The sequence below is a fragment of the Pantoea sp. X-Soil-TKNS-1211 genome (assembly GCF_059730495.1).
Window position 1 is genome coordinate 805,000 of record NZ_AP035953.1, and the last position, 230,686, is coordinate 1,035,685.

The 230,686-nt window shown below is 54.2% G+C and carries 214 protein-coding genes, 4 tRNA genes and 3 rRNA genes (1 of these 221 cut by a window edge); 131 read left to right on the forward strand and 90 right to left on the reverse strand.

Going from position 1 to position 230,686, the window contains the following annotated elements:
* Window positions 1-249: 249 nt before the first annotated feature.
* From secM to mutT, 3 genes are all read left to right on the forward strand, one after another.
* On the forward strand, window positions 250-756 hold the full coding sequence (gene secM / locus AC6I8W_RS03585) for a secA translation cis-regulator SecM (RefSeq protein WP_497837012.1): 507 nt from the start codon (window positions 250-252) through the stop codon (window positions 754-756).
* 68 nt (window positions 757-824) lie between these two features.
* Window positions 825-3,530, forward strand: coding sequence for a preprotein translocase subunit SecA (gene secA / locus AC6I8W_RS03590; RefSeq protein WP_497837013.1), 2,706 nt, complete (start codon window positions 825-827; stop codon window positions 3,528-3,530).
* Between the two features lie 95 nt (window positions 3,531-3,625).
* Window positions 3,626-4,021, forward strand: a complete 396-nt coding sequence (gene mutT, locus AC6I8W_RS03595; RefSeq protein WP_497837014.1) for an 8-oxo-dGTP diphosphatase MutT — start codon at window positions 3,626-3,628, stop codon at window positions 4,019-4,021.
* 25 nt (window positions 4,022-4,046) lie between these two features.
* On the opposite strand, the gene yacG is transcribed toward mutT, so the two are convergent.
* From yacG to coaE, 3 genes are read right to left on the reverse strand one after another with little or no spacing between them, the layout of a single operon-like run.
* Window positions 4,047-4,244, reverse strand: a complete 198-nt coding sequence (gene yacG, locus AC6I8W_RS03600; RefSeq protein ID WP_480368301.1) for a DNA gyrase inhibitor YacG — start codon at window positions 4,242-4,244, stop codon at window positions 4,047-4,049.
* An 8-nt stretch (window positions 4,245-4,252) separates the two neighbouring features.
* The gene (zapD, locus tag AC6I8W_RS03605; RefSeq protein WP_497837015.1) at window positions 4,253-4,996 is read right to left on the reverse strand and encodes a cell division protein ZapD; all 744 of its coding nucleotides are present in this window, start codon (window positions 4,994-4,996) and stop codon (window positions 4,253-4,255) included.
* Window positions 4,997-5,000: 4 nt separating this feature from the next.
* Window positions 5,001-5,609: a dephospho-CoA kinase gene (coaE, locus tag AC6I8W_RS03610; RefSeq protein WP_497837016.1), complete on the reverse strand. Its 609-nt coding sequence runs from the start codon at window positions 5,607-5,609 to the stop codon at window positions 5,001-5,003.
* Between the two features lie 229 nt (window positions 5,610-5,838).
* On the opposite strand from coaE, the gene AC6I8W_RS03615 reads away from it, so the two are divergent.
* Entirely contained in the window at window positions 5,839-6,879 is a 1,041-nt protein-coding gene (locus AC6I8W_RS03615) for a GMP reductase (RefSeq protein ID WP_497837017.1), read from the forward strand.
* Between the two features lie 70 nt (window positions 6,880-6,949).
* On the opposite strand, the gene hofC is transcribed toward AC6I8W_RS03615, so the two are convergent.
* The 4 genes from hofC to nadC all read right to left on the reverse strand — a co-directional run bounded on the left by hofC (window position 6,950) and on the right by nadC (window position 11,043).
* Entirely contained in the window at window positions 6,950-8,149 is a 1,200-nt protein-coding gene (hofC, locus tag AC6I8W_RS03620; protein WP_497837018.1) for a protein transport protein HofC, read from the reverse strand.
* Window positions 8,142-9,530 (reverse strand): type II secretion system protein GspE, encoded by a 1,389-nt coding sequence (gspE, locus tag AC6I8W_RS03625; RefSeq protein WP_497837019.1) that lies wholly within the window; start codon window positions 9,528-9,530, stop codon window positions 8,142-8,144. Before gspE ends, hofC begins: the two co-directional genes overlap by 8 nt.
* Window positions 9,517-9,972 (reverse strand): prepilin peptidase-dependent pilin, encoded by a 456-nt coding sequence (gene ppdD / locus AC6I8W_RS03630; protein WP_497837020.1) that lies wholly within the window; start codon window positions 9,970-9,972, stop codon window positions 9,517-9,519. Before ppdD ends, gspE begins: the two co-directional genes overlap by 14 nt.
* A 171-nt stretch (window positions 9,973-10,143) precedes the next feature.
* Entirely contained in the window at window positions 10,144-11,043 is a 900-nt protein-coding gene (nadC, locus tag AC6I8W_RS03635; protein WP_497837021.1) for a carboxylating nicotinate-nucleotide diphosphorylase, read from the reverse strand.
* 182 nt (window positions 11,044-11,225) lie between these two features.
* Between nadC and ampD the strand changes: the two genes are divergently transcribed.
* Both ampD and ampE read left to right on the forward strand, forming a co-directional pair.
* Entirely contained in the window at window positions 11,226-11,777 is a 552-nt protein-coding gene (gene ampD, locus AC6I8W_RS03640; protein ID WP_497837022.1) for a 1,6-anhydro-N-acetylmuramyl-L-alanine amidase AmpD, read from the forward strand.
* A gap of 16 nt (window positions 11,778-11,793) precedes the next feature.
* Complete coding sequence (gene ampE / locus AC6I8W_RS03645) at window positions 11,794-12,648, forward strand: beta-lactamase regulator AmpE (protein WP_497837023.1); 855 nt, start codon at window positions 11,794-11,796, stop codon at window positions 12,646-12,648.
* Here ampE and AC6I8W_RS03650 read toward each other — a convergent pair.
* From AC6I8W_RS03650 to aroP, 3 genes are all read right to left on the reverse strand, one after another.
* On the reverse strand, window positions 12,630-13,589 hold the full coding sequence (locus tag AC6I8W_RS03650) for a glycoside hydrolase family 43 protein (protein ID WP_497837024.1): 960 nt from the start codon (window positions 13,587-13,589) through the stop codon (window positions 12,630-12,632). The genes ampE and AC6I8W_RS03650 overlap by 19 nt on opposite strands.
* Window positions 13,586-14,998, reverse strand: a complete 1,413-nt coding sequence (locus AC6I8W_RS03655) for a glycoside-pentoside-hexuronide (GPH):cation symporter (RefSeq protein ID WP_497837025.1) — start codon at window positions 14,996-14,998, stop codon at window positions 13,586-13,588. The genes AC6I8W_RS03650 and AC6I8W_RS03655 overlap by 4 nt, the downstream gene beginning before the upstream one ends.
* A 171-nt stretch (window positions 14,999-15,169) precedes the next feature.
* Window positions 15,170-16,525, reverse strand: coding sequence for an aromatic amino acid transporter AroP (gene aroP / locus AC6I8W_RS03660; protein ID WP_497837026.1), 1,356 nt, complete (start codon window positions 16,523-16,525; stop codon window positions 15,170-15,172).
* A 504-nt stretch (window positions 16,526-17,029) separates the two neighbouring features.
* On the opposite strand from aroP, the gene pdhR reads away from it, so the two are divergent.
* From pdhR to lpdA, 4 genes are all read left to right on the forward strand, one after another.
* Window positions 17,030-17,794, forward strand: a complete 765-nt coding sequence (pdhR, locus tag AC6I8W_RS03665; RefSeq protein WP_497837027.1) for a pyruvate dehydrogenase complex transcriptional repressor PdhR — start codon at window positions 17,030-17,032, stop codon at window positions 17,792-17,794.
* 127 nt (window positions 17,795-17,921) lie between these two features.
* A complete protein-coding gene (gene aceE / locus AC6I8W_RS03670; RefSeq protein ID WP_497837028.1) occupies window positions 17,922-20,588 on the forward strand; it encodes a pyruvate dehydrogenase (acetyl-transferring), homodimeric type in 2,667 nt (888 codons plus the stop codon).
* Between the two features lie 14 nt (window positions 20,589-20,602).
* Window positions 20,603-22,462: a pyruvate dehydrogenase complex dihydrolipoyllysine-residue acetyltransferase gene (aceF, locus tag AC6I8W_RS03675; RefSeq protein WP_497837029.1), complete on the forward strand. Its 1,860-nt coding sequence runs from the start codon at window positions 20,603-20,605 to the stop codon at window positions 22,460-22,462.
* A gap of 174 nt (window positions 22,463-22,636) precedes the next feature.
* Window positions 22,637-24,061: a dihydrolipoyl dehydrogenase gene (gene lpdA / locus AC6I8W_RS03680; RefSeq protein ID WP_036626678.1), complete on the forward strand. Its 1,425-nt coding sequence runs from the start codon at window positions 22,637-22,639 to the stop codon at window positions 24,059-24,061.
* A gap of 142 nt (window positions 24,062-24,203) precedes the next feature.
* Here lpdA and AC6I8W_RS03685 read toward each other — a convergent pair whose 3' ends face one another.
* Both AC6I8W_RS03685 and AC6I8W_RS03690 read right to left on the reverse strand, forming a co-directional pair.
* On the reverse strand, window positions 24,204-24,350 hold the full coding sequence (locus tag AC6I8W_RS03685) for a Hok/Gef family protein (protein ID WP_497837030.1): 147 nt from the start codon (window positions 24,348-24,350) through the stop codon (window positions 24,204-24,206).
* 290 nt (window positions 24,351-24,640) lie between these two features.
* The gene (locus AC6I8W_RS03690; protein WP_497837031.1) at window positions 24,641-25,540 is read right to left on the reverse strand and encodes a LysR family transcriptional regulator; all 900 of its coding nucleotides are present in this window, start codon (window positions 25,538-25,540) and stop codon (window positions 24,641-24,643) included.
* A gap of 98 nt (window positions 25,541-25,638) precedes the next feature.
* On the opposite strand from AC6I8W_RS03690, the gene AC6I8W_RS03695 reads away from it, so the two are divergent.
* From AC6I8W_RS03695 to yacL, 3 genes are all read left to right on the forward strand, one after another.
* Window positions 25,639-26,634 (forward strand): aldo/keto reductase, encoded by a 996-nt coding sequence (locus AC6I8W_RS03695; RefSeq protein ID WP_497837032.1) that lies wholly within the window; start codon window positions 25,639-25,641, stop codon window positions 26,632-26,634.
* Between the two features lie 239 nt (window positions 26,635-26,873).
* Entirely contained in the window at window positions 26,874-29,471 is a 2,598-nt protein-coding gene (acnB, locus tag AC6I8W_RS03700; protein ID WP_497837033.1) for a bifunctional aconitate hydratase 2/2-methylisocitrate dehydratase, read from the forward strand.
* A gap of 173 nt (window positions 29,472-29,644) precedes the next feature.
* On the forward strand, window positions 29,645-30,007 hold the full coding sequence (gene yacL / locus AC6I8W_RS03705) for a protein YacL (protein ID WP_021184709.1): 363 nt from the start codon (window positions 29,645-29,647) through the stop codon (window positions 30,005-30,007).
* Between the two features lie 103 nt (window positions 30,008-30,110).
* Here yacL and AC6I8W_RS03710 read toward each other — a convergent pair whose 3' ends face one another.
* The 7 genes from AC6I8W_RS03710 to AC6I8W_RS03740 all read right to left on the reverse strand — a co-directional run bounded on the left by AC6I8W_RS03710 (window position 30,111) and on the right by AC6I8W_RS03740 (window position 38,414).
* Window positions 30,111-31,094 carry a hypothetical protein gene (locus tag AC6I8W_RS03710; RefSeq protein ID WP_497837034.1) on the reverse strand — a complete coding sequence of 328 codons (984 nt, stop codon included), beginning with the start codon at window positions 31,092-31,094 and terminating at the stop codon, window positions 30,111-30,113.
* Between the two features lie 460 nt (window positions 31,095-31,554).
* Window positions 31,555-32,598: a cyclase family protein gene (locus tag AC6I8W_RS03715; RefSeq protein WP_497837035.1), complete on the reverse strand. Its 1,044-nt coding sequence runs from the start codon at window positions 32,596-32,598 to the stop codon at window positions 31,555-31,557.
* On the reverse strand, window positions 32,595-33,926 hold the full coding sequence (locus AC6I8W_RS03720; protein WP_497838097.1) for an MFS transporter: 1,332 nt from the start codon (window positions 33,924-33,926) through the stop codon (window positions 32,595-32,597). The genes AC6I8W_RS03715 and AC6I8W_RS03720 overlap by 4 nt, the downstream gene beginning before the upstream one ends.
* Window positions 33,927-34,000: 74 nt before the next feature.
* Window positions 34,001-35,320, reverse strand: coding sequence for an MFS transporter (locus AC6I8W_RS03725; protein WP_497837036.1), 1,320 nt, complete (start codon window positions 35,318-35,320; stop codon window positions 34,001-34,003).
* Between the two features lie 29 nt (window positions 35,321-35,349).
* Window positions 35,350-36,303 carry a phosphoglycerate dehydrogenase gene (locus tag AC6I8W_RS03730; RefSeq protein WP_497837037.1) on the reverse strand — a complete coding sequence of 318 codons (954 nt, stop codon included), beginning with the start codon at window positions 36,301-36,303 and terminating at the stop codon, window positions 35,350-35,352.
* 60 nt (window positions 36,304-36,363) lie between these two features.
* Entirely contained in the window at window positions 36,364-37,248 is an 885-nt protein-coding gene (locus tag AC6I8W_RS03735; protein ID WP_497837038.1) for a dihydrodipicolinate synthase family protein, read from the reverse strand.
* 17 nt (window positions 37,249-37,265) lie between these two features.
* On the reverse strand, window positions 37,266-38,414 hold the full coding sequence (locus AC6I8W_RS03740; RefSeq protein WP_497837039.1) for an iron-containing alcohol dehydrogenase: 1,149 nt from the start codon (window positions 38,412-38,414) through the stop codon (window positions 37,266-37,268).
* Between the two features lie 192 nt (window positions 38,415-38,606).
* On the opposite strand from AC6I8W_RS03740, the gene dtnK reads away from it, so the two are divergent.
* The 3 genes from dtnK to AC6I8W_RS03755 are packed head-to-tail and all read left to right on the forward strand — an operon-like array spanning window position 38,607 to window position 41,619.
* The gene (gene dtnK, locus AC6I8W_RS03745; RefSeq protein ID WP_497837040.1) at window positions 38,607-39,878 is read left to right on the forward strand and encodes a D-threonate kinase; all 1,272 of its coding nucleotides are present in this window, start codon (window positions 38,607-38,609) and stop codon (window positions 39,876-39,878) included.
* Window positions 39,871-40,851, forward strand: a complete 981-nt coding sequence (locus tag AC6I8W_RS03750; protein WP_497837041.1) for a D-threonate 4-phosphate dehydrogenase — start codon at window positions 39,871-39,873, stop codon at window positions 40,849-40,851. Before dtnK ends, AC6I8W_RS03750 begins: the two co-directional genes overlap by 8 nt.
* Before the next feature lie 6 nt (window positions 40,852-40,857).
* Window positions 40,858-41,619 (forward strand): DeoR/GlpR family DNA-binding transcription regulator, encoded by a 762-nt coding sequence (locus AC6I8W_RS03755; RefSeq protein WP_480368401.1) that lies wholly within the window; start codon window positions 40,858-40,860, stop codon window positions 41,617-41,619.
* Between the two features lie 264 nt (window positions 41,620-41,883).
* Here the strand turns inward: AC6I8W_RS03755 and AC6I8W_RS03760 are convergent, their stop codons facing one another.
* The 4 genes from AC6I8W_RS03760 to AC6I8W_RS03775 form a co-directional block, all read right to left on the reverse strand.
* Complete coding sequence (locus tag AC6I8W_RS03760) at window positions 41,884-43,200, reverse strand: ferredoxin reductase family protein (RefSeq protein WP_497837042.1); 1,317 nt, start codon at window positions 43,198-43,200, stop codon at window positions 41,884-41,886.
* A gap of 273 nt (window positions 43,201-43,473) precedes the next feature.
* Window positions 43,474-44,289 (reverse strand): adenosylmethionine decarboxylase, encoded by an 816-nt coding sequence (speD, locus tag AC6I8W_RS03765; RefSeq protein ID WP_497837043.1) that lies wholly within the window; start codon window positions 44,287-44,289, stop codon window positions 43,474-43,476.
* Between the two features lie 28 nt (window positions 44,290-44,317).
* Entirely contained in the window at window positions 44,318-45,181 is an 864-nt protein-coding gene (speE, locus tag AC6I8W_RS03770) for a polyamine aminopropyltransferase (protein ID WP_497837044.1), read from the reverse strand.
* Between the two features lie 108 nt (window positions 45,182-45,289).
* Window positions 45,290-45,637 (reverse strand): YacC family pilotin-like protein, encoded by a 348-nt coding sequence (locus AC6I8W_RS03775; RefSeq protein ID WP_013507908.1) that lies wholly within the window; start codon window positions 45,635-45,637, stop codon window positions 45,290-45,292.
* A 176-nt stretch (window positions 45,638-45,813) separates the two neighbouring features.
* On the opposite strand from AC6I8W_RS03775, the gene cueO reads away from it, so the two are divergent.
* Complete coding sequence (gene cueO / locus AC6I8W_RS03780; protein WP_497837045.1) at window positions 45,814-47,406, forward strand: multicopper oxidase CueO; 1,593 nt, start codon at window positions 45,814-45,816, stop codon at window positions 47,404-47,406.
* Here the strand turns inward: cueO and AC6I8W_RS03785 are convergent.
* On the reverse strand, window positions 47,403-48,683 hold the full coding sequence (locus AC6I8W_RS03785) for a cystathionine gamma-synthase family protein (RefSeq protein ID WP_497837046.1): 1,281 nt from the start codon (window positions 48,681-48,683) through the stop codon (window positions 47,403-47,405). The two genes, cueO and AC6I8W_RS03785, sit on opposite strands and share 4 nt — an antisense overlap.
* Window positions 48,684-48,851: 168 nt before the next feature.
* Here AC6I8W_RS03785 and hpt point away from each other — a divergent pair, with 168 nt between their 5' ends.
* The 3 genes from hpt (at window position 48,852) to AC6I8W_RS03800 (ending at window position 51,279) form a co-directional block, all read left to right on the forward strand.
* Window positions 48,852-49,388: a hypoxanthine phosphoribosyltransferase gene (hpt, locus tag AC6I8W_RS03790; RefSeq protein ID WP_021184693.1), complete on the forward strand. Its 537-nt coding sequence runs from the start codon at window positions 48,852-48,854 to the stop codon at window positions 49,386-49,388.
* Window positions 49,389-49,585: 197 nt separating this feature from the next.
* Window positions 49,586-50,512: an ABC transporter ATP-binding protein gene (locus tag AC6I8W_RS03795; protein WP_497837047.1), complete on the forward strand. Its 927-nt coding sequence runs from the start codon at window positions 49,586-49,588 to the stop codon at window positions 50,510-50,512.
* Entirely contained in the window at window positions 50,509-51,279 is a 771-nt protein-coding gene (locus AC6I8W_RS03800) for an ABC transporter permease (RefSeq protein WP_480368422.1), read from the forward strand. The genes AC6I8W_RS03795 and AC6I8W_RS03800 overlap by 4 nt, the downstream gene beginning before the upstream one ends.
* Before the next feature lie 101 nt (window positions 51,280-51,380).
* Here AC6I8W_RS03800 and panD read toward each other — a convergent pair whose 3' ends face one another.
* From panD to thpR, 9 genes are all read right to left on the reverse strand, one after another.
* Complete coding sequence (gene panD / locus AC6I8W_RS03805) at window positions 51,381-51,761, reverse strand: aspartate 1-decarboxylase (RefSeq protein ID WP_013507914.1); 381 nt, start codon at window positions 51,759-51,761, stop codon at window positions 51,381-51,383.
* A gap of 28 nt (window positions 51,762-51,789) precedes the next feature.
* On the reverse strand, window positions 51,790-52,644 hold the full coding sequence (gene panC / locus AC6I8W_RS03810) for a pantoate--beta-alanine ligase (RefSeq protein WP_497837048.1): 855 nt from the start codon (window positions 52,642-52,644) through the stop codon (window positions 51,790-51,792).
* 15 nt (window positions 52,645-52,659) lie between these two features.
* Complete coding sequence (gene panB, locus AC6I8W_RS03815; protein ID WP_497837049.1) at window positions 52,660-53,454, reverse strand: 3-methyl-2-oxobutanoate hydroxymethyltransferase; 795 nt, start codon at window positions 53,452-53,454, stop codon at window positions 52,660-52,662.
* Between the two features lie 83 nt (window positions 53,455-53,537).
* Window positions 53,538-54,023, reverse strand: a complete 486-nt coding sequence (gene folK / locus AC6I8W_RS03820; RefSeq protein ID WP_497837050.1) for a 2-amino-4-hydroxy-6-hydroxymethyldihydropteridine diphosphokinase — start codon at window positions 54,021-54,023, stop codon at window positions 53,538-53,540.
* Window positions 54,020-55,432, reverse strand: coding sequence for a polynucleotide adenylyltransferase PcnB (gene pcnB / locus AC6I8W_RS03825; RefSeq protein ID WP_497838098.1), 1,413 nt, complete (start codon window positions 55,430-55,432; stop codon window positions 54,020-54,022). The genes folK and pcnB overlap by 4 nt, the downstream gene beginning before the upstream one ends.
* Before the next feature lie 38 nt (window positions 55,433-55,470).
* Entirely contained in the window at window positions 55,471-56,400 is a 930-nt protein-coding gene (gluQRS, locus tag AC6I8W_RS03830; protein WP_497837051.1) for a tRNA glutamyl-Q(34) synthetase GluQRS, read from the reverse strand.
* A 72-nt stretch (window positions 56,401-56,472) separates the two neighbouring features.
* Window positions 56,473-56,928, reverse strand: a complete 456-nt coding sequence (gene dksA / locus AC6I8W_RS03835; protein WP_480368435.1) for an RNA polymerase-binding protein DksA — start codon at window positions 56,926-56,928, stop codon at window positions 56,473-56,475.
* 258 nt (window positions 56,929-57,186) lie between these two features.
* On the reverse strand, window positions 57,187-57,891 hold the full coding sequence (sfsA, locus tag AC6I8W_RS03840) for a DNA/RNA nuclease SfsA (protein ID WP_497837052.1): 705 nt from the start codon (window positions 57,889-57,891) through the stop codon (window positions 57,187-57,189).
* Window positions 57,892-58,431: an RNA 2',3'-cyclic phosphodiesterase gene (gene thpR / locus AC6I8W_RS03845; protein WP_497837053.1), complete on the reverse strand. Its 540-nt coding sequence runs from the start codon at window positions 58,429-58,431 to the stop codon at window positions 57,892-57,894.
* Window positions 58,432-58,464: 33 nt separating this feature from the next.
* Here thpR and hrpB point away from each other — a divergent pair, with 33 nt between their 5' ends.
* The 6 genes from hrpB to fhuB all read left to right on the forward strand — a co-directional run bounded on the left by hrpB (window position 58,465) and on the right by fhuB (window position 69,627).
* Complete coding sequence (hrpB, locus tag AC6I8W_RS03850) at window positions 58,465-60,942, forward strand: ATP-dependent helicase HrpB (RefSeq protein WP_497837054.1); 2,478 nt, start codon at window positions 58,465-58,467, stop codon at window positions 60,940-60,942.
* A 94-nt stretch (window positions 60,943-61,036) separates the two neighbouring features.
* Entirely contained in the window at window positions 61,037-63,538 is a 2,502-nt protein-coding gene (mrcB, locus tag AC6I8W_RS03855; RefSeq protein WP_497837055.1) for a bifunctional glycosyl transferase/transpeptidase, read from the forward strand.
* Between the two features lie 194 nt (window positions 63,539-63,732).
* Window positions 63,733-65,928, forward strand: coding sequence for a ferrichrome porin FhuA (fhuA, locus tag AC6I8W_RS03860; protein WP_497837056.1), 2,196 nt, complete (start codon window positions 63,733-63,735; stop codon window positions 65,926-65,928).
* A 42-nt stretch (window positions 65,929-65,970) separates the two neighbouring features.
* Window positions 65,971-66,765, forward strand: a complete 795-nt coding sequence (gene fhuC, locus AC6I8W_RS03865; RefSeq protein WP_480368447.1) for a Fe3+-hydroxamate ABC transporter ATP-binding protein FhuC — start codon at window positions 65,971-65,973, stop codon at window positions 66,763-66,765.
* Window positions 66,766-66,772: 7 nt separating this feature from the next.
* Window positions 66,773-67,651 (forward strand): Fe(3+)-hydroxamate ABC transporter substrate-binding protein FhuD, encoded by an 879-nt coding sequence (fhuD, locus tag AC6I8W_RS03870; protein ID WP_497837057.1) that lies wholly within the window; start codon window positions 66,773-66,775, stop codon window positions 67,649-67,651.
* Window positions 67,651-69,627 carry a Fe(3+)-hydroxamate ABC transporter permease FhuB gene (gene fhuB, locus AC6I8W_RS03875; RefSeq protein ID WP_497837058.1) on the forward strand — a complete coding sequence of 659 codons (1,977 nt, stop codon included), beginning with the start codon at window positions 67,651-67,653 and terminating at the stop codon, window positions 69,625-69,627. Before fhuD ends, fhuB begins: the two co-directional genes overlap by 1 nt.
* A gap of 56 nt (window positions 69,628-69,683) precedes the next feature.
* Here the strand turns inward: fhuB and hemL are convergent, their stop codons facing one another.
* Window positions 69,684-70,964 carry a glutamate-1-semialdehyde 2,1-aminomutase gene (gene hemL, locus AC6I8W_RS03880; RefSeq protein WP_497837059.1) on the reverse strand — a complete coding sequence of 427 codons (1,281 nt, stop codon included), beginning with the start codon at window positions 70,962-70,964 and terminating at the stop codon, window positions 69,684-69,686.
* A 220-nt stretch (window positions 70,965-71,184) separates the two neighbouring features.
* On the opposite strand from hemL, the gene erpA reads away from it, so the two are divergent.
* Window positions 71,185-71,532: an iron-sulfur cluster insertion protein ErpA gene (erpA, locus tag AC6I8W_RS03885; protein ID WP_013507930.1), complete on the forward strand. Its 348-nt coding sequence runs from the start codon at window positions 71,185-71,187 to the stop codon at window positions 71,530-71,532.
* Between the two features lie 28 nt (window positions 71,533-71,560).
* Here erpA and AC6I8W_RS03890 read toward each other — a convergent pair whose 3' ends face one another.
* From AC6I8W_RS03890 to mtnN, 3 genes are all read right to left on the reverse strand, one after another.
* Window positions 71,561-71,800: a hypothetical protein gene (locus AC6I8W_RS03890; protein ID WP_497837060.1), complete on the reverse strand. Its 240-nt coding sequence runs from the start codon at window positions 71,798-71,800 to the stop codon at window positions 71,561-71,563.
* A gap of 106 nt (window positions 71,801-71,906) precedes the next feature.
* On the reverse strand, window positions 71,907-72,719 hold the full coding sequence (gene btuF, locus AC6I8W_RS03895) for a vitamin B12 ABC transporter substrate-binding protein BtuF (RefSeq protein ID WP_497837061.1): 813 nt from the start codon (window positions 72,717-72,719) through the stop codon (window positions 71,907-71,909).
* On the reverse strand, window positions 72,712-73,410 hold the full coding sequence (mtnN, locus tag AC6I8W_RS03900) for a 5'-methylthioadenosine/S-adenosylhomocysteine nucleosidase (protein WP_497837062.1): 699 nt from the start codon (window positions 73,408-73,410) through the stop codon (window positions 72,712-72,714). Before mtnN ends, btuF begins: the two co-directional genes overlap by 8 nt.
* Window positions 73,411-73,509: 99 nt before the next feature.
* Between mtnN and dgt the strand changes: the two genes are divergently transcribed.
* The 4 genes from dgt (at window position 73,510) to AC6I8W_RS03920 (ending at window position 78,157) form a co-directional block, all read left to right on the forward strand.
* A complete protein-coding gene (gene dgt / locus AC6I8W_RS03905; protein WP_497837063.1) occupies window positions 73,510-75,003 on the forward strand; it encodes a dGTPase in 1,494 nt (497 codons plus the stop codon).
* A gap of 137 nt (window positions 75,004-75,140) precedes the next feature.
* A complete protein-coding gene (gene degP, locus AC6I8W_RS03910) occupies window positions 75,141-76,583 on the forward strand; it encodes a serine endoprotease DegP (protein WP_497837064.1) in 1,443 nt (480 codons plus the stop codon).
* A 190-nt stretch (window positions 76,584-76,773) separates the two neighbouring features.
* Window positions 76,774-77,931, forward strand: a complete 1,158-nt coding sequence (locus AC6I8W_RS03915; protein ID WP_497837065.1) for a CdaR family transcriptional regulator — start codon at window positions 76,774-76,776, stop codon at window positions 77,929-77,931.
* Window positions 77,918-78,157 (forward strand): hypothetical protein, encoded by a 240-nt coding sequence (locus AC6I8W_RS03920; RefSeq protein WP_497837066.1) that lies wholly within the window; start codon window positions 77,918-77,920, stop codon window positions 78,155-78,157. Before AC6I8W_RS03915 ends, AC6I8W_RS03920 begins: the two co-directional genes overlap by 14 nt.
* Window positions 78,158-78,183: 26 nt before the next feature.
* Here the strand turns inward: AC6I8W_RS03920 and AC6I8W_RS03925 are convergent, their stop codons facing one another.
* The 4 genes from AC6I8W_RS03925 to map all read right to left on the reverse strand — a co-directional run bounded on the left by AC6I8W_RS03925 (window position 78,184) and on the right by map (window position 83,351).
* On the reverse strand, window positions 78,184-78,573 hold the full coding sequence (locus tag AC6I8W_RS03925) for a DUF3461 family protein (protein ID WP_480368476.1): 390 nt from the start codon (window positions 78,571-78,573) through the stop codon (window positions 78,184-78,186).
* A gap of 273 nt (window positions 78,574-78,846) precedes the next feature.
* Window positions 78,847-79,671 (reverse strand): 2,3,4,5-tetrahydropyridine-2,6-dicarboxylate N-succinyltransferase, encoded by an 825-nt coding sequence (gene dapD / locus AC6I8W_RS03930; protein ID WP_480368478.1) that lies wholly within the window; start codon window positions 79,669-79,671, stop codon window positions 78,847-78,849.
* A 161-nt stretch (window positions 79,672-79,832) separates the two neighbouring features.
* A complete protein-coding gene (glnD, locus tag AC6I8W_RS03935; RefSeq protein WP_497838099.1) occupies window positions 79,833-82,487 on the reverse strand; it encodes a bifunctional uridylyltransferase/uridylyl-removing protein GlnD in 2,655 nt (884 codons plus the stop codon).
* A 69-nt stretch (window positions 82,488-82,556) separates the two neighbouring features.
* On the reverse strand, window positions 82,557-83,351 hold the full coding sequence (gene map / locus AC6I8W_RS03940) for a type I methionyl aminopeptidase (protein ID WP_497837067.1): 795 nt from the start codon (window positions 83,349-83,351) through the stop codon (window positions 82,557-82,559).
* 314 nt (window positions 83,352-83,665) lie between these two features.
* Between map and rpsB the strand changes: the two genes are divergently transcribed.
* The 21 genes from rpsB to AC6I8W_RS04045 all read left to right on the forward strand — a co-directional run bounded on the left by rpsB (window position 83,666) and on the right by AC6I8W_RS04045 (window position 107,855).
* Window positions 83,666-84,391, forward strand: coding sequence for a 30S ribosomal protein S2 (gene rpsB, locus AC6I8W_RS03945; RefSeq protein ID WP_013507942.1), 726 nt, complete (start codon window positions 83,666-83,668; stop codon window positions 84,389-84,391).
* 182 nt (window positions 84,392-84,573) lie between these two features.
* Window positions 84,574-85,425: a translation elongation factor Ts gene (gene tsf / locus AC6I8W_RS03950; protein WP_480368483.1), complete on the forward strand. Its 852-nt coding sequence runs from the start codon at window positions 84,574-84,576 to the stop codon at window positions 85,423-85,425.
* 158 nt (window positions 85,426-85,583) lie between these two features.
* Window positions 85,584-86,309 carry a UMP kinase gene (pyrH, locus tag AC6I8W_RS03955; protein ID WP_480368485.1) on the forward strand — a complete coding sequence of 242 codons (726 nt, stop codon included), beginning with the start codon at window positions 85,584-85,586 and terminating at the stop codon, window positions 86,307-86,309.
* A gap of 143 nt (window positions 86,310-86,452) precedes the next feature.
* Window positions 86,453-87,010, forward strand: coding sequence for a ribosome recycling factor (frr, locus tag AC6I8W_RS03960; RefSeq protein WP_497837068.1), 558 nt, complete (start codon window positions 86,453-86,455; stop codon window positions 87,008-87,010).
* A gap of 258 nt (window positions 87,011-87,268) precedes the next feature.
* Window positions 87,269-88,471 carry a 1-deoxy-D-xylulose-5-phosphate reductoisomerase gene (ispC, locus tag AC6I8W_RS03965; protein WP_497837069.1) on the forward strand — a complete coding sequence of 401 codons (1,203 nt, stop codon included), beginning with the start codon at window positions 87,269-87,271 and terminating at the stop codon, window positions 88,469-88,471.
* Window positions 88,472-88,637: 166 nt separating this feature from the next.
* Window positions 88,638-89,390: a (2E,6E)-farnesyl-diphosphate-specific ditrans,polycis-undecaprenyl-diphosphate synthase gene (gene ispU, locus AC6I8W_RS03970; RefSeq protein ID WP_497837070.1), complete on the forward strand. Its 753-nt coding sequence runs from the start codon at window positions 88,638-88,640 to the stop codon at window positions 89,388-89,390.
* Between the two features lie 18 nt (window positions 89,391-89,408).
* Window positions 89,409-90,266, forward strand: a complete 858-nt coding sequence (cdsA, locus tag AC6I8W_RS03975; RefSeq protein ID WP_497837071.1) for a phosphatidate cytidylyltransferase — start codon at window positions 89,409-89,411, stop codon at window positions 90,264-90,266.
* A gap of 12 nt (window positions 90,267-90,278) precedes the next feature.
* Window positions 90,279-91,628, forward strand: coding sequence for a sigma E protease regulator RseP (rseP, locus tag AC6I8W_RS03980; RefSeq protein ID WP_497837072.1), 1,350 nt, complete (start codon window positions 90,279-90,281; stop codon window positions 91,626-91,628).
* A gap of 51 nt (window positions 91,629-91,679) precedes the next feature.
* Window positions 91,680-94,091, forward strand: a complete 2,412-nt coding sequence (gene bamA / locus AC6I8W_RS03985; RefSeq protein ID WP_497838100.1) for an outer membrane protein assembly factor BamA — start codon at window positions 91,680-91,682, stop codon at window positions 94,089-94,091.
* Window positions 94,092-94,196: 105 nt separating this feature from the next.
* The gene (locus AC6I8W_RS03990; protein WP_497837073.1) at window positions 94,197-94,697 is read left to right on the forward strand and encodes an OmpH family outer membrane protein; all 501 of its coding nucleotides are present in this window, start codon (window positions 94,197-94,199) and stop codon (window positions 94,695-94,697) included.
* A gap of 3 nt (window positions 94,698-94,700) precedes the next feature.
* On the forward strand, window positions 94,701-95,726 hold the full coding sequence (gene lpxD, locus AC6I8W_RS03995) for a UDP-3-O-(3-hydroxymyristoyl)glucosamine N-acyltransferase (RefSeq protein ID WP_013507952.1): 1,026 nt from the start codon (window positions 94,701-94,703) through the stop codon (window positions 95,724-95,726).
* 195 nt (window positions 95,727-95,921) lie between these two features.
* A complete protein-coding gene (gene fabZ / locus AC6I8W_RS04000; protein ID WP_013507953.1) occupies window positions 95,922-96,377 on the forward strand; it encodes a 3-hydroxyacyl-ACP dehydratase FabZ in 456 nt (151 codons plus the stop codon).
* Window positions 96,378-96,380: 3 nt separating this feature from the next.
* Window positions 96,381-97,169, forward strand: coding sequence for an acyl-ACP--UDP-N-acetylglucosamine O-acyltransferase (lpxA, locus tag AC6I8W_RS04005; RefSeq protein ID WP_497837074.1), 789 nt, complete (start codon window positions 96,381-96,383; stop codon window positions 97,167-97,169).
* A 3-nt stretch (window positions 97,170-97,172) separates the two neighbouring features.
* On the forward strand, window positions 97,173-98,321 hold the full coding sequence (gene lpxB / locus AC6I8W_RS04010; protein ID WP_497837075.1) for a lipid-A-disaccharide synthase: 1,149 nt from the start codon (window positions 97,173-97,175) through the stop codon (window positions 98,319-98,321).
* Window positions 98,314-98,940, forward strand: coding sequence for a ribonuclease HII (gene rnhB / locus AC6I8W_RS04015; RefSeq protein WP_497837076.1), 627 nt, complete (start codon window positions 98,314-98,316; stop codon window positions 98,938-98,940). The genes lpxB and rnhB overlap by 8 nt, the downstream gene beginning before the upstream one ends.
* Before the next feature lie 31 nt (window positions 98,941-98,971).
* Window positions 98,972-102,454: a DNA polymerase III subunit alpha gene (gene dnaE / locus AC6I8W_RS04020; RefSeq protein ID WP_497837077.1), complete on the forward strand. Its 3,483-nt coding sequence runs from the start codon at window positions 98,972-98,974 to the stop codon at window positions 102,452-102,454.
* Window positions 102,455-102,466: 12 nt separating this feature from the next.
* Complete coding sequence (gene accA / locus AC6I8W_RS04025; protein WP_497837078.1) at window positions 102,467-103,426, forward strand: acetyl-CoA carboxylase carboxyl transferase subunit alpha; 960 nt, start codon at window positions 102,467-102,469, stop codon at window positions 103,424-103,426.
* A 135-nt stretch (window positions 103,427-103,561) separates the two neighbouring features.
* Window positions 103,562-105,712: a lysine decarboxylase LdcC gene (locus AC6I8W_RS04030; RefSeq protein WP_497837079.1), complete on the forward strand. Its 2,151-nt coding sequence runs from the start codon at window positions 103,562-103,564 to the stop codon at window positions 105,710-105,712.
* A gap of 75 nt (window positions 105,713-105,787) precedes the next feature.
* On the forward strand, window positions 105,788-106,177 hold the full coding sequence (locus AC6I8W_RS04035) for a VOC family protein (RefSeq protein ID WP_497837080.1): 390 nt from the start codon (window positions 105,788-105,790) through the stop codon (window positions 106,175-106,177).
* Window positions 106,178-106,230: 53 nt separating this feature from the next.
* Entirely contained in the window at window positions 106,231-107,532 is a 1,302-nt protein-coding gene (gene tilS / locus AC6I8W_RS04040) for a tRNA lysidine(34) synthetase TilS (protein ID WP_497837081.1), read from the forward strand.
* 14 nt (window positions 107,533-107,546) lie between these two features.
* Window positions 107,547-107,855 carry a c-type cytochrome gene (locus AC6I8W_RS04045; protein ID WP_497838101.1) on the forward strand — a complete coding sequence of 103 codons (309 nt, stop codon included), beginning with the start codon at window positions 107,547-107,549 and terminating at the stop codon, window positions 107,853-107,855.
* Window positions 107,856-107,897: 42 nt separating this feature from the next.
* Here AC6I8W_RS04045 and rof read toward each other — a convergent pair whose 3' ends face one another.
* Both rof and AC6I8W_RS04055 read right to left on the reverse strand, forming a co-directional pair.
* Window positions 107,898-108,161, reverse strand: coding sequence for a Rho-binding antiterminator (gene rof, locus AC6I8W_RS04050; protein WP_013507963.1), 264 nt, complete (start codon window positions 108,159-108,161; stop codon window positions 107,898-107,900).
* Entirely contained in the window at window positions 108,148-108,348 is a 201-nt protein-coding gene (locus AC6I8W_RS04055) for a YaeP family protein (RefSeq protein WP_013507964.1), read from the reverse strand. The genes rof and AC6I8W_RS04055 overlap by 14 nt, the downstream gene beginning before the upstream one ends.
* A 216-nt stretch (window positions 108,349-108,564) precedes the next feature.
* On the opposite strand from AC6I8W_RS04055, the gene arfB reads away from it, so the two are divergent.
* A complete protein-coding gene (gene arfB, locus AC6I8W_RS04060) occupies window positions 108,565-108,975 on the forward strand; it encodes an alternative ribosome rescue aminoacyl-tRNA hydrolase ArfB (RefSeq protein ID WP_497837082.1) in 411 nt (136 codons plus the stop codon).
* Between the two features lie 34 nt (window positions 108,976-109,009).
* Here the strand turns inward: arfB and proS are convergent, their stop codons facing one another.
* The 6 genes from proS to metN all read right to left on the reverse strand — a co-directional run bounded on the left by proS (window position 109,010) and on the right by metN (window position 114,582).
* On the reverse strand, window positions 109,010-110,728 hold the full coding sequence (gene proS / locus AC6I8W_RS04065) for a proline--tRNA ligase (RefSeq protein WP_480368532.1): 1,719 nt from the start codon (window positions 110,726-110,728) through the stop codon (window positions 109,010-109,012).
* Window positions 110,729-110,818: 90 nt separating this feature from the next.
* Entirely contained in the window at window positions 110,819-111,526 is a 708-nt protein-coding gene (gene tsaA, locus AC6I8W_RS04070; RefSeq protein WP_497837083.1) for a tRNA (N6-threonylcarbamoyladenosine(37)-N6)-methyltransferase TrmO, read from the reverse strand.
* Entirely contained in the window at window positions 111,523-111,924 is a 402-nt protein-coding gene (gene rcsF / locus AC6I8W_RS04075) for an envelope stress sensor lipoprotein RcsF (RefSeq protein WP_497837084.1), read from the reverse strand. The genes tsaA and rcsF overlap by 4 nt, the downstream gene beginning before the upstream one ends.
* A gap of 128 nt (window positions 111,925-112,052) precedes the next feature.
* Window positions 112,053-112,868, reverse strand: a complete 816-nt coding sequence (locus tag AC6I8W_RS04080) for a MetQ/NlpA family lipoprotein (RefSeq protein ID WP_480368539.1) — start codon at window positions 112,866-112,868, stop codon at window positions 112,053-112,055.
* Window positions 112,869-112,904: 36 nt separating this feature from the next.
* A complete protein-coding gene (locus tag AC6I8W_RS04085; protein ID WP_013507970.1) occupies window positions 112,905-113,558 on the reverse strand; it encodes a methionine ABC transporter permease MetI in 654 nt (217 codons plus the stop codon).
* Entirely contained in the window at window positions 113,551-114,582 is a 1,032-nt protein-coding gene (metN, locus tag AC6I8W_RS04090) for a methionine ABC transporter ATP-binding protein MetN (RefSeq protein WP_497837085.1), read from the reverse strand. The genes AC6I8W_RS04085 and metN overlap by 8 nt, the downstream gene beginning before the upstream one ends.
* A 188-nt stretch (window positions 114,583-114,770) precedes the next feature.
* Between metN and gmhB the strand changes: the two genes are divergently transcribed.
* The 7 genes from gmhB to dkgB all read left to right on the forward strand — a co-directional run bounded on the left by gmhB (window position 114,771) and on the right by dkgB (window position 122,000).
* Complete coding sequence (gene gmhB / locus AC6I8W_RS04095) at window positions 114,771-115,331, forward strand: D-glycero-beta-D-manno-heptose 1,7-bisphosphate 7-phosphatase (RefSeq protein WP_497837086.1); 561 nt, start codon at window positions 114,771-114,773, stop codon at window positions 115,329-115,331.
* 381 nt (window positions 115,332-115,712) lie between these two features.
* Window positions 115,713-117,254, forward strand: a 16S ribosomal RNA gene (locus AC6I8W_RS04100).
* 90 nt (window positions 117,255-117,344) lie between these two features.
* Window positions 117,345-117,419, forward strand: a tRNA-Glu gene (locus AC6I8W_RS04105).
* 214 nt (window positions 117,420-117,633) lie between these two features.
* Window positions 117,634-120,538: ribosomal RNA gene (locus tag AC6I8W_RS04110) — 23S ribosomal RNA — on the forward strand.
* Between the two features lie 221 nt (window positions 120,539-120,759).
* Window positions 120,760-120,875: ribosomal RNA gene (gene rrf, locus AC6I8W_RS04115) — 5S ribosomal RNA — on the forward strand.
* Together the 16S, 23S and 5S rRNA genes with 2 tRNA genes alongside form the textbook arrangement of a ribosomal RNA operon.
* A 74-nt stretch (window positions 120,876-120,949) precedes the next feature.
* Window positions 120,950-121,026, forward strand: a tRNA-Asp gene (locus tag AC6I8W_RS04120).
* 170 nt (window positions 121,027-121,196) lie between these two features.
* The gene (gene dkgB, locus AC6I8W_RS04125) at window positions 121,197-122,000 is read left to right on the forward strand and encodes a 2,5-didehydrogluconate reductase DkgB (protein WP_497837087.1); all 804 of its coding nucleotides are present in this window, start codon (window positions 121,197-121,199) and stop codon (window positions 121,998-122,000) included.
* A gap of 10 nt (window positions 122,001-122,010) precedes the next feature.
* On the opposite strand, the gene yafC is transcribed toward dkgB, so the two are convergent.
* Window positions 122,011-122,919 (reverse strand): DNA-binding transcriptional regulator YafC, encoded by a 909-nt coding sequence (gene yafC / locus AC6I8W_RS04130; RefSeq protein WP_497837088.1) that lies wholly within the window; start codon window positions 122,917-122,919, stop codon window positions 122,011-122,013.
* A gap of 99 nt (window positions 122,920-123,018) precedes the next feature.
* Here yafC and AC6I8W_RS04135 point away from each other — a divergent pair, with 99 nt between their 5' ends.
* On the forward strand, window positions 123,019-124,197 hold the full coding sequence (locus tag AC6I8W_RS04135; RefSeq protein WP_497837089.1) for an MFS transporter: 1,179 nt from the start codon (window positions 123,019-123,021) through the stop codon (window positions 124,195-124,197).
* Between the two features lie 147 nt (window positions 124,198-124,344).
* Window positions 124,345-125,139 carry an endonuclease/exonuclease/phosphatase family protein gene (locus tag AC6I8W_RS04140; RefSeq protein WP_497837090.1) on the forward strand — a complete coding sequence of 265 codons (795 nt, stop codon included), beginning with the start codon at window positions 124,345-124,347 and terminating at the stop codon, window positions 125,137-125,139.
* Between the two features lie 73 nt (window positions 125,140-125,212).
* Here the strand turns inward: AC6I8W_RS04140 and mltD are convergent, their stop codons facing one another.
* Window positions 125,213-126,595 carry a murein transglycosylase D gene (gene mltD, locus AC6I8W_RS04145; RefSeq protein ID WP_497837091.1) on the reverse strand — a complete coding sequence of 461 codons (1,383 nt, stop codon included), beginning with the start codon at window positions 126,593-126,595 and terminating at the stop codon, window positions 125,213-125,215.
* 71 nt (window positions 126,596-126,666) lie between these two features.
* On the reverse strand, window positions 126,667-127,422 hold the full coding sequence (gene gloB / locus AC6I8W_RS04150; RefSeq protein WP_497837092.1) for a hydroxyacylglutathione hydrolase: 756 nt from the start codon (window positions 127,420-127,422) through the stop codon (window positions 126,667-126,669).
* Between the two features lie 40 nt (window positions 127,423-127,462).
* Here gloB and AC6I8W_RS04155 point away from each other — a divergent pair, with 40 nt between their 5' ends.
* The gene (locus tag AC6I8W_RS04155; RefSeq protein ID WP_497837093.1) at window positions 127,463-128,197 is read left to right on the forward strand and encodes a class I SAM-dependent methyltransferase; all 735 of its coding nucleotides are present in this window, start codon (window positions 127,463-127,465) and stop codon (window positions 128,195-128,197) included.
* On the opposite strand, the gene rnhA is transcribed toward AC6I8W_RS04155, so the two are convergent.
* Window positions 128,182-128,649 carry a ribonuclease HI gene (rnhA, locus tag AC6I8W_RS04160; RefSeq protein WP_497837094.1) on the reverse strand — a complete coding sequence of 156 codons (468 nt, stop codon included), beginning with the start codon at window positions 128,647-128,649 and terminating at the stop codon, window positions 128,182-128,184. The genes AC6I8W_RS04155 and rnhA overlap by 16 nt on opposite strands.
* Window positions 128,650-128,703: 54 nt before the next feature.
* On the opposite strand from rnhA, the gene dnaQ reads away from it, so the two are divergent.
* Both dnaQ and AC6I8W_RS04170 read left to right on the forward strand, forming a co-directional pair.
* Window positions 128,704-129,435, forward strand: a complete 732-nt coding sequence (dnaQ, locus tag AC6I8W_RS04165; protein WP_497837095.1) for a DNA polymerase III subunit epsilon — start codon at window positions 128,704-128,706, stop codon at window positions 129,433-129,435.
* Window positions 129,436-129,569: 134 nt separating this feature from the next.
* Window positions 129,570-129,646: transfer RNA gene (locus AC6I8W_RS04170), tRNA-Asp, on the forward strand.
* A 52-nt stretch (window positions 129,647-129,698) separates the two neighbouring features.
* Here AC6I8W_RS04170 and AC6I8W_RS04175 read toward each other — a convergent pair.
* The gene (locus AC6I8W_RS04175) at window positions 129,699-131,192 is read right to left on the reverse strand and encodes an NCS1 family nucleobase:cation symporter-1 (protein ID WP_497837096.1); all 1,494 of its coding nucleotides are present in this window, start codon (window positions 131,190-131,192) and stop codon (window positions 129,699-129,701) included.
* A gap of 144 nt (window positions 131,193-131,336) precedes the next feature.
* On the opposite strand from AC6I8W_RS04175, the gene AC6I8W_RS04180 reads away from it, so the two are divergent.
* From AC6I8W_RS04180 to puuE, 3 genes are read left to right on the forward strand one after another with little or no spacing between them, the layout of a single operon-like run.
* Window positions 131,337-132,053 (forward strand): GntR family transcriptional regulator, encoded by a 717-nt coding sequence (locus AC6I8W_RS04180; protein ID WP_497837097.1) that lies wholly within the window; start codon window positions 131,337-131,339, stop codon window positions 132,051-132,053.
* Window positions 132,053-132,784, forward strand: a complete 732-nt coding sequence (gene hpxA / locus AC6I8W_RS04185) for an allantoin racemase (protein ID WP_497837098.1) — start codon at window positions 132,053-132,055, stop codon at window positions 132,782-132,784. Before AC6I8W_RS04180 ends, hpxA begins: the two co-directional genes overlap by 1 nt.
* A gap of 33 nt (window positions 132,785-132,817) precedes the next feature.
* Window positions 132,818-133,780: an allantoinase PuuE gene (gene puuE, locus AC6I8W_RS04190; RefSeq protein ID WP_497837099.1), complete on the forward strand. Its 963-nt coding sequence runs from the start codon at window positions 132,818-132,820 to the stop codon at window positions 133,778-133,780.
* Between the two features lie 91 nt (window positions 133,781-133,871).
* Here puuE and hpxZ read toward each other — a convergent pair whose 3' ends face one another.
* The 4 genes from hpxZ to AC6I8W_RS04210 are packed head-to-tail and all read right to left on the reverse strand — an operon-like array spanning window position 133,872 to window position 137,433.
* Window positions 133,872-134,255 carry an oxalurate catabolism protein HpxZ gene (gene hpxZ / locus AC6I8W_RS04195; protein WP_497837100.1) on the reverse strand — a complete coding sequence of 128 codons (384 nt, stop codon included), beginning with the start codon at window positions 134,253-134,255 and terminating at the stop codon, window positions 133,872-133,874.
* A gap of 2 nt (window positions 134,256-134,257) precedes the next feature.
* Entirely contained in the window at window positions 134,258-135,655 is a 1,398-nt protein-coding gene (locus tag AC6I8W_RS04200; RefSeq protein WP_497837101.1) for an AtzE family amidohydrolase, read from the reverse strand.
* Window positions 135,652-135,837: an oxalurate catabolism protein HpxX gene (gene hpxX, locus AC6I8W_RS04205; protein WP_013507988.1), complete on the reverse strand. Its 186-nt coding sequence runs from the start codon at window positions 135,835-135,837 to the stop codon at window positions 135,652-135,654. Before hpxX ends, AC6I8W_RS04200 begins: the two co-directional genes overlap by 4 nt.
* A 9-nt stretch (window positions 135,838-135,846) precedes the next feature.
* Complete coding sequence (locus tag AC6I8W_RS04210; RefSeq protein ID WP_497837102.1) at window positions 135,847-137,433, reverse strand: gamma-glutamyltransferase family protein; 1,587 nt, start codon at window positions 137,431-137,433, stop codon at window positions 135,847-135,849.
* Window positions 137,434-137,553: 120 nt separating this feature from the next.
* Here AC6I8W_RS04210 and hpxU point away from each other — a divergent pair, with 120 nt between their 5' ends.
* Window positions 137,554-138,393: a MurR/RpiR family transcriptional regulator HpxU gene (gene hpxU, locus AC6I8W_RS04215; protein WP_480371482.1), complete on the forward strand. Its 840-nt coding sequence runs from the start codon at window positions 137,554-137,556 to the stop codon at window positions 138,391-138,393.
* On the opposite strand, the gene AC6I8W_RS04220 is transcribed toward hpxU, so the two are convergent.
* The gene (locus AC6I8W_RS04220) at window positions 138,390-138,545 is read right to left on the reverse strand and encodes a hypothetical protein (protein WP_497837103.1); all 156 of its coding nucleotides are present in this window, start codon (window positions 138,543-138,545) and stop codon (window positions 138,390-138,392) included. The genes hpxU and AC6I8W_RS04220 overlap by 4 nt on opposite strands.
* A gap of 40 nt (window positions 138,546-138,585) precedes the next feature.
* Between AC6I8W_RS04220 and AC6I8W_RS04225 the strand changes: the two genes are divergently transcribed.
* From AC6I8W_RS04225 to uraH, 8 genes are read left to right on the forward strand one after another with little or no spacing between them, the layout of a single operon-like run.
* Window positions 138,586-139,371, forward strand: coding sequence for a transporter substrate-binding domain-containing protein (locus AC6I8W_RS04225; protein WP_013507991.1), 786 nt, complete (start codon window positions 138,586-138,588; stop codon window positions 139,369-139,371).
* 12 nt (window positions 139,372-139,383) lie between these two features.
* Entirely contained in the window at window positions 139,384-140,052 is a 669-nt protein-coding gene (locus AC6I8W_RS04230) for an amino acid ABC transporter permease (RefSeq protein WP_497837104.1), read from the forward strand.
* Entirely contained in the window at window positions 140,049-140,705 is a 657-nt protein-coding gene (locus AC6I8W_RS04235; RefSeq protein ID WP_497837105.1) for an amino acid ABC transporter permease, read from the forward strand. The genes AC6I8W_RS04230 and AC6I8W_RS04235 overlap by 4 nt, the downstream gene beginning before the upstream one ends.
* Entirely contained in the window at window positions 140,686-141,417 is a 732-nt protein-coding gene (locus tag AC6I8W_RS04240; RefSeq protein ID WP_497837106.1) for an amino acid ABC transporter ATP-binding protein, read from the forward strand. The genes AC6I8W_RS04235 and AC6I8W_RS04240 overlap by 20 nt, the downstream gene beginning before the upstream one ends.
* 21 nt (window positions 141,418-141,438) lie before the next feature.
* Window positions 141,439-142,674 carry a pyridoxal-phosphate-dependent aminotransferase family protein gene (locus AC6I8W_RS04245; protein ID WP_497837107.1) on the forward strand — a complete coding sequence of 412 codons (1,236 nt, stop codon included), beginning with the start codon at window positions 141,439-141,441 and terminating at the stop codon, window positions 142,672-142,674.
* Window positions 142,671-143,930, forward strand: a complete 1,260-nt coding sequence (hpxK, locus tag AC6I8W_RS04250) for an allantoate amidohydrolase (protein ID WP_497837108.1) — start codon at window positions 142,671-142,673, stop codon at window positions 143,928-143,930. The genes AC6I8W_RS04245 and hpxK overlap by 4 nt, the downstream gene beginning before the upstream one ends.
* A 13-nt stretch (window positions 143,931-143,943) precedes the next feature.
* The gene (gene uraD / locus AC6I8W_RS04255; RefSeq protein WP_497837109.1) at window positions 143,944-144,438 is read left to right on the forward strand and encodes a 2-oxo-4-hydroxy-4-carboxy-5-ureidoimidazoline decarboxylase; all 495 of its coding nucleotides are present in this window, start codon (window positions 143,944-143,946) and stop codon (window positions 144,436-144,438) included.
* On the forward strand, window positions 144,435-144,770 hold the full coding sequence (gene uraH / locus AC6I8W_RS04260; protein WP_480368598.1) for a hydroxyisourate hydrolase: 336 nt from the start codon (window positions 144,435-144,437) through the stop codon (window positions 144,768-144,770). Before uraD ends, uraH begins: the two co-directional genes overlap by 4 nt.
* 97 nt (window positions 144,771-144,867) lie before the next feature.
* On the opposite strand, the gene AC6I8W_RS04265 is transcribed toward uraH, so the two are convergent.
* Both AC6I8W_RS04265 and AC6I8W_RS04270 read right to left on the reverse strand, forming a co-directional pair.
* The gene (locus AC6I8W_RS04265; protein WP_497837110.1) at window positions 144,868-145,635 is read right to left on the reverse strand and encodes an amidohydrolase; all 768 of its coding nucleotides are present in this window, start codon (window positions 145,633-145,635) and stop codon (window positions 144,868-144,870) included.
* A complete protein-coding gene (locus tag AC6I8W_RS04270; protein ID WP_497837111.1) occupies window positions 145,623-146,783 on the reverse strand; it encodes a pyridoxal phosphate-dependent aminotransferase in 1,161 nt (386 codons plus the stop codon). The genes AC6I8W_RS04265 and AC6I8W_RS04270 overlap by 13 nt, the downstream gene beginning before the upstream one ends.
* A 130-nt stretch (window positions 146,784-146,913) precedes the next feature.
* Between AC6I8W_RS04270 and AC6I8W_RS04275 the strand changes: the two genes are divergently transcribed.
* The 3 genes from AC6I8W_RS04275 to AC6I8W_RS04285 are packed head-to-tail and all read left to right on the forward strand — an operon-like array spanning window position 146,914 to window position 148,752.
* Window positions 146,914-147,528 carry a methylthioribulose 1-phosphate dehydratase gene (locus AC6I8W_RS04275; protein ID WP_497837112.1) on the forward strand — a complete coding sequence of 205 codons (615 nt, stop codon included), beginning with the start codon at window positions 146,914-146,916 and terminating at the stop codon, window positions 147,526-147,528.
* On the forward strand, window positions 147,525-148,208 hold the full coding sequence (gene mtnC / locus AC6I8W_RS04280) for an acireductone synthase (protein WP_497837113.1): 684 nt from the start codon (window positions 147,525-147,527) through the stop codon (window positions 148,206-148,208). The genes AC6I8W_RS04275 and mtnC overlap by 4 nt, the downstream gene beginning before the upstream one ends.
* 1 nt (window position 148,209) lies before the next feature.
* On the forward strand, window positions 148,210-148,752 hold the full coding sequence (locus tag AC6I8W_RS04285; RefSeq protein ID WP_497837114.1) for a 1,2-dihydroxy-3-keto-5-methylthiopentene dioxygenase: 543 nt from the start codon (window positions 148,210-148,212) through the stop codon (window positions 148,750-148,752).
* A 35-nt stretch (window positions 148,753-148,787) separates the two neighbouring features.
* Here AC6I8W_RS04285 and mtnA read toward each other — a convergent pair whose 3' ends face one another.
* Window positions 148,788-149,807: an S-methyl-5-thioribose-1-phosphate isomerase gene (gene mtnA / locus AC6I8W_RS04290; RefSeq protein WP_497837115.1), complete on the reverse strand. Its 1,020-nt coding sequence runs from the start codon at window positions 149,805-149,807 to the stop codon at window positions 148,788-148,790.
* Between the two features lie 105 nt (window positions 149,808-149,912).
* Between mtnA and mtnK the strand changes: the two genes are divergently transcribed.
* Window positions 149,913-151,112 carry an S-methyl-5-thioribose kinase gene (gene mtnK, locus AC6I8W_RS04295; protein ID WP_497837116.1) on the forward strand — a complete coding sequence of 400 codons (1,200 nt, stop codon included), beginning with the start codon at window positions 149,913-149,915 and terminating at the stop codon, window positions 151,110-151,112.
* 62 nt (window positions 151,113-151,174) lie between these two features.
* Here mtnK and fadE read toward each other — a convergent pair whose 3' ends face one another.
* Complete coding sequence (fadE, locus tag AC6I8W_RS04300; protein ID WP_497837117.1) at window positions 151,175-153,619, reverse strand: acyl-CoA dehydrogenase FadE; 2,445 nt, start codon at window positions 153,617-153,619, stop codon at window positions 151,175-151,177.
* Between the two features lie 243 nt (window positions 153,620-153,862).
* On the opposite strand from fadE, the gene lpcA reads away from it, so the two are divergent.
* Window positions 153,863-154,441 carry a D-sedoheptulose 7-phosphate isomerase gene (gene lpcA / locus AC6I8W_RS04305; protein ID WP_497837118.1) on the forward strand — a complete coding sequence of 193 codons (579 nt, stop codon included), beginning with the start codon at window positions 153,863-153,865 and terminating at the stop codon, window positions 154,439-154,441.
* A gap of 52 nt (window positions 154,442-154,493) precedes the next feature.
* Window positions 154,494-155,261, forward strand: a complete 768-nt coding sequence (locus tag AC6I8W_RS04310; RefSeq protein WP_497837119.1) for a class II glutamine amidotransferase — start codon at window positions 154,494-154,496, stop codon at window positions 155,259-155,261.
* Here AC6I8W_RS04310 and dpaA read toward each other — a convergent pair.
* Window positions 155,232-155,978: a peptidoglycan meso-diaminopimelic acid protein amidase gene (gene dpaA, locus AC6I8W_RS04315; protein ID WP_497837120.1), complete on the reverse strand. Its 747-nt coding sequence runs from the start codon at window positions 155,976-155,978 to the stop codon at window positions 155,232-155,234. The two genes, AC6I8W_RS04310 and dpaA, sit on opposite strands and share 30 nt — an antisense overlap.
* A 243-nt stretch (window positions 155,979-156,221) precedes the next feature.
* On the opposite strand from dpaA, the gene dinB reads away from it, so the two are divergent.
* A complete protein-coding gene (gene dinB / locus AC6I8W_RS04320) occupies window positions 156,222-157,277 on the forward strand; it encodes a DNA polymerase IV (protein ID WP_497837121.1) in 1,056 nt (351 codons plus the stop codon).
* A 53-nt stretch (window positions 157,278-157,330) separates the two neighbouring features.
* Here dinB and AC6I8W_RS04325 read toward each other — a convergent pair whose 3' ends face one another.
* The 4 genes from AC6I8W_RS04325 to pepD all read right to left on the reverse strand — a co-directional run bounded on the left by AC6I8W_RS04325 (window position 157,331) and on the right by pepD (window position 162,649).
* Window positions 157,331-158,401, reverse strand: a complete 1,071-nt coding sequence (locus AC6I8W_RS04325; RefSeq protein ID WP_497837122.1) for a sugar ABC transporter substrate-binding protein — start codon at window positions 158,399-158,401, stop codon at window positions 157,331-157,333.
* 27 nt (window positions 158,402-158,428) lie between these two features.
* Window positions 158,429-159,427, reverse strand: a complete 999-nt coding sequence (locus tag AC6I8W_RS04330; RefSeq protein WP_480368634.1) for an ABC transporter permease — start codon at window positions 159,425-159,427, stop codon at window positions 158,429-158,431.
* Window positions 159,424-160,929 carry a sugar ABC transporter ATP-binding protein gene (locus AC6I8W_RS04335; RefSeq protein ID WP_497837123.1) on the reverse strand — a complete coding sequence of 502 codons (1,506 nt, stop codon included), beginning with the start codon at window positions 160,927-160,929 and terminating at the stop codon, window positions 159,424-159,426. The genes AC6I8W_RS04330 and AC6I8W_RS04335 overlap by 4 nt, the downstream gene beginning before the upstream one ends.
* Before the next feature lie 259 nt (window positions 160,930-161,188).
* Window positions 161,189-162,649, reverse strand: coding sequence for a beta-Ala-His dipeptidase (gene pepD, locus AC6I8W_RS04340; RefSeq protein ID WP_497837124.1), 1,461 nt, complete (start codon window positions 162,647-162,649; stop codon window positions 161,189-161,191).
* A 254-nt stretch (window positions 162,650-162,903) separates the two neighbouring features.
* Between pepD and gpt the strand changes: the two genes are divergently transcribed.
* From gpt to crl, 3 genes are all read left to right on the forward strand, one after another.
* The gene (gpt, locus tag AC6I8W_RS04345; RefSeq protein ID WP_021186168.1) at window positions 162,904-163,362 is read left to right on the forward strand and encodes a xanthine phosphoribosyltransferase; all 459 of its coding nucleotides are present in this window, start codon (window positions 162,904-162,906) and stop codon (window positions 163,360-163,362) included.
* 119 nt (window positions 163,363-163,481) lie between these two features.
* Window positions 163,482-164,723, forward strand: a complete 1,242-nt coding sequence (gene frsA, locus AC6I8W_RS04350) for an esterase FrsA (RefSeq protein WP_497837125.1) — start codon at window positions 163,482-163,484, stop codon at window positions 164,721-164,723.
* Window positions 164,724-164,768: 45 nt separating this feature from the next.
* Window positions 164,769-165,170 (forward strand): sigma factor-binding protein Crl, encoded by a 402-nt coding sequence (crl, locus tag AC6I8W_RS04355; RefSeq protein WP_497837126.1) that lies wholly within the window; start codon window positions 164,769-164,771, stop codon window positions 165,168-165,170.
* Between the two features lie 64 nt (window positions 165,171-165,234).
* Here the strand turns inward: crl and AC6I8W_RS04360 are convergent, their stop codons facing one another.
* Complete coding sequence (locus AC6I8W_RS04360; RefSeq protein ID WP_497837127.1) at window positions 165,235-166,350, reverse strand: porin; 1,116 nt, start codon at window positions 166,348-166,350, stop codon at window positions 165,235-165,237.
* 252 nt (window positions 166,351-166,602) lie between these two features.
* On the opposite strand from AC6I8W_RS04360, the gene proB reads away from it, so the two are divergent.
* Both proB and proA read left to right on the forward strand, forming a co-directional pair.
* Window positions 166,603-167,706 carry a glutamate 5-kinase gene (gene proB, locus AC6I8W_RS04365; protein ID WP_497837128.1) on the forward strand — a complete coding sequence of 368 codons (1,104 nt, stop codon included), beginning with the start codon at window positions 166,603-166,605 and terminating at the stop codon, window positions 167,704-167,706.
* A gap of 10 nt (window positions 167,707-167,716) precedes the next feature.
* A complete protein-coding gene (proA, locus tag AC6I8W_RS04370) occupies window positions 167,717-168,970 on the forward strand; it encodes a glutamate-5-semialdehyde dehydrogenase (RefSeq protein WP_497838102.1) in 1,254 nt (417 codons plus the stop codon).
* A 152-nt stretch (window positions 168,971-169,122) separates the two neighbouring features.
* On the opposite strand, the gene AC6I8W_RS04375 is transcribed toward proA, so the two are convergent.
* Complete coding sequence (locus AC6I8W_RS04375; protein ID WP_013508022.1) at window positions 169,123-169,338, reverse strand: YdgH/BhsA/McbA-like domain containing protein; 216 nt, start codon at window positions 169,336-169,338, stop codon at window positions 169,123-169,125.
* 123 nt (window positions 169,339-169,461) lie between these two features.
* Entirely contained in the window at window positions 169,462-169,671 is a 210-nt protein-coding gene (locus tag AC6I8W_RS04380) for a YdgH/BhsA/McbA-like domain containing protein (protein WP_013508023.1), read from the reverse strand.
* A gap of 382 nt (window positions 169,672-170,053) precedes the next feature.
* On the opposite strand from AC6I8W_RS04380, the gene AC6I8W_RS04385 reads away from it, so the two are divergent.
* A tRNA-Thr gene (locus tag AC6I8W_RS04385) sits at window positions 170,054-170,129 on the forward strand.
* Between the two features lie 46 nt (window positions 170,130-170,175).
* On the opposite strand, the gene AC6I8W_RS04390 is transcribed toward AC6I8W_RS04385, so the two are convergent.
* From AC6I8W_RS04390 to AC6I8W_RS04400, 3 genes are all read right to left on the reverse strand, one after another.
* Entirely contained in the window at window positions 170,176-170,775 is a 600-nt protein-coding gene (locus AC6I8W_RS04390; protein WP_480368675.1) for a hypothetical protein, read from the reverse strand.
* 550 nt (window positions 170,776-171,325) lie between these two features.
* The gene (locus AC6I8W_RS04395) at window positions 171,326-172,021 is read right to left on the reverse strand and encodes a response regulator (RefSeq protein WP_497837129.1); all 696 of its coding nucleotides are present in this window, start codon (window positions 172,019-172,021) and stop codon (window positions 171,326-171,328) included.
* The gene (locus tag AC6I8W_RS04400) at window positions 172,011-173,648 is read right to left on the reverse strand and encodes an ATP-binding protein (protein WP_497837130.1); all 1,638 of its coding nucleotides are present in this window, start codon (window positions 173,646-173,648) and stop codon (window positions 172,011-172,013) included. The genes AC6I8W_RS04395 and AC6I8W_RS04400 overlap by 11 nt, the downstream gene beginning before the upstream one ends.
* A gap of 334 nt (window positions 173,649-173,982) precedes the next feature.
* On the opposite strand from AC6I8W_RS04400, the gene AC6I8W_RS04405 reads away from it, so the two are divergent.
* The 13 genes from AC6I8W_RS04405 (at window position 173,983) to AC6I8W_RS04465 (ending at window position 187,696) form a co-directional block, all read left to right on the forward strand.
* Window positions 173,983-175,341: a 2-hydroxycarboxylate transporter family protein gene (locus AC6I8W_RS04405; protein ID WP_480368680.1), complete on the forward strand. Its 1,359-nt coding sequence runs from the start codon at window positions 173,983-173,985 to the stop codon at window positions 175,339-175,341.
* Window positions 175,342-175,363: 22 nt separating this feature from the next.
* Window positions 175,364-176,227: a fumarylacetoacetate hydrolase family protein gene (locus AC6I8W_RS04410; RefSeq protein WP_497837131.1), complete on the forward strand. Its 864-nt coding sequence runs from the start codon at window positions 175,364-175,366 to the stop codon at window positions 176,225-176,227.
* A gap of 15 nt (window positions 176,228-176,242) precedes the next feature.
* Entirely contained in the window at window positions 176,243-177,262 is a 1,020-nt protein-coding gene (gene citC, locus AC6I8W_RS04415) for a [citrate (pro-3S)-lyase] ligase (protein WP_497837132.1), read from the forward strand.
* 17 nt (window positions 177,263-177,279) lie between these two features.
* On the forward strand, window positions 177,280-177,573 hold the full coding sequence (gene citD, locus AC6I8W_RS04420; RefSeq protein WP_497837133.1) for a citrate lyase acyl carrier protein: 294 nt from the start codon (window positions 177,280-177,282) through the stop codon (window positions 177,571-177,573).
* Complete coding sequence (gene citE, locus AC6I8W_RS04425; protein ID WP_480368690.1) at window positions 177,570-178,445, forward strand: citrate (pro-3S)-lyase subunit beta; 876 nt, start codon at window positions 177,570-177,572, stop codon at window positions 178,443-178,445. Before citD ends, citE begins: the two co-directional genes overlap by 4 nt.
* Before the next feature lie 10 nt (window positions 178,446-178,455).
* Window positions 178,456-179,982: a citrate lyase subunit alpha gene (gene citF / locus AC6I8W_RS04430; protein ID WP_497837134.1), complete on the forward strand. Its 1,527-nt coding sequence runs from the start codon at window positions 178,456-178,458 to the stop codon at window positions 179,980-179,982.
* On the forward strand, window positions 179,979-180,518 hold the full coding sequence (gene citX / locus AC6I8W_RS04435) for a citrate lyase holo-[acyl-carrier protein] synthase (protein WP_497837135.1): 540 nt from the start codon (window positions 179,979-179,981) through the stop codon (window positions 180,516-180,518). The genes citF and citX overlap by 4 nt, the downstream gene beginning before the upstream one ends.
* On the forward strand, window positions 180,496-181,326 hold the full coding sequence (gene citG, locus AC6I8W_RS04440) for a triphosphoribosyl-dephospho-CoA synthase CitG (RefSeq protein WP_497837136.1): 831 nt from the start codon (window positions 180,496-180,498) through the stop codon (window positions 181,324-181,326). The genes citX and citG overlap by 23 nt, the downstream gene beginning before the upstream one ends.
* A 142-nt stretch (window positions 181,327-181,468) precedes the next feature.
* Window positions 181,469-181,933, forward strand: coding sequence for a DUF6130 family protein (locus AC6I8W_RS04445; protein ID WP_497837137.1), 465 nt, complete (start codon window positions 181,469-181,471; stop codon window positions 181,931-181,933).
* Window positions 181,934-182,774: 841 nt separating this feature from the next.
* Window positions 182,775-183,752 (forward strand): glycosyltransferase family 2 protein, encoded by a 978-nt coding sequence (locus tag AC6I8W_RS04450; RefSeq protein ID WP_497837138.1) that lies wholly within the window; start codon window positions 182,775-182,777, stop codon window positions 183,750-183,752.
* 19 nt (window positions 183,753-183,771) lie between these two features.
* Window positions 183,772-185,079 (forward strand): oligosaccharide flippase family protein, encoded by a 1,308-nt coding sequence (locus AC6I8W_RS04455; protein ID WP_497837139.1) that lies wholly within the window; start codon window positions 183,772-183,774, stop codon window positions 185,077-185,079.
* Window positions 185,076-186,071: a glycosyltransferase family 2 protein gene (locus tag AC6I8W_RS04460; RefSeq protein WP_497837140.1), complete on the forward strand. Its 996-nt coding sequence runs from the start codon at window positions 185,076-185,078 to the stop codon at window positions 186,069-186,071. Before AC6I8W_RS04455 ends, AC6I8W_RS04460 begins: the two co-directional genes overlap by 4 nt.
* Window positions 186,072-186,406: 335 nt before the next feature.
* A complete protein-coding gene (locus tag AC6I8W_RS04465) occupies window positions 186,407-187,696 on the forward strand; it encodes an HAAAP family serine/threonine permease (RefSeq protein WP_497837141.1) in 1,290 nt (429 codons plus the stop codon).
* Window positions 187,697-187,799: 103 nt separating this feature from the next.
* On the opposite strand, the gene AC6I8W_RS04470 is transcribed toward AC6I8W_RS04465, so the two are convergent.
* The 3 genes from AC6I8W_RS04470 to dbpA form a co-directional block, all read right to left on the reverse strand.
* Window positions 187,800-189,374, reverse strand: a complete 1,575-nt coding sequence (locus tag AC6I8W_RS04470; RefSeq protein WP_497837142.1) for a methyl-accepting chemotaxis protein — start codon at window positions 189,372-189,374, stop codon at window positions 187,800-187,802.
* A gap of 249 nt (window positions 189,375-189,623) precedes the next feature.
* Complete coding sequence (locus AC6I8W_RS04475; RefSeq protein WP_497837143.1) at window positions 189,624-190,586, reverse strand: chemotaxis protein; 963 nt, start codon at window positions 190,584-190,586, stop codon at window positions 189,624-189,626.
* Window positions 190,587-190,719: 133 nt separating this feature from the next.
* Entirely contained in the window at window positions 190,720-192,099 is a 1,380-nt protein-coding gene (gene dbpA, locus AC6I8W_RS04480) for an ATP-dependent RNA helicase DbpA (RefSeq protein ID WP_497837144.1), read from the reverse strand.
* A gap of 392 nt (window positions 192,100-192,491) precedes the next feature.
* Between dbpA and AC6I8W_RS04485 the strand changes: the two genes are divergently transcribed.
* Window positions 192,492-192,689, forward strand: a complete 198-nt coding sequence (locus AC6I8W_RS04485; protein ID WP_013508046.1) for a hypothetical protein — start codon at window positions 192,492-192,494, stop codon at window positions 192,687-192,689.
* Window positions 192,690-192,766: 77 nt separating this feature from the next.
* Here AC6I8W_RS04485 and AC6I8W_RS04490 read toward each other — a convergent pair whose 3' ends face one another.
* Window positions 192,767-194,128 carry an amidohydrolase family protein gene (locus AC6I8W_RS04490; RefSeq protein WP_497837145.1) on the reverse strand — a complete coding sequence of 454 codons (1,362 nt, stop codon included), beginning with the start codon at window positions 194,126-194,128 and terminating at the stop codon, window positions 192,767-192,769.
* Window positions 194,129-194,217: 89 nt separating this feature from the next.
* Window positions 194,218-195,078 (reverse strand): LysR substrate-binding domain-containing protein, encoded by an 861-nt coding sequence (locus AC6I8W_RS04495; RefSeq protein ID WP_497837146.1) that lies wholly within the window; start codon window positions 195,076-195,078, stop codon window positions 194,218-194,220.
* A gap of 290 nt (window positions 195,079-195,368) precedes the next feature.
* Between AC6I8W_RS04495 and lldP the strand changes: the two genes are divergently transcribed.
* The 5 genes from lldP to yniD all read left to right on the forward strand — a co-directional run bounded on the left by lldP (window position 195,369) and on the right by yniD (window position 199,674).
* Window positions 195,369-197,024, forward strand: coding sequence for an L-lactate permease (gene lldP, locus AC6I8W_RS04500; protein ID WP_497837147.1), 1,656 nt, complete (start codon window positions 195,369-195,371; stop codon window positions 197,022-197,024).
* The gene (gene lldR / locus AC6I8W_RS04505; RefSeq protein ID WP_497837148.1) at window positions 197,021-197,806 is read left to right on the forward strand and encodes a transcriptional regulator LldR; all 786 of its coding nucleotides are present in this window, start codon (window positions 197,021-197,023) and stop codon (window positions 197,804-197,806) included. Before lldP ends, lldR begins: the two co-directional genes overlap by 4 nt.
* Window positions 197,806-198,996 carry an FMN-dependent L-lactate dehydrogenase LldD gene (gene lldD, locus AC6I8W_RS04510; protein ID WP_497837149.1) on the forward strand — a complete coding sequence of 397 codons (1,191 nt, stop codon included), beginning with the start codon at window positions 197,806-197,808 and terminating at the stop codon, window positions 198,994-198,996. The genes lldR and lldD overlap by 1 nt, the downstream gene beginning before the upstream one ends.
* A 61-nt stretch (window positions 198,997-199,057) precedes the next feature.
* Window positions 199,058-199,486 (forward strand): OsmC family protein, encoded by a 429-nt coding sequence (locus AC6I8W_RS04515; protein ID WP_497837150.1) that lies wholly within the window; start codon window positions 199,058-199,060, stop codon window positions 199,484-199,486.
* Between the two features lie 80 nt (window positions 199,487-199,566).
* Window positions 199,567-199,674, forward strand: coding sequence for a small membrane protein YniD (gene yniD, locus AC6I8W_RS04520; protein WP_223300457.1), 108 nt, complete (start codon window positions 199,567-199,569; stop codon window positions 199,672-199,674).
* 116 nt (window positions 199,675-199,790) lie between these two features.
* Here the strand turns inward: yniD and AC6I8W_RS04525 are convergent, their stop codons facing one another.
* Both AC6I8W_RS04525 and AC6I8W_RS04530 read right to left on the reverse strand, forming a co-directional pair.
* The gene (locus AC6I8W_RS04525) at window positions 199,791-200,021 is read right to left on the reverse strand and encodes a hypothetical protein (RefSeq protein WP_036627577.1); all 231 of its coding nucleotides are present in this window, start codon (window positions 200,019-200,021) and stop codon (window positions 199,791-199,793) included.
* Between the two features lie 112 nt (window positions 200,022-200,133).
* The gene (locus AC6I8W_RS04530; RefSeq protein ID WP_013508056.1) at window positions 200,134-200,304 is read right to left on the reverse strand and encodes a hypothetical protein; all 171 of its coding nucleotides are present in this window, start codon (window positions 200,302-200,304) and stop codon (window positions 200,134-200,136) included.
* A gap of 214 nt (window positions 200,305-200,518) precedes the next feature.
* On the opposite strand from AC6I8W_RS04530, the gene AC6I8W_RS04535 reads away from it, so the two are divergent.
* Window positions 200,519-200,686, forward strand: coding sequence for a hypothetical protein (locus AC6I8W_RS04535; protein ID WP_013508057.1), 168 nt, complete (start codon window positions 200,519-200,521; stop codon window positions 200,684-200,686).
* Between the two features lie 85 nt (window positions 200,687-200,771).
* Here AC6I8W_RS04535 and AC6I8W_RS04540 read toward each other — a convergent pair whose 3' ends face one another.
* Complete coding sequence (locus AC6I8W_RS04540; protein ID WP_497837151.1) at window positions 200,772-201,422, reverse strand: CPBP family intramembrane glutamic endopeptidase; 651 nt, start codon at window positions 201,420-201,422, stop codon at window positions 200,772-200,774.
* Window positions 201,423-201,641: 219 nt separating this feature from the next.
* Between AC6I8W_RS04540 and AC6I8W_RS04545 the strand changes: the two genes are divergently transcribed.
* Window positions 201,642-204,215 (forward strand): bifunctional diguanylate cyclase/phosphodiesterase, encoded by a 2,574-nt coding sequence (locus tag AC6I8W_RS04545; protein WP_497837152.1) that lies wholly within the window; start codon window positions 201,642-201,644, stop codon window positions 204,213-204,215.
* 271 nt (window positions 204,216-204,486) lie between these two features.
* Window positions 204,487-204,786, forward strand: a complete 300-nt coding sequence (locus AC6I8W_RS04550; RefSeq protein ID WP_497837153.1) for an I78 family peptidase inhibitor — start codon at window positions 204,487-204,489, stop codon at window positions 204,784-204,786.
* A 241-nt stretch (window positions 204,787-205,027) separates the two neighbouring features.
* Here the strand turns inward: AC6I8W_RS04550 and AC6I8W_RS04555 are convergent, their stop codons facing one another.
* Window positions 205,028-205,279 carry a biofilm development regulator YmgB/AriR family protein gene (locus AC6I8W_RS04555; RefSeq protein WP_021185904.1) on the reverse strand — a complete coding sequence of 84 codons (252 nt, stop codon included), beginning with the start codon at window positions 205,277-205,279 and terminating at the stop codon, window positions 205,028-205,030.
* Window positions 205,280-205,670: 391 nt separating this feature from the next.
* Between AC6I8W_RS04555 and AC6I8W_RS04560 the strand changes: the two genes are divergently transcribed.
* The gene (locus tag AC6I8W_RS04560; RefSeq protein ID WP_497837154.1) at window positions 205,671-206,975 is read left to right on the forward strand and encodes a multidrug efflux MFS transporter; all 1,305 of its coding nucleotides are present in this window, start codon (window positions 205,671-205,673) and stop codon (window positions 206,973-206,975) included.
* Here AC6I8W_RS04560 and AC6I8W_RS04565 read toward each other — a convergent pair.
* Window positions 206,914-209,982: a beta-galactosidase gene (locus AC6I8W_RS04565; protein ID WP_497837155.1), complete on the reverse strand. Its 3,069-nt coding sequence runs from the start codon at window positions 209,980-209,982 to the stop codon at window positions 206,914-206,916. The genes AC6I8W_RS04560 and AC6I8W_RS04565 overlap by 62 nt on opposite strands.
* A 615-nt stretch (window positions 209,983-210,597) precedes the next feature.
* Here AC6I8W_RS04565 and iraP point away from each other — a divergent pair.
* From iraP to AC6I8W_RS04580, 3 genes are all read left to right on the forward strand, one after another.
* Complete coding sequence (gene iraP / locus AC6I8W_RS04570) at window positions 210,598-210,852, forward strand: anti-adapter protein IraP (protein ID WP_497837156.1); 255 nt, start codon at window positions 210,598-210,600, stop codon at window positions 210,850-210,852.
* 106 nt (window positions 210,853-210,958) lie between these two features.
* Window positions 210,959-211,261 carry a PsiF family protein gene (locus AC6I8W_RS04575; protein ID WP_480368748.1) on the forward strand — a complete coding sequence of 101 codons (303 nt, stop codon included), beginning with the start codon at window positions 210,959-210,961 and terminating at the stop codon, window positions 211,259-211,261.
* 188 nt (window positions 211,262-211,449) lie between these two features.
* Complete coding sequence (locus AC6I8W_RS04580; RefSeq protein WP_497837157.1) at window positions 211,450-212,976, forward strand: FAD-dependent oxidoreductase; 1,527 nt, start codon at window positions 211,450-211,452, stop codon at window positions 212,974-212,976.
* Between the two features lie 100 nt (window positions 212,977-213,076).
* On the opposite strand, the gene proC is transcribed toward AC6I8W_RS04580, so the two are convergent.
* Window positions 213,077-213,889, reverse strand: a complete 813-nt coding sequence (gene proC, locus AC6I8W_RS04585) for a pyrroline-5-carboxylate reductase (protein WP_497837158.1) — start codon at window positions 213,887-213,889, stop codon at window positions 213,077-213,079.
* A 133-nt stretch (window positions 213,890-214,022) separates the two neighbouring features.
* Here proC and AC6I8W_RS04590 point away from each other — a divergent pair, with 133 nt between their 5' ends.
* Window positions 214,023-214,469, forward strand: coding sequence for a YaiI/YqxD family protein (locus tag AC6I8W_RS04590; RefSeq protein WP_497837159.1), 447 nt, complete (start codon window positions 214,023-214,025; stop codon window positions 214,467-214,469).
* Here AC6I8W_RS04590 and AC6I8W_RS04595 read toward each other — a convergent pair.
* On the reverse strand, window positions 214,466-215,170 hold the full coding sequence (locus tag AC6I8W_RS04595; protein ID WP_497837160.1) for a DUF2076 domain-containing protein: 705 nt from the start codon (window positions 215,168-215,170) through the stop codon (window positions 214,466-214,468). The two genes, AC6I8W_RS04590 and AC6I8W_RS04595, sit on opposite strands and share 4 nt — an antisense overlap.
* 284 nt (window positions 215,171-215,454) lie before the next feature.
* Here AC6I8W_RS04595 and aroL point away from each other — a divergent pair, with 284 nt between their 5' ends.
* The 8 genes from aroL (at window position 215,455) to AC6I8W_RS04635 (ending at window position 222,244) form a co-directional block, all read left to right on the forward strand.
* Window positions 215,455-215,979: a shikimate kinase AroL gene (gene aroL / locus AC6I8W_RS04600; RefSeq protein WP_497837161.1), complete on the forward strand. Its 525-nt coding sequence runs from the start codon at window positions 215,455-215,457 to the stop codon at window positions 215,977-215,979.
* A gap of 123 nt (window positions 215,980-216,102) precedes the next feature.
* Window positions 216,103-216,294 (forward strand): YaiA family protein, encoded by a 192-nt coding sequence (locus AC6I8W_RS04605; RefSeq protein WP_480368766.1) that lies wholly within the window; start codon window positions 216,103-216,105, stop codon window positions 216,292-216,294.
* 281 nt (window positions 216,295-216,575) lie between these two features.
* Complete coding sequence (locus AC6I8W_RS04610) at window positions 216,576-217,328, forward strand: IclR family transcriptional regulator (protein ID WP_497837162.1); 753 nt, start codon at window positions 216,576-216,578, stop codon at window positions 217,326-217,328.
* A gap of 160 nt (window positions 217,329-217,488) precedes the next feature.
* The gene (locus AC6I8W_RS04615) at window positions 217,489-219,048 is read left to right on the forward strand and encodes an OPT/YSL family transporter (RefSeq protein ID WP_497837163.1); all 1,560 of its coding nucleotides are present in this window, start codon (window positions 217,489-217,491) and stop codon (window positions 219,046-219,048) included.
* A 14-nt stretch (window positions 219,049-219,062) separates the two neighbouring features.
* Window positions 219,063-219,995, forward strand: a complete 933-nt coding sequence (locus tag AC6I8W_RS04620; protein WP_497837164.1) for a DUF1177 domain-containing protein — start codon at window positions 219,063-219,065, stop codon at window positions 219,993-219,995.
* 2 nt (window positions 219,996-219,997) lie between these two features.
* Complete coding sequence (locus AC6I8W_RS04625; RefSeq protein WP_497837165.1) at window positions 219,998-220,675, forward strand: AroM family protein; 678 nt, start codon at window positions 219,998-220,000, stop codon at window positions 220,673-220,675.
* Between the two features lie 104 nt (window positions 220,676-220,779).
* Window positions 220,780-221,064 (forward strand): pyrimidine/purine nucleoside phosphorylase, encoded by a 285-nt coding sequence (ppnP, locus tag AC6I8W_RS04630; protein ID WP_021185889.1) that lies wholly within the window; start codon window positions 220,780-220,782, stop codon window positions 221,062-221,064.
* Window positions 221,065-221,371: 307 nt separating this feature from the next.
* Window positions 221,372-222,244 carry a hypothetical protein gene (locus AC6I8W_RS04635; protein ID WP_497837166.1) on the forward strand — a complete coding sequence of 291 codons (873 nt, stop codon included), beginning with the start codon at window positions 221,372-221,374 and terminating at the stop codon, window positions 222,242-222,244.
* Window positions 222,245-222,345: 101 nt separating this feature from the next.
* Here AC6I8W_RS04635 and rdgC read toward each other — a convergent pair whose 3' ends face one another.
* Complete coding sequence (gene rdgC, locus AC6I8W_RS04640) at window positions 222,346-223,257, reverse strand: recombination-associated protein RdgC (protein ID WP_208724938.1); 912 nt, start codon at window positions 223,255-223,257, stop codon at window positions 222,346-222,348.
* Window positions 223,258-223,387: 130 nt separating this feature from the next.
* Here rdgC and mak point away from each other — a divergent pair, with 130 nt between their 5' ends.
* A complete protein-coding gene (mak, locus tag AC6I8W_RS04645) occupies window positions 223,388-224,299 on the forward strand; it encodes a fructokinase (protein ID WP_497837167.1) in 912 nt (303 codons plus the stop codon).
* 111 nt (window positions 224,300-224,410) lie between these two features.
* On the opposite strand, the gene eat is transcribed toward mak, so the two are convergent.
* Entirely contained in the window at window positions 224,411-225,775 is a 1,365-nt protein-coding gene (gene eat / locus AC6I8W_RS04650) for an ethanolamine permease (RefSeq protein WP_497837168.1), read from the reverse strand.
* Window positions 225,776-226,038: 263 nt separating this feature from the next.
* Between eat and AC6I8W_RS04655 the strand changes: the two genes are divergently transcribed.
* Both AC6I8W_RS04655 and qhpR read left to right on the forward strand, forming a co-directional pair.
* Entirely contained in the window at window positions 226,039-227,043 is a 1,005-nt protein-coding gene (locus AC6I8W_RS04655) for a phosphotransferase enzyme family protein (RefSeq protein WP_497837169.1), read from the forward strand.
* Between the two features lie 161 nt (window positions 227,044-227,204).
* Complete coding sequence (qhpR, locus tag AC6I8W_RS04660; protein WP_497837170.1) at window positions 227,205-228,260, forward strand: AraC-like transcriptional regulator QhpR; 1,056 nt, start codon at window positions 227,205-227,207, stop codon at window positions 228,258-228,260.
* On the opposite strand, the gene AC6I8W_RS04665 is transcribed toward qhpR, so the two are convergent.
* Entirely contained in the window at window positions 228,220-228,648 is a 429-nt protein-coding gene (locus AC6I8W_RS04665) for a cell envelope integrity TolA family protein (protein ID WP_497837171.1), read from the reverse strand. The two genes, qhpR and AC6I8W_RS04665, sit on opposite strands and share 41 nt — an antisense overlap.
* Window positions 228,649-228,800: 152 nt before the next feature.
* Between AC6I8W_RS04665 and AC6I8W_RS04670 the strand changes: the two genes are divergently transcribed.
* The 3 genes from AC6I8W_RS04670 to AC6I8W_RS04680 are packed head-to-tail and all read left to right on the forward strand — an operon-like array spanning window position 228,801 to window position 230,502.
* Window positions 228,801-229,478 carry a CsgG/HfaB family protein gene (locus AC6I8W_RS04670; RefSeq protein ID WP_497837172.1) on the forward strand — a complete coding sequence of 226 codons (678 nt, stop codon included), beginning with the start codon at window positions 228,801-228,803 and terminating at the stop codon, window positions 229,476-229,478.
* Window positions 229,479-229,489: 11 nt separating this feature from the next.
* Window positions 229,490-229,849: a DUF4810 domain-containing protein gene (locus tag AC6I8W_RS04675; protein WP_497837173.1), complete on the forward strand. Its 360-nt coding sequence runs from the start codon at window positions 229,490-229,492 to the stop codon at window positions 229,847-229,849.
* Complete coding sequence (locus AC6I8W_RS04680) at window positions 229,846-230,502, forward strand: DUF799 domain-containing protein (RefSeq protein WP_497837174.1); 657 nt, start codon at window positions 229,846-229,848, stop codon at window positions 230,500-230,502. The genes AC6I8W_RS04675 and AC6I8W_RS04680 overlap by 4 nt, the downstream gene beginning before the upstream one ends.
* A gap of 73 nt (window positions 230,503-230,575) precedes the next feature.
* On the opposite strand, the gene AC6I8W_RS04685 is transcribed toward AC6I8W_RS04680, so the two are convergent.
* On the reverse strand, window positions 230,576-230,686 hold the final stretch of the coding sequence (locus tag AC6I8W_RS04685) for an SbcC/MukB-like Walker B domain-containing protein (protein WP_497837175.1). The gene runs 3,417 nt beyond the window's last position; only the last 111 of its 3,528 coding nucleotides appear in the window; the start codon falls outside the window, past its right edge; it ends in the stop codon at window positions 230,576-230,578.

Genomic DNA, 230,686 nt, shown 5'->3' on the forward strand with positions numbered 1-230,686 from the left:
CTCCCTGACACTCTCTCCGGTCAGTGGAACCTGCCGTTTTTTTATCCTCGGTTATTTCTGCGTAACAACGCGCATTTCCTTACCAACACCGTCTAGTCCTTGTACGAAAAAGCGTGAAATCGCCCCACGGCTATTGAATCACTGATGTGGAAGCCACACATAAGTGCTATTATCAGGCGCCTGAATTGGCAGGGCACCGTGTTTTAGCGCGGTGGATTTCATTTTTTACTGAAGTATTGTGGACGGGTTGTGATCGGGATTTTCTCACGCTGGCGACAATTTGGCAGACGCTATTTCTGGCCACATCTCCTGTTGGGGATGGTTGCAGCCAGTTTCGGCTTGCCCGCGTGTGCACAAACCGCTGAACCGTCTGCCGCCGATACCCCTGTCAGCAGCCTGTTTGTCGGCAATATTGTCCGTTTCGACCATCTGATTCGTTTACAGGAAACGGCGCGTCGTCCCAGTTTCAATGTCGATTACTGGCATCAACATGCCATTCGCACCGTTATTCGCCATCTCTCTTTTAGCATGACGCCACCGGCGCAGGCTCAGAGCGATCAGACAGTTCCGCTGGCGGCACAAAAGCTGGCGTTGATTGATTCATTACAGGCATTGCTGACCTCTCCGGCGCTGCCACCGATGGTTGTCGAACCGCAACGCGCTGTTCGTGTTTCAGAACCCCAAATCAATACCCCCGCTTTCTGGTTGTCTGCACTTCAGGGCATTCGCGCCGGACCTTCATTGCTCAGCTGCTAACTTTTTCACTCACTTTGTTTAGATTGCGCAGTTCGTGGTGCCACGACTGAATTGAGAAAATAATTATCATGTTAATCAAATTATTAACTAAAGTTTTTGGTAGTAGCAATGATCGTACTCTGCGTCGTATGCGCAAAGTTGTGGATGTCATCAACAAGATGGAGCCGGATTTCGAAAAGCTCTCTGATGATGAACTGAAAGCCAAAACCGGCTTATTGCGTGAACGTCTGGAAAAAGGCGAGAGCCTGGAAAGCCTGATCCCGGAAGCGTTCGCCACCGTACGTGAAGCAAGTCGGCGTGTGTTTGGCATGCGCCACTTCGACGTGCAGCTGATTGGCGGCATGGTACTCAATGAACGCTGCATCGCTGAGATGCGTACCGGTGAAGGTAAAACCCTGACGGCTACGCTGCCTGCTTACCTGAATGCGCTGAGCGGTAAAGGCGTCCACGTGGTTACTGTGAACGACTACCTTGCACAACGTGACGCCGAAAATAACCGTCCGCTGTTTGAATTCCTTGGTCTGAGCGTGGGTATCAACCTGCCTGGTATGCCGTCAGTTGCCAAACGTGCCGCTTACGCTGCCGATATCACCTACGGGACCAATAACGAGTACGGTTTCGACTATCTGCGCGACAACATGGCCTTCAGCCCGGAAGAACGTGTGCAGCGTAAACTGCACTACGCACTGGTGGATGAGGTCGACTCCATTCTGATCGATGAAGCGCGTACCCCGCTGATCATCTCTGGCCCGGCTGAAGACAGTTCTGACCTGTATATCAAGGTCAACAAAATCATCCCGCACCTGATCCGTCAGGAAAAAGAAGACTCCGAGACCTTCCAGGGTGAAGGCGACTTCTGGGTAGACGAAAAAGCCCGTCAGGCACATATGTCTGAGCGTGGTCTGGTGAAGGTCGAAGAACTGCTGGTCAGCCAGAACATTATGGATGAGGGTGAGTCGCTCTATTCGCCGACCAACATCATGCTGATGCACCACGTTACAGCGGCTCTGCGTGCGCATGCGTTGTTCACCCGCGATGTCGATTACATCGTTAAAGATGGTGAAGTGGTTATCGTGGATGAGCACACCGGCCGTACGATGCAGGGTCGTCGCTGGTCTGATGGTTTACATCAGGCGGTTGAAGCCAAAGAAGGCGTGGAAATTCAGAACGAGAACCAGACGCTGGCATCCATCACCTTCCAGAACTACTTCCGTATCTATGAAAAACTGGCCGGTATGACCGGTACGGCTGATACCGAAGCCTTTGAATTTAGCTCTATCTACAAACTCGATACCATCGTGGTGCCGACCAACCGTCCGATGGTACGTAAAGATATGGCCGATCTGGTCTACATGACCGAGAAAGAGAAGATCGATGCCATCATCGAAGATATTCGCGCCTGTACCGCGAACGGACAGCCGGTGCTGGTGGGTACGATTTCGATTGAAAAATCAGAAGTGGTGTCCAATGAGCTGACGCGTGCAGGAATCAAGCACAGCGTACTTAACGCCAAATTCCACGCCCGCGAAGCCGATATCGTGGCACAGGCAGGTCAGCCTGGTGCAGTCACCATCGCCACTAACATGGCGGGTCGTGGTACGGATATTATGCTGGGCGGTAACTGGCACGCGGAATTGGAAGAGCTGGAAGCACCGACTCCTGAGCAAATTGAAGAGATCAAAGCCGCATGGCAGCAGCGTCACGAAGCTGTTCTGGCTGCCGGCGGCCTGCATATTATTGGTACTGAGCGTCATGAATCGCGTCGTATCGATAACCAGCTGCGTGGTCGTGCGGGTCGTCAGGGTGATGCCGGTTCTTCACGTTTCTACCTGTCAATGGAAGATGCGCTGATGCGTATTTTTGCCTCGGATCGCGTCTCTAACATGATGCGTAAGCTGGGGATGAAGCCGGGTGAAGCGATTGAACACCCGTGGGTAACCAAAGCGATCGCCAATGCACAGCGTAAAGTAGAAAGCCGTAACTTCGACATTCGTAAGCAGCTGCTTGAGTACGATGATGTGGCTAACGATCAACGCCGTGCTATCTACAGTCAGCGTAACGAGTTGCTGGATGTGTCTGATGTATCCGAAACCATCAACAGCATTCGTGAGGATGTTTTCAAAGCGACCATTGACACTTATATCCCGCCGCAGTCGCTGGAGGAAATGTGGGATGTTCCAGGTCTGGAAGAACGCCTGCGTACCGATTTCGATCTGAACCTGCCGATTGCTGAGTGGCTGGATAAAGAGCCGGAACTCCATGAAGAGACGCTGCGTGAGCGCATCATGAAGCAGGCCACCGAAAGCTATGCGGCCAAAGAAGAGGTGGTTGGCGTAGAAATGATGCGTAACTTTGAAAAAGGCGTGATGTTGCAAACGCTGGATTCATTGTGGAAAGAGCATCTGGCCGCGATGGATTATCTGCGTCAGGGTATTCATCTGCGCGGTTATGCGCAGAAAGATCCGAAGCAGGAATACAAACGCGAGTCGTTCTCCATGTTTGCCGCCATGCTGGAGTCACTGAAATATGAAGTGATCAGCACCCTGAGCAAAGTTCAGGTGCGTATGCCGGAAGAAGTAGAAGCGATGGAACAGCAGCGTCGTGAAGATGCTGAACGCCTGGCCCAGCAGCAGCAACTGAGTCATGTGGACGATGAAACCGCAGCCGCCGCCGCACTGGCAGCCCAGAGTGGTGAACGTAAGGTCGGCCGTAATGACCCTTGTCCATGCGGTTCAGGTAAAAAATATAAGCAGTGCCACGGCCGTCTGGCCTGATAAGAAAGGAGCCGATTGGCTCCTTTTTTTATGCGTTTTCGTGGTGACTGCTTTAGAATCTGCGACTCATTCATTCTTTTAGCGGAATTCAGCTTATGAAACACCTGCAGGTCGCGGTAGGCATCATTCGTAATGCCAGCCACCAGATCTTCCTTGCCCAACGTGCAGCAAGCTCCTACATGGCCAATAAATGGGAGTTTCCTGGTGGGAAAATCGAACAGGGCGAAACCGCTGAACAGGCATTGAAACGTGAGTTAATGGAAGAGACCGGAATTGAAGTGACGGCAGCTCAACCAATTGGGCAGGCCGACCATAGCTATGAAGATTTGCGTGTGACACTGCATTTCTTTCTGGTTGAAGGCTGGCAGGGCGAGCCGTGGGGCAAAGAAGGGCAACCACAACGCTGGGTCGAGCAAAACGCGTTGGTTGCCGAGGAGTTTCCGCCAGCCAACCATGCGCTGATTGCGCGTCTGGTCGCTGGCGAAATCTGAAATCAGGGGCGTTGGCCCCTGATAGCTATTGCTGTTCTTCGCTCCAGTCATCGCTATCGGTCAGATCGCCGCTGCTGGCAATGCGTTTTTCTTCTGCTGCCCATTCACCTAAATCAATCAGCTGGCAGCGTTTGCTACAAAATGGGCGCCATGGGCTAAGCTCATCCCACATCACGTCTTTACCGCAATTGGGGCAAGGCACAGTAATCATTTCTTCCTGCATAACATCCTCTAACAACAGGCCAATTCAAAGTTAAGTCGTTCGGGTACTTCACCTCGTTCGCTATCCAGTGGCAGGAAGCGAATGGCATAACGGCTCTTATGGCCGGAGACCTGCGGATACAACGCATCTTCCAGCGTGAGTTGCAATCGCAGCAAATCAGCACCTTCGGCGTTATCCTGATAAAACCCGTTCAGGCTGGTTTGATTGCGAAATACACCCGATTGACGAATTAAATCAAGGATCATTGCGAGGCTGGTACGCAGTGGATTGAGTGATTCCAGCCAGGCGTTTACTTGGGCATCACGCACGTTTTGTTCGAGATGTAACCAGATATGCAGTCCGGGTAAATCAAAACTGCAGCAACCCCCAGGAATGCTCAGGCGCTGACGCACCAAGCCAATCAAACGATCTTCACGTAATAGCTGGCCCATACGTGGCGCCTGCAACAGCTCGGTTGATTGCTGTTTGAGTTGCTTGCCAAGCGACTGTACTCGTTGCAGATCGACACCGGGGACATCAAGCCAGGCGCGTAGCTTTTGCTGCTGGCGTTCCTGCTCTTTCAGCAATTCGGTGCGCATATCGCCGCGTTCGAAGATGTCCAGTAAATCTGCCAGGATGCGGAATACACCCATGGCGGAAACGGAACGGGTGACGGGGATGGTATCGTGCAATTGATTAAGCAGAAATTCGACGCGCAACCAGGTGCGCATTTTCTCATTCAGAGGATGTTCAAACAGAACGACTGTACTCATGATGTTAATCCTGTCCTGCTGCGGCCAGACGCAAATAGCGCTGGTGAAGTTCAGCAACACGCGGCAGCGCGTCATCAGGCGTGCCGCTATTATCGATGATGTCATCCGCACAGGCCAGACGCTGTTGCCGGCTGGCCTGTGCGGCGAGAATGTTTTGGGCTTGTGCGAGGGATATACCGTCGCGTTGTTGCGTACGCTGCAATTGGGTTGCCTCGTCCACATCCACCACCAGAATGCGATTGGCCTGATGCTGCAGGCCATTCTCCACCAGCAACGGCACCACCCACAGTACATAAGGTGAGGTGGCGAGCATCTTTAACTGCTGAGTGCGCGCATTGATTAACGGATGCAGCAATTGGTTCAGCCAGTTTTTTTCCTGCGGCTGTTGAAAAATAATTTCGCGTAGCCGCGCGCGATAAAGCGTACCTTCCGCTGTCAGAATCGATTCGCCATGACGTTTAACGATTGCCTGCAATGCGGGCGTACCCGGTTCAACTACATCTCTGGCAATGGCGTCGGCGTCGATGATCTCGACACCCAGCGCCGCGAAAGCATTGGCAATGGTGGATTTACCACTGCCAATGCCACCCGTTAGCGCAACGGTAAAAGGCATAGCGTTATCCTGGAATCTGCATTGTGATGTTGCCACAACGTGTATAAAACCTAAGGCAAGATGAGAGCACGATCACAATCGATTTTCTCAGCTAAATTTAACGGATTGTAGCTTAAATAAAGTGAAATTCGCAGTCTTGTCGCGGAAGGAATGGCGCGTATGATAATGACACTGGAGCCGTGAGCGCTACCCGAACTGCGGTTCGATGCCACTAACCAGGACACCCGAGATGCGTATTGAAGAAGATGTAAAACTGGGCTTTAAAGATGTGCTGATCCGCCCAAAACGTTCCACTCTCAAAAGCCGTTCTGATGTTGAACTTGAACGCACCTTTACCTTTAAACATTCAGGTCTGAGCTGGACTGGCGTACCGGTCATCGCAGCGAATATGGATACGGTCGGCACTTTTACCATGGCAGAAGCGCTGGCTGGTTTCGGTGTGTTGACTGCCGTGCACAAACATTACAGCGTCGAAGACTGGCAGGCGTTTATCCAGCGCGCATCCGCATCGGTGCTGGGACATGTGATGGTCTCGACCGGAACTTCAGAAGCTGATTTCAGCAAACTTGCCGCGGTTCTGGCGCTTTCTCCGCAACTGAACTTTATTTGCATCGATGTTGCCAATGGTTATTCCGAGCACTTTGTTGCGTTTCTGCAACGTGCTCGCGAGAGTTTCCCGGGTAAAACCATCTGCGCCGGTAATGTGGTAACCGGGGAGATGGTGGAAGAATTGATTTTGTCCGGTGCGGATATCGTGAAGGTCGGCATTGGCCCCGGATCGGTGTGCACCACGCGCGTCAAGACTGGCGTGGGTTATCCGCAGCTGTCAGCGGTGATTGAGTGTGCCGATGCGGCTCATGGATTGGGCGGTCAGATCGTCAGTGATGGCGGCTGTGCCGTACCGGGTGATATCGCCAAAGCCTTTGGTGGTGGTGCTGATTTTGTCATGCTTGGCGGCATGCTGGCTGCACATGATGAGTGTGAAGGGACCATCGTTGAGGAGCAGGGAGAGCAATTTATGCTGTTTTATGGCATGAGTTCAGAGTCAGCCATGAAGCGCCATGTAGGCGGTGTTGCCCAGTACCGTGCGGCAGAGGGTAAAACTGTTCGGCTGCCGCTGCGTGGTCCAGTTGACGACACGATTAAAGATATTCTCGGTGGTCTGCGATCTGCATGTACTTATGTCGGGGCGGAAAGACTGAAAGAACTGACTAAACGCACCACTTTTATTCGTGTAGCGGAACAGGAGAATCGGGTGTTTACTCGCTGATATCTCTGGTAGTGGCGCGATAAATCGCGCCACTACGAATACCTGGCAGGTCTGGAAAAATGCGCACCCGTTAGCGAATAGCATCGCCCAGACCAAATACCGGCAGATACATGGCAATTACCAGGGTGCCAACGATGCCGCCAATCACGACCATCATCATTGGCTCAAGTGCTGCCGCCAGAGACTCCGCGCGACTCAGCGTATTATCCCGATGCCATTCCGCCAGGCGTGACAGCATGACATCCAAAGCGCCCACCTCTTCGCCCACTTTAATGAGCTGTGCACACAAAGGAGTGAAAAGTTGATGTTGTTGTAGTGCCTGATATAGCGGTGCGCCAGCGGCAATATGTTGCTGTAGTTGTCCAATGGCTTTGCGCCACAGCAAGGAAGTGAGTGTCACTTCAACAGCCTGTAAACTCTGTAACAAGGTTAAACCGGCGCGCTGTGTCAGTTGCAGAATGTCAAAAATTTGCGTGAGTTGGCTGCCCCGCCATAGCGGTGCCAGCAAAGGCAACCGCAACAACCAGAGCTGACATCGGCATTGCCACTGTGTCGACCGTCGATAAACCTGCTGAGTGAGGATGGCAATCAATCCACAGGCCACCAACAACGGAATGGCAGCGGCTTGTAGTAATGCTGATAGTGCCATCACGCTGGCAGTGAGCGCCGGCAGTGGTGCATCGAAACTGGCGTAGACCGAGACAAATTCCGGTAAGACAAATAACAGCATACCGGCACTCACGGCTATCGCGACCAATAAAATGAACAAGGGATAGCGCAGAGCTTTGACTACTTTTTGGCGCAAATGCTGCTGGCCGGTTTGCTGTTGTGCCAGCTGGCGGCAACATTCATCTAATTGCCCGGTGAGTTCTCCCACCTGCATAAGCGCCGGAAACAAGGGGGGGAAAATTTGTGGCCATTCGCGTAATGCTTGCGAAAAGGGTACTCCAGCAAGTACCCGTTGCTGCAATTCTTTGAGTAAGGCCCGCCAACCAATGTCTGGATGCCCTTTGGCAAGCAATGCCAGACTTTCTGCCAGTGGCAGGCCTGCCTTAAGTAGGGTGGCAAGTTGTTGGACCAAATGGTTTTTTTGCTGCCACTTCCAGTCGCGCTTACGCCAACATCTTCCTCGTTTCCAGCTAACCACCATCATGCCTTTCCCGGCAAGCTGTTGTAGCAGTGTCTCCTGGTCGGCCACTAATGATTCACCGTTTTGCAGTAAACCCGCGCTATCCAGTGCTTGCCAGCGGAAATGATAGAGATTAGCCATGGCCCAACCCAATCACGCGTTGCATCTCTTCCAGTGAGGTCTCTCCCCGACTGACTGCCTCCAGTCCGGCGGCTACCAGTGTTTTCATTCCCTGCTGGTTCGCCAGTGACAGTAGATGCTCCAGCGGCATGTCAGCTGAAATGGCATTCTGCAATTTGGCCGTCATGGGTAAAAGTTCGAAAAGTGCCAGCCGTCCATAGTAGCCAGAAAAGCAGTGGTCACAGCCCGGCGCTCGCCAGGTCTGAAGGGTTCCTGGCCATAATTCGCTGGGCAGATGGGCAATCGCTTGTCCCGGTTGACGACAATGCACGCAAAGGCGTCTTACCAGCCTTTGTGCAATAATCAGTTGCAGAGCCGGGCCAAGTAGATAACCAGGGATCCCCATTTGCCGCAGTCGTGTCAGTGTTTCAGCGGTTGAGTTAGTGTGTAATGTGGAGAGTACCAGGTGACCGGTTTGCGCGGCTTTGACTGCAATGCCAGCCGTTTCTGCATCGCGTATTTCACCCACCATGATGACGTCCGGATCCTGACGCAGTAAGGCGCGCAACACCAGATTAAAATCCAGCCCGCTACGGGGCTGGATTTGTGTCTGGTTGATACCTTCAAGAGGAATCTCCACCGGATCTTCCACACTACAGACATTTTTTTCCGGCACATTGAGTGCACTTAATCCGCTGTAAAGGGTGAAAGTTTTGCCGCTACCGGTCGGGCCAGTGACCAAAATCAACCCCTGTGGTTTCGCCAGCGCATTGCTGAACTGACGCAGCTGAGGGGCAGGCATACCGAGTTTATCCAACGCAATCGCGCTATTTTCGCTCTGCATTAAGCGTACAACAGCTTTCTCACCATGGCTGATGGGCAATGTGGAGAGGCGAAAGGCGGCACTCTTCCCTTCCAGTTCCAGGGTAAATTGCCCATCCTGCGGCAAGCGTCGTTCAGCAATATCCAGTCCACCGAGGATTTTCAGACGGGCCAACACCGCAGCAGGCTGTGCATCGGGTAATTGCGCCAGTTTGTGCAGGACACCATCAATACGCAGTCGGACACGCAACGCATTCTGCTGTGGCTCAAAATGGACATCGGATGCCCTACGTTGTAAAGCCTGGAGCAGAATGTATTCCACTGCACTGATAGCAGATTCCACCGCAGCCTGCTCTCTGGGAGCCTCAGTACTGCCCGGCTCGTGAAGTAGCTGTTCAATCCGCGCGGCTGGCCAGCACTCCACCTCGACTTTACACTGACTGGCAAATTGCAGTGCTTCCAACAGTGCCGGTTCAGGTGTGCCAGCCACGGCCACACGCAGCAAGGTGTCTTCATGATGCAGGATTATCGCGTTATGACGCCGACATAGCGCCTTTAACATGTCATCAGACTTCTCCATTGCGTCCACCTTTGTCCGTAAAGCGGAACTGTTCCAGGCAGTTATCGCGCAGGGTGTTGTTGTCGCTGTTACAGCTGCGTTGCCAGTCAAGCGTGCCATCGGTGCTGTTCCATACCGGTTGCATTTCTACCGTTAAGCCAGACAAGCTTTCCTGACCGGTTAGCGTGATGACGCCGTTGATGACGGAAAGTGTGCCGACATAGCGCGAGCCTTTGGCGGCTGGGATACCGCGATCTCCTGCCTGACATTGCGCAGGACCGCCTCGTTCAATGGCGCAAAGCTCAACTGCCGTCTTATAGGGCACCATCGTCTGTAGCATGTCGGTCAGTGCGGCTCGTTGCAGATAATTTTGATAGGCAGGAACACCGATAGCACTGAGGATGGCAACAATGCCGATCACAATCATTAATTCGATGAGGGTAAAACCACGTTGTCGTTCCATAAGCAGGCTCCTTGTTGTGGAGCCGTTACGGTAGAAAAGGGCGTGGGAAAGAAAAAGGGGTGAAATCAAACGCCTGGAAACAGTACGCAGAAAAGAACTGAAGTTGCAGTTTGCAATTCAGAGAACGGGAAGCCGTCTCGCAAATCCGCGGTGGATCGTACCGCAGCAAGGTTATCCGGTTTCACGGAAACGCATAGACAGATCCAGGGCGCGTACGTGTTTGGTTAAGGCACCTACCGAGACATAATCCACCCCGGTTTGGGCAATCTGCGGCAGTGTCGTTTCCGTCACGTTTCCGGAAACTTCGAGTAGCGCGCGTTTTTGTGTCAGCGCTACGGCAGCGCGCATCAAGTCGAGACTGAAGTTATCAAGCATCACGATATCAGCACCGGCATCCAGCGCATCCTGTAATTCATCAAGTGTTTCGACTTCGACTTCGACCGGTACATCAGGGTGTAACCATAAGGCTTTTTCCACCGCCTGGCGCACAGAGCCGCTGGCAATGATATGGTTCTCTTTAATCAGAAAGGCGTCAGACAGGCCAAGGCGATGATTACTGCCTCCCCCGCAGAGCACGGCGTATTTCAGGGCTGTACGCAGACCCGGTAGGGTTTTACGGGTATCCAGCAACTGCGTGTTGCTGCCGGCCAGCAAGGCGACATAATGGCTGACTTCGGTTGCCACACCGGAGAGCGTTTGTACAAAGTTCAGAGCGGTGCGTTCCGCCGTTAACAGCAGGCGAGCCGGGCCTTGAAGTTCGAATAGCAACTGATCGGCGACCAGCGCTTGCCCATCTTCGACATGCCAGGTGAGGGTGACTTTATTACCCAACTGGATGAACACCTCCTCCACCCAACGTTTACCACAGAAAACACCGGCTTCGCGCGTAATGATTTTCGCTTCTGCTGGTTTATCTGCCGGGAGCAACAACGCGGTGATATCACGATCGGCATCCACTTCACCACCTAAATCCTCCTGAAGCGCGCGTGCAACGGCTTCCGGGATATCCTGTTCAATGCGCTTGATCAACGCCTGGCGACGATGATCGGGATTGTAACGACGTGATACCATACTATTTCTGCTCCAGATGACGAGAGAATGAGCGCACACCTTAGCCTGATTTCCGCGTCAACACCAGTTCACAGACATGAAATGTTTAGTATACTTAACTTCCTCTCCCTTTCGCATTAACTCACAAGCACCCGGAAAGAATCATGTTATTCTCAGCCTGACTTAAATGCAGGAAAAATGGCATGAAACTGGAAGATGGCTGGATTACCAGCGCGCGTAAAGTGCCTTCACCGCACTTTAACGAGCGGCCGGAAAATGAAATACCTTCGGTGCTGATTATTCACAATATCAGTTTGCCGCCCGGCGAATTTGGCGGCCCATGGATAGATCAACTGTTTACTGGCACGTTACCTGCGGATGCGCATCCTTATTTTGCTGATATTGCCCATTTACGCGTCGCTGCACATTGTCTGATCCGTCGCGACGGTGAACTGGTGCAGTATGTTTCCTTTGATCAGCGCGCCTGGCATGCGGGGGCATCGAAATTTGATGGTCGGGAAAACTGTAATGATTTTTCGATGGGGATCGAGTTGGAAGGCACCGATAATTTGTCGTATACCGATGCACAGTATGCGACGCTGTCGAAGGTAACCGAGCTATTGATGCACCACTATCCGCTGACAGCGGAACGTATCACCGGACACAGTGATATTGCACCGGGACGTAAAACCGATCCGGGGCCGTCATTTGACTGGGTACGCTATAAACATGCCTTAAAGCGAGAGAATCCCTGAATCAGCAGGAGCGGGTATGACGTTGTTTAGCTTGTTATTAGTTTTAGGTTGGGAGCGACTGTTTAAACTGGGTGAGCACTGGCAGCTGGACCATCGACTGGAGCCATTATTTCGTGGCCGCCAGCGTTTTTCGCTGTTCCGCACCCTGGTGATGACGATTATCGCTATGCTGATTGTCTGGCTTTTGGTCTGGAGCCTGAAAGGGTTGCTGTTTGGCGTGGCTCAGCTGTTGTTCTGGATTGTCGTGGGACTGCTGTGTATCGGCGCAGGTTCAGTACGCCTGCATTATCACACTTATCTGAAAGCGGCGAGTCACGATGACCAGGCGGCACATCAGGCAATGGCGACAGAGCTGACGTTAATTCATGGGGTGCCCGTCGAATGCAGTGAGCGCGAATTTCTGCGTGAGCTTCAGAACGCGCTGATCTGGATAAACTTCCGCTTTTATCTGGCTCCACTGTTTTGGTTTGTGGTGGGTGGCCCTTACGGACCGGTGTTGCTGGTGGGCTATGCCTTTTTGCGTGCCTGGCAAAGCTGGCTGGCAAAACATCATTCCCCATTGGAGCGAGCACAATCGGGCGTTGATCGCATCCTGCATCTGTTGGACTGGATCCCGGTGCGTCTCGCAGGTGTTGCCTACGCATTACTTGGCCACGGTGAGCGGGCGTTGCCAGCCTGGTTCGCTTCGTTAACTGACTGGCATCGCTCGCAATATCAGGTGCTGACCAGCCTGGCGCAGTTCTCGCTGGCGCGCGATCCCCATGTGGATAAAGTGGAAACCCCGCGCGTGGCTGTTGCGTTGGCAAAACGCATTTCTCTGGTGCTGGTGGTGGTGGTGGCTCTGTTGACCATCTACGGCACGCTAGTGTGATCAGCAGGCGGCACGCCAAAATCTGGTGTGCCGTCTTCCCGCCAGGTAAAGTATTTCAGCCGCGTGTGGCGGTTCGGGTCCCACAAGGGGTCGCCCTCAATCTCCGTGTAATTGCGTGCGTGATAAACCAATACGTCCTTCCCCTGTTCATCGACGGTAAAGCTATTGTGGCCTGGCCCGTACTGATGGTTATCCCAACTGGTGTTGAAGACCGGGCGGGCTGATTTTTGCCACGCCGCTGCATGTAGTGGGTCTGCATCAGCATCAATGCTGAGAATTCCCAGACAATAATTTTCATCCGTCGCGCTGGCTGAATAGGTGACAAACAGCCTGTTACCATGACGAATCACCGCCGGGCCTTCGTTCACGCTAAATCCGGCACACTCCCATTCATATTCCGGGCGGCTGAGCATTTGCGGGGTACCTTTCAACGTCCAGGGATTGAGGAGTTCAGCCAGATACAGATTCGAGTTGCCCGGAATTGCGGGATCTTTCTGCGCCCACAGGTACCAGCTTTTTCCCTGATGAACAAAATGTGTGGCGTCGAGTGAGAAGCTATCCAGCGGCGTATGTACCCGACGTACCGGTTGCCAGTGACCGGTCAGTGGGTTGGCATCGCTACAGACCAACGCGTACATGCGGTGCTGGAACAACCCATCTTTAATTTCACGCGTAGGTGCTGCGGCAAAATAGATCACCCATTGGCCGTTGATATGGTGCAACTCTGGTGCCCAGATTAGGGCGCTGAATGGCCCGGTATCCGGTTTGCGCCACACGACCACCGGTTCTGCTTCGGGAAGCCCTGCCAGGGTGGCGGCATAGCGTATTTCCAGACGATCGTATTCGGGTACAGACGCGACGAAGTAATAACCGTTGCCGTGACGGAGAATAAAAGGATCGGCTCGCTGCGTAATAAACGGATTAGGCCAGGAATGACTCATTTAATTTCTCCAGGTTCGATAACGGCGGAAGAGGAGGGGCGTGGTGCCTGTAGATCGCGGAAGTTAGCACGGCGCAACGCCAGATCGTCCTGAATGGTGCGCATTAGTTTGCGATCCACTTTCAGTAAGCGGACGACTCCGGCGGTGATCAGATAACCCACGCCGGGAATAACGGTGAACAACAACATGATGCCGTTGATTGCCTGGCCCGATTGTTGTTTTGCTCCGGCATCATAGCCATAGATGGAGAGCAGGAAACCGACCATCGCTCCGGCGACGGCCAGCCCCACTTTGAGGAAAAACAGGTTGCCAGAAAAGCTCATGCCGGTAATACGTTTACCGGTTTTCCATTCGCCGTAATCATCGACATCGGCCATCAACGACCAGTGCAGCGGTGACGGAATCTGATGCAGGATGTTCAGCAGGAAATACGCGATTACCACGCTCAGGGTGGCATGCGGATCGATCCAGTAGAAACCACTCGAGAACAGCGCCAGCGCGATATTCGTCCAGAAAAACACTTTTAATTTACACCAGCGATCGGTCAGCACTTTTGCCAGCGTGCTGCCCAGCATCATGCCGATTACGCCAAGGCTGATAAACAGAGTGGCAAAATGGGTCGACTGGCCCATCACCCAGGTGACGTAATACATGGTGGCAGCCATGCGAATAAACCCAGGGCAGACGTTGCAGAACGTCAGCAGCAGAATGCGTACCCATTGGTCATTTTTCCACACGTCACGCAGGTCGTTTTTCAGATCATCATTGCTTGGTACTGCCGGGCGAATGCGTTCACGCACGGTGGCAAAACAGAACAGAAACATCGCGAGGCCGATCAGTGCCAGCACGCTCATCGCCATCTGGTAGCCGCGTGCTTTGTTGTCACCGCCGAACCATTCTGCCATCGGCAACAGCGATAGTGACAAAATCAGCGTGGCGACACCCACCATGACAAAACGGTAAGACTGACAGGAGACGCGTTCACCGGGATCGTTAGTGATGACGCCGCCCAGTGAGCAGTAGGGGATATTGATAGCGGTGTAAGTCAATGACATCAGGAAGTAAGTGATAAACGCCCAGATGACCTTGTTTTCATAGCTCCAGTCCGGCGTGGTGAACATCAGCACGCTAAACAGCACATAAGGGACGGAGATCCACAGTAGCCACGGGCGGAAACGTCCCCAGCGGCTTTGCGTGCGGTCGGCAATCGCACCCATTATCGGGTCTGTTACCGCATCCAATACCCGCACTGAAAGCAATAACGTGCCGACCAGCGCCGGGGCGAGGCCAAAGACATCGGTATAGAAATAGTTGAGGAAAAGCATGATGGCACCGCCAATCATGTTGCATCCGGCATCGCCCATGCCGTATCCCAGCTTTTCCCGAAATGAGAGCGCATTTCCTTTCATTGTTGTTCTCCAGCAATAACCAGTGGGAAAATTATTAGCGGAAAATCAGCAATCTGGCGGGGACCAATTGGTCAGGTTGATGGACAAAACACCTGGGCGGGAAAAAGTGTGAGGGAGATCTAATGAAGAGAATCTCTGCCCGCATATCAGGAGCAGGCAGAGAGGACAGATTTATGCTTGCTGTGCTTTGTTTTTAATCGCGTAACCGATAGCCAGCACTACCAGCCAGACCGGAATCAGCCAGACAGAAATCGCCATACCCGGGGTCATCGCCATGATCACCAGAATACCGGCGAGGAACACCAGGCAGATCCAGTTACCCAGTGGGTAAAGGATAGCGGGGAAGCGTGTAGTGACGCCTTGCTGGTCTTTCTTCTTGCGGAATTTCAGGTGCGCCAGGCTGATCATCGCCCAGTTAATCACCAGCGCAGAAACCACCAGTGACATCAGCAGACCGAAGGCTTCACCCGGCATCAGGTAGTTGATCAACACACAAAGTGCAGTCGCTACAGCCGATACCAGAATGGTCGCGACCGGTACGCCGCGTTTGTCTACGTTCAGCAACGCTTTCGGGGCATTACCCTGTTGCGCCAGACCGAACAACATACGGCTATTGCAATAAACACAGCTGTTATATACCGACAGCGCGGCCGTCAGGATCACCACGTTGAGCGCATTGGCAACCAGCGCATCACCCAGCTCGTGGAAAATCAGCACGAACGGACTGGTGTCTGCGGTGACGCGGGTCCACGGCAGCAGCGACAGCAGTACCGCCAGGGAGCCAATATAGAAAATCAGGATACGCCACAGCACCTGGTTAGTGGCTTTAGGAATGCTTTGCTCCGGGTTGTCGGCTTCTGCGGCGGTGATCCCCACCAGCTCCAGGCCGCCAAACGAGAACATAATGATTGCCATCATCATCACCAGCCCGCTGAAGCCATTCGGCAGAAAACCGCCCTGGTTCCACAGGTTGCTGACGGTCGCCTGCGGGCCGCCATTGCCGCTAAACAGCAGCCAACCGCCGAACAGGATCATACCAATCACCGCGACGACTTTAATGATGGCAAACCAGAACTCCATCTCACCAAACACTTTGACGTTGGTCAGGTTGATGGCGTTGATCAGCACAAAGAAGATGGCAGCTGTCGCCCAGGTCGGGAAATCCGGCCACCAGAACTGGACATACTTACCGACGGCGGTCAGCTCGGCCATGGCGACCAGCACATACAACACCCAATAGTTCCAGCCTGAGGCAAAACCGGCAAAGTTGCCCCAATATTTGTAGGCAAAATGGCTGAAGCTACCGGCAACCGGCTCTTCCACTACCATTTCACCTAATTGGCGCATAATCAGAAAGGCAATAAATCCCGCAATGGCATAGCCCAGAATGACGGCCGGGCCGGCAGATTTGATGACTGAAGCGCTACCCAGAAACAGACCAGTACCTACGGCACCACCCAGCGCAATCAGCTGAATATGGCGATTCTTCAAGCCGCGGTGCAGCGTGTCGCCATGCTGTTGTTCCATACGAACCTCGTGATGTTGTTATTTTTCGCCCAATGTAAGGCTGTTTTTACATAACGTACTCATTTATTTACGGTATCTGGCGTGCTGTGTGCATACGTGAGCTACCATGGCGACCAGAATAGTGATAAGCGCGACGCTTTGCACCTGCTTTTGCTTTTTGTGCTAAGAGATGCCTGAAAAAGCAGCAGCATCCACTGTCGGTTGGCGGAGTTATTTCTGACATGAATTGGTAATAAACACGAATAGCTTTCCCTTATGGTTGCTGAGGAAGGGATACGCTAACCCTGTGTAAGGTTTGGTAAAAGTGGATTCTGTTAACAATTCGGCCCGATGCTCTATTTCTGTCTTTATCCCAGCCGTTTAGCGCATTTAACCAATGATCATCCCCTGAAGTGTGACGGCTGCCATATAGACACAAGGTGAATACTTTGTTACTTTACCGGCACCTTTTGGCAATTGGTATTACCAATTTACTCCGGACGCCTGGCAGAATAAGAAGGGACGATGGCTTACAGTAAGATTCGCCAACCAAAGCTCTCCGATGCAATTGAGCAACAGCTGGAATCCCTCATTATGGAAGGGACGCTGCGGCCGGGAGAGAAGCTGCTTCCCGAGCGCGAACTCGCCAAACAATTCGATGTCTCACGTCCTTCTCTTCGTGAAGCGATCCAGCGCCTTGAAGCTAAAGGGCTGCTGCTGCGCCGTCAGGGTGGCGGCACCTTCGTTCAAAAGCACCTCTGGCAAAGCCTGAGCGACCCGCTGGTCGGCCTGCTTGCCCAACATCCGGAATCTCAGTTTGACCTGCTGGAAACCCGCCACGCGCTGGAAGGCATTGCTGCGTATTATGCGGCGCTACGGGGTACCGACGAGGATCTGCAACGTATTCGCGACTGCCATGTTCAGATCCAGCAGGCACAAGACAGTGGCGATCTCGACGCTGAAGCAGACGCGGTGATGCAGTATCAGATCGCTGTCACAGAAGCGGCTCATAATGTGGTGCTTTTGCATTTGCTGCGTTCTATGGGCCCTATGCTGGAACAAAACGTCCGTCAGAATTTTGAATTGCTCTACGCTCGCCGGGAAATGCTGGCGACAGTGAGCGGTCACCGCGCCAGTATTTTTGAGGCGATTGTGGCTCGTGAGCCAGAACAAGCACGCGAGGCATCACACCGCCACCTGGCGTTCATTGAGGAAATCTTGCTGGATAGAAGTCGGGAGCAGAGTCGTCGTGAACGCTCCCTGCGTCGTTTACAGCAACGTAAGGAATAACGCGCGGCAACGAACGTGCGGATAAAAAGCGACGGGCCTGTCTTCTTGTGCTGTGAACTGAAGCAAAGCACAAGCAGACAGGCTCCTGACAATTCAACGTATTAGACACAGATAAGGAATACACCCCATGTCAGAACGTTTACACAATGACGTGGATCCGATCGAAACTCGTGACTGGCTACAGGCGATCGAATCGGTCATCCGTGAAGAAGGTGTTGAGCGCGCGCAGTATCTGATTGACCAGGTATTAAGTGCTGCACGCAAGGGCGGCGTAAAAGTTGCTGCGGGTTCTTCTGCCGTTAGCAACTACATCAACTCTATTGCCGTTGAAGATGAACCGGACTACCCGGGCAACACCTCGCTTGAACGTCGTATCCGTTCCGCAATTCGCTGGAACGCCATCATGTCGGTACTGCGTGCGTCGAAGAAAGATCTGGAGTTGGGGGGTCACCTCTCTTCCTTCCAGTCTTCCGCGACTATCTATGAAGTGTGCTTTAACCACTTCTTCCGTGCACGTAGCGAGCAAGATGGCGGTGATTTGGTTTACTTCCAGGGCCATATCTCTCCGGGTATCTATTCTCGTGCGTTCCTGGAAGGTCGTCTGTCCGAAGAGCAGATGAACAACTTCCGTCAGGAAGTGCATGGCAACGGTCTCTCGTCTTATCCGCACCCGAAACTGATGCCGGAATTCTGGCAGTTCCCGACCGTATCAATGGGTCTTGGCCCACTGAATGCGATCTATCAGGCTAAGTTCCTGAAATATCTGGACCACCGTGGCCTGAAAAATACCTCAGCTCAGACTGTTTACGCCTTCCTGGGCGACGGTGAGATGGATGAGCCGGAATCTAAAGGTGCGATCACCATTGCTGTCCGTGAAAAACTGGACAACCTGGTGTTCATCATCAACTGTAACCTGCAACGTCTGGATGGCCCGGTCACCGGTAACGGTAAGATCATCAACGAGCTGGAAGGCATCTTTGCCGGTGCTGGCTGGAACGTGATCAAAGTGATCTGGGGTGCACGTTGGGATGAGCTGCTGAAGAAAGATACCAGCGGTAAACTGATCCAACTGATGAACGAAACCGTTGACGGCGACTACCAGACCTTCAAATCACGCGACGGTGCGTATGTGCGTGAGCACTTCTTCGGTAAATATCCTGAGACCGCAGCGCTGGTGAAAGACTGGTCAGACGAAGAGATCTTCGCCCTGAACCGTGGTGGTCACGATCCGAAGAAAATCTACGCGGCACTGAAAAAAGCGCAAGACACCAAAGGCCAGCCGACGCTGATTCTGGCACATACCATCAAAGGTTATGGTATGGGTGACACCGCCGAAGGTAAAAACATCGCGCACCAGGTGAAGAAGATGAACATGGATGGCGTTCGCTACATCCGCGATCGCTTCAATGTGCCGGTAGCTGATGAAAACATCGAAAAACTGCCGTACGTGACCTTTGAAAAAGGGTCTGAAGAGTACAACTACCTGCACGGTCAGCGTGAAAAACTGGGCGGCTACCTGCCGACGCGCCAACCTAACTTCACCGAGAAGTTGGAAATGCCGGCACTGGAAGAGTTCAATGCGCTGCTGGAAGAGCAGAGCAAAGAGATCTCTACCACCATCGCCTTCGTACGTGCGCTGAATGTGATGCTGAAGAACAAGTCGATCAAAGATCGCCTTGTGCCGATCCTTGCGGATGAAGCCCGTACTTTCGGTATGGAAGGTCTGTTCCGTCAGATTGGTATCTACAGCCCGAACGGCCAGCAGTACACCCCGCAGGACCGTGAGCAGGTTGCTTACTATAAAGAAGACGAAAAAGGCCAGATTCTGCAGGAAGGCATCAACGAGCTGGGCGCAGGTTCATCCTGGCTGGCGGCGGCGACGTCTTACAGCACCAACAACCTGCCGATGATTCCGTTCTACATCTATTACTCGATGTTTGGCTTCCAGCGTATCGGTGATCTGATGTGGCTGGCAGGCGACCAGCAGGCGCGCGGCTTCCTTGTCGGCGGCACCTCCGGTCGTACCACCCTGAACGGTGAAGGTTTGCAGCATGAAGATGGTCACAGCCATATTCAGTCGCTGACTATCCCGAACTGTATCTCTTACGATCCGTCTTACGCTTACGAAGTTGCCGTCATCATGCATGATGGTCTGGTGCGTATGTATGGCGAAGCGCAGGAAAACATTTACTACTACATCACCACGCTGAACGAAAACTACCACATGCCTGCGATGCCGCAGGGTGCGGAAGAGGGTATCCGTAAGGGTATCTACAAGCTTGAAGCGGTTGAGGGTAGCAAAGGTAAAGTACAGCTGCTTGGCTCGGGTTCTATCCTGCGTCATGTACGTGAAGCGGCACAGATCCTGGCGAAAGACTACGGTATCGGCTCTGACGTCTACAGCGTGACCTCGTTCACCGAACTGGCGCGTGATGGTCAGGATTGCGAACGCTGGAACATGCTGCACCCGACTGAAACCCCGCGTGTGCCTTACATCGCTCAGGTAATGAACGAAGCGCCTGCCGTTGCGTCAACCGACTACATGAAACTGTTCGCAGAACAGGTTCGTAGCTATGTACCGGCGAGCGACTACCGCGTGTTGGGTACTGACGGCTTCGGTCGTTCAGACAGCCGTGAAAACCTGCGTCACCACTTCGAAGTGGATGCATCGTATGTCGTGGTTGCAGCGCTGGGTGAACTGGCTAAACGCGGCGAAATCGATAAGAAAGTGGTGGCAGAAGCAATCACCAAATTCAACATCGATGCCGATAAAGTTAACCCGCGTCTGGCTTAAGAGGTAAGAGAGTAATGGCTATCGAAATTAAAGTACCGGATATCGGGGCAGATGAAGTCGAAGTCACCGAGCTCCTGGTCAAGGTGGGTGACAAGGTTGAAGCCGAACAGTCACTGATCACCGTAGAAGGCGATAAAGCCTCGATGGAAGTGCCTTCACCGCAGGCGGGCGTAGTTAAAGAGATCAAAATTGCCACCGGTGACAAAGTTGAAACCGGTTCATTGATCATGATCTTTGAAGCTGAAGGTGCAGCAGCTGCACCAGCGGCCGAAGAGAAGAAAGCAGAAGCCGCACCGGCACCTGCTGCCGCTGCTGTCAGCAAAGACGTCAACGTACCGGATATCGGCGGCGATGAAGTTGAAGTCACCGAAATTCTGGTCAAAGTGGGCGACACCGTTGCGGCTGAGCAGTCACTGATCACCGTGGAAGGCGACAAAGCCTCGATGGAAGTCCCGGCTCCGTTCGCGGGCGTGGTGAAAGAGATCAAAATCGCCACCGGCGATAAAGTGAACACCGGTTCGCTTATCATGGTATTTGAAGCGCAAGGCGCTGCTGCTCCGGCAGCCCCTGCTGCTGCACCGGCTCCGGCGGCCGCTGCTGGCGCGAAAGACGTTAACGTACCGGACATCGGTGGTGATGAAGTTGAAGTCACCGAAGTGCTGGTTAAAGTGGGCGATAAAGTTACCGCTGAGCAGTCACTGATTGTGGTTGAAGGCGATAAAGCGTCAATGGAAGTCCCGGCACCGTTCGCGGGAACCGTTAAAGAGCTGAAAGTTGCCACTGGCGACAAAGTGAAAACTGGCTCGCTGATCATGGTGTTTGAAGTCGAAGGTGCTGCACCTGCTGCTGCACCGGCGAAACAGGAAGCGGCTCCGGCTGCTGCTGCGTCTGCACCGGCAGCTCCAGCGGTAAAAGCCGAGGCTAAGAGCGACTTTGCTGAGAATGATGCTTACGTGCATGCCACGCCGGTGATTCGTCGCCTGGCGCGCGAGTTCGGTGTCAACCTGGCGAAAGTCAAAGGCACTGGCCGTAAAGGTCGCATCCTGAAAGAAGACGTTCAGACGTATGTGAAGGATGCGGTGAAACGCGCTGAAGCCGCTCCGGCTGCGGCAGCGAGTGGTGGTAGCCTGCCTGGTCTGCTGCCGTGGCCGAAAGTGGACTTCAGCAAGTTCGGTGAAATCGAAGAAGTTGAGCTGGGTCGTATCCAGAAAATCTCGGGTGCTAACCTGAGCCGTAACTGGGTAATGATTCCGCATGTGACTCACTTCGACAAGACTGATATCACCGATCTTGAAGCGTTCCGCAAACAGCAGAACAGCGAAGCAGAGAAACGTAAGCTGGATGTGAAATTCACCCCGGTGGTGTTTATCATGAAAGCCGTTGCCGCTGCGCTGGAGCAGATGCCGCGTTTCAACAGCTCATTGTCCGAAGATGGTCAGAAACTGACGCTGAAGAAATACATCAACATCGGTGTGGCCGTCGATACGCCAAACGGCCTGGTGGTTCCGGTGTTCAAAGATGTGAACAAAAAAGGCATCACTGAGCTGTCTCGCGAACTGATGGCGATCTCGAAAAAAGCGCGTGACGGTAAGCTGACTGCGGGCGACATGCAGGGCGGATGTTTCACTATCTCCAGCCTGGGTGGCTTGGGCACCACGCACTTCGCGCCAATCGTTAACGCGCCGGAAGTGGCTATCCTTGGTGTCTCCAAGTCGGCGATGGAGCCGGTGTGGAACGGTAAAGAGTTTGCACCGCGTCTGATGATGCCAATCTCTCTTTCCTTCGACCACCGCGTGATCGACGGTGCTGATGGTGCGCGCTTTATCACCATCATCAACAACATGTTGTCAGATATTCGCCGTCTGGTGATGTGAAGTTAATCAAGGCCGGCGAATGCCGGCCTTGTTGTACGCATTCAGAGTCGCCGCGGTTGGCAGTTTATTAACAATTCTGTAAACTCTTGCGGTGAAATGTGCCGGTGGAATAAGGGCATCCAGAGCCTGGGACAGGTTCGCGTCTGGCCGCCGGAAATCTAATAAGAGGTCATGATGAGTACAGAGATTAAAACTCAAGTCGTGGTACTTGGGGCAGGTCCTGCAGGTTACTCTGCAGCCTTCCGTTGCGCTGATTTAGGTCTGGAAACCGTACTGGTAGAGCGCTACAGCACCCTTGGTGGTGTTTGTCTGAACGTTGGCTGTATCCCGTCAAAAGCGCTGCTCCACGTAGCGAAAGTCATTGAAGAAGCGAAAGCACTGGAAGAACACGGCATCGTGTTTGGCCAGCCTTCAACTGACATCAACAAAATTCGTACCTGGAAAGAAAAAGTCATCACGCAGTTGACCGGTGGTCTGGCGGGTATGGCCAAAGGCCGTAAAGTCAAAGTGGTGAACGGTCTGGGTAAATTCACCGGTGCTAACACCCTGGTGGTTGAAGGTGAAGGTGGCGCGACCACCATTAACTTCGACAATGCCATTATCGCCGCAGGTTCTCGTCCGATTGAACTGCCGTTCATTCCGCATGAAGATCCGCGCGTATGGGATTCCACCGATGCGCTGGAACTGAAAGAAGTGCCGAAACGTCTGCTGGTGATGGGCGGTGGTATCATCGGTCTGGAGATGGGTACCGTTTACCATGCGTTGGGTTCAGAGATCGACGTGGTTGAGATGTTTGACCAGGTGATCCCGGCTGCTGATAAAGACGTGGTGAAAGTGTTCACCAAACGCATCAGCAAGAAATTCAACCTGATGCTGGAAACTAAAGTGACTGCCGTTGTCGCGAAAGAAGACGGTATTTACGTTTCTATGGAAGGTAAAAAAGCGCCTTCTGAAGCTCAACGTTACGACGCGGTGCTGGTGGCGATTGGCCGTGTACCGAATGGTAAAGGTCTTGATGCCGGTAAAGCGGGCGTGGAAGTGGACGACCGTGGCTTCATTCGCGTCGACAAGCAAATGCGTACCAACGTGCCGCACATCTATGCGATCGGTGACATCGTCGGTCAGCCGATGCTGGCGCACAAAGGCGTACACGAAGGCCACGTTGCGGCTGAAGTTATCGCCGGTATGAAGCATTACTTCGATCCGAAAGTGATCCCGTCAATTGCTTACACCGAGCCAGAAGTGGCATGGGTAGGTCTGACTGAGAAAGAAGCGAAAGAGAAAGGCATCAGTTACGAAGTTTCCACCTTCCCGTGGGCTGCTTCAGGCCGTGCCATCGCTTCTGACTGCGCTGACGGTATGACCAAACTGATTTTCGACAAAGAAACGCACCGTGTTATCGGTGGCGCGATTGTCGGCACCAACGGCGGCGAGCTACTGGGTGAAATCGGTCTGGCAATTGAGATGGGTTGTGATGCCGAAGATATCGCGCTGACCATCCATGCGCACCCGACGCTGCACGAGTCTGTGGGCCTGGCAGCGGAAGTGTTCGAAGGTAGCATTACCGACCTGCCGAACGCGAAAGCGAAAAAGAAATAAGCGCTGAAAAATAAAGAAGCGGCTCCCTGAAGGAGCCGTTTTTTTATGACACGTTCTACTAACCAGAATAAATAAAAGGACGCCTGAGCTGGCAGCTAAACAATGACGGATTAGCGGGGACGAATCCCCGCTAATGAAGTTTCTACGATCTGACCTCGCAAGCCAGAACCGCTGATAATTCAGCTGTGAATATCCGTAATCGTAATTCACAAAGTGAGCTACGATTAATCAGACACAATCCTAATAGAATAAGTCCACTGATAATCAGCTTGCTGAATGTTGACCTCATCGTCACTTGCTCCTTGATTTAAAGCGAGCAAGCGACTACCCTGACATTGCTTAGGTGTTGGGTAGTCGCTCGCTCGCTCGCGGTGGTTAAATAAAATTAATCCCGCGAGCAAACTCTCCACAACCCACCTCAATTCATTTCTGATGCTTAAGGCAGATTGCCTCAAGCGCCCGCAGGCAGTCTAATCCTATTTTTATTAATTTCACTGTTTATTTTTATACTGTTCCTGGTCTTATTACTTGTCTGTATTAGTTGTTCTCGTTACTTGATAAGGTAACGAGAATTAGATTTTATTTTCTATTTTCCTTAAGCCAGTCAATGAAATAACGCAATGGCGTCGACAGGTATTTACGACTCGGATAATAAAGCCAGAAGCCTTCTTCCATCTGAGTAAAGTCTGATAAAATTTCCACCAACTCACCGCGCTGCAATGAATCCATCACGGTTCCCTGATGCAAAAAGGCAATGCCTGCTCCCGCCAGTGCGGCCTGCAAAATCCTTTCGTTATTATCGAGCACCAGCGAGCCGTTGACCGCCACTTCCTGCTTTTGCCCGTCCAGCCAAAACTCCCAACGGTAACGACGTCCGCTGGGAAAGCGGCGTTCGATACAAGGGAAATTCAGCAGTTCAGCGGGGGTGCCTGGCACACCATAGCGTGCAATAAATTCGGGGGTGGCGACGGCCAGGGCACGCATTGGGATACCAAATGGCACCGCCACCATATCCTGCGCCAACACCGCGCCGTAGCGCACCCCGGCATCAAAACCAGCGGCCACAATATCCAGCAGCGTATCGTTGCTGTCGATCTCCAGCGTGATGTCCGGGTAGCGTTGCATAAAGGGCAGGATCAACGACTGGAAAAACAGCGCTTCTGCCGAACGTGGCATGCTGATACGCAAGCTACCGCGCGGATCGCTGCGCCAGTCGTTCAGTTCATCAACCGCCTGCGCCAGATCCTGTAGTGCGGGCTGGATGCGTTGAAGAAAACGATCTCCAGCCTCGGTCAGCGCCACTTTGCGCGTGGTGCGATTCAGCAGCCGAACCCCGAGGCGCGCTTCAAAATTACGCATCGCATGGCTGAGCGCCGAAGGGGTGATATTGCGTTCGCTGGCGGCTTTGCGAAAGCTCAGATGCTGCGCGATGGCGGCAAACATCTCCAGTTCTTGTAGGGTGGCACGATAGGCGTTCATTGCTGAGTTTTACTCACTAAATCGGCAAAAATACCTCAATTGTTGCCGCGATTGTTGAGGGTTATAACAATAACACTGACAGCAAAGAGGATGAAACAATGCAACAGCGTCAATTAGGCAATCAGGGATTACAGGTTTCGGCATTGGGATTGGGTTGCATGGGTATGTCATTTGCCTATGGCCAGAATGATGAGCAGCAGGCGTTGAATACTCTGGCGCGGGCGTTTGAGTTGGGTGTTGATTTTCTCGATACCGCCGAGGTTTACGGCCCGTTCACCAATGAAACCTTGCTGGCAAAAGCGCTGAAAGGGCGCAAAGACATTAAGATTGCCACTAAATTTGGCTTCCGCATCAACGAGCAGGGTGAAGGCTGGGAGCGTGTTACGGGGGTGAACAGTGATCCGGCCCATATTCGCCGTGCGGTGGAAGGATCGCTGCAACGTCTCGGTGTAGAGAGCATCGATCTTCTCTATCAACATCGTCTTGATCCTGCGGTACCGATTGAAGATGTGGTGGGCGTGATGGCCGATCTGGTGCGTGAAGGTAAAGTCCAATACCTTGGTTTATCGGAAGTCTCTTCAGCCACTCTGCGACGCGCCTGTGCGGTACACCCCATCTCGGCGTTGCAAAACGAATATTCCTTATGGACGCGCGACCCGGAACAGGAAATCCTCGCTACCTGCCACGAGCTGAATATTGGCTTTGTGCCTTATAGCCCACTGGGGCGCGGTTTCCTCACGGGAAAATTCCCCGCGGCGGAAACGCTGGCAGCGGATGATTTCCGTCGCAATTTGCCACGCTTCCAGCAGGACGCTCAGGCGCATAACCAAAAGTTAGTGAATCAGCTTAAAGAGATGGCCGCAGGTTATGATGCCACCCCCGCACAACTGGCACTGGCCTGGGTGCTGGCAAAAGGCGAGTTTATTGTCCCGATTCCTGGCGCCAGCAAGATCGCCCATCTGGAACAAAACTGTGCCGCGGCGGCACTGCAATTGCGCAGCACCGATATCAGCACCCTCGATACGCTATTCGATCCCCGGCACATCCAGGGAGAGCGCTATAACGCCACGGAATTTGTGCTGGTCGATCGTTAACCCCCTCATCATGCGCACCACACTACAGCAGGCATTTATTGCCTGCTTTTTTTTGTCATGTGGCTCGATCGAAGCGGAATCTGCTGCTTAACGAAAGGATGTTGCTTTTTTGTAAACAGATTAACAATCAGCCGAAATGCTGCTATGCTGGCCGACGCGGAACCGGGCACCTCACCCTACTGTTGGACTGCGTTAAAGGGTGCACCGGAAAGCTATACAATGAGAGCGAGGAGAACGTCGTGCTAGAAGAATACCGTAAGCACGTTGCCGAGCGTGCTGCCCAGGGAATCGTACCTAAGCCGTTAGATGCTTCCCAAATGGCCGCGCTGGTTGAACTGCTGAAAAACCCGCCAGCGGGTGAAGAAGAATTCCTTACTGACCTGTTGGTCAACCGTGTCCCACCAGGTGTTGATGAAGCAGCTTATGTCAAAGCCGGTTTCCTGGCAGCTGTCGCGAAGGGCGAAGCCCACTCTCCTCTGGTTACTCCTGAAAAAGCAGTCGAACTGCTGGGCACCATGCAGGGCGGTTATAACATCCATGCGTTGATTGAGTCGCTTGATGATGACGCACTGGCACCGATCGCTGCTGAAGCCCTGTCCCACACGCTGCTGATGTTCGATAACTTCTACGATGTCGAAGAGAAGGCAAAAGCGGGTAACCCACACGCGAAAAAAATTATCCAGTCCTGGGCCGATGCAGAATGGTTCCTGAAGCGTCCTAAACTGGCAGAAAAAATCACCACCACCGTGTTCAAAGTGACCGGCGAAACCAACACCGATGACCTCTCTCCGGCACCGGATGCATGGTCTCGTCCGGATATTCCACTGCACGCGCTGGCAATGCTGAAGAACGCCCGTGAAGGCATCGAACCCGACGATGCTGGCAACATTGGCCCGATCAAGCAGATTGAAGCGCTGCAGAAAAAAGGTTTCCCGCTGACGTATGTGGGTGACGTGGTCGGCACCGGTTCTTCCCGTAAATCTGCCACCAACTCGGTACTGTGGTTTATGGGTGAAGACATTCCGTATGTGCCTAACAAGAAGGGCGGCGGTCTGTGCCTTGGTGGTAAAATCGCGCCAATCTTCTTCAACACCATGGAAGATGCAGGCGCACTGCCGATCGAAGTGGATGTTGATCGTCTGAATATGGGCGATGTGATTGACGTCTATCCGTATAAAGGCGAAGTGCGTAATCACGACACCGACGAACTGCTGGCTAAATTCGAACTGAAAACCGAAGTGCTGCTGGATGAAGTTCGCGCAGGTGGCCGTATTCCGTTGATTATCGGTCGTGGTCTGACGTCCAAAGCACGTGAATCTCTGGGCCTGCCGCACAGCGATGTGTTCCTGCAAGCCAAAGATGTTGCCGCCAGCACCCGTGGTTTCTCACTGGCGCAGAAAATGGTGGGCCGTGCCTGTGGCGTTGACGGTATCCGTCCTGGTGCGTACTGCGAACCGAAAATGACCTCGGTCGGTTCTCAGGATACCACCGGTCCAATGACCCGTGATGAACTGAAAGACCTGGCGTGTCTGGGCTTCTCTGCTGACCTGGTGATGCAATCCTTCTGTCACACTGCCGCTTACCCGAAACCGGTAGACGTGACCACGCACCACACCCTGCCAGACTTCATCATGAACCGTGGCGGTGTGTCACTGCGTCCGGGGGACGGCGTTATTCACAGCTGGCTGAACCGTATGCTGCTGCCGGATACCGTTGGCACCGGTGGTGACTCGCATACCCGTTTCCCGATTGGTATTTCGTTCCCGGCCGGTTCTGGTCTGGTGGCGTTTGCTGCGGCAACCGGTGTTATGCCGCTGGATATGCCGGAATCGGTGCTGGTTCGCTTCAAAGGTGAAATGCAGCCGGGTATCACGCTGCGCGACCTGGTGCATGCTATCCCGCTGTACGCCATCAAGCAGGGGCTGCTGACTGTAGAGAAGAAAGGCAAGAAAAACATCTTCTCTGGCCGCGTGCTGGAAATCGAAGGTCTGCCAAAACTGAAAGTGGAGCAGGCGTTTGAACTGACTGATGCCTCCGCTGAACGTTCTGCTGCCGGTTGTACCATCAAGCTGGATAAAGAGCCGATTATCGAGTATCTCAACTCAAACATCGTGCTGCTGAAGTGGATGATCTCCGAAGGTTACGGCGACCGTCGTACGCTGGAGCGCCGCGTCGAAGGCATGGAAAAATGGCTGGCCGATCCGCAACTGCTGGAAGGCGACGCGGACGCGGAATATGCCGCAGTGATCGACATCGATCTGGCGGAAATCAAAGAGCCAATTCTGTGTGCACCGAACGATCCGGATGATGCGCGTCTGCTGTCTGACGTGCAGGGTGAGAAGATCGATGAAGTGTTTATCGGTTCTTGCATGACCAACATTGGTCACTTCCGTGCCGCTGGTAAGCTGCTGGATAGCCACAAAGGCCAGCTGCCGACTCGTCTGTGGGTAGCTCCGCCAACCAAGATGGATGCGGCACAGCTCACCGAAGAGGGCTACTACAGCGTGTTCGGTAAGAGCGGTGCGCGTATCGAGATCCCAGGTTGCTCGCTGTGCATGGGTAACCAGGCGCGTGTGGCTGACGGCGCGACGGTGGTTTCTACCTCGACCCGTAACTTCCCGAACCGTCTTGGTACCGGTGCGAACGTTTATCTGGCCTCTGCGGAGCTGGCGGCTGTCGCTTCGCTGCTGGGTAAACTGCCAACGCCGGACGAGTATCAGCAGTTTATGACTCAGGTTGATAAAACGGCGGCAGATACCTACCGCTACCTCAACTTTGATCAGCTGCACCAGTACACCGATAAAGCTGACAACGTGATCTTCCAGACCGCGTTGTAATTGGGTCAAGGTGTTATCAGGGGGCGATGAGAATCGCCCCTTTTTTTTGTGTGCTTTTTTCCTCTGACGCGGCCTGGCATAATGCGAGCACGATCCCACTTTATTCAGCGTGTTGCGCACAAAATGCTCTCAGGGAGTGCCTCGTGGCGCGCTATCAGTAAGAGGTAAAACTCATGGAATATGAATTTTTGCGCGATCTGACCGGTAAGGTCAAAGTGCGTATGTCGATGGACCACGAAGCGGTGGGGCACTGGTTCAACGAAGAGGTGGATGAGAATCTTACCCTGCTGGATGAAGTCGAAGCTGCCGTGCAGCAGGTGAAAGGCACCCATCATCAGTGGCAACGTGTCGGGCATGAATACACGCTGTGGCTGGATGAAGAAGAGGTGATGATTCGCGCCAACCAGCTGGCACTCGAGGATGACGGGCTGGAAGAGGGCATGACCTATTACGATGAAGAGAGCCTGGCGTTTTGCGGTGTTGAGGATTTTCTGGCGGTGATTACCGCGTATCGCCAGTTTCTGGCGGGGAAATAACCGTAGCGGCGCGATTTATCGCGCACCGATGGGCTACAACACAAAGTAACAGCGTGATAAATCACGCTGTTACGGTTATTGTTGAGAATATGAATTGATAGAATTAATCAAGCTGGGCGTAAGTAGTCACTTCTAACGTATCACCGATTAGCGCTACGGAATTTGGTGCCGACGCTTCTTTGGCAAGGCCTATAATGAATTCACCACCATTCGGGAACCAGGACTGAATCACTTTAGCGGCAATGTCACCTTCAGTACCCGGTTTCACTTTCACATAAGATGCATATTTAGTCCGTGCCTTATCCAGTACCACGACATAATAACTATCGGTCGATGCATCTTCCGGTACTTTATACTTCACTGTGAAGCCTTTTTCTGCTGCTACATTAGCCTCAAGCCTGCCACGGTTATCTTTCGATACGATTCCTTTTGTAAATGATTCGAGTCTACAGGTAGTTTGCCAGCCTTTTCCTTCAATGATGAACACCTTGTTTTCTGTTAAGTTATCTAATATCGGGCATGCAACCTCATAACTAAGAGATTTAACCGATACTGACATTTTTACATTGTCACCAAATTTAACATTGTGTTCTTTCCAAATGCCGCTATCACCGGAATAGAGTTCTGCCTGGTTTGGGGTCATATCAGGCAGATGTGATGTGGTTTTTACACCGCCGTTAATCGAAAATAATCCTCTGATAGCTTCCTCTGAGTTATTGATAATGGTAACTACTGGGGAGTTCATCGGCTTATAATCACTAAAGGAGTGGGAGCAGCCCTCACCTGAGCTTTGCATTTTAAACCCTTTGTTGATGCCGGAAATGATTGCGTAGTTGCATTCGGTTTTGCCATCATAACCGACATTCAGCACCGTGCCATTATAAATATTGCCGTTATCAATAATCAGTTTTGACGGGTTTTCTGATGGCTTTGATTTATAGTAATAAGTTTGCTCTTGTCCGTTGGATTCACCATCAGCGATCTGGACCCTGACATAGTCCGGATTCTCAATAAAAGCGGTAATCGCAAAGGCAGATGGCATCAATAACATACCGGTTAACGCTAAAGCAACTTTTGATTTTTTCATTTAACAAATTCCTGTTTAATTATTATTTCCATGATTTACGGATAAAAACTATATGGGTAAAAAGCCATTGCAGAATAGCATTAAAAAATGCGAATTCAATATTTCTCAAAGTAAAGAAGTTAAATGAATTGAATGGGTTTTTATTTAATTGATTATGTTATGGCTAGATGTGAAATATGAAAGAGGTTTCGCGGTATTAATCAGAAGTTTCGTGTTGAATTAATTATAAGGTTTGCGAGTCGGTGGGGAATGAAGATTCTCTTGTGTTTAATTATTAACCCAAGGTGCTGCAATAATGCTTTTTGTGAGGTGAGTCACGTAAATATTTACTGCAGATGATGACGTGTTGTCTAAGCCAGGTATAAGGCAGTTCCGTTACATTGATGGAATACCCGATACCTGACGATTAATTTGGAATATACCCCTAAACAGAGCCTATAAAAGTGTCTAAGCGTTTTGATTAAACCGTTGCAATCGGCGTAGCAGGCGACCCTACTGCACCCGGCAGCCGCAGCGGCGGGGCCGTCACCAGAAACGCATGACGCTGATGATGCGCCAGCCAATCCGCCAGCGGACTCAATAGCCACAGCTCGCCGAGATACACCCCCAGCCGGAACAAGCAGAGATCATGCAGTGGATGCGACGGATAAAAATCATCGTTTAACGGTCGTGCCGGTAGCATCTCCACCGCCGGATTGTCGGCAATAAGCGCCACAACACCGCTTTCTACAATCCACTGCCGCAATAGTGCATCGCTGCCGTCCAGCCCCGCAAAGTGGCTGTTAAGGAAGGTCATATCCGGCTCGCCTTGCATCGACAGAATCGCTTCGTCCATGCCGGTACGGAAGCACACCAGGTCGCCCGGGCGCACTTCGATACCGTCCGCCTGCAAAATCTGTTGCAGATGCGTATAGCCAAAGGCGAAACGCTCGGTGCCAAAGTGGCGCTTGATATCGATCATCACCGCCCGCCCCTGAATGCCGTGCTGCGCCATATGTTCGATGCCCAGCGCTTTAGCTCCCAGATGGCTACCGTGATGGCAGCCACACCCGGCGCGATAGTCGGTTTCACCGACGATATCGACATTGGCCTTGTAGCCGTTGTAGAACACCATCTCCGGCTCACCGTTAGCGTTCACGTCAAACCATTGCCCCATATGCGCGAGGCTGTCCCATTGGGTGGAATATTGCAGCGCCAGCGTCACGGTGTCGTCGCAAATCACATCACTCAACTGTGGATTATCACGTGACAGCGGATAGGTCATATTGGCGTGCTCGCCGCGCCGCGTGGCATTGAGCTGTGGCGGTGGACGCCGTGGGTTCATCGCCGTGCCGCCCGGTAAGTCGAGCGGCAAACTCAGGCAGAAGGTCTCTCCGGTCTGCACTTCCGCCACGCCTTCCCGTACTTTTTGCGGCGTCAGCAGATTGAGACGACCTAGCTGGTCATCGGGGCCAAAATCACCCCAGGTGGAGTGGGGCGGGCGTTGTTTCCAGCGGCTATTCATACTTCTCTCCTCAATGCGCCATCCAGCGCAGCGTTGTCGGCCACACCCATCGGCTGCACGCGCGGCAGCCAGAAGGCATACACCAAAGCGCCGACCACGCCGATGACACCGGCGATTTCCAGCGGAATCACGAACGAATGGGTGAACTGCATGATCACGCCAATCAGAATCGGCGAAATGATGCCAGCAAGGTTGGCCGCCATATTCTGGATACCCCCAATGGTGGCGACATTGGCGCGGTTAGGTGCCACGTCTGACGGCAGCGCCCACAAAGCCGCCGAAGCAAAAGTTGCGGCAAAGTTAGCGAAGCACAGCGCAGACAGCGCCAGGCCTACCGTCGGGGAAAAGGCCGCCAGGCCGATAGTGGCGCTGCCGAGCATCCCGCCGACCAGTGGGATTTTACGTGCCACGCTGAGCGAATAACCCCGGCGCACCAACGAATCCGACAGCAAACCGCCACACCAGCCACCGACAATCGCGGCGATACCCGGCAGCATGCCGAGCAAACCGAACTTCATCAGCGAAAGATGGAAGGTTTCCACCAGATAGGTTGGGAACCAGGTAAAGAAGAAATAGGAAACGAAGTTGATGCAGAAGAAACCCGCCATCATCGCCTGCACGGTGCGCTGCGCCAGCAACTGACGTACGCTCATCGGTTCGCCGTTTTGCGGGTCCTGATTGGCCTCAATAAACGCCACTTCCTCCGCGGAGACGGCCTTGTGTTCGCGCGGATCGCGATACCACAGATACCATGCCAGCGCCCAGACCACCGCCACCAGGCCGGAGATGACAAAGGTCATACGCCAGCCAACCAGCGCAATCAAAAACGAGATGATCGGAATCGCCAGGGTGCCGCCAATTTTGCTGCCGTTGTTAAAGGTGGCGGCGGCGAAGCTGCGTTCCTGGCGCGGGAACCAGCGTGTCACCGTCGAGGAACTGGCGGGATAGCTAGGGGCTTCGACCGCGCCGAGGACAAAACGGAAACCCACCAGCGCAGCGATGCTGCTGGCGAGACCGCAGGCCGCTGTAGCCAGTCCCCAGCCGAGGCTACTGAGGGCGAAAGTGATGCGTGGGCCGAGTTTATCCACCAGCCAACCGCCTGGTAACTGAAACAAGACATAGCTCCAGAAGAAGGCGGAGAGCAGCAACCCGCTGTCGGTGGGTGAGAAGTGTAACTCCTGGCTCATAAACGGGATGGCGACGCTCATTGCGGCGCGGTCGATATAGTTGATGGCGATGCCGACAGACAGCACCGTCAGAATGATGAAACGAAATTTCCCTTTTCTTGCCGAAACAGCAGCAGATGCTCCATTGGAATTCAGCGACATCATCGCCTCCAATTGTTTTTTTATAGTGAGTTGTAGGGAACGCCGCATCAGGACGATGCGGCGGGTCAGGGCGCTTACGCGCCGCTGGTCAGAGTATGTGGATGATGAACCTGCTCCTCATCCACGATAGGTTCAACTTTGCCCATCAGGAACAGGTAGTTCAGGATACCAATCACCACCAGCACGGCAGAGAACACCAGTGCCCAGGTGAAGTGACCGGTAGCGCCAACGATCGCGCCGGTAATGATTGGGCCAACCGCGCCGCCCATATTGGAAACGGTGTTTTGCAATCCGGCGACAATCGACACGCTGTTTTTCGGTGCCACATCGCCCGGCAATGCCCAGACCTGGGAAGCCGCGACGGTAGTACCGGATTTGGCGATGCACAGCAGCAGCACGGTCATGAATACCGAATCGGTGAACGGCGCGAAACCGATGCACAGCGCCATCACCAGGCCAATGGTCAGAAACAGTTTGCGCGTGGCGGTCAGCGACAGCACTTTGCTGTGCACCATACGGTCGGATGCCCAGCCTGCCAGCACTTCAATCACCATGCCGCAAATTAACGGCAGCGCTGCCACCATCCCCATCTTGAGGAAATCCATGCCTTTATCTTTCACCAGGTAGGTTGGCAGCCAGGTGATAAAGAAATAGGAGGTGTAGTTGATGGTGAAGAAGCCAATACACATCGCCCAGATATTGCGATAGCGCAGCAGCTTGTACCATTTCATCGGCAGTACGCTTTTGTCGCCGTGTTTGTTGGCCTGGCCGTCACGGATCAGGTGTACTTCATCGCGGCTGATCGCTTTATGATCTTCCGGGTTCTCGGCGTAGATAAAGTACCAGGCAATCACCCAGAACAGGCCGACGGCACCGATGGCGAGGAAGGTGATGCGCCAGTCAAACATGGCGATCATCCAGACGATCAGCGGCATGGCAACGGCACCGCCAAATTTGGAGGCGCTGTCAAACAGCCCAGAGACGGTGGCGCGCTCGCGATCCGGGAACCAGCGTGCAGCGATCCCGGCGTTGCTCGGATAAGCCGCAGCTTCACCGACACCCAGCGCCAGGCGCAGCGCCAGCAAAGATTTAAAGCCGGTCGCCAGGCCCATCGCCATGGTAGCGATTGACCACCAGCCAACGGCAATCCCCAGCCCTTTTTTCTGACCGAAACGGTCAGCAAACCAGCCTGCCGGAATTTGCAGCAGCGCGTAGGACCAGAAAAACGCGGCCATAATCACACCCATCATTTCCGGGTTGATTTCCAGTTCTTTGATCAGATGCGGGGCAGCAGCAGAGAGTACAGTACGGTCAATATAGTTAATGGCAACCGCCAGCCACATCAGGCCTGCGATCCACCAACGAATACGGGTCGAGCGTGAGGGTGTATGCATAATAATCACTCGATTCAGGGGGGCGGCCCTCAGGCCAGCCCGTTCATCACGTTAACCGGGCGTTCGCCCTGTTTAATGCACTGCACAATTTGCGTTACACAGCGTTCGCCGATGGCGCTGATTGCCCCGTCGGTGTAGCCCGCAATATGTGAGGTCGGAATAAAGTTACTCAGGGTGAACAGTGGATGTTCCGCCAGTGGCTCCTGCTCAAACACGTCAGCAGCGGCACCGGCGATCACGTTGTCCTGCAACGCCTGGAACAGATCCTGTTCATTCACTACGCCGCCACGCGACACGTTGATCAGGAAGGCGCTTTTCTTCATCCGTTTGATACGTGCCGCATCAAACAGGTTGCGCGTTTCATTGGTCAGCGGGGTGTGCAGAGTGATGAAGTCGCTCGCTTCGGTCAGTTGGTCCATGCTGACGAATTCGATGCCGTGTTCCGCCGCGAATTTCTCGTCCGGGTAGAAATCAAAGGCGATGACGCGCATGTTGAAGCCTTTGGCGCGCAGTGCGACCTGCTTACCAATGTTGCCCAGCCCGACGATGCCCAGCGTTTTACCGTACACGTCGGTGGCGAAAATACGCGGCCAGTTGCCGGCGCGGGTTTCTACCGCAGCCTGCGTGACCTGGCGGGCGCTGTTGAGGATCAAGGCAAAGGCGAAGTCGGCTACCGCATGTTTGTTGGCATCCGGCACGTTGGTGACATAGATGCCGCGTGCGCGGGTGGCTTCCAGATTGATGTTATCGACGCCAACGCCGTGCTTGCAGACGATCTTCAACTGCGGCGCTTTGCTCAGCAACTCTTCGTTGACGTCGGTAAAGGCGACAATCATTGCCACGGTGTCAGCCAGATGCGGCTCCAGCGCGCTGAGCGGCGTATCGGCGGGCAGAGTGATCAGTTCAAAACCTTGCTGTTGCAACGTGGTGATTGGCGTTGCGTCATATTTGGCGAATGACGGTGAGGTACAGATGACTTTCATAACGCTTCCCGGTGTAAAAAGTGGAACAGGCAAGGGCAGCACAGGCTGCCCTGACGGCCGTTACTGCAAATACTGGTTCACGATCTGGCGGATTTTCTGCTCTTCCTCGGCAGTGAAACGCACCGCATAGCGGCTGTCGCCCACGTTATAGCCGAGCAGCGAAACCGCCTTCTTCACCGCTGCCGGTGAGAAGCCGACGCTGTAAAGGTCGGTACGTAAGCCGGTGACGTTTTCCTGTGCCAGACGGGAGCCTGCGATATCGCCCGCGTGGAAGCGCGACCAGATGGCGTTGATCTCTTTCGGTGCCACGTTGGCAAGGCCGGAGATGCAGGCAGAACAACCATCAACGAAGCCCTGATGAATCAGCGAATCCGGGCCGTTCAGCACGTCAAAATTATCGATGCCTTCGGCTGCTTGCAGGAAACCGCTCAAACTCTCGTAGCTGCCTGCGCTGTCTTTGATACCGATGATGTTGGGATGTGATGCCAGTTGGCGCACGGTCTCCGGTTGTAACGTGTTGCCGGTACGCGCCGGGATGTTGTAGAGGAACAGCGGCACATTCAGCGCATCCGCCACGGTTTGATAGTGATAAATCAGCTCATCTTGTTTCAACGGCACGAAGTACGGGGTGATCACCGATACCGCATCAACGCCCAGCTTCTCAATCTGCTTGCCCAGACGGATAGTTTCACGGGTGGAGATTTCGCCGATATGCGCCACCACCGGCGCGCTGCCGTTCACTTCATCCACGCAGGTTTCGGTGACTGCCAGTTTCTCCTGCTCATTCAGCACGAAGAATTCGCCGTTGGTGCCGCCGCAGAAAATACCGTTACCGGCGCTCAGTTGACGCTTAACCTGCTCACGTTGGGTGGCAGGATTAAAGGCACCGTCGCGATCGAAGGTGGTGACAATGGCGGTCAGTACGCCCTGAATTTTGTTGCTCATGATTTCCTCGATAGTCCTTAGTGATTCAATGCCGGAAACAGCGTCAGGTAGACGTTTCGCACGTCATCGGCGCTCACTTTCATCGGTACATTCTTCATCAGGCGTTGCACGTCGAGCGCGGCTTCCACCAGATAGGGCAGGTGATCCGGGCCGATACCCAGTTCTTCCAGGCTGGCAGGCAGTTTCAGACGCTGCACTAGCGCGGCGAAGTACTCGACCAACGCGTGCGATTTCGCTTCTTCATCCAATGTCAGGTCGGCGTCAGGCAGCAGGTCGTAAGCCTGCGCAAATTTGCTTACGGCAGCCGGACGCACAAAACGCATGCAGGGGGCCAGCAGGATGGCGTTGGCGACGCCGTGTGGAATGTGATACTTGCCGCCCAGCGGGTAAGACATGGCGTGCACCAGGTGCGTACCGGCATGGGCAATCGATGCGCCGCCATAATAGGAGGCCCACAGCATATTGAGACGCGCTTCGAGATTACCCGGTTCGGCGACGGCAGTTTCCAGGCTGGCGAACAGCTTTTTCATGCCGATCATCGCGTAGTTATCACTCACCGGGTTGGCGACAGTGGCGGTGAAGCACTCAATCAGGTGGCACAGCGCATCAATCCCGGTGGAGGAAGCGATGTGCGGCGGCATGCTGGTGGTCAGCTCCGGCACCAGCGCGACATAATCTGGCAGCATCACCGGGGTAATAATGCCGACCTTGGTCTCTTTCTCCGGGATCGCCAGGATGGCGTTCGGTGTGGCTTCTGAACCGGTGCCAGCGGTAGTCGGGATCAGCAGCGAGGTGGTGCGGGTCAGCGGTTTTTCCCCGGCCAGTAGGGCATTGAGGGTTGGCGCGCCTTTGACACACAGAATAGAGAGCAGCTTGGCAACGTCCAACACGCTACCGCCACCCACGCCAATTACCAGATCCACGTCGGTGGTCGGCAGCGCAGCAACAATCGCTGCCACATCATGCTGGCTGGGTTCTGGTGGCACGCTGTTCACCAGGCTGAGGCTGGCAATTTGCTGCTTCAACTGGGCGATCAGTGTCTGTACAGCCGGAATGCCCTCTATATTCTTATCAGTGACCAGCAGCGCTTTCTGCTTACCATTCAGCAGGTAGCTGAGGTCATTAAGTGCCTGATAGCCGCTAATCACGGTGCTGTTGATATTCATTTCGTACCCTTTTCCCGATGTTATCGCGCTGATTGATTGGTTTTGCTCATCAGTCTGCGATGTCTGTCACTAACTGTGCCTGAATTTATAGGGTATATTGATTTCAATTAATTTGATCTTGCTCACATATAATCAATCATGATTGAATATAATCAATCTCAACACGGCAAGCTGCCCGTTACAGGAGAGAGGATGCGTTCACAACCTTGGAAAACACCGGTTCTGGTGATTGCCGATGATTTTACTGGTGCTAACGATGCCGGAAGCGGGCTGGCCAGGGCAGGTGCGCGCGTACACGTACTTTTTAATAGCGATACGCCACACGATGCCAATACCGCCGATGTGCTGGTGATCAGCACCGATAGCCGGGCGGTGAGTGCTACTGAAGCCGCGCAACGTACTGAACGTGCGGTACAGCAGCATCAGGCGATGGCGCAGGATGGCTGGTTGTTTAAGAAGATCGATTCCACCTTACGTGGTAATCCCGGTGCGGAAATCACCGCATCCATGGCGGCCAGTGGTAAAGCGTTGGCGCTGGTGGTGCCTGCGGTGCCCAGACTGGGGCGCACCACGCGTAAGGGTGAAGTATGGATCAATCAGCAACGCCTGACTGACACCGAGTTTGCCAGCGACCCGAAAACGCCCGTCACCAGCAGCAACGTGTTGACGTGTTTACAGATGCAGAGCGATTTGCCAGGCGAAGTGATCGATATCGACATGCTGCGCAGCGGCAAGCTGGCGCAGATGCTGGCAGAGAAGCAGGGGCTGGTGGTGATTGATATTGAGCAGGATGCTGACCTGAGCTTATTGATGCAGGCCGCCGCTGCGCTGCCAACGCGTCCACTGCTGGCCGGGGCATCCGGTCTGGGCGATGCGTTGGGCGAGTATCTCGCCGACCGACCGGCGCGACCGGTGTTGGCGGTGGTCGGCTCGATGAGTGCCATGGCCTCGCAGCAGATTGATCATCTCGCCCGTCAGCGTGCGATTCGCATTATCGATATTGATATCTGCCAGCTGTTTGCCCAACCGGCATGGCCACAGGGCAACGCATGGCAGCAGGCGATGCAGCAGGCATTGCGCGCCGGTGAGCACTGCGTGGTGCGTACCACACAACATGCCGGCCAGCGTCATGAGATTGACCGGCTATGCCAGCAGCAACAGGTTTCCCGTCAGGAGCTGGGCGAGCGTATCTGCCAGTTTCTGGCGCAACTGACCGCAGCGGTGTGCCACAGCGTCCAGCCTGCCGGGCTGTATCTCTCCGGCGGTGATGTGGCGATTGCGGTGGCGCAGGCGCTCGGTGCCAGCGGTTTTCAGATTCAGGGTCTGGTGGCGGGCTGTGTGCCGCACGGGGTTCTGCTTAATAGTGATTTACACCTGCCGGTGATGACCAAAGCGGGTGGCTTTGGCGACGAAAACACCCTGGTAGAAGCCATTCGTTTTATTGAGGAGATGTCGAGTGAATAAAATTATTGCGGTGACCATGGGCGATCCGGCGGGCATCAGCCCGGAGATCATCATTAAAGCACTGGCAGAAGGCGATCTGGCCGGTGTACCTGCGGTGGTGGTGGGCTGCGCCAGTACGCTGCGTCGGGTGATGGGGTTGAACATTACGCCACAGGTTGAACTGCGCGTGCTGGACCAGGTAAAAGACGCGCATTTTGCACCGGGTATCATCAACGTGATTGATGAGCCGCTGGCGAACCCGGAAGCGCTGCAACCGGGCGTGGTGCAGAAGGAAGCGGGCGATCTCGCCTGGCGCTGCGTGAAACGTGCTACCGAGCTGGCGCTGGCAGGGGAAGTGCAGGCCATTGCCACTGCACCACTGAACAAAGAAGCGCTGCACTCGGCTGGTCATATCTATCCGGGACACACCGAGCTGCTGGCGCAACTGACCAACACCAAAGATTACGCGATGGTGCTTTACACCGATCATTTGAAGGTGATTCACGTTACGACCCATATCGCGCTGCGCAAATTCCTCAATACCCTTAATCGTCCCCGCATTGAGACGGTGATCGGCATGGCGGATACCTTCCTGCGTCGCGTCGGATTCGACAAGCCACGCATTGCGGTGGCCGGGGTTAACCCGCATGCCGGTGAAAACGGTTTGTTTGGTGATGAAGAGATCACCACCGTTGCACCAGCCATCAAAGCGATGAAGGAAAAAGGCATCGATGTTTATGGCCCGTGCCCGCCGGATACCGTGTTCCTGCAATGTCAGCAGGGGCAGTACGATATGGTGGTGGCAATGTATCACGATCAAGGACATATCCCACTGAAATTGCTTGGTTTTTATGATGGTGTCAATATCACTGCCGGTTTGCCGTTTATCCGTACTTCTGCGGACCACGGCACTGCCTTTGATATCGCCTGGACAGGTAAGGCGAACTCTGCGAGCATGGCGATCTCCATCAAACTCGCGATGCAACTTGCATAGGGAAATATGAAGGGACAAAGTCGCCTCGACCAGATTATGGACTATCTGAAAAGCCATAATCTGGTTACTGTTGAACAGCTGGTGAGCGCCATTTCCGCCTCACCGGCCACTATTCGCCGTGATCTGATTAAGCTGGACAAGGAAGGCGTGATTAGCCGCAGTCACGGCGGCGTTACCTTGAATCGCTTTATCCCCGCGCAGCCCACCACGCTGGAAAAAATGCAGCGTAATCTGGCCGAAAAGCAGGCGATCGCCCATTTTGCCGCCGGTTTCGTGCAGTCAGGGGATGCGGTGGTGCTGGATGCCGGCACTACCATGCTGGAGCTGGCGCGTCAGCTGACTCATCTGCAACTGCGGGTGATTACCGCTGACCTGCATATCGCGCTGTTTTTGTCTGAATTCAAACAAATTGAAGTCACCATCATTGGCGGGCGGATTGATGATTCCAGCCAGTCATGTATCGGTGAACATGGCCGCCGTTTGCTGCGCAGTATCAACCCGGATGTCGCTTTTGTCAGCTGTAACTCGTGGAGTATCGAACGCGGCATTACCACGCCAACGGAAGAGAAGGCCGGTCTGAAGATGGATTTGCTGGCGAATGCGCGTCGCCGGATTTTGCTGGCCGACAGCAGTAAATACGGTTCCTGGTCGCTGTTCTGCGCCGCACCGATTGAGAGTCTGACCGATATCGTTACCGATGCGCGGCTGGATGATGAGGTGTGTCGTAATCTGCGCGAGCGTGGCATTGCGTTGCAACTGACGGAATAAATCGATTACCTCACCCTGTCATGGCTCACGAGTTCAGGCGCGAATGCGCCGAACTCGTTCTGAGCACGATGACGCCATTACATATACTATTTTCTGCATACGGTTTTGCGATGACGGTAATTCTACTGGCGATAAGTTGCGATATTTTAGGGGAATTATTAAAAATAGACTCTGCTATATGCAAAGAATATTATCAATGCCAGTATTATCACGGTCGTGATAAAAATAAGAAGGTCGGCAAATAATTTACGCATTTTCGCCTCTTTATACAAAGTGATAGCGCTCTGAGTGATATTTCGTTAACGGGACGTGTAATTCTGCCAGTGTTTTTTCAATCTCATCCATCATTCTGTTCGGGCCGCAGATAAAGTATTCATGTTGTTCATGGGGCGCTGGGATATAACGCTGTATCAGTTCGCTGCTAATGAAACCAGTTTCTCCCGTCCAGTCTTTCGGGGGCTGCTCAAGAACATGTATGACCTGTAGGTTTATCCTGTCTGACAATGCTTCCAGTTCTTCTCTGAAGGTAATGCCATCCCAGTTTTTATTACCATATATCAGTATTATTGGACGTTTATCACCCTGATCCGCAAACGTTCGGATGATACTCATCATCGGGGTAATACCAATTCCTCCGGCAATTAACACATGCATATCCGCTGGATTACCCACAGTGAATGCCCCATAGGGACCATCAATATAAACACGCTTACCCGCAATCACATTTCTGATCTTATTGGTGTAATCGCCAGCAGCTTGTATGGTCATTTCAATCGACTCTTTCGCCGTTTCCGCACTGGATGAAAAGGAGAAGGGATGGGACGTCAATTTGAACGGGCTTCCCCAGACGTTCAGCCAGCCAAACTGGCCTGGAACAAAAGGAAACCCTGAATGACCAATGGGTTGCATCACCAGCGTGGTACTACCTCCCCGTTCATTGCGCGTTGCGATAACCTGATAAGGTTTACGTAACATCAGAAAAGGTCGGACGATACGTGTATAAATCAGCAGGCAACACCAGAGGATGGCTAATCCTGTCCACAAGGCGCGTTTTAAGGGCGCATCTAAATAGAATCCCCAGGCAAATGTATGAAGTAGACCAGCACCAATTACCAGAACTGCCAAAATAATATGAGTATAATGCCAAACCTCGTAGCTAATTTTTAGTTTTACACGCCACAGGGCCAACACCAGTAATGCAATAAGTGAATAGGTAGATATTGCCGCGAAGCGTGCCCGCCACGGGGCCTCAATAAAGTTAAGCAGCGCCAATCTTTCCGGTCGTAAAATAAAAAGGATGACAGGATGGGCAATAATCAGGGCCAGGGCTATAAAAGATATTTGTCTATGAAAATGATAAATAACATCTTCCCCCCACGGGCTTGTCACCGCACGAAAGCGAGCGGTAAGACCAACCTGTAATCCGAGAATGGCCAGACCAGCGTAACCTGCCGCAGCGGAAAATTCTGTCCAGAAATCCCTGGAGGGTGGGAGTGGACCTATCAGAAGAACAAATAACGGACCTACAGTGAAAAATAGATAGAACAATACCCATAGGGTATTTCTTGTAAAAATGTTCATGTCCACAACCCCGCTCAGAGTTATTACGGATTATATATCATTTATTTTTCCATCAGTCTTATGTCGGTTGAATAATGGTCAATCTATTGTACATACGAAGCGTAGACGAACATTTATGTTTATACCAAATGATAACTGATACCACACGGGCATGTGTTTATTAATGGCTGGTATTAAACATAATGAATTTATTTATAAATTTTCGGGGCATTAAAGTTTTGGCGGGCTGCTGCCCGCCATAAAGAATTGACTGAATCACTTGCGTGAAAGGTGTCAGAGCGCGCCGGGTTTCAGGCCCACCGACGGAATATTGCGGCCGTAATAAATCTCCCGCATCTCTTTCCACAACAAGCCGGTAATGCGCCGGTGTTCTTCCGGGCTGAGATCTTCCGGTTTAGTGTTGAACAGGTAGTGCTTCAGGTCGAACTCTTTCAGCAACATCTTGGTGTGAAAGATATTTTCCTGATAAACGTTCACATCAAGCATGTCGTACATCGACTTCATATCTTCAGACATAAAGTTCTGGATCGAGTTGATCTCATGATCAATGAAATGCTTCACGCCATTCACGTCACGGGTAAAACCGCGCACGCGATAGTCGATGGTAACGATGTCAGATTCCAGCTGGTGAATCAGGTAATTCAACGCTTTCAGCGGTGAAATCACGCCGCAGGTCGAGACTTCAATATCAGCGCGGAAAGTGCATAAACCGCCTTCCGGGTGGCTCTCCGGATAGGTGTGCACGCAAATATGGCTCTTATCGAGGTGTGCTACCACGGAATTAGGCAGCGGTCCGGGATGTTCTGAGTTATCGATGTCTTTTGGATCGATTGGCTCTTCGCTGACCAGAATGGTGACACTTGCTCCCTGCGGTTCATAGTCCTGACGTGCGATATTCAGCACGTTGGCCCCAATGATCGAGCAGGTTTCCGTCAGGATTTCGGTCAGACGGTTAGCGTTGTACTGCTCATCGATATAGGCGATGTAACCATCACGCTCGGCTTCAGTATTTGCATAGCAAATATCGTAAATACAAAAACTCAGGCTCTTTGTCAGGTTATTGAAGCCATGTAGTTTTAGCTTTTGCAATTTTGTTCACCCCCTTCTAAATATCCAATCAGCACGCGTCTGACAGGGCATTCAGCAGATATTGTGGCAGGGCAAAGCTGCCAGTGTGGATTGCCGGATTGTAGTATCGGCAGTTCAGGCCAGCGGCCGCAAAACGCGACTGCAAGGTAGCGCTATCGGGTTGACGCAGCGCCGGATTGTCGCTCGCCCAGGCAAAAGTCATGATGCCGCCGTAATAGGTCGGAATCGCTGCCTGATAGAAGCTGACATCGGAAAAGTAGTGGCTGAGTTTGCGATGGCTGTTGATCGCTTCGTCCTGCTGCAAAAAGCAGACACCGTTCTGCGCCACAAAAATACCGCCCGGGTTGAGGGCGTTTTTGCAACCGGCATAGAATTCTGAGGTGAACAGGCTCTCTCCGGGACCGATTGGATCGGTGCAGTCAGAGATGATCACATCGAATTTCTCCTGCGTCTGGTTGACGAAGTTGACACCATCATCAATCACCAGTTGCAAACGCGCATCGTCATAAGCACCGGCGCTGTGGTTGGGCAGATATTGTTTGCAGAAGTTCACTACCCCGGCATCGATCTCCACCATGGTGATCTGTTCGATGCTGGCATGACGTGACACCTCGCGTAGCATGGCACCATCGCCGCCACCAATGATCAGCACGCGTTTTGCCGCTCCGTGCGCCAGAATCGGCACATGGGTCATCATTTCATGATAGATAAACTCATCGCGCTCGGTGGTTTGTACCACGCCGTCCAGCGCCATAACGCGACCGAACGCCGCATTTTCAAAGATGACTAAATCCTGGTGCGCAGTCTTGTCGCGGTAAAGTTCCTTTTCCACCGTGAAATACTGTCCGAAACCGGCATGAAGGGTTTCATACCACATTTCATTTTGGGCCATGATAGAGGCTCTCCTGTGATGACATCGCCATGAAAATGGGCGGCAAATCATAGCGAATTATGACCGTGGTTGCACGGTCAAATGTTCAGCAGGAGAGCGGGCGGCGGGTTATTTGACGTAGGCGAGCAGGCTTAACGAGTCGCGCGCCAGTGACTTACATTTTTTGTCATTGGTGATGGCGATGCCGCTCAAATCTTTGTAGCTGTCTTCGCCGAGCGCTTTCATATTGAAGGTGCTGTAGTTACTCAAATCCCAGCGATTTTGCTGGGCGAAGAACACCAGCGCTTTGCGAATCTGTGCATCAGGTAAGTCCTGATAGCCGCAATCATTTTTCAGATAAACAAACACCGCAGTGAGATCGGCCAGATCTTCCGCTTCGGATTCGCTCAGTGCAAAGCTGGTGGAGGAGAAGCCAAGGAGTCCCGCCAGCAGCAGGATCTTGATGCTTTTCGTCATAATCATTCTCAACAAGGGACAATAAACTGACGTTAGCACAGATAATGGCAGGATTCCGATAAATTTGCCGCCAGGCTGCGGCCTGTACTTTTTTTCGCCGTCTGTTGCGTCAGGGCTTGACCCTCCCGCAGGGGCAAGGTTTACGCTGAAGTCTTATGCACAATAAGGATATGAATATGCAACGTCGTCATTTTCTCAAGCTGACTGCCGCCCTTAGTGCAGCAGGTGCCCTGCCGATGTGGAGCCGCTCACTGATGGCCGCCACGCGCCCGTTGTTGCCAATCCCCGCGCTGCTGGAAGCGGACGCACATGGCACCTATAACCTGATCGCCCAGGCTGGCAGCAGCCAATGGAACGGTAAATCGGTGCCGACCTGGGGTTACAACGGCAGTCTGCTCGGTCCTGCGATTACGTTGCAGCGCGGCAAACCGGTAAACGTCAATATCCATAACCGTCTGCCGGAAGCGACGACCGTGCACTGGCACGGGCTGGAAATCCCCGGCACGGTGGATGGCGGCCCGCAGGCGATCATTGCGCCCGGTGCGACCCGCCAGGTAAGCTTCACCCCGGATCAACCCGCTGCAACCTGCTGGTTCCATCCGCATCAGCATGGCAAAACCGGCCATCAGGTGGCTCAGGGGTTGGCGGGATTGGTGCTGCTTGAGGATGAGGTATCCGGCAAATTGCGTCTGCCGATCCAGTGGGGTGTTGACGACGTGCCCCTGATTTTCCAGGACAAGCTGCTGACGAAAGATGGCAGTCGCATCGATTATCAGCTCGATATTATGCGTGCGGCGGTGGGCTGGTTCGGCGACATGATGCTCACCAATGGCGCGCAGTATCCGCAACATGCGGTGCCGCGTGGCTGGCTGCGGCTGCGTTTGCTGAATGGTTGTAACGCCCGTTCGCTGCATATCGCCACCAGTGATAAACGCCCGCTTTACGTGATTGGTAGCGATGGCGGTCTGCTGGCGGAACCGGTGAAGGTGGAGAGCCTGCCGCTGCTGCCCGGCGAGCGTTTTGAGGTGATGGTGGACACCTCCGACGGCAAAGCGTTTGATATGGTGACACTGCCGGTGACACAGATGGGCATGATGCTGGCCCCGTTCGACCAGCCACTGCCGTTGGTGAACATCCTGCCGCTGCGCGTGATGGCAAGTGGCGCGCTGCCGGACAAACTGGTGGAGCTGCCGCCAGTACCGGCGACCGAAGGGCTGCAAACCCGTTGGTTGCAACTGATGATGGATCCGCAACTCGACAGCCTGGGGATGCAGACGCTAATGGATCGTTACGGTGCGAAAGCGATGGGCAATCATCACGGCATGGCAATGCCTGCAGACAAAAAACCGATGGACATGAAGATGGACATGGGGGGGATGCAGATGGATCACAGCGGGCATGGTAGCGCTGTACCCGGCTATGACTTCCATAATGGCAACAAAATCAATGGTGTTGCTTTTGATATGACCAAACCGATGTTCGATGCGAAGCTCGGCAGCCTGGAAAAATGGACCATTTCAGGCGAAGGCGACAGCATGCTGCATCCGTTCCATATCCACGGCACCCAGTTCCGTATTCTGTCAGAAAACGGCAAGCCGCCGGCTCCGCATCGTCAGGGTTGGAAAGATATGGTCAGCGTCGACGGTTGGCGCAGTGAAGTGTTGGTGCGCTTCAATTACGTTGCCAGCGCCGAACACGCGTATATGGCGCACTGTCACCTGCTGGAACATGAAGACACCGGCATGATGCTCGGCTTCACCGTGACTTAACCGGCCAACGCCAGGCGGATATCTTCAATTAAATCATCGGCATGTTCGATGCCGATGGATAACCGTACGGTAGCGTCAGTGATACCAATGCGCTGGCGTATCTCGGCGGCGACGCCCGAATGGGTAGTGCTGGCCGGATGGCTGGCGAGTGATTCTGTGCCGCCAAGGCTGACCGCCAATTTGAACAGATTCAGGGCGTTGAGGAAACGGAAGGCGGCTGACTGACCGCCGCGAATATCAAACGAGAACGTTGAGCCTGCGCCAAAGCACTGACGACGATAGGTTTCCCCGGCGCTGCTGTTCTTATCCAGGAAGGGGAGCCAGTGCAGTTTTTCCACCTGCGGTTGATCACGCAAAAACGCCGCGACTAACGCTGCGTTGTGCGCGGCTTTCTCCATGCGCAGCGACAGCGTTTCCAGTGAACGGCCAATCATCCAACTGGAATGCGGGTCAAGCTGGGTGCCGATGGCACTACGCAGCGCGCGTACCTGGTCGATCAACGCTTTTTTGCCCAGCACAGCACCAGCGATCAGGTCCGAGTGACCACCAACATATTTGGTCAATGAATAGAGCGACAGGTCAGCCCCCTGTTCCAGCGGGCGCTGAAAAATCGGACCCAGCAGGGTGTTATCACAGGCAATAATCGGGCGCGATCCCTGATGCTGAGCAATCACCTCGGCGACTTCCACCATCAATTCAATATCCACCAGGCTGTTGGTGGGGTTGGCAGGGGTTTCCACCAGAATCAACGCCACGCGTCCCCGTTGCCAGGCCAGTTTGGCAGCTTCGTGGACTTTCTCTTCATCGGTGCCATCGCTGAAGCCAACCGCTTTGATTTCGAGATTATGCAACGTCTTGCTCAACAGGGTTTCGGTGCCGCCGTACAGCGGCTGTGAATGCAAAATCACCTCACCTGGTCGGGCAAAGGTCAGCAAGGTGGTGGCAATCGCCGCCATGCCGGAAGAGAACAGGGCGGCGCGTTCTGCTCCTTCGTAAATTGCCAGCCGATCTTCAACAATTTCGCTGTTAGGATGATTGAAGCGTGAGTAGACCAGGCCGCCGCTCTTGCCTTCGGGAGGTTCACGGCGTCCAGCGACAAAATCAAAAAAATCTTTTCCCTCTTCGGCGCTATTAAACACAAAGGTGGAGGTGAGAAACACCGGCGGCTTAACCGCCCCTTCCGACAGGCGTGGGTCGTAACCATAATTCAGCATTTGTGTTTCGGGATGGAGCGAAGAGTGGCCAGGCGGCGATTTTTTGCTGGATGAAGAGGTCATAACGTCTCCGGGTTGGCAGGGTAGAGGGGCTGGGCGCTTTTTATACAGTTAACGTCAGAGCAATATTTTTCGCCACGGTAACGTTTGCGTTGTGTGCGCGGCGTCAGCGCTTAATTGGACTATGATAGACTGCGTGGCTTTCTGAGTCACCTAACCGGGCTGAATGCAATGAAACACACCGTCGACGTGATGATCTCTGAACAGGAGATCGCAACGCGTATTGCCGAACTGGGCAAACAGATTAGCGACCATTACCGCAACAGCGGCCGCGAAATGGTGCTGGTCGGGCTGCTACGCGGTTCTTTTATGTTTATGGCCGATCTGTGCCGCACCATTGAAGTGCCGCACGAAGTCGACTTTATGACGGCCTCCAGCTATGGCAGCGGCATGTCCAGCACCCGTGATGTGAAGATCCTGAAAGATCTCGATGAAGACATTCGTGGCAAGGATGTGCTGATCGTCGAAGACATCATCGACTCCGGCAACACCCTGAGCAAAGTGCGCGAGATCCTGCGTCTGCGCGAACCCCACTCGCTGGCGATCTGCACCCTGCTGGACAAGCCGGAACGCCGTGAAGTGGATGTCACCGTGGAATATGTTGGCTTCGCCATTCCAGATGAATTTGTCGTCGGTTTTGGTATCGACTACGCCCAGCGCTACCGTCATCTGCCGTACATCGGCAAAGTGGTGCTGCTGGACGAGTAACCGCACAATCACCCAAGGCTAACCTTTCCCGCCTGCGATAAGATGCGCAGCCCGTCGGCCAGTGGCTGGCGGGTAGCTCTGCACGCGTTTCCCCGCGCTGCGCTGAGTGGTAACATAATCTCTGCTAAACTCCTTTAAATTCACGACTTTTATCACCTGGTCACTCATTTCTGATTACAACAAGGTATGGATTCGCAATGACTTATGCACTGGAACTTTCCGGGCTGACCAAGACCTATCCCGGCGGCGTACAGGCGCTGAAAGGGATCGATCTCAGCGTAGAAGCAGGTGATTTTTATGCCTTACTGGGGCCGAACGGTGCCGGTAAGTCCACCACCATCGGCATTATCAGCTCGCTGGTGAATAAATCTGGCGGCAGCGTGCGCGTGTTCGGTTATGACCTGCAAAAAGATGTGGTCAACGCCAAGCGTCAGCTGGGACTGGTGCCGCAGGAATTCAACTTCAACCCGTTTGAGACCGTTTTGCAGATTGTGGTCAATCAGGCCGGTTACTATGGTGTGGAACGTCGTGAAGCGAATAGCCGCGCCGAAAAATACCTGAAACAGCTCGATCTGTGGGGTAAACGCAACGAACGTGCGCGGATGTTGTCCGGTGGGATGAAACGCCGTCTGATGATCGCCCGCGCACTGATGCACGAACCTAAGTTGCTGATCCTCGACGAGCCGACCGCCGGTGTTGATATCGAGTTGCGCCGCTCCATGTGGGTTTTCCTGAAGGAACTGAATGCGCAGGGCACCACCATCATTCTGACCACCCATTACCTGGAAGAGGCGGAGATGCTGTGCCGCAATATCGGCATTATCCAGAGCGGTGAGCTGGTGGAAAATACCTCGATGAAAGGGTTGCTCTCCAAGCTGCAATCCGAAACCTTTATCCTCGATTTAGCGCCGCGCAGCCCGCTGCCGAAGTTGGAGGGTTTCCAGTATCGCCTTGTCGATACCTCAACGCTGGAAGTCGAGGTGATGCGTGAGCAGGGGCTAAACAGCGTCTTCAGTCAGCTCAGCGCGCAGGGTGTGCAGGTACTGAGTATGCGTAACAAAGCCAACCGCCTTGAGGAGCTGTTTGTCAGCCTGGTGCAGGGAAAAACAGGAGCCAAAGCATGACGCATTTATACTGGGTGGCGCTCAAAAGCATCTGGACCAAAGAGATTAACCGTTTCGCCCGTATCTGGATTCAGACGCTGGTGCCGCCAGTGATCACTATGACGCTGTACTTCATTATCTTCGGCAACCTGATCGGTTCGCGCATCGGCGATATGCATGGCTTCAGTTACATGCAATTTATCGTGCCGGGTCTGATCATGATGGCGGTGATCACCAACGCTTACGCCAACGTGGCGTCCTCGTTCTTTAGCGCTAAGTTTCAGCGCAACATTGAAGAACTGCTGGTGGCACCAGTGCCGACGCACATTATCATTGCCGGATATGTCGGTGGTGGCGTGGCGCGCGGTGTCTGTGTCGGGATTCTGGTGACGGCAATATCGTTGTTCTTTGTCCCGTTCCAGGTCTATTCGTGGACGATGGTGGCGGTCACGCTGCTGCTGACGGCGATTCTGTTCTCGCTGGCCGGTTTGCTCAACGCGGTGTTTGCCCGCACCTTTGACGATATCAGCCTGATTCCGACCTTCGTGCTGACGCCGTTGACCTATCTCGGTGGGGTGTTCTACTCGCTGGCGCTGCTGCCGCCGTTCTGGCAGGCGGTGTCTAAGCTGAATCCGATCGTGTATATGATCAGTGGCTTCCGCTATGGTTTCCTTGGCATCCATGATGTACCGCTGGAGTTAACCCTGTCGGTGCTGGTGGCATTTATCGTGGTGTTTTATGCGGTGGTTTATGTGCTGATCCAGCGTGGGCGGGGACTGCGCAGCTAATATTTTCTGCGCCTGTAGCGGCGCGATTCATCGCGCAATTCCGTGCGTGTTGCCGGAAAAAACGCGCGATAAATCGCGCCGCTACGGCGCATCAGAGGTTATCAGGCGACCTGCACCGGCAGCGCTTTTGCGATGCGTTTCATTTCGTTATCGCCCTCAAAATAGGCCACTTTCGGCTGCCAGCTGCGGGCTACTTCATCTTCCACCTGCACGTAAGAACAGATGATCATGATGTCGCCTTCGCAGGCGCAGCGTGCTGCGGCACCGTTGACGGAGATAATCTTTGAGCCACGTTCGGCGGCAATGGCGTAGGTGGAGAAGCGCTGGCCGTTGGTGACGTTGTAGATGTCGATGGCTTCATATTGCAGAATGCCAGAGGCATCAAGAAAGTCCTGGTCAATGGCGCAGGAACCTTCGTAATTCAAGTCTGCCTGGGTCACTTTGACGCGATGCAGCTTGCCCTGTAATACGGTACGAATCATAGCGGTATAACCTTATAAAAATGATCCCTTACTGGGTCAGATCCACTTGCTGATTATCAATCAGACGGGCGTTGCCCAGCCAGGCGGCCATCAGAATCACGGCCCGCTGGCTATCGACGGTCAGCGGCTGGAGCGTTTCGGCATCGCAAATCGCCAGACCATCCGGGCGGAAACCTTTCTCACGCAGCGTCTGTTCGGCAGTCTCGATAATCTCTTCTACATGGCGTTCGCCATTGCTGAGACGCTCAGCCATGCTATTCATCACCTGGCTTAAACCGGGTGCCAGTTTACGCTCATCGGTGGTGAGATAACCATTGCGAGAACTGAGCGCCAGACCATCTTTGGCACGCACCGTTGGCACGCCAACAATCTCGATGTCGAAGCCCATATCCGCCACCATTTTGCGGATGATAGCCAACTGTTGAAAATCCTTTTCACCAAAACAGGCGATATTGGGTTGCACCAGGTTGAACAGCTTGCTGACGATGGTGGAGACACCACGGAAATGCCCAGGACGGCTGGCACCTTCCAGCAGTTCAGAGAGTCCAGGTACTTCAACAAAGGTCTGAGTCTCAAGACCTTTGGGGTAGACATCAGCCGGTGCCGGCGCGAACACCAGGTCCACGCTATGGCGATTTAGTTTTTCGCAATCGTCCTGCAAGGTACGCGGGTAGCGCGCCAGATCGTCGGGACGATCAAACTGCATCGGGTTCACAAAAATCGACACCACCACGATGTCGGCGCGCTCACGTGCGGCATCGACCAGCGTTAAGTGTCCATCATGCAGGTTGCCCATAGTAGGCACCAGCGCGATACGTTTGCCTTCCTGCCGCCAGCGACGAATCTCGCGACGCAGCATCGGCAGTGTTTCAATGATCAGCACTGCACATCTCCTGATTTACTGGAAACTGTGTTCGGCGGCCGGATAGCTGCCCGCCTCAACTTCGGCAATATAGTGGCGAATCGCCGCGCGAATGTCGCCGGTTTCCGCGAGGAAATTTTTGGCAAACTTCGGGATATGGCCGCCGGTAATACCAAAGGCATCGTGCATTACCAGAATTTGTCCATCGGTGACATTACCTGCGCCGATACCGATGACCGGAATCGCCAGCGCTTTGGTGACGCGTTCTGCCAGCGCTACAGGTACGCATTCCAGCACCAACAACTGCGCACCCGCCGCTTCCAGCGCCAGCGCATCCGCCAGCAGGCGCTCGGCACCGGCTTCGTCACGGCCTTGCACTTTATAGCCACCAAAGATATTTACCGACTGCGGCGTTAAGCCGAGATGGCCACATACCGGCACGGCACGTTCAGTCAGCATCTGCACGGTTTCTGCCAGCCAGGCACCGCCTTCCAGTTTGACCATATTGGCCCCGGCACGCATCAGTTGTGCCGCATTGTCAAAGGTCTGCGCAGGCGTGGCATAACTCATAAACGGCAGATCAGCCATCACCAGTGCCTGAGGCGCGCCACGACGCACCGCGGTGGTGTGATAGGCAATATCGGCGACCGTCACCGGCAGGGTCGATTCATGGCCCTGTACCGTCATGCCAAGCGAATCACCGATCAGCAGCACCTGAATGCCCTCGTCAGCGAACAGGCGAGCAAAACTAAAGTCATAGGCCGTCAGCGTGGCAAATTTGCGGCCACTGGCTTTCCACTGGCGTAAATGGGAGATGGTTGTGGGTTTCATCGCACTCTCTCAGTATTTTCTGATGGGCGCAGTGTAAAGGATTGGCGGTGCAGGTGATATGACTGGCGTGCGATTTTGCCGGGTTATTCAGACCAGTAACGAATCGCGCTTTGGTCGAGCGCCGCCAGCACAGGAGCGAGTGGGGTGCCATCGGGTAAGGTCTGCTGAGGGGCGATCTCCAGCAGCGGTAGCAGCATAAACGCGCGGTTGTGCATGTCGTAATGCGGCACCGTCAGGCGCGATGTGTTAATCACCGCGTCGCCAAACAGCAGGATATCCAGATCAAGGGTGCGGGGTCCCCAGCGTTCGGCTTTGCGCACCCGGCCATGTTCCAGCTCAATGCGCTGGGTATGGTCGAGCAAGGTTTCCGCTGCCAGTTCCGTCTCCAGCGCCACCACTGCGTTCAGGTAATCCGGTTGATCCGGCGGACCGTAGGGCGGGGTGCGATACAGCGACGACGTGGCAACACGGGTGGTTTGCGGCAACGCATCCAGCGCCGCCAGCGCTGCATCAACCTGATGCAGCGGGTCGGCGAGGTTACTGCCTAAAGCGAGATAGACGCGGGTCATGGCGCGCTGTTGCTGCGCGGGGCAGCAGGGCGGCGACGTGGACGGCGTGGTTTACGACGCGGTGCCGGATCATCACCCAGCGTATTCAGCATGGTTTTCTGCTGCGTTGGCGCTGCGGCCTGGAACTCGCCCCACCAATGTGTCAGACGTTGCAGTTCCGGGTTATTTTCCACCTCGGCACGCAACGCCAGCAAATCATACGCGGCGCGGAATTTAGGATGTTCCATCAGCTTCCATGCACGTTTGCCATGACGGCGCGACATACGCAGTTGCAACTGCCAGATATCACGAATCAGCGTGGTGATGCGCTTCGGAATCGCCAGCGCGCGGCAGGCTTCATCCAGCGTTTCGTTCATCGCCAGGGCAAAGGCATCGTAATAGGTCAGGCCGCTTTCCTGGGCGATCTGCTCGGCAGATTCCAACTGCGGATACCAGAACATCGCGGCAAACAGGAACGCCGGATTGACGCGCATATCATTCTGTAAGCGGGTATCGGTGTTTTTCAGCACTTGTGCCAGCATGCGCTCCATCGAGCTGTCGCTGTGTTCGGTGAAGCCACGCGTCAGCGTCGGGAACAGCGGCTGGAACAGTTGATACTCGCGCATCATCTGATAAGTGCGGAAGCCATAACCGGCTTGCAGCAGCTTGAGCGATTCTTCAAACAGGCGCGCAGGCGGAATGTCATGCAGCAGAGTGGCAAGGCGCGGAATCGGCTCGGCGGTTTCTGCGGCAATACGCATCTCCAGCTTGGCGGCAAAACGCACCACGCGCAGCATACGTACCGGGTCTTCGCGATAGCGCGTTTCCGGATCGCCAATCATGCGGATAATGCCCTGTTGCAGATCCTGCAAACCGCCAACGTAATCACGGACGGTGAAATCCGCCACGCTGTAATACAGGCTATTGATGGTGAGATCGCGACGCTGGGCATCATCTTCGATACTGCCAAAGATGTTATCACGCAGCAGCATACCGTTTTGTCCACGTTGTGAGCTGTTGCGATCTTCTTCCTCGACTTCCTCTAACTGATGATGGCCACGGAAAGTCGCGACTTCGATCACTTCCGGCCCAAACATCACGTGAGCCAGGCGGAAACGGCGACCGACCAGACGGCAGTTGCGGAACAGTTTACGCATCTGCTCCGGGGTGGCGTTGGTGGTGACATCGAAATCTTTGGGTTTCTTACCCAACAGTAAATCGCGCACGCCGCCACCTACCAGGTAGGCTTCGTAACCGGCTTTGTTCAGGCGATACAGCACTTTGAGGGCATTTTCGCTGATATCTTTGCGTGAGATGTTGTGGCTTTCACGGGGAATGACGGTCATCAGACTTTCGGTTTCCACCTCTTCAGGCGCCTCCTCGTCACGCTTGAGGACTCTCCGGCAAAAATTAGCGACTCGGGTAAAAATGGGACACCTCGGCAGTGACATTAATGGTGTTGGTAAAATCAGCGGCTAATCATAGCCTGTTGCGAACCATTTGAGAATGGCGTTGTCGTTTCATCCGGCTTCAGGGCGTTTTCCAGTGGGATCAGACGGATATTCCATCTGTCGATCGCCTGTTTTAACAGGGAATCCAGTGATTCATCCTGCCAACCCCTTGATACTGGTTGACCCAAAAAGTTTAACGCCTGCACCAGCAACGGTCGTGCATCGCCCGCTGGCAGCGCGGGGGCATGGTTCTGCTTGGATAATTTGTTGCCATCTGCATTTACCGCCAGCGGCAAATGCAGATACTCAGGCACTGACCAGTCAAACTGTTGATACAGGGCGACCTGGCGTACCGTTGGCTCAATCAAATCCGCGCCACGCACAATCTCGCTAACCCCCTGAAAATGGTCATCCACCACTACCGCCAGATTGTAGGCAAACAGGCCATCGCGGCGGTGAATAATAAAATCTTCCTCTGCCAGCCGGGTATCGGCTACCAGGTGACCACGCAGACGATCATCAAAACCATACACCGGCGCATGCTGGTGCAGGCGTAATGCGGCGTTTTGCGATCCGAGCCGCAAATCGCGGCAGTGGCCGTCATAAAATCCGCCCAACTGCTGAATACGGCTGCGGGTACAGGTGCAGAAGTAGCTCTGACGCTGCTCGCGGAGCCAATTTAAGGCTTCACGGTACGCCTCATGGCGCTGCGACTGCCACAGCACTTCACCATCCCAATGTAAGCCATAGTGTTCCAGCTGCTGTAAAATGCGGCTGGCGGCACCGGGGACTTCGCGCGGTGGGTCGATATCTTCGATACGTACCAGCCAACGCCCTTGTTGTGCACGCGCACTCAGGTAGCTGCCCAGCGCAGCAATCAGCGAGCCAAAATGAAGTTCACCAGAGGGAGAGGGGGCAAAGCGCCCAACACAGGGAAGGTTAGACATTTTATAATGTGCACCGCACGGCGGGAAAACAGTGGTTTTCCCTGCTGTGCGGCGACAGTCTGTTCACGGCCATTAGCCAGCCATCTGCTTCTCGCGGATTTCTGCCAGCGTCTTGCAGTCAATGCACAGATCGGCGGTCGGACGTGCTTCCAGACGACGAATACCGATTTCTACACCACAGGATTCGCAGTAGCCGAAATCGTCGTCTTCCACTTTCTTCAGCGTCTTCTCGATCTTTTTGATCAGCTTACGCTCGCGATCGCGGTTACGCAGTTCCAGACTGAATTCCTCTTCCTGCGCGGCACGGTCAACCGGATCCGGGAAGTTGGCAGCTTCGTCCTGCATATGCGACACAGTACGGTCAACTTCATCCCTGAGTTGATTGCGCCATGCTTCCAGAATCTTGCGGAAGTGGTTCAGCTGGGCGTCGTTCATATACTCTTCGCCCGGTTTCTCCTGATACGGCTCCACACCAGCGATGGCGAGGATACTCAGGGACGATGTTTTACGGTTTTGCCCTTCTTGCATGTTGTTTCTCCTGGATAACACGCACCACCCGACATATTTCAAGTTACAGGGGGTTGGCTGCTCTGTCTCGCTACCTTCCTGCCACTCAAATTACTTAGGGTATATCGATTCCCAACAGGGAAAAAAACAGGCCGCTATAAATAGCAGAAGCAATCAAGGTTGGCAATTATTCATGATCACACCTTGACAAGCCTGTGAGGAACAGCGTATTCAGCGCACCGCTCGGAACATTCCTATCACACCAAATTGCTAAGAATATTACAACTCTACCCTTATCGGCCGCGTCAGTAACATTTTTAGCGGGGATATGTCAGCCTGATACGCCAATACTTCCACGCCACACCGCTGCGCCTGTGCCAGTAGTTCTGCGTATTGCGCGTCGATATGGCGCGCCGGGGAAACGTCCTCAATCCCCGTGTGCAAAACGGCAAACAACAAAACGGCCCGATGGCCCTCTGCCGCGATATGACTCAGTTCGCGCAGATGCTTTTGCCCGCGGGTCGTCACCGCATCCGGAAAATAGCCTTTACCATGCTGTAAAAGGGTGACGGACTTGACTTCAATATAGCAGTTCGCTCTGCCCTTCGCTTGTAGCAGGAAGTCAATTCGGCTTTTTTCCGTGCCGTATTTTACCTCAGGCTGGCAGTGGTCATAAGTGGATAATTCTGGAATAGCATCAAGGCTGAGCGCTTCTTTCACCAACTGATTGGCGCGCAGCGTATTGATGCAGATCCAATGGCCCTGCTGGGTTTCGGTCAGTTCCCAACTGTGGGGGTATTTGCGCGTGAGGCTGTCTGAGGTGGAATACCACACCGTATCGCCAGGCGTAGCGCAGCCGGTCATCGCGCCGGTGTTGGCACAATGGATGGTCAGCGTCTCACCTTCCGGGGTGATCACATCCGCTAAGAAACGCTTATAACGGGCGATTAAACGGGCCGGTTTAAGTGGTGGGGAGAAAAGCATTCAGTCTCCTGTCGGGGTGGATAACGGCCAGCGGGCCAGCGCCTGATAGCGGGTTTGGCCTTTTTCGAAGCGCGATGAACATAAGACAAAATGGCTAACATCAAAACCCCAGTGAAAACCGCGCGGCGGAAGGGCAACTTTGTGCGCCGCGTTGCGTAGCAAGGTGATGTGCGGGTGAAACGACGTTGCGCTTTGCGCACAGCCATGTCGTGCTGCCTGAGCGCGCAACAGATTCGCCAGTTGCAGCAAACCCCGTGGCGGGCGCTGACAACCCAGCCACACCACGCCAGGACGCGGCCAATGTCCGGCATCATCTAAATCGAGAGCAAAACCTGGCTGCATAATACGTCCGGCGAGTTGTTGCAGGCGCTGTGAGGTGTCGTCACTGACCTCGCCGAGGAACGCCAGCGTCAGATGCAGATTGGCTGCCGCTATCGGGCGGCCTGCGTCTTCAGCAAAGTTTTCAGCCCGCCAGCGCACCACATCCTGCTGCACAGACGCAGGCAGTTCGAGCGCAAAAAACAGACGTTGGGTGGTCATCGTGGCCTCCGATAATCCGCGCTGGGTGTTACAATGCGCGCCATCTTAGCACAGGCAGAAAGGGAGTTGAGTTTGAGTGAATTACCGGTAAGTGAGGTACTGCCTGAGCTGTTGGCTGCGCTGGCGCAAGCGCCACAGGTACTGCTGGCGGCACCGACCGGCGCAGGCAAATCCACCTGGCTACCTTTGCAACTGTTGCAACAGGCGCGGCTGCCCGGACGCATCATTATGCTGGAGCCAAGGCGGCTCGCGGCGCGCAATGTGGCGCAGCGACTGGCGGAGCTGCTCGGTGAAGAACCAGGCGGCACGGTGGGTTATCGTATGCGTGGTGAAAACTGCTGCGGGGCTAACACCCGGCTGGAGGTGGTCACCGAAGGTATCCTGACTCGCATGTTGCAGCGCGATCCGATGCTGGAAGGTGTTTCGCTGGTGATCCTCGATGAATTCCACGAACGCAGTTTGCAGGCCGATCTGGCGTTGGCGTTGCTGCTCGATGTGCAGCAGGGGCTGCGTGAGGATCTGAAGATTCTGCTGATGTCGGCGACGCTGGATAACGATCGCCTGCGTGCGCTGCTGCCGGATGCGCCGTTTATTGCCTCCGAGGGCCGCAGCTTTCCGGTGACGCGTCGTTTTGCTTCCCTGAATAATCAGCTGCGTTTTGAAGAAGCGGTGGCACGTGAAGTGGCGCAACTGTTGCGCGAAGAATCGGGTTCATTGCTGCTGTTCTTGCCGGGTGTGGCGGAGATTGAACGGGTGAAACGCGAACTGGAAGCGCGCGTCAGTGAGGATGTCGATCTCTCTCCTTTATATGGTGCGTTGTCACTCGATGCGCAGCGGCGGGCGATTTTGCCGTCACCGCCAGGTCGCCGCAAAGTGGTGCTGGCGACCAATATCGCAGAAACCAGTCTGACCATTGAAGGCATTCGCCTGGTAGTGGATAGCGCGCTGGAGCGAACGGCACAGTTTGAGGTGCGCAGCGGTGTGACGCGGTTGCAAACTCAGCGCATCAGCCAGGCGTCGATGACACAACGCGCCGGACGTGCCGGAAGGCTGGAACCGGGGATCTGTCTGCATCTGCTGCCTCAGGAGCAGGCACTCCGAGCGGCGGCACAGAGCGAGCCGGAAATTCTGCACAGCGACCTCGCCTCGTTGCAGATGGATTTATTGCAATGGGGCTGCCCGGATGTGGCCCAGCTGAGCTGGCTGGATATGCCACCGGCTCGCCATCTGCGAGCGGCGCGGGAGCTGCTGACCCGGCTGGCGGCGCTGGATGAGGCTGGTCGCCTGACCGCTGTCGGGCGCAAAATGGCTGAGCTGGGCAGCGATCCACGGTTGAGCGCCATGCTGTGCTCTGCCGGACCGAATCAGGATGCCATCGCCAGCGCGGCCTTGCTGGTAGCGATTCTGGAGGATCCACCGCGCAGCGGCAGCGCTGACCTGCGTGATGCGCTGCATCGTCCTCAATCCAGCTGGCAACGGCGCGCCCGTCAGTGGCAGCAGCGCCTCAATGCCCGCGGCGGCAATGTTGACGCCGATCTTTTCCCGGCGTTGCTGGCGGCCGGGTTTGCTGACCGGCTGGCCCAGCGACGCGGCACCAGCGCCCGTTATCAGTTGGCGAACGGTATCGGGGCCATGCTGGATGAACAGGATGGACTGAGTCGCAGCGAATGGCTGATCGCACCGTCCTTGTTACAAGGAGCCAGCGCCGCCGATGCGCGCATCTTGCTGGCATTGCCGGTGGAGATTGAGATGTTACGTCAGCAGTGCCCACAGTTGGTTGAACAACGCACCGATGTGGAGTGGGATGAAGAAAAAGGCACGCTGCGTGCCTGGCGGCGTGAAGTCTCGGGTGCGCTGGTCCTGAAAGCACAACCGATGACACGCCCGGAGCCGGAGGTGTTGCACGCGGCGATGCTGCGTTGGATCCGGGAAAAAGGTCTGTCGGTGCTGGGTTGGACGCCAGAAGCCGAACAGCTGCGTCTGCGTCTGCACTGCGCCGCACAATGGCTGCCGGAAGAGACGTGGCCAGCGTTTGACGACGAGACCCTGCTGGAATCGCTGGAAGCGTGGCTGTTGCCGGAGATGGATACGGTGCGCGATCTGAAGGGGTTGCAGAACGTCAATCTTGTCAGTGCATTATTACATTTGCTGACATGGTCACAACGCCAGCGGCTGGATACTGTGCTGCCAACTCATTACACTGTGCCGACCGGAAGTCGCCTGCCAATCCGCTACGATGCGGAGAAGCCCCCGGCGCTGGCGGTGCGTATTCAGGAGATGTTTGGTGAAGCGCGCAATCCTGCGGTGGCCGATGGCCGGATACCGCTGGTGCTGGAACTGTTATCACCGGCGCACCGACCGTTGCAGATCACCCGTGACCTGGCAGCGTTCTGGCGTGGGGCATATCCTGAAGTGCAGAAAGAGATGAAAGGGCGCTATCCCAAACATCCCTGGCCGGATGATCCGGCTAACGCCTTACCCACGAGGCGGACCAAGAAATTTTCATCGTGACCTCTGGTGATAATTCAGAGGGTTCTGCCATGCGCAGCACGCGAAAGCAGTTAGAGTAACGGCGCAGCCGTAGCTATACCTGGAGAATAACAGCATGTCTGGGAATGATCGCGAACCGATTGGGCGCAAAGGAAAACAGCCCAAACCGCCGCGCAGCAGCGCGCGCCGGGGTCGCCGCAGGGAACTTGATGATGATATCGATCAGGACGATTTTGATGATGACGAGGAGAGTGAGCCAGTGCCACGTAAAGGTAAAGGAAAGCGCCCACCGCGCGCTAAACGTCGCTGGTTAGGCTGGTTCATCAAGCTATTTCTGGTGTTTGTAGTAGTGATGGCCGCCTGGGGTGTCTATCTCGACTCGGAAATCCGCAGCCGTATTGACGGTAAAGTGTGGCAACTGCCCGCTGCCGTCTATGGCCGCATGGTGAGCCTTGAACCGGGCATGGCGTATGACAAAAAAGAGATGATTGCGCTGCTGGAAGGCACGCAGTATCGCGAAGTGTCACGCATTACCCGCCCTGGTGAGTTCAGTGTTAAAGGCAACACCATCGACCTGCTGCGCCGTCCGTTTGACTTCCCGGACAGTAAAGAAGGGCAGATCCGTGCGCGCATGACGTTCAACGGCGACGAGCTTAGCGAGATTAAAAACCTCGAAACCGGCCGCGATTTTGGCTTCTTCCGCCTCGACCCGCGTTTAATTACCATGTTGCAGTCGCCAAACGGCGAGCAGCGCTTGTTCGTGCCACGTGCCGGTTTCCCGGACCTGCTGGTGGATACGTTGATTGCCACCGAGGACCGCCATTTCTACGAGCATGATGGCATCAGCCCGTACTCGATTGGTCGTGCGTTTCTCGCCAACATCACCGCCGGTAAAGCGGTGCAGGGCGGCAGTACCCTGACGCAGCAGCTGGTCAAAAACCTGTTCCTCACCAACGAGCGTTCGCTGTGGCGTAAAGCGCGTGAAGCCTATATGGCGGTGATCATGGATGCGCGCTACAGCAAAGACCGCATTCTGGAGCTGTACCTCAACGAGGTGTATCTCGGCCAGGCGGGTAACGATCAGATCCGCGGCTTCCCGCTGGCGAGTTTGTACTATTTTGGCCGCCCGGTGGATGAACTGAGCCTCGATCAGCAGGCGATGCTGGTGGGTATGGTGAAAGGTGCATCGCTGTATAACCCGTGGCGTAATCCACAACTGGCACTGGAGCGCCGCAATCTGGTGCTGCGTTTGCTGCAACAGCAGAAGATCATCGATGAAGATCTTTACAACATGCTGTCGGCGCGCCCATTGGGTGTGCAGCCGAAAGGGGGAGTGATTACCCCGCAGCCAGCCTTTATGCAGATGGTGCGCAACGAGTTGCAGGCGAAGCTCGGTGATAAAGTGAAAGATCTCTCCGGCGTGAAGATCTTCACCACGCTAGATCCGATTTCGCAGGATGCGGCGGAGAAAGCGGTTGAAGATGGCATTCCGACGCTGAAAAAACAGCGTGGCCTGAAAGATCTGGAAACCGCGATGGTGGTGGTTGACCGCTTCAGTGGTGAAGTGCGCGCGATGGTGGGCGGTTCTGATCCCCAGTTCGCCGGTTATAACCGTGCGTTGCAGGCGCGCCGCTCCATCGGCTCGCTGGCCAAACCGGCCACTTACCTGACCGCGTTAAGCCAGCCGAACAGCTATCGTCTGAATAGCTGGATTGCTGATGAACCGATCGCACTGAAACAGCCGAATGGCACGGTGTGGAAGCCGCTCAACGATGATCGTCGCTTTAGCGGTAAAGTGATGCTGGTCGATGCGCTGACCAACTCAATGAACGTGCCAACAGTGAACCTCGGTATGACGTTGGGGCTGAATTCGGTGGTTGACACCTGGGCTAAGCTCGGTGTGCCGAAAGACCAGCTGCATCCGGTGCCGGCCATGCTGCTCGGGGCGCTTAACCTGACACCGATTGAAGTGGCGCAGGCGTTCCAGTCCATCGCCAGTGGCGGTAACCGTGCCGAGCTGTCGGCGGTACGCTCGGTGATTGCCGAAGATGGCACCGTGCTGTACCAGAGTTTCCCGCAGGCGCAGCGTGTGGAACCGGCGCAGGCAGCCTATCTGACGCTGTACAGCATGCAGCAGGTGGCGGATCACGGCACGGCACGTGCGCTGGGCGCGCGTTTCCCGAATGCACATCTGGCGGGCAAAACCGGGACCACCAACGACCTGATCGACAGCTGGTTTGCCGGTATCGACGGCAAAGAAGTGGCGATCACCTGGGTGGGACGCGATAACAACCAGACCACCAAGCTGTACGGTGCCAGCGGTGCCATGCAGTTGTATCGCCGCTATCTGGATAACCAGGCTCCAATGCCGCTGGTGTTGACGCCGCCGGAAGATATCACTCAGATGAACATCGATTCGGCGGGTAACTTTGTCTGTGGCAGCGGCAGCAGTACCTGGCGCTCACTGCCGGTCTGGACGCTTGATCCGAACTCACTGTGCCAGCAACAGCAGCAGCAGGTTCAACAGCAGCAACAGTTGCAACAACAGCAGCAGGAAGAGCAGAAAGACAGCAACGGTGTGGCCGGCTGGATTAAAGAGATGTTCGGCAACAACTAAGTGGCTGAATCTTAAAAAAAGGGTGCTCCGGCACCCTTTTTTTATGTGCGAAAATGAGCGATCTTGCGGCAAACACACCGCCATCAGGCTTTAAATCTTGCGGATCTTGCAGAGTATCGCCTAAACTCCAACCGTCATAATAATCATTCTCGTTTACATTCGCCTCCGTCGACTACTTTCGAGAGATTCCTGATATGAGTGCGCGTTTATCCTCTGATGTTCAGCGCGGTACGTCTACCAAACGTCCGCTCGCGTTACTGATTTCCTTAACGTTTGGCACGCTCTGCGCGCAAGCGCTGGCTGAAGATACCGTAGTGGTCACCGCTGACGGTGATTCTGCGACACCTCAGGAGAGCGCATGGGGACCGGCCCCGACCATCGCTGCAAAGCGCAGTGCGACGGCCACCAAAACCGACACGCCTATTGAGAAAACTCCGCAGTCGGTTTCGGTGGTGACGCAGGAAGAGATGGCGATGCATAATGTCGAATCGGTGAAACGTGCATTCAGCTACACCCCAGGGATTACGGATAATCGTGGCAGTTCGGATGTGATCGATGCTTTTTCCATCCGTGGTTTTAGTGAAACCAACACTAACCAGTATCTTGATGGCCTGAAGTTGCAGGGCGATAACTACTCTGAGTTCGCTATCGACCCTTATTTCCTTGAGCGTGCGGAATTGCTGCGCGGCCCGGCGTCGGTGCTGTACGGCAAAAGCAACCCAGGTGGCGTGGTGTCACTGGTGAGTAAGCGTCCAACGGAAGAAACGCTGCGCGAAGTGCAGTTCCAGATGGGCACCGATAATCGCTTCTCTACCGGTTTTGATTTTGGTGGCGCGCTGGATGACAGTGGCGTGTATAGCTATCGTCTGACCGGCCTGGCGCGCAGCCAGGATGCACAACAGGAGATGAACAAAGAGAAGCGCTACACCATTGCGCCTTCCTTTAGCTGGCGTCCCGATGCCAATACCCGTTTCGACCTGTTGACCTACTTCCAGAACGAACCGGAAACCGGTTACTACGGCTGGCTGCCGCGTGAAGGTACCGTGGTGCCGATCACCCGTGCGGATGGCAGCCAGTTCAAACTGCCGACCAACTTTGATGAAGGTGAGCCGAGCAACAAGATTTCGCGCAACACCAAGATGGTGGGCTACAGCTTTGAGCACAGTTTCAACGATACCTGGACGGTACGTCAGAACCTGCGCTATGCCGATCTGCGCACTGATTATCTCAGCATCTATGGTAGCGGTTACGATCCCTCGACCGAGATGATTAACCGTGGGTATGCGCGTTCTAATGAGAAGCTCAATCAGTTTGCGGTAGACACACAGGCACAGGCGAAATTCCTTACCGGTGCTGTGGATCATACCCTGTTAATGGGCGTCGATTACCAGCGTACCCGTAACGATATTGATGCGGTGTTTGGTAGCGCCGCGCCGATTAGCCCGTTCAATCCGCAATACGGCAATGATGCGATGGTGGGCACGCCGTTCCCTTATCAGTACCTGAACCGCCAGGAGCAAACCGGTCTCTACACTCAGGATCAGATGGAGTGGAACCGCTGGGTGCTGACGCTGGGTGGCCGCTACGATTACGCCATGACCTCGGCACTGAACCGCGATGGCAACAGCGAAGAGAAAAACCACGATCAGGCGTTTACCTGGCGTGGGGGGCTGAACTACGTATTTGATAACGGCATCGCGCCATACTTCAGCTATAGCGAATCCTTTATCCCGACACCGGGCACCACCGCAGGCGGGCAGCCGTTCGATCCTTCGCGCGCCAAACAGTATGAAGCCGGGGTGAAATACGTACCGAAAGATCGTCCGATTGTTATCACCGCAGCGGTGTACCAGCTAACCAAAAGCAAGAACCTGACCGCCGATCCGAATAACCTCAACTTTAGCGTGCAGAGCGGTGAGATCCGTTCGCGTGGGGTGGAGCTGGAAGCCAAAGCCGCCCTGAGCGCCAATATCAACCTGACGGCGGGTTATAGCTATACCGACGCGGAATACACGGAAGATAATACGCTGCAAGGGAAAACCCCGGTCCAGGTGCCGAAACAAACCGCGTCGCTGTGGAGTGATTATACCTTCCACGAAACCGCACTTTCTGGTCTGACGCTGGGGGCCGGTGTGCGTTATACCGGTGCCAGCAAAGGGCTGTACAGCAGTGGCGATAACGTAAACCAAAACTTTGATGTGAAGGGCTATACCGTGATTGATGCCGCCGTGAAATATGATCTCGCACGTTTCGGCTTGCCGGGGTCATCACTGGGTATTAACGTCAACAACCTGTTTGATCGCGAGTATGTGGCCAGTTGCTACCGCGAATATGCCTGCTACTGGGGCAGCGATCGCCAGATTGTTGGTACAGCAACTTTCCGCTTCTGATAGAAAAGGGCGCGATTTGCGCCCATAACGCCAGGGATTACCATGCAGCATCCGCACCACGAAGAAACCACCTTTACGCTGGACAACGTCAGTTTTCGCGTGCCAGGACGCACGCTGCTTCATCCGCTTTCATTGACCTTCACGCCGGGCAAAGTGACAGCCTTGATTGGTCATAACGGTTCAGGCAAATCCACATTGCTGAAAATGCTGGGACGCCATCAGGCGGCCAGTGAGGGGCGCGTGTTATTGAACGGCGAAGCAGTGGAGCAGTGGGGCAGCAAGGATTTTGCCCGCCAGGTGGCGTATTTGCCGCAACAGTTACCGGCAGCAGAAGGGATGACGGTGCGCGAGCTGGTGGCAATTGGGCGTTATCCGTGGCACGGGGCGCTGGGGCGTTACGGTCAGGAAGATCGGGACCGCGTGGAGGAAGCGATTACGCTGGTCGGGCTGAAGCCTTTCGCCGGACGGCTGGTGGACAGCCTGTCGGGTGGGGAACGTCAGCGTGCCTGGCTGGCAATGCTGGTGGCACAAAACAGCCGCTGCCTGCTGCTGGACGAACCGACCTCAGCGCTGGATATTGCCCACCAGGTTGAGGTGCTGGCGTTAATTCAGCGTCTCAGCCAGGAGCGTGGCTTGACAGTGATTGCGGTGCTGCATGATATCAATATGGCGGCGCGTTATTGCGACCAGTTGGTGGCGCTGCGCGGTGGTGAAATGATTGCCGAAGGCGGGCCGGAGGTGATCATGCAGGCCGATGTGCTGGGCAGCATTTACGGTATCCCGATGGGCATTCTGCCTCATCCGCAAGGCGGCGCGCCCGTCAGTTTCGTTTACTGAGGCTCGCATGCTGGATATTTCTCGCCGTCGTCTGCTGGCGGCGCTGGCCTTGTCGCCGTTAATGAAACTTGCGCCGTTACACGCGGCGTTACCGGATACCCAGCGTATTCTGGCGCTGGAGTGGCTACCCACAGAACTGCTGATGGCGCTGGGTGTGGCACCGCTTGGCGTCGCGGATATGCATAACTATCGGGTGTGGGTGGGAGAGCCGGAACTGCCTGCCGCCACTATCGATCTGGGTTTGCGTACCGAACCCAATCTGGAGCTGATGACCCAGCTTAAGCCTTCGCTGATCCTGCACTCCAATGGCTATGGTCCTTCCCCTGAGACGTTGTCGCGCATCGCGCCAATCATGGGGTTTGATCTGAACAGTGGCGATGGCAAACCGTTAACGACCGCCAGAAAATCGCTACATGAATTGGGCGCTCGCATTGGTCGTGAAGCGCAGGCGGTACAGCATTTGCAGTACGTCGATGGCGTGCTGGCGGCGGCGCGAGAGCGGTTAAAACCCTGGGCGGGACAGCCGATTTTACTGATGTCGTTGCTGGACAGCCGTCATGCCATCACCTTCGGCAGAGGCAGCCTGTTCCTGGAAGTGATGGACAATCTTGGCTTGCAAAGCGCCTGGCAGGGTGAAACCAATTTCTGGGGCAGTGCGGTCATCGGGTTGGAGCGACTGGCGGCAGTGGGTGATGTGCCGGTGATCTGCTTCGACCATGATAATGAGTTGCAGATGCAGGAAGTGATGAGCACGGCGTTATGGCAGGCGCTGCCGTTTATCCGTGCCGGGCATTTTCAACGCGTGCCTGCCGTCTGGTATTACGGTGCCACGTACTCGGCACTGAAATTTGTGCGCGTGCTGGAACACGCGCTGGAGTCGCACTGATGCGCAATCGTCTGTTTTCCGTCGCGCTATTGAGTGCGTTGTTTTTGCTGGCGCTGGCCTTAACTCTGATCAATTTCCGCCAGGCCTTGCCGATGACGCAGTGGGCACAGGCGTTTGCCGCGCCGGACGTCAACAATATCCAACAGGTGGTGTTTCATCACAGCCTGTTGTCTCGCCTCGCGCTGGCATTGCTGGTTGGAGCAGGATTGGGTCTTGCTGGTTTGTTGTTTCAGCAGGTGCTGCGCAATCCGCTGGCAGAACCCACCACCCTGGGTGTTTCATCGGGTGCCCAGTTGGGCCTGACGGTCGCCACCTTGTGGCAATTGCCTGGCGGTGCGGTGACCCAGCAGTTCGCTGCGATGGGCGGCGCGGTGTTAGTCGGCATTTTAGTCTTCGGAGTTGCCTGGGGCAAACGGCTGTCGCCAGTGACCTTGATTCTCGCCGGGTTGGTGCTCAGCCTCTACGTCGGCGCGGTCAATCAAATCTTTGCCATCTTCAATCACGATCAGTTGCAAAATATGTTCCTGTGGAGCACCGGCGCGCTCAATCAACTGGATGGGCACAACGTCGCCTTGCTGTGGCCGCGTTTGTTGCTGGCTTTTGTGCTGGCCTTAGCGTTGCTGCGTCCGTTAACCCTGATGGGGCTGGATGATGGCGTCGCGAAAAACCTCGGACTGGCACTCTCGCTGGCGCGTGTGGCGGCCCTGGCGCTGGCGATTCTGCTCAGCGCGCAACTGGTCAATGTCGCCGGTATCATCGGTTTTATTGGCCTGTTCGCGCCACTACTGGCGAAGATGCTCGGTGGCCGTCGTTTAATCAGCCGGATGTTGCTGGCCCCGCTGATTGGAGCGTTGCTGCTGTGGCTGGCGGATCAATGCGTGTTGTGGCTGACCACCCACTGGCGCGAAGTTTCTACCGGTACGGCAACCGCGCTGATCGGCGTGCCGATTCTGCTCTGGCTGCTGCCGCGTCTGCGCACCGGTTCAGTACCGCCGCCATTGAACCAGGGCGATAAGGTGCCTGCTGAGCGCCAGTCGGTGCTGCGTTGGTGCCTGTTCGGCGTGGTGATTTTAGCGCTGCTGGGCCTGGTTGGTGTGACCTTTGGGCGTGATGCATACGGCTGGGCGTGGGTCAGCGGCGATATGCTGCATCAACTGTTGCCGTGGCGTGCACCGCGCGTGCTGGCGGCACTGGTGGTGGGGCTGATGCTTGGCGTAGCCGGGGCGTTGATTCAACGCTTAACCGGTAATCCGATGGCCAGCCCGGAAGTGTTGGGTATCAGTTCTGGTGCGGCCTGTGGCGTGGTGGTGATGCTGTTTTTCGTGCCCGGCAATGCGGTAGCCTGGTTGTTACCGGCAGGGGCGCTGGGGGCGGCGTTAACGCTGCTGATCATTATGCTGGTAGCCAGCCGTGGCGGTTTTTCACCGGAACGGATGTTATTGGCGGGAATGGCGCTGAACAGTGCCTTTGTGACGTTGCTGATGCTGCTGATGGCGAGTGGTGATCCGCGCATGGGCGGCTTACTCAGTTGGATCTCCGGTTCAACCTATAACATCAACATGCAGCAGGCGTGGCAAAGCGCGGTATGCGCGCTGGTGCTGGTGGCGTTGGCTCCGCTGGCGAGCCGCTGGTTAACGCTGCTGCCGTTGGGCAGTGCCACGGCGCGTTCGGCAGGGATGGCGTTGACGACTTCGCGCCTCGCCCTGCTGCTGCTGGCGGCCGCACTGACCGCTGCTGCCACCTTAACCATTGGACCGTTAAGCTTTGTCGGGTTGATGGCTCCGCATATCGTGCGCATGCTGGGCTTCCGCCGTGCGTTGCCACAGGTCATGATGGCTGGTCTGCTCGGCGCGGGGTTGATGGTGTTTGCCGACTGGTGCGGGCGGATGCTGGCCTTCCCGGATCAAATCCCGGCCGGGCTGATGGCCACCTTCTTTGGTGCGCCCTACTTTATCTGGCTGCTAAGGCGGGCGTAGCGGCGCGATTTATCGCGCCATGGGCAGATCAGGGCACCTTGCGGTGCCCTGATGCATTACAGCTGCGCGAAGCAGCGACGTGCGGCATCGACAGTGCGTTGAATATCTTCTTTACTGTGCGCCAGCGACATAAAGCCCGCTTCGAAGGCAGAAGGGGCCAGGTAGACGCCTTCCTGCAACATCAGATGGAAGAAACGCTTAAAGCGCTCGACATCGCACTTCGTCACGTCCTGATAGCAGGTCACGCGGTCGGCATCAGTAAAGAACAGGCCAAACATGCCGCCAACGTGGTTAATCACTAGCGGGATGCTTTCTGCTTTGGCCGCTGCCAACAAACCCTCAGCCAATTGGGTGGTCAGCTCGGTCAGTGTGGTATGCGTACCCGGCTGGGCAATTTGTGACAGGCAGGCAAAACCGGCAGCCATGGCAATCGGGTTGCCAGACAGCGTACCCGCCTGATAAACCGGGCCGATGGGTGCCAGCGCCTCCATCACTTCACGACGACCACCAAAGGCACCGACCGGCATACCGCCACCGATGATTTTGCCCAGGCAAGTCAGATCCGGCGTCACTTCGTAGTACGCCTGAGCACCACCGAGGGCGACACGGAAACCGGTCATCACTTCATCGATAATCAGCAGTGCGCCAAACTCATCACACAAGGCACGCAGGCCCGGCAGGAAGTCTGGCTGCGGTGGAATGCAGTTCATATTCCCTGCCACCGGCTCGACGATGATGCAGGCGATATCCTGGGGATACTCTTCAAACGCGCTGCGCACCGAGGCCAGATCGTTGTAGGTACAGGTCAGTGTATGTTTGGCGAAGTCTGCCGGGACACCCGGTGAGTTTGGCTGGCCGAGGGTCAGGGCGCCGGAACCGGCTTTCACCAGCAGGCAGTCGGCATGGCCGTGGTAGCAGCCTTCGAATTTGATGATTTTATCGCGATGGGTAAAACCACGCGCCAGACGAATCGCACTCATGGTGGCTTCGGTGCCGGAGTTGACCATGCGTACCATGTCCATGCTCGGCACCAGCTCGCACACCAGCTGAGCCATTTTGACTTCCATCTCGGTCGGCGCGCCAAAGCTCAGGCCGCGTGAGGCGGCTTCAATCACCGCGTTGCGAATGGCGGCATTGTTATGGCCCAACACCATTGGACCCCATGAGCCGACATAGTCGATATAGGCTTTGCCGTCGGCATCGTACAGGTAAGCGCCGTCGGCGCGTTCGATGAACAGCGGCACGCCACCCACACCGGTAAATGCACGTACCGGGGAGTTCACACCGCCAGGGATCAGGCGTTGCGCTTCGGCATACAGGTTTTCTGACTTACTCATTCTTCGGCTCCCGCTGTGTCTTAAAAAAACTTGCGCCATTCTACGGAAGATAGCGCAGAGGTGAAAGGTAGCCGGGCGCTAAAGCCGTCCCATCGCTATACTTTAATCCATCACATGCGGCACGCAGTGCGAAGGGCAGCACTTGATTGCACTGTGCGGCTGGCAGATAATAGTGTGATTGAGGTCGTTTTCTGACCTGGACGTTTACCCGGAGTAAAAGATGAGTGACGATGTAGCAGCACTGCCTTTGCAATTCACCGATGCAGCAGCGAAAAAAGTGAAAAATCTGATCGCGGATGAAGAAAATCCGGAGCTGAAATTGCGTGTTTACATCACCGGTGGTGGCTGTAGCGGCTTCCAGTACGGTTTCACTTTCGACGATCAAATGAATGACGGTGACATGACCATTGAAAAACAGGGCGTGGCGCTGGTGGTTGACCCGATGAGCCTGCAATACCTGGTGGGTGGTTCGGTTGATTACACCGAAGGACTGGAAGGCTCACGTTTCATCGTGACCAACCCTAACGCCAAAACCACCTGCGGTTGCGGTTCTTCCTTCAGTATCTGATTTCTCAGGCCGCCGTCCTGGCGGCCAGTTACCATTCTACCGTCACTAACTGCGATGTTTCCTTGCGCTCCAGTGTGCTCTGCGTGACGCGTGGCTGGGCGCTGATCTGGCGACCGCAATCAATAGCGGGTAGTGTTTGCGTATCGGGGCGTGAGATATCGCAGCGGGAGAAGATTGTCAGCGTGACGGCAATAGAGCCGGATGTCGTTGCCGCCCCGATGGGTGCGGCAAGCACAAGCCCTATGGCCAGTAGCAAAGCTCTGGTCATGGTTTTTTCCTGGTGTTTTTAAAATTGCGCTTTGCGCAAAAAGGGCACAGAGCATACGTGGCTGCCGTGCCTTGTTACTTGATTAACGACAATTTTTGTTGATTCTTTAATCAATTTTGGTGCTGATTTTCGCCGGATGGAGCGCCGCGCAGAGCTGCTGCGCCGCCAGTAACAGGCGAGGTCCCGGGCGGCTCAGCCAGTCATCATTGATGGCAATCACCGGCACCTGCAATTGCGGTTGCCAGAACTGCGCGATACTGGTGGCCTGGGGCGGCTTGCCGCCAATCACAATCGCCTGCGGATGACGTGCCAGCACTTGTTCACGGCTGACCTGCGGCCAGCTCACCGTGCTATCGGCAAAGATATTGCGGCCACCGCATAATTCAATCACTTCATTTTGCAGCGTATTGCGTGATGCAGTAAACAACGGTTGTTGCCCAAACTGCAAAAATATTCGCACCGGTTTTTGCTGCTGATACCGCTGTCGCAGCTGTTTTTCCTGCGCGCGTAATGCCTGAGCGGCATCCAGTGCCTGCTGCGGATGCGGACTCCAGCGTTGTAGATCCGCCAATGCATCGATCATCTGATCAAGGGTTTGGGGATCGATCCACTCCACCTTGATCCCCAGCCGTTGCAGTTGTTCGATCTGGCGCTGCGGATTACCACCGCGCCACGCCAGCACTACATCCGGTTTGAGCTGCACAATACGCTCGATCCTGATGCCTTGCCAGTTGGCGACCTGCTCCAGCGATGCAGCACTGGTGGGATAATCTGACCACGCGCTGACCGCCACTGGCGTGATACCGGCAGCGAACGCCAGCTCGGTCAGGTGCGGTGCTAAAGTGATAACGCGTGGCGCTGCGGCAAGCAGGCTGCTGCAAAACAGCAGCAGCCCGACAAGCCAGGCCGATTTAACCACGAGCCAGCTGTGCCAGCAGGTTTTCGACCATCAGGGAGGATTGTTTCGCCGCGACGCTGAGGAACTCGTCGAAGCTGAGATGCGATTCCTGGTCGGCGACGTCAGATATAGCGCGGACCACCACAAATGGCACCTTGAATTGATGGCAGACATGACCAATCGCGGTAGCTTCCATCTCTACGGCAATCGCCTGCGGGAAGGTGTTGCGAATACGCGCCAGCGGCTCCGCACCATTAATGAAAGCATCACCGCTCACCACCAGACCACGCACCGCGTTGAGATCCAGCTGTTTGATCACTTGCTCGGCCGCCGCGATCAGCGTGTCATCAGCAACGAACGCCGCCGGGCAACCGGCCATTTGACCAGGCTCATAACCGAAAGCGGTAACATCCGCATCGTGGTAACGCACTTCGTCGGATACCACGATATCGCCGACTTTCAGCGTTGAGGCCAGGCCACCAGCAGAACCGGTGTTGATCACCACATCCGGCTTGCACAGTTCCAACAGTAATGTGGTGCCGAGTGCCGCCGCGGTTTTACCAATGCCTGATTTCAGCAGAGCAACCTCAACGCCATTCAGCGTGCCAGTGTAAATTTCGCACCCGGCCAGCGTCAGCGTCTGACGGTTTTCAATCTTGTCACGCAGCAGGGTTACTTCCTGCTCCATCGCGCCAATAATGCCTGCTTTCATAAAAGAGTCTCGCTAATGTTGTAGATGTAAACCGCAAAAGTGAGGCATAGTCTATCATGGCTGTCAGAGGAAGAATTCACGAAAAAATAAGGGGTAATTATGGCGACGATCAATTTCAGGAAGAAGATCAGCTTCACCCGCCCCTATACCAGCCGTAAAGATCCCGAAGGGGAATACTTTATTACCCGCCATTTTGAGAGCGATCGTGGTCGTATCATTAATTCTGCCGCTATCCGCCGTCTGCAACAAAAAACCCAGGTTTTTCCGCTGGAACGTAATGCGGCAGTGCGTTCGCGCCTGACCCATTCTCTCGAAGTGCAACAAACCGGACGCTATATCGCGAAAGAAGTGTTGCAAACCCTGAAAACTCAGGGCGGCGGGCTGGAAAAATACGGTCTTGAGGAGCTGGAAGGTGCCTTTGAAAGCCTGATCGAGATGGCCTGTTTGCTGCACGATGTCGGCAACCCGCCCTTTGGCCACTTCGGTGAGGCCGCTATCAATGACTGGTTTGATGATAATTTACCGGCTGAGCTGGTGGATCCGCTGGTGGCTGGGGTAGAAAACGAGGTGCAGCGCGCCGATTTTGACCAGTTGAATGCAATGATTCGTCAGGATTTGTGCCACTTCGAAGGCAATGCGCAGGCGATTCGCATGGTCCATACCTTGCTCCAACTGAACCTCAGTTATGCTCAGGTGGCCTGTATTTTAAAATATACTGCCCCGGCTTGGTGGCAGGGCGATAAACCGGCTGAGTTCAGCGTATTAATGAAAAAGCCGGGATTTTATTTATCTGAAAGGGAATATGTCGCCGATCTGCGTGCGGCTACCAATATTCCTGAGCATCATCGCTATCCGCTCACCTGGATAATGGAAGCTGCGGACGATATTTCTTATTGTATTGCCGATCTCGATGATGCGGTAGAGAAAGATATTTTTAATGTCGACACATTGTACGATTATTTGCAGAAAGCCTGGGGGCCGATAAAACCCGGTGATGCTTTTAGTCGCACCATTGGTGAAGCGTGGAAAGAAGCTTGCCAGAAAAAATGGCGAACTAAGGGCGATCAATTTTTTATGGCGCTACGCGTTAACGTGCAGAACGTGTTAGTCAGTCATGCAGTACGGCGCTTTATCGATAACTTACCGGCTATTTTTACCGGTAATTTTAATCATGCTCTGCTGGAGGATGATGGTGAGGAAGGGCGTCTGTTGATGTTATTTAAGACGGTGGCACGTCAACAGGTGTTTAATCATCCGGAAGTCGAACAACTCGAATTGCAAGGTTATCGTGTCATTAAAGGGTTACTGGAAATTTATCAGTCATTAATGTTGCTGGATTATGAGCAGTTTACCACCCTGATGAAAGATGATTTCTTAGCCAAACATCCGATAGAAACCCGTTTGTTTCATAAGCTATCCAGTAAACATCGCAAAGCGTATCAGCTGAAAATGCGTACCTTAATCGTGGCACATAAATATGAGAACCTGCTATGGGAGCGCTATTATCGTTCGCGTCTGATTCAGGACTATATCAGCGGGATGACGGATCTTTATGCCTGGGATGAGTACCGTCGTTTGATGGCGGTAGAATAAGCGAAGTTTTGTAAAGACGAAGAATAATTTTTTACTTTTACCCAAAACTTTATCAGGAACTTCGTGCTTACAATTTAATCTCATCATCACGACCACAGCAATGGTCCGGACGTAAATCTTATATGAGACACAGATGAATGAAAAAAAGCACATTAATGTTAAGTGCACTGGCACTTAGTCTGGGCATGGCGTTAAGTCCTGTCAGCGTTTTCGCGGCGGAGACAGCTTCTTCCTCCAGCCAACAGCTGCCCAGCCTCGCACCGATGCTGGAAAAAGTGATGCCCTCCGTGGTGAGTATCAGCGTGGAAGGCAGTACCACAGTGAAGACGCCACGTATGCCGCAGCAATTCCAGCAGTTCTTTGGTGATAACTCACCGTTCTGCCAGGATGGTTCGCCGTTCCAAAGTTCACCGATGTGCCAGGGAGGTGGTGGCGGTGATAACAGCGGTGGCGGTGATAACACCCAGCAGGAGAAATTCCGCGCACTGGGTTCTGGTGTGGTGATCAACGCAGATAAAGGCTACGTGGTGACGAACAATCACGTGGTGGATAATGCGACCAAAATCCAGGTACAGCTGAGCGATGGTCGTCGTTATGATGCGAAAGTCATCGGTAAAGATCCGCAGTCTGATATTGCGCTGATCCAACTGAAAGATGCGAAAAACCTGACGGCGATTAAGATTGCCGATTCAGACAATCTGCGGGTTGGCGATTACACGGTGGCGATTGGTAACCCCTATGGCCTCGGCGAGACCGTCACCTCGGGTATCGTTTCAGCGCTGGGCCGCAGTGGCCTGAACGTTGAAAACTACGAAAACTTTATCCAGACCGATGCCGCGATCAACCGTGGTAACTCGGGTGGTGCGCTGGTGAACCTCAACGGTGAGCTGATCGGTATCAACACCGCGATTCTGGCACCGGACGGTGGCAATATCGGTATTGGTTTTGCCATCCCGAGTAATATGGTGAAAAACCTCAGTACGCAGATGGTCGAGTTTGGCCAGGTGAAACGTGGTGAGCTGGGGATTATGGGGACTGAGCTGAACTCCGAGCTGGCGAAAGCGATGAAAGTCGATGCGCAGCGCGGTGCCTTTGTCAGCCAGGTGCTGCCGAATTCAGCCGCCGCGAAAGCCGGTATCAAAGCCGGAGATGTGGTGGTATCGATGAACGGTAAACCGCTTACCAGTTTCGCGGCGTTGCGTGCCGAAGTCGGTTCGCTGCCAGTTGGCACCAAGTTGCAACTGGGTCTGCTGCGTGACGGCAAACCGGTGAGCGTCACCGTGGAGTTGCAGCAGAGCACCCAGGAAAAAGTGCAGTCCGCCACCATCTACACCGGCATTGAGGGTGCAGACCTGAGCAATGTCGACAGCAATAGCCAGAAAGGCGTGCGTGTCGATAGTGTTAAACCGGGCAGTGCCGCGGCGCGCATTGGCCTGAAAAAAGGCGATGTGATCCTCGGTGTGAACCAACAGGCGGTGGCGAATCTGGGCGAATTGCGCAAGATCCTCGACACCAAACCTTCGGTACTGGCGTTGAATGTGCAGCGCGGCGACAGCAGCCTGTACCTCCTGATGCAGTAATCTCTTGTAACCCAAGCAAAGGCGGACTTCGGTCCGCCTTTTTTATGCTCAAATCGTGCCGCCACAATCCTTGCAGATGTGACCTCCCCCGCAATTCCCGCAATCTCTATCCGGCTATGTGCAGTTGCACAATGCCAGCCGTTAGGCGGGCGCGTATTCTGTCCACAGTTCCTTTTATCTGGAGTGATTAATGGCCACCTATCATCTTGATGCGCGATTGGCTCAGGACATTGTTGCCCGCACCATGAAAATTATTGACAGCAATGTCAACGTGATGGATGCCCGTGGCCGCATTATTGGCAGTGGCGACCGCGAGCGTATTGGCGAATTGCACGAAGGTGCGTTGCTGGTGCTGTCGCAGGGTCGGGTTGTGGACATCGATGAAGCGGTGGCTAAGCATTTGCATGGCGTACGGCCCGGCATCAATCTGCCGCTGCGTATTGATGGTGAAATCGTTGGCGTTATTGGTCTGACCGGACAACCGGTGGCGCTGCGCCATTACGGCGAGCTGGTGTGTATGACGGCAGAAATGATGCTGGAACAGGCTCGCTTGTTGCATATGTTGGCTCAGGACAGCCGCCTGCGTGAGGAGCTGGTTCTGAACCTGGTACGCACTGAGTCGCTGTCACCGGCGTTGAGCGAATGGGCGCAGCGACTGGGTATCGACCTCAATCAACCGAGAGTGGTCGCGGTGGTGGAGGTGGATAGTGGTCAGCTTGGTGTCGACAGTGCCATGTCTGAATTACAGCAGCTGCAAACGCTGCTGACCACCCCTGAGCGCGATAACCTGATTGCCATTGTCTCGCTGACCGAAATGGTGGTACTCAAGCCAGCGCTGAATGCCCATGGTCGTTATGATCAGGATGATCATCGTCGTCGGGTTGAACAGTTACTGCATCGAATGAAGGAGAGCGGGCATTTGCGCATGCGCATCGCATTGGGTAACTATTTTACCGGCCCCGGTAGCATTGCGCGTTCCTACCGTACCGCCCGCACCACCATGATGGTTGGTAAGCAGCGCATGCCGGAACAACGTAGCTATTTTTATCAGGATCTGGTGTTGCCGGTGTTACTTGATAGTTTACGTGGTGGCTGGCAAGCCAATGAGCTGGCCCGACCGCTGGCGAAATTGAAGAATATGGATAGCAACGGCTTGCTGCGACGCACCTTGATCGCCTGGTTTAGCCATAACGTACAACCGAGCGCAACGGCGCGCGCGCTGTTTATCCATCGTAATACGCTGGAATATCGTCTGAACCGCATCTCTGAACTCACCGGGTTGAATTTGGGCAATTTTGACGATCGCCTGTTACTGTATGTGGCATTGCAACTGGATGAGCAGAGTTGATGAAATCGACGGGCGCTATTTTGCTAGCCGTGTGGTGGATGCATTGTTGCTACTGCGGAATGCACCGGGCTGGCAATCTGGGGATGAACAAGGGGTGCAGCAGACACGCTGGCAAACCCGGATTGGCGAGACTATCTGGACGCCGTTAACCGGTGCAGTGTGGCAGGCGCAGCGCGATACCTGGTTGCTTTCTTTGCCTTACGCGCAGAAAAAAGGCCAGCAATAGCTGGCCTTAGCAAAGCGGGGGAGAAATTAACGACCGTTGCGAGTCAGTTTATCGAGGTCTGATTCAATTTCAGCGATCTTATTAGACACAACGTTTTCCAGATGACGCAGATCGGCAAGGATTTTGCGTTTCAGATCGACTTCAACCTGATCACGCTGGCAAATCTGATCCAGCTCATCAATTACATAACGCAGGTTAGGGCTGATTTCCTGAACTTCTTTATAACCCTGGCTGCTATCGGCAACCACGGTTTTGCGCTGACGTGGGTATTTGAACTTCACGCTTTTCGCGAAAAACTCACCTTTATCTTTGCGGAAATAGATTTTCAGGATGTCGTTATTGGCTTCCTGACGCAGGCTGTAGCGGTCAATGTCTTCAGGGGTGCTGATACCTAAGCTTTTCAGGTTGTCGTACATAGCTTTATATTCCATCGAAAGTGGGTGAGCGCGCAGGACTATCATCATTCAGGATGCGGCTAAAACGCAGCAACCAGCTTAAATAACTGTAGACAAAAATCGGGATGAATTTTGCGCGGCCTGAGTTAACTGGCGCGGATTATGACCTGTTTGAAAAATAAACGCACTTGTTAATTCGCGGTGAGAAACAGGTTGTTTGATGGGCAGTGTAAAGAAAAAATTACGGGCCTGATTACAGGCCCGTCGGATTAGTTAATTTAAGGCAAATTCGTCTTAGTCGATGGTGCGCAGCAATTCGTTGATACCGACTTTACCACGCGTTTTCGCATCAACTTTCTTCACGATGACCGCGCAGTACAGGCTGTAGCTGCCGTCTTTAGAAGGCAGGTTACCTGAAACCACGACTGAACCCGCCGGTACACGACCGTAATGAACTTCACCGGTTTCGCGGTCATAAATTTTGGTGCTCTGGCCGATGTAGACGCCCATTGAGATCACGGCACCTTCTTCCACGATCACGCCTTCAACGATTTCAGAGCGCGCACCGATAAAGCAGTTGTCTTCAATAATGGTCGGGTTAGCCTGCAACGGCTCCAACACGCCACCGATGCCGACGCCACCAGACAGGTGAACGTTTTTACCGATCTGGGCACAGGAACCGACGGTTGCCCAGGTATCGACCATCGTACCCTCGTCAACATAGGCACCGATGTTGACGTAAGAAGGCATCAACACGGTGTTGCGTGCGATAAATGCACCCTGACGCACCGCTGCCGGGGGAACGACGCGGAAACCTTCTTTTTTGAAGCGCGCTTCATCCCAGTTAGCGAATTTCATTGGGACTTTGTCGTAGAAACGGGTTTCTGCACCTTCCATCACCTGGTTGTCATTGATGCGGAACGACAGCAGCACTGCTTTCTTCAGCCACTGATGCGTTACCCACTCTCCGTTGATCTTTTCAGACACGCGCAGTTCACCGCTGTCCAGCAGACCGATGACCTGGTTGATGGCTTCACGAGTGACGCTGTCCACGCTGGTCGGCGTGATATCGGCACGGCGCTCAAAGGCAGATTCAATAACGCTCTGTAACTGTTGCATGATGATTTCCTGAGTCTTTCATACTAAATGGATTTAAGGCACATTCCGTAGCGGCGCGATTTATCGCGCGGGTTTAACAAACCTTGAACATGCCTGAAAACAGCGCGATAAATCGCGCCGCTACAAATTCGTGCAAGCACGCGGTAATAAATCGATTGCGGTCACACTTTATCGTTTGGATTAAGGGCCTCTGTCAACCGTTGTTGCAATACATTGCGCATTTCGGCATCAAGCGCGCGTCGCTCGCTGTTCGCGAGGATGAAAAGATCCTCAACCCGCTCGCCAATTGTACTGATACGTGCGCCATGAAGCGAGACGCCTAAATCTGCAAATACTTCACCGACGCGTGCCAGCAGGCCCGGTTGATCGAGGGCGATCAATTCCAGATAGCTGCGGCGATCGGTATGCGTGGGCAGAAAGCTGACTTCGGTCTCCACGCTGAAGTGCTTCAGACGTGATGACTGACGGCGTGCACGCGGCGGTACCCATTGGGTTTGCGTGATGGCCTGCTCCAGCGCCTGAATGATCATCGGATGGCGATCGGCCGCCAGTGGGCTGCCATCCGGCTCCAGCACAATAAAGGTATCCATTGCCATGCCGTCGCGGCTGGTGAAGATCTGCGCGTCGTGCACGCTGAGGTTGCGGCGATCGAGTTCACCCGCCACGGCAGCAAACAGATACGGACGATCGGGACTCCAGATAAAAATCTCCGTGCCACCACGCGTCGCCTGCGGGCTGACCAGCACCAGCGGTTTGCTCAAATCGTGATTGATCAGATGTCGCGCATGCCATGCCAGCTGATTGGGGGTGTGGCGCAGGAAATAGTCGGAACGACAACGGCTCCAGATATGTTGTAGTCGCTCCTCGTCGAGATTCTCCATACGCAGCAACGCCAGCGCCTGTAGCCGATGATGGCGGACGCGTTCGCGCAGATCCGGGCTGTTTTCCATGCCGCGACGCAACTGTTTTTCCGTGGCGAAAAACAGCTCACGCAGCAGGCTTTGCTTCCAGCTGTTCCACAAGCTTTCGTTGGTGGCGCAGATGTCAGATACCGTTAAGCACGCCAGGTAGCGCAGGCGGTTCTCATTTTGCATCACTTCAGCGAATTGCTGAATGACGGTCGGATCCTGAATATCACGGCGCTGAGCGGTGACGGACATCAACAGGTGATGGCGCACCAGCCAGGCAACCAGCTGGGTCTCCCGCGAATTGAGGCCATGTAGTTCGGCGAAATCGAGCGCATCCTGGGCACCCAGAATTGAGTGATCGCCACCGCGTCCTTTGGCGATGTCATGCAATAGCGCCGCCATCAGCAACAGTTCCGGCTGCGGTAGACGCGGCCATAACTCCACACACAGCGGATGCATCGGGCGTGTCGCTTCGTCAGCAAAGCTCTCCAGTTTCTGCAACACGCGAATGGTGTGTTCATCTACCGTGTAGGCATGGAACAGGTCGAACTGCATCTGACCGACAATATTGCCCCACAGCGGCGTATAAGCCCACAGTACGCTGTGGCGGTGCATCGGCACCAGCGCACGGCTCACCGCGCCGGGATGGCGCAGAATCGCCATAAAAGTCTGACGTGCTTCCGCAATCTGGCACAGCGGTTGTTTCAGATGACGGCGGGCGAAACGCAACTGGCGTAAGGTGGTGGAATAAATACCTTTGATGTTTTCGTTGCGCACCATCACGTAAAACATGCGCATAATCGCCTGCGGTTCGCGTTCGAATAACGTCGGGTCACGCAGGTCGATCAGCTCACCGCGTAGCTGGAAGTCGTCATCAATATTACGCGGCTTCTCAGTGGCAGAAAGCCCGAGGATCGCTTCATCAAACAATTGCAGCAGCATCTGGTTAAGCTCGCCAATGCGGCGCGTGACGCGGTAAAAATCTTTCATCATGCGCTCAACCGGCTCGTTACCTTCACCGAGATAGTTGAGACGCTGTGCGACATTTAGCTGGCGATCAAACAGCAGCCGGTTATCGTAACGTGTCAGGGTCAGATGGAGCGCGAAGCGGATACGCCAGAGAAACTCCTGACATTCGTTAAGTTCATTGCGCTCGGCTTCGGTGAGAAAGCCAAAACCGACCATTTCGTCGAGGGTGGTGGCGCCAAAGTGACGGCGCGCGACCCATTGCAGCGTATGAATATCCCGTAGACCGCCGGGGCTGCTTTTGATATCCGGTTCCAGGTTGTAGCTGGTGCCGTGGTAGCGCTTATGGCGTTCCTGCTGCTCTTCAATTTTGGCAGCAAAGAAGCGCGACGACGGCCAGAAGCCATCGCTGAAGATGTTCTTTTGCAACTCAAGAAATAACGCGACATCACCGGTGAGCATGCGCGATTCAATCAGGTTGGTGGCGACGGTAAGGTCCGATAACCCTTCCAACAGACACTCTTCCAGCGTACGCACGCTGTGACCGACTTCCAGCTTGAGATCCCACATCAGCGTCAGTAACTCGCTGGTACGCTGAGCGGCCTGCTCGTCCAGCGGACGACGGCTGAGGATCAGCACATCAATGTCTGAAAGCGGGTGCAGCTCGCCACGGCCATAACCACCCACCGCCAGCAGGGCGATCTCTTTCATCTGGTCAAAGCCGAAGAAACGCCATAAGCGGCGCAACAACCGATCGATAAACAGGGTGCGCGCATCAATCAGGGATTCGACATCAGTACCGGCGTCAAACGCTACCCCCATATGCTGCTGGAATTGTTCGAGATAGAGTTTGAGTTTCTCGCGGGTCAGGGCTTCATCAGGCCAGCCAGCGGGGGAATCAGTCAGGCCCTTGTGTACTGCTTCGGTCACGCTACCACTCATCGACATCGTCTCTTCTTCACGCCATAAAAAAGCCGACTCAAGGTCGGCCTGGTACTATTCGAGAGAGATTTACGCGACGGTTTCCAGCACCGCTGGGATGGTGTCGTCTTCACGTAGCGTCAGAATCTCACAGCCGTTCTCCGTCACCACAATAGTATGCTCGTACTGCGCGGACAAGCTGCGATCTTTGGTTTTCACGGTCCAGCCATCCTTCATAGTACGGATGCGGTAATCACCGGCGTTGACCATTGGCTCGACGGTGAAGGTCATGCCTGCCTGCAACACCACGCCACCGTCATCAGCGTCGTAATGCAGCACCTGCGGCTCTTCGTGGAAACCTTTGCCAATGCCGTGGCCGCAATACTCGCGCACCACAGAGAAATCCTGTGCTTCAACGTACTTCTGAATCGCACGTCCCAGCTCACGCAGGCGGATGCCAGGTTTCACCAGACGCAGCGCCAGATACAGGCTTTCCTGGGTGACGCGGCACAGACGCTCGCCCTGGATGGTGGGTTTGCCGACGATGAACATTTTTGAGGTATCGCCGTGGTAGTCATCTTTAATGACGGTGACATCAATGTTAACCACATCGCCGTCTTTCAGCAGGCGATCATCGCTGGGGATACCGTGGCACACCACTTCATTGATGGAGATGCACACCGATTTCGGAAAACCGTGGTAGCCGAGACACGCGGAGATCGCTTGCTGTTTATTGGTGATGTGCTCGTGGCACAGGCGGTCCAGTTCGCCGGTGGAAATGCCCGGCACCACGTGCGGTGCGATCATTTCCAGCACCTCAGCTGCCAGGCGGCCAGCAACACGCATTTTTTCGATTTCTTCAGGGGTTTTTATTGAAATAGCCATTAAATTAATCCGCGACTGTCGAAAATTTCGACAATAATTGAGTTCTGTGCAGTCATGTTAGCAGCAGGCATTTGGGCTGCCAAATCGGGAAGCGTCAAGCCATTTTCTGCTAACGACTATTGGCGTATTCCTGCGCATTGTGGTATAAAGCGCGCCGACGATTCTCTGTCAGCCTCCGGGTGGCAGGAAACGCATAAATCTCATTATGTGTACTAAAACACACATGTATCGACACATACGCCGGGGTGCCTCGTAAGAGGTCGGTTGTATGGGATACATGGAGGCCCAACCCCAATCAAACTTTAGAGGTAATCATGGCAACTGTTTCCATGCGCGACATGCTCAAGGCTGGTGTTCACTTCGGTCACCAGACCCGTTACTGGAACCCGAAAATGAAGCCGTTCATCTTCGGTGCGCGTAACAAAGTTCACATCATCAACCTTGAGAAAACTGTACCGATGTTCAACGAAGCCCTGGCTGAGCTGAACAAAATTTCTTCCCGTAAAGGTAAGATCCTGTTCGTCGGTACTAAGCGCGCTGCTGCCGAAGCGGTAAAAGAGTCTGCACTGAGCTGCGACCAGTTCTTCGTTAACCACCGCTGGTTGGGTGGCATGCTGACTAACTGGAAAACTGTTCGTCAGTCTATCAAACGCCTGAAAGATCTGGAAACTCAGTCTCAGGACGGTACTTTCGACAAACTGACCAAAAAAGAAGCGCTGATGCGCGCTCGTGAACTGGCCAAGCTGGAAAACAGCCTGGGCGGTATCAAAGATATGGGCGGTCTGCCGGATGCACTGTTCGTTGTTGATGCTGACCACGAGCACATTGCAATCAAAGAAGCAAACAACCTGGGTATTCCGGTATTTGCTATCGTTGATACCAACTCTGATCCGGACGGCGTTGATTTCGTTATCCCGGGTAACGACGATGCAATCCGTGCTGTAAGCCTGTACCTGACTGCCGTTGCCACTACCGTGCGCGAAGGCCGTTCTCAGGATCTGGCTGAGCAAGCTGAAGACGCGTCTTTAGAGAACGCCTGATAAGGTCTGCTCTTTCACAGAGCCCTTAGACATCAGATGTAATCTGTTAAGGGGGCCGCGCAGGCCCCTTTATTATATCCAAGTCTGTCACGCTTCCGCTAAAGCGAGCGGGGCAGAGTAAATTTTCCGCAACAAGTTTCTGGCAGTGTGCAAGCACTGAGAAACGAATCGAGGATTCTGGAATGGCTGAAATTACCGCTGCACTGGTAAAAGAACTGCGCGAGCGTACTGCCGCTGGCATGATGGACTGCAAAAAAGCGCTGACTGAAGCGAATGGCGATATCGAACTGGCCATCGAAAACATGCGTAAGTCTGGCGCAATCAAAGCAGCGAAAAAAGCGGGTAACGTGGCTGCTGACGGCGTGATCAAAACCAAGATCGCTGACGGTTATGCCGTGATTCTGGAAGTTAACTGCCAGACTGACTTCGTCGCCAAAGATGCTGGTTTCCAGGCATTTGCTGACAAAGTGATCGATGCTGCTACCGCTGGCAAAGTGACTGACGTTGAAGTTCTGAAAGCACAGTTCGAAGAAGAGCGTGTGGCACTGGTTGCAAAAATCGGTGAGAACATCAACATCCGTCGTGTTGCTATTCTGGAAGGCGCAGAGCTGGGCAGCTACCTGCACGGCGCACGTATCGGCGTTGTGGTTTCTACCAAAGGCGCAGACGAAGAGCTGATCAAGCAGGTTGCGATGCACGTTGCAGCAAGCAAGCCTGAATTCGTGAAGCCGGAAGACGTGTCTGAAGACGTGGTAGCGAAAGAGTACCAGGTTCAGCTGGACATCGCCATGCAGTCTGGTAAGCCGAAAGAAATCGCAGAGAAAATGGTTGAAGGCCGTATGAAGAAATTCACCGGTGAAGTTTCTCTGACTGGTCAGGCTTTCGTTATCGACCCGAGCAAAACCGTTGGCCAGGCGCTGAAAGAGAAAGGCGCTGACGTCATCAACTTTATCCGCTTCGAAGTGGGTGAAGGCATCGAGAAAGTTGAGACTGACTTCGCAGCAGAAGTTGCTGCCATGTCCAAACAGTCTTAATGGCTCCGAAAGAACCGCCAAAGGGCGGTTCTTTTTTGCCTGCGTTTTAGCGTGGGCCTATTTTCAGTCACTTCCCAATAGCTTTTCTCTCTTGCTAAGCGGATGATTGATCAGATTTAACTTCTCCTTTTCATCATATCTTCCAGGAAGAATTGACCATGGCGACCAACGCAAAACCTGTATATCAACGTATCCTGCTAAAACTGAGTGGCGAAGCACTGCAAGGTGCCGAAGGTTTTGGTATTGACGCGAGTGTGCTTGACCGTATGGCGCAAGAGGTGAAAGAGCTGGTTGAACTGGGTATCCAGGTGGGTGTGGTTATTGGTGGCGGTAACCTGTTCCGTGGTGCGGGACTGGCACAGGCCGGTATGAACCGTGTGGTCGGTGACCATATGGGTATGCTGGCAACCGTGATGAACGGCCTGGCGATGCGCGATGCGCTGCACCGTGCTTATGTCAATGCACGTTTGATGTCAGCGATTCCGCTGAACGGCGTCTGTGATAACTACAGCTGGGCAGAGGCGATCAGCCTGCTGCGTAATAACCGCGTGGTTATCTTCGCTGCCGGTACTGGCAACCCGTTCTTCACCACTGACTCTGCGGCCTGTCTGCGTGGCATCGAAATCGAAGCTGATGTGGTGTTGAAAGCAACCAAAGTCGATGGCGTTTACTCGGCTGATCCGGTGAAAGACCCGGATGCTACGTTGTATGAACAGCTGACGTATGCCGAAGTGCTGGATAAAGAGCTGAAAGTGATGGATCTGGCGGCCTTTACACTGGCGCGCGACCATCAGTTGCCGATCCGCGTCTTCAATATGAACAAACCTGGCGCTCTGCGTCGCGTCGTGATGGGTGAAAAAGAAGGTACCCTGATTACGCATTAATACCCGACGCAAGATAAAATAGGGTATATTCTGTTGGCGCGATGCTTGGGCGTCGCGCGCTATTCAGGATGATCGATGATTATCGATACCGCTTCCGGTTCGCCCGGAAATGGCCAGGTCAAACCGAATCCAAGGGTTTCAACGTGATTAACGAAATTAAAAAAGATGCTGAAACGCGCATGGACAAATGCGTGGAAGCATTCAAAAACACCATCAGCAAAGTGCGTACTGGTCGCGCTTCGCCCTCTCTGCTCGACGGCATTGTTGTTGAATATTACGGCACGCCGACGCCACTGCGTCAGCTGGCCAGTGTTACGGTAGAAGATTCACGCACGCTGAAAATCAACGTCTTCGATCGTTCTATGGGGCCGGCGGTTGAGAAAGCGATCATGGCATCTGATCTGGGTCTGAACCCCAGCTCTGCCGGTAGCGACATTCGTGTTCCGCTGCCAGCGTTGACCGAAGAACGCCGTAAAGATCTGATTAAAATCGTCCGTGGTGAAGCGGAGCAGGGTCGTGTTTCCGTCCGTAACGTACGTCGTGACGCGAATGACAAGATCAAAGCGCTGCTGAAAGACAAAGAGATCAGTGAAGACGACGAACGTCGCACGCAGGACGAGATTCAGAAAATGACCGATGTACGCATCAAAAACGTTGATGCGGCACTGGCTGAGAAAGAAAAGGAACTGATGGAGTTCTGATTCCATCGTTATCTTATATACCCTAAATAATTCGGATTGCAGGAAGGCGGCAAGGGAATGAACCCACAGGAGCTTACATAAGTAAGTGACTGAGGTGAATGAGCGCAGCCACGTACCTGCAATTTGAAGTATGACGGGTATAAACGCCGTCAAGAGAAGTATTCTTCCGGAATGCACGCTCTTGCGGCGTTTTATTTTGGTCCTGAGGAAGAGGGGAGGGTTCTGCCTGTCTTCTTCTGCGTACACACGGAAAGCGTCATGAAGCGATTAACTCTGCTGGGTTCCACTGGCTCGATCGGCACCAGTACACTGGCGGTAGTGCGGGAAAATCCTGAGCAATATCAGGTGACAGCGTTGGTGGCTGGTCAGAATGTGTCCCTGATGGCCGAGCAATGCCAGCAGTTTCAGCCGCGTTATGCGGCAATGGCGGATGAAGTGTCCGCACAAGCGCTGCGTGAGCGACTGAGAGCACTCAAGATCAACACCGAAGTGCTCTCCGGCGTTCAGGCTGCCTGTGAACTGGCCGCGCTCGATGATGTCGATCAGGTGATGGCGGCGATTGTCGGCGCATCGGGTCTGCTACCGACGCTGGCGGCGATTCGTGCCGGGAAAACCGTGCTATTGGCCAATAAAGAATCGCTTGTCACATGCGGCCGTCTGTTTATGGAGGCGGTACAACATCATCAGGCCCAACTGCTGCCGGTCGATAGCGAGCACAACGCCATTTTTCAGAGTTTACCGGCTTCCATACAGCATCAGTTGGGGTACGCTGATCTGCGAGAGAACGGCATTGAGTCGATTATCCTCACGGGATCAGGTGGCCCTTTTCGTGACACACCATTAGCCGAGTTGGCTGGTATGTCGCCAGATCAGGCATGTGCGCATCCGAACTGGTCAATGGGGCGAAAAATCTCCGTTGATTCGGCCACCATGATGAATAAAGGTCTTGAATACATTGAAGCCCGCTGGCTGTTTAACGCCACCGATGCGCAGATGGAGGTGATCCTGCATCCGCAGTCGGTGATCCATTCGATGGTGCGTTATTGTGATGGTAGCGTGCTGGCGCAACTGGGATCGCCGGATATGCGAACCCCGATTGCCCACAGCATGGCATGGCCAGCACGTATTCCTGCCGGTGTCACACCGCTCGACTTCACACGAATGAAAGCGCTGACTTTCGCTGAACCGGACTACGCGCGCTATCCCTGCCTGAAGCTGGCGATTGACGCCTGTGCCACTGGCCAGGCCGCCACCACGACGCTGAATGCAGCTAACGAAGTGGCGGTGGCCGCCTTTCTGCAGCATCAGATCCGCTTTACCGATATCGCTGTGCTTAACAGCGAAGTATTGGCATCGCTGAGCTGTGGTGAACCCGAGAGCGTTGAAGCGGTGATGGAGATCGATCGGTTAGCGCGGGTGTGTGCCAATGAAATGTTGCCACGCTTGCGTATAGCAGGTTGATTGTTCCCGCTATTTGTTAGCTCATGGGGAAAATGGTATAGTCGCTCGCTCGTGTTTCACAGCTTGGTATTGTTTCAATGCCAGCCGACCCGAAGGTCGGTATTTGCTGCAGGCGCAATGTATTCAGAAACCACAGCATTTCTGATTAAAGGAATTATTACGCGTTATGTCGTCCAACAATCACAACACATTCGATGACCGGGCTGATTGTACGCCGCGTCACGTGGCCATCATTATGGATGGTAATGGTCGCTGGGCAAAAAATCAGGGCAAACTGCGTATTTCAGGCCACAAAGCCGGGGTAAAATCAGTACGCCGGGCCGTCAGCTTTGCGGTCAGCCATAAGCTGGAAGCGCTTACGCTTTATGCGTTCAGCAGTGAAAACTGGAGCCGACCGGTTCAGGAAGTGACGGCCTTGATGGAATTGTTTGTCTGGGCGCTCGACAGCGAGGTCAAAAGCCTGCACAAGCACAATGTACGTTTGTGTGTGATTGGCGATATCAGCCGTTTCAATTCCCGTATCCAGGAACGCATTCGTCGCGCCGAGGAACTGACTCAGCAAAATAATGGACTGACTCTCAACATTGCTGCTAACTACGGTGGCCGTTGGGATATTATCCAGGGTGCCAAAAAATTGGCCGAACAGGTTCAGGAAGGTCTGCTACGTCCTGACCAGATAACCGAAGAGAGTCTGGCTCCGTATCTTTGTATGAACGAGCTGGCGCCGGTGGATTTAGTGATAAGGACCGGGGGAGAGCATCGGATTAGCAACTTCCTGCTGTGGCAAATCGCCTATGCTGAGTTCTGGTTTACGGATGTTCTCTGGCCTGATTTTGATGAACACGTTTTTGAAGGTGCACTGAATGCTTTCTCTCTGCGGGAGCGTCGCTATGGCGGCGCTGCACCAGGCGGCGCCTGAGCAACCTGGGGGTAACCTTTGCTGAAGTCTCGTTTGATTACCGCGTTTATTTTAATTCCGCTGGTGATTGCTGCGCTGTTCTGGTTACCACTGTCCGGTTTTGCGATAACAACTATCATCATTTGCATGCTTGCCGCCTGGGAATGGGGGCAACTGGCAGGCATGGCGTCCCGTCAGCAACGCATCTGGCTGGCTGTGCTATGTGGTTTATTGCTGGCTGTGATGCTGTTCACACTGCAACCTTATCAACGTGATTTGCATCAATTCCAGATGGAAAGCTCCCTGTGGGCATCACTGATTTGGTGGGTTGTCGCACTGGTATTGGTTCTCTTCTATCCCGCTTCGGCGGCAGTATGGCGCCATTCTCGTCCGCTCCGTCTCCTGTTTGGTGTGCTGACTGTCATCCCTTTCTTCTGGGGCATGATGGCGTTGCGCCAATATCATTATGATACCGACCATTTCGCCGGAGCCTGGTGGCTGCTGTTCGTCATGTTTTTGGTATGGGGAGCCGATTCCGGTGCCTATATGTTTGGCCGTTTGTTTGGCAAACATAAACTGGCACCGAAAGTGTCACCCGGTAAAACCTGGGAAGGTTTCCTCGGCGGGTTACTCTCTTCTGCACTGATCGCCTGGCTGTTTGCCCTGTTTGCCCCGCTGACCATTGCCGCTTCCACCCTAATTATCTGCGCCGTCATTGCTGCGCTGGCTTCGGTACTGGGCGATTTGACGGAAAGTATGTTCAAACGTGAAGCCGGTATCAAAGACAGTGGTAACTTAATACCAGGTCACGGTGGTATCCTCGATCGCATTGATAGCCTGACAGCAGCGGTGCCGGTTTTTGCCTGCCTGCTGCTGCTGGTTTTCCGCACCCTTTGAGGATAGGCGACCATGTTGAGCATACTCTGGAGTTTTGCAGCCTTTATTGTGGCGCTCGGCGTGCTGATTACTGTGCACGAGTTCGGTCACTTTTGGGTTGCGCGTCGCTGCGGTGTGAAAGTCGAACGTTTTTCGATTGGTTTCGGCAAAGCGCTGTTCAGTCGCCACGATCGTCAGGGCACTGAATATGTCATTGCCCTGATCCCCCTTGGCGGCTACGTCAAAATGCTTGATGAACGCGTTGAAAGCGTCCCTGCTGAGCTGCGTCATCAAGCCTTCAATAACAAAGCGGTCTGGCAACGTGCATCGATTATCGCCGCCGGTCCGATTGCTAACTTCATCTTTGCCATTATCGCGTACTGGGCGGTGTTTATTCACGGCGTACCTGGCGTGCGTCCGGTGGTTGGTGAAATTCTGAACGGTTCCGTCGCGGCAGAAGCGCAAATTACCTCCGGGATGGAACTTAAAGCGGTAGATGGTATCGAAACGCCTGACTGGGATGCTGTGCGCATGGCGCTGATCGGCAAAATCGGTGATCAGAGTGCCACGCTGACCGTCTCGCAGTTCGGTGAGGATGCCACGCAGCAAAAGCAGTTGGATTTGCATGACTGGCAGTTTGAACCCGATAAGCAGGACCCGGTAGTCGCGTTGGGTATTCGCCCGCGTGGACCGCAAATCGAAACGACCCTTGCCGAAGTTCAGGCTAACTCACCGGCAAGTGAAGCCGGTTTGCAAGCAGGCGACAGGATCGTTAAAGTCGATGGTCAGCCGTTAACACAATGGCAGACGTTTGTGGTTCAGGTGCGGGATAATCCCGGTAAAAATATGGCACTTGAGGTGGAGCGAAACGGCGAATCACTGGCGTTGACGCTGACACCGGAAGCAAAACCGGGTAACAACGCGGAAGGTTTTGCCGGGGTGATCCCGCGTGTGATTCCGTTGCCTGACGAGTACAAAACGGTAAGGCAGTATGGGCCTTTTGCCGCTATCGGCGAAGCCAGTGTAAAAACCTGGCAACTGATGAAGCTGACGGTTTCCATGCTGGGCAAGTTGATAACCGGGGATGTGAAGCTGAATAATCTGAGCGGGCCGATTTCGATCGCGCAGGGTGCCGGGTTATCAGCAGAATATGGGGTGATTTACTACCTGATGTTCCTGGCGCTGATCAGCGTTAATCTGGGCATCATTAACCTGTTCCCTCTGCCGGTTTTAGATGGTGGACATCTGCTCTTTCTGGCGATCGAAAAGATCAAAGGTGGACCGGTGTCCGAGCGAGTTCAGGACTTCAGTTATCGCATTGGCTCAATTCTGCTGGTGCTATTAATGGGGCTTGCACTTTTCAATGATTTCTCACGTCTGTAATAGCGGGAATGCATACAGGCGTGGGATGTGTTAGGAAAACGCATAACAACGATGGCGATGAAAAAGTTGCTCATAGCGTCGCTGCTGTTTAGCAGCGCCACCGTTTACGGTGCAGACGATTTCGTGGTGAAGGATATTCATTTCGAAGGGCTACAGCGAGTCGCCGTCGGCGCGGCTCTGCTGAGTATGCCGGTACGTGTTGGTGATACGGTGAATGATGATGACATCAGAAACACCATTCGCTCACTGTTCGCTACCGGTAACTTCGAAGATGTTCAGGTTCTGCGCGACGGTACTACGCTGATTGTCCAGGTAAAAGAACGCCCGACTATTGCCAGCATCACTTTCTCCGGTAACAAAGCGGTCAAAGAAGATCAGCTGAAGCAGAACCTTGAGGCTTCTGGTATCCGTGTCGGTGAAGCACTTGACCGTACCACCCTCTCTTCGATTGAGAAGGGGCTGGAGGATTTCTACTACAGCGTCGGTAAGTACACCGCCAGTGTGAAAGCGATTGCTACACCGTTGCCGCGTAACCGTGTTGACCTGAAATTTGTCTTTCAGGAAGGTGTTTCTGCTCAGATTCAGCAGATCAACATCGTGGGCAACAAAGCCTTTAGCTCAGATGAACTGATCTCTCGTTTCCAACTGCGTGATGAAGTGCCGTGGTGGAACGTGGTGGGCGATCGTAAATACCAGAAGCAGAAACTGGCCGGGGACCTCGAGACTCTGCGCAGCTTCTATCTGGATCGCGGTTATGCGCGTTTTAATATTGATTCAACGCAGGTAAGCCTGACGCCGGATAAGAAAGGGATCTACATCACCGTGAACATCACCGAAGGCGATCAGTACAAGATCGCGGGTGTGATTGTTAACGGCAGCATGGCAGGTCACTCGGCGGAAATTGAACATCTGACGAAGATTCCATCGGGTGAGCTGTATAACGGCACCAAAGTCACTCAGATGGAAGATGACATCAAAAAACTGTTGGGTCGCTACGGTTACGCTTATCCGCGCGTGGTCACCCAGCCGGAAATTAATGACGCCGATAAGACGGTTAAACTGCATATCAACGTTGATGCCGGTAACCGTTACTACGTGCGCAAAGTCCGTTTCGAAGGTAACGATACTTCAAAGGACTCGGTACTGCGTCGTGAAATGCGCCAGATGGAAGGCGCATGGTTAGGCAGTGATCTGGTTGACCAGGGTAAAGAACGTCTTAACCGTACCGGCTACTTTGAAACCGTTGACGTGGATACGCAGCGCGTACCAGGTTCGCCTGATCAGGTTGACGTGGTTTACAAGGTTAAAGAACGTAACACCGGTACGTTTAACTTCGGTGTAGGCTACGGCACAGAAAGTGGCGTGAGCTTCCAGGTCGGTGTGACCCAGGATAACTGGCTCGGCACCGGTAACACTGTTGGTATCAGCGGCACGAAAAACGATTATCAGACCTATGCTGAGTTCTCACTGACCGATCCGTATTTCACGGTAGACGGTGTCAGCCTGGGCGGTCGTATTTTCTATAACGACTTTAAAGCGGATGATGCTGACCTGTCTGATTACACCAACAAAAGTTATGGTGTTGACGGCACGCTGGGCTTCCCGATCAACGAGAACAACAGCCTGCGTGTAGGTTTAGGTTACGTACATAACGACCTTTCCAACATGCAGCCACAGGTAGCAATGTGGCGTTATCTCGATTCGGTAGGGCGTCATCAAGGGCTGAACGATGATGGCGATTTCTCCGCGAACGACTTCACCTTCAACTATGGTTGGACGTACAACACGCTGGACCGTGGATTCTTCCCAACGTCCGGTAACCGTACCAACCTGAACGGTAAAGTGACCATTCCGGGTTCAGACAACAGCTTCTATAAAGCGACGTTGGATACTCAGCAATACGTTCCGATTAACCGTGATCGTACCTGGGTGCTGTTGGGACGTGGACGTGTTGGTTATGGTGACGGACTCGGCGGTAAAGAGATGCCGTTCTATGAGAACTTCTATGCCGGTGGCTCCAGCACGGTTCGTGGCTTCCAGTCCAATACCATTGGTCCGAAAGCGGCGTATCTGAATGATGGTTCATCGACTTGTACGCTGACTGATCCTAATGGCATCTGTAAGTCAGATGATGCGGTCGGTGGTAACGCGATGGCGGTTGCCAGCCTTGAGCTGATCACCCCAACGCCGTTCCTGAGCGAGAAGTATGCTAACTCAGTACGCACATCGGTATTTTTCGATGCGGGTACAGTCTGGGATACTAAATGGCAGAACACCGCGGAAACGCGTGCGGCAGGGATTCCAGATTACAGCGATCCGAACAATATTCGCGTATCCAGCGGTATCGCACTACAGTGGATGTCACCGTTGGGACCGTTGGTGTTCTCGTATGCCCAACCGATCAAGAAAGTCGAGGGAGACAAGTCAGAGCAGTTCCAGTTTAACATCGGTAAAACCTGGTAAAGCTCTGAGCAGGGAAGTGTATACCCAAAGGGTATAAAGAGAGTCTGCACGCGTGTAGCAAGGCTACACGCTGCAAACACACATGTTGAGGGTAAGGAGTTTATAGTGAAAAAGTTGTTCTGTGCCGCTGCTCTGGGTGTTGCATTAGCTGCTTCTGCTGGCGCCCAGGCGGCAGACAAAATCGCCGTTGTTAACCTGAGCCAGGTTTTCCAGCAGTCTCCGCAGCGTGCTGTTGTTGCTAAGCAACTCGAGAGTGAGTTCCAGGGCCGTGCCTCTGACCTCCAGTCTCAGCAGCAGAAAATCCAGCAGGAGATTCAGGACCTGCAACGTAATGCTTCAACCATGAAAGCAAGCGACCGCAGCAAGAAAGAGAAGCAAATCGCTTCTGAGCGTGCTGCTTTCGAATCAAAAGCTCAGGCTTTTGAGAAAGACAACCAGACCCGTCAGATGCAGGAACGTAACAAGCTGCTGGCTAAAATCCAGACCGCTGTTCAGTCTGTAGCGAAAAGCGGAGGGTACGATCTGGTCCTGGACTCTCAGGCTGTGCTGTACACTTCTTCTGATGCTAAAGACATCACTGCTGACGTTGTAAAACAGGTTAAATAATCGATGTCATCTATTCGACTGGCTGATTTAGCCCAGCAGTTGGATGCAGAATTGCACGGAGATGGTGATATCGCCATCTCCGGCATTGCTTCTATGCAATCCGCCACAACTGGCCAAATCACTTTTCTTGCAAACAGCCGTTACCGCGAGCAGCTCGCCCAGGTGCAGGCTTCGGCCGTGGTGCTGACGGAAGCGGATCTGGAGTGGTGTAATACGGCCGCGCTGGTGGTAAAAAATCCTTACCTGACCTATGCCCGCATGGCACAACTGCTGGACACCACGCCGCAGCCCGCGCAAAATATCGCGCCCAGCGCTGTGATCGACCCGACGGCGAAGCTGGGGAACAATGTGTCGGTGGGGGCTAATGCGGTGATCGAGTCTGGTGTTGAGCTGGGCGACGACGTCGTTATTGGCGCCGGATGTTTTGTTGGTAAGCAGACACGCATTGGACGCGGTTCACGCCTGTGGGCTAACGTGACGATTTATCACGAAATCCAGATTGGTCAGGATTGTCTGATTCAGTCAGGCACCGTCATCGGTGCGGATGGTTTCGGGTATGCTAACGATCGTGGCAACTGGGTGAAAATCCCGCAGTTGGGCACGGTGGTGATTGGTGATCGGGTAGAAATAGGTGCCTGTACCACCATCGATCGCGGTGCGTTGGATAACACTCTGATCGGCAATGGTGTTATCATAGATAACCAATGTCAGATTGCGCACAACGTTGTGATCGGTGATAACACTGCGGTTGCCGGTGGTGTGATCATGGCGGGTAGTCTGAAGATTGGTCGTTACTGTATGATTGGCGGCGCCAGCGTCATTAACGGACATATGGAAATCTGTGACAAAGTCACCGTGACGGGAATGGGCATGGTTATGCGCCCAATCACAGAGCCTGGGGTATACTCTTCGGGTATTCCACTGCAACCCAACAAAACCTGGCGTAAAACGGCAGCGTTGGTGATGAATATCGATGATATGAGCAAACGTCTCAAAGCCATCGAGCGTAAAGTCGGTAAAGACGAGTAACGCCATCCCACGAGACCGGCTTCATAATAAGCAGCGTACCTTCTTTATCAGCTCGGACCTTGTCTGAGCATGTGCAGCAGGTATCGCAAGGAAGCGAGACGCCACCGAACTGATTTGCGGCCTGCGGATGATCATTTTGATCATTGCAGGCCGTGTTATTGTTGCCATCAGAATTTTTAGGACAGGAAGAGTATTTTGACTACTGAAACGCATACTCTAAAAATTGAAGAGATTTTAGAACTGCTGCCGCACCGCTACCCATTCCTGCTGGTTGACCGCGTGTTGGAATTTGAAGAGCATAAGTATCTGCGTGCGGTGAAGAACGTTTCTGTAAACGAACCGTTTTTCCAGGGACATTTCCCTGGTAAACCGATTTTCCCAGGCGTTCTGATCCTGGAAGCGATGGCGCAGGCCACCGGTATTCTGGCATTCAAAAGTGTCGGAAAACTGGAACCAGGTGAACTTTATTACTTCGCCGGTATCGATGAAGCCCGTTTCAAACGTCCGGTAGTGCCGGGCGATCAGATGATCATGGAAGTGACTTTCGAGAAAACTCGTCGTGGTTTGACGCGCTTCAAAGGCGTAGCAACCGTAGACGGCAAGATTGTCTGTGAAGCGACCATGATGTGTGCCCGTAGCCGGGAGGCATAATTAGTGATTGATTCAACCGCCAACATCCATCCCAGTTCCGTTATTGAAGAAGGTGCCGTTATCGGCGCCAATGTTCACATCGGCCCGTTTTGCTTTATTGGTGCCAACGTGGAAATTGGTGAAGGAACAGTGCTTAAATCACACGTGGTGGTGAACGGCCATACGCGTATCGGCAAAGATAACCAGATCTATCAGTTTGCTTCCATCGGCGAAGTGAACCAGGACCTGAAGTATGCGGGTGAACCGACTCGTGTGGAAATTGGCGATCGCAATCGCATCCGCGAAAGTGTCACGATTCACCGTGGTACGGTACAGGGCGGTGGCCTGACTAAAGTCGGTAGCGACAACCTGCTGATGGTGAATGCTCACATTGCACATGATTGTGTGATTGGTAATCGTTGCATTTTCGCCAATAACGCCACGCTGGGCGGCCACGTTACTGTTGATGATTTTGCTATCATCGGTGGAATGACCGCCGTGCACCAGTGGTGCACCATTGGCGCGCATGTGATGGTCGGCGGTTGTTCTGGCGTTGCACAGGATGTCCCACCATATGTCATTGCGCAGGGTAACCATGCGACGCCTTTTGGTATCAACATCGAAGGCCTGAAGCGTCGTGGGTTCAGCAAAGAAGCCTTGCATGCGATTCGCAATGCGTACAAGTTGCTGTATCGCAGCAATAAAACGCTGGATGAAGCGAAGCCGGAAATTGAAGCGCTGGCAAAATTGCATAGCGAAGTTCAGCCCTTCTATGACTTCTTTGCCCGTTCTACCCGTGGATTGATTCGTTAATCCATGTCAGTGCGTCCCTTAACGATTGCTCTGGTCGCCGGAGAAACCTCCGGCGATATTCTTGGCGCCGGTCTCATTCGTGCGTTAAAAGCGCGCCATCCTGACGCGCGCTTTGTCGGCGTTGCGGGTCCGCTTATGCAGGCCGAAGGCTGCGAAGCCTGGTATGAGATGGAAGAGCTGGCGGTGATGGGCATTGTCGAAGTGCTTGGACGTCTGCAGCGGTTGCTGAAAATCCGCCGTGACCTGACGCAGCGCTTCACTGCACTGCAACCGGATGTGTTTGTCGGCATCGATGCACCTGATTTCAATATCACGCTGGAAGGGCGCCTGAAACGCGCCGGTATTCGCACCATTCATTATGTCAGTCCCTCCGTCTGGGCCTGGCGTCAAAAACGTGTATTCAAAATCGGTCGCAACACCAACCTTGTGCTGGCTTTTCTGCCGTTTGAAAAAGCGTTCTATGATCGTTTCAACGTGCCATGCCGTTTTATCGGCCACACGATGGCGGATGCGATGCCGATGCAGCCCGATAAACTGGCGGCGCGTCGTGGTTTAGGGATTGCTGACGATGCGATCTGCCTTGGTCTGCTGCCGGGCAGTCGTGGTGCCGAAGTTGAAATGCTGAGTGCGGATTTTCTGCGTGCCGCACAACTGTTGCGCCAGCGCTATCCGACCCTGGAAATTGTGGTTCCTCTGGTGAACGCGAAGCGTCGTGAACAGTTCGAGCACATCAAAGCGGAAGTGGCACCGGAATTACCGATGCACCTGCTGGATGGCAAAGGACGTGAAGCGATGATCGCCAGTGATGCGGCGATTCTGGCATCGGGAACCGCGGCGCTGGAATGTATGCTGGCAAAATGTCCGATGGTGGTGGGCTATCGTATGAAACCTTTCACCTTCTGGCTGGCGAAACGGCTGGTAAAAACCCCTTACGTCTCCTTGCCCAATCTACTCGCCGGGCGCGAATTGGTGAAGGAACTGTTGCAGGATGAGTGCCAGCCGGCAGCATTAGCTGCTGCCCTGGAGCCGCTATTACATGCGGGCGCTGAACGCGATGCGTTGCTGGCGACGTTCAACGAGTTGCATGCACAGATTCGCTGGAATGCCGATGAGCAAGCCGCGGATGCCGTACTGGAGATTGCTCATGGCTGAGTTTATTTATCCCAATGCGCGGCTGATTGCCGGTGTTGATGAAGTAGGACGCGGGCCATTGGTCGGCGCGGTGGTGACGGCAGCGGTGATCCTTGATCCTGCGAAACCGATTATCGGTCTGGCTGACTCCAAAAAATTGTCAGAGAAACGCCGTCTGGCGCTGTATGACGAGATCAAAGAAAAAGCCCTGGCCTGGAGCCTGGGACGAGCCGAGCCGGAAGAGATCGATCAGATCAACATCCTGCATGCCACTATGCTGGCAATGCAGCGTGCAGTCGCCGGTTTGCCACTGACGCCCGATTTTGTGCTGATTGATGGCAACCGTTGCCCGGCGTTACCGATGCGGTCGCAGGCGGTGGTCAAAGGTGATAGCCTGGTGGCCGAGATCAGTGCCGCTTCGATCCTGGCGAAAGTGACGCGCGATCGTGAAATGGCCGAACTGGATCTATTATTTCCGCAGTATGGCTTCGCCCAGCACAAGGGGTATCCAACGGCACTGCACATGGAAAAATTGACCCAGCATGGTGCCACGCCTCATCATCGTCGCAGCTTTGCACCGGTGCGCAACGCTTTGATTGATGCCGACGTGCTGGCCGCGCGTCAGCCGACTACGCTTTAATAGCCTGACGCTGTTTTAACCGGAAACTGATATGGCTGAACCTCGTTTTATACATCTGCGCGTCCATAGTGATTACTCAATGGTTGATGGCCTGGCGAAGACCGGGCCGCTGGTAAAAAAGGCTGCCTCATTAGGTATGCCTGCTATCGCCATTACCGATTTCATCAACCTGTGTGGACTGGTGAAATTCTATGGCACAGCGCACGGTGCCGGGGTGAAACCAATTATTGGTGCCGATTTTAACGTCGCCAGTGAGTTAATGGGTGACGAGCTGACGCAGCTCACGGTACTGGCGGCCAACAATACCGGTTATCAGAATCTGACGTTGCTGATTTCACGTGCGTATCAACGGGGTTATGGCATTGCTGGCCCGGTGATAGATCGTGACTGGTTGGCCGAGTATCAGGACGGTTTGATTCTGCTTTCCGGCGGACGTCGTGGCGATGTGGGGCGTAGCTTATTACGCGGCAACAACGCACTGGTGGCACAATGTCTGGCGTTTTATCAGCAGCACTTCCCCGATCGTTACTATCTCGAACTGACACGTACCGGTCGTCCGGATGAAGAGAGCTATCTGCACGCCGCGGTAGAGCTGGCGATTGCCCAAGGCGTGCCGGTGGTGGCGACCAATGAAGTGTGTTTCCTCAATGAAGAGGATTTTGACGCCCACGAAATTCGCGTGGCGATTCATGATGGCTACACGCTGGACGATCCCAAGCGTCCGCGTAACTACAGTCCTCAGCAATATATGCGCAGCGAAGCGGAGATGTGCGAGTTGTTCTCGGACATCCCGGAAGCGCTGGAAAATAGCGTAGAAATTGCTAAGCGTTGTAATGTCACCGTACGTCTGGGTGAATACTTCCTGCCGCAATTCCCGACCGGCGAGATGACCACCGAAGACTTCCTGGTGGTGAAATCACGTGAAGGTCTGGAAGAGCGTCTGGAGTTTCTGTTCCCCGATCCGGCGTTACGTGCCGAGAAGCGCCCGGAATATGACGAGCGTCTGGAGATCGAACTCAACGTTATCAACCAGATGGGCTTTCCCGGCTACTTCCTGATCGTGATGGAGTTCATCAAGTGGTCGAAAGATAACGGCGTACCGGTAGGGCCAGGACGTGGTTCGGGTGCCGGTTCGCTGGTGGCCTACGCGCTGAAAATTACCGACCTTGATCCGCTCGAGTTTGACCTGCTGTTCGAACGTTTCCTTAACCCGGAACGTGTGTCGATGCCTGACTTCGACGTCGATTTCTGCATGGAAAAACGCGACCTGGTGATCGATCACGTCGCCGAGATGTACGGCCGAGAGGCGGTATCCCAGATCATTACCTTCGGTACGATGGCGGCGAAAGCGGTTATCCGTGACGTGGGCCGTGTGCTTGGTCACCCTTATGGTTTTGTCGATCGTATCTCGAAACTGGTGCCGCCCGATCCGGGCATGACGCTGGAAAAGGCCTTTCTTGCCGAACCGCAGCTGCCGGAAATCTACGAGGCAGATGAAGAGGTTAAGGCACTGATCGATATGGCGCGTAAGCTGGAAGGCGTTACACGTAACGCCGGTAAACACGCCGGTGGCGTGGTGATCGCGCCGACCAAAATTACCGATTTTGCGCCGTTGTATTGTGATGAAAACGGCAATCATCCGGTCACGCAGTTCGATAAAAACGACGTGGAATATGCCGGTCTGGTGAAGTTCGACTTCCTCGGCCTGCGTACGCTCACCATTATCGACTGGGCGTTGAAGATGATTAACCCGCGCCGTGAGAAGCAGGGCCTGGAACCGATTGATATCGCAGCCATTCCGCTCGATGACAAAAAGAGTTTCGACATGCTGCAACGCGCGGAAACCACCGCCGTGTTCCAGCTTGAATCGCGCGGCATGAAGGATCTGATCAAGCGTCTGAAGCCAGACTGCTTCGAAGATATGATCGCCCTGGTGGCGTTGTTCCGCCCGGGGCCGTTGCAGTCCGGCATGGTAGATAACTTTATCGACCGTAAGCATGGCCGTGAAGCGATCTCCTACCCGGATATTGAGTGGCAACATGAGTCGTTGCAACCGGTGCTGGAACCGACCTATGGCATCATCCTTTATCAGGAACAGGTGATGCAGATTGCTCAGGTACTGTCGGGTTATACCCTCGGTGGTGCGGATATGCTGCGTCGTGCTATGGGTAAAAAGAAACCTGAAGAGATGGCGAAGCAGCGATCTGTGTTCCAGGACGGGGCAGAGAAGATGGGCGTCAATGGTGAGCTGGCGATGAAGATCTTCGACCTGGTGGAGAAATTCGCCGGTTATGGCTTCAACAAATCGCACTCCGCTGCTTATGCACTGGTTTCTTATCAAACGCTGTGGTTAAAAGCCCACTATCCGGCAGAGTTTATGGCGGCGGTAATGACCGCTGATATGGATAACACCGAAAAAGTAGTGGGCCTGGTGGATGAATGTTGGCGCATGGGCCTGAAGGTGCTGCCACCGGATATTAACTCCGGACTTTACCCATTCCATGTGAACGATGAGGGTGAGATCGTTTACGGCATCGGCGCGATCAAAGGGGTGGGCGAAGGCCCGATTGAAGCGATGCTTGAGGCGCGTAACCGTGATGGTTACTTCAAAGAACTGTTTGATCTCTGCGCACGCACCGACACCAAAAAGATCAACCGCCGCGTGATGGAAAAACTGATCATGTCCGGTGCGTTTGATCGCCTCGGCCCACACCGTGCCGCGCTGATGAGTTCGCTCAATGATGCGTTGAAAGCGGCCGATCAGCATGCGAAAGCTGAAGCCATCGGCCAGGCGGATATGTTTGGTGTATTGGCGGAAGAGCCGGAGCAGGTGGAGAAATCCTATGCCAGCGTCACACCGTGGCCGGAGCAGATTCAACTTGATGGCGAACGTGAAACGCTGGGTCTGTATCTCACCGGCCATCCGATTAATCAGTATCTGAAAGAAATTGAACGTTACGTCGGCGGGATGCGTCTCAAAGACATGCATCCGACCGATCGTGGTAAAGTGACCGTCGCGGCGGGGCTGGTGATTGCTGCCCGTACGATGGTCACCAAGCGTGGCAACCGAATTGGTATCTGTACTCTGGATGACCGCTCTGGGCGTCTGGAAGTGATGTTATTTACCGATGCATTGGATAAATACCAGCAATTGCTGGAGAAGGACCGAATCCTGATCGTCAGCGGACAGGTCAGCTTTGATGACTTTAGCGGCGGCCTTAAAATGACCGCCCGTGAAGTGATAGACATTGATGAAGCGCGGGAAAAATACGCGCGTGGTCTTGCTATCTCGCTGACGGACAGGCAAATTGATGACCAGCTTTTAAACCGTCTCCGCCAGTCTCTGGAGCCTCATCGCTCCGGGACCATTCCGGTGCATCTCTATTATCAGAGAGCAGATGCGCGGGCGAAGCTGCGCTTTGGTGCAGCGTGGCGTATTTCGCCCAGCGATCGTTTACTCAACGATTTGCGGTCGTTAGTTGGGTCGGAGCAGGTGGAACTGGAGTTTGACTAAAACAGGAACATTATGAGTCTTAATTACCTGGATTTTGAACAGCCAATCGCGGAACTGGAAGCGAAAATCGACTCGCTGAAATCGATTGGCCGTCAGGATGAGAAACACGATATTAATCTGGATGAAGAAGTACAGCGTCTGCGCGAAAAAAGCGTAGAGCTGACGCGTAAAATCTTCTCCGATTTGGGTGCATGGCAGGTCGCGCAACTGGCGCGCCATCCGCTGCGTCCTTATACGCTGGACTATGTCCGCAATGCCTTTGATGATTTTGACGAGTTGGCTGGCGATCGTGCCTATGCCGATGATAAAGCGATTGTTGGTGGTATTGCCCGTCTCGATGGCCGCCCGGTGATGATCATTGGTCATCAGAAAGGTCGTGAAACCAAAGAGAAAATTCGGCGAAACTTCGGTATGCCAGCACCAGAGGGCTACCGTAAAGCGCTGCGCCTGATGGAGATGGCAGAACGCTTCAAGATGCCACTGATCACCTTCATCGACACTCCGGGTGCCTATCCGGGCGTCGGTGCTGAGGAACGTGGTCAGTCGGAAGCCATTGCCCGTAACCTGCGTGAGATGTCTGGTCTGAAAATCCCGGTGATTTGTACCGTGATCGGCGAAGGCGGCTCCGGTGGTGCATTGGCGATTGGCGTGGGCGATAAAGTCAACATGTTGCAGTACAGCACCTATTCGGTGATCTCACCGGAAGGCTGTGCGTCCATTCTGTGGAAAAGCGCTGACAAAGCACCGTTGGCAGCAGAAGCGATGGGCATCACTGCTGACCGTCTGAAAGAGCTGAAACTGATCGACTCCATCATCCCGGAACCACTGGGTGGTGCACACCGTCATCCGGTCGATATGGCTGCGGCGTTGAAAAAACAGCTACTGGCTGATCTGGCCGATCTTGATGTGCTCAGCACTGAAGAGTTGCTGAACCGTCGTTATCAGCGTCTGATGAGCTACGGCTACGCCTGATTAAAGATTTGATCAAAACAAGCGGACTTCGGTCCGCTTTTTTTGTGTCTGCGTAACAGCAGAGCATTCTGACGGTAATCTATCCCTGCTTTTCGCTATCCTTATTCAGTGCCACAACACCACAGGAGGTGAGCATTGAATATTCTTGCGATCATGGGACCGCACGGGGTTTTCTACAAAGATGAACCGATGCGTGAGTTGGATGCGGCGCTGAAGCTGCAAGGTTTCCAGACCGTCTATCCTCACAATGCCAGCGACCTGCTGAAGTTGATTGAGCATAACCCACGGATTTGCGGCGTGGTTTTTGACTGGGACGATTACAGTCTGGCGCTATGCAGTGAAATCAATCAGCTCAATGAATATCTGCCGTTGTACGCGTTTATCAACACCCATTCACAATTGGATGTCAGCATCAACGAGATGCGCATGGCGTTGCATTTCTTCGAATATGCCCTGAGCGTAGCTGACGACATCGCGCTGCATATTCGCCAGTACACCGATGAATACATCGACAAAATCACACCGCCACTGACCAAAGCGTTATTCACCTATGTCAAAGAAGGCAAATACACCTTCTGCACCCCCGGCCATATGGGCGGGACGGCGTTCCAGAAAAGCCCGGTCGGCAGCTTGTTCTACGATTTTTTTGGCGCGAACACGCTGAAAGCGGATATCTCGATTTCGGTGACGGAACTGGGTTCCCTGCTTGATCACACCGGACCGCATCTGGAAGCGGAAGAATACGTCGCTCGTACCTTTGGTGCCGAGCAGAGTTACATGGTGACCAACGGCACCTCGACTTCCAATAAGATCGTGGGAATGTACGCGGCTCCGACGGGTAGCACGGTGTTGATTGACCGTAACTGCCATAAGTCGCTGACCCATCTGCTGATGATGAGCGACATTATCCCGTTGTGGCTGAAGCCAACGCGCAACGCGCTGGGTATTCTTGGCGGGATCCCTAAGCGGGAATTTACCCGTGACAGCATCCAGCACAAAGTCGACAACACACCCCGCGCCAGTTGGCCGGTTCATGCGGTGATCACTAACTCGACCTACGATGGTCTGCTGTATAACACCGAATACATCAAACAGACGTTGGATGTGCCGTCGATTCACTTCGACTCCGCCTGGGTGCCTTATACCAATTTCCACCCGATCTACGACGGGAAAAGTGGCATGAGCGGCGACCGCGTGCCGGGCAAAGTGATCTATGAAACGCAATCGACGCATAAGCTGCTGGCGGCATTTTCCCAGGCTTCGCTGATTCATATCAAAGGGGACTACGACGAACAAACCTTTAACGAAGCCTACATGATGCATACCACCACTTCGCCGAATTATGCGATTGTCTCGTCGATCGAGACGGCAGCGGCGATGCTGCGAGGCAATCCGGGTAAACGTCTGATCAATCGTTCGGTGGAACGGGCGCTACATTTCCGGCGTGAGATCCAGCGTTTGCGTGAAGAGTCTGAGGGTTGGTTCTTTGATATCTGGCAGCCGGAGCTGGTGGATGAAGCGGAATGCTGGCCGATTCAACCCGGCGAAGAGGATTGGCACGGCTTTACCCAGGCCGATCGCGATCATATGTATCTTGATCCAATCAAGGTGACCATCCTGACGCCGGGGATGAGCGAGCTGGGTGTCATGGTGGATGAGGGGATCCCGGCGGCGCTGGTGGCGAAATTCCTCGACCAGCGCGGTGTGGTGGTAGAAAAAACCGGTCCGTATAACCTGTTGTTCCTGTTCAGTATCGGCATCGATAAAACCAAAGCGATGAGCGTGCTGCGTGGTCTGACCGAGTTTAAGCGCGCCTATGACCTCAATCTGCGGGTGAAAAACATGTTGCCGGATCTCTACGCTGAAGATCCTGATTTCTATCGCAACATGCGTATTCAAACACTGGCCCAGGGCATCCACCAGTTGATCCTGCAACATGATCTGCCGCGTCTGATGTTGAAAGCATTTGATGTGTTGCCGGAGATGAAGATGACTCCACATCAGGCCTTTCAGCAGCAGGTAAAAGGCCAGGTAGAAACGGTGGATATTCGAGAGTTAGTCGGACGCATCTCTGCCAATATGATTTTGCCCTATCCGCCGGGCGTCCCTTTGGTGATGCCGGGAGAGATGATCACCGAGCAGAGCCGTGCGGTGCTCGACTTCCTGTTGATGCTCTGCACCATTGGGCGGCACTATCCCGGCTTTGAGACCGACATCCACGGCGCAACGTTAACCGAGGATGGGCGCTATCTGGTGCGGGTGTTAAAAGGCGAGAACGATCATTAACTTCGGATAAAAGCCTCTTTTCAGCAGGCCGCCTGCCACGTAAGGTAAGCGGCTAAGCAGAAAACCGGAGCCGCTATGCTACACATAAAACAGATCCACCACATTGCCATCATCGCCACCGACTATGCGCGCAGTAAGGCATTTTATTGCGATGTGCTGGGCTTTGAACTGCTGGGGGAGTTTTACCGCTCGGAGCGTGATTCATGGAAAGGGGATCTCGGGCTGAAGGGTGTCTACACCATTGAACTGTTCTCCTTCCCGTCGCCGCCAGCGCGCGTCAGCCAGCCGGAGGCCTGCGGCTTACGTCATCTGGCATTCTGCGTTGAGGACGTGGAGCAGTCGGTAGCAGCGCTGGCAGAGAAGGGGGTGGTCTGCGAACCGATTCGTATTGATGCGCTGACCGGCAAAACCTGTACCTTCTTCTCTGACCCGGATGGTTTGCCGCTGGAGCTGTATCAGGCGTAAAATAGCGTCCGTCGCGGGCCGCAATCGGGCGGTTCGCTCTCACGGAATGCGCCATGTCTTTGTCCCATCTTGCTGCACTGCTGACACCCGACGCCCGCTGTGTGCTGGCGTTCAGCGGTGGACTGGATTCCACCGTATTGCTACATCAGCTGGTTTGCTGGCAGCGTCAGTATCCCCGGATGCAACTGCGCGCATTGCATGTCCATCATGGTTTAAGCCCCAATGCCGATAGCTGGGCGGCGCATTGTCAGCACGTTTGCCAGCAGTGGCACATCCCCTGTGAGGTACTCCGTGTCAAGGTAGATGGGCGTGAGCAGGGGATTGAAGCGGCAGCGCGTGATGCACGTTATCAGGCTTTGTTGCAGCACCTGCTACCCGGTGAGTGCTTACTTACCGCCCAACACCTTAATGATCAATGTGAAACCTTGTTACTGGCGCTGAAACGCGGCAGTGGCCCAGCGGGCCTGGCTGCGATGCCATCCCAACGCGTTCTGGGGGAAAATACCCATCTGCGCCCGCTATTGGCCCTCAGCCGCCAGCAGCTTGAAAGCTGGGCAGCGGAACATCAGCTGAACTGGATCGAAGACGAGAGCAACGCCGATTGTCGCTACGACAGAAATTTTCTGCGGCAGCAGGTACTCCCGTTGCTTCAGGCGCGCTGGCCGCATTTCAGTGCTGCCGCTGCACGCAGTGCCGCATTATGTGGTGAGCAGGAACAATTACTGGATGAACTACTGGCGGAACAGCTGACCCAACTCACTGATAAACAAGGGAGACTTAACTTCACGCCGTTGCTGACCATGCAGGAAGCGCGTCGTCATGCGTTGCTACGTCGCTGGATTGCACAGCAGGGCGGAACCATGCCCTCACGCGATGCGTTGCTGCGTATCACCCGTGAAGTGATGCATAGCCGGGAAGATGCACAACCCTGCCTGCATTTTGGCGCGTTTGAACTGCGTCGTTATCGTCAGCAACTTTACTGGCTACCGCCTCAGCCTTCCCTCAGCCAGCACTCACTTACCTGGCATGACCGTTCGCAATCCTTGCGTTTGCCCGAACAGCTCGGGGAACTACAGGCGAGCCGTGATATTCCCCGGCTACGTTTCCCGACCGATGACGAGCAGGTGAGTGTCCGGTTTAAGGCTCAGGGCTATATCCACGTGCAGGAACGGGCAGGGGGACGTGAAGTGAAAAAGCTGTGGCAGGAGCTGGGTATTCCGCCCTGGCAGCGCGAACGTATTCCACTGATTTACTACAACCAGACGTTAATCTGCGCGCCGGGTTTATTTACCACCCGAGACGGTGCGGCCAGCAATGAGCAAGGCTGGACGGCGATTTGGTTACAACAACAATAAAATGGAGAGCAATGATGAAACACTGGATCGCGGCGGCATTTTTCGCCGTGGCACTGCCGGCGCTGGCCGACGGCGATATTAAGGCCGGGGCGCAAAAAGCCGCTACCTGTCTGGCATGCCATGGTGCGGAAGGGAAAAGTGCCGTACCTCTGTACCCCAATCTGGCCGGGCAGCACGCGCCTTATCTGCTGCACTCGATGCAAGCCTACAAAAAGGGCGAGCGCAGCGGGGGACAGGCAGAGGTCATGAAAGCGTTTGTGGCCGGGTTAAGCGATCAGGATATGGAAGATTTAGCCGCGTATTACAGCTCGCTACAGCCGTAAGCGAGGGGGGGGCGGGAGTGGGATTTCCCGCCCGTGGGAAGGTTACTCGTCTTCGCTGACGATGACGGTGCCCAGCTCAGGGTGGCTGAAGCTGGCGATGTGATCGAGCCGCAGCTCACGTGTTTCGCCGGAGAGGTCGACCGCAAGATACTCGACGTTTTTGCGTGAAATCATGTCCACAGCTTTCGCCTTGAGCTGATCACCGTTTTTTAATTCGAGCGCAAGCGTCCAGTGTTTTTGGCAGGCGAGTTCCAGGTTGTCGTAGTCATCGCAGTTGATGGGTTTGTAGGCTTCATTCGTCAACATAGTCGCTCACCAATAAGTTCGCAGCGGCATAGGCTGCCTGTTCCCTGACAGAAGAGTTTAGCGCAGAATTAGCAGCAATATCATTGAGTGCATTCAGCGCACATCCAATGGCATCTGGCACATATCCCAGATCGCCGCTGCCAATCTCGGCATATTTCTGGCGAACTAACTCACAATACTTTTGCACAATCACCTCCTCAGCAGAGTATCAATACTCTGGTTGATAGGAGACTATATCACAGGCATTTCACTGAAATCAGCCTGCGCGCAGCGCGAAGCATTCAGAGAAAAGCAGAAAAGTGGCAAAATCCGCTGTTGTTAAGCGTGTGCGCAGCGCACAAAAGGTTAAGTTGATGGACAGGTTATTACGCAGTACAGGATCTTTTCCTGCGGCAGGTGGCAGATGATTGTGTTGTCACGTTCGGTTTCACTACCGGAAAATGAGGTAGAGTTGAGCGCCATCCGTGCACAAGGTGCGGGGGGGCAGCATGTGAATAAAACCTCAACCGCCATCCACTTGCGTTTTGATATTGCCGCGTCATCATTGCCGCCGTTTTATAAAGAGCGTCTGCTGGGCGCGCGTCACCATCTGATCACCGAAGAGGGGGTGGTGATTATCAAAGCGCAGGAGTATCGCAGCCAGGAAATGAATCGTGAAGCTGCGCTACAGCGGTTGATCAACCTGATTCGGGAGCTAACGACGGTGGAGAAAGTACGTCGTGCCACCCGGCCCACCCGAGCATCAAAGGAACGACGCCTGGAAGGCAAAGCGCGTCGAGGGAATACCAAGGCGTTGCGGGGAAAAGTGCGTTAAAAAAAGCGCCTCTGTTCAGAGGCGCTTCGGGGTATTACTTATTCAGAGCTTTTGCCAGGAATTCGACGATTTCGCTGTGCTTAATCATCTCTTTCTCGCTGGCGGAACGTGCTTTGTACTCGATCTCTGCATTATCGAGGTTGCGATCGCCAATCACGATGGTGTGTGGGACACCAATCAGTTCCATATCGGCAAACATCACGCCCGGACGCTCTTTACGGTCATCCAGAATCACGTCGATGCCTTTGGCACGCAGCGCGTTGTACAGCTCATCCGCCACTTCTTTTACGCGGAAAGATTTGTGCATGTTCATCGGCAGAATCGCCACTTCGAACGGTGCCAGCGCAGCAGGCCAGATGATGCCACGATCGTCATGGTTCTGCTCAATCGCCGCCGCCACTACGCGGGTGATACCGATACCGTAGCAACCCATGGTCATGATCTGGTTACGACCATCTTCGCCCTGAACCGCCGCTTTCAGCGCGTCAGAGTATTTGGTGCCGAGCTGGAAGATGTGGCCGACTTCAATACCACGTTTAATCAGCAGCGTACCTTTACCATCCGGGCTGGGATCGCCTTCAACGACATTGCGGATATCTTCGACACGTGCTTCCGGCAGGTCACGACCCCAGTTAATCCCGGCGTAATGTTTGCCATCAATGTTGGCACCGGCGCAGAAGTCGCTGGTTTTCGCCACGGTACGGTCAGCAATCACCGGCATGGTCAGACCCACCGGCCCGAGTGAGCCAGGACCTGCGCCCAGTACCGCACGGATTTCGTCTTCGGTCGCCATTTCCAGCGGCGCGGCAACGATATCCAGTTTCTCCGCTTTCACTTCGTTCAGTTGATGGTCGCCGCGCAGCAACAGAGCAACCAGCGCATGGCCGCTCTCTTCACTGCCTTTAACAAACAGCGTCTTGACGGTTTTCTCAATCGGCAACTGATGTTGTTCAACCAGCTCGGCGATGGTTTTCGCGTTCGGGGTGTCGAACTGCACCATCTCCTGCGTCGGTTGTGGACGCTCACCAGCCGGGGCCAGTGCCTCTGCTTTTTCAATGTTGGCGGCGTAGTCGGATTCGCTGGAGAAGATCACATCATCTTCACCGCTCTGCGCCAGCACCTGGAATTCATGCGAGGCGCTACCACCGATGGAACCGGTATCCGCCTGTACCGCACGGAAGTCCAGCCCCATACGGCTGAAGCTCTGGCTGTAGGCGCGGTACATCGCGTCGTAAGTTTCCTGCAACGATTCCTGCGAGGTATGGAACGAGTAAGCATCTTTCATGATGAACTCGCGTGAACGCATCACACCAAAACGCGGACGCACTTCATCACGGAATTTGGTCTGGATCTGATACAGGTTAAGCGGCAGCTGCTTGTAAGAACTCAGCTCGTTACGGATCAGGTCAGTGACCACTTCTTCATGCGTCGGACCCAACACAAACGGGCGATCGTGACGGTCCTTAATACGCAACAGTTCGGGACCATATTGCTCCCAACGGCCACTCTCTTCCCACAGATCGGCAGGCTGAACCACCGGCATGGAGATCTCAATCGCGCCCGCGTTGTTCATCTCTTCACGCACGATGTTTTCGACTTTTCGCAGCACGCGAACACCGGTCGGCAGCCAGGTGTAAAGTCCGGAAGCCAGTTTACGGATCATCCCGGCACGCAGCATCAGCTGGTGGCTGATAACTTCCGCATCGGAGGGCGTCTCCTTCAGAGTGGAGAGCAAATATTGAGTAGTACGCATTGATTACGATTCCAGTTATACGGAAGGTCACTGACAAAAATTTTGCTGGCGGCTAGTGTACCAGCGAGATCCGCCACTCAAAAGCGCGTTTTAGCGCGGATCGAGGGCGATCACCTCGGTACCGGTCTCGTCAATGCGCCAGCGCACATTAAAATCGAGTAGCCAGGCAGCATATTCACGATCCACGGTCTCACCTTTACGATAAGCAGGGCGCGGATCCTGAGCCAATACATCGCTGATAAAGCGTGCCAAATGGGGATAGTTTTTCTGTTGTTGCTGAATTTGCGCCAGCGCCGGTGCAGAGAAACGCACCGGCATTGCTGCCTCGGGAGCCTGTTGGGCAAATCCGGCGCGTGCATCCGGTAAGGCTTCGGCAAACGGCAGATAAGGTTTGATATCCACCACCGGCGTGCCATCCACCAAATCCAGGCTACCCAGTTGTAAAATCACCTGCTGCTTTTCGCAGCGGATCCCCTGGAGTTCAACCAGCGACATGCCAATCGGGTTTGGGCGGAAGGTAGAACGTGTAGCAAACACGCCCATACGCGTATTGCCGCCAAGACGCGGCGGACGTACGGTGGGCCGCCAGCCGCCCGCCATGGTTTGATGAAAAACAAACAACACCCACAAATGGCTGAACGCTTCGAGACCGCGCACCGCTTCAGCCTGGTTATAAGGTGGCAGCAGATGTAGCTCACCGGTGCCATCCTGTACCAGACCCGGCTGGCGCGGAACCGCGAATTTTTCTTTCCACGGCGAGTGGATTACGCCGATTTGCGCAAAGGCAAATTCACTCATTGATTGGCAACTTTCAGCGCAGAACCCTGGCAGATGGCCTGACGGTAGCAACCCGGCGTGCTGGAGACGATTTCACACTTGTGCAGCAGCACCGCGTTAGCTTTCATCCCCGCTGCTTTGAGTTGCAGGCGTTTACGGGCAGTGTTGATATTCGGCGGTGAATCCTGGGTGCTGCTCTGGCAATCATCACCAGATACTTCACCAAGGTCACGGAAAGGTTTGCTGACCAAATCGGTCGCATCCGTATAAATCTTCACCGGAGCCGGACGAGGCGCAGGACGGCGTTCCGGTTCACTGGATTGCTGCTGCGGGTGCGATGAAGCACTGCTTATCGGGTGATATTCACGCACACACCCGGTCAGCATCAATGCCAACAAGCAGAGCGGTAAAAAACGCATGGCAACATCCTCATGTTTTAAAAAGTGGCGTTATTGAAACAAGGACAACCGTAAATAACAAGTCAGCTGCCACAACCGGCAAAAGAAAGGGCGGCCGAAGCCGCCCTGGATGGCATGAGAAGAGGGGATTACCAGCCCTTCACCGCACCACCGTTGAAGATTTTGTTCGCAGCTTCAGCGACTTCGTCAGACTGGTAAGCCTGAACAAATTTCTTCACGTTTTCAGCGTCTTTGTTGTCTTCACGGCTGACGATCAGGTTCACGTACGGTGAATCTTTATCTTCAACGAAGATACCGTCTTTAGCCGGAGTCAGGCCGATCTGGCTGGCGTAAGTCGTGTTGATCACCGCCAACGCAATCTGCTGATCGTCCAGTGAACGCGGCAGCTGCGGCGCTTCCAGCTCAACAATCTTCAGGTTTTTCGGGTTTTCGGTGATATCCAGAGCGGTCGGCAGCAGGCCAACACCATCTTTCAGTTTGATCAGACCCACTTTCTGCAACAACAGCAGCGAGCGGCCGAGGTTAGTCGGGTCATTCGGAATGGCAATTTGATCGCCGTCCTTAAGCTCATCCAGAGATTTGATCTTTTTGGAGTAACCCGCAATCGGGTAGACGAAGGTGTTGCCAACCGGCACCAGCTTATAACCACGATCTTTGATCTGCTGATCCAGATACGGTTTGTGCTGGAAGGCGTTGACGTCGATATCGCCTTTGCTCAGTGCTTCGTTTGGCAGAACGTAGTCGTTGAAGGTAACCAATTCAACATCCAGGCCATACTTCTCTTTCGCGACTTTCTGTGCCGTTTCAGCAACCTGCTGCTCGGCGCCAACAATCACACCCACTTTAATGTGGTTTGGATCTTTGGCTTTCTGATCGCATCCGGCCAGCGCAATCACGCCAATCAGCGCGCCCACAGCGGCAATCTTTTTAAATGTAAAAGACATATCCTTTCCTTAATAGAGAATATTGATATTGCTTGCTTACTTATGGGACACAGCACGCACGATGCGGTCGCCACAGAATTGGATTAAATAAACCAGTACCACCAACAGAACCAGTACGGTGTTCATCACAGTGGCGTTATAGCCAATGTAACCATATTGATAGCCGATCTGGCCCAGCCCGCCAGCGCCCACTGCACCACCCATCGCCGAGTAGCCGACCAGCGTAATCAGAGTAATTGTAGCGGCATTCACCAGCCCCGGCAGGGCTTCCGGCAATAGCACCTTACGCACGATTTGCAGTGGTGTGGCACCCATTGCACGGGAGGCTTCGATCAACCCGGTGGGCAGTTCGAGCAGGGCATTTTCAACCATACGTGCGATAAAAGGCGCGGCACCCACGGTCAGTGGCACAATTGCGGCCTGCAAACCAATCGACGTTCCCACGATCGCGCGGGTAAAAGGAATCATCCATACCAGCAAGATAATGAACGGGATGGAGCGAAAGATATTCACCAGCGCCGAGAGCACGCGATACAGCGCACCGTTTGCCAGAATCTGGCCGGGACGCGTGACGTACAACAGCACGCCAACCGGAAGGCCGAGCACAAAACCAAAAAAGCCGGAGACAAAGGTCATCATCAGCGTTTCCCAAATGCCACGTCCCAGTAGCCACATCATCGCTTCAGACATAACCCAGTACCTCTACTTTCACGTGATTCTCTTTCAGCCAGGCAATTGCGGCTTGTGTATCAATTTCACTGCCGTCCATCTCGGCCAGCATGATGCCGAACTTCACGCCACCGGCGTAATCCATCTGCGCGCTAATGATGTTGTTGTTAACGTTGAAGCGGCGTGCCGCTTCCGACAGCAGAGGCGCATCCACTGACTTGCCCGTAAATTCCAGACGTAATAAAGGTACGGTTGCCGTGCCGGGGTGGGTCAACATCCGCTGCTGGTAATCGTCAGGAATATCGAGATGCAGAGTTGACTGAATAAACTGCTGAGCCAGCGGCGTTTTCGGATGAGAAAACACTTCGCTTACGGTGTCTTGTTCAATCAGTTCACCTTGACTTATCACTGCGACCTGATCACAGATGCGCTTCACCACATCCATTTCATGGGTGATCAGCAGAATGGTCAGGCCAAGACGGCGATTGATATCTTTCAGCAACTCAAGGATGGAACGCGTGGTCGCCGGGTCCAGAGCGCTGGTGGCTTCATCACACAATAACACTTTGGGGTTGCTGGCCAGTGCGCGGGCGATTGCTACGCGCTGCTTCTGGCCGCCGGACAGATTGGCGGGCCAGGCATCGTGTTTATCCGCCAGACCGACCAGATCCAGCAGTTCGCTGACGCGTTGTTTAATCTGTTCGCGTGAAAGATTACCCAGCTCAAGCGGTAAAGCGACGTTGCCGGCCACGGTGCGCGAGTTCATCAGGTTAAAATGCTGGAAGATCATGCCAATTTGGCGGCGTGTCTGCGTCAACTGACTTGCGGAAAGCGCCGTGAGATCCTGACCATCGACCCATACCCGGCCTGAAGTCGGGCGCTCCAGCAGATTGACGCAGCGAATCAGTGTACTTTTACCGGCACCGGATGCACCGATGACGCCATAAATCTGTCCGGCAGGCACATGCAGGCTGACGTTGGATAACGCCTGAATAGTGCGTGAACCTTGCTGGAACACTTTGCTAATATTTTCGAGTTTAATCATTAGGTTAATTATTATCGTGTTGCGTTATCCGTGGTGTTTCGGGTTTCATCTGGCTGCGCCGTGTGAAATCTGGATGGATGTTAAGGCATCCAGACGGCTAAATCAATGAAAGTCATTCAATCTGCCATTCTCTCAGTATGCGCAATCATGCGATACTGACCGGCAATTTTTGCAGCAGGAGTTTCTACGTGGCGAACAAAGTCCCGGCTATTTTTCTTGATCGTGATGGCACATTGAATGTCGATCACGGCTATGTCCATGAGATCGATAATTTTCAGTTTATTGATGGCACCATTGAGGCGTTGCAGGCGCTGAAAAAAATGGGCTATGCATTGGTACTGGTCACCAATCAGTCGGGCATTGCGCGCGGCATGTTTACGGAAGACCAGTTTATGCACCTGACCGAATGGATGGACTGGTCTCTGGCGGACCGTGATGTTGATCTCGACGGTATTTATTTTTGCCCGCATTTGCCGGATGCGACGGTTGATGAGTATCGCCAGCAATGTGATTGCCGTAAGCCGCAGCCTGGTATGTTGCTGTCGGCACAGAAGCATCTCCATATAGATATGGCTGCTTCTTATATGGTGGGGGACAAACTGGAAGATATGCAGTCCGCACAGGCGGCAGGGGTGGGCACGAAAGTGTTGGTGCGCACGGGTAAACCGGTGACAGCAGAGGGCGAAGCGGCAGCGGATTGGGTGATTGATAGCCTGGCTGACCTGCCGGAACGCATTAAAAAGGCTTAAAAATGGGCCTTTTGCACAAATTTCAGCCGAACAGTAAAAAAGTTGAAATTTACGCTTGCGCTTCGTCAGAGTCTCCCTATAATGCGCCTCCACTGACACGGCAAAGCGGCAACGCAGACGGTCAGCGAGGGACGAAGTGATTCATCCCGCCGGAGAAAATCTCTGAAAAAAGAGATTGACTCTGAAGGAGGAAAGCGTAATATACGCCACCTCGCGACAGACGGTTAACCCGCTGCTCGCACTGCTCTTTAACAATTTATCAGACAATCTGTGTGGGCACTCGCAGGATTGATATCAAAAGTCTACGGACTTAAAAAATATCAAGTCTCAAGAGTGAACACGTAATTCATTACGAAGTTTAATTCTTTGAGCATCAAACTTAAATTGAAGAGTTTGATCATGGCTCAGATTGAACGCTGGCGGCAGGCCTAACACATGCAAGTCGAACGGTAGCACAGAGGAGCTTGCTCCTCGGGTGACGAGTGGCGGACGGGTGAGTAATGTCTGGGGATCTGCCCGATGGAGGGGGATAACTACTGGAAACGGTAGCTAATACCGCATAACGTCGCAAGACCAAAGTGGGGGACCTTCGGGCCTCACACCATCGGATGAACCCAGATGGGATTAGCTAGTAGGTGGGGTAACGGCTCACCTAGGCGACGATCCCTAGCTGGTCTGAGAGGATGACCAGCCACACTGGAACTGAGACACGGTCCAGACTCCTACGGGAGGCAGCAGTGGGGAATATTGCACAATGGGCGCAAGCCTGATGCAGCCATGCCGCGTGTATGAAGAAGGCCTTCGGGTTGTAAAGTACTTTCAGCGGGGAGGAAGGTGTTGGAGTTAATAGCTTCAGCAATTGACGTTACCCGCAGAAGAAGCACCGGCTAACTCCGTGCCAGCAGCCGCGGTAATACGGAGGGTGCAAGCGTTAATCGGAATTACTGGGCGTAAAGCGCACGCAGGCGGTCTGTCAAGTCGGATGTGAAATCCCCGGGCTTAACCTGGGAACTGCATTCGAAACTGGCAGGCTGGAGTCTTGTAGAGGGGGGTAGAATTCCAGGTGTAGCGGTGAAATGCGTAGAGATCTGGAGGAATACCGGTGGCGAAGGCGGCCCCCTGGACAAAGACTGACGCTCAGGTGCGAAAGCGTGGGGAGCAAACAGGATTAGATACCCTGGTAGTCCACGCTGTAAACGATGTCGACTTGGAGGTTGTGCCCTTGAGGCGTGGCTTCCGGAGCTAACGCGTTAAGTCGACCGCCTGGGGAGTACGGCCGCAAGGTTAAAACTCAAATGAATTGACGGGGGCCCGCACAAGCGGTGGAGCATGTGGTTTAATTCGATGCAACGCGAAGAACCTTACCTGGCCTTGACATCCAGAGAACTTAGCAGAGATGCTTTGGTGCCTTCGGGAACTCTGAGACAGGTGCTGCATGGCTGTCGTCAGCTCGTGTTGTGAAATGTTGGGTTAAGTCCCGCAACGAGCGCAACCCTTATCCTTTGTTGCCAGCGATTCGGTCGGGAACTCAAAGGAGACTGCCGGTGATAAACCGGAGGAAGGTGGGGATGACGTCAAGTCATCATGGCCCTTACGGCCAGGGCTACACACGTGCTACAATGGCGCATACAAAGAGAAGCGATCTCGCGAGAGCAAGCGGACCTCATAAAGTGCGTCGTAGTCCGGATTGGAGTCTGCAACTCGACTCCATGAAGTCGGAATCGCTAGTAATCGTAGATCAGAATGCTACGGTGAATACGTTCCCGGGCCTTGTACACACCGCCCGTCACACCATGGGAGTGGGTTGCAAAAGAAGTAGGTAGCTTAACCTTCGGGAGGGCGCTTACCACTTTGTGATTCATGACTGGGGTGAAGTCGTAACAAGGTAACCGTAGGGGAACCTGCGGTTGGATCACCTCCTTACCTGAAGATACCTTCCTTCGAAGTGCTCACACAGATTGTCTGATGAAAACGTAATGAGCAAGACGGCTGCGAAGTCGTGACACTTCCTGTGTCCCCTTCGTCTAGCGGTTAGGACTCCGCCCTTTCACGGCGGCAACAGGGGTTCGAATCCCCTAGGGGACGCCACTTGCTTGGTGACAGGTGAAAGGTGTCGCTGCTCAGTATCTCAAAACTGGCTTACGAGTCATGTTTGAGATATTTGCTCTTTAACAATCCGGAACAAGCTGAAAATTTGAAACGACACGTTGTTTCATTTCTCCGTAATAAGAAATGAAAGCGATGTGTTCGAGTCTCTCAAATGCTTGCAGTCTGCATGCGTGAAAACGCCTGTGGGTTGTGAGGTTAAGCGACTAAGCGTACACGGTGGATGCCCTGGCAGTCAGAGGCGATGAAGGACGTGCTAATCTGCGTAAAGCGTCGGTAAGGTGATATGAACCGCTACAGCCGACGATGTCCGAATGGGGAAACCCGGTGCACTCTGTGCATCATCGTTAACTGAATACATAGGTTAACGAGGCGAACCGGGGGAACTGAAACATCTAAGTACCCCGAGGAAAAGAAATCAACCGAGATTCCCCCAGTAGCGGCGAGCGAACGGGGAACAGCCCAGAACCTGAATCAGTTTGTGTGTCAGTGGAAGCGTCTGGAAAGTCGCAGGGTACAGGGTGATACTCCCGTACACGAAGATGCACATACTGTGAGTTCGATGAGTAGGGCGGGACACGTGGTATCCTGTCTGAATATGGGGGGACCATCCTCCAAGGCTAAATACTCCTGACTGACCGATAGTGAACCAGTACCGTGAGGGAAAGGCGAAAAGAACCCCGGCGAGGGGAGTGAAACAGAACCTGAAACCGTGTACGTACAAGCAGTGGGAGCCTACTTGTTAGGTGACTGCGTACCTTTTGTATAATGGGTCAGCGACTTATATTCTGTAGCAAGGTTAACCGTATAGGGGAGCCGCAGGGAAACCGAGTCTTAATTGGGCGTTAAGTTGCAGGGTATAGACCCGAAACCCGGTGATCTAGCCATGGGCAGGTTGAAGGTTGGGTAACACTAACTGGAGGACCGAACCGACTAATGTTGAAAAATTAGCGGATGACTTGTGGCTGGGGGTGAAAGGCCAATCAAACCGGGAGATAGCTGGTTCTCCCCGAAAGCTATTTAGGTAGCGCCTCGTGAATTCATCTCCGGGGGTAGAGCACTGTTTCGGCTAGGGGGCCATCCCGGCTTACCAACCCGATGCAAACTGCGAATACCGGAGAATGTTATCACGGGAGACACACGGCGGGTGCTAACGTCCGTCGTGAAGAGGGAAACAACCCAGACCGCCAGCTAAGGTCCCAAAGTCATGGTTAAGTGGGAAACGATGTGGGAAGGCCCAGACAGCCAGGATGTTGGCTTAGAAGCAGCCATCATTTAAAGAAAGCGTAATAGCTCACTGGTCGAGTCGGCCTGCGCGGAAGATGTAACGGGGCTAAACCATGCACCGAAGCTGCGGCAGCGACACTGTGTGTTGTTGGGTAGGGGAGCGTTCTGTAAGCCGTCGAAGGTGGACTGTGAGGTCTGCTGGAGGTATCAGAAGTGCGAATGCTGACATAAGTAACGATAAAGCGGGTGAAAAGCCCGCTCGCCGGAAGACCAAGGGTTCCTGTCCAACGTTAATCGGGGCAGGGTGAGTCGACCCCTAAGGCGAGGCTGAAAAGCGTAGTCGATGGGAAACAGGTTAATATTCCTGTACTTGGTGTTACTGCGAAGGGGGGACGGAGAAGGCTGAGTTATCCGGGCGACGGTTGTCCCGGTTTAAGCGTGTAGGCTTGCATTCCAGGCAAATCCGGAATGCTTTAAGGCTGAGGCGTGATGACGAGCCACTACGGTGGTGAAGTAACTGATGCCCTGCTTCCAGGAAAAGCCTCTAAGCTCCAGGTAACACGAAATCGTACCCCAAACCGACACAGGTGGTCAGGTAGAGAATACCAAGGCGCTTGAGAGAACTCGGGTGAAGGAACTAGGCAAAATGGTGCCGTAACTTCGGGAGAAGGCACGCTGGCGCGTAGGTGAAGGGACTTGCTCCCGGAGCTGAAGCCAGTCGAAGATACCAGCTGGCTGCAACTGTTTATTAAAAACACAGCACTGTGCAAACACGAAAGTGGACGTATACGGTGTGACGCCTGCCCGGTGCCGGAAGGTTAATTGATGGGGTTATCCGTAAGGAGAAGCTCTTGATCGAAGCCCCGGTAAACGGCGGCCGTAACTATAACGGTCCTAAGGTAGCGAAATTCCTTGTCGGGTAAGTTCCGACCTGCACGAATGGCGTAATGATGGCCAGGCTGTCTCCACCCGAGACTCAGTGAAATTGAAATCGCTGTGAAGATGCAGTGTACCCGCGGCAAGACGGAAAGACCCCGTGAACCTTTACTATAGCTTGACACTGAACATTGAGCCTTGATGTGTAGGATAGGTGGGAGGCTTTGAAGCGTGGACGCCAGTCTGCGTGGAGCCGACCTTGAAATACCACCCTTTAATGTTTGATGTTCTAACGTAGGCCCGTGATCCGGGCTGCGGACAGTGTCTGGTGGGTAGTTTGACTGGGGCGGTCTCCTCCCAAAGTGTAACGGAGGAGCACGAAGGTTGGCTAATCCTGGTCGGACATCAGGAGGTTAGTGCAATGGCATAAGCCAGCTTGACTGCGAGAGTGACGGCTCGAGCAGGTGCGAAAGCAGGTCATAGTGATCCGGTGGTTCTGAATGGAAGGGCCATCGCTCAACGGATAAAAGGTACTCCGGGGATAACAGGCTGATACCGCCCAAGAGTTCATATCGACGGCGGTGTTTGGCACCTCGATGTCGGCTCATCACATCCTGGGGCTGAAGTAGGTCCCAAGGGTACGGCTGTTCGCCGTTTAAAGTGGTACGCGAGCTGGGTTTAGAACGTCGTGAGACAGTTCGGTCCCTATCTGCCGTGGGCGCTGGAGAATTGAGGGGGGTTGCTCCTAGTACGAGAGGACCGGAGTGAACGCACCACTGGTGTTCGGGTTGTCATGCCAATGGCATTGCCCGGTAGCTAAGTGCGGAAAAGATAAGTGCTGAAAGCATCTAAGCACGAAACTTGCCCCGAGATGAGTTCTCCCTGACCCCTTGAGGGTCCTGAAGGGACGTTGAAGACGACGACGTTGATAGGCCGGATGTGTAAGTGCAGCGATGCATTGAGCTAACCGGTACTAATGACCCGTGAGGCTTAACCTTACAACGCCAGAGGCGTTTTGTTGAGAGACGCAGAGAATTTTCAGCCTTGTTCGACCGGATTAAGTTGTGTCCTGCGGATTCAGGTCCGAAGGATTTTGCGCTGAAGCAAGGCGGCAAACGAGACGATGCGAAGGAGCATACATGAGTATGTGACTGAGTAGCGCGAGAGCAGCCAACGCAGCAGCAGTGCAAAAGACACAGGACAGAGCACAAAGAATTTGCCTGGCGGCTGTAGCGCGGTGGTCCCACCTGACCCCATGCCGAACTCAGAAGTGAAACGCCGTAGCGCCGATGGTAGTGTGGGGTCTCCCCATGCGAGAGTAGGGAACTGCCAGGCATCAATTTAAGGTATTTACCTGAAAAGGTAACACCGGTTATCAGCGAGACCCCGCTGGTAATGCAGTATTCGGTGGTGCGGTAGTTCAGTCGGTTAGAATACCGGCCTGTCACGCCGGGGGTCGCGGGTTCGAGTCCCGTCCGCACCGCCACTCTATTGATTAGCCCTGACTGAAAAGTCAGGGCTTTTTCATTTCTGCTATTTCGATGCTAATTGTTGACTAAAACGCAAAATTCCTCTGCTTATAAGCGGATTTTTCAGCAATAAAGAAGCTGTCAAAATGACCCCCATCGAAACACTCCAGTCAACGATGAGGAAATCATGACAATCCCTGCTTTTGGTTTAGGTACTTTCCGTCTACAAGACAACGTTGTTATCAGTTCGGTTAAAACCGCACTTGAGCTTGGCTATCGTACAATCGATACCGCACAAATCTATGAAAATGAGGCCGCTGTAGGTCAGGCAATTGCCGAAAGTGGTGTCGCACGTAACGAACTGTTCGTGACGACCAAGATCTGGGTGGAAAACCTCTCTGCTGACAAATTGGTCCCCAGCCTCAAAGATAGCCTGGTGAAACTCCGTACCGATTACGTCGATCTCACCTTAATCCACTGGCCATCGCCGGGCGCTACCATTTCTGTAAAAGAGAGTATGCAGGCGTTGCTGGCAGCGAAAGAAGCGGGTCTGACACGTCAGATCGGTATCTCCAACTTCCCGATTGCGTTGATGAAAGAGGCAATTGAAGCGGTTGGTGTGGAAAATATTGCGACCAACCAGATTGAGCTTCACCCCTATTTGCAGAATGCGCAGGTGGTAAAGTTTGCCCAAGAGCAGGGTATTCATATCACCTCTTATATGACGCTGGCTTATGGTGAAGCGCTGAAAGATGAAGTGATCAAGGCCATCGCGCAGAAGCACCTGGCAACACCGGCTCAGGTGGTGCTGGCATGGGCAATGCAGCAGGGTTATGCTGTCATTCCGTCATCCACCAAGCGCGAGAATCTTGCCGGGAATCTGCAGGCTCTGGATTTACATCTGGATCCTGATGATATGGAGAAGATCCACGCACTGGATCGTGGACAGCGTCTGGTCAGCCCGGATGGCCTGGCCCCGGCCTGGGATTAAGCGAAAATGGTCAGTCCTGGCGTCGCCAGGGCTGGTTCTGCACCCAATCGCTGAGAAAATCAATAAATGCCCGCACGCGCTGGCTGACACCAAGATCGCTGTAATAAACTGCGTTAAACGGCATTTCAACTGGCAATCGCTGATCTGCCAGCAACTCTACAAAGGTACCATCTGCAATTTCTTGATCAACCATATAGTCAGAAAGACAGGCAATACCGTTGTCATCCAGACAAAGTTGTTTAATCGTTTCACCGCTGTTTGAAGACATCCCCGGATTAATATCATAAAGTTCGCCATTTTCCTGTGCCACTGGCCAGCGATTCAGACGCAAAGGCTCAACGAACCCCAGACATTCATGGTGTATTAAATCGGCCACAGAACGCGGAACACCATACTTTGCCAGATACGCCGGTGTGGCAACCAGTTTGCGATAGCTGATAAATAGCAGGCGAGCGCGCAAGGTGGAGTCGGTCAGAGTGCCGGCACGAATGGCAACATCGACTTTCCTCTCGATAAGATTGATAAAGCTCTCCGAGGAAATCAGCGAGAGGGTGACATCGGGATAGCGAGCGCGAAAAGGTTTAACCATTGGCAGCAACAAATGCAGGATCACCGGTGTTGCTGCATCAATGCGCAATACTCCCCGAGGTGCCTGTTGTCGATCAATCAACTCACTCTCTGCAGTCGACATCTCCTGCATTAATTTCTGCACGCGGCGAAAATAGTGTTCACCTTCATGAGTGAGGGCCAGTTGGCGTGTGGTACGGGTCAGTAACGCCACACCTAACTTAGTCTCCAGCTTTTTCACCATGCGGCTGACCGCCGAATTAGCCATATGCAATTGTTCAGCAGCACGGCTAAAACTGCCGCTTTCCACTACTGCAATAAACACTTTCAGCTCGTCTGATGACGCCTTCATTATCCCTCCACAAGCAAAAGTCTATTGTTACTTTACACCTTTTTGTAATTAAACCATAAGCAGATACTGACGCCCATCAAAACTAATTGGGAGTCAATCATGCCACTTGCACTCTGGGCGCTGACCATCAGCGCCTTTGCTATCGGAACCACTGAATTTGTCATCGTCGGGTTGATCCCGACCATCGCCGAACAACTGACTATTACCCTGCCTTCTGCCGGGATGCTGGTCTCTATTTACGCACTAGGGGTTGCCGTCGGAGCACCAGTACTGACTGCGTTGACCGGGAAATTACCGCGTAAACATTTGTTGATGGGTTTAATGGCGCTTTTCACTCTCGGCAATCTGGTTGCCTGGCAGGCACCGAACTATGAAACGCTGGTGATTGCTCGTCTGCTGACCGGTCTGGCGCACGGTGTCTTCTTCTCGGTAGGCTCAACCATTGCAACCAGTTTGGTGAGTAAAGAGAAAGCCGCCACCGCCATCGCGATTATGTTTGGCGGTCTGACGGTTGCCCTGGTAACGGGCGTGCCGTTGGGAACGCTTATTGGGCAGCATTTTGGCTGGCGTGAGAGCTTCCTTGCGGTGTCACTGCTGGGGGGCATTGCCCTTGTTGCCAGCATGCTGCTGGTTCCCCCTCATATCGCCCAGCCACCTGTCACTTCAGTGCGACAGCAGGTCAGTGTGTTAACCAATCCACGCCTGTTGCTAATCTATGCCATCACGGCCCTGGGTTATGGTGGGGTGTTTACTGCTTTTACCTTCCTGGCACCGATGATGCAGTCTCTGGCGGGTTTCTCACCTTCGGCGGTTAGCGTTATCTTGCTGGGCTATGGCATCGCGGTAGCGATTGGCAATATCTGGGGCGGTAAGTTGGCGGATCGTTGGGGTGCTGTACCCGCACTGACACTCATTTTCGCCGCACTGACACTATTGTTAGGTGTCTTCCAGATTACAGCAAGTATGCACTATCTGGCATTGGTCACCGTGGTGGTGATGGGGATCTTTGCCTTCGCCAACGTGCCGGGTTTGCAGGTTTACGTGGTGCAGAAGGCTGAACGTTATGCGCCTGGTGCGGTTGATGTCGCCTCTGGTTTAAATATTGCGGCCTTTAATATAGGCATTGCGCTGGGTTCTACCGTGGGCGGCCATATCGTGCAGCATTATGGTTTAGCGCAAACCCCTTGGGTGGGGGCAGTGATTGTGTTTATCGCTTTGCTACTGGTCCGTGTTAGTGGTTCGTTGGATAGGACGCGAGCGGTGATGGCAGTCGAATAATCCGCCTCATCAGCCCACTGTCAGGTGGGCTGATGCACTTAAATGCCGTTAAGGCCATTCCGACAATCAAGAACACCAATTGAAACCCCGCGCTAAAATCCCTATAACAGTCAGGTGAAGTATGTTTGTAACTAGCCAGGCGGTAAAGTGCGGAAAAAAACCTATGCAATGCGTTATGTAGCAGGACAGCCTGCTGAGCGGATCTTTCCGCCAGGAGCGATGCTGCATGTTGGGCAGGCGTTACCGCCCGGCGCACCACTGACAGCCGACCCGACATTACGGGTTTTGGTCTGGAACATCTTTAAACAGCAACGTGCAGACTGGATGTCAGTGCTGCAAGGCTTTGGTAAAGATGCTCATCTGGTGTTGCTACAGGAAGCGCAAACTACCCCTGAGTTGGTAAGGTTTGCCACCACTAACTATCTGGCTGCCGATCAGGTGCCGGCTTTTGTCCTGCCGCAGCACCCTTCAGGGGTGATGACGCTGGCTTCGGCCCATCCGGTATACTGCTGCCCATTACGTGAGCGCGAGCCGCTGTTACGTCTGGCAAAATCCGCGTTGGTGACCGCCTATCCGCTACCCAATGGTGAAATGCTGATGGTGGTAAATATTCATGCCGTCAATTTCAGCCTCGGTATCGATGTCTACAGCAAACAGTTGGGACCGATAGGTGAGCAAATCCAGTATCATCGTGGTCCGGTGATTATGGCTGGGGATTTCAATGCCTGGAGCCGTCAGAGGATGAAGGCGCTGTTTCGCTTTGCACAGGATATGGAATTGCATGAAGTGACGTTTACCGATGACCATCGGCGGAAGGCGTTTGGTCGCCCGCTGGATTTTGTCTTCTACCGTGATATGAAGGTCAGCGAAGCCTCGGTATTGGTGACACGCGCTTCTGATCACAATCCGTTGCTGGTTGAATTTAACTCCACCCCGCGCTAAACCACGAAGCGCAGCAGATTTTCTCACCCGCATAAAATGAAAAAGGCTGACATTTGTCAGCCTTTTCGCGCCATTAGGTATCTGGCGTTGCGCTATTATGAACAAACAGCGTGAGGTTATCACCCGGCTGAATGTTTTTTGCATCACTTAATACACTGTTCCAGCGCATAACGTCCTGAATGTTTACTCCATGACGTCGCGCAATACTGGCAAGAGAATCACCCTTACGAACACGATAGGTGATGCTGTTGCCGTTATCGGCCAGCTGCGAGCCTTTATCGCCTACGGTCAGTTTCTGACCGATTCGAACAGAGGCACCGCGCAGGTTATTCTGCTGTTTCAGTGTATCAATGCTCACGCCGAGCTTGCTGGCAATGCCAGACAAGGTGTCGCCTTTGCGAACCGTGTAGCTGCTTCCCGTATCACCGGTTTTTGCCAGTTGAGAAGACTGCACGGCGGCAATATCACCGGATGCCAGTGAATTGCGCAGCTGAGCAACGTTGGACTTAGGCACCATGATGTAGTGCGGTCCATTCGGCGCTGTGCTGCCGTGTTTATAGCCAGCGTTAAAGCTTTTCAGCTTACTTAACGACATGCCAGCCATATCTGCGGCCTGCGTCAGCTCAATCTGCTGACCCACTTCAACACGAGCCAGTGCACGACTCTCGTTCGGGGTCGGCAATTTGATGCCGTAGCGCTTGTTGTTCTTGAGAATATCACTCAAGGCCAACATTTTCGGAACATAAACCGCGGTTTCGCGGGGTAGCGACAAATTCCAGAAATCGGTGGGCTTACCGCGCGCCTTATTCTGTTTAATCGCTTTCAACACACGTCCTTCACCACTGTTGTAAGCAGCAACGGTCAGTAACCAGTCACCGTCAAACATGGTGTTAAGACGCTGCATCATATCCAGCGCAACCTTGGTAGACGCCACCACATCCCGGCGACCGTCATACCATTGGTTCTGTTTCAAACCATAGTTTTTGCCCGTTGTTGCAACAATCTGCCAGATGCCTGCGGCATTTGCAGAAGATGTTGCATGTGGGTCAAAAGCGCTCTCCACTATGGGTAGCAGTACTAGTTCCATCGGCATCTTACGTTTCTGTATCTGCTCGACTATCCAGTACATGTACGGCTCTGCCCGTAATGTTACATCGTGGAGATAGCTCTTATTTTTTAAGTACTTTATTTTTTGTTCGCGGATCCGGGAGTTATCCGGAATCCCCATCTTCAACTCGTCACTAATGTGATTCCAGAGATCAGTGTCTTCTGCGAGGCTTGTTCCATCATCTTGCCAACGCGGCGACAGTAAGCGATCTCCGTACTTTCCATTTTCACCTTGACCAGCTGAAGACAGGCTCTGAGCATGCTGTTGCGGGATAGTGGCGTCATTCCTTGATGCCTGACAACCTCCCACCAGCAAGACAGAGGCGATTAATATCGCTTTTGCCTTCATGTGTGTGTCAATAGTTCGCTTAAAAGACGAGCAATAATACGTGACGGCCTGACACAACACAACCAAAAAAATCAAAAACGATCTTTCTTCTCGCGTAGATCAGCAAAAGTTTGCCATAGTGGCGCAGTTGTAAAATTACCGCCTAAAGCCTTTTGTAAATCAGGATCTTGCGTGCGGAGAAATAAATTTATTTCCCTTTCTAAAGCCAAATTTGTTGGCAAAGTAATGCGATTTTCTGCACGTAAGTCCTTAATTTGCTGGAACCTTGCTAAAATTTTCGGGTCATGGGGCAGAATAGCCGCAGCAAACTTCATATTGGATAAAGTGTACTCATGCGCACAGCAAATCAATGTGTCGGCAGGAAGCTTGTTAAGCTTCTGAAATGACTCAAACATTTGTTGTGCTGTGCCTTCAAATAATCGGCCACAACCACCGGAAAACATCGTGTCGCCACAGAAAAGATAAGGTGAACTGAAATATGAGATATGTCCTAAAGTGTGGCCGGGAGTGGCGATGACACGGAAATTTATCCCCAACACGATAAATTCATCACCATCGGCGAGAATATGCTTTGCGCCCTTATCCGCAGTTTCCTGTGGACCGAAAACCTCAAGGTCGGGAAAGTGCTGCAACAGTTCCGCGACCCCACCGACATGATCGTGATGATGGTGCGTGAGTAAGATTGCCACCGGCTGCCAACGGTTGGCGCGAAGTTTGTCCAGCACGGGTTGTGCTTCGCCGGGATCGACAATCAGGCAATGATTGTGTTCATCGGTCAGTGTCCAGATGTAGTTATCCTGCAATGCGGGAATGCTGGTAAGATTCATAAACACCTCTCAGGCCGTAGAAAAAGGAAGATGGTAAAGCATGAAGCCGGCTAAAACACGCCAAATCCTGACTGCACCGCGCTCCTGGCGCGACATGCCCTGGGGCGACTATTTTCGCGACGCCTTAACGCAGCAACTGCAACCTTACCTCGGGAAGCTGTATGGCTTTCATATGCTTAAAATTGGCAGTCTGAGTGCAGAAATCAACACCAGCCACTGCCCTATTTCGCATCAGGTGAATGTAGGTGAAGAGGGCGATGAGTTACAGGTGATTGCCCGTGCGACCCAGTTACCGTTCGAATCCAAGTCGATTGATGCCTGCTTATTGGCCCACACCTTATCCTGGAGTCAGGATCCGCATCGTGTGCTGCGTGAAGTGGACCGGGTGCTGATTGACGATGGCTGGATGATTATCAGCGGCTTTAATCCGTTCAGCCTGCTGGGCATCAGCAAAGGCATTCCAGGTCTGCATGGACGCGCGCCATGGAGTGGTCGCATGTTTAGCCAGATGCGCCTGCTGGACTGGCTGCACTTGCTGAATTATGAAGTTGTCTATCGTACCCGTTTTCAGGTAGTGCCGTGGCACCGGCAGGGCGGTAAAGTGATCAGTGCGCATCTGCCGGCATTGGGCTGCCTGAATGTGGTGGTAGCGCGCAAACGGACTTTCCCGTTAACGCCCACCAAAGCGAAAAAAAGCCTGAGTAAAACGCAACTGCGCCAGACGGTAAATGCCACAAGACAGTTTCGTAAAATGAAGGATCAGGATTCGGGTTGATAGCCGATATCGTCTTGTGTCGGCTGACTGGCAGCGCTGCGTGCCAGCTCATCGCAGCGTTCGTTTTCCGGGTGACCGGCATGGCCCTTCACCCATTCCCACGATATCTGATGTGAACTTAGTGCCAAATCGAGCCGTTGCCAGAGATCGACATTCTTCACCGGTTTCTTCTCTGCGGTTTTCCAGCCGCGTTTCTTCCAGTTGTGGATCCAACTGGTAATGCCCTGGCGTACATACTGGCTGTCGGTGCTGATCACCACCTCACACGGCTGCGTCAGCGCTTCCAGTGCGACGATCGCGGCCATCAGTTCCATACGATTATTGGTGGTGAGGCGATAACCGGCACTGAAGATTTTTTCATGCTGGCGATAACGCAGAATGGCACCGTAACCACCGGGGCCAGGATTACCGAGGCAAGATCCATCGGTGAATATTTCTACCTGTTTACGCATCTCTGGTAGACTTCCTTGACTTATAAAACGACAAGTCTGACATAAACGAGTCCTATGAGCACTGCAAATAACCGCCAGATCGTCCTCGATACCGAAACCACCGGCATGAACATGATCGGTGTGCACTACGAAGGACACCGCATTATTGAAATCGGTGCGGTTGAAGTGATCAACCGTCGCCTGACCGGTAATAACTTTCACATGTACCTGAAGCCTGATCGTCTGGTGGACCCGGAAGCCTTTGGTGTTCATGGTATTGCCGATGAATTTCTGGCGGATAAACCGAGCTTTAGCGATATCGCGGATGAATTTCTCGACTATATTCGCGGTGCTGAGCTGGTAATCCATAACGCTTCGTTCGATATCGGCTTTATGGATTACGAATTTGCCATGTTAAAGCGCGACATTGGCAAGACGGACACCTTCTGTCAGGTTACTGACAGTCTGGCTATGGCGCGTAAGATGTTTCCGGGCAAGCGTAACAGCCTTGATGCACTCTGTAACCGCCTTGAGATTGATAACAGCAAACGAACTCTGCACGGCGCATTACTCGATGCCGAAATCCTGGCGGAAGTGTTCCTGACCCTGACCGGCGGTCAGACATCGCTGGCCTTTTCGCTGGAAAGTGAACAGAGTAGTCAGGCGGACGGTGAAAATATCCAACGTATTGTGCGTCCGGCGTCGGGCCTGCGCGTCATCAGTGCCAGCGATGAAGAGTGTGTGGCACACGAAAGTCGTTTAGATCTGGTGATGAAGAAGGGCGGCAGTTGCCTGTGGCGTGCCTGAATTCGCTGATTTTGCGTGGAAAAGCAACGCAAAGATGAAAAAAACAGCAAACGAAACAAACCCACAGAAAAAGCGTTGACGGCGGATCACCGTACCATTAATATGCGCCTCGTTCCCGACGGGGAACACAGCGCGGTGCGGTAGTTCAGTCGGTTAGAATACCGGCCTGTCACGCCGGGGGTCGCGGGTTCGAGTCCCGTCCGCACCGCCAATCTATTTAAAGAAGCCGATTCAGTAATGAATCGGCTTTTTGCTTTTTCGGTTTAATCCTTCTGCACCGCCACCTTGCCACGATACGCGGCCGCTGGTACTTCACGTTCAGCACGTGCCAGCCAGCGATAACAACCCATGCCAAGCGCCACACCGATAAACCAGCTAAAGTTTGCCACTTCATGCAATGACGGGATAAAGCTGATAATCAGGCAGATCCCCACCGAAGGCAGCAGCGCGGCGATAGCTTTTGGATTAAAGCCACCCTGATACCAGTAACGACCTTTCGGCGTATCATCAAACAGGTCGTCGACATAGACCTTGCTGCGTTTAATCAGATAGAAATCGGCGATCAGAATGCCAAACAGCGGCCCGATAAATGAACCCAGTACATCCAGTGTGTAATGAATCAGTTCGGGTGACTGGAACAGGTTCCACGGGGTCAGCAGCACAGAACCCACGGCGGCGATCATGCCACCGGTACGGAAACTGATTTTCTGCGGTGAGCAGTTAGAAAAGTCGAAGGCGGGTGACACAAAGTTTGCCACGATATTGATACCAATGGTGGCGGTAATCATAGTCAACAGGCCAATCGCTACCGCCAGATCGTTACCCACCATACTGACGGTCTCGATCGGGTCTGTAATCATGCGGCCGAACAGTGAATTGGTGCCAGAGACAATCACCACCGTCACAATCGAAAACAGCAGGAAGTTAAACGGCAGGCCCCAGCGGTTGCCACGACGAATCTCGCCCATGCTTTTACCGTAGCGAGAGAAGTCGCCAAAGTTGAGCAGCGGGCCGGAGAAGTAGGACACTACCAGCGCTGTCGCGGTGATCATCTGCCAGGTTTGTTCACCTGCACTCAACTGCTTACTGGCCAGGGTAAAGGAGATACCGTCAAAACCGGTCTTGTATACAATCCAACCCGCCAGAGCCACCATTACCACGTACACAGCGGGACCGGCCACATCGATAAACCGTTTAATCGCGCTCATCCCGTGCCAGAACACCATGGCCTGCAAAAACCACATCAGGCCGAAGCAGCACCAGCCAAGTTGCGATAAACCCAGCCAACTGCTGTGGGTCAAGCTGGAGAGTGACGGGAAGAACTTCAGCAACACCAACATCAAGGCGTTAGCCGCCAGGTAAGTTTGAATGCCGTACCAGGCAAAGGCAATCAGACCACGGATCACCGCCGGGATATTGGCACCAAACACGCCAAACGCCTGACGCGAAATCACCGCATAAGGCACACCGGCCATCTGGCTCGGCTTCGCCACCAGGTTGGCACACAGCTGCACAATACAAATCCCCACCAGCAGGCATAACAACACCTGCCAGCTTGCCAGCCCCAGCGTGAAGAAGCTGGCCGCCACCACATAGCCGCCCATGCTGTGCACGTCTGACATCCAGAAAGAGAAAATGTTGTACCACGACCAGTTCTGGTCACGCGTCGGTGCCAGATCTTCATTGCAAAGTCGTGGACTATAGTGGGCGTTGGCTTCAGAGGCCACCGCAGAGGTCACTTCAGAATGATTTGGCATGAAACCTGCTCCTCTCTTAATAATGAATAATAATTACAGCGTGAAACGGTATTGCAGGATCCAGGCCAGAATTGATTTCTTGTATACAAAAATTGTTTTTCGCGTATACGATGTGCAGTGCGCAGACATTTACCGGAGCGGGAAATGAAGAGTGAAACAGGCCAGCGAACGGCCGCAGATCTGAATGATAGAGACGAACCCATCTACCAGGCGCTACTGAGTGCCATTGTGGAACACCAACTGCCGCCAGGCAGCAAATTACCCGAAGAGGCGTTGTCTGAAGTTTTTGGCGTCAGCCGCACCGGCATTCGCAAGGTGCTACAACGCCTCGCGGCGGTGCAAATGATCACGTTATCGCCCAGGCGTGGTGCACAGGTCGCCACTCCGGGAGTAGAGGAAGCACGTGATATCTTTGCGACGCGTAGCTTGCTGGAGTGTGCCAACTTGTCTGCGGTGCTGGCACATGTGCAGCCACCACACCTGGCGGCGCTTGCCGGGCTGATTGCCGAAGAACAAGAGGCGCATGAGCAGCATGATGGTGCTGCGGCCATCCGTCTTTCAGCCGCGTTTCATATTCAGCTCCAGGCGATTTCGGGTAACCAAGTGCTGACTGAAATGGTGACGCACCTGACGCAACGATCCTCGTTGGTGATCGCCGCGTATGGTGCCCCCTGGCAGCGAGGCTGCCGTTGCGATCATCATGATCGGCTGGTGGATCTGCTGCGCCAGAAAGATCTGGCCGGGCTGACGGCGGCACTGCATCATCACTTCGAACATATCGTTACCAGCCTGCACTTTGAACGCAGCGGTGAAACCTTGCCTGATTTTGCCCGGCTGTTTGCCGGTAAAGGAGTCACCTGATGAGCCTGATTCAGGTTATTAACCCCAACACTAGCCTGGCGATGACAGAAACCATCGGTCAGGCGGCACGCGCTGTGGCCGCTCCGGGCACCGAGATTATTGCGGTGTGTCCGAGTCAAGGTGTGCCATCGATTGAGGGCCACTTTGATGAAGCGATTGCTGCACTCGGCGTGCTGGAGCAGGTGAAGCTGGGCAAAGCGCAGGGTGTCAGTGGTCATGTGATTGCCTGTTTTGGCGATCCTGGTTTACTGGCGGCGCGCGAACTGGCGACTGGCCCGGTGGTGGGCATTGCCGAAGCTGCAATGCATACCGCTACGCTGTTGGCGACGCGTTTCTCCATCGTGACCACGCTGCCACGCACTCTGGTCATTGCGCGTCATCTGTTGCAGCAATACGGTTTTAGCCATCATTGTGCAGCACTGCACGCCATCAATCTGCCGGTACTGGCGCTGGAGGATGGTAGCGGTGTGGCACAGGAAAAAGTGCGCCAGCGCTGTCTCCAGGCGAAGCGGGAGGATGGTAGCGGAGCGATTGTCCTGGGGTGTGGCGGCATGGCGACGCTGGCCCAGGATCTGACGCGCGAACTGGGTTTGCCGGTAATCGACGGTGTCGGCGCGGCGGTCAAAATGGTGGAGTCGCTGGTGGCTCTGGGCTTTGGCACCAGTAAACACGGCGATCTCGATTACCCGATAGAAAAACCGCTCACGGGGGCTTTCCAGCACCTAAACTAAGCACTGGTTGAGGTTTACACAGGAACTTACAGAATGAGTGATGTATCTGAAAAGAAAGAGTACAGCTTCAACAAAAACTATCCACGTGACCTGATTGGTTACGCGGGCCAGCCACCGCACGCTCACTGGCCGGGCAAAGCCCGCGTCGCGGTGCAATTTGTCCTCAACTATGAAGAGGGCGCCGAGAATAATGTGCTGCACGGTGATGCCGGTTCCGAGCAGTTTCTCTCCGACATCATTGGGGCTGCCAGCTACGCCGATCGCCATATGTCGATGGACTCGCTGTATGAGTACGGTTCCCGCGCTGGTTTTTGGCGTATTCACAATGAATTTCACAAGCGTGGTTTGCCGCTAACCATTTTTGGCGTGGCGATGGCGCTGGCGCGTCACCCGGAGATTGTTGCCGCGATCAAAGCGGCTGATTATGACGTGGTCAGCCACGGCTGGCGCTGGATCCACTATCAGGGGATGGACGCAAAAACCGAGCGCCAGCATATGCAGCAGGCGGTGGATGTCCTGAAAGATTTGTTCGGCAAAGCCCCAACCGGCTGGTACACCGGGCGCGATAGCCCGAACACGCGCCGTCTGGTGGTGGAGCAGGGCGGCTTTAGCTACGACAGCGATTATTACGGCGATGACTTACCGTTCTGGACCCAGGTGACCTGCCAGGATGGCACGGTAAAACCGCATCTAATCATCCCCTATACGCTGGAATGTAACGATATGCGCTTTGCCTCACCGCAGGGCTTCAACACTGCCGAGCAGTTCTACACCTACCTGCGCGATACTTTTGATGTGTTGTACGAAGAGGGCGAAACGGCGCCGAAAATGATGTCGATTGGCATGCATTGCCGTCTGTTGGGACGTCCTGGTAAATTCCGCGCCCTGCAACGCTTCCTCGACCATATCCAGCAACACGATCGGGTGTGGGTGTGTACTCGTCAGCAGATCGCCGATCACTGGATGGAAACCCATCCGGCACCAAACGCCGGATAACGGTCCCGTAGCGGCGCGATTTATCGCGCAATGTCGTGCACGATGTGAGAAACATCCGCGTGATAAATCGCGCCGCTACGGCAATAAATCGCTAGATCATCAAACTCACCTGCGCGGCGACAATGCGCCAGCCGCACGGCAGCCTGACCCATGTCTGCTGCTGACGGCCAATCTTCTCCGTGCCGGCACGGGTAAACTCGGTGCTGCACACCGCATAATCATCACCAAAGGTGGTGATCACCGTATGGCGTAAGTCACGATCTAATCCGGCAGAGGGACGCGCCGCACGAAATGCCCGGATTTCCTCAATGCCATACAGATTTTCACCGGCCCCAAGACGCACGGTGCGGCTGTCATGCCAGAACAGTTCATCCAGTACCGCCACGTCATTGCTGATCAGCGCCTGTTCGTAGCGATAAAATGCAGCGGTCACTTCGGCGACAATCGCCGGACGATCAATATTCTCAGGTGTCATGGTTATGCGTCCATCAGGGTGGTTTGCGGCAACGTCAGCCCTTGCTGTTGCAGCGCCCAGGCGGCGCGCAATGCCAGATGTTCTTTAAACGGCGCGGCGATCAATTGCAAACCAATCGGCAAGCCGCTGGCGGTTGGCAGCGGTACGGTACAGACCGGCAGGCCGAGGAAGGAGATCGGCTGCGTCAGCATCCCCATACTGGCGCGGGTTGGCAGATCCTGACCGTTGATATGAATAGTTTCCTGGCCGATGGTGGTGGCGCTGCACGGCGTCGCCGGGGCGATCAGCACATCAAAATGTTCAAACAGCGGCAACACCTGCTGCTGGAAATGGCGACGGAAACGCTGTGCCTGTACATACCAGGCAGATGGCAGCATCGCACCCGCCAGCAGGCGTTCACGTGAGTTGGGTTCAAAACGTTCCGGCATCTCACGCAGCTTCGGCAGATAGTGATTGCCTCCTTCGGCGGCGGTCAGGATAAAGGCGGCGGAACGCGCAATTTCGGCATTCGCCATCGTCACTTCATCGTTGGCTGCCAGCGCTTTGGTGGCAACGGCCAGCGCTGCACGCGCATCATCATTGCACCATGTGGAGAAGAAACCGCCGAGCACGCCGCAGCGCAGACCTTCAAGTCCTTGCGTCAGCGTCTGACTGGCTGCCGTCACCGGCTGGGCAGCCTGAAACGCATCGCTGGCATCCGCACCCTGCAAGGTGTCGTAGACCAGGCTGAGATCTTCTACCGAACGGGCAAACGGGCCGATATGGTCGAGACTGGCGACAAACGGATGGCTGCCGCTGCGCGACAAGCGACCAAAGGTCGGTTTCAGACCAAAAATGCCGCACAGCGAGGCCGGTACGCGAATCGAACCGTTGGTATCGCTACCAAGCGAGAAATGCACCAGCCCGGCGGCAACGGCGGCAGCAGAACCCCCGGATGACCCACCCGCAACCCGGCTGAGATCGCGTGGATTGTGTGTCGGACCATAATGGGTGTTTTCGGTGGTAAAGCCGTAAGCGTACGCATCCATATTCAGCATGCCGGAGAGCAGCGCGCCCGACTGACGCAGCTTGCTCACCGCCCAGGCATCGTCGCGTGCCGCCGGACGTTCGCTGAACAAGCTGGCACCGGCCAGCGTGCTATGCCCGGCGACGTCAAACAGGTTTTTCACCGCATAGGGAATCCCTGCCAGAGGGGGAAGCGTTTCTCCGCGCTGGCGCTGCGTATCCAGCTGATCCGCTTCTTTCAACATGCGCTGACCGGTGACTTCGGTCCAGGCATTCAGCGCTGGATTGTGTTGTTCAATCGCGGTCAACGTCTGTTCGGCAATGTCGCGTGCGCTGATATCACCGTTGTTCAGCGCCTGTTGCAGCGCGTTGATCGAGAGGGCGGAAAGTTTCATAGCTTATACACTCCCGCCACTTCCATACGATCGTCGAGCGGAAAGGCCATCAGCGGTTCGGCCATGGCGGCAATACGGTTAAATTGGGTTAACAGTTCGGCGCGGCGCGCCTCATCCAGCTCCAGCGCCAGAATCTGTTCCATCTGGGCGATATAGGCGGCCCAGTCCGGTTGTGTACTCATCTTTTCTCCTTAGAAACCAGCGGCGCTACCGTTGCTGCGTGGATCGAATGCGCCTTCAAACATACCGTTGTTATGGCGGACGATGGCACCTGCGTGACCTACCACCTCGCTAAAATCGGGTAACAACTCTACCTCATGGCCGAGATCGCGCAGTTGCTGCACTGTTTCCGGGGCGAAACGTGCTTCCAGCTTGAGGGAATCGGAGGATTGTCCCCAGGTGCGCCCCAGCAGCCAACGTGGTGCACTCACCGCTTGTTGCAGCGGCAGTCCCTGAATGACATGACGGGTAAAAATCGCTGCTTGTGTCTGCGGCTGGCCGTCGCCCCCCATCGAGCCGTACACCATGGTGCGACCATCTTTCAATCGTGCCGCCGCCGGATTAAGGGTGTGGAAGGGCTGTTTGCCCGGTGCCAGTGCCAGCAAATGGCCTGGCTGTAAACTGAACGCCGCACCACGGTTCTGCCAGGTAATGCCGGTGCCCGGCAGCACCACGCCGCTGCCGAATTCGTGATAGATACTCTGGATAAAGGAGACTGCCAGCCCGCTGCTGTCCATCACCCCCATCCACACGGTATCACCCGGACCTTTGCCAGTGCCCCAGGGGGCGGCGGCGGCATCATCAATCTGTGCGGCGAGCCCCGCCAGATGATCGGCATCCAGCAGGCTTTGCACATCAATGTCGATATGGCGTGGATCTGTAATATGTTGATCGCGCAGGCCAAAGGCTTGCTTGGTGGCTTCGACGATGCGGTGCACGGTCTGGGCTTCATCCGCTTCCGCCATGTTGAGGCAGTCGGTCATGCCCAGAATCGCCAGCGATACCAACCCCTGAGTGGGTGGTGTCATGTTCCAGATATCGCCTTCGCTGTGCGCCAGATGCAATGGGGTGCAACGGCGTGCCTGCTGGCGTTGCAGATCTTCCAGCGTGATTGGCATGCCCAGCGCGGACATTTCACGTGCCAGATGGTGCGCCAGCTCGCCACGATAAAAACTGTCTAAACCCTGCTCGCATAACAGGCTGAGGGTATTCGCCAGCGCCGGTTGGGTGAAACGGCTGCCTGCGGCAGGTACTTCGCCATCCGGCAGGAAGTTGGCGGCAAAGCCGGGCTGATCCTGCAATTCATCACGTTTCGCGGCGGTAGCTGCCGCCTGCGAAGCGGTGACGGGAATGCCATCGGCAGCATAGCGGATGGCATCACGCAGCAGGCGCGCAACCGGCAACGCCGGGTTGCCCAACTCAGCGGAGAAGGCCAGTGCCTCCTGCCAACCGCTGACGGTACCTGCCACGGTCAGGGCAGCTTTGGGGCCACGGTGTGGAATTTTCGTTGCGCCGTGATAGAAATCAAAATGCGCCAGCGAGCCAGCAGCACCACTGGCATCAATGGCGATCGGATCGCCGCCCGGTGGGACGATCAGCCAGAAGCCATCACCGCCTAAGCCATTCATATGCGGGTAAACCACGGCGATAGTGGCCGCAGCGGCCACCATAGCTTCGATGGCGTTACCCCCTTCGCGCAGGACGGCTAACGCACTTTCGCTGGCGAGATGATGAGGGGTCACGGCCATACCTAATGGGGCCATATTGCTCTGTATCATAGTGAACTCATTTTTGGGTACATGGCAAAGTTATAGCAAGAGCTGTTCCAGTTTTGGTCGGACACCATTGTGGATCGATTTATGCTAGCTTGTGATGAAACGAAAGTTACAGGACGAATGATGAAACAGCTAGATGAACGCCTCCGCAGTCACTATCCGCAACTGTCGCCGCAGGAGCAGCGCATTGCCGATTTTGTCTTTGACCATTTTGATGACCTGATCAGCTACAACAGCGCCGAGCTGGCGCGGCTGAGCGGCGTATCAAAAGCCACGGTGAGCCGGCTGTTTAAGCGCCTGGGTTACGAAAAATATAAAGACATGCGCGATGAGCTGCGTACGCTGCGCCAGAGCGGCATGCCGCTGACGGATAACCGTGATGCGGTGCAGGGCAATACGCTGCTGTCGCGTCACTACAAGCAGGAGATGGCTAACCTGACGCAGTGGGTCAACAGCATCGATCCGCAGCAATTTGGCGAAGTGATTCAGGCGCTGGCACAGGCAAAACGCTTGTTTATCATTGGGATGCGTAACGCCTATCCGGTGGCGCTGCACCTGCGTCAGCAGTTGATGCAGGCCCGTCCCCAGGTGCATGTGCTGCCGCAGCCGGGCCAAACGCTGGGTGAGGAGCTGGTGGATATCACCCCTGAGGATGTGGTGGTGGTGATGGCGTTTCGCCGTCGTCCGCGCATCATTCGTCCACTGATGCAGCAGTTACAACAGAATAACATCCCGGTGTTGGCGCTGTGCGAACCCCAGGCACAGGGCATCATTACCCTGGCGCGCTGGCAGTTGTGCGCACCGCTCGACAGCGTCTCCGCCTTCGATAGTTACGCCTCCGCCATGAGCCTGATTAACCTGCTGGCGAATGCGTTGCTACATGAAATGTTGTCGCAGGGACGTCAGCGTATTCACCACATTGCCGACCTTTACCAGCATCTGGATGAGCTGGAACACCGTTAAAGGGCACCTTTTTGGTGCTTTGCACCTTTTTTGATCGCTGAAACCTCCGGGTCACTCGCCCGTTTTTTTCCACCTGATAATGCTGAAACCCTGATTTTACGTGGAAGTGTTCTTTTCGTTTCGGTTGGCACATTAGTTGCAGAACGATTCATAAAGAATCTTTTGTTTCACGTAAACTCACCGGGGTGCATAATGAAAAAAGTTTTAATGGCGGTAGCGGGCGCTGCGCTGATGATGGCGCAGGTTGGTAGCGCGATGGCCGATCAGTTGCAGGACATCCAGAAACGCGGCGTAATCCGCATCGCCGTGCCGCAGGACTTCCCGCCGTTCGGTTCTGTCGGCACCGATTTACAGCCACAAGGCTACGACATCGACATGGCGAAGTACCTCGCTAAAGAGATGAAACTGAAGTTGCAGCTGGTGCCGGTTTCCAGCGCCAACCGCGTGCCTTACCTGCAAACCGACAAAGTCGATCTGGTGATCTCCAGCATGGGGAAAAACGCCGAACGTGAAAAAGTGATCGACTTCAGCCGCGCGTACGCCCCGTTCTTCCTGGGCGTATTTGGTCCGAAAGGCGAAGAAATCAAAGATGCGGCAGCGCTGAGCGGCAAATCCATCGGCGTAACCCGTGGTGCGGTGGAAGACATGGTACTGACCGGCGTGGCACCGAAAGATGCCGAGGTGAAACGTTACGAAGATAACAACACCACGCTATCTGCTTATCTTTCTGGTCAGGTGCAGTTTATTGCGACCGGCAACCTGGTAGTGGCCGCGATTGCCCGTCAAAACCCGGCTAAAGCACCGGTGCCGCAGTTTATGCTGAAAGATTCCCCGTGCTTTATCGGTCTGAAGAAGGACGAGCCAGCGCTGAAAGATAAAGTGAATGCGCTGATTGAGCAGGGCATTAAAGATGGCACCCTGAACAAGCTGTCCGAAGAGTGGCTGAAAGCACCACTGCCGGCCAACCTCGGCGCATAAGAAGGACGGCCAATGATTGGGCAACTTAACTTTGCTGAACTCTGGCCGCACTGGCCGGAGCTGCTGGCAGGGCTGTGGGTCACCATCCAACTGACGGTGCTGGCTACCGTGGGTGGCGTGGCGCTGGGGATTCTCGGCGCAGCGCTGCGCAGCGGCAAACCCAGCCTGGCGGGTCGCATCTGGGGCATTTACGTCGAGCTGATTCGTAACACGCCTTTTGTGGTGCAGCTGTTCTTTATCGTCTTTGGTTTACCCAATCTTGGTCTGAAGCTGACGGCGGGCGAAGCTGCGTTGCTGGCGATGCTGATTAACCTCGGTGCCTACAGTACCGAGATTATTCGCGCCGGTATCCAGGTGACACCAAAAGGGCAGTGGGAAGCGGGCCGCGTACTTGGCCTGACTCGTAGCCAGACGTTTCTCCGCGTGGTGCTGCCGCCGTCGCTGCAACGTATTTATCCGGCGCTGGTCAGCCAGTGCATCATCGTGATGCTGGGATCCTCAGTGGTGTCGCAGGTCTCCTATGAAGAACTGACCTTCGCCGCCAACCTGATCCAGTCGCGAACCTTTTTGAGTTTTGAAGTCTATTTGGTGACCACGTTGATCTACCTGGCGTTGTCGATTGCCATGCGTCAGCTGCTGCTGGCGGTGGGACGTAAATGGTTTGGAGCGCAGCCATCATGACCACGTTTACCGATTGGGACATCGTGCGCAACCTGCTGCTGGCGGCGCGCTGGACGATTTTGCTGTCGCTGGTGGCCTTCTTTGGCGGCACGCTGGTGACGCTGCCACTGCTGTTCCTGCGCCTGCTGCGTAAGCCGTGGCTGTTGCGGGTGATCCGTGGCTATACCGAACTGTTCCAGGGCACGCCACTGCTGATGCAACTGTTTTTGGCCTTCTTCGGTGTCGCGCTGTTTGGTATCGACGTCGCGCCCTGGACCGCCGCCTCGCTGGCGTTGACGCTCTACACCAGCGCTTTTCTGGTGGATATCTGGCACGGCAGCATCCGTGCGTTGCCGAAAGGGCAGTGGGAAGCCTCACGCTGCCTCGGCCTGACTTTCGGTCAGACGCTGTACCGCGTGGTTGCCCCACAGGCTATCCGCATTGCTATCGCCCCGACTGTCGGTTTTGCCGTGCAGGTGATTAAGGGCACTGCGCTGGCTTCGATCATCGGTTTTGTCGAACTGACCAAAGCGGGCACTATTCTGAATAACGTCACTTATCAGCCGTTTAAGGTGTTTGGTCTGGTGGCGTTGGGTTACTTCCTGATGTGTTATCCGCTGTCGCGTTACAGCCAGTACCTGGAGAAAAAATTCAATGCCGCTCATCACCATTAATCAGGTACAGAAGTACTACGGCGACAATCACGTGCTCAAAGGGGTCGATCTCGACATCGAAATGGGCGAGGTGATCTCGATCATCGGCCGCAGTGGCTCGGGAAAAAGTACCCTGCTGCGTTGCATGAACGGGCTGGAAGGCTATCAGGAAGGCAGCATCAAACTGGGCGGAATGACCATTACCGACCGTGAATCCCAGGCGCGTGACATCAGCCGTTCGGTCGGCATGGTGTTCCAAAACTTCAATCTGTTCCCGCATATGACGGCGCTGGAAAACGTGATGCTGGCACCGCGTCGCGTGCTGAAAAAGAGCGAAGCCGAATGCCGGGAACTGGCGAAGCAAATGCTGGAAAAAGTCGGTCTTGGCGAACGTATCGATTATTACCCGGCCAATCTCTCGGGCGGTCAGCAACAGCGCGTGGCGATTGCGCGTGCGTTGGCGATGCAGCCCAAAGTGTTACTGTGTGACGAGATCACCTCCGCACTCGATCCCGAGTTGGTGGGGGAGGTGCTGAAGGTACTGGAGCAGCTGGCTGCCGAGGGCATGACGCTGATTCTCGTGACACACGAAATGAACTTCGCCCGCGATGTGGGCGATCGAGTGGTCTTTATGCATCAGGGACGCGTCTGGGAGCAGGGCGACAGCAAAACGCTGTTCGCCAATCCGCAAACGGCGGAATTGAAACAGTTTATCTCGACGGTCCGTCTCTAAGCCATCAACAAGGAATTCATCATGGACTTCACGCAATTTCCGCAAATCAATCCGCCGCAGCGCCTGCTGATGGGACCGGGACCGATCAACGCCGATCCGCGCGTGCTACGCGCCATGTCGACGCAGTTGATCGGTCAATACGACCCGGCGATGACGAATTACATGAATGAGGTGATGGCGCTGTATCGTGGCGTGTTCCGCACCGAAAACCGCTGGACGATGTTGATCGATGGGACTTCACGCGCCGGAATCGAAGCGATCCTGCTGTCGGCGATCCGCCCGGGTGACAAAGTGCTGGTGCCGGTGTTTGGCCGTTTTGGTCACCTACTGTGTGAAATTGCCCGCCGTTGCCGTGCTGAAGTGCACACCATTGAAGTGCCGTGGGGCGAAGTATTTACGCCGGATCAGATCGAAGATGCCATCAAACGTATCAAGCCGCGTTTGCTGCTGACGGTGCAGGGCGATACCTCCACCACCATGCTGCAACCGCTGGCGGAGCTGGGAGCAATTTGTCAAAAATATGGCGTGTTGTTCTACACCGATGCCACTGCCTCACTTGGCGGTAACGCGCTGGAAACTGACGCCTGGGGTCTCGACGCAGTTTCTGCCGGGATGCAGAAATGCCTCGGCGGCCCGTCGGGTACTTCGCCGATCACCCTCAGCCCGCAGATGGAAGCGGTGATCCGCAAACGTAAATGCGTGGAAGAGGGCATCCGTACCGCTGAGCATCAGGACGGCGACGACGAGATGATCTACTCCAACTACTTCGACCTCGGCATGATCATGGATTACTGGGGACCGGAACGTCTCAACCACCATACCGAAGCCACTACCGCGTTGTTCGGTGCACGTGAATGCGCGCGTCTGATGATGCAGGAAGGTCTGGATAACGGTATCGCCCGTCACAAACTGCATGGCGATGCGTTGCTGAAAGGCATTCAGGGCATGGGGCTGGAAACCTTCGGCGACCTGCAACATAAAATGAATAACGTGCTTGGCGTGGTGATCCCGCAGGGTGTGAACGGTGACCAGGTACGCAAATTGGTGCTGGAAGATTTCGGTATTGAAATTGGCACCTCCTTTGGTCCGTTGCACGGCAAAGTGTGGCGTATCGGCACCATGGGTTATAACGCGCGCAAAGACTGTGTGATGCAAACCCTGACGGCACTGGAAGCGGTGCTGAATCATCTCGGTTTCCGTTCCACGCAAGGTGCCGCGCTCCAGGCTGCCTGGGATCACTACGGGAGCCACGCATGAGCGAAAGCCTGATGACCGCCAGCGAGGCGCAGTCGGCCGCCGCCCGTGTCATGGCGCGCTGCGATGCACTGGCTGAGATCAGCGAAACCGACGATGGCCTGATGCGTGTCTATCTCTCGCCAGAGCAGATGCGTGCCAATCAGCGCGTCGGTGAGTGGATGCAGGCGGCGGGGATGGCGGTGTGGCAGGATGCGGTAGGTAATATCTGCGGCCGCTATGAATCCGCCACCCCAGGCGCACCGGCGTTACTGCTCGGTTCGCATCTTGACACCGTACGCAATGCCGGACGCTATGACGGCATGCTTGGCGTGCTGACCGCCATCGAAACCGTGCAGTGGCTGCACGATCATCAGCAACGTCTGCCGCTGGCAGTGGAAATCGTTGGCTTCGGCGATGAAGAAGGCACGCGTTTTGGTATCACGCTGCTCGGCAGTCGTGGCATTACCGGCAGCTGGCCGGAAAGCTGGATTACTCATCCTGATGGCAACGGCATCACCGTGGCCCAGGCGATGCAGGATGTTGGTTTAGACGCCGCTAACATCCTTGACGCCGCGCGTGAGATTAACGACATTGCTGCCTATCTGGAGCTGCATATCGAGCAAGGCCCATGTCTGGAGCAGGACGATCTGGCCCTTGGCGTGGTGACGGCCATCAACGGCGCACGCCGCCTGAATTGCCGTTTTACCGGTGAGGCGGGGCATGCGGGTACGGTGCCGATGACGCACCGTAAAGATGCGCTGGCCGCTGCCGCCGAATGGATGGTGTTTATTGAACAGACCACTCGCGAGCTGGACCCACAGCTGGTGGCGACGGTGGGAACGCTGCACTGTGCGCCCGGCGCGGTGAATGTCATCCCCGGTGAAGTGCAACTGTCGCTGGATGTGCGTGGTCCGCAGGATGAACCGCTGGAACGTTTGCTGTCGATGCTGCTGACTCAGGCCGAAGCGATTGCCTTACGCCGTGGGCTGACGTTTAACGCCGATGAGTTTTATCGCATCAACGCCACCGCTTGCGACACGCGGCTGCAACAGGCGCTGAGCCACGCGGTAGAAACCGTGCAGGGGCGCAGCCTGTCGTTGCCCAGCGGAGCTGGGCATGATGCGATCGCCATCGCGGAACGCTGGCCGGTTGGCATGCTGTTTGTGCGTAACCATCGTGGAATCAGCCATCATCCGGCAGAGTCGGTGCAGGCTGCGGATGTGGCGCTGGGCGTGCAGGCTTATTTACAGGCGGTGTGCGACCTGGCCCGTGGATAAAAAGAGGGGTGATATGACGCTGGAAAACTTTAATCAGTTGTCGCCCGCTGAAGCGCAGGCGGCGATTGCCCATTGTGTCGCCATTCCCGCCTGGCAACAGGCTTTGGTGGCGGCGCGTCCGTTCAGTGATCCACAACAGTTGATGGACGAAGCAGAACGTCTGGCGCAGCAGTGGCAAGGTGCTGAGCTGGAGCAGGCGCTGAGTGCTCATCCGCGCATCGGGGAAAAAGCCGCAGGCGAGGGCAAAGAAGCCACGTTTTCGCGCAGTGAACAAGCGGCGATGCTGGATGCCGATGGTGCGTTACAGTTTGCCATGCTGGCGGGCAATCAACGTTATGAACAGCGTTTTGGCCGGGTGTTTCTGATTCGCGCCAAAGGGCGCAGCGGCGAGGAGATGCTGGCGGAATTGCAACGTCGGCTCAATAATGATGCCGCGACTGAACAACAGGAAGCGCTGACGCAATTGCGGGAAATTACCTTATTAAGGTTAAAGGAGAGCATCGCATGAGTACCATCACCACGCATATTCTCGACACCGCGCTGGGCAAACCGGCGATTGGGGTGGCGGTATCGCTGGAGCAGAACAGCCCGGAGGGTTGGCTGCCGCTGGCGCAGGGCCGTACCGATGTTGACGGGCGGATTAAAGACCTGACGCCGGAACCGTTAGCGCCGGGGCATTATCGTCTGGTGGCCGAGATTGGAGATTATTTTGCGGCGGCGGGACGGGATGCACTGTACGTCAGCGCGCAGATCGATTTTGTGCTGGGAGAGACCGGCAGCCATTATCATCTGCCGTTTCTGATTTCGCCGTGGTCATGGTCGACTTATCGCGGTAGTTGATGTTCATATCCCGTAGCGGCGCGATTTATCGCGCGGATTTTTCCCGCAGCGCGCGCGGAATTGCGCGATAAATCGCGCCGCTACGGTTCCGTCCGCGTTACAACGTAAACTGATCCGCATCGCGCCACGCCGGAAAACGTTCGCGATATGCCTGTAACTCCTCCAGCGACAACTCCGCATCAATACGCGCCCGGGCAAACGGCTCGGCCGCCGCCAGAATCTCACCCAGTGGTGAAATAATCCGGCTGTCGCCGCTGTACTGATGCTGATTACCATCGCTGCCGACGCGGTTACAACCCGCCACATACGCCTGGTTCTCAATCGCCCTTGCCAGCAGCAGTGACTGCCAGTGCAGCGCACGCGGTGCCGGCCAGTTGGCGACGAACAGCGCCAGGTCATAATCATTGCGATTGCGGGTAAATACCGGGAAGCGCAGGTCATAACAAATCTGCGGCAAAATGCGCCAGCCGCGCCAGGTGAACACCTCACGGGTTTCACCGGCAACATAATGCTGATGTTCATTTGCCATGCGGAACAGATGGCGCTTGTCATATTGATGCAGCGTGCCATCCGGCTCGACCAGCAGGAAACGGTTCACCGCGCCTTTCTCGCTCTGAATCGCGGCACTGCCGCCAATTAACGCATTGCTGGCTTTGGCGTGCTGATGCAACCATGCAACGACCTCTTCCTGTGGCAGCGAGCTTTCTGCCGCTTCCATCGCAAAGCCGGTGGTAAACATCTCCGGCAGCAGAATCAGATCGCGTCCTTCAATGCCCTTCAGTACGCCGTCGAAATGACGCAGATTGGCTGCGCCATCCATCCAGCTAAGGGTTTCCTGCAACACAGTAATTTTTAAAGCTGACATAAACGCTCCGCTGCGGCGTCAAGCGTCGCTTCCTGTTTGGCAAAGCACAGGCGGATCAGCTTATGCGGGAAAGGATCGGCGCAGAACACCGACAGCGGGATCGCCGCTACGCCAACTTCTTTGGTTAGCCACTGGCAGAAACTCACGTCATCCAGATCGGAAATTGCGCTGTAATCCGCCAGCAGGAAGTAGGTACCTTCACAGGGCAGCACTTCAAAGCGGCTTTGCGCCAGCGCCTGCACCAGACGGTCACGGCGGGCGCGGTAAAATTCCGGCAGCTCACGGTAATGTTCTGGCTCAGCGCGCAGCATGTCGGCAATCGCCAGCTGCGCCGGGGTATTGACGGAGAAGGTCAGATACTGGTGCACTTTGCGGATCTCGGCGCTGATTGCCGCTGGTGCTACGCAGTAACCCACTTTCCAGCCGGTCATATGAAAGGTTTTACCGAAAGATGACACGGCAATCGCCCGCTGGCGCAGCTCGGCATGAGCCAGTACGCTGGCATGGCCCTCTTCGGCGAAGCAGATATGCTCGTAAACCTCATCGCTCAGTACATAGATTTCCTGCGCGGCAATCGCCTGCCACAGCGCGGCATAATCGCTTTTGCGCCACACGGTGGCGGAAGGGTTGTGCGGCGTATTCAGGATCACCAGACGGGTTTTAGCGCTCAGCAGGCTGCGGAATTCAGCCCAGTCGACGCGGAATCCCGGTGGCTGCAAGGCGATACGTTTCAGCACGCCACCGGCCAGTTGTACCGCAGGCGCGTAGCTGTCGTAGCTAGGATCAAAACAGATCACTTCATCGCCCGGACGCACCAGCGCAGTGATCGCGGCATACAATGCCTCGGTGGCACCAGCGGTGACGGTGATATCGCTGTTGACGTCTGGCTGGTGACCATACAACTCAGCGGTTTTGGCGGCGATGGCTTCGCGCAGCGGCAGTGCACCGGTCATCGGGGCGTATTGGTTTGCCCCCTGACTGACGTGATACGCCAGGCGTTCCTGTAAATAGCGTGGACCATCGAAATCAGGGAAGCCCTGAGACAGATTGATGGCGTTATGTTGCTGCGCCAGCGCGCTCATTTGGGTAAAAATGGTGGTGCCGAGCGCCGGTAATTTGCTCTCGGGAATCAGGTTGTGCTGCGTCATTGATCTTTGCCTTCAGCGCGAATGTCGTTGCGGAGTTAACCCTCTGTTGCTGCCACTATAAACAGGATGTTAATATTTGGCAATCGAGACGCTTAGACGTCTAAACTAACCGCGGGACATCAACATCGCTATGACCGATTTTCTTCCACTGGAACAGCTGGTGGCGACCTGCCACTGGATTGGCGCGAAAGGCTGGGCACCGGCCACTGGCGGCAACATGTCGGTGCGTCAGGATGACGAGTATTGCCTGCTGAGCGCATCAGGCAAGGATAAAGGACGTCTGACGCGCGATGACTTTATCCAGGTGGAGATTGCCACCAATGCGGTGCCCTCGGGGCGTAAGCCATCGGCAGAGACCGGCCTGCATACTTTAATCTATCGTCTGTTCCCGCAAGCGGGAGCAGTGCTGCATACCCATACGGTGAATTCCACAGTATTGTCGCGAGTGGAAAAGGGCAGCGCGCTGCTGCTGAATGGTTATGAGATGCAGAAAACCCTCGCCGGGCAGGAGACGCACCTCAACACCGTCGCGATTCCATTGTTCGATAACGACCAGGATATTGAGGCGCTGGCGGAACGTATCGCGGATTTTGCCCGTGAGACCCCGCTGCGCTACGGCTTTTTGCTACGTGGTCACGGTCTGACCTGCTGGGGCAAAGACGTCAATGAAGCGCGTCGTCATCTGGAAGGTCTGGAATTTTTGTTTGAATGTGAATTACAACGTCGGCTGCTGGAGGCCAGATGATTCGCGCAATTGTTACCGATATTGAAGGCACCACCAGCGATATTCGCTTTGTCCATAACGTATTGTTTCCGTACGCCCGGCAGCATTTGACGGCGTTTGTCCATCAACATCAGACTGATGCGGCAGTGGCGGCGGCGCTGGCGGCCGTTCGCGAGGAGTCTGGCGCACCCGAAGCCTCACTGGACGAAGTGATCGCTACCCTGCTGAATTACATCGATCAGGATCGCAAATCACCCGGCCTGAAAGCGTTGCAGGGCATGATCTGGCGTGATGGTTATGTCAGCGGTCAGTTCACCGGCCACCTGTATCCGGACGTGCTACCGGCGTTTAAACGCTGGCAGCAGCAGGGGAACGCGCTGTATGTATATTCCTCCGGCTCGGTGGCGGCGCAGAAATTATTATTTGGCTACAGCGATGAAGGTGATTTAACGTCGTTGTTTAGCGGCTATTTTGACACTGGCGTCGGTGCCAAGCGCGAAACCCAGTCCTATCGCAATATCGCGCAGCAGATTGGTTATGCGGCCTCTGAGCTGCTGTTCCTGTCTGATATTCATCAGGAACTGGATGCGGCGGCCGAAGCAGGTTGGCATACCCTGCAATTAATTCGCGGCGAGGCGGATAGCGAAAGCCGTCATCGTCAGGTAAATGATTTTTCCCAGATTAACCCGGAGTCGATTTAGGATGAGTGCACTGACCATTTTTACCGATACCGAAGCCAGCCAGCCGGTGTGGCACAGTACCGATGCAGAAGCGATTCGCGAGCGCCTGAACGCCAAAGGTGTGCGTTTTGAACGCTGGGAAGCGGATCGCGATCTGGGTGCCAACCCGGATTCTGACACGGTGATCAACGCGTATCAGCATGCGATCGATCGTCTGGTGGCCGAGAAAGGTTACCAGAGCTGGGATGTGCTGAGCATGCGTGCTGACAACCCGCAGAAAGAAGTGCTGCGCAGCAAGTTTCTCAACGAACATACCCACAGCGAAGATGAAGTGCGCTTCTTTGTCGAAGGTTCAGGTCTGTTCTGCCTGCATCTCGATGGTCAGGTGTATCAGATTCTGTGTGAAAAACAGGACCTGATTTCGGTGCCTGCCGGGACGCCGCACTGGTTTGATATGGGTTCTGAGCCGCACTTTACCGCCATCCGCATTTTCGACAATCAGGAAGGCTGGATTGCCAACTTCACGGGCGACAGCATTGCGGATGCCTATCCGCGTCTGGCCTGACCGGTAACGGCGCGATGTATCGCGCCGTTACGGCTTTACGGCTGAAAAATCCCTTCTTTAACCTGCTCTGGCGTCACCACCCCGGTATCCAGCACCCAGCCACTGATCAACGCGGCTGGCGTCACATCGAACGCCGGGTTGTAAACCGCGGCATTTTCCGGTGCCCATTGTACGCTACCAAAACTGCCTGACACGCCGGTCACTTCGTTGGCGGCACGTTGCTCAATCGGAATGGCGTCACCGTTCGGGCACAGACGGTCCAGCGTGGTATGCGGTGCCGCGACATAGAAGGGCACATTGTGGTACTGCGCCAGCACCGCCAGGCTGTAGGTGCCAATTTTATTCGCCACATCGCCATTGGCAGCGATGCGATCCGCGCCGACCCAAATGGCATCCACCACGCCGCGCGCCATTAAGCTGGCGGCCATTGAATCGGTGATCAGATGATAAGGTATGCCCAGCTCACCCAATTCCCACGCGGTGAGACGGCCACCCTGCAACAACGGGCGGGTTTCATCCACCCAGACATTTTTCACCTTACCCTGCTGATGTGCATGGGCAATCACGCCCAGCGCGGTGCCGACACCGGCGGTTGCCAGGCCACCGGTGTTGCAGTGGGTCAGCAGCTGGCTGTCCGGCTTCACTAACGCGCTACCCGCCCGGGCGATGTTGTCGCACAGTTGTTTATCTTCTGCCACCAGGCGCAGTGCTTCGCGGGTCAGCGCGTTGACGAAATCCACCTCTGCCAGCGCCACTTTCATACGGTCGAGGTTATTCATCAGATTCACTGCCGTTGGGCGTGCCGCACGCAACACCTCCAGCGCTTCAGCCAGTGCCGCTTTCGCCATGCCCTGTTCCGCCAGCAACGCCAGCAGCAGGCTGGCGGAGAGGCCGATCAACGGTGCGCCGCGCACGCGCAACGCGTGGATATGATCAACCAGTTGTGCGACGTCGTGCGCGGGCAGCCAGTTTTTCTGCTGGGGTAACGCCTGCTGGTCGAGGATCCAGAGCTGGTTAGCGCGAATTTCCAGGCTGGTAGTGCGAAGTGTTTGCATGGTGTGAAATCCCTGTTGCGTTAATGGCGGCTATTGTGCCAACATGCGTGACGGATGTATAGACGTCTGAACGGCTTATTACTTACGATTCACGAGGAACAGGCAATGTCGCAATACCGTACGTTCACCGCTGCCGATGCTGTGGAATATGCAAAACAATTTGGCGGTGTGGACGATCCGTCAGCGCTGGTGAGCGCCGAGGAGATCGGTGATGGAAATCTTAACCTGGTGTTTAAGATTTACGACAACCAGGGCGTCAGCCGCGTAGTGGTTAAACAGGCGCTGCCTTATGTGCGCTGCGTCGGTGAATCCTGGCCGCTAACCCTCGATCGTGCACGTCTTGAAGCGCAGACGTTGGTTGAACACTACAAATATTGCCCGCAGCATACCGTGCACGTCACCCATTACGATGCCGATCTGGCGGTGATGGTGATGGAAGATCTTTCCAGCCATCACATCTGGCGTGGCGAGTTGGTAAAAGGCGTGTATTACCCACAAGCTGCCAGCCAACTGGGCGAGTATCTGGCGCAAACCCTGTTCCATACCTCCGATTTCATTCTGCATCCGCATAAGAAAAAAGCCGAAGTGGCGCGTTTTATCAACCCGGAAATGTGTGAGATCACTGAAGACCTGTTCTTCAACGATCCCTACATCGATCATGAGCGCAATAAATACCCGGCAGCGCTGCAAGCGCTGGTGGAAAGCCTGCGCAGCGATGATGCGCTGCGTGTTGCGGTGGCCGGTCTGAAACACCGTTTCTTTGCTGATGCGGAAGCCTTGCTGCATGGCGATATTCACAGCGGCTCGATCTTCGTGGCGGATGGTAGCCTGAAAGCCATTGATGCGGAATTTGGCTACTTCGGACCGATTGGCTTCGACGTCGGCACTGCGCTGGGGAATTTGCTGATTAACTACTGCTGCCTGCCAGGCCTGCTGGCCCCGCGTGAAGCGGCGGAAGCGCGCGAACGTCGTCTGAGCGATGTGCATCAGGTGTGGAGCACTTTCGAGAGTCGTTTCCTCGAACTGGCCGCCGCCAAAACCACCGACGTAGCCTTGGCGTATCCGGGCTATGCTGCTGCTTTCCTGCGCAAAGTCTGGAGCGATACCATCGGTTACTGCGGCACCGAGCTGATTCGCCGCACCGTCGGCATGTCACACGTGGCGGATTTCAAACTGATTGGCGATGACGTGATGCGTACCGAGTGCATCCGTAGCTGCATCACTCTGGGACGCACGCTGATTCTGGCGGCCAACCATATTGATGATATTGATGGGTTGATCGCGCGGATTCGTCAGGCGGGATAAATCTTTCAGCAGGCGCGATAAATCGCGCCGCTACGAATTCGTGCGGCGCGTTTGGTCATCGCTTATGCTGCTTCACTGGCGCGGGCAGGCGTTTTGGTTTGGGGCTTTGGCACCGCCAGCGCCTCCGGCGCAAACTCATCAACGTTGATGGCACGCAGGCGGCTGACTTCGGCACGGGTCAGAATCTGCGCTTCCGCGTCATCAATCCAACCCTCTTTCAGGCCGCGCTGTGCCAGCTGATCCAACCGGGTGAAGGAGAGGTTCTTCTTCAACTGTTTGCACAGACGATCGTGAATCATTTCCGCCGCCATCACATCCTGCAACGCTTGCTCCAGCTGACCGGCCGGATTGTGCACGCTCGGTGTCAGATATTGACCACGTCCCAGACGAGTGCGGGTGGCTGACGGCAGTTGCAGCAGTTTCGCCAGCTTGTGGTCGAGCTTATCAGACGGTGCCGGGCAGTGATGACCACCGATAAAGATCACCATGCGCAGCATGCCAGCCACCAGCCGATGCGGGAAGTTACGCAATAGATCATCGATTGCCACTTCAGCCTGATGCAACGCATCCTGTACGCCCCAGTGCACCAGCGGTAAATCGGCTTCGTTGCGTCCTTCGTCTTCATAACGTTTCAGCGTGGCAGACGCCAGATAGAGCTGACTCAGCACATCACCGAGGCGTGCGGAGATGCGTTCGCGGCGTTTCAGGCTGCCGCCCAGCACCGCCATCGAGACATCCGACAACAAGGCGAGGTTGGCGCTCAGGCGGTTAATCTGCTGATAATAATGGCGCGTGGCGTCACGGGTTGGCGTGGCGCTGGTGCGGCCGCCCGTCAGGCCGAGCCACAGGCTCCGCACTTTGTTGCTGCCGACATGGCCGATATGGCTGAACAACGCGCGGTCAAAGGCCACGACATCATTTTTCGCCGCTGCATTCATCTCTTCCAGCACCCACGGATGGCAACGAATGGCACCCTGGCCGAAGATAATCATGCTGCGTGTCAGAATGTTGGCCCCTTCGACGGTAATTGCGATCGGTGCCCCCTGATATGCACGGGCAAGGAAGTTGTTCTCGCCGAGCATGATGCCTTTGCCGCCCGCGATATCCATCGCATCGATAATCGATTGCTGGCCGCGATGGGTGCAGTGATATTTGACAATCGCCGACAGCACCGCCGGTTTCTCACCGAGCATAATACCGCTGGTGATCAACGTCGCCGCCGCGTCCATCACGTAAGCGTTACCGGCAATGCGTGCCAGCGGTTCTTCAATCCCTTCCATCTTGCCAATGGAGACTTTGAACTGGCGACGGATATGTGCGTAGGCACCGGTTGCCAGCGCGATAGATTTCAGGCTACCCGTGGAGTTAGAGGGCAGGGTGATACCACGACCGACCGACAGGCATTCCACCAACATCCGCCAGCCCTGACCAGCCATCGCCGGGCCGCCAATAATGTAATCAATCGGCACAAAGATATCTTTGCCGCGTGTCGGGCCGTTCTGGAAGGGAACGTTCAGCGGGAAGTGGCGGTGACCAATTTCCACGCCTGGCGTGTGGGTCGGGATCAGTGCGCAGGTAATGCCCAACTCTTCCGTTTCGCCCAGCAGATGATCCGGGTCGGACAGTTTAAACGCCAGACCGAGCACGGTAGCGATCGGTGCCAGCGTGATATAGCGTTTGTTCCAGGTGAGGCGCATGCCGAGCACCTGTTTACCCTGCCACTCACCCATGCACACCACGCCGGTATCAGGGATGGCACCGGCATCGGAACCCGCTTCCGGGCTGGTCAGGGCAAAGCACGGGATTTCATCACCACGCGCCAGACGTGGCAGATAATGATCTTTCTGCTCATCGGTGCCGTAATGTTGCAGCAGTTCACCAGGGCCGAGGGAGTTCGGTACGCCAACGGTGATCGCCAGAATTCCCGACACTCCAGCCAGTTTTTGCAGCACGCGCGCCTGAGCGTAAGCGGAGAATTCGAGGCCGCCGTACTCTTTTTTGATGATCATGGCGAAGAAGCGATGTTCTTTCAGATACGCCCATAGCTCCGGCGGCAGATCGGCCAGTTCGTGGGTGATCTGAAAATCGTTCGCCATGCGACAGGCTTCTTCCACCGGGCCGTCAAGGAAAGTCTGTTCCTCTTCTGTCAGACGCGGCTGCGGATAGTTATGCAGCTTTTGCCAATCCGGCTTGCCACGAAACAGATCGCCTTCCCACCAGGTGGTGCCCGCATCAATCGCCTCTTTTTCGGTACGCGACATTGGCGGCATCACTTTCTGAAAGCTATGCAGCATCGGTTTGGAAAACATGCTGCGACGCATGGCTGGCAGGTTAAACGGCAACAGAATGATAGCGAGAGGCAGCAGCAGCCACGGTGTCCACAGCCCGCTGAGGGCCAGCGCGGCGGTCCACAGCAGCAGCAGGGCACTGCTCAGTCGCAGGGAAAGTTGATGATAGAAGAGGGCGCTAATCAATATCAGCGTCGCAACGATTGAGGCAACCAGCATAATGAACCGCTCCGTAAGTTGTAAGAGGTCTGACCTGTTATGTATAGAGGTTTAGAGCAGCAGCGAAAATTTAGCAATCTGTTTACAACGCAATTACAACCAAACTCACAAAATCATCGTGGCAGCTTGATCTGACACATAGCCCGATGCTTTTTCCTGTCTGGCGTCAGGTCTGGGTGCTTTGCGCCTTAACGCCATTCCGTTAAACTTGCGGAGTCAATCTTTCCTCTAAAGGACATCCCTATGTATCAGGACATTATCCGGTCAGAACTTAATGAAGCCGCCGATACGCTTCATTCCTTCCTCAGCAATGAAGCCAATATCCACGCCATTCAGCGCGCAGCGGTGATGCTGGCGGACAGCTTTAAGGCGGGCGGCAAAGTTCTCTCCTGTGGTAACGGCGGCTCGCACTGCGATGCCATGCACTTCGCCGAAGAGTTGACCGGACGCTACCGTGAAAACCGTCCTGGCTATCCGGCCATCGCCATCTCCGACGTCAGCCACCTCTCGTGCGTCAGCAATGATTTTGGCTACGATTACGTGTTTTCACGTTATATCGAAGCGGTAGGTCGTGCTGGCGATGTGCTGCTGGGGATTTCTACCTCCGGCAACTCCGCTAACATCATCAAAGCGGTGGAAGCCGCACGTGCGCAGGGCATGAAGGTCATCACTCTGACTGGCAAAGACGGCGGCAAAATGGCCGGTACAGCGGATATCGAAATCCGTGTGCCACATTTTGGCTACGCCGACCGCATCCAGGAGATTCACATCAAGGTGATCCATATCCTGATGCTGCTGATTGAAAAAGAGATGGTGAAGTAAGTCGTGGCTTCTCCTCCCGCGTCAGTGGGAGGATTTTACTAAGGCGGTAGCTATGTGCGAATTGCTCGGGATGAGTGCCAATGTCCCTACGGATATCTGTTTCAGTTTTACCGGTCTGGTGCAGCGGGGCGGCGGAACCGGGCCGCACAAAGATGGCTGGGGCATCACCTTTTACGAAGATAAAGGATGTCGCACCTTTAAAGATCCGCTGCCAAGCTTTAACTCGCCGATTGCCCGTCTGGTGCAGGAGTACCCGATCAAATCACACTCGGTGGTGGCCCATATCCGTCAGGCAAATCGCGGTGAAGTGTCGCTGGAAAACACCCATCCGTTCACCCGTGAGCTGTGGGGCCGTAACTGGACCTATGCCCACAACGGTCAGTTGAAGGGGTATCGCAATATGGATACCGGCCATTTCCGTCCAATAGGCGAGACTGACAGTGAAAAAGCCTTTTGCTGGATCCTGCACAAACTCACTTCGCGTTATCCGCGTACGCCGGGTAACTGGCCTGCGGTGTTCCGCTATATCGCCGAGTTGGCGGCAGAGCTGCGGCAGAAAGGCGTGTTTAATATGCTGCTGTCGGACGGACGTTATCTGATGGCGTTCTGTTCCACCAATCTGTTTTGGATCACCCGCCGCGCGCCCTTTGGTAAAGCGAAGTTGCTGGATCAGGATGTTGAAATTGATTTTCAGCAGCAGACCACGCCGCAGGATGTGGTGACCGTGATTGCCACGCAGCCGTTGACGGGAAATGAAACCTGGCACCGGATAGTGCCAGGCGAGTGGGTATTATTTTGCCTGGGAGAGCGCCAGGAATGATTTTGACGCAGCGTCTGGCGCGGTCATCACCGCCGGACTGCTGTTCACCGCATACTGGCCGGTGGCGGTCACGTTGACCGTCGGTGGCTGGTGGTACTTCTCAAAGTACGCATAGCCCGGCTGCAACTGACGCCAGAAGCTGGCATAGGTGGAGTAGCGATGACGCTGCATATTGCTGTCGGTCATACGGAACGGGAAGATGCTCAGGGCGATCTCTTGCTGGCCGTTACGCAGCGCCGCGTTCACATAGGTATAAATCTCGTCCATGTAGGCGTTGGTCATGGCATAGCAGCCAATTGACTTACAGTCGCCATGAATCATCAGATATTTGCCGTTGTAACCATTGTCACGGTCAAATTGATTCGGGAAACCGGTATTGATCGCGCGATAATAGTGGCTATCCGGTTTTAACTGATTCAGCTTGACGCTATAAAAACCTTCCGGACTTTTAAAATCACCCTCACGGCGTTTTGGCCCCAAACCGCCTGAGAAATTACAAATGCGGTAGCTATCCAGCAGACGATATTCATTACCGATCTTGCCGTACAGTTCCAGCGTTCGTTCTTCCTTGAAAATCTGAATATAAACCGGCGTGCCAAGTAATTGTTTTTTTAGTTCTTTACTGACCGGAGCCTGGGGGTTAACTGGCTCTGGCGTCATTGCCCAGCTAAGGACCGGCATAACAATCATCGCAAGGAATAATGCGATTCTGCCCATTCTGTGTGTACCTTGAAGTGAAGAAGAACTCTGACGCATAACGTCTCTGTATTGCATTATCGGAAATATCCGCTATCGCAGCGCAACATTAACATTGTCTGGCGTTTAATCAAGCCGGTGGCTGAGAAAATAGCCATTTCTCAATGGGATTACGGCCATAAATTTGTAAACTTTAATGCTGCCGCCGACAAATATTGCTGAACGCTTACGATGCTGTATACTTATCCAGTATTCGGAGGGGGTATGCGTAAGATCATTCATGTCGATATGGACTGCTTCTTCGCGGCAGTTGAAATGCGCGATGATCCCTCTTTGCGTGATATCCCCATTGCCATTGGTGGCAGCCGGGTACAACGTGGCGTCATCAGCACCGCCAACTATCCGGCGCGCGAATATGGCGTACGCAGCGCGATGCCTACCGCCATGGCGCTGAAACTCTGCCCCCATCTGCGCCTGCTACCCGGACGATTCGAAGCCTATAAAGAAGCCTCGCGTCAGATCCGCACCATTTTTGCCCGTTATACCACATTAATTGAGCCGCTTTCGCTCGATGAAGCTTACCTCGATGTGACCGATAGCCCACATTGCCAGGGTTCCGCCACCTTGATGGCGCAAGCGATCCGTGCCGAGATCTGGCGGGAAACGCAGCTCACCGCGTCAGCAGGTATCGCGCCAATTAAGTTTCTCGCCAAAATCGCTTCTGATTTGAACAAGCCTAACGGCCAGTTCGTCATCACACCGCAGGCGATGCCGGATTTTCTGCTGACGCTGCCGCTCGGCAAAATTCCGGGGGTGGGCAAAGTGTCGGCGAAGAAACTGGAGGAGATGGGGCTGCTAACCTGCGGCGATGTGCAACAAACCGATCTGGCACGTCTGCTTAAACGCTTCGGTAAATTTGGGCGTGTGCTGTGGGAGCGCAGTCACGGCGTTGATGAGCGTGGCGTGGTGGTGGAGCGGGAACGCAAATCTCTCGGCGTGGAACGTACACTGATGGAAGATATTCATAGCTGGGAGCAGTGCCTGGAGATTATTGATTATCTGTACGAGGAGCTGGATCGTCGTCTGACGCGGATTCGCCCGGATAAACTGATCGCCCGCCAGGGGGTGAAGCTGAAGTTTAGTGATTTCCAACTGACTACCCAGGAGCATATCTGGCCGGTGCTGAATAAAGAGGACATGATCGCAGTGGCGCGCAAAACCTGGGACGAACGCCGCGGCGGACGAGGTGTCAGGCTGGTGGGATTGCATGTCACGCTGGTGAATCCACAGCTGGAAAGGCAGTTGTTATTGGGTCTGTAGCGGCGCGATGTCAGAAAAACCCGCGCGATAAATCGCGCCGCTACCATCATGGGTTATTTTTTCGCGTACTTCGCTTCCAGCGTGGCGAACCACGGGGCAACGAAATCGTTGTTTTCGCCCCAACCTGGAATGATTTTGTTCAGTGATGCCACATTCACCGCGCCTTGCTGGCTGTTCAGCTGCTGCTGTGAAATTGCCGAGGCTTTAAACTCGTAGCTGGCAGGGGTGGCTTCACCGGCGATTTTATTCGCCACCAGGCGCATATTCACCGCACCAATGGTTTTCGGATCGACCGCTACCGTCTGCACCCACGGGCTGTTCTTCTCGTGCATCAGTTGCAGGTCCTGGTTGGAGACGTCAATGCTATACAGCTTGATCTCGGTACGGCCATTCTCCTGCAACGCCTTGTAAGCCCCCTGGCTGAAGGCATCCCACGAACCCCAGATAGCATCAATCTTGCCTTTCGGGTACTTCGCCAGAATCGCGCCAATTTTGTTAGCGGTGTCGCCCTGGACGTCAGAAGAGACCGCACCAATCGACTCCAGCTGGTGGATACCTGGATTTTCTTTCAGCAGTTTTTCATACACCACCTGGCGACGATCCATCGCCGGGAAGCCACCGACCCACAGCTTGACGATATTCGCCTTGCCATTGAAATCTTTGATCATCTGACCGAGTGACTCTCGCGCCAGAGACGCGTCATTTTGTGCCGTTGTCGTCACGCCGTTGACCGGGGTATCCACTGGGGTATCAAACACCGACAGCTTAATCCCGGCATCGGCAATACGTTTCACCAGCGCGGTGGAGTAGGGTTCTTTACCGTGGGACAGGATGATGCCGTCATACTTCTGGCTGATCGCCTGGCTGACGAAATCCTGGAAGCGAGCGTCATCGCCGTTGCTCAGGAAGGTGCTGACTTTAAAGCCCAACTTGCGGCCCTGCTGAATCGCACCGGCGACAAACTGGGTGGTGTTATCGTCAGAGCCGAGGTTACGGATAATTGCGATACGCACCGGTCCCTGATGATTAGCGATGGCGGCAGGCACCGGCACCGCTGTATCGGCGAAGGCGGCGCTGGCTTGCAGCAGGCTTACGGCCAGCAGCGAAAGGGTGATTTTTTTCATGTTGTTCTCTTTCTTAAGGGAAGCGCCTTAACGGCGCTGGATATAGGTCATCGCCAGGGCCAGAGCCAGCACCAGGCCTTTAATAATGTCCATTGCGTAGTAAGGCACGGAGAGCATCACCAGCCCGTTTTGTAGCACACCGAGGATCACCGCACCCACCAGGGTACCAAGCGCGTTAGGTTTACCGGAACCGGCCAGTGAGAAGCCGATCCACGCCGCCGCGACCGCATCCATCAGGTAACCACCTCCGGCGTTTACCTGTGACGAGCCAATCCGCGATGCCAGCAGAATGCCGCCGAGGCCAGCCAGCAGTGAGGCGATCACATAGGCCAGCACACGATAACGGGTGGTGCGAATACCGGAGAGACGCGCGGCTTCCGGGTTGCCGCCGAGGGCATACATGCGACGACCATGTTTGGTCAGCGACAGTGCCAACTGGGCGACCACCGTCACCACCAGCATAATAATCACGATGGTCGGCACTTGGCCCAGCAGGTTAAAACCCGCCGGAATGGCACCTTCCGCCATGTCACCGTTCGGCATCACCATGTTCTCGGTAATCGAACCGCCAAAGCTGTAGGTCATCGCCACACCCTGAATCACGAACAGGGTGGCAAGGGTCGCCAGCATGTCAGGAATGCGCAGAATCACAATCAGGAAGCTGTTAAACAGCCCGACAAGGGTGCATAGCAGCAGGGTGATGACGATCGCTTCGGTGGTGTTGAAGCCGTACCAGACGAACAGCGAAATCACCAGCGCATTCGCCAGCGAGGCGGTGGAGCCAACCGACAAGTCGAAGCCGCCGATGGTCAGCGAAATCGACACGCCAATGGCAATCACCGTCACAATGGCGATGGAGCGCAGGATATTGATGATATTGGTTGGCTCAAGGAAACTGTCTGACGCGAGGCCAAACGCGGCGATGAGGATCACCACCGTCAGCAACATGCCCCATTTATAGAGAAAATCAAACAGTTGATGGCGCAGAGAAGGCTGCGGGTTCAGGATTATTTCTTTGCTGCTCACGCAGGGGTTCCTCCGGTGGAATAAAGCAAAAGCGTCTCTTCTGTGGCCTCACGTCCTTCCATTTCTGCCACAATGCGCCCGTCCCAGAGTACACAAATGCGGTCGCACAGGCCCACCAGCTCGGAAAACTCCCCCGACGCATAGATGATGCCTTTGCCTTCCCGCGCTAAGCCGTCGATCAGGCTGAACAGATCGGTTTTGGCCTTGATGTCGACACCTTTGGTCGGTTCATCAAAAATCAGTACGTCAGCGTTATTACGCAGCCATTTGCCGATCGCGACTTTCTGCTGATTACCGCCGGACAGGCGGCGCAGCGTCTGCGCCGGGCCCGTGGTGCGCACGTTAAGACGGTTAATCACCTCTTCCGCCCAACGCCAGGCCTGGCGATGACCGAACAGGCTCCAACGGGAAAAACTGTTATCGGCGCTGATGCTCAGGTTCATCGCCACGGACTCGTCAATAAAGATGCCTTCTTTGCGCCGTTCTTCCGGCACCAGCGCCATGCGATTTTCCACTGAATCGTGCGGCGAACGCGGTCGCCACGGCTTGCCATGCAGCTCGCCGTGACTGACGCGGCTTGGGCTTGCCCCAAATAATGCTTTGCACAGCTCGGTTTTTCCGGCACCGGCCAGACCGGCGATGCCAAGGATCTCCCCTTTATGCAGACGCAGCGAGATATCCTGCAACAGCTGGTCGTCATGCAAACCTTCTACCGACAGCAGCAGCGGTTGCGGCTGACGTTCACGACGTGGCGGGTAGACATCCGTCAACTGGTGGCCGAGCATCTTCTCGACGATCTGCTCACCGCTGAGCGCGGCCATCGGCGCGGTTTCGATTAACCGTCCGTCACGCAGCACCGTCAGCTGGTCACAAATCGCTTTCAGTTCGTGAATACGGTGGGAAATAAACACCACACCAATGTCGTTGTTCTGTAAACGGCGAACCACGTTAAACAGGCGCTCGCTTTCGTGCTGATCAAGCGGAGCGGTAGGTTCATCCAGAATCAGGAAGCGACAGTGGTGGGAAAGAGCGCGGGCCAGCAAAATCTGCTGCTTCTCCGCCAGCGAACAGCGTTCCACCAGGCGTTTGACATCAATGTTTACTTCCAGCTGATCCAGCAGCGCACGCGCCTGGCGGCGGATCTCGCCCCAGCGATAACCGTGGCCGGGTTCTGCCAGTTGATCGAGCAGGATGTTTTCCGCCACGCTGAGCTGTGGTACCAGCGCTACATCGACTTCCTGCTGGACCAGGTGAATACCCAGTTTTTTGGCATCGCGTGGCGAGCGAATGGTGACGGGATCACCGTCGAGCAGGATCTCGCCGTGATAATGGCTGTGGGCGCCTGCCAGCACTGCCATCAGGGTTGATTTCCCCGCGCCATTCGCACCGGTCAGCGCATGCACCGAACCGCCGTCGGTGGTGAAATCCACCTCGGTCAGCGCGGCAAAACCGCCAAAAGCGATGGAGATATTACGCATCTCCAGGCGGTTAATCGCACTCATTGGCTGGGCCTTTAATAAAGAGAATTGGGCGCATTTTTTCCTGAACATCCAGGCTCGGCAACAAACGAAAGCGCATAAGCTAGCACAAAATCTTATTAGCCATCCAGACATCCGGGTGTAACGGCGGCTAAAACTGGCCGTAACCAAAGCGGCTGGTGAAACAGGGAGGTAATGTGAGGGATTTGTAGAGAATTATGCTGGAGTTGTTAACAGACATAAAAAACCAGGCCGGAGCCTGGTTAGTTACTTTACGAAATAGTTACACTTTTTCCGGTACGACGTTCAGCAGTGAGGTCAGCAACTGCCAGTACAAACCGACGCTGGCGATGTGAACCTGCTCATCCGGTGAATGCGGGCCAGTGATGGTCGGTCCGATGGAGACCATGTCCATATTCGGATACGGTTTTTTGAACAGGCCACACTCCAGACCGGCGTGGATCACCTGGATGTTTGGCGTTTTGCCAAACAGCGCTTCGTAAGTTTTACGCGTCAGCGCCATGATCGGCGAATCGGCATCCGGCTGCCAGCCTGGGTAGCCGCCTTTCGGTGCGGTTTTGGCACCGGCCAGCTCACCCAGCGAGGTCAACATTTCCACCACGTAGTCTTTACCGGTATCGATCAGGGAACGGATCAGGCAGATGATTTCTGCGTTGTCCTGATCCATGGTCACCACACCGACGTTAAGCGAGGTTTCCACCACGCCTTTCGCCACGTCAGAGTTGCGGATCACACCGTTCGGGGTGGTGTTCAGCAGGTTAATGAAGCGGTCACGGCTGTCGGCAGTCAGTGCCTGGCCCTGATGCGCCAGTGGCTCGCTCAGCAGCGCGATGTTCTTCTCTTTAATACCCAGCTCGTTTTGCAGCGTGGCCTGAAAATGTGCCGCAGCAGATTTCAGCGCATCGACTTTGTGGCTGTCGATAGCCAGGGTGGCGAAGGCTTCACGCGGGATGGCGTTACGCAGCGTACCGCCAGTGAACTCAATCAGACGCACATCCAGGGCGCGCGCATGGGCCGCCAGGAAGCGAGCCAGCAATTTGTTGGCATTGCCGAGGCCGAGGTGGATATCCGCGCCTGAGTGGCCGCCTTTCAATCCTTTCAGCGTCAGCTTCAGGGTTTCATAACCGGCTGGCACCGCTTCACGGGTGAGCGGCAGGGTGGTGATAAAATCGATACCGCCCGCGCAACCCATATAGATCTCGCCTTCTTCTTCTGAATCGGTGTTGATCAGGATGTCGGCCTGTAACCAGTTCGGCTGCAAACCAAACGCGCCATCCATGCCGGATTCTTCTGTCATGGTCAGCAGCACTTCAATCGGGCCGTGCGTCAGGCTGTTGTCGGCCAGCACTGCCAGCGCCGATGCCATGCCGATGCCATTATCAGCACCCAGCGTGGTGCCACGCGCTTTCACCCATTCGCCATCGATATATGGCAGAATCGGATCTTTGGTGAAGTCGTGCACCGTGTCATTGTTCTTCTGCGGCACCATATCGAGGTGCGCTTGCAAGGCCACCGGCGTACGTTTTTCCATGCCTTTGGTGGCGGGTTTGCGAATCAGGATGTTTCCGACCTGATCGCGTTCAACCCAAAATCCCTGCTCTTTAGCCCAGCCGACAATGTATTCGGCCAGCGCTTCTTCATGGTAAGACGGGTGTGGAATGGAGCAGATTTTGGCGAAAATATCCCACAGCGGCTGGGGGGAAAGTTGAGACAATTCAGACACAACGCGTCTCCTGTGTCAGCGTGGCGGACAGGCCGCTCGCACGCGGGGTTCCAGTGAAAGATCGCCGTCAGCTCATCTGACGTGATGGGGCTGAGAATATCACTGTTTCTGGCCGGGTGCGTAATCAGGCGCGTTAAAAACCCGCAACCGATGTGCAGATGCTGGTTTTTAATGCGACAGATCCTTATAATCTCGCGCAACCCATTCCCCCTTGCACATTTTTAAGCCAACTTCAATTGGCCGGGACTCCTTTTATGAGCGAAAAATACGTCGTCACCTGGGACATGTTGCAGATTCATGCCCGTAAACTGGCCCAGCGCCTGCTTCCTGTGGAACAGTGGAAAGGCATCATTGCGGTCAGCCGTGGTGGTCTGGTACCAGCATCGCTGCTGGCGCGTGAACTGGGTATTCGCTATGTCGATACCGTGTGCATCTCCAGCTACGATCACGATCATCAGCGTGAGATGACCGTGCTGAAACGCGCTGAAGGCGATGGCGAAGGCTTCGTAGTGATTGATGATCTGGTGGATACCGGCGGCACCGCGCAGGCGATCCGCGATATGTACCCGAAAGCCCGTTTTGTGACCATCTTTGCTAAACCAGCAGGCCGTGCGCTGGTGGATGATTACATCGTCGATATTCCGCAGAACACCTGGATCGAACAGCCGTGGGACATGGGTGTGGTGTACATTCCCCCTATCGTCAAAAGCTGATTGATGTAACGCAAAACAACGCCCGTTTTATCCGGGCGTTGTGCTTTCTGTCTCTCGCACCGGGAGTTCGGGTGCAGTAAACTGATCCACGCCGTGACCGCCGCAGGAGAGAGTTTACGATGCCGAGCAAAAATCTCAGCGAAGAGCTATTCAAACCGCGTTTCAAACACCCTGAAACCTCAGCCCTGGTGCGGCGTGAGCACCATAGCCCAATCCAGGTGCATAACGCGCTGGAAGGGGATACCCAGCATTGCTGGTATCGTATGCTGAACAAGCTGCTGTGGACGTGGCGCGGCCTGACGCCGCAGGAGATCAGTGAGGTGCTGGCACGTATCGCCATCAGCAATGTGGAACACACCAGCGATGAACTGCTGGATACGGTGATCGGTTACCGCAGCGGCAACTGGAACTTTGAGTGGTCAAAGCAGGCGGCGATGTGGCAGCAGGAAGCGATGCAGGATGAAGAACACGCCGGTCAGCACTGGCTGCATGCGGCAAATCTCTTTAGCCTGGCGGCCTATCCCTACATTAAAGGCGACGAGCTGGCCGACCAGGCGCAGGTGCTCGCCAATCGCGCGTATGAAGAAGCCACGCAGCGGCTCACTGGCGAGTTAAAAGCCCTGACTTTCCCGGTAAGCGGCGGCAGCCCGGTGACCGGCTTTCTGCATATGCCTGCGCAGGCCAAAGCCCCTTATCCCACGGTAATGTTGTGCGGCGGGCTGGATTCGCTGCAAATCGACCATTATCGTCTGTTCCATGATTACCTCGCTCCACGCGGGATCGCGATGCTGACGCTGGATATGCCGTCGGTAGGTCTGAGCAGCAAATGGACGCTGAATCAGGACACCAGCCAGTTGCATCAGCAGGTGCTGCGTGAACTGAGCAACATTCCCTGGATTGATCACACCCGTGTGGGGTTATTTGGCTACCGCTTTGGTGCCAATGTGGCAACGCGGCTGGCCTATCTGGAAGTGCCGCGTTTACGCGCGGTCGCCACACTGGGCGCGATGGTGCATGGCGTGTTTGTCGATGAGCAGCGTCAGGAGCAGCTGCCGGATATGTATATGGATATGCTGGCGAGCCGTCTGGGGATGTCATCCACCCCGGACAGCAATCTGCGCACGGAACTGAATCGCTACTCCCTGAAAGTGCAGGGGCTGTTAGGACGCCGTACCCCGATCCCGATGTTGGCGGCATACTGGAACAACGATCTGTTTTGCCCTGAAGAAGATGCACGAATGATTGCCAGCTCCTCTGCACAGGGGAAAGCGCTGATGATTCCGACTGCCCCGGTATTCAGTAGTTTCGACAAAGCGCTAAATCAGATTTGCGACTGGCTGGCAAAGCAGTTAAAAAACTAAGTAGCAATCGTTACACGGTCCGTTAATCGAAAAGGGAGAATTAGCATGTCGTTACCGAGTGGTCACCCCCGCAGCCGTCTGCTTAAGCGCTTCACTGAGCTTGGCCCCTATATTCGTGAAGGGAAATGCGAAGAAACACGCTTCTTCTTTGATTGCCTTGCCGTATGCATCAATGTGAAACCGGCACCGGAAAGTCGTGAGTTCTGGGGCTGGTGGATGGAGCTGGAAGCGCAGGAAGATCACTTTACCTACCAATATACCTTTGGTCTGTTCGACAAAGCGGGTAACTGGAGTGCTTCAGCCATCAAAGGCAAAGATAACAATGCTAAGGTTGAGGAGACGCTGCGCAACTTCCACGAGCGTCTTAAAGCGACACTGCGTGAGCTGAAACTGGATCTCAAACCTGCTGCGGGATTTGATGAACAACCGGTAAAGCTGAGCGCGTAAGTAATAAAAAGGGCAGGTGATGAGCCTGCCCTCTGATTACAGACACATTGAGGGTAAAACGTTTTTAGAACTGGTAAGTCATGCCCACAGCCACAACGTCGTCGTTGTTGAGCGCCAGTTTGTTGTCGTCAGACAGTTGGTTGATTTTGTAATCCACCATTACTGACATGTTTTTGTTGAAGTAGTAAGTCGCACCCACGTCGATGTATTTCACCAGGTCGGCATCGCCGATACCGTTTTCGATATCTTTGCCTTTGGTCTGCACATAACCCAGTGACGGACGCAGGCCGAAATCAAACTGATACTGTGCCACCAATTCGATGTTTTGCGCTTTATTCGCGGCACCGGCAACGGATGCGCCCTGATATGTTCCGCTGATCGGGGTCATGTTGCGGGTTTCGGTGTAGATCGCTGCCAGGTAAACGCTGTTGGCGTCATACTTCAGGCCAGCACCCCAGGATTCAGCTTTCTGGCCTTTTCCGTAGGTCCGGGCTTCCTGCTGGTTGGTACGGTCAGAAGAGGTGATGGCACTGATGGCGCTGATGCCGGTATCACCAAAGGTGTAACCCAGTGATGCACCGTAACCGTCGCCGTTCTGGCGAGAAGTATCGGTAGCGCTACCACGGGCGTTAGCGCTGGTGGAGTCGTTTTTGCCCTGATATTGCAGCGCGAAGCGCAGACCATCAACCAGGCCGAAGAAGTTGTTGTTGCGATAGGTTGCCACACCGGTAGCACGCTGGGTCATAAAGTTGTCAGAGCGTGCCGTACCGTCGCCGCCGAATTCCGGGAATACGTCGGTCAGACCTTCCACGTCATACAGCACGCCGTAGTTGCGACCGTAATCAAAGGAACCGTACTGGCTGAATTTCAGACCGGCAAAGCCCAGACGAGTTTTGTTGCCAGTGTTGGCGTCTGAACCTTCAGAGTTGTTGACGTTGTACTGATATTCCCACTGGCCATAACCGGTCATCAGGTCGTTAATTTTGGTCTGACCTTTGAAGCCGATACGGACATAAGATTTGTCACCATTTGAGCTGGCGTTGTCGCTCATATAGTTTTCAGCTTTTACCTTGCCGTAGAAGTCCAGTTTGTTACCGTCTTTGTTATACACTTCGGCCGCGTGTGCAGTGGAAGCCAGAGCCAGCGCAGAGACGACTAATGCCAGTTTGCTTTTAATCATTTTGCTATCAATCCCAATGAGTAAAATTTGTTTTGCCGTGAAAGGACTTGTAATAAATCACGGGGGACTTTTTACCGGGTGGCGATGAAAGTTTTATGACAGATTTTCTGATTTCTTGTTAATTGCGAACTTTTGGTCTACCGCATTGTCCGGGGATTTTTGTGCTTTTCCCCCGGTGGCTGTTGGCTTCCTTGCTCACTCCTGATAAAACGTCCCTTCGCAGAACTTTTTTCTTACTATGGCAGGAAAAACATGAGTGGCAGTCAGACCCTTGTGGTCAAGTTGGGTACCAGCGTCCTCACCGGCGGTTCACGTCGACTGAATCGGGCGCACATGGTGGAGCTGGTTCGTCAGTGTGCACAGCAGCACGCGGCGGGCCATCGTATTGTTATCGTTACCTCGGGCGCGATGGCGGCCGGGCGCGAGCACCTTGGTTACCCCGAACTGCCACCTACCATCGCCTCAAAGCAGCTGCTGGCTGCGGTGGGGCAGAGTCGTTTGATCCAACTGTGGGAACAACTGTTCTCGATCTATGGTATCCATATTGGTCAGATGCTGCTGACGCGTGCAGATATGGAGGATCGCGAGCGCTTCCTGTATGCGCGCGATACGTTGCGTGCGTTGCTCGACAACCACATCGTGCCGGTGATTAACGAGAACGATGCGGTTGCCACCGCCGAAATTAAAGTCGGCGATAATGACAACCTCTCCGCGCTGGCGGCGATGTTAGCGGGTGCCGACAAATTGTTGCTGCTGACCGATCAGCAGGGGTTATTTACCGCAGATCCACGCAACAACCCGGAAGCGGAATTGATCAGCGATGTACACCAGATTGACGATGCGCTGCGTACCCTGGCGGGTGGTAGCGTCTCGGGTCTGGGCACTGGCGGTATGGCGACTAAGTTGCAGGCGGCGGATGTCGCCTGTCGCGCTGGCATCGACGTGATTATCGCGGCGGGTAGCCGCAGCAACGTAATTGGCGAAGTGATTGACGGCAAACCGGTTGGCACCCGTTTCCATGCTCAGCAAACACCGCTGGAAAACCGTAAACGCTGGATCTTTGGCGCCCCACCAGCCGGTGAAATCACCGTGGATGATGGCGCGCTGGCCGCGATTCTTGAGCGCGGCAGTTCGCTGCTGCCGAAGGGCATCCGTGAGGTGCAGGGTAACTTCTCACGCGGAGAAGTGATCCGTATTCTCAGTCTGGATGGGCGTGATATTGCCCACGGCGTGACGCGTTATAATAGCGATGCGATGCGGATGATCGCCGGGCATCACAGCCAGGAGATCGGCGAGATCCTCGGTTACGAATATGGCCCGGTGGCGGTGCACCGTGACGATATGATCGTCAGTTAAGGAGCAGATGATGTTAGAAGAAATGGGTAAAGCGGCGCGTGCGGCGTCGTACAAACTGGCGGAACTCTCCACTGCGGAAAAAAATCAGGTGCTGCTGACCATCGCCGATCGACTGGAAGCGGAAAGCGCGGATATTCTCGCTGCCAACGAACAGGATCTGGCCGATGCGCGCCAGAACGGCATGAGTGAAGCGTTACTGGACCGCCTGACACTCAACCCGCAGCGCCTGAAAGGCATTGCCGATGATGTGCGTCAGGTGTGCCGTCTGGCAGATCCGGTGGGGCAATTGATTGATGGTGGGCTGCTCGACAGCGGCCTGCGTATTGAACGTCGTCGCGTACCGCTCGGCGTGGTTGGGGTGATTTATGAAGCGCGTCCCAATGTGACGGTGGATGTCGCTTCACTGTGCCTGAAAACCGGTAATGCGGCGATTTTACGTGGCGGTAAAGAGACGTATCGTACCAACGCCGCGACGGTGCGGGTGATCCAGAATGCCCTGATGCAGCACGGCTTACCGGCTGGAGCGGTACAGGCAATTGAGAACCCGGATCGTGAACTGGTGAATCAACTGCTGAAGCTGGATCGCTATGTCGACATGCTAATCCCACGTGGTGGTGCTGGTCTGCATAAGCTGTGCCGTGAAAATTCCACCATCCCGGTGATCACCGGCGGGATTGGCGTGTGCCATCTGTATCTTGATGAAACCATGGAAACCGAGGCGGCGTTGACGGTGATCGTTAACGCTAAAAAACAGCGTCCGAGTGCCTGTAATTCACTGGAAACGCTGCTGATTCATCGTGACCAGGTGGAGCGTTTTCTGCCGATCTTCCTGCAACGTATGGCGGATGAGAAGATTGCACTGCACGCCGATGAGAACATTATTGGCCTGGTGCAGAACGGCCCGGCCAGTGTGGTTGCAGTGCAGACTGCCGAGTATGACGATGAATGGTTGTCGAACGATCTCAACATCAAGCTGGTGGATAATATCGATGAGGCTATCGATCATATCCGTGTACACGGCACGCAGCACTCCGATGGCATCCTGACGCGCAGCATTGGCAATGCCAACCGTTTCGTTAACCAGGTTGACTCTTCTGCGGTGTATGTCAACGCCAGCACCCGCTTTACCGACGGCGGCCAGTTTGGTCTTGGTGCGGAAGTGGCAGTCAGCACGCAAAAACTGCATGCGCGCGGGCCAATGGGGCTGGAAGCGCTAACCACCTATAAATGGATTGGTTGGGGCGACGATACGCCACGCGCTTGATGTTTATCAGACAAAAAAACAGGCACCTTTTTGGTGCCTTTTTTGTTGCTGATTCGTAGCGGCGCGATTTATCGCGCAGCGACTCCGTCTTCAGATGCGAAAAAGGCCGCCTTGCGGCGACCTCTTCCGGCACGTCCCTGTACGACCATCCGTTATTTGTACAGTTCTGCGGTCATGTGAACACGGTTATTGGTGTTCGCTTCGGTAATTTTGTACTGTGCACCCTGCTGAGCTGCTTGCGCGGCGATTTTCGCTTCTGCGCCGTCCAGGGTTGAAGAGGTCACAGAGATGCTCTGCGCGAAACTGGCTGCTGACATCAGAGAAAGAGCGGCGACAGCGGCGATTGACAGTGCTTTGATAGTTTTCATGGTCTTAATCCTTAATTTGTCTGGTTGGAAGGCTGTTTGCCTTCGATGAAAGTAATAATAACTATAGTTATCGTTTCGTGATTGATAATTAGTGCGATAACTGTGATCGTGCTAATTATTACCTTATTTAGTCAGTTCAGCTGACAGGTAAGCACCGTTGTCTACGCGTGCGCCGGTGATTTTGTAAGAGGCACCTGCCTGTTTGGCCTGAGCAGCGATTTTGGCTTCTGCACCGTCCAGGGTTGAGGCAGAAGCGGTGATGCTCTGTGCGAAGCTGCCGAAAGAAACCAGTGACAGGGCGGCAACTGCAACGAAAGTTTTGATAGATTTCATGGTCATTTCCTCAGAAGTTTGTTTAGTCGGTGAGGCGTTTTGCCTCGATGTGAGAGAGAATAGACCTGAAGAGTGGCGAGTAAAAGCTGAGGGATTTGCTGAAGTGATTCAAAAAAATTGAATTAAATGTGTGCAATGGATTCCACTTGCTGGGAGTCGTAGCGGCGCGATTTATCGCGCGGTTTTTAGGCCAACATTGGGGTTTAAACCTGCGCGATAAATCGCGCCGCTACGAACTGGTGAGTGTGGAACCTTGTTTTCTTTGTTTGCGATATGAACGGTTTTGTCAGGGAATGCTGATAAGTTCCACCTGCGGTGTGTTGGCCCTTGACTCGTTTGGCGGTTTTTTCTAAGTTATTGCCCCGTAGTTCCCCACCGCAATGCCGGTATAGCTCAGTTGGTAGAGCAGCGCATTCGTAATGCGAAGGTCGTAGGTTCGACTCCTATTACCGGCACCAGTTTTTTCAATTAGTTACGTCCATTTCCTGAAGAACCAGTGACGACTTAAGCAAATGCTGCCGCAACGTTTCTCAATTCAGAAAGTTGTTCAGGTTTTTCATTCTGCACAATATCTTCATTGATCTTAAGTATCACGGCTTTAATCACATCGGTATTCTTTTTAAGATGTTGCTTTTCCATGATCTCATTGAGTTCGTTAAGCTGCCAGTGGTTTATCTTTATCGAGATTCTTTTCGATGCTTTGGCTTTGGCTAAATCACCATTCAATAGTTTTGCTAAATCCTGCTGCTCATAACGTCCGGAGTTTAATGCATGAATATAATACAGGATTAACGCACGGCTGAAGCTATCATCCATGGCAGGATTTATTTTTTGTGATGCAACATTTAAAATATCCAGAAAATGCGCCGGAACCCTGACCTCTAAAGAGGATTTTATTTTATTGTATTCTTCTTTGATCTTCGGTGTCGATTGCGCTGGAATGCTGACGACGTCATTACAGTTATCACAAACTGCCGCTAAGATATTTTTAACTGTGCCACTTTTATCATTAAAATCGACATCGCGTAATAGATAAGTCGCCTGGCTTTTCCCACAGTTATGGCAAATAACCTGTCGTGTATCACCCTCTTTAACGATTCTCATCCTAACCTCTTCTGATTACTGATGAACGCTGATAAAGATAATATCGGGTTCAATAAAATAAAATTTCACGTACTAATAACAGCCATCTTTATACGGGCGGCATATGTGAACATGGATGGTACTGTCCTGATGATGGGGACTATAGCTGTATTGATCTCCTGATGTTCTCTGTATCAAAGAGGTTACATACTCTTCATCAATTTCCCCGACAGAAAACAGATTCTTTGTATCAATATTGGATCTTGCTTCATGGTCATAGGCTCCCTTTTTCAGGCAGGCTATTGCTTCATGTTTTATCTGTTTAAAACCCATTTTACAGTTCTTGTATTTTGTACGATTATTTACGTACAGTCAAATGCCACCGCACCTGGGAGAGTAGTTGCGTTGATTGTTGGAATTAACAGTATGATTTTTAGATGAAAATTTCTTTTCAGGTTGGATCGAAAGTATACGATGTTCTTTAATCACCGGGTATCTATGACGATTTAGTTTGAGATAAGCCGCGCAGAAATCCATATCCACACCGGCCACCGCACCCCAGATTACCCCATTATTCCCCCTCAACCCGCCGATACATCCTTCTCGGATGACCAATCTTGCCGTATTGCATCTCCACTGCCAGAAAACCCGCATCGACGCAGTGTTCCAGATAGCGGCGGGTGGTGGTCTTACTCAGTCCGGTTTCGCTCACCACCTCATCCACGGAAAAGCAACGTTGCGCGGCTTCAGCAAACATTTTTTGCACCAGCGCCAGCGTTTTTTCTTCAATGCCTTTACTGCCGTTATCCTGGCGATAATTTTTCGCCTGAAGTTGATAGAGCGAATCGACGTTTTGCTGATCGACAATCTTCCATACTCGCTGCTGTTCGGCAAACTGCACAAACCGCTCCAACGATTGGCTTAAACGCTTCCAGGAGACAGGTTTGAGAATATAGTCGAAAGCACCATTGCGGATCGCCTGGCTACAGGTGTCCATATCGCTGGCGGCAGTGATAAAAATCACCGAACAGTTGGCGTGCAGAACCAGTGGATCACTGATTAGCGTGATGCCTTTACCGTCCGGAAGATAATTGTCGAGCAGCACCAGCTTTGGCTGCTTGTTCTTCATTAACACCCGAGCTTCAGCGAGTGATGAGGCCATCCCTACCAGTCGTAAGCGCGGATGTTCACTGATCAGTTCGGCATGTAACTGTGCGAGAGTGTTTTCATCTTCAACAATCAATACGTCTATCAGGTCAGGTTGCATAGTACTGTTCTTCCAGCGTTGGAACGGGACGCGCCTGGTCGCCCATTTCAGGAATAAATAAGGAAAAAATCGTGCCGTGCGGGGCATTGTTGGAAACTTCAATCGACCCACCTACCTGCGTGACATAGCTGGCGATTAAATACAGGCCGATACCATGATCGCCACTGCGTTTGGTGGTTATCCCGCGTTCAAATATATGTTCACGAATGGTTGAATCGATACCGATACCCCGATCCGCGACCTCGATAATGAGCTCCCGATCGTTGAGCAGGATCAGGACCTCCACTGGTTCGTGTGGGTGAGGGGAACGCTGTGTGGCCTCGATGGCGTTATCCAGCAAATTGCCAATGATTGAGATCAGTTCAGCTTCCCCCAGCGTGCGACAGGGGCGCACCATCTCGCAGAGCGGATCAAACACCAGCTCGACACCTTTTTCACGTGCGCGTGCGGCTTTGCCTAACAGCAAGCCGCATAGTGTCGGCGAGCGAAAGCGTGCAGAGATAAAGTCCAGCAGCTCCTGCGCATGTTCTGACTGGGCCTGGATATAGCGCACCGCTTCGTCGTAATGGCCCATATGCAATAGCCCGGAGAGTGTGGTCATCCGGTTCAATTGTTCATGGCGCATAATGCGCAGGTTATCGACATAGCGTTTGACCTGACTAAGTTGCGCGCTGAGGCTATCGATCTCGTTGCGGTCACGAAAAGTGATGACCCACCCCTGCAATTCATCCTCCAGCATAATCCGTACCCGGCTGGCGATCACCGTTAACTGATTGAAACGACAGATTTCATCGTGAGTATCATTTTCCAGTATCACTTCGCGGGTGAAAAATGGCACCGGGGCAATCACCTCACCGATGGGATGTCCACGCAACATACGTGTTGGCTGGCTCAGCCCCAACAGTTTACGTGCCGCCTGGTTGATTACCTCAATGCGTAGTTCATTGTCGACTGCAATCACCCCTTCATAAATGGACTCCATCATCGCTTTCTGCTGGCGCACCAGCAGACCAATTTCCCGTGGTTCCAGCGAGAAGATCTGTTTTTTAATCCCGCGCGTGAAAAACCAGGAAAAAATGAACAGGGCGGCCAGCAGCAACACGGCGACGATAAAGATATTGATCACTTTACTCAGGGTAATGGTGTCGAGGTAGCTGGTGAGATAACCCACCGAGATAATGCCGATTACCTGATGGTTATCGTCAAATACTGGTGCCTTACTGCGTAAGGAAATGCCCAGTCCACCTTTGCGAATGGTGGTGGTGGTGGTTCCCCGTAATACCGCATCGTTGTCACCACCAATCAGCTTTTTGCCGACCACATCGCCATGCGCCGAATGAAATAGATGAATCCCTTTACTATCCCCCACCACAATAAAGCTGGCGTCGCTATGCAAGACCACCTGATGCATAAACTGATTAATCGCCGGAATATCTTTTTCTGCGACCGCTTTACGCAAATTCGGAATGATGGCGATCTCTTCCGCCTGTATTTTTGCTCTGGTGCTCATTTCCTGGTAAAGCTGGCGGCTAACATCCTGGTAATAATAAATGCCGAGCAAAACAAACAGGCCGGAGAAGAACAGCACCAAAGAAATAAAAAGTTTGATTTGGAAGGATAGCTTCATAACGGCACGCACCACAGCCCGCAAAGCGCCAATGTACCATTTTTTATCATCATCGTGTGTGGTTTACTGGAAACTTGTGATCCCTTGCACAGCAAGAGTTGGCGCAAAAAATGATATGTTAAATACTCATTTTTGGAAATGTTATTAACTTGTACCTCTGGATATAAAAACCATTAAAACCACGCAAATAATTAAGGTGTAAATCACAGAAAATAAAAGAAACCATAAAAACCATAGATACCATTAAAACTCCGGTTTTATTATGCTTTTCCTCACATAACCTGCGTGATTAGCCCTTTACCCTAAAGGCACAAAATAACTAAGGGGCTTAATTATGAGCACAACTGACGATTCGTTTTCTGTTACCTCGGAATCACTGGCGATTCAAAAAAAATCACTCAAGGACCGATGGTGGCATATTATGGATACCTGGAAAATCGGGATCATTCCATTGCCATTATTCCTGTTGGCTGGTGCGTTAATTGCTATCGATTGTTTCGGCGGTAAATTACCCAGCGATATTGTGGTGATGGTCGCGACACTGGCGTTCTTCGGTTTTGCCTGTGGCGAGTTTGGTAAACGTCTGCCGATTGTAGGCAAACTGGGTGCCGCCGCGATTTGCGCCACCTTTATCCCGTCAGCGATGGTCTATTATGGCCTGCTGCCTGACGTGGTGGTGGAATCCACCACTAAATTCTACAAATCCACCAACATCCTTTATCTGTATATCTGCTGCATTATTGTTGGCAGCATCATGAGTATGAACCGCACCACCCTGATTCAGGGTTTTCTGCGTATTTTCTTCCCGATGTTATGCGGTGAAATCGTCGGCATGCTGGTCGGCATGGGTGTTGGCCTGATGCTTGGCATGGAACCGTTCCAGATCTTCTTCTTTATCATTCTGCCCATCATGGCCGGTGGCGTTGGCGAAGGCGCGATTCCGCTATCCATTGGTTACGCCACGCTGCTGCATATGGATCAGGGCGTCGCACTGGGTCGCGTATTGCCGATGGTAATGCTGGGTGGCCTGACCGCGATCATCATCTCGGGATGCCTGAATCAGCTCGGTAAGCGTTTCCCGCATTTAACCGGGGAAGGCCAACTGATGCCGAACCGCAGCAATGGCGACACCAAAGCACCGGAAGCGGCGCCAGGTAAAACCGATGTGACCACCATCGCCGCAGGTGCGCTGCTGGCGGTGCTGCTGTACATGATCGGTATGCTCGGCCACAAACTGATTGGCCTGCCTGCGCCGGTTGGCATGCTGTTTGTCGCGGTACTGATCAAGCTGGCACATGGTGTTTCGCCGCGCCTGCTGGAGGGGTCCCAGGTGGTGTACAAATTCTTCCAGACCTCGGTTACCTATCCCATCCTGTTTGCCGTAGGTGTAGCCATTACGCCGTGGGAGGAACTGGTGCACGCGTTCACCATCAATAACTTGCTGGTGATCGTCAGTACCGTTTCAGCGCTAGTCGCTACCGGCTTCTTTGTGGGTAAAAAGATCGGTATGCATCCCATCGATGTCGCCATCGTCTCCTGCTGCCAGAGCGGTCAGGGTGGCACCGGGGATGTTGCCATCCTCACGGCGGGTAACCGCATGAGCCTGATGCCATTCGCCCAGATTGCGACCCGAATTGGCGGCGCGATCAACGTGTCGGTATCACTGCTCATTCTCGGCAATTTCCTCGTCTGATTGATGTATTACAGGAACGAATATGAAACTTGCAAGCTTTGTCCATCAGGGAAAGCGTAGCTACGGCATCGTCAGGGATAACGGTGTGATCGATCTCGGTCACCGTCTTGGCGACCGCTACGCAGATTTAAAATCGTTGCTCGCCGCCAACGCGCTGCACGAGGCACAGCAACTGAGTGGTGAAACACCGGATCTGCGTTTTGATGATCTCACCTTGTTACCGGTGATTGAGAACCCAGGAAAAATTCTCTGCGTGGGCATGAACTACGCCGAAAAACGCAAAGAGTTCGATCAGCACAACCCGGCACCCACGCTATTTGTGCGTTTTGCCGACTCGCAAACCGGCCATAACACGCCAGTTCTGAAACCGCGTCACTCCAGCGAGTTTGATTACGAAGGCGAACTGGCGGTGATCATCGGTCAAAGCGGCGAGGATATCGCACGCGAGGATGCGCTGAACCACGTGGCGGGCTACAGCTGTTATATGGATGGTTCAGCGCGTGACTGGCAGCACACTTGGTTTACCGCCGGAAAAAACTGGCGGCAGACCGGCGCTTTTGGCCCGTGGATGACCACCGCCGATGAAATTCCGGACCCGCACCGATTGGCGATTCGTACCTGGCTGAATGGCCGCATGGTACAGGATGACAACACCGCCAGCATGATCCACAAAGTCGCTGAATTGATCGAGTACATCAGCACCTTTACCAGCCTGCATGCCGGTGACGTCATCATTACCGGCTCGCCGGGCGGCGTGGGTAAGAAACGCAATCCGCCGTTGTTTATGCAGGCAGGCGATCGCATTGAAGTGGAGATCGAAAATATTGGTCATCTCAGCAATGTGATTATCGATGCGCCAGCTCATGTGCTGACGACGACGCACTAAGGCGCAGCCAAGATTATGCAACCACGACCCTCCATCGACTTCCGCATCGCGGAAGTCAGCGGTAATACCCGGCGGCGCGAGACTATCCGCGCGCTGCTGGCGGATAGCGGATTAGGCATGGACAGCGATATCACCACCTTTGTTGAAGCCTGGTCGGATGATCGACTGGTGGGCTGTGCCGGTCTTGCCGCTAACGTCATCAAATGCGTCGCCATTGATGAGCAGTGGCGCGGCGAAAATCTCAGTGCACAGCTGCTGGCCGAGGTAGAGCATCTGGCGCTGGCACGCGGACATTTCCACTTGTTCCTCTGTACCCGCCCCTGCAACCGGGAACGGTTCCAGCGCAACGGCTTCTGGCCGGTGGTACAGAGCGGGGAGAACGCCATCCTGTTGGAAAACACCCCTTCAGGCATTCAGCGCTACTGCCGTTCATTGCAGGCCAGCCGTGTTGCCGGGCAACGTATTGGCGCGATTGTGATGAACGCCAATCCCTTCACGCTGGGACATCGTTATCTGGTGGAGCAGGCGGCGGCACGCTGCGACTGGCTGCACCTGTTTGTGGTCAGTGAAGACGCCTCGTTCTTCCCCTTTAGTGCGCGCTGGAAAATGGTGCAGAGCGGCGTTGCCCACCTGCCCAATATCACCTTGCATGAAGGTTCTCAATACATTATCTCACGCGCCACCTTTCCGGCCTATTTCCTGAAAGAGACCGGCAAGGTGCAGCAGGCATGGAGTGAAATCGACCTGCTGCTGTTCCGCAACCATATCGCTCCGGCGCTGGGCATTACCCATCGTTTTATCGGCAGCGAACCTTTTTGCGAGATCACCCGCCAGTATAACCACAGCATGCATCAGCTGCTGACTGGCGCGGTGGAAGTGGTGGAAATCCCTCGTATTAAAGCCGCTGGCCATGCCATTTCGGCCTCGGAAGTGCGGCGCTTACTGAAAACACACCAGTTTTCCCGTATTCGGGAAATTGTACCGGATACCACTTTTGCGCATCTTGCATCTCATTACAGCGCGGAAGTTGCTTAAAAATCAGGAATATAAATATGAAAATTGTAAGGGAGGCGCTGGCAGGAACCATGGAGTCCAGTGACCTGATGGTAAAAATAGCCCCCACCGGGGGCGACCTTGAAGTGGTGATTCACAGCGAGGTGATCAAGCAGTTCGGCGATCAGATCCGCCAGGTTGTACATGCCACGTTGCGTGATATGCAGGTCCATCAGGGCTTGATCATCATCGAAGACAAAGGTGCGCTGGATTGCGTGATCCGCGCCCGTCTGCAAAGCGCCGTACTGCGCGCCGCAGAAGAGGTGGAGATTGATTGGGGGAAACTGTTATGAGGAAACTGCGACGTAGCATGCTGTTCCTGCCTGGAGCCAATGCGGCCATGCTCTCCACTGCCTTTATTTACCGACCCGATTCGATCATGTTCGATCTGGAAGACGCGGTAGCACTCAGGGAAAAAGATACTGCGCGTTTGCTGGTGTTCCATGCCTTGCAGCACCCGATGTACCAGGACATTGAAACTGTGGTGCGCATCAACCCGCTGAACACGCCGTTTGGTTTACCGGATCTGGAGGCGGTGGTGCGCGCGGGTGTTGATGTAGTGCGTTTGCCGAAAACCGATACCCCGGAAGATATCTACGAGCTGGAACGTCATCTGGAACGAATTGAACTGGCCTGTGGGCGTGAAGTGGGATCCACACGCGTCATGGCAGCAATTGAATCCGCGATTGGGGTGATTAACGCCGTTGCCATCGCGCGTAGCTCCCAGCGTTTGATCGGTATCGCGCTGGCGGCGTTCGATTATGTGATGGATATGCAAACCGAACGTGGCGATGGTACCGAGTTGTTCTATGCCCGCTGCGCCGTGCTGCACGCCGCTCGTGCCGCAGGCATCGATGCTTTTGATGTGGTGTGGTCAGACGTGAACGATGAAGCCGGTTTCCTGCGTGAAGTCGAACTGATCCGCAAAATGGGTTTTAACGGTAAGTCGCTGATTAACCCGCGTCAGATTGATCTACTGCATAACGCTTATGCGCCCACTCAACAGGAAGTGGATCACGCACAACGCGTGATCGAAGCGGCAGAAGAGGGGGAGCGTAATGGCCTTGGTGTGGTTTCGCTGAACGGCAAAATGATCGACGCCCCGATTATTAATCACGCGCAGATGGTGCTGGAGCGAGCGGCGGCATCCGGCGTGCGGCGTTAAGGAAAAAATCATGAATCAGACAGAACTTCTTCACGTTAATTTCCCGCATCTGCGTGAGTTAAAACCTTTTGAAAGCGCCCATGACGCCACGCCATGGTTGGCAGATATTCATGCCAAACACACGCGTAAATTGTGCGCCTCGCTGGAAGACGCCATCGCGCGTAGTGGCTTGCAGGATGGCATGACCATCTCTTTCCACCATGCGTTCCGCGAAGGCGACCAGGTGATCAACCATGTGGTAGCGACGCTGGCACGGCTCGGATTTAAAAATCTGACACTGGCCTCCAGCTCGCTGATGACCTGCAACGATGCCTTGATCGAGCATATTCAGAGCGGCGTGATCACCCGGATCTATACCTCCGGCATGCGTGGCAAACTGGCTGAAGCGATTTCTCATGGACTGATGCAGGAACCCGTACAGATCCACTCCCACGGCGGTCGGGTGAAACTGTTGCAGGATGGCGAACTCAATATTGATGTCGCGTTTCTCGGCGTGCCGTGCAGCGATGAGTTTGGCAATGCCAATGGTACTCAAGGGCGATCCGCGTGCGGTTCGCTCGGTTACGCGATGGTCGATGCCCGTTTCGCCAAAAAAGTGGTGCTGCTGACCGAGGAACTGGTGCCGTTCCCCAATATGCCCGCCAGTCTTGGGCAGGAGCAGGTGGATCTGATCGTCCAGGTCGCCAGCGTGGGGGATCCGGCGAAAATCAGTGTTGGGGCGGCGCGCGTCACCAGCAATCCACGTGAGCTGATGATCGCCCGCTATGCCGCTGATGTGATTGAACATTCCGGCTATTTCCGCGCAGGTTTTTCGATGCAGACCGGTTCGGGTGCAGCAGCCACGGCGGCCACCCGTTACATGGAAGAAAAAATGGCGCGCCACGGTGTCAAAGCGCGTTTTGCTCTCGGAGGCATCACCGGTAGCCTGGTCGATCTGCACGAAAAAGGGTTGATCGAAAAATTACTCGATACTCAGTGCTTCGACAGCGAAGCGGCGGCATCGCTGCGCCGCAACCCAAACCATGTGGAGATCTCCACCGACGTATATGCTAATCCCGGCGGTAAAGCGGCCAGTTGCGATCAATTGGATGTGGTGATCCTCAGCGCGCTGGAAATTGACGTTGATTTCAACGTAAACGTTATTACCGGATCCGATGGCGTGATGCGCGGTGCCTCCGGTGGCCACTGCGACGTTGCCGCCGCCGCCAATCTGACGATTGTGGTCGCGCCACTGCTGCGCAGCCGCATTCCTACGGTGGTAAAACGCGTCACTACCCGACTGACACCGGGAGAGAGCATTGATGTGCTGGTGACGGATCACGGCATCGCGGTGAACCCGGCACGCCCGGAAATTCGCGAGCGCTTGTTGGCCGCGGGGTTGAAGGTGGTCGATATCACGGCGCTGTATCAGCGCGCGGTCTCGCTGACCGGTGAACCTAAACCAATCGCTTTTACCGACCGTATTGTCGGGGTGATCCGCTATCGTGACGGCAGCGTAATTGACGTTGTCCGCCAGGTTAAGGAGGAAAATCTATGACCATCATGACGCCCGTGCGAGCGGGCGTCAGTCTTGCAGCGCTGCTGGCGGCGAAAGAGGCTCGCGCGGCGCGTCAGGCTGACTGGCTCACTCGCTATCAACAACCGATTATTTCCCTGACGCTGGTGACACCGGGGGCGGTGAAGGACAGCATCCGCTACCGCAACACCATGGGTGTGGCCTTGCAGGCCTGCGACCAACTGCTGTGGCAGCATCGCTGGCCGGTGCTGGCTCACCAGGTTCTGTGGCTGGAGACGGGTCCGGAAGCGTTGTGGTGTGTGGAGCATCCGGCAGTGGAAATCAAGGCGCAGTGCGTCGATCTGGAACAAACTTTCCCTCTCGGCAGGCTGTGGGATTTTGACGTGTTTTGTCCACAGCAGGGGCAGGTTGGGCGGCACTCGCTGGATTTGCACACCCGCCGTTGTCTGATATGCGACCAACCGGCGCATGGTTGCGCGCGTTCGCGCCGCCATCCGCTGGAAGAGGTGGTCGCGCGCGTGGAGCACATGATTGATGGCTGGTTTGCTCGCGATTAACGCTCCAGAGCCTGACGTGCCCGGTCTTGCGGCACAGGCGTTGCGTCTGGAGCTGGATTTAACCCCAAAACCGGGGTTAGTGGATCGTGCCAATAACGGTTCGCACCAGGATATGGATCATGCCCTGCTGCTAACCAGCATTGCGGCCATCACGCCGTGGCTGGACGTTTTTGCCCGCACCGGATTCGAACATGCACAGCAACCTGCCGCTGAGCAGCTGCGCCTGCTACGTCCGGCTGGCATTGCCTGCGAGCAGGCGATGTTCGCCGCCACTGGAGGGGTGAATACCCACAAAGGCGGCATTTTCTCCCTTGGATTACTGTGCTTTGCCGCCGGGCGTTTACAGGGACAGGGGCGCAGGGTGAGCGCTGATACCCTGTGTCGTCAGGTCAGTGAGATATGTCGCGGGCTGGTGGCGCGGGAACTGGTTAACCGCAAAACCTGTTGCACTGCCGGGGAACGGCAGTTCCGTGAGTATGGCCTGACAGGGGCGCGTGGCGAGGTCGAGAGCGGCTTTGCCACGGTCCGCCGTGCGGTGCTGCCATTCTGGCATCAGGAGCAGGGCGAACGGCAATTACAGCATGCCTTACTGCGCCTGATGGCGTCGAATCCGGATAGCAATCTGCTGTCGCGGGGGGGCAGGGCAGGGCTGTGTTATGTCCAGGATTATGCGGTATCCCTGCTGGCAACCGGTTGGGATAACAGCGCGTTGCGTCAGATGGATCAGGCCTTGATGGCACGGCGTTTAAGCCCAGGGGGCAGTGCCGATCTGCTGGCGGTCGCCTGGGTACTGGCGGCGCTCGGCTAGCCGTGGTTTTTGGTTTCCCTCTGTATCTGGCATTGCGGGGGTTACAAAGCAATACATAACGCGTCATCGCCCAAATAAACCCGATACATCAGCGTGGTCTCCTGTGTCTGTTGTTATTTACCCACTCACAGGAGCAACCATTATGCTACGTAAACTGATCCTCATTTCACCGATTTTGTTCTCATCCGCTACCTGCGCCTGGGCCGCCGAGCTGGGCGGCCTTAGTGCGGGAGATGTGCTGGGTCCGGCCGCTGTTGCACCGCTGGAAAAACCGCAGCCGCCAGCCAGGCTTATCGTTGATGCTCCACTCGCTGGGCCATTACGCAAGGGCGCGGTATTTATTCAGTACCGAGCTGAGAACCTGCGTATCGAGCCGGTATTTGGCCCTGAGGCGTTAAAAGTCACGCCGCGTATCGGCCATATCCACGTCATTGTTGACGATAATCCCTGGCATTGGGCCGACGCCAGCGGTGAACCGGTGATCCTGGTGGGCCTGGCGGCAGGCAAGCACAAAGTGACCATCATCCTTGCTGATCCTACCCATAAACCGCTGGACAGCAAAACCGTGGAATTTACCGTGCCCGAGCACGTTACCGCGCAGCATTAACCGATTGTTGAAGGAAGCGCGAGTATAAGAGGTACGGTTGAGAGTGAAATAAATGTGACGGTGATAAATCCATAGCAGAAATATTTTGGCACATCACCTTACATTACCTTCACTTTATTCCTGGTCTGGCGGAGGTCTGCGCTAATCAATCCGCATATTCTTAATTCATGCTGGCTAATCTATTTCGCAATATCGCGGGATGACGAGCGATGCGGAAATTCCGGTTTGATATAGCAAACATTGACCTTATAACCGTGCCCGGTAAGATTGTCGAAGGAATTTTTGAAACAGATCGCATTTATGAGGCCCATGGCCTGTTGCAGCGCGGTCGCGATGTCCGCGCTGAATTAGCGCCCTTGCATTTATCGAGGATATTTAACCGCTTCGAAGTAATAAAAATGCAGGACATACAGCAAGAACATTAATGTCGTGTCCCTCAATGAAAAGGCCCATTTTTAGATATACCTTTTCATCCCGGCATGGCAATTCAAGTAACTGAAATTCAACTGAACTCGAATGAGTGCAGCGTGGTTGCTTTTACCAAAAAAAGTGAATTAAACCCTGTCAGTTAACTGGTGACTGTAAGCCAGGGCGGTAGCCTGTGTTTTTATTCCCCTCTCTCAATATTTAAATTGTCCTGTTTATATGGCGTAATTCTTAATTTAGCCATTTTTATATCATCCTTTATTTTCTCCATTTTTTGCCTGAGGGAATTCCGAAATAAAATAGGAATAAATCATAAGGTGGATGCAAGCATCATGAAAATATCAATTTACTGTAGCGTTGCGATTTATCGCGCAGGCTGCACGCCATTTATACGGTTCACTGCTTAAGAGGTCACATGCTAAATCCTTTAAACGACGTGTTATTCAGCGTCATCGTACCGGTATATAACGCCGCAGCGTATCTGGAGAGGTGCATTGATAGCTTGCTACAGCAGGATGAGCCGCGCTTTGAAGTGATTTTTATTAACGATGGTTCGACTGACCACTCGCTGTCGTTGCTGCAAAATTTTGCACACTATCCGCATTTTCATATTATCAATAAAGCCAATGGTGGCGTCTCGTCGGCCCGCAATCAGGGGATACGCGCTTCACGGGGGAAATTTCTCTGCTTTCTGGATGCCGACGATTTTCTGCCAACCACCGCTTTTTCAACCTGGCTGCGTCTGATGCAGCAAAACGTTTGTATGGTTGTGGGACAGTCGCAGCATTTTACCCCGCAGGGGCAGCCGCTGGATTTTCCTGTGGCATCAGATCAAGCCCACTCGATGACAGTATCTGTTGCGATTAACGAACTGCTCTACTTTACTCCGCGTCACGGTATTTGCGACAAGGTATTTCGCGGTGACGTGATTCGCCAGCACCATCTGCGTTTCAATGAAGAGATTTATAATTTTGAAGATCTGCTATTTGTGATCAACTATCTCTGGCTACAACAAAATCGTCAGGTGGTATTCTCCAGTGCGGTAGTTTATCACTACGTTAAATCTACCAATTCTGCGACAAGATCGTCATTACAGGAAAAACATTTTTCGTTTGTTCGCTCATTTAGCAACATGAAAGCGTTTTTGTCGGCGCAGCATCGTCGCTGTTATTACCATCTCTATCTGAAAGTGGCCTCATCCTATATCTATAAAGCGATACATAGTGAGGGGTTTAGCCGCGATTTTATTGATGATTATATTGTGCTCTATCGGAAGTGTTTTAGAACTTATTTCTCATCGGGGCTGATGATTAATGGCTGGAGTCTGTACTTTACGCTGTTTTTTCTTAGCCCTCGTCTGGTTTCGCGTCTGCGTAAGTTGGCACGGAAATAATTTCTCCTGAGGTTGTGTTGTGAAAGATAAATTAAAAAACTCGCTGTGGATGATTGCTGAAAAACTGATTGCGGTATTGGGCCTGATTTTCGTAACTTCCTATGTGGCGAAATACGTCGGACCCACTACTTTCGGCATTATCTCCCTGTCCATGCTGGTGTTTCAGTTTGTACAAACCCTCGCCCAGATGGGGAGTGATGTGATTTTGTTGAAACGTATCTCACAGAAGCGGAATTCCGGTATCAGGTTAATGATGTCGACCTTTTTCCTGGTGCTGGTGTTGTATGCGCTATTGTCATCGGTGGGTTTGTTGGTGATGCAGGAAGAACTGAGTTCGGATGCGCTGGTGTTTATTGGGGCAGCCGCAATTGCTTGTCTGTTCTCCGCCCTTGATCTGGTGAACGTCTATAACGAAGCCATGTTGAATGCGCGGTTAAATGTAATTGCCAATCTTATCGGTCTGGTCATCAGCCTGACGGTACGTTTCTTAATTTCGTATTTTTCCCTCGATGCTAAATATCTGGCGATTCCTATCGTATTGGCAACGTTGATTCCGTTTGTGATTAAAACCAGCTGGTTTTTTCTGGTTGAGCAACGGATGCCGTTACCCGCTATCAGGCAGTTCAAAAAATACTCACGTTATATGGTGGCATCGGGAATTTCGCTGATTTTATCCGTGGTGGCCGTCGCACTGTATACACGGGTCAATCAGGTCAGCGTCTCTTATTTTCTCGGGGTGAAAGAGGCGGGTATTTTCTCGGTTGCACTGACGTTATCCACTGCCTGGGTGTTTTTACCCAGTGCCTTGCTGGCATCGTTTTATCCCTCATTTTTTGCCGAGCGCGATCCTGAGCAGGCCATCGTTAAAGCCCAGAAACTGCATTTGTTGGTGATTGGTGTTTCCGCCGGGGTGATCCTGGCTATCTGGCTGCTCTCAGGCTGGTTTATTCGAGACTTTTACGGCGAAGCCTGGCTGGATGCTATTGCGCCAACGGTATTCCTCAGTTTTGGTGCCATGTGTGCAGTGTTAAGTAGCGTCATGGACCGCTTCATTATTAAGTACAACGGTTATCGTTATTTGGTGAAAAAAACCTTCGCAGTCTTATTAATCTGTGTAGCGTCATCGATCTTACTGGTGCCGCATTTCGGTCTGACGGGTGCCGCAATCAGCGTGGTATTGACCGAGTTTTTATCGTTTACGCTGCTTAATTATTTTTTTTCTGCGCAACCTGTCATGCGCATTCATCTCATTTTTATCAATCCCAGGAAACTATGGCTGTTATTTAACAATATCAAAACCTCAGACAGTAAAGAGAGTTTATCATGAACGAAAAACCACTATTCAGTGTTATTATCCCCGCCTTTAATGCCCAAAAAACCCTTAAACGAACTCTTCTGAGCGTGCTAAACCAGACATACAGGAATTATGAAATTATCGTCGTTGATGATGGTAGCCGTGATTTAACACCCAAAATACTTGAAGAATTCATCGACTATCCACAGATTATTGTGATTTATCAAATGAATGCGGGCGTCAGTGCGGCGAGAAATAGCGCCCTGCAATTGTGTCGTGGGGAGTATGTGTTATTTCTTGATGCCGATGATTGGGTTGACAATAACTTCCTGATGGTATTTAGACAGAACCTCAGTGCCTGGCCCGCGCAAACTATCGATCTGATGGTGGGGAACCTGAATGATGATCGCGTGGGTAAAATCATGCAGGCGGGTTTTTTCGATCTGGAAGATATCCCTTTTGTACTTGGGGAACTGGAAATGAGTGATAATATTGGTTATCTGCATAACAAATGTTATCGCCGACAAATGATGGAAGATATGGGGCTGCGTTTTATTGAGGGCGTCTCAATGAGCGAAGACTTATTGTTCAATCTTAAATGTTTTAGTTGCGTCAGTAACTTCCTGGTAATGCCAGGCAGTGCCTACCATTATGAAGATGTGGCAGGATCGCTCTCCAAACGTAAGTCCAATTATACTGAGCTGAAGGTGAGGAAAAAATCGCTGACGGCCTTGTATGATGCGATTGTAGAAAAATATAAGGAAAGCGACCTCGACTATTTCCTGAAAGGTATTTCCAAACGTGTTCTGGCACTGGATATGCAAATTGTCACTGCCATGTATCACTCATCTTTTTCACCTGGTGATATTGCTCAGGAGATTAATGAAATCAAGCGGGGACGCTATTCCAAAGGGATTTTTATTCTGCTGAACAAAAATGAAAAGATGAAATATGTGATCATGAATTTGAATACTATCACAGCGTACTATTTTCTTTATGCGCTCTACAGGATGCGGGCATTCTGACAATCGGTGTCCCTCAACGTAGCGGCGCGATTTATCGCGCGCGTTGCAGGAAAAATCCGCGCGATAAATCGCGCCGCTACGGAGTTCTTTCTTGCACTCTCTCCGCGTCTCAGGTCAAATAGCGCCCAGGCAAACGGTTGCGTGCGTATATCGTGCATTTATTGATGATAAATGCATCATGTTGCGCGTAATTGCTGGCTTTATGCACTGATTTTTGCGTTTAAGTCATGCGCGCCGATAAAAAACGGTTAGCATGATCAGGTCGCGCCGACCGCGTCATAATTCGCAGCCGTAACTGGCTGTGCTTTTGATTAAGAGTAATTCTGGAGAGACAGATGGAAACCTCGCAAACCGGCACATTAGGGGCCGTTGAGGCGCCCGCGAAGGGCTGGCGTAAAAGTGACACCATGTGGATGCTGGGTCTGTATGGGACGGCGATTGGCGCAGGGGTGCTGTTTCTGCCCATCAATGCGGGAGCAGGTGGTTTGATTCCGCTGATTATCATGGCGCTGCTCGCTTTCCCGATGACGTTTTATGCGCATCGTGCCCTGACGCGTTTTGTGCTCTCCGGAAAGAATCCCGGCGAAGATATTACCGAAGTGGTGGAAGAACACTTTGGCGTAGGGGCGGGTAAGATCATTACGCTGCTCTACTTTTTTGCTATCTATCCCATCCTGTTGATGTATAGCGTGGCGATTACCAACACCGTTGACAGCTTTATTGTGCATCAACTGGGGCTGGTGTCGCCGCCGCGAGTCGTGCTGTCGCTGATTTTGATTGTCGGCATGATGACCGTGGTCCGTTTTGGCGAGCAGATGATCGTCAAAGCGATGAGCGTGCTGGTGTTCCCGTTTGTGGCGGTGCTGATGTTACTGGCCTGCTACCTGGTACCACACTGGCACGGTGCTGCGCTGGCGAGTTTGTCCGCCGGTCAAAGCAGTGGCGACAGCAATATCTGGATGACGCTGTGGTTAGCGATTCCGGTGATGGTGTTTTCCTTTAACCATTCGCCGATCATCTCCTCATTTGCCGTAGCGAAGCGTGAAGAGTATGGCGCGGCGGCGGAACAGAAGTGCTCCCGTATCCTCGCCAGCGCGCATCTGATGATGGTGCTGACGGTGATGTTTTTTGTCTTCAGCTGCGTTCTGAGCCTGTCGCCAGCCGACCTCGATGCGGCTAAAGCGCAGAACATCACCATTCTGTCTTACCTCGCGAACCACTTTAATGTGCCGATGATCGCCTGGCTGGGACCGATAGTGGCAATGGTGGCGATCACCAAATCGTTCCTCGGCCACTATCTCGGTGCGCGTGAAGGTTTTAATGGTCTGGTGATCAAGTCACTGCGCAGCCGTGGCAAAAGTGTCGCGCCGCAGCGTCTGAATCGAATGACGTCGCTATTTATGCTGCTGACCACCTGGCTGGTGGCGACAATGAATCCGAGCATTCTGGGGATGATTGAGACGCTCGGTGGGCCAGTGATTGCGATGCTGTTGTTCCTGATGCCGATGTACGCCATCCAGAGAGTACCGGCGATGCGTCAGTACAGCGGCAAAATCAGCAACGGCTTTGTGGTGATTGTCGGGCTGTTAGCCATCTCTTCGATTTTCTATTCGCTGGTGAATTAATCACACAAATCCGTAGCGGCGCGATTTATCGCGCAATGTCGTGCGCGATAAATCGCGTAATGTCGTGCGCGATAAATCGCGCCGCTACGGCTGAACGGCGTAGTTACACCACGCTCAGTTCCATGCTGCGACCGGTTTTAAACACGCTCATCGACTGCGCCAGGCGCTCAGCCTGATCCTGCAAAGCTTGTGAGGCTGCCGATGCTTCCTGCACCAGCGCGGCGTTCTGCTGCGTCACCGCTTCCATCTGAGTAATCGCGAGGTTGATTTCGCTGATACCGCTGCTCTGCTCGCTGCTGGCGATGGTGATTTCACTCATGATATCTGCCACGCTTTTCACGCTGTTCACCACCTCACCGATGGTGGAACCGGCATGAGATACCAGGCGGCTCCCTTCGTCTACTTTTGCGACAGAATCTTCAATCAGCACCTTGATCTCTTTGGCTGCTGAAGCTGAGCGTTGGGCAAGATTACGAACTTCGCTCGCCACCACGGCAAAACCGCGTCCCTGTTCACCGGCACGTGCCGCTTCCACCGCCGCATTGAGCGACAGGATATTGGTCTGGAAAGCGATAGAATCGATGACGCTGATGATGTCGACAATTTTCTTCGAGGAGAGCGCGATGGCTTCCATCTTCTCAATCACCTGCTCCATCACTACGCCGCCTTCTTTAGCGACATCGGAAGTGTTGGCGACCAGTTTATTGGCTTCGCGCGCATTCTCCGCATTGTGCTTCACGGTGGAGGTCATCTGTTCCATCGCAGATGCGGTCTCTTCCAGCGAGCTGGCCTGCTGCTCGGTACGTGAAGAGAGGTCAAGGTTGCCGCTGGAGATCTGATTGGACGCCACAGCGATAGTGTCAGAACCAGCACGCACATCGGTCACGATGGTCAGCAGATTATCGTTCATGCTTTGCAGTGCACGCATCAACACGCCCGTTTCATCGGTGCTTTTAACTTCGATATGGGTGCTGAGATCCCCTGCTGCCACTTTTCCGGCAATCTCCACCGCTTCGTTCAGCGGGCGCACGATCGAGCGGGTCAGCAGGAAGCCGAGGATGATTGAGGCGACAATGGCGACGGCGGAGAAAATCAGCGTCACCATTACCGCAGTGGAACCATCGGCGATGATGCTGATGCCTTCATTTTGCAACTGCTCTGACTGAGAAGCGGCAAACGCGTTGGCGCTATCCAGGAAGGCGTTTTGCGTATCGGTGATTTTTTTCAGCACAAAGGTGCTGGAAGCTTCCAGATCACCGGATTTTACCAGGGCAACCAGTTGGTCTTTCTGTTGTTCAAACAGATGGCTGGCAGCCAGCAGACCAGCAATCTTCTTCTTACCCACGGCGGTGATTTGGATGGCTTCGATCTTTTTCATCGCGCTGTTGGTTCGGTCAGTCGCCTCAGCCAACTGTTGGAAGCGTTTGACGTTATTTTCCGGGCGAGTGGTATCAATCACGATGCCGCGCAGGTATTTGATCTGATCGTTCACACCATCACGCACATCATAGGCCAGTCGTACTTTTACATAACGATCTTCCACGATCGAGGTGATGCCGTTTTTAATATTGCTGATCTTGGTGATAGAGGTGATTCCCACCACCACCAGCAACGCCACGACCAGGCCAAAGGCGATGCCCAGACGGGCGCCGACCTTCAGGTTCTTAAAGCTCAACATAGGTTTCTCCCCGTGATGCCAAAAGTTTGGTTTGCAAGATAGAAAAGCAGATGAGATATCTGCATCAGGTTGATGTTTTATAAGCGAAAATTGTCTGCTTACTTCGGCGGGAAGAATCCTGCCCGGCACGCGCAAGCGCTAGGGTTATCGGATGTTAATGTTTTTACTTTAATTTTTTAGAGGTTTGTCACAAAAACTTCGCAGGGGATGTGTCGCGGCGCGATTTATCGCGCCGCCAGAGGAGATGAATTAACGTGTTGCTTCCAATACTCGATGAATCACGCTCGACAGTTCATTGATCTCAAATTTCGCCACATAACCATCAGCACCTACTTTGCGCACGTGATCTTCGTTGGCACTACCGGAGAGCGAGGAGTGAATCACCACCGGGATATGGCGCAGTACATCATCGCGTTTGATATTACGCGTCAGGGTGAAGCCGTCCATTTCCGGCATTTCGAGGTCGGTCAACACCAGTGCGATTTTGTCGTGGATCGACTCACCTGCCGCCTGGGCTTCCTGTTGCATCAGGGTGATTTTCTGCCACGCCTCAAGACCGGTGTTGTGCATGATCGCCGGAATTCCCATGCTTTGCAGACCCTGCTCCAGTAGCTGACGCGCGACTTTGGAGTCTTCTGCCACAATCGCTACCTGGCCCGGTTTCAGGTTGAAGTTTTTCACGGTCTCTTCACCCGGCTCGACACCGCGCACGGATGGAATGATGTCATACAGGATCTGCTCCACATCCAGCACCAGCGCCAGATTATTGCTTTCACCGTCGCTGTCGAGACAGGCGATACTGGTGATGTTGCGGCTGCCAATTCCCGCTTCAGCGGTATGCACCTGGTTCCAGTCGAGGCGCACAATATTCTCCACCGATTCCACCGCAAACGCCTGGGTGCTGCGCGCATATTCTGTCACCAGCAACAGGTTGAGGCCGGTTTCCGGGGTACAACCGGTTACCGCAGGCAGATCAATCACCGGGATAAACTGGTCGCGGATGCTGGCCATGCCCAGCAGTGGCGATTGCATCCCGGCGGCACGCGTGATGTTGGGCATTGGCACGATTTCACGCAGTTTGAATACGTTAATCCCGTACAGCTCGGATTTACCTTTCCGCTGATCGGAGCCGAGGCGGAACAACAATAGTTCGAATTTGTTTGATAACGCGAGGTTAGCGCGTTCATCGATCTCTTTCTGGAAATTATCCATCCTGGCCTCGCTCAGGGCTGCGTTAAGGGCATGGCAACATCGCCGTGATGGAGTTATCGGCAGAGTGATTAAAAAATAGAGAGCAGCAGGTGGAATTTTGACGTGAGGGCGAGCGCCCCCACGTTTTAGCAATTTACTTCAACAGGATGGCGCGTACGCTTTTACCTTTGATCTTGCCTTCTTTCAGCTTGATCAACGCTGCTTTGGCCTGCGCGGCAGCGATGGCCACATAGGCATGGGTCGGGGTGAGATCGATCTTACCGATTTGATCCGCGCTGAACCCGGCTTCACCGGTCAGTGCACCGAGAATATCGCCAGGACGGATTTTTGCTTTACGGCCACCGTCGATACATAACGTCATCATGGTTGCTGGCAATGATTTGGTCGCACTGCCTTTCAGCGTGCTGGCGGCCACCCAGTTGAGTGATTGTTGCAGATAATCTTCCAGCGCATGGGCGCGCGCCATCTCATCGGCTGCCACCAGGCTCACCGCCAGACCGCTCTCACCGGCGCGACCAGTACGACCAATGCGGTGCAGATGCACTTCCGGGTCCCATGCCAGATGGAAATTCACTACCAGCGCCAGCGATTTAATATCCAGACCGCGCGCCGCCACGTCGGTGGCGATCAGCACCCGGATGCTGCCGTTGGCAAAACGGATCAGCACTCGCTCGCGGTCGCGTTGTTCCAGATCGCCATGCAGCGCGAGGGCGCTGATCTGACGATCGTTCAGCGCGGCCGCAATATCATCGCACTCGCGTTTGGTGTTGCAGAACACCACGCAGGAAGCGGGTTGCTGCTGGCTGAGCAGGGCGCTCAACAGATTGATGCGTTCACTGGCGCTGACTTCGATAAATCGCTGCTCGATCGCGGGCAGCTCTGTCTCGGTTTCGGTCGCCACCGCCAGCGCATCACGCTGGTAGCGTTCGCTCAGGCTGACAATGGTGTCGGGCCAGGTGGCAGAGAACAGCAGCGTCTGACGTGCAGAGGGGGTAAAACCGATAATTGCTTCCATATCATCGCGGAAACCCATCTCCAGCATACGATCGGCTTCATCCAGCACCAGAGTTTGCAGTTGGCTGAGATCGAGGTTGTCGCGTTTGAGATGATCAAGAATACGCCCCGGCGTGCCGACCACGATATGCGGGGCATGCACCAGCGAATCACGCTGGGCGCTCATCGGCTGGCCGCCACACAGCGTCAGGATCTTGATGTTACGCGTGAAGCGCGCCAACTGACGCAATACATTGCTGACCTGATCGGCCAGTTCGCGTGTCGGGCAGAGTACCAGCGCCTGAGTATGAAACTGGGTGTTATCAATCCGCTGAAGCAGGCCGATACCAAAGGCGGCGGTTTTACCGCTGCCGGTCTTCGCCTGCGCACGCACATCGCGCCCCTGCAAAATGGCGGGCAGGGCGGCAGCCTGGATTGGCGTCATGGCGTCAAAACCCATCTCGCGCAGGTTGTCGAGTTGGCTGGTGGGCAGTTGCGTCAGGGTAGAAAAAGCGGTCACGGGACAGTCTCTGATATCGGGCGGAGTTGCGGCGGCCAGTCTGGCAGAAAGGACCCGTAGCATCAATGATAAATCACGCGATAGCCCGGAAGATGGTTACTGGATGGAATAAATAAGTATCTGGTAATATTTGGTTTATTTTTAGGCGGTTATTGTTGAAAAATTCTAATGAATTTTCCGAAAAGTCTCATGATAAGAAATCCATCATGAAAGAAAAATGACTGAGTTAATCAGACGATAGCCGCATGCTGGCGGCAAGATGGCGACCATTTGCTGCTGATAAGTTTATATGTCTCCTCTGTTACAGGAAATTCCGATTAAAATCGTTCTCTGGATTGTTTTATATTTAGCGCGCCATTTGGCGATATAAAACAACTTCAGAGGTCACTTCATTGAGTCACTACGTCCAGGGACAAAACGAGGACATTCTGAAAATCGTCGGCCGCGCCGTGTTAACCCTACACATTCACGGAGAGGCGTTGTCATCCGACAAAGTCAGCTCCATGATTGCCTGTTACGCGGAAGAAGAGCCTGTCAGCGACGAAGAAAACCAGCGGCTGTATGCGCTGGCTATTCAGATGTTATCGTAATAATCCAGCATGGCGGTGGGCGCAACCTGTCCCTGCCTTTACCTTCATAAAGCCTCCTTCCTGGAGGCTTTTTTGCTTCAGGCGGCGTACACGGCGGTGCCGCGTTGGAAGGTGGCGTGGACCGGTGCAATACGCGCCACCGCCTCGGCGGAACAACTGGCCTCCACCAGCATCATGCTGGCTTCATCCTGCACCTGCGGCCACTGACGCATGCCTTGATTGGATAACGGCAGAATACCGCCGGTGGCGATATGTAGCGCCCGGCTCAGACCAAACTCATCAGAACCGCGGTATAGTTGCGCGTACAAATTGGCTTTCTCCAGCATGCTGCCAGTGCCGAAAGGCGACCAGTGATCGATTACGCTGTCAGTGCCGGTCATCACTTTAATCCCCGCCGCCTGCAATTGCGGCAGCGGCATGGTCAGCTTACCGATGGGAAGGGTGGAGGCCACGCTCATCTGCTGCTCGGCCATGCCAGCAATCATCTGATCCAGCGCCTTACCCTCCAGCGTGCCGAGTGCAAAGCCGTGACTCAGGGTCACTTTCCCCTTGAGCTGCGGGGTCTTCGCGATGGTATCCACCATATATTGAATCGCCGCCACCCCTGCCGGGGAGGTTTCATGCAAATGAATATCCACGCCGCGCTGGTAATCGAGTGCTATCTGGAACATCGCATCCAGCGACGCCTGCATCGCACCGTCCACGTTAGTGGGATCGAGACCACCGACATACTGCACGCCGAGCGACATCGCTTCGCGCATCAGGCCATCAACCTTTGAATGCAGTAAACCGTGTTGGGGAAAGGCGACAATTTCGCAGTCAAAATCGGGCTGATTTGCCAGCGCCAGCTTGAGATGTTCAAGGCTTTTCAGGCCGCTGACCGGATCGATGTTGCAGTGGCTGCGCGCTTCGGTGCTACCTTTGCTTTGCAGCAGGCCAATCAGGGCTTCGGCGCGCGCTCGCGAAGTGGGGAGCAGTTGTGGGATCAGCACCTGTTCGCGGGCGATCATATCCATAATGGTTTTTCCCTGACGGGGGCGTGGTGCCTGCCAGGGGCCGCTGTAAAAGGTTTTGTCCAGATGGATATGCATGTCGCGGGTGCGTGGCAGCAGCAGCAAACCCCGTGCATCCCAGTTGGGCACAGCGCTGTTACGCGCGTTTCCGGCCGGATCGATGGCGACGAATTTCCCGTCGTTAATGGTGAGGTCGTACAGCGCGGTGCGCGTGGCGATCACCTCATTACCCTCGCGCTCAAACCCTTCTTCGAGACGTACATTTAACAACTGATAATGGCGGGCACGGGGGAGGGCCGGTTGTTCGGATCGCGCAGCGACTGTCTGGCTGGCATGACCCATACCCGCCGCCAACAGGCTTCCGGCGGCGGTCCAGCGTACCGTCTGGCTGAGAAAATCACGACGGCTGGGGGAAGAGAGTTGCATCAGAGGCTCCGATCAAAAGGGAAAAGCCTAATCTGGCAAAAGCCTCGCCTGTGCGCTGCGATATTTGCCACTGGCTGGCAGTGGCAAAATCACTGCCAGCGTAACTGACAAAAATCCACCAGCGCGACAGCCAGCGCCTGTTGCAGATTGTCCTGCGGTTGGCGACAGAACAGCGCCAGCTCGAAATGGCTGATCACCGGCAATCCCGCGGCCTCGCCCAGTACATGATGTTGCGGCAGGCGGCAACTGGCGGGGAGTAACGTCAGGCCGAGGCCTGCCGCCGCCGCGCTGGCTAACGCCACCAGGCTGGTACTGCTGTAGCTGATGCGCCAGCTACGACCGAGACTATCCAGCGTTTGACACATCTCCTCGCGATACAACCCAAGTTGGGGGAAAACCACCAGTGGCAGTGGGGTTTGCCCAAAACAAGGATGTTCGGCGCTATCGAGCCACAGCAGCGGTTCCGGTCTGGCCGCCAGCGGCCGTTCCCCACCAGGCTGCTTAATCAGCATGATATCGAGTTCTTCTCTCTGCCACGCCGCGTGCAAATCCACATACATGCCACTCATCACATCCAACCGCAATTGCGGATGCTGGCGGCTAAAATCGGCCAGCAAACCCGCCGTGGGGGCGGCAAAATCCTCCGGTACACCAAGACGCAAAATACCGTCACGCCATTTGTCGCTCAGTACATCATGTGCTTCGCCATTCAACGCAATGATGCGGCGCGCGTAGCCCAGCAATTTTTCTCCCTCTTCCGTGACCGCCACCTGATGCGAGGTGCGTTGTAGCAGCGCTTTACCCACCATCTCCTCCAGCCGTCGCACCTGCTGACTGACGGTAGATTGTGACAGGTGCACACGGTCGGCGGCACGAGTGAAGCTGGCGGTTTCACACACCGCGACAAAGCTCAGCAACTGTTGCGGGGTAAACATGGGCTGACGATTCATTTTTCCACTGCTCACGATGACATCATTTTGTTTTTCAATAGTAACCGCTCGACCTTTGGTCAACCAGAGTCTTTATTGGTCCTACCAATAGGGTAAAAATGTTTCCGGGACATCACATAACACGAAAAATCACTCCAGTTACGTTGCTTTAGGTTAACAATGCGTTAACTATCTGGAGCCAGAAAGCCTGGGGATCTGAATTTTGGTCCGACCAATTCAGTGATAAACACGGGCAGTAACGCGTGGCGTATACGTCACGCAGGCTTCTGATGACCTCTGGAGATCACGCTATGCAGGTCTGGCAACAAAATTACGACCCTCTCAATAATATCTGGCTCTCCAGCCTGGTGGCGGTGATCCCGATTGTGTTCTTTTTCTTCGCGTTGATTAAGCTCAAGCTGAAGGGCTATCAGGCGGGCACCGCGACGGTAGTGCTGGCGCTGCTGGTGGCATTGCTGCTGTACGGCATGCCACCAGGACAGGCTTTGGCCTCCGTGGTGTATGGCTTTCTCTACGGCTTGTGGCCCATCGCCTGGATCATTGTCGCGGCGGTTTTTGTTTACAAAATCTCGGTAAAAACCGGTCAGTTCGACATCATTCGTGCCTCGATCCTGTCGATCACGCCTGACCAGCGTTTGCAGATGCTGATTGTTGGCTTCTCGTTCGGTGCGTTCCTCGAAGGGGCGGCAGGCTTTGGTGCACCGGTAGCGATCACTGCGGCGCTGTTGGTGGGGCTAGGGTTTAATCCATTGTATGCCGCCGGACTGTGCCTGATCGTCAATACCGCGCCGGTGGCGTTTGGTGCGATGGGGATCCCGATTATCGTTGCCGGGCAGGTGACCGGGCTGGACAGCTTCCATATCGGACAGATGGCTGGCCGCCAGCTGCCGTTCCTGACCATCATTGTGCTGTTCTGGATTATGGCGATCATGGATGGCTGGCGTGGGGTGAAAGAGACCTGGCCTGCGGTGATGGTGGCGGGTGGTTCCTTTGCTATCGCGCAGTTCCTCAGCTCCAACTTCCTTGGCCCGGAGCTGCCGGACATCATTTCTTCACTGGCTTCCCTGATCTGTCTGACCTTGTTCCTGCGCCGCTGGAAACCTGTGCGTATTTTCCGTTTTAACGACATGGGCGCTTCAATGGTCGATCAGGATCTGTCGCGCCAGCGCTATAGCGCCGCGCAGGTGATCCGTGCCTGGATGCCGTTCCTGTTCCTGACGGCGACCGTCACGCTGTGGAGCATTCCGCCGTTCAAAGCGCTGTTTGCCAAAGGCGGCGCGCTGTACGATTGGGTGTTTACCGTGCCGGTGCCGCTGCTGCACGAGCTGGTGGCACGTATGCCGCCGGTGGTGGCAAATGCAACGCCGTACCCGGCGCTGTTCAAGTTTGATGTGGTGTCAGCAACCGGCACCGCGATTCTGGTTGCAGCGGTGCTGTCGGTACTGTGGTTACGCATGAAGCCAAAAGCGGCGCTTGAGACCTTCGGCGAAACCCTGAAAGAACTGGCGCTGCCGATTTACTCGATTGGCATGGTGCTGGCGTTTGCCTTCATCTCCAACTATTCCGGTCTCTCCGCCACCCTGGCGCTGGCACTGGCGCATACCGGCGATGCGTTCACCTTTTTCTCACCGTTCCTCGGCTGGCTTGGCGTGTTCCTGACCGGTTCGGATACCTCTTCCAACGCGTTGTTTGCCGCACTCCAGGCGACCACCGCGCAGCAAATTGGTGTATCGGATGTGCTGCTGGTGGCGGCCAACACCACGGGCGGGGTAACGGGTAAGATGATCTCACCACAGTCGATTGCCATTGCCTGTGCAGCCGTCGGCCTGGTGGGCAAAGAGTCGGATCTGTTCCGTTTTACCGTCAAACATAGCCTGATTTTCACCTGCATGGTCGGGGTGATCACCACGCTTCAGGCGTATGTCTTAACCTGGATGATTCCATGACTGAAAACACGCCGCGCTTAGCGGATACGTTGCGGGCGCGCTTGCGCGCCTGGATTGATGAACACCAGCTGCAACCTGGTATGCGTTTACCGGCGGAGCGGCAGCTGGCGGCCGAGTTCGGTGTCTCACGGTCTTCATTGCGCGAGGCGATTCAGCAACTTATCAGTAGCGGCGTGTTAATCAGCCGACGTGGCGGTGGCACCTGGCTGCGTCAGCCGCAGGAGCCGTGGTCAGAACAACGTATCGTTGAACCGATCCGCCAGCTATTGGCTGCCGACCCGGATTATCGCTATGACATCCTCGAAGCGCGCCATGCCATCGAAGCCAGCACCGCCTGGCATGCGGCACTGCGCGCTACCGAGGCCGATAAAGAGAAGCTGCAATACGCCTTTGACGCCACGCTTAAACTGAAAGAGAGCGACGATCCCGACCTGGCGGCTCAGGCGGATGTCCGCTTCCATCTCGCCATTGCCGAAGCCTCGCACAATGTGGTGCTGCTGCAAACCATGCGCGGCTTCTTCGATCTGTTGCAATCCTCGGTGATGCAAAGCCGTCAGCGCATGTACACCCAGCCGGTGATTTTTGACCGCCTGACCGAACAACATCAGGCACTGCTGAACGCCATTCTGGCGGGCGACGCCGAAGCAGCGCGTCTCGCGGCGATGGACCACCTCGGGTTTGTGCACGCCACGCTGAAAACCCTGCATGAAGATGAAGCGCGACAGGCGCGTATTACCCGTCTGCCGGGCCATGACCTGGATCAACGCAAGGAAAAACCCTGATGATCATTTCTGCTGCAAGTGACTACCGCGCCGCTGCGCAACGTATTTTGCCGCCATTCCTGTTTCATTACATCGACGGGGGAGCCTATGCGGAACACACGTTGCAGCGCAACGTGGCGGATCTCGCTGATGTGGCGCTGCGTCAGCGCGTGCTGAAAAACATGTCCGAACTCAGCCTTGAGACCAGACTGTTTAATGAAACCTTGTCAATGCCGGTGGCGCTGGCACCGGTGGGCCTGTGCGGCATGTACGCGCGGCGCGGCGAAGTGCAAGCGGCGCGTGCCGCGGCGTTGAAAGGCATTCCCTTTACCCTGTCGACGGTATCGGTGTGCCCGATTGAAGAGGTGGCACCGGCGATCAACCGTCCGATGTGGTTTCAGCTGTATGTGTTGCGCGATCGCGGTTTTATGCGTAACGCGCTGGAACGTGCCAAAGCGGCGGGATGTTCAACGCTGGTGTTTACCGTGGATATGCCCACACCGGGTGCGCGCTATCGCGATGCGCATTCTGGCATGAGTGGCCCGAATGCTGCGCTGCGCCGCTACTGGCAGGCCGTGACCCATCCACAATGGGCGTGGGATGTTGGCCTGCATGGGCGGCCACACGATCTTGGCAATATCTCCACCTATCTCGGCAAGCCCACAGGGCTGGAGGATTATATTGGCTGGCTGGCGAACAACTTTGACCCATCCATCTCATGGCAGGATCTGGAGTGGATCCGCGATTTCTGGGACGGGCCGATGGTGATCAAAGGGATTCTTGATGCGGAAGATGCCCGCGATGCGGTGCGCTTTGGTGCTGACGGTATCGTGGTGTCGAATCATGGCGGACGTCAACTGGATGGCGTGTTGTCATCAGCGCGTGCGTTACCGGCGATTGCCGATGCGGTGAAGGGGGATATCACTATTCTGGCGGACAGCGGTATTCGTAACGGCTTGGATGTGGTGCGGATGATTGCGCTGGGTGCCGACAGCGTGCTGCTCGGTCGTGCTTTCCTTTATGCATTGGCGACCCACGGTCAGCGCGGTGTGGAGAATCTGCTGAACCTTATCGAGAAAGAGATGAAGGTGGCGATGACACTCACCGGGGCGAAAACTATCGCGGATATCACGCGTGATTCGCTGGTGCAGGCCAATGCGTTGTTGTCCGAGGCCGGTCTGGCCCCGGCGCGTCCGCGCGCGGTGAGTTGATCCCTCAGCGTAGAGGGCGTTGTCTATACTTACTCCCTGTCTCACTAACCGGAGGAATGATATGACCATTCACAAGAAAGGATCGGCCCATTGGGAAGGCGACATTAAAGGGAAAGGCACCGTAAGCACCGAAAGCGGCGTATTGAGCAATCAACCTTATGGCTTCAATACGCGGTTCGAGGGCGCGAAGGGCACCAATCCCGAAGAGTTGATTGGTGCTGCGCATGCCGCCTGCTTTTCCATGGCGTTGTCGTTGATGCTCGGCCAGGCGGGGCATCCGCCTACAAGCATCGACACCACGGCGGATGTCTCACTGGATAAAAAAGGCGAGGGATTTGCCATTACCAAAATTGCGCTGACCAGCACGGTGTCGCTTCCAGGCATTGAGAAAGCTCAATTTGATGAAATTATTCAGCAAGCGAAAGCCGGTTGCCCGGTTTCGCAGGTGCTCAATGCCGAGATCACCCTCGATTACACGCTGAATAATTGATCGCCTCCACGGCGGAGCGGAGCTAGAATCGATGATGCGCCGGTGGGCGCATCATTGCTTTCTGCTGACCGGGAGGATGCTTGGCAAAATATCTGGCTGCGAAAAAACACTGGAAAATGGTTTTAGTACTGCTGTGTATCTGCGGTGCGCTGCTACTGATTCGTTGGGCGGCGATGATATGGGCCTAAAAGATTGGATCTGCCGTCATAAGTTGGGGGTGCTGGCGATGGTGATTCTGGCACTGGAGCTGGTGCACTATCTGCTCACCACCAGCTGGTTGCCGTGGCAGTTTGGCTGAAGATTCTCAGGCGTATTCATTGTCTGGCCGCGCAGTACGAATGTTACTACGGGCGATACGATAGGCTTTGCGCGGGTCACCCACCACAAACTCGAAGGTTGGTGAGTAGTAAAACGGCAGCCAGCCACCATAGCCACTCTCCCACTCCCAGCGAACCGGGCACGGCCAGAGAATGCCATCATACAAAATGTAATAAACCCAGCGTCCGTTCGGACGTCGGGGGCGAGTAGTCTTCATGGGAGTCACAACATTAAATGGTGTAAAGCTGCTTATATTTTGAACGCTAAACCCTGCACTTGCAACGTTAGCGGATTATTTATCTCCGCCTGAACGGTTCACTGGCACCAAATTAACGGTGCACCTCCCCGCAAATCAGGACCACATTGGGACGAACTTTGTGTATACGCGTCGCCATCTGCTCACAGGCCACTTTGGTTGGATAAATGTATTCCGACACCGGCAACGCATCACAGGCATCATGTCCACACGCGCTCACTAACAAAACAAAACCAATCAGCATAGTTTGGCTCCTGATACACATTTTCACTGGTACGGAAAGTGTGGCTGTTTGTTCCCTTTTAGCGATCCAGTATAGCCAAACGCAACGGCAGCGAGTTATCACCCAGAGCGGCTTTTTTTACCTGAATAGCGAGATTATACCTGTGGTGATGCACAACATCCGCGCATTCTGAGCTAAACTGTGCGGCCCTGGAAAAATGAGAAATGAGTAAAATATGTCGATTGAAATTGCCCATCCGGCCAGCAGCCCGAAACAAGCCGCCCTGCAACTGGTGATTGAGCTGGTACGCGCGGGAAAACTTAGCCCGCTGCACGGCGATGCCTCGAATATGATTTCCATCTACGAACAATTCAAAAACCACTTCGAAGCGGAAAAAGAGTAACGGCGCGATACCAGAAAAATCCGCTCGATAAATCGCGCAGCTACGGAATGGGAGTCGCCCTGTAGCGGCGAGATTTATCGCGCGTCTACCCGGCGTAATACCAGACTGGCAGAATCGCGATCAGGTTATTCAGCGTGTGCAAGAACACCGGTAGCGCCAGGCTGTTACTGCGCAGGCGTGCATAGCACAGCAGCAGTGAGAACAGCGTCAGAGCGACAATGGTTTCCCAGTGCACATATTGGGTATGCATGGCAGCGAACAGCAGCGAAGTCAGCAACATGCAGGCAAAGCGGCTTTTCGGCGCCCACAGCAGGAAACCCTGCAACAGAAAACCGCGAAACAGCACCTCTTCAAACACCGGCGCCAGCAACACCGCCGTCAGCAGCAGGATCAGCATCGAACTGCGTCCTTGCTGGGTTTGTGCCACCAGCCACCCTTCCGGTTGCATAAACTGGGTTTGTGCCACCATCAGAATGAACAACGCACCAATAAACAGCAGCGTCTGGCCCGGACGTAGATAGCCGAGTGGGATGTCGTTGCGACGCTGGCAATAGAAACGGTACAGCGGGTAAATCACCGCGAATTCGAACAGGCACAGCACCGGCACCAACAAACCGTCATTACGCAGCACGCCGTAGTTGGGAAACAGCGTAATCAGCATGGTAACGAGGTAATAAACCACAAAGCTGCCAACGTAAAACAGCGTCAACGTGACTTTGTCGGATTGGGTGTCCATAGGCGACTCAGCGAGCAGAGGAAACCGCATAGTAGCAATGGCGAGGATCGCTGTCGAGGGCGTGGTGTTGAGATTTCTGCTGCTCAAATATTCTGCCATTGGGCTAAATCTGGCGCGTAGCGAGCCGATAATCGAAAAAACCATTACAGGGTGCAGTGGCGTCATCCATGCCGCCTGCGGCCTCTTTTTGCTGTCTGTTTTTTTTCGCGAGCATTACGCATGAATTCTGAGTCTCACTGGTTTGCCAGGGCCAATATGGAAGCACTAACGGTACGCGTGACACGACGTAGCTTACGTACGCTCACTGCGTTGCTGTTTGGCGTGCTGGTGCTCTCAATGGTGATGGTGTTGGCGATCGCCCACCATCAAAATAATGTTTCCATCGAACATGACGAGATGTTGTTGCGTCAGGCCTGGCATGCCCGTCAGCAGGAGATGCTGATCGACGTGCGTGATTATGCTTTCTGGGGGGAGGGCTATAAAAACCTGCATCTTCAGCTCAACAAAGTTTGGGCGTTTGATGAAGAGAATCTGGGGGCAAACCTCTACAAAGAGTACCACTACGAAGGGGTATTTGTGGTCGATGGCGCGGGACAGACGCGCTATGCGATCATCAATGGCGAGATGGTGGACACGCCGCTGGAAAGCTGGCTGGGTGCACAAGCTGCTTCGCTGTTGACGGTTACACGCAGGCTGGGTCACGAAGCGATCGCCCGTAATATGCAGATATTTGGACAGCCCGCTTTGGTCGTCTCCGCACCCATCACGCCGGGTAAAGTTCCTGATTTACCCACCCTTCCCGGACCGCCATCGGTGCTGGTGTTTGTGAATATTTTTACCCCAGCGAAACTTCAGGCGATGGGTAAAGCGATGGATGTGATCAATCCACATGCCCCTACCAGCCGTGACGATGCACAAGATGAACCCCGGTTGGTGGTCACGACCAATGGTACAGAACCGGTGGTGATTCGCTGGCAGGCTAAATATCCTGGTATGGGGCTGATTTGGTTACTGCTGCCGTTGTTGTTGTTGACGGCACTGACCATTGCGCTGGTGACGCGACGGGTGGTGCGTCATGCGTTGTACAATGCGGTGCTCTCAGACCGTCGTTTTGAAATGCTTACCATCAGCCAGCGGGAACTGGCTGACAGTGAGGAGCGCTTTCGCGATCTGGCTGAAGCCGCATCCGACTGGATTTGGGAAACGGATGATCAGGGGCGTTTATGTTACCTTTCCGCTCGTTTTACCGAGGTCACCGGGCATGAGGTGAAGCGCTGGCTTGGGCGGCATCTTGATCATTTACTCAGCCATCCCAGCCATTCGTTGGTCACCTGGCTGATGCGGCAGGGCGAGGATGTCCCCCGCGTGCCGCTGCGTTGCCAGTTTATGTCGGCAACAGGGGAACGGCGTATCGGGCAGTTGATGGCGAAAACGATTCGCCGCAACGGCCTGCGATCCGGTTTCCGTGGCACCGTTTCGGATATCACTTATGAAGTGGATGCACAGGCGCGTATTCAGTTTCTGTCGCGTCACGATATTCTGACCGGTCTGGCCAATCGCATGCAATTGCAGGAGTTTCTCACCGCCCACCTCGATCAGGCGACGGATGATGATCCGTTGATTGTGATCAGTCTCGATCTCGATCAGTTCAAGCCCATCAATGACACCTGGGGACACACGGTGGGCGATGCGGTGCTTAACCAGATTTCTCAGCGTTTACAAAGCCTGATGGGCGCGCATGAGCTGGCGGCGCGGCTGGGAGGGGACGAATTCATTTTAGTGATGCGCGAGGCATCACGTGCGGGTGTGGAATATCGCTGCCGCGCCCTGCAACGCGCGATACATCAGCCAGTGATCAGCGGTTCTCATCAGCTCAGTCTGACGGCCAGCATGGGGATTGTTTGCGCACCGCAGGATGCGAGCCAGCCAGAGGCGTTGCTGCGCCTGGCGGATATTGCGCTGGGACAGGCGCGTGCCGCCGGACGCAATCAATGGGTCTGGTACTCCAACGAAATGGCGAGCCATTTGCAATCGAAACGCGAGATGGTGCAGGCGATTGAGGCAGCCCTCGCCAGTGAGGCCTTCAGCCTGCATTATCAACCCCGCTATCAGCTGCAAAATGGCCAATTAGCCGGTGCCGAAGCGCTGATTCGTTGGCAGGTTGCGGAAGATAAATGGATTACCCCTGATCGCTTTATTCCCCTCGCCGAAGAGAATGGTTTGATCAATGCCATCAGTGATTGGGTGCTGATGCGCGCCTGTACAGACGCACGCGATTGGGGCGATCAACGTTATGTTTCTGTCAACATCTCGCCGGTAGAGTTTCGTGGCAGCGATTTGGTGCAGCGTGTTGCCTGGGCGTTAGAGGTCAGCGGTTTACCGGCAACCCGGCTGGAGCTGGAGATTACCGAAAACATCACCTTTGAGCATCCGGACCGCGCGCTGGAGATTATGCAGGGATTGCGTGCCCTTGGGGTGCGTTTAACTGTGGATGACTTTGGTACGGGTTATGCGGCGTTGGGCTACCTGAAAACTTTCCCGTTTAACGGTCTGAAGATTGATCGTTCATGGATGAAAGAGTTCCCGGAATCGCCGCAGGCGCAGTCAGTGGTAGCGGGAATTGTCGGGCTGGCGCGCGCATTTGCACTGACCATTACAGCCGAAGGGATTGAAACTGAAGCGCAACTGAACGAGTTGAAAGTGCTGTCTTGCGAAGAAGGACAGGGCTACTTTCTTGGGCGACCCATGCCGCTGGCGGCGTTCAGTGCGCTATTGAATGAACAGGGTATTTAACGAACTTTGACGGCCACCCAGGTCATCAAAATTGCAAAACCAATAAAAATTGCGAGTTCCATAATCATCACCTCAGATAAATCTTAGGTAATTTTACTCAATGGTTGCTGAAATATTGGACAAATTGTGTGATTAATCCGAAAAAATGAGATCGCGATCGCCTTTGGTCGCGGTTTTTCTGCGACACGTCTGGTAGACAAGTTTTTGTATCACAGGCACGCTTTGTAACTCTCGGGCATCCGGTTGTCTGATTATCCAGGAGGAAAAGAACGTGAAATATTATGGAAAAGCGCTGCTGGCGATGGGTTTTTTGGCCCTGACCGCCTGCCAGTCTGCCAGCAAACCTGACACCGCTGCGAGCACCGCTCAGGACGCGGAAAACGACATGTGTGGCGCATCGCAGTATCAGAATTACATCGGCCAGCCTTTATCGGCCTTACAGAAGCAACGTTTTGACGTGCCGGTGCGCGCCATTCCGTGGAATTCTGCGGTGACGATGGATTTCAACCTGCGTCGACTGAACTTTACCGCTGATCAGAGCGGTAAGATCGATAAGGTCTACTGCGGCTAACACCAAACCGACATGGCATTGTCATCGCGCTGTCACAGCGCCGGGCGAGGATAGCTGCGCATTACGGAGATTTCCTCGTCACTCTCGAATATGCAATGCTCGTCTTGTTTTCCCGCCTCTGGCGGGATTTTTTTTGTGCCTGCGTACAGGAACCTGTAGCGGCGCGATTTATCGCGCGGTTTTCCCTGCAAGACGCACGAAATTGCGCGATAAATCGCGCTGCTACGGAGTGTATGGGGTTTTATTCATGCGGTCGTGCTTCCAGCAACTGGGCCAGCAGGTTGCGATAACTTTGCAGGCGTTGCTCATCTCCCTCAAACTCCAGTTTCGCGATCACTCGCGCGATCACCGCCTTGCTGGTCGCAGGCTGACCGGCATCCATCAGTTCGCGCATAATGGCCGCCAGCAGATCGCCCTCATGCGGCGCATGCCAGGCCGGACTGTTAAAATAATCGGTAATCGCCCGACTGGCGCTATTGGGATGCACTCTCATGGCTGACCTCCGCAGAGACAACGATGCCCGCTGTCCTGAACAGGCAACTGCGGGGAGATTTCGGATTAAGTATGCTCACTGCCCAGAACGGACCGTGCCCCATCAGCGGCGGCTGGTGGTTTTTTAAACATAGTTGCGGCGTCAAAAATTGTCAGTAACCACCAGAAATATTTTTTCACGATTTGAGCTATGGACGATTCAGCAATCTTTTTCCCGAAATGTTTTTGCACATTAACCGGCTGTGAATCGTCCTCTGCGTAATATTTGCTGTGTACAGAGGCAGGCTGCATAGCGAAAAACTGCGTTTTTCTCCCGATGCCATGTTTTGCCGTCCAGCCCTGTCAACGGATTGTTAAACTGAACCCTCATTTCAATTTTGATGTGCTCTCTCATGTTACGCTCCGTTGAACCCTGGAAAATCAATCTGATCTCGGTCTGGTTTGGTTGTTTTTTTACCGGACTGGCGATTAGCCAGATCATCCCGTTTCTGCCGCTGTATATCGAACATCTCGGGGTACGTGGGGATAATGCGCTGAGTTTATGGTCAGGGCTGACCTTTAGCATCACCTTCGTCATTTCTGCGGCGGTAGCACCGCTGTGGGGCAGTCTGGCGGATCGCAAAGGGCGCAAGCTCATGTTGCTACGTGCATCGTTTGGCATGGGCGCGGTCATTCTGTTGCAGGCATTTGTGACGCAGGCATGGCAGCTGTTGCTGTTGCGGGCTTTGATGGGCCTGACCTCCGGTTATATTCCCAATGCAATGGCGCTGGTCGCGGCCCAGGTGCCGCGAGAGCGTAGCGGTTGGGCGCTGAGCTGCGTGGCAACCGGACAAATTGGCGGCGTGATCCTCGGGCCGATGATTGGCGGCCTGCTGGCAGACTGGCTGGGCTTGCGCCTGGTGTTTATCGTCACCGCCGCGCTGCTGCTGATCAGTTTCCTGGTGACGCTGTTCCTGATTAAAGAAACCGGTTATACCCCGGTCAGCAAGCAGGACAAGCTGACCGGGCGCGAAGTGTTCCGCAGCCTCGATAATCCGCGTCTGATGATTTGTCTGTTTATCACCACCATGGTGATTCAGATGTGCAACGGTTCGGTAAACCCCATCCTGACCCTGTTCGTGCGTGAGTTGGCTCCCAACGCGCAAAACATCGCCTTCCTCAGCGGCTTTATTGCGGCGCTGCCGGGGATTTCAGCACTGATTTCCGCGCCACGCCTTGGCAAGCTCGGCGACCGCATCGGCACCCAGCGCATTCTGATTGCCACCATGATTACCTCGCTGGTGCTGCTCACCGCGATGTCGTTTGTTACCAGCGCGACGCAACTGGGTGTGTTGCGATTTCTGCTCGGCTTTGCCGATGGCGCGATGATGCCTGCGGTGCAGACGCTGTTGGTCCGTCATTCACGCGATAATGTCACAGGCCGTATTTTTGGCTACAACCAGTCATTTATGTATCTGGGCAATGTGGCCGGACCCATGCTGGGAGCGGCGGTATCGGCGGCAACAGGCTATCGCTGGGTGTTCTTCGCTACCGCAATGGTCGTGTTGCTCAATGTCTTGCTGCTGCGTCGCTTCTATCGCCGCCCGAAAACCACGCTGGCTCAGCCAATAAACCAGCGTGACGGGGCGGAAAACGTTACTGACACAGCGTCAGGGAGAAGTGCCAACGCTGCTGAGAAAGCAAAAACTCCGGGCTGACGCTGGGACTCCAGGAATCATCGCCGCCGACCCCCATATGGAAGCCATCAAGATGCAGCCAGCAACCCGCTTCCGGCTGCAACAGGTGACGGTGTGAGGTGTCCCGGAGCTGCTCCAGGCTGTGCTGACTCAGCGAGAAGGCAAAATCACCGCTCACCTGCCAGCTCCCGGTATCGAGCTGCCGGGTGCCCATGCGCAGACCATTTTCTCCCGGAAAGACATATTCAGTGCGCATCGCGCTCAATGGTTGTTGCCAGCGGGAGAATTGCGCTGCCAGTTGACGATCGGGATAGTTTTCATGCGGACCGAGTCCCAGCCAACTGACCTGCTGCGGAGAGCGGGCCAGCTGCGTACGTAAACCGATACGTGCTGGTGGCGGCAAGCCTGCCGTCTGTTCGACGTCGATATCGAGAGTGACCTCACCGTTACCGCGAATCTGGTAGCGCTTGCGACTGGTAAAAATCAACTGCCCAGCCGAATGCCACTGATGCTGTGTTTCAATCAACACACTGTGCTTCAGGCTATCGATCTCCATCGCCACTAACTGTGGCTCCAGTTGATCGTAACCGGCGCGTTTCCAGCGCTCGACCCAGGCATTGGGATCAACATTGGCGGCCTCGCTGGTGCCGATATCATTATCAATCGGTGCGCGGATAAAACAATCCTGGAGTGGCGTCAGCAGGGTTTCCTCGTCATTCACAAACCACTGCACCAACTCGCCGCTGCGGCGGGAAAAATGCCAACGCTGCTGTGGCAGGCAAACGGCGATCAGATCATGATTCGACTCAATAAGTGGGGCCGGTTCTGGATGCGCTGTCGTAGTCGCTGGCAAGGCGGCGGGCAGGGGCCATTGATGCCAGGCAACGCGTGCATCTGCTTCCGACCAGGGCGTGGCTTGTACCTGATGCACTGCCAAATTAAGCCAGCAATTCCCTTGCAATCCCTCTGCCTGCGGCAGAGTACACGTCTGACTGGCGCGCGGTGCTATATTGAGCGGCAGTTCACCCTGGGCAACAATTTCCCCCTCCTGCTCAATCGACCAGCGCAGCACTTCGTTATCACTGGATCGGAACAGGTAATCGCTGCTGACGGTAAACCGCCAGGGATCCTGCGCATCAGGCGTGAACGTAAAAAACTGTTGCGCCCGTTGGGCCTCGAACAGCGCCGGATGCGGTGTGCGATCGGCAAACACCAGACCGTTCATACAGAACTGACGATCATTCGGCGTGTCGCCGAAGTCCCCGCCGTAAGCCTGCCACGGTTGGCCTTGCGAGTCATAGCGTGTCAGGCTCTGATCCACCCAGTCCCAGACGAAGCCGCCCTGCAAACGTGGAAACTGGTGGAACGCCTGCCAGTATTTGGCAAAACCGCCAAAGCTGTTGCCCATCGCGTGGGCATATTCGCACAGGATCAGCGGGCGGGTTTCGCCGGGCAGCCCGATCCACTTTTTCAGTGACCACTTGGGTACTGCCGGGAAGGGCTGATCCTGATCGACGCGGGCATACATCGGGCAAACAATATCGGTAGCAGCGGTATTGGCACCGCCGCCTTCGTATTGCACCGGACGGGTGGGATCGCTACTTTTTACCCATTGGTACAACGCATCGTGGGTGCTGCCGTGGCCGGATTCATTGCCCAATGACCAGATAATGATGCAGGGGTGATTGCGATCACGCTGCACCATGCGGGTGACGCGTTCGCTGTAAGCGGCAAACCAACGTGGATCATCAGAGAGTCGGCTCATTGGCTGCATGCCGTGGGTTTCAATATTCGCCTCATCGACCACGTACAAGCCATATTCATCACACAGGCGATACCACAATGGATGATTAGGATAATGCGCGCAGCGTACCGCGTTGAAGTTATGACGTTTCATCAGCTCAATATCGCGTCGCATACTGGCTTCATCCACCACCTGCCCCTGTTCCGGATGATGTTCGTGACGGTTAACACCGCGAATCAGCAACGGCTGACCATTCAGGCACAGCAGGCCATTTTCAATCGCCACCCGACGGAAACCGACATCGTAAGCTTCCGCTTCCAGCAGGTTGCCTTGATCATCCAGCAGCGAAACCACCGCACGATACAGGTGCGGTGTTTCGGCGCTCCACAGTTGTGGTTGGTTTACCGGTAATACCAACAAAGCGCGTTCCGGGTAGTGGCCGCGTTCGTCAATGATAGCGCTGCCAGGTGCTTGTTCGTGTTCGCCGATCAGCGTTTCCCCCTGCCACAGGCTCAGGCGCAGTCGGCAGGGCTTATGTTGCTGGATCTTGACGCTGACGCGCAGATCCGCACGGATATATTCCGGGCTGAGTCGCGTTTCGATCTGCACGTCAGCCAGCTGTGTATCGGGTTTATGCAGCAGGGAGACATCGCGAAAAATACCGCTCATGCGCCACATATCCTGATCTTCCAGGTAACTACCATCGCTCCAGCGCAGCACCATCACTGCCACACGGTTACTGCCTGGCTGCAACACGGCGCTGAGATCGAATTCGGCGGGTAAGCGGCTGTCCTGGGAATATCCAATCCATTGACCGTTGCACCACAGAAAGAAGGCGGAGTTAACGCCATCAAAGATAATGCGTGTCTGGCCCTGTTGTAGCCAGCTGTCGTCAATGTTGAATGTGAGCGAGTAACATCCGGTAGGGTTAGTGGCCGGGACAAACGGCGGATTGACCGGAATAGGGTATTGTACGTTGGTGTAGATGGGGCCGTCATAGCCGTGCAATTGCCAGTTTGCCGGTACGGGCAGACTCTGCGCATTGGGCAGGTCCTGCAACAGCCAGCTTTGTGGCACGGCTTCTGGTTGGGCAAAATAGCTGAAGGTCCATTGGCCGTTCAAACTGCGGTGGGAAGGCGAAGGACGATTGTCGCGTGCCGCCTGCTCATCACGCCAACTGGCAAAAGGAGGGTGCGCATCCAACCTATTCAGGCTGGTAACTACCGGGTTTTCCCAGTCGCGTCGCGCCAGGATTTCACTCAGGGAAGCAGAGACAGATGTCATGTTAAGATCTCATTAATTGTAATGCGCTCACATTGCGTTAAATTGCGCCAACTGTAAAGCATGGCGATGCGTTACCGGGCAGCTATTTTTAGCGCTTTCATTACGTCTTTGTCGGTTTTCTCCTGGCGTAGTGCCAGTAAATTGTTAAGCGTGGTGAGCAGAAATGAATAGCGCCGGGTTGCGGAGAATTCCGTATTGTCGGACGCGTCTGCGGCTCATACACTCAGCGCGATTTCTCCATACTGAGGTAATTATGGTCCGTATTGTTAAACTCGCAGCAGTAGTCGCATTGGTTACCGCACTGAGCGGTTGTATTTTCCCACCTCCGGGTGGTGGCGGTGGCGGTTGGGGCGGCCACGGTGGCGGTCCGGGTCGTGGATTCATGGGCCCATAAGCGATTAGCGTCCTGCGTTAATTGCTGCTTTTAGCGCGCGAAACGTTTCACAAACGTATTATTTATCAGAGAAACGTTTCGCCGTTTAATAATAAAACGCTGCGTCAACTTTACCTTTCCGCCATTTTTAACTGTGTTATCAGGATCGCATAAAAATCCCTGTTTTTTTATTCAGCGCAATGCTAACGTCAGCATTTCCCTCAACTAATTGAGTTGGTCGCATGAAAAATCTGATTGCGGAACTCCTGCTTAAGCTGGCTGAAAAAGAAGAAGAGTCTAAAGAGTTAGTGGTCCAGGTTGAGGCGCTGGAAATTGTGGTCACAGCCTTATTACGCAAACTTGAACCTGAGCAGTTAAAAGGCATCACTTCAGGTATTGAAAACGCGATGGTTCCCATTGCTCAACAGGAAACGTCGCCCGATGCTTTGTTGCTACGTAATTACGTTGAAAAGCTGTTAAACCATCCCCGCATATGATTTTCCCAACGCCTGTGATCGTCACAGGCGTTTTTCATTATATTTATTTCTGCTTTGCTTATCTCATGCCAGGCTTATCAGGCGATAACTCTATGGAGAAGGTGCAATGAAATCGTTTCTTATGGCAATGATGGCAGCCGGTTTGTTGTTGGCAGGCACTGCGGGTGCGGCAGAGAAAACGGCGCAACAGGAAAAAATGACCATGTGTAATCAGCATGCGTCATCGCAAAATCTGAAAGGTGATGCGCGGAAAAGTTTTATGAGCGACTGCCTGAAAAAAGACAGCAAAATGGGCAGCATGACGCCGCAGCAGATGAAGATGAAAACCTGTAACACCGAGGCGGGTGATAAAAAACTCAGCGGTGATGCCCGTAAAACCTTTATGAGTTCATGTTTGAAAAAAAGCTAATCTCCTGATAGCGGTCTGCGGACCGCTATTTTTTTATTACATTTATATTCCCTGCTAAAACCCCCCGTTTAACAGAACGTTGCTCACCTCTTTTTAATATCAGCCCCCTAAATTATCAGGCTTTGCCACACTTACTGTTTGTATGGATTTATTGCATCGCATCTAACTACAGCCCAGGGAGGCCAAACGTGAGCTATCAATCTGTCGTTGAACTGAAAAAGCTGAAGCAGCATAAACCGACCAAATTCACCGTTGGGGATAAAGATATTTTGCTGATCCGCGCAGGGGAACGTGTTCATGCCCTGCAAGCCAAATGTCCCCATGCCGGAGCACCACTCGACCAGGGGGCGGTATGCGGAGATGAACTGGTGTGCCCCTGGCATAAGGCGGTGTTTAGCATTGAAGATGGCAGGATGCATGAACCGCTGGCGCTGGCGGATTTGAAAAACTATCCGGTACGTATCGAGCAGGGCCAGGTGTGGGTCAACACCAAAGCCATGACTTCAGCCACGCTGCCATCGACTGAACGAGAAAAACCCGTTTGCGTGGTACTGGGTTCTGGCGCGGCGGGTAGTGCAGCGTTGTGGACGCTGCGACATGAAGGTTTTATCGGGCATCTGGTATTGATTGAGCGCGAGGCTAAGGCACCGTACGATCGCACTGCGTTAAGTAAGTTTGTTCCGGCGGGAAAAATGGCGATCGAAGAGGTGCCGCGTTTGCTGAAAGACGATGTTTTGGGGCATGTTGAACGTATTCAGGCCAATGTGGTGGAACTGGACAGTGCGACACAACAACTGACGTTCGCCGATGGTGAGACCTTAACCTTTGATCAACTGCTGATTGCCAGCGGCGGCAGCGCGCAGCCACTGGACATTCCGGGGCATGATTTGCCCGGCGTTCACCTGTTGCACTCGCTTAGCCATGCCGCTTCGCTGCTGGAGGATGTTGATGAAACCCATCAAATCGTGATTGTTGGCAATAGCTTCATTGGTATGGAGCTGGCGGGCGCGCTGCGTAACCGGGATGTTGATGTCACCGTGTTGGCGCGTCATCCCTTGCCGTTTGCCAAACAATTTGGCGAGGAAATTGGCCGATATTTTCGCGACCTGCACGCCAGTAATGGGGTGAAGATGGTTCAAGGTGAACCGCAGGCGCTAATTGGCAATGACCACGTTGAAGCGGTCACTTTAAAAAATGGTAAGCAACTCGCAGCCAGCCTGGTGTTGTTTGCTACCGGGATTAAGCCGGTCACGGGATTTATCCATGATCTGGCGATGCAAGGTGATGGCAGTCTGACCACGGATAGCCAGCTACAGGTGGCGAAAAATATTTGGGCAGCAGGAGATATCGCCTGCTATCCCACGCCAACAGGGCCGCTGCGTATCGAGCATTATCGGGTGGCGCAGCAACAGGGGCGGATTGCGGCCCTGAATATGTTGGGGCAACGCGAGTTGTATGACCGGGTGCCGTTTTTCTGGACCGCGCACTACGGCACGCGCTACGAATATCTGGGACACGCCACGGAATGGGATGAATACCGTTTGCTGGGATCATTACAGGACAAGCGCTTTATCGCTTTTTACGGACAGCAAGGAAAGCTAGCGGCAGTCTGTTCAGCAGGGATGTATACCTTGACGGCAATGCTGGTGGAACTGATGCAGCAGCCGATGACGATGGCGCAGGGAATGGCGCTGTTCGAGGAGTATCAAGGTTAAATACCCATTTCGTAGCGGCGCGAGTTATCACGCGTTTTGATTTGTCGGCGCACGAATAACAGCGCGATAAATCGCGCCGCCATCAGAGCAGGATGCTCGGCTACTGCTTACTCAGCGCTTCCGATTTCCTCATGCACTGCTGCATCGCTTCGATCACCGCCGCGCGGAAGCCTTTCTCTTCCAGCACTTTCACCGCTTCAATGGTGGTGCCACCGGGTGAACACACCATGTCTTTAAGCTCGCCGGGGTGTTTGCCGGTCTCCAGCACCATCTGCGCCGATCCCTTCACCGCTTGCGCGGCAAACTGATATGCCTGGGCGCGGGGCATGCCTCCCAGCACCGCAGCATCGGCCATCGCTTCAATAAACATAAAGACATAAGCAGGTGCTGAGCCGCTGACGCCAACCACGGCGTGAATCAGGTATTCGCTGACCACGGCGGCTTTACCGAAACTCTCGAAAATCGCTACCACTTCATCGGTTTCATGCTGCTCAACCAGCACATTCGGCGTCACTGAGGTCATACCTTCATTGACCAACGAGGGCGTATTTGGCATCACGCGGATGATTTTACGATCGTGACCCAGCACTGCCGCCAGCGAATCCAACGTTACACCGGCGGCAATCGATACCACCAGTGTCTCTTTTTTCAACTGGCCCGCCAGGTCTTTCAGTACTTTGAGAATTACATTCGGTTTCACCGCACCAAACAGGATATCGACTTCCCGCGCCAGGCTTTCGGCACTCTCCGCCGCCGTCACGCCATATTGCTGCGCCAGAGCCTGATTGGTGGCTGGCTTGCGATCATAAACCCAGATATTGGCCGGGGCGATTTGTCCGCTGTTCACCAGACCGCTGATGATCGCTTTTGCCATATTGCCGACACCAATAAACCCGATTTTCTTATCCAGCATTGCGTGATCCTTTAAATGGTTCAATTTTCTGTATCGGTTAGCTTACGTGGCTGACTGATGCAATCAAATTAAATTTGCCATTCTGGCGCAGAACCGGAAGATCACACGCATTCCCTGTGAGAAAGGATCAATTATGTCGATTTGGGTTGATGCTGATGCCTGCCCCAATGTCATCAAAGAAGTACTGTACCGTGCCGCAGAACGCACACAAATCCTGGTGACCTTTGTCGCTAACCAGCCGCTGCGCGTACCGCCTTCACCGTGGCTGAAAACTTTGCAGGTGGCGGCAGGTTTTGATGTGGCCGATAACGAGATTGTCAAACGTGTACAGCCGGGTGAACTGGTGATTACCGGCGATATTCCGCTTGCGGCGGAAGTGTTGGAAAAGGGGGCTGCGGCGTTGAATCCGCGGGGTGAACGTTATTCGCCAGATACTATTCGTCAGCGTTTAACCATGCGCGACTTTATGGAAACCATGCGTGCCAGCGGTATTCAAAGCGGCGGTCCGTCGGCTCTCAGCCCACGCGACCGCCAGCAGTTTGCTAACGAACTGGATAAGTGGTTACGTCAACGGCGTTAGACAAAGCTGTCGTCGTCGTCGTTGAAACCGTCATTGCCGCCGAAATCGCTGAAATCATTGTTGTCGGCGAAGCTATTGTCCCAGCTGCTGGTATTATCGTTCAGGAACGCGTTGTTACTGTCGTTGACACCATTAAAGGTATCGAGATTGTCGTCAATCTGCGGCAATGCCGGCTCATTGATGATATTCACAATCTCTTCCGGCTGCGAATGATGGAACAGGCTGGTCAGCATATCAGCCATCACCACACCACCGGCGACGCCCACTGCGGTCTGCAATGCGCCGCCGAGAAAACCGGTGCCGCGCGCTGGTGGGGCACTGGCGTATTGAGGTTGCTGATATTGTGGCTGCTGGGGCGGAGCGCTATTCCACACTGGCTGTTGCTGCTGCGGTTGTGCAGCCGGGCGTGACCCGCCGCCAAACAGGCTGGAGAGGAAACCGCCGCTGCTCTGCTGCGGAGCCTGTTGCTGCTGCGCCTGCGCCAGACGATTCTCCAGCTCACCGATTTGGGCATTGAGCTTTTTCATCGCCGCTTCCTGAATCAGGATGGCCTGTGCCATGTAGTAGGGCGCGCCAGGCTGTGACAGCACATGTTGTTTGATTAACTGCTCTGCGCCCGCATCACGCGGACCGCTCTGGCTCTCGGCCTGTTTCAGACGGCTGAACAGGCTTTCAATTAACTGTTGTTCTTCGCTCTGCATGGTACACCTCCGTTTGCGAGTTATCCCACTATATGCGGTCGGGATGACAGAAAGTAAATCAGCGCGCTGGTAAGCAAATGTTGCTCGTGCTTACACTTTAAAGGATGCACAAATCTCGCATGATTTTTCCTTTATTAATTAAATAGATAAGAGATTACATGGTCAAGATACGCGTAAATCGTGCTTCGCCTGTGGCTGATGAAATGAAATCCAGGTATCATGCGACGCAATATTGACCTGATGACGTTGCCCGCGCGGCACAACACGGCGGAGGATGAGCCAGGATGTCATTACCCATCTATCTGATCGGCGCACGCGGTTGCGGTAAAACCACCATTGGCCAGGCGCTGTCGCAGGCACTCGGTTACGCCTTTCGTGATACCGACCATCACCTGCAAATGACAACCCAGCGTACCGTTGCGGAAATCGTCGCGGCTGAAGGCTGGGATAGCTTTCGCGCGCGTGAAACTGAATCACTTCAAGCGGTTACAGCTCCCGGTACGATCATTGCCACCGGCGGCGGTATGGTGCTGGCTGAGGTCAATCGTCGCTTTATGCGCGAGCATGGTCAGGTTATCTGGTTGAATGCGCCATCCTCGGTGCTGGCGGACCGTCTGGAGCGTCAGCCGGAAGCGGGTCAGCGCCCAACGTTAACCGGTCGCCCGATTGCCGAAGAGATGGGAGATATCCTGCGTCAGCGTGCGCATCTCTACCATCAGACTTCTCATCATGAAGTGAATGCGATGCAGTCGCCGGACCTGGTGGTGGAAGCGATCCTGCAATCCCTTTCACTGGCGCGCGCCAGCTAACGCGCGCCGCTACACAGATTTTTCCTCCTTTAAATTGTCGTAATCCCTGTTGTCTATACTTAACAACGGGCAGGGGATTGCTGCTGTCCGTTTGGATAACTGACATACCCAGGAGGGAAATGTATGCCGTCAAAACCACCTTATCCACGCCATGCGCGTATCGTCACGGTTGAAAAAGGTACGCCGGGAAATACCGTTACCTGGTACGAATTACGCGCCGATCATCCACGTCCGGACTCGCTGATTAGCGAACATAAAACTGAAGCGGAAGCGCAGGATGCCAAAATTCGCTATGAAGATGTGGAAAAAGAGTAATATCGGCTGGCAGGGATGCCAGTAATGACTTTCCGGTATTAACCGTTTTTTTCTCTTCCTGCGAATTCGCTGCAAAGTCGCCAGAAAGTTATCGTCTTTTCTGCGCTTAATTCTCCCTGCCTGATAAAATCACCCAGTTTTAACTTTATCCCTCATTTTATGCTGCCTTAATTTCCTGTTGTTTTCTTCGGTACAAAATTTGCGCTTGACCACAAAAACCTGACGTTTTACTTTCGGGGTATTGATTAAGGAACTTAGTTCCAAATAGTGAAACTACTTTTATGACCACACTCGAAAATGCCGCCGCAGTGCTTAAGTTGTTCCAGCGCTTCGGCGTGACGCAGGGGCATCCTGGTCTCACCTTTACCGAGGTGGTTGAGGCATTAGCATTGCCTAAAAGTACCGTTTCCCGTTTGCTGGCGACCATGGAAAGTCAGGGATTGCTGGAGCGCGATCCGGATAGCCGCTGCTTCCATATCGGCCGCGTACTGCTGTCGGTAGCGGGCCACTATCTCTCCACACCGCTGGTGGATAGCGCCTCAGGGGCGATGGCGCGCCTGGCGTCCAGTACGGGTTGTATGGGCTATATCTCGGTGCTGGATGGGCACGATATTCTCGTGATGCGCATGTACCACGGGCGTTTTTTTACCCAGTTAGTCACGCCACCGGGCACGCGGATGCCGGCAGCGGGGACGTCCACGGGTCGTGTGCTGCTGGCGCAAAGCAGCGATGAAGAGGTGCGTTCGCGCTTTGCTGATGAGTGGCACGCTGCCTCACTTAATTCTCCGTTGGATCTTGAAGCGCTGTGCGCCGAACTGGGGACTATCCGTCGTCAGGGGTGGGCGCTGGCACGTAATGAAACACTACCCGGCATCAGCTCGATGGCGGTAGCAGTCACCAATAAACATCGCGGTGAAAGTGTCGCTCTCTGTCTCTCATTTCTTTCACAAGAAGCAGCCCCGGGTTATCCGGAAGCGTTGCTCAATGAATTACGCGCCACGGCCGCCATCATGGCCGAAAAATATGGCTCCTGATTTAACGGCGTAATACTTCGCGCCACACCAGGGAAATAACAGGCCTTCGGGCCTGCTTATTTCAACCGTCAGGGAATGATTATTTAACTCAATACCGCCGTCCTGCGTGTCGGGCGGTGCGTAATCACGTTTTCGCCAGGGTGAAATTACGGGGAAGAACATGCGTCACACAAATCCAATAAAAAGTGTCGGAGTCGGTTTAATGCTGGTATTGCTGTCCGTTGCGGGCGCAATTATTGGCGTACAATTAATTACTACCATCGGGGTCACCCCCAATACTTCTATTATCGGCGCGCTGTTTGCCATGCTGCTGGCGCGTATTCCGTTGCAATGGTTTCGTCGCTACCGTTCAGTAGAAGTGCAGAATCTGGCGCAGACCGCCATTTCTTCCGCCACCTTTGGTGCCGCCAATAGCCTGCTGATGCCGATTGCTGTGCCCTGGGCACTGGGCGAGCCGCAACTGGTGCTGCCGCTGTTTGTCGGCGTCAGTGCGGCGATGTTGCTGGATGCGTATTTGCTCTATCGCCTGTTTGATACTCGCGTGTTCCCGGCCAGCAACGCCTGGCCACCGGGTGTTGCGGCTGCGGAAGCGATCAAAGCCGGTGATAAAGGCGGTCGTCAGGCGTGGCTGCTGGTGGTCGGGATTGTTGGTGGGGTTGTCGGTTCAATGCTGAAGATCCCCATGTCGGCATTTGGTACGGCGTTTATCGGTAATATCTGGGCGCTGACGATGCTCGGTGTGGGTTTTCTGCTGCGCGCCTATTCCCAGCCACTGGCGGGCATTGATATTAACGCGCTGTATATTCCCCACGGCGTGATGGTGGGGGCCGGTCTGGTAGCACTGATTCAGGTGGTGCAGGTGATCCTCAGCCGTCGTAACGATGCGATCAATGTCAGCCGAAGCGATAACGAAGTGAAACGTTCGCTCGGTTTTGGCACCCTGGGTTATATCGTCATTTCTGCGCTGCTGGCGCTGGCAGGCGGCTTATGGAGCCAGATGGGGCTACCGATGCTGGTGCTATTTATTGTCTATGCCGCCTTCGCCGCCTTTGTTCATGAGTTGATCGTGGGTATCGCCGCGATGCACTCCGGCTGGTTCCCGGCATTTGCCGTGGCACTGATTACCCTGATCCTCGGTATTTTGCTCGGCTTCCCGCCGTTGGCGCTGTGTCTGCTGTGTGGTTTTACCGCAGCTACCGGCCCGGCATTCGCGGATATGGGGTATGACCTGAAAGCCGGGTTTATCCTGCGTGGTAACGGAGCGGATGTGCAGCAGGAGCTGTGGGGTCGTCGTATCCAGTTGATCGCCGCGATGATCGCCTTTGTGATCGCCATTCCAGTGGTGTGGTACGCCCACAACCTGTTCTTCGCGGAAAACTTGCTGCCACCGGTGGCGCGCGTGTATGCCAAAACGATTCAGGCCGGTGCGGAACCCGGTATCGCAGGTAACCTGCTGATCTGGGCTATTCCGGGCGCGATTATTCAGTTGATTGGTGGACCGAAGCGGCAGCTTGGCGTGCTGCTGGCAACCGGTTTGTTGATTAACAACGCCGCTGCTGGTTGGGCGGTGCTGGTGGGGATTGCGTTACGCATCCTAATCCTGCGCATCTGGGGCGAGCGTGGCCGTTCACCGATGGAGGTGATGGCAGCAGGTTTTATCGCCGGTGATGCGCTCTACAGCTTCTTCCATTCACTTTTTGCCAGTAGCAGTAAGAAATAATCAGGGAATCCAACATGAGTTTACAGCAGACACTGCAAGTCTTTGAGTTACTCGATAGCGCTTTCGTTGATGGTCAGCAGGTGGTTGATCTGTTTGCCGCTTATCCGGGCGTCAGCGCCAGCACTAAACGCGTCAGTGGCCCGAAAGGGCGTACCGACTTTGTGCGCATTGATATTCCGGGCTCGCAGGGTAAAAGCAAGGGCGGCAATGCCCCGACGCTTGGCATTATTGGCCGCCTGGGCGGGATCGGCGCACGTCCGACGCGCATCGGCATGGTGTCGGATGCCGACGGTGCCGTGGCTGCGGTTAGCAGTGCGCTGAAGCTGGCGCAGATGCAGTCCAAAGGTGATGTGTTGGCCGGTGATGTGATCATCACCACCCATATCTGCCCGGATGCGCCCACTCGTCCGCATGAGCCGGTGGATTTTATGGATTCACCGATCGACGACGTCACCATGAACGATAACGAGGTGGTGGCAGGCGTGGACGCCATCCTCTCCATCGATACCACCAAAGGCAACCGCATTCTGAATCATAAAGGTTATGCGCTGTCACCGACGGTGAAAGAGGGTTATATCCTGCGCGTATCGGAAGATTTGTTGCGTATCATGGAAATGACCAGCGGTCGCCCGGCTGTGACCTTTCCGATCACCACGCAGGACATCACGCCTTACGGTAACGGGGTTTATCACCTCAACAGCATTCTGCAACCCTCAACCGCAACCGATGTGCCGGTGGTGGGGGTGGCGATTTGCGCCGAATCGGTGGTGCCGGGCTGTGGCACCGGAGCCAGCCACGAAGTGGACATCGCCAGCACGGTGAAATTTGCCGTGGAGGTGGCGAAAGAGTTTGGCCGCGAAACCTGCCAATTCTATGACGCGCAGGAATACGCACTGCTGCTATCTTTGTATGGTAGCCTCAGCCATCTGCGTTCCCGGAAAGCATAAGTATGAAAACATCCCTGATCACTCTGACCATCGGTCAGTCTCCGCGCAGCGACATTCTGCCGCTGTTGCAGGCTTATCTGCCAGCCGGGCAGGTGGAGCATGCTGGTTTGCTGGACGGCCTGACTCTTGCAGAAGTGGAGCAGCATTACACGCCGGTTGCCGGAGAGAAAGTGCTGGTCTCGCGGATGCTGGATGGGCAGCAGGTGCGTCTGTCGGCGCACAAGGTAGAGCAGGGATTACAGCAAAAGATCACTGCGTTGGAGGAGCTAGGATACAACACCATCCTGCTGCTATGTACCGGCGAATTTGGCACGCTGAAAACGCATAAGGCGCTGCTGCTGGAGCCGGATCGCATCATCCCCCCATTGGTTGGCGCGATTGTACACGGCCACAAAGTGGGGATCGTCGTGCCGGTGGAGGAGCAGATCGCAGAACAGGCGAGTAAGTGGCGTAATCTGGGCACGCCGCCGTGTTTCGCGGTAGCCAGCCCGTATCTGGCGCAACAGGCGGATCTGGTGGAAGCGGGGCTATCCCTCCAGGAGCAGGGGGCTGATGTGGTGGTACTGGATTGCATTGGTTATCACCAGAAGCATCGTGATTTTCTGCAAAAGATGCTGGGTATTCCGGTGTTGTTGTCAAACGTGCTGGTCGCCAAACTGGCCGCTGAGTTGATCGTTTAATGCATGGGGATCACAACTTGTGATCCCTGTTGTCATTTCGCGTGACAGATCAGCGAGTTCCCTTGTAATCTGCCTGTTATCTTAATGTGCTGTGAGGAAGTAATATGCTCAACGTGAGTGAGTATTTTGACGGAAAAGTGAAGTCCATTGGTTTCGATAGCGTCACCATTGGTCGCGCAAGCGTGGGCGTAATGGCGGAAGGGGAATACACCTTCGGCACCGGCCAGCCGGAAGAGATGACTGTGGTCAGCGGCGCACTGAAAGTGCTGCTGCCGGGTGAAAGCGAGTGGAAATGGTATGAAGCAGGCAGCGTGTTCAACGTGCCGGGCCACAGCGAATTCCATTTACAGGTGGCTGAGCCGACATCTTATCTGTGCCGCTATCTGTAAGTATTCAGTTCAGGCCGCAGTGTTTCGCTGCGGTCTTTTTTTATCTTCCTTCCGCTATTTCTGATCTCGCTTGTCTAAATAACCGCTGACCCCGAAAAATACTAAAAAAATTCACCTGCTATTTTGAAAGCCATATATTTCCTAATGGTTCTTTAGTTTCAATCAATTAAAATAGATTCTTGTTACTCGATCTTGTAACAAGTTATTGAAAGCATTGAGTTTTTATTGGTTTCTTGGGTTGCGTGGTGCCGCGATGTAGATTAAAAATGATATGCCCATCATATGATGAGTTTATAGGGAAGATAATATGTCTTTTACTAATGTATATCGTTTGCCGCCAGGTATAATTCGGCATTGCTTTAATCCTGGTCCTGTTCGGGTTATTCCTGTATTAAGTAATACTATTAATTCTATTGGCCAGAACTGTGCTTGCCTGTCTTCAAATAATTGCACGAAGCACACAGTGAATACGGGTCTCAAAGTGTTGCAACCCACCAATAAGCGTTGGTTTATGAAAGATACACCGCTGCTCCCTCGCCTGAGTGGTGTTCCGGGTTCTGTTAAGTTAACCGGGAACGCGGTAACACCTTTTAGTGCGGGGGCATTGAAAACGGGAAAAGAATCTGGTGGAGAAAAACACAGTCTGAATAACCTATGGTCCTGTTATCCAGAGAAATCAAAGCAATCTTCTGCTGATTTAAAAAATGAGACAGGTGATAAATCCCTTGTGTCTGAATACCATGATTCTGGCAATGAAAGCCTTTCTGAATCGGAGTCTGAAGGCGCGATAACGCCGGATAACGTCTTTATCACAAATTGGGATAATCTTGGTCAGGAAAGTTTTTTGGTGCAAAAAAAACCAGAACTACCGGGGCATACCAATGATTTAAGTGAGCAAGACGAATCGGGTAAGCATAACCCTTTCCGCGTTATCGTTGCGGAAAATGCCGGAACGTTCTCGGATAAAAGGGCGTGGCAATTCGGTGAGAAGTTTGACAATTATTATCCGGGGTTTGAAGTAATAATAGAAGAGCCATCTTCTCTGAAACCAGTCGAGGAAGTCTCTATCACACAAGAAACCGTCTTGATAATAGGCGAAAAATTAAAAATGCAGAGTACTCAGAACATCTTTGGAATAAAACGAGAGGATTTATATCAGGAGGAATCGACACGGCTTTAAATCTCTGATCCGAAATTGTAATTTAGCCACATTCTGTAGCGGCGCGATTTATCACGCGCCTTGAATAATAAGCGCAATAAATCGCGCCGCTACGAGTGTGTTTAACGCTGTGCTTCTCCGCCCAGAGCTTCCACCAGATTACTGATCAGCGCGGCCAACTCACTGGTCATCAGAATAAAATCAGCATCAAAACGCTGAGCAAAATCATCACGATCAATATCGTCATTCTGCTCACGCAGGGTATCGCTGAATTTCAGGCGCTTCACGGATGCGTCATCAGCGATAACAAACTGAATACGTTCCTGCCAGTCGAGCGCCAGTTTGGTGACCACTTTACCGGCTTCGATATGGGTAGCAATTTCGTCCGACACCAGGTCCTGCTTTTTACAGCGGATCACGCCGCCTTCTTCCAGTAGCGCTTTTAGCTCGGCTTCATCCATCAGCGCGAAGCCAGCGGGCAGCTCGCCTGAACGCACCCACTCGGTCAGCGTCAGTTCAATCGGGCTTTCCAGCGTCAACGGCACCACCGGCAATGAACCGAGGCTTTTACGTAACAGCGCCAGGGTATCTTCGGCTTTCTTTGCGCTGGCGCAGTCGACAATAATCAGGTTGTTGACGGTGTCGATCCACATAAAGGTCTGGCTGAAGCGGCTAAAGGCGCGCGGCAGCAAGCTGTGCAACACTTCGTCCTTCAACGAATCCTTTTCAGTCTTCTTCAGCTTGCGACTTTGTTCCGCTTCCAGCTTGTCGATTTTGGCTTCCAGCGCCTGCTTGACCACCGGAGAAGGCAGAATTTTTTGCTCGGTACGGGCACAGATCACAATCTGACCATTAACCACGTGCGTCAGCGCCTCGCTGCGGTTACCCATAGGGGAAACCCAACCGGTTTTCGCCATATCCTGGCTACCGCAGGGTGAGAAGGTGAAGGCATCGAGCTGTTTTTCCAGGTCGTCTGCGGACAGCGGAATGTCACGATTCAGACGATAAACCATCATATTTTTAAACCACAACATCGGGATTCCTTACCGGGGGAAATCTATCAGTCAGCGCGCATCATAGCGAAACATCGGCTGGGTTTCATTGCCTTTACCCAAACGACCCTCTACGGTATCTCTCAACCTAACGAATAATGAGGAATAACATGTGCGTATTGGTATCGATTTAGGTGGCACCAAAATTGAAGTGATTGCACTGTCAGACCAGGGGCAGGAATTGTTTCGTCACCGCGTGAATACCCCGCGTGACGACTATGGCGCGACGATTCAGGCGATTGTTGATCTGGTATATCTGGCAGAAGAGAACACCGGACAGCAGGGGACCGTGGGGCTGGGCATTCCCGGCACCCTTTCGCCCTATACCCAGCGGGTTAAAAATGCTAACTCTACCTGGCTCAACGGCCAGCCGCTGGATAAGGATTTGGCGCAGGCGCTGAATCGTGACGTGCGTATTGCTAACGACGCGAATTGTCTGGCGGTATCCGAAGCGGTGGATGGCGCAGGCGCGGGAAAACCGCTGGTGTTTGCCGTGATTATCGGCACCGGTTCCGGGGCAGGTGTGGCGATCAACGGTGAGTCGCGTATCGGCGGCAACGGCAATGCCGGTGAATGGGGTCACAATCCGCTGCCGTGGATGGATGAGGATGAGTTGCGTTATCGCGCGGAAGTGCCGTGCTACTGCGGCTTACAGGGGTGCATTGAGACTTTTGTATCTGGTACGGGGTTTGCCATTGATTATCAGCGTTTGAGCGGAAACGCGCTAAAAGGGGCGGAGATCATCAAGCTGATAGAGCAACAGGATCCGGTGGCGGAGCTGGCGATGCGACGTTACGAAATGCGGCTGGCTAAATCGCTGGCGCAGGTAGTGAACTTGCTCGATCCGGATGTGATCGTGCTGGGCGGCGGGATGAGCAATAACGATCGCTTGTATCAGACCGTGCCGACGCTGATGAAACAGTGGGTATTTGGCCGCGAGTGTGAAACGCCGGTATTGAAAGCGGTGCATGGCGATTCCAGTGGCGTGCGCGGTGCGGCGTGGCTATGGCCCCTAAAAGACTAAAAGAGGTGCTGTGACGTAGCGGCGCGATTCATCGCGCATCTTTTTGTATGGAGGGGCAGTCACCCCTGCTAAAAATCCGCGCAATTTAGCGCGCCGCTACATTACGTTTCCTTATTCCCCAACCAGCATCGAATCCTGTGGTGCGTTATCGCGCTGTGTTTTGGTGGCGAGGAAGTAGATATAACCCACCACCATAATCGCCACAAACAAGCCGCCAATCACCGGGTTAAACCACAGCATCGCCACTAAACACACCAGCGACAGCACCAGCGCAATACCCGGTACAATCGGGTAACCAGGTGCGCGGAAGCTACGTTCCAGGTCGGGGGCGGTGCGACGCAGTTTGAACAGGCTCAGCATGCTCATCAGATACATCACAATCGCGCCAAATACTGCCATGGTGATCATTGCAGCGGTCAGGCTCATGCCCTGTAGGTTAATCCAGCCATCGCTGTAAATCGCGGCGATACCGATCACGCCACCGGCGATAATGGCGCGATGCGGCGTCTGGAAGCGTGACAGTTTTGCCAGGCTCTGCGGCAGATAACCGGCACGGGCCAGGGCAAAGAACTGACGTGAATAACCGAGGATGATGCCGTGGAAGCTGGCGACCAGACCAAACAGGCCAATCCATACCAGCATATGCATCCAGTTAGAGTTTTCACCCACAATCATCTTCATCGCCTGCGGCAGAGGATCGTTGATGTCGGACAGTTTGCGCCAGTCACCGGCACCGCCCGCCAGCAGCATCACGCCAATCGCCAGCACCACCAGTGTCAGAATGCCGGTGATATAGGCTTTCGGAATGGTACGTTTGGGGTCTTTGGCTTCTTCTGCCGCCATCGCTGCGCCTTCAATGGCGAGGAAGAACCAGATGGCAAAAGGAATCGCGGCAAAAATACCGGATACTGCGGGCATACCAAAAGATTCGCTACCGGCCCAGCCGTTGGCGGCGAAGTTGGCAATGCTGAAGCCCGGTGAGACCACGCCCATAAAGACCAGCAGTTCCAGCACCGCCAGCACCGTTACCACCAGTTCAAACATGGCTGCCAGCTTCACACCAAGGATATTCAGCGTCATGAATACCAGATAGGCACCGACCGCTGCGGTTTTCGGGTTGAGTTCTGGATACTGTACGTTGAGATAAGCGCCGATCGCCATGGCGATGGCTGGAGGGGCAAACACAAACTCGATCAGCGTCGCCAGACCGGCGATCAGGCCGCCGGTTTCGCCAAAGGCACGACGGCTGTAAGCAAATGGGCCACCGGCATGTGGGATAGCGGTGGTCAGCTCGGTGAAGCTAAAAATAAAACAGGTGTACATGGTGGCGATCAGCGCCGTGGTAATGAGAAATCCCAGCGTCCCTGCTACGCCCCAGCCGTAACTCCAGCCGAAATACTCCCCGGAAATGACCAGGCCAACCGCGATACCCCAAAGATGCAGGGTTCCCAGGGTGGGTTTGAGCTTGCTCGTCATAATCTTATCCCCGTCGTTATTGTTGAGTGCGGTAGATTCACCGCGCCGGTTTATCGTTTGCGCTACAGTGAAGGGGATAATGCCGCTGCCTCTCACGGGAAAACTTGACGCAGGCGCAGTGAGTTTTGTCCTCCACGGTCAACTCTGACGCAAGAAAAGTGCCAGATGCACGCTGCGGTCAACTTTGGGTCATCTGCGGTCAAGCAGTCAGGACGACGTCATCCCATGCTGATAACACTGTTGTCATCCCTGGAGCCTGATGAATGAGTGCCAAACAATCCGACACCCTGACAAATGCTGAAATCACCGTGCTGGCGCAACAGGCGCTGGCGTGCTATCCCGCCGCACTTCAGGGCGAGCTGAAATTACTGTGCCGTTCCGAAAACGCCACTTTCCTGCTGCTGGCGGGTGGAAAACGTTACGCTCTGCGTCTGCATCGTCCTGACTACCACAGCAAAGCCGACATTCTGAGTGAACTGCTGTGGCTGGATGCGCTGCGCGAGACCGGCATCATGGTGCCGGAAGCGATCCCGGCCAACGATGGCGAAACCGTCTTGTCGCTGCGTCTCGCTGACGGAGAGGTGCGTCATGCGGTGCTGTTCCACTGGATCGAGGGCGAGATGCCAACCACCGATGTCGATCCCAAAGCGTTCCAGCAACTCGGCCATATCACCGCGCGTTTGCACCAACACAGCAAACGCTGGCAGAAACCGCAGGGCTTCCAGCGCATTATCTGGGATCATCACACCATGGTGAGCGATCAGAGCCACTGGGGACGCTGGCAGGACGCGCCCAACCTTAATCCGGCTGATCATCAGGTGGTGGAGCAGGCGATTGCGCGGGTCGGCCAGGAGCTACAGGGTTTTGGCAAAGGTGCGGATCGTTACGGCCTGATCCATGCCGATCTGCGTCTGACCAACCTGCTGCTGCACAAAGGGGAAACGCGGGTGATCGACTTTGACGACTGCGGTCTCGGCTGGTATCTGCACGATCTGGCGGCGGCGATCAGTTTTGTCGAACACCATCCGCGTGCGGAAGAGTGGGTGGATAACTGGATCCGCGGTTATGAACAGGTGGGGCACATCAGCGATGCGGAGATGGCGCTGGTGCCGACGCTGTTGATCCAGCGCCGTATCCAGCTTACTGCCTGGATGGGATCCCATGCCGAAACCGAGATGGCGCTGAGCCTTGGGCCGCGCTGGGCGGATCATTCGGTGCGTCTGTGTCGTCGCTATCTGGAAAACAGTCAACTGCCGGTCGGTGCTTGATGCACCATCAGTGGGCGTGGCTGCGCCGTTACGGTGCTCGCCACGCTCGTTATCCTGCCTGATCGCCGCTTTTTCTGCGTTGCCCGCCTGGTACGAAAATTGCTGGATACGGTAATTCGATTCACTCCTGCGTATCCTGTGAGGTCAGCATGAATTCACTGATGAGACAGCCCGAGGCGTTTAGCGCCTTGTCGGCTCAGGTCAACGCCAGCAACCGTGGCGTGCTGGCGGCGGCGGCCACCGGCCTGAGTGACTTTATTACCGGCAAAGGCGGCGATGTGGATCGCATCTTTGGCATCAGCGGCATCGATTCCGAACTGCTCGCCAGCCCGACCCTTAGCCTGGGTTTAGTTAACTATTGTCGTGTGATGGAAGAAGCGGCGCGACATTCCGGTTTTGATAACTTCGGTTTGCACTACGGCAGGCAGTTCAAACCGCAGTCATTAGGCCTGATTGGCTACATTGGGCTGTGCTCACCGACGCTGGAGCAGGCGCTGCATAATGTGGTGAATGCCTTCCCGTGGCATCAGCACGACACTCTGACGCGGCTGGTGGACAAAGGTGACTGCTGGCGGCTCGATTATCAGGTGCGCCACGGGGCGATTCTGTCGCGTCGTCAGGATGCGGAGCTGACGCTCGGCATGTTCCTTAACCTGATCCGGCATGTGGCGGGAAAAAATTGGGCGCCGCGAGAAGTGCATTTTGAACATCCGCGTCCGGAGCAATGGCATGAGCACTGCAAAGTGTTTGATGCGCCGGTTTGGTTCGAGCAACCCTTTAACTCGCTGGTGATCCCGAAACGCGATCTGCTGCGCGCGATGCCAGAGCAGGATCCGATGTTGTTGATGGTGATGCAGGATGCCATCCGTCGCCTCAACAGCAGCGCCAGCCAGCAGAGTGTAGTGGAGCAGGCGCGCTCACAGGTCAATCTGTCGTTGATTCAGGGCGAGCCGGTACTGGAAGAGATTGCGGATAAAATGGGGCTGTCGAGCTGGTCGTTACAGCGTCGTCTGCGCGAAGAGGGCATCAGCTTCAGCGCGCTGGTGGATAAGGTGCGTTGCGAGATGGCGACGCATTACCTGCAACAAAAACAGCTGCCGATTTCCGAAATGGCGCTACTGCTCGGTTATTCCGAGGTGAGCGCCTTTTCGCGCGCGTTTCGTCGTTGGTTCGGCATCAGTCCGCGCCAGTGGCGGCAAGATGGACTGGCAAGCTGACCTGCTGCGGCGCAAAACCAAACCACGCTGGCTGTCCGCGATCGGGCGGCGGCGGTAATCCCTTCGATTGACCAATCAATTGCCAGGCGCGCAGACACAGCGGCTCATCGCCCTGTGTTTGCGTGACGGCATAACGTCCACTTTTTTCCCACTCCAGCCGCACCAGACAACGCTGGCCCGCATAATGGCTGGCATCGTGGAAATCATGTACCAGCTTTTGCTGCATTTCATCAGCCCATTTGCAGGATTCGCTTCCCGGAGCGGTGTCGGGCTGGCACAAATTGGATGACGCATCCTGTTGCCGTGACTGGAGATTCTGACAAGCGCTCAGCATCATCAGGATAACTACCCCGCCTAATAGTCCCGCAATTCTATTAATTAAATTCATTAATGTGCCGTTATTTTCGCTAAAGATCTGATTGCACCCTGCCGACAGTCTACAGACCGACTCACTGAATGCTATGGCATTCGTCCGACTGTCGGTAAAACCAGAATTTGCCGCCCCGCGCGGTTTTCCCTTCTTTTATTCATGGACCTGAAATGCAAAAAAAATATGCCCTCGCGGCACTTTCCTTGTTATCGGCAGCGTTGCTGAGTGGCTGTGCCACTGAGTCTTCGCGCGCCATTGAAGCCCCGCAGGTGCGGGCCGCCAGCCAACCGGCGTACCAGGGGGTTCGTAGTCCGATCGCAGTGGGCCAGTTTGATAACCGCTCGTCTTATATGAACGGTATTTTCTCTGATGGTGTGGATCGTTTGGGTAATCAGTCAAAAACCATTCTGGTCACTCACTTGCAGCAGACCGGGCGCTTTAACGTGCTGGAACGCACCAACCTGAAAGAGCTGCAACAGGAAGCTAACTTCAAGCACAGCCAGCAAAATATCAAAGGTGCCAACTACATCATCACCGGTGATATCACCGAATTTGGCCGTAAAGAAGTGGGCGACCAGCAGCTGTGGGGCATTCTGGGACGTGGAAAAACCCAGGTCGCTTACGCCAAGGTGAACCTCAACGTGGTGGACGTCACCACTTCTGAAGTGGTGTATAGCGCGCAGGGCGCAGGTGAATACCAGCTTTCTGCCCGCGAAGTGATTGGTTTTGGTGGCACCACCAGTTACGACTCAACCCTGAATGGCAAAGTGATGGATCTGGCGATCCGTGAAGCGGTCGATCACCTGGTTGACGGCATTACCAGCGGCGCATGGCGTCCGGCGAAATAAGGATATTCCCGATGAAATTGATACAACTGAGCGCTGCGCTGATCGCAGCGGGTGTGCTGGCTGGCTGTGCGCCGAAAGGGCCGGAACCACTCTACTATTGGGGTGACTACCAGCAGCAGATCTATAGCTACTACCAAAAAGATAAAGATCCGGCACAGCAGATTGATGCGCTGAATCTGGATATCGAAAAAGCCCGTTCGGTGAATAAGCCGGTGGCACCTGGCCTGCATGCCCAATTGGGTCTGCTCTATGCTCAGACCGGTCAAACCGACAAAGCGTTCAGCCAGTTTGCGGCGGAAAAGCAGCTGTTCCCGGAATCGGCCCCGTATATGGATTTTTTGATGAGTAAAAAACAAGGAGCAACCCAGTGAAAAAACTGATTGCAGGTTTCGCCGTGCTGACCGCTCTGCTGCTGACCGGCTGTGCGCCACATAAAAAACCGTATGATTACAGCGCGTTCCGCGCCAGTAAACCGGCATCGATTCTGGTGTTACCTGCGGATAACAAAGCACCGGATGTCAATGCGGCCCACAGCTTCACCTCGCTGGTGACGCAGCCGTTAGCGGAAGCGGGTTACTACGTGTTCCCGGTGGCGGTGGTGGAAGAGACGTTCCAGCAGAACGGTTTGACCAACGGTCATGATGTTCAGGCGGTCAGCACCAAACGTCTGCACGATATTTTCCACGCTGACAGCGCGCTCTACATTTCGATTACCGATTACGGTACGCGTTATTTAGTGGTCGACAGCAACACCATGGTGAGCGCTTCGGCACGCCTGGTGGATCTGCGCACCGGTAAGCAACTGTGGGAAGGCAGTGCCACCGCCAATGATGGCGAAAATGGTAACAACAACAGTGGCGGCATCATCGGCATTCTGGTATCGGCGGCGGTGAAACAGATCGCCAATAACGTCACCGATAAAGCGCACACCGTTGCCGGTGTTACCAGCGTACGTCTGCTGGCACAGAACGAAGATGGCGGCCTGTTGGCAGGTCCGCGTCGTCCGTTGTCGGTAACACGTTAAGATAGTCGTAGCAGCGCGATTTATCGCGCTGTTTTCTGTGCACCGACGGAAAGGCGCGCGATAAATCGCGCCGCTACGGCAACTCCAGCTTGCTGTAACCCAGCCCGTTCATTTTGCGCACCCTAATCTGCACCGGGATGCGCTCTTTCATTGCTTCCACATGGCTGATGACACCAATGGTTTT

Bases quoted from the DNA above. Each gene is read 5' to 3' on its own strand.
- AC6I8W_RS04410 (WP_497837131.1), top strand. From the start codon at position 175,364: ATGAAACTTGCAAGCTTTGTCCATCAGGGAAAGCGTAGCTACGGCATC.
- AC6I8W_RS03795 (WP_497837047.1), top strand. From the start codon at position 49,586: ATGACTTATGCACTGGAACTTTCCGGGCTGACCAAGACCTATCCCGGC.
- tilS (WP_497837081.1), top strand. From the start codon at position 106,231: ATGTCTTTGTCCCATCTTGCTGCACTGCTGACACCCGACGCCCGCTGT.
- AC6I8W_RS04285 (WP_497837114.1), top strand. From the start codon at position 148,210: ATGAGTGCACTGACCATTTTTACCGATACCGAAGCCAGCCAGCCGGTG.
- AC6I8W_RS04675 (WP_497837173.1), top strand. From the start codon at position 229,490: ATGAAATTGATACAACTGAGCGCTGCGCTGATCGCAGCGGGTGTGCTG.
- AC6I8W_RS04400 (WP_497837130.1), bottom strand. From the start codon at position 173,648: ATGAAGCTATCCTTCCAAATCAAACTTTTTATTTCTTTGGTGCTGTTC.
- citF (WP_497837134.1), top strand. From the start codon at position 178,456: ATGAATCAGACAGAACTTCTTCACGTTAATTTCCCGCATCTGCGTGAG.
- AC6I8W_RS04360 (WP_497837127.1), bottom strand. From the start codon at position 166,350: ATGATTAAAAGCAAACTGGCATTAGTCGTCTCTGCGCTGGCTCTGGCT.
- AC6I8W_RS03685 (WP_497837030.1), bottom strand. From the start codon at position 24,350: ATGAGGTCAACATTCAGCAAGCTGATTATCAGTGGACTTATTCTATTA.
- dgt (WP_497837063.1), top strand. From the start codon at position 73,510: ATGGCGACGATCAATTTCAGGAAGAAGATCAGCTTCACCCGCCCCTAT.
- AC6I8W_RS04445 (WP_497837137.1), top strand. From the start codon at position 181,469: ATGCTACGTAAACTGATCCTCATTTCACCGATTTTGTTCTCATCCGCT.
- AC6I8W_RS04530 (WP_013508056.1), bottom strand. From the start codon at position 200,304: ATGCTGATTGGTTTTGTTTTGTTAGTGAGCGCGTGTGGACATGATGCC.
- metN (WP_497837085.1), bottom strand. From the start codon at position 114,582: ATGATTAAACTCGAAAATATTAGCAAAGTGTTCCAGCAAGGTTCACGC.
- rnhA (WP_497837094.1), bottom strand. From the start codon at position 128,649: ATGCGTAAACAGGTAGAAATATTCACCGATGGATCTTGCCTCGGTAAT.
- degP (WP_497837064.1), top strand. From the start codon at position 75,141: ATGAAAAAAAGCACATTAATGTTAAGTGCACTGGCACTTAGTCTGGGC.
- hpxA (WP_497837098.1), top strand. From the start codon at position 132,053: ATGAGCCTGATTCAGGTTATTAACCCCAACACTAGCCTGGCGATGACA.
- thpR (WP_497837053.1), bottom strand. From the start codon at position 58,431: ATGACCACCCAACGTCTGTTTTTTGCGCTCGAACTGCCTGCGTCTGTG.
- lldD (WP_497837149.1), top strand. From the start codon at position 197,806: ATGATCATTTCTGCTGCAAGTGACTACCGCGCCGCTGCGCAACGTATT.
- AC6I8W_RS04235 (WP_497837105.1), top strand. From the start codon at position 140,049: ATGACCACGTTTACCGATTGGGACATCGTGCGCAACCTGCTGCTGGCG.
- AC6I8W_RS04080 (WP_480368539.1), bottom strand. From the start codon at position 112,868: ATGTCTTTTACATTTAAAAAGATTGCCGCTGTGGGCGCGCTGATTGGC.
- mtnN (WP_497837062.1), bottom strand. From the start codon at position 73,410: ATGAAAGCAGGCATTATTGGCGCGATGGAGCAGGAAGTAACCCTGCTG.
- AC6I8W_RS04515 (WP_497837150.1), top strand. From the start codon at position 199,058: ATGACCATTCACAAGAAAGGATCGGCCCATTGGGAAGGCGACATTAAA.
- secA (WP_497837013.1), top strand. From the start codon at position 825: ATGTTAATCAAATTATTAACTAAAGTTTTTGGTAGTAGCAATGATCGT.
- ampD (WP_497837022.1), top strand. From the start codon at position 11,226: ATGAAACTGGAAGATGGCTGGATTACCAGCGCGCGTAAAGTGCCTTCA.
- lldP (WP_497837147.1), top strand. From the start codon at position 195,369: ATGCAGGTCTGGCAACAAAATTACGACCCTCTCAATAATATCTGGCTC.
- citC (WP_497837132.1), top strand. From the start codon at position 176,243: ATGCAACCACGACCCTCCATCGACTTCCGCATCGCGGAAGTCAGCGGT.
- yacG (WP_480368301.1), bottom strand. From the start codon at position 4,244: ATGCAGGAAGAAATGATTACTGTGCCTTGCCCCAATTGCGGTAAAGAC.
- tsf (WP_480368483.1), top strand. From the start codon at position 84,574: ATGGCTGAAATTACCGCTGCACTGGTAAAAGAACTGCGCGAGCGTACT.
- AC6I8W_RS04155 (WP_497837093.1), top strand. From the start codon at position 127,463: ATGAAGCCGGCTAAAACACGCCAAATCCTGACTGCACCGCGCTCCTGG.
- AC6I8W_RS04575 (WP_480368748.1), top strand. From the start codon at position 210,959: ATGAAATCGTTTCTTATGGCAATGATGGCAGCCGGTTTGTTGTTGGCA.
- AC6I8W_RS04555 (WP_021185904.1), bottom strand. From the start codon at position 205,279: ATGAGAGTGCATCCCAATAGCGCCAGTCGGGCGATTACCGATTATTTT.
- AC6I8W_RS04375 (WP_013508022.1), bottom strand. From the start codon at position 169,338: ATGAAAACTATCAAAGCACTGTCAATCGCCGCTGTCGCCGCTCTTTCT.
- AC6I8W_RS03730 (WP_497837037.1), bottom strand. From the start codon at position 36,303: ATGAAAGTCATCTGTACCTCACCGTCATTCGCCAAATATGACGCAACG.
- rcsF (WP_497837084.1), bottom strand. From the start codon at position 111,924: ATGCGTTTTTTACCGCTCTGCTTGTTGGCATTGATGCTGACCGGGTGT.
- AC6I8W_RS04535 (WP_013508057.1), top strand. From the start codon at position 200,519: ATGTCGATTGAAATTGCCCATCCGGCCAGCAGCCCGAAACAAGCCGCC.
- citD (WP_497837133.1), top strand. From the start codon at position 177,280: ATGAAAATTGTAAGGGAGGCGCTGGCAGGAACCATGGAGTCCAGTGAC.
- AC6I8W_RS04655 (WP_497837169.1), top strand. From the start codon at position 226,039: ATGAGTGCCAAACAATCCGACACCCTGACAAATGCTGAAATCACCGTG.
- rdgC (WP_208724938.1), bottom strand. From the start codon at position 223,257: ATGTTGTGGTTTAAAAATATGATGGTTTATCGTCTGAATCGTGACATT.
- AC6I8W_RS04665 (WP_497837171.1), bottom strand. From the start codon at position 228,648: ATGAATTTAATTAATAGAATTGCGGGACTATTAGGCGGGGTAGTTATC.
- dkgB (WP_497837087.1), top strand. From the start codon at position 121,197: ATGACAATCCCTGCTTTTGGTTTAGGTACTTTCCGTCTACAAGACAAC.
- hpxX (WP_013507988.1), bottom strand. From the start codon at position 135,837: ATGAGTACACAACCGGACTGGGCCGCCTATATCGCCCAGATGGAACAG.
- dpaA (WP_497837120.1), bottom strand. From the start codon at position 155,978: ATGGGCAGAATCGCATTATTCCTTGCGATGATTGTTATGCCGGTCCTT.
- aceF (WP_497837029.1), top strand. From the start codon at position 20,603: ATGGCTATCGAAATTAAAGTACCGGATATCGGGGCAGATGAAGTCGAA.
- AC6I8W_RS03695 (WP_497837032.1), top strand. From the start codon at position 25,639: ATGCAACAGCGTCAATTAGGCAATCAGGGATTACAGGTTTCGGCATTG.
- AC6I8W_RS04270 (WP_497837111.1), bottom strand. From the start codon at position 146,783: ATGACGCAGCACAACCTGATTCCCGAGAGCAAATTACCGGCGCTCGGC.
- AC6I8W_RS04635 (WP_497837166.1), top strand. From the start codon at position 221,372: ATGTCTTTTACTAATGTATATCGTTTGCCGCCAGGTATAATTCGGCAT.
- AC6I8W_RS04670 (WP_497837172.1), top strand. From the start codon at position 228,801: ATGCAAAAAAAATATGCCCTCGCGGCACTTTCCTTGTTATCGGCAGCG.
- crl (WP_497837126.1), top strand. From the start codon at position 164,769: ATGTCGTTACCGAGTGGTCACCCCCGCAGCCGTCTGCTTAAGCGCTTC.
- AC6I8W_RS04540 (WP_497837151.1), bottom strand. From the start codon at position 201,422: ATGGACACCCAATCCGACAAAGTCACGTTGACGCTGTTTTACGTTGGC.
- arfB (WP_497837082.1), top strand. From the start codon at position 108,565: ATGATTGTGTTGTCACGTTCGGTTTCACTACCGGAAAATGAGGTAGAG.
- mtnA (WP_497837115.1), bottom strand. From the start codon at position 149,807: ATGCAAACACTTCGCACTACCAGCCTGGAAATTCGCGCTAACCAGCTC.
- AC6I8W_RS04335 (WP_497837123.1), bottom strand. From the start codon at position 160,929: ATGAGTGCGATTAACCGCCTGGAGATGCGTAATATCTCCATCGCTTTT.
- lpxD (WP_013507952.1), top strand. From the start codon at position 94,701: ATGTCATCTATTCGACTGGCTGATTTAGCCCAGCAGTTGGATGCAGAA.
- AC6I8W_RS03725 (WP_497837036.1), bottom strand. From the start codon at position 35,320: ATGCATACACCCTCACGCTCGACCCGTATTCGTTGGTGGATCGCAGGC.
- AC6I8W_RS04465 (WP_497837141.1), top strand. From the start codon at position 186,407: ATGGAAACCTCGCAAACCGGCACATTAGGGGCCGTTGAGGCGCCCGCG.
- AC6I8W_RS04560 (WP_497837154.1), top strand. From the start codon at position 205,671: ATGTTACGCTCCGTTGAACCCTGGAAAATCAATCTGATCTCGGTCTGG.
- AC6I8W_RS03890 (WP_497837060.1), bottom strand. From the start codon at position 71,800: ATGACCAGAGCTTTGCTACTGGCCATAGGGCTTGTGCTTGCCGCACCC.
- panD (WP_013507914.1), bottom strand. From the start codon at position 51,761: ATGATTCGTACCGTATTACAGGGCAAGCTGCATCGCGTCAAAGTGACC.
- AC6I8W_RS03755 (WP_480368401.1), top strand. From the start codon at position 40,858: ATGAAGGGACAAAGTCGCCTCGACCAGATTATGGACTATCTGAAAAGC.
- qhpR (WP_497837170.1), top strand. From the start codon at position 227,205: ATGAGACAGCCCGAGGCGTTTAGCGCCTTGTCGGCTCAGGTCAACGCC.
- aceE (WP_497837028.1), top strand. From the start codon at position 17,922: ATGTCAGAACGTTTACACAATGACGTGGATCCGATCGAAACTCGTGAC.
- dksA (WP_480368435.1), bottom strand. From the start codon at position 56,928: ATGCAAGAAGGGCAAAACCGTAAAACATCGTCCCTGAGTATCCTCGCC.
- yafC (WP_497837088.1), bottom strand. From the start codon at position 122,919: ATGAAGGCGTCATCAGACGAGCTGAAAGTGTTTATTGCAGTAGTGGAA.
- lpcA (WP_497837118.1), top strand. From the start codon at position 153,863: ATGTATCAGGACATTATCCGGTCAGAACTTAATGAAGCCGCCGATACG.
- lpdA (WP_036626678.1), top strand. From the start codon at position 22,637: ATGAGTACAGAGATTAAAACTCAAGTCGTGGTACTTGGGGCAGGTCCT.
- AC6I8W_RS04380 (WP_013508023.1), bottom strand. From the start codon at position 169,671: ATGAAATCTATCAAAACTTTCGTTGCAGTTGCCGCCCTGTCACTGGTT.
- AC6I8W_RS04325 (WP_497837122.1), bottom strand. From the start codon at position 158,401: ATGAAAAAAATCACCCTTTCGCTGCTGGCCGTAAGCCTGCTGCAAGCC.
- zapD (WP_497837015.1), bottom strand. From the start codon at position 4,996: ATGAGTACAGTCGTTCTGTTTGAACATCCTCTGAATGAGAAAATGCGC.
- AC6I8W_RS04615 (WP_497837163.1), top strand. From the start codon at position 217,489: ATGCGTCACACAAATCCAATAAAAAGTGTCGGAGTCGGTTTAATGCTG.
- mltD (WP_497837091.1), bottom strand. From the start codon at position 126,595: ATGAAGGCAAAAGCGATATTAATCGCCTCTGTCTTGCTGGTGGGAGGT.
- mtnK (WP_497837116.1), top strand. From the start codon at position 149,913: ATGTCGCAATACCGTACGTTCACCGCTGCCGATGCTGTGGAATATGCA.
- fhuB (WP_497837058.1), top strand. From the start codon at position 67,651: ATGCGCAATCGTCTGTTTTCCGTCGCGCTATTGAGTGCGTTGTTTTTG.
- proA (WP_497838102.1), top strand. From the start codon at position 167,717: ATGTTAGAAGAAATGGGTAAAGCGGCGCGTGCGGCGTCGTACAAACTG.
- AC6I8W_RS03915 (WP_497837065.1), top strand. From the start codon at position 76,774: ATGGCCACCTATCATCTTGATGCGCGATTGGCTCAGGACATTGTTGCC.
- AC6I8W_RS04180 (WP_497837097.1), top strand. From the start codon at position 131,337: ATGAAGAGTGAAACAGGCCAGCGAACGGCCGCAGATCTGAATGATAGA.
- coaE (WP_497837016.1), bottom strand. From the start codon at position 5,609: ATGCCTTTTACCGTTGCGCTAACGGGTGGCATTGGCAGTGGTAAATCC.
- AC6I8W_RS04230 (WP_497837104.1), top strand. From the start codon at position 139,384: ATGATTGGGCAACTTAACTTTGCTGAACTCTGGCCGCACTGGCCGGAG.
- sfsA (WP_497837052.1), bottom strand. From the start codon at position 57,891: ATGCTTTTCTCCCCACCACTTAAACCGGCCCGTTTAATCGCCCGTTAT.
- AC6I8W_RS03920 (WP_497837066.1), top strand. From the start codon at position 77,918: ATGAGCAGAGTTGATGAAATCGACGGGCGCTATTTTGCTAGCCGTGTG.
- AC6I8W_RS04490 (WP_497837145.1), bottom strand. From the start codon at position 194,128: ATGCAACTCTCTTCCCCCAGCCGTCGTGATTTTCTCAGCCAGACGGTA.
- puuE (WP_497837099.1), top strand. From the start codon at position 132,818: ATGAGTGATGTATCTGAAAAGAAAGAGTACAGCTTCAACAAAAACTAT.
- hemL (WP_497837059.1), bottom strand. From the start codon at position 70,964: ATGAGTAAGTCAGAAAACCTGTATGCCGAAGCGCAACGCCTGATCCCT.
- hofC (WP_497837018.1), bottom strand. From the start codon at position 8,149: ATGGCTAATCTCTATCATTTCCGCTGGCAAGCACTGGATAGCGCGGGT.
- hpxZ (WP_497837100.1), bottom strand. From the start codon at position 134,255: ATGACACCTGAGAATATTGATCGTCCGGCGATTGTCGCCGAAGTGACC.
- dnaQ (WP_497837095.1), top strand. From the start codon at position 128,704: ATGAGCACTGCAAATAACCGCCAGATCGTCCTCGATACCGAAACCACC.
- AC6I8W_RS04390 (WP_480368675.1), bottom strand. From the start codon at position 170,775: ATGAGAATCGTTAAAGAGGGTGATACACGACAGGTTATTTGCCATAAC.
- AC6I8W_RS04200 (WP_497837101.1), bottom strand. From the start codon at position 135,655: ATGAAACTTTCCGCCCTCTCGATCAACGCGCTGCAACAGGCGCTGAAC.
- AC6I8W_RS03800 (WP_480368422.1), top strand. From the start codon at position 50,509: ATGACGCATTTATACTGGGTGGCGCTCAAAAGCATCTGGACCAAAGAG.
- AC6I8W_RS03740 (WP_497837039.1), bottom strand. From the start codon at position 38,414: ATGAATATCAACAGCACCGTGATTAGCGGCTATCAGGCACTTAATGAC.
- frsA (WP_497837125.1), top strand. From the start codon at position 163,482: ATGCCGAGCAAAAATCTCAGCGAAGAGCTATTCAAACCGCGTTTCAAA.
- rnhB (WP_497837076.1), top strand. From the start codon at position 98,314: ATGGCTGAGTTTATTTATCCCAATGCGCGGCTGATTGCCGGTGTTGAT.
- accA (WP_497837078.1), top strand. From the start codon at position 102,467: ATGAGTCTTAATTACCTGGATTTTGAACAGCCAATCGCGGAACTGGAA.
- ispC (WP_497837069.1), top strand. From the start codon at position 87,269: ATGAAGCGATTAACTCTGCTGGGTTCCACTGGCTCGATCGGCACCAGT.
- fhuC (WP_480368447.1), top strand. From the start codon at position 65,971: ATGCAGCATCCGCACCACGAAGAAACCACCTTTACGCTGGACAACGTC.
- AC6I8W_RS04405 (WP_480368680.1), top strand. From the start codon at position 173,983: ATGAGCACAACTGACGATTCGTTTTCTGTTACCTCGGAATCACTGGCG.
- rpsB (WP_013507942.1), top strand. From the start codon at position 83,666: ATGGCAACTGTTTCCATGCGCGACATGCTCAAGGCTGGTGTTCACTTC.
- AC6I8W_RS03655 (WP_497837025.1), bottom strand. From the start codon at position 14,998: ATGAAAGGAAATGCGCTCTCATTTCGGGAAAAGCTGGGATACGGCATG.
- dinB (WP_497837121.1), top strand. From the start codon at position 156,222: ATGCGTAAGATCATTCATGTCGATATGGACTGCTTCTTCGCGGCAGTT.
- AC6I8W_RS04495 (WP_497837146.1), bottom strand. From the start codon at position 195,078: ATGAATCGTCAGCCCATGTTTACCCCGCAACAGTTGCTGAGCTTTGTC.
- fhuD (WP_497837057.1), top strand. From the start codon at position 66,773: ATGCTGGATATTTCTCGCCGTCGTCTGCTGGCGGCGCTGGCCTTGTCG.
- yacL (WP_021184709.1), top strand. From the start codon at position 29,645: ATGGAATATGAATTTTTGCGCGATCTGACCGGTAAGGTCAAAGTGCGT.
- AC6I8W_RS04595 (WP_497837160.1), bottom strand. From the start codon at position 215,170: ATGCAGAGCGAAGAACAACAGTTAATTGAAAGCCTGTTCAGCCGTCTG.
- AC6I8W_RS04610 (WP_497837162.1), top strand. From the start codon at position 216,576: ATGACCACACTCGAAAATGCCGCCGCAGTGCTTAAGTTGTTCCAGCGC.
- AC6I8W_RS03775 (WP_013507908.1), bottom strand. From the start codon at position 45,637: ATGACGAAAAGCATCAAGATCCTGCTGCTGGCGGGACTCCTTGGCTTC.
- AC6I8W_RS04045 (WP_497838101.1), top strand. From the start codon at position 107,547: ATGAAACACTGGATCGCGGCGGCATTTTTCGCCGTGGCACTGCCGGCG.
- AC6I8W_RS03615 (WP_497837017.1), top strand. From the start codon at position 5,839: ATGCGTATTGAAGAAGATGTAAAACTGGGCTTTAAAGATGTGCTGATC.
- dtnK (WP_497837040.1), top strand. From the start codon at position 38,607: ATGCGTTCACAACCTTGGAAAACACCGGTTCTGGTGATTGCCGATGAT.
- mtnC (WP_497837113.1), top strand. From the start codon at position 147,525: ATGATTCGCGCAATTGTTACCGATATTGAAGGCACCACCAGCGATATT.
- eat (WP_497837168.1), bottom strand. From the start codon at position 225,775: ATGACGAGCAAGCTCAAACCCACCCTGGGAACCCTGCATCTTTGGGGT.
- ispU (WP_497837070.1), top strand. From the start codon at position 88,638: ATGTCGTCCAACAATCACAACACATTCGATGACCGGGCTGATTGTACG.
- AC6I8W_RS04605 (WP_480368766.1), top strand. From the start codon at position 216,103: ATGCCGTCAAAACCACCTTATCCACGCCATGCGCGTATCGTCACGGTT.
- AC6I8W_RS04225 (WP_013507991.1), top strand. From the start codon at position 138,586: ATGAAAAAAGTTTTAATGGCGGTAGCGGGCGCTGCGCTGATGATGGCG.
- hrpB (WP_497837054.1), top strand. From the start codon at position 58,465: ATGCGCGCCATCTTAGCACAGGCAGAAAGGGAGTTGAGTTTGAGTGAA.
- iraP (WP_497837156.1), top strand. From the start codon at position 210,598: ATGAAAAATCTGATTGCGGAACTCCTGCTTAAGCTGGCTGAAAAAGAA.
- AC6I8W_RS04470 (WP_497837142.1), bottom strand. From the start codon at position 189,374: ATGTTGAGCTTTAAGAACCTGAAGGTCGGCGCCCGTCTGGGCATCGCC.
- AC6I8W_RS04590 (WP_497837159.1), top strand. From the start codon at position 214,023: ATGTCGATTTGGGTTGATGCTGATGCCTGCCCCAATGTCATCAAAGAA.
- AC6I8W_RS03760 (WP_497837042.1), bottom strand. From the start codon at position 43,200: ATGAACATTTTTACAAGAAATACCCTATGGGTATTGTTCTATCTATTT.
- folK (WP_497837050.1), bottom strand. From the start codon at position 54,023: ATGACCCGCGTCTATCTCGCTTTAGGCAGTAACCTCGCCGACCCGCTG.
- lpxB (WP_497837075.1), top strand. From the start codon at position 97,173: ATGTCAGTGCGTCCCTTAACGATTGCTCTGGTCGCCGGAGAAACCTCC.
- proC (WP_497837158.1), bottom strand. From the start codon at position 213,889: ATGCTGGATAAGAAAATCGGGTTTATTGGTGTCGGCAATATGGCAAAA.
- AC6I8W_RS03785 (WP_497837046.1), bottom strand. From the start codon at position 48,683: ATGACCTCTTCATCCAGCAAAAAATCGCCGCCTGGCCACTCTTCGCTC.
- lldR (WP_497837148.1), top strand. From the start codon at position 197,021: ATGACTGAAAACACGCCGCGCTTAGCGGATACGTTGCGGGCGCGCTTG.
- mutT (WP_497837014.1), top strand. From the start codon at position 3,626: ATGAAACACCTGCAGGTCGCGGTAGGCATCATTCGTAATGCCAGCCAC.
- AC6I8W_RS03715 (WP_497837035.1), bottom strand. From the start codon at position 32,598: ATGAATAGCCGCTGGAAACAACGCCCGCCCCACTCCACCTGGGGTGAT.
- map (WP_497837067.1), bottom strand. From the start codon at position 83,351: ATGGCTATTTCAATAAAAACCCCTGAAGAAATCGAAAAAATGCGTGTT.
- AC6I8W_RS04475 (WP_497837143.1), bottom strand. From the start codon at position 190,586: ATGGATAATTTCCAGAAAGAGATCGATGAACGCGCTAACCTCGCGTTA.
- citX (WP_497837135.1), top strand. From the start codon at position 179,979: ATGACCATCATGACGCCCGTGCGAGCGGGCGTCAGTCTTGCAGCGCTG.
- dapD (WP_480368478.1), bottom strand. From the start codon at position 79,671: ATGCAACAGTTACAGAGCGTTATTGAATCTGCCTTTGAGCGCCGTGCC.
- uraH (WP_480368598.1), top strand. From the start codon at position 144,435: ATGAGTACCATCACCACGCATATTCTCGACACCGCGCTGGGCAAACCG.
- ppdD (WP_497837020.1), bottom strand. From the start codon at position 9,972: ATGGAACGACAACGTGGTTTTACCCTCATCGAATTAATGATTGTGATC.
- AC6I8W_RS04310 (WP_497837119.1), top strand. From the start codon at position 154,494: ATGTGCGAATTGCTCGGGATGAGTGCCAATGTCCCTACGGATATCTGT.
- AC6I8W_RS03710 (WP_497837034.1), bottom strand. From the start codon at position 31,094: ATGAAAAAATCAAAAGTTGCTTTAGCGTTAACCGGTATGTTATTGATG.
- AC6I8W_RS04545 (WP_497837152.1), top strand. From the start codon at position 201,642: ATGAATTCTGAGTCTCACTGGTTTGCCAGGGCCAATATGGAAGCACTA.
- nadC (WP_497837021.1), bottom strand. From the start codon at position 11,043: ATGGTATCACGTCGTTACAATCCCGATCATCGTCGCCAGGCGTTGATC.
- gloB (WP_497837092.1), bottom strand. From the start codon at position 127,422: ATGAATCTTACCAGCATTCCCGCATTGCAGGATAACTACATCTGGACA.
- proB (WP_497837128.1), top strand. From the start codon at position 166,603: ATGAGTGGCAGTCAGACCCTTGTGGTCAAGTTGGGTACCAGCGTCCTC.
- hpxK (WP_497837108.1), top strand. From the start codon at position 142,671: ATGAGCGAAAGCCTGATGACCGCCAGCGAGGCGCAGTCGGCCGCCGCC.
- cueO (WP_497837045.1), top strand. From the start codon at position 45,814: ATGCAACGTCGTCATTTTCTCAAGCTGACTGCCGCCCTTAGTGCAGCA.
- ppnP (WP_021185889.1), top strand. From the start codon at position 220,780: ATGCTCAACGTGAGTGAGTATTTTGACGGAAAAGTGAAGTCCATTGGT.
- AC6I8W_RS04265 (WP_497837110.1), bottom strand. From the start codon at position 145,635: ATGTCAGCTTTAAAAATTACTGTGTTGCAGGAAACCCTTAGCTGGATG.
- pdhR (WP_497837027.1), top strand. From the start codon at position 17,030: ATGGCTTACAGTAAGATTCGCCAACCAAAGCTCTCCGATGCAATTGAG.
- hpxU (WP_480371482.1), top strand. From the start codon at position 137,554: ATGAAACAGCTAGATGAACGCCTCCGCAGTCACTATCCGCAACTGTCG.
- AC6I8W_RS04220 (WP_497837103.1), bottom strand. From the start codon at position 138,545: ATGAATCGTTCTGCAACTAATGTGCCAACCGAAACGAAAAGAACACTT.
- uraD (WP_497837109.1), top strand. From the start codon at position 143,944: ATGACGCTGGAAAACTTTAATCAGTTGTCGCCCGCTGAAGCGCAGGCG.
- AC6I8W_RS03735 (WP_497837038.1), bottom strand. From the start codon at position 37,248: ATGAGCAACAAAATTCAGGGCGTACTGACCGCCATTGTCACCACCTTC.
- AC6I8W_RS04085 (WP_013507970.1), bottom strand. From the start codon at position 113,558: ATGTCTGAAGCGATGATGTGGCTACTGGGACGTGGCATTTGGGAAACG.
- AC6I8W_RS04175 (WP_497837096.1), bottom strand. From the start codon at position 131,192: ATGCCAAATCATTCTGAAGTGACCTCTGCGGTGGCCTCTGAAGCCAAC.
- AC6I8W_RS04460 (WP_497837140.1), top strand. From the start codon at position 185,076: ATGAACGAAAAACCACTATTCAGTGTTATTATCCCCGCCTTTAATGCC.
- AC6I8W_RS04210 (WP_497837102.1), bottom strand. From the start codon at position 137,433: ATGATACAGAGCAATATGGCCCCATTAGGTATGGCCGTGACCCCTCAT.
- proS (WP_480368532.1), bottom strand. From the start codon at position 110,728: ATGCGTACTACTCAATATTTGCTCTCCACTCTGAAGGAGACGCCCTCC.
- gluQRS (WP_497837051.1), bottom strand. From the start codon at position 56,400: ATGTCTAACCTTCCCTGTGTTGGGCGCTTTGCCCCCTCTCCCTCTGGT.
- gspE (WP_497837019.1), bottom strand. From the start codon at position 9,530: ATGGAGAAGTCTGATGACATGTTAAAGGCGCTATGTCGGCGTCATAAC.
- AC6I8W_RS04035 (WP_497837080.1), top strand. From the start codon at position 105,788: ATGCTACACATAAAACAGATCCACCACATTGCCATCATCGCCACCGAC.
- citG (WP_497837136.1), top strand. From the start codon at position 180,496: ATGGCTGGTTTGCTCGCGATTAACGCTCCAGAGCCTGACGTGCCCGGT.
- AC6I8W_RS03720 (WP_497838097.1), bottom strand. From the start codon at position 33,926: ATGTCGCTGAATTCCAATGGAGCATCTGCTGCTGTTTCGGCAAGAAAA.
- rof (WP_013507963.1), bottom strand. From the start codon at position 108,161: ATGTTGACGAATGAAGCCTACAAACCCATCAACTGCGATGACTACGAC.
- AC6I8W_RS04135 (WP_497837089.1), top strand. From the start codon at position 123,019: ATGCCACTTGCACTCTGGGCGCTGACCATCAGCGCCTTTGCTATCGGA.
- panB (WP_497837049.1), bottom strand. From the start codon at position 53,454: ATGAAACCCACAACCATCTCCCATTTACGCCAGTGGAAAGCCAGTGGC.
- AC6I8W_RS04625 (WP_497837165.1), top strand. From the start codon at position 219,998: ATGAAAACATCCCTGATCACTCTGACCATCGGTCAGTCTCCGCGCAGC.
- AC6I8W_RS03650 (WP_497837024.1), bottom strand. From the start codon at position 13,589: ATGAGTCATTCCTGGCCTAATCCGTTTATTACGCAGCGAGCCGATCCT.
- fadE (WP_497837117.1), bottom strand. From the start codon at position 153,619: ATGCTGGTTGCCTCAATCGTTGCGACGCTGATATTGATTAGCGCCCTC.
- AC6I8W_RS04245 (WP_497837107.1), top strand. From the start codon at position 141,439: ATGGACTTCACGCAATTTCCGCAAATCAATCCGCCGCAGCGCCTGCTG.
- speE (WP_497837044.1), bottom strand. From the start codon at position 45,181: ATGGCCCAAAATGAAATGTGGTATGAAACCCTTCATGCCGGTTTCGGA.
- AC6I8W_RS04450 (WP_497837138.1), top strand. From the start codon at position 182,775: ATGCTAAATCCTTTAAACGACGTGTTATTCAGCGTCATCGTACCGGTA.
- mrcB (WP_497837055.1), top strand. From the start codon at position 61,037: ATGTCTGGGAATGATCGCGAACCGATTGGGCGCAAAGGAAAACAGCCC.
- aroP (WP_497837026.1), bottom strand. From the start codon at position 16,525: ATGGAACAACAGCATGGCGACACGCTGCACCGCGGCTTGAAGAATCGC.
- aroL (WP_497837161.1), top strand. From the start codon at position 215,455: ATGTCATTACCCATCTATCTGATCGGCGCACGCGGTTGCGGTAAAACC.
- ampE (WP_497837023.1), top strand. From the start codon at position 11,794: ATGACGTTGTTTAGCTTGTTATTAGTTTTAGGTTGGGAGCGACTGTTT.
- bamA (WP_497838100.1), top strand. From the start codon at position 91,680: ATGGCGATGAAAAAGTTGCTCATAGCGTCGCTGCTGTTTAGCAGCGCC.
- fhuA (WP_497837056.1), top strand. From the start codon at position 63,733: ATGAGTGCGCGTTTATCCTCTGATGTTCAGCGCGGTACGTCTACCAAA.
- AC6I8W_RS04620 (WP_497837164.1), top strand. From the start codon at position 219,063: ATGAGTTTACAGCAGACACTGCAAGTCTTTGAGTTACTCGATAGCGCT.
- erpA (WP_013507930.1), top strand. From the start codon at position 71,185: ATGAGTGACGATGTAGCAGCACTGCCTTTGCAATTCACCGATGCAGCA.
- rseP (WP_497837072.1), top strand. From the start codon at position 90,279: ATGTTGAGCATACTCTGGAGTTTTGCAGCCTTTATTGTGGCGCTCGGC.
- AC6I8W_RS03690 (WP_497837031.1), bottom strand. From the start codon at position 25,540: ATGAACGCCTATCGTGCCACCCTACAAGAACTGGAGATGTTTGCCGCC.
- AC6I8W_RS03925 (WP_480368476.1), bottom strand. From the start codon at position 78,573: ATGTACGACAACCTGAAAAGCTTAGGTATCAGCACCCCTGAAGACATT.
- glnD (WP_497838099.1), bottom strand. From the start codon at position 82,487: ATGAGTGGTAGCGTGACCGAAGCAGTACACAAGGGCCTGACTGATTCC.
- AC6I8W_RS04275 (WP_497837112.1), top strand. From the start codon at position 146,914: ATGACCGATTTTCTTCCACTGGAACAGCTGGTGGCGACCTGCCACTGG.
- AC6I8W_RS04565 (WP_497837155.1), bottom strand. From the start codon at position 209,982: ATGACATCTGTCTCTGCTTCCCTGAGTGAAATCCTGGCGCGACGCGAC.
- AC6I8W_RS04240 (WP_497837106.1), top strand. From the start codon at position 140,686: ATGCCGCTCATCACCATTAATCAGGTACAGAAGTACTACGGCGACAAT.
- dnaE (WP_497837077.1), top strand. From the start codon at position 98,972: ATGGCTGAACCTCGTTTTATACATCTGCGCGTCCATAGTGATTACTCA.
- pyrH (WP_480368485.1), top strand. From the start codon at position 85,584: ATGGCGACCAACGCAAAACCTGTATATCAACGTATCCTGCTAAAACTG.
- tsaA (WP_497837083.1), bottom strand. From the start codon at position 111,526: ATGAGTGAATTTGCCTTTGCGCAAATCGGCGTAATCCACTCGCCGTGG.
- AC6I8W_RS04395 (WP_497837129.1), bottom strand. From the start codon at position 172,021: ATGCAACCTGACCTGATAGACGTATTGATTGTTGAAGATGAAAACACT.
- citE (WP_480368690.1), top strand. From the start codon at position 177,570: ATGAGGAAACTGCGACGTAGCATGCTGTTCCTGCCTGGAGCCAATGCG.
- AC6I8W_RS04525 (WP_036627577.1), bottom strand. From the start codon at position 200,021: ATGAAGACTACTCGCCCCCGACGTCCGAACGGACGCTGGGTTTATTAC.
- gpt (WP_021186168.1), top strand. From the start codon at position 162,904: ATGAGCGAAAAATACGTCGTCACCTGGGACATGTTGCAGATTCATGCC.
- hpt (WP_021184693.1), top strand. From the start codon at position 48,852: ATGAAACACACCGTCGACGTGATGATCTCTGAACAGGAGATCGCAACG.